Origin of the sequence: Proteus sp. G2673, assembly GCF_009915125.1 — a bacterium.
Lineage (GTDB): Bacteria > Pseudomonadota > Gammaproteobacteria > Enterobacterales > Enterobacteriaceae > Proteus > Proteus penneri.
Window position 1 is genome coordinate 230,686 of record NZ_JAABLT010000020.1, and the last position, 179,376, is coordinate 410,061.

Below are 179,376 nucleotides of genomic sequence, written 5' to 3' on the forward strand. Positions count from 1 at the left end.
TGGCTTCTAATGTTGCGCCAGTAGAAACTAAGTCACAGATAGAGTCAGCAAGGCCCGCACGAGGCGCGACTTCAACAGAGCCGTTTAATAAACACGATTTAAATTTGATACCTTTTTGGTCTAAATAACGTTTGAGCAGGTTTGGATAAGAGGTTGCGATACGAGTATTATTTAAGCATTCCGCACCTTGGTAATCAAAATCGACAGGAGTCGCAAGAGATAAACGACAGCCACCAAAATCAAGACGACGCAATGTTAGATAACTGGGGTTTTCACCTTGTGAACGACGCTTTAATAACTCTTCTTCTAAAACGTTTTCACCGATGATCCCTAAATCAACAACGCCATCCATGACTAATCCAGGAATATCGTCATCTCTAACACGTAAAATATCGATAGGCATATTTTCTGCATAAGCAATCAGACGTTGTTGGTTTAAATTAATTTTGATGCCACAACGTGCTAAAAGGGCGCGAGATTCATCACTTAAGCGACCCGATTTTTGCATTGCAATTCTTAATCTTGTTTTGTCTAACATAATATTACCCTGTCCTTGTCTTAATTTTTTGTTTGAAAATTAGCTATAAAAAAACCCCGGAAGTTGCCTTCCGGGGTTTTAGTTGTTATCTGCATTCAGACCACCGGAAGCGTTTCTTAAACGTCTTCCAGCACTCATCGCCTGAAAGACTAGTCAGGGTGATGGTGATGATGGTGGTTTAGTTGAATGCTATACATAATTATTTTCCTAGCTAATAACACTATTTGTTATTTAATCATGCCTGTTACTGTTAATCTCTATTTAGTAACCTGCATTTAGAATTTGTCTGCCTTTCAACCTACATGATTTACAAAGCAGAAAGCAACCTATTTTTTAATAATAATTTAATTATTTTATAACCTTTTGTTTTTAATGTAATTTTAATATTTCTCTTATTTACTTAATGGGATAAGTAGGCGAGTATATAGGGAGATGTAAAATGTTTACGAAATATAAGTATTGTTTATAGGTAATGGCGAAACTGAAATTTTATAGCATACTTTGACTAAGCCATTTAAGTAGGGGAGCAAAATGAAACGAATAACCATCGTAGGATTAGGTTGGTTAGGTTTACCACTTGCCGCTGCGTTGCGTGATGCAGGCTATCAAGTTAAAGGGACTAAAACCACCGAAGATGGCGTAGAAGCAGCAAGAATGAGTGGCGTTGACTGCTGTTTAGTGAATTTAACACCCGCAATTGAATGTGATAGAGATGATTTTGATTACTTAATGGAAACAGACGTTCTCATTATCACGTTACCACCTAGTGCTGCTGGTGGTGGTTATGATTATGTTGAAGCTATTCAGACGCTGGTGGATAGCGCAATGTCTCGTCATGTTACGAGAGTCATTTACATTAGCTCTACTTCTGTATATGGCAATCAAACGGGTAATATCACGGAAGAAATGGATATTCGGCCAGAAACACAATCAGCAAAAATGTTAGCAGAAGTTGAAAACTGGCTACATCGTTTACCGTTGACTACGGTTGATATTCTTCGGTTAGCTGGATTAGTCGGGCCGGGTCGTCATGCAGGACGTTTTTTATCAGGTAAAAAACAGGTAAAAGGCGCTCATCAATGCGTTAACTTAGTTCACTTAGACGATGTAATTTTTGCAGTCGAACAACTTCTTGCGCAGAATGAAGGTGGCCATTTATATAACCTATGTGCTCCTATTCACCCTAAAAAGAAAGATTTTTACTCAAGAGTGTCTAATCAACTTGATCTTATTCCACCAGAATTTGTTGAGGAAGAGAAGCCTTTAATACGAGAGATTGATGGTCAGCAGATCTGTCGAGATCTTGGATTCCATTACCATTACCCAGATCCCGACAAAATGCCAATGAATTAACTTAATTTACAGGCAGTAACACGATATCACGGAAAATAGGTCTTTCACTTAATCGTGCAAACCAACGCTCAATGTGAGGGAAATGTGGTCTATCTTTGCAAACTTCTAGCCATGGATAGACCAATGGTGCTATTGCTATGTCAGCAAGAGAAAGAGTATCTCCTGCAAAATAAGTTGTTTTTGCCAGTTGGTCGTCAGCAATTTTAAGGAGTTTATTAAGCTTCTCTTTCAACTCGTTAATAATCTCAGGATTTTGTTGCTCTTTAGGCGTACGAACAATCATGATCATCATTTGTTGGATGGGAGCAAATAGGCTGCCATTTGACCAGTCCATCCATTTTTCTATATTTGCTCGTTGTTTTAGAACAATGGGATAGAGTGTGTTATTTTCATATTTTGTACATAAATAACGAATAATGGTATTAGACTCCCATAAAGCAAAGTCATCATCTTGTAAGGTTGGAATAGATGCGTTGGGGTTGATCGCTAAATAATTTACTTCATTGAGTCCACCAAAAGGGCCACCAACATCGATTTGCTCATAAGGAACATTTAATTCCTTTAAACACCAAAGAACTTTTTTAACGTTAGATGAGTTTTTTCTACCCCAGACTTTTAACATAAAGGTCTCCTAAACCACGATAAGTAATAAAATTTCCCTCTATAGGGCGCCTAAATATGAATATAAGATAAATCTCTACATATCAATGTTGGCGTCTTATTCCAGAAAGCCATATAGTAGGAAAGCTTTAACAAATTGATATAAAAGGGTGATCGGTAATGACAAAAAATATTCCATCTGTTCTGAGTAAGGTTACCGCGGGAATGGGTTTACTGCTAATTATTTCTAGTCCTTCATTTGCAGTAAATAATCCAGTGGCTCCTCAAATTGAGGCAAAATCTTATGTATTAATGGATTATAACAGCGGAAAAATTCTGGCATCAGAAAAACCTGATGAGCGTTTAGATCCTGCTAGTCTTACAAAAATCATGAGTAGCTATGTTGTTGGGCAAGCTATTAAAGAAGGTCGTATGTCACCTGACGATATGGTTATTGTTGGGCGTAATGCATGGGCAACAGGAAATCCGGTATTGAAGGGATCATCATTGATGTTCTTGAAACCGGGTGATCAGGTCAAAGTGATTGATTTAAATCGCGGTATGGTTATTCAATCTGGTAATGATGCCAGTATCGCATTAGCAGAACATATTGCGGGTAGTCAGGAAACCTTTGTTGATTTAATGAATTCCTATGCTAAGAATCTGGGTTTAAAAAATACATACTTTAAAACTGTTCATGGGTTAGATTCTGAAGGGCAATATACAACAGCACAAGATATGGCATTACTCACAGCAGCCATGATCCGCGATGTTCCTTCAGAGTATGAAATACATAAAGAAAAAGAATTTACATTCAACAATATTCGTCAGCCAAACCGTAACCGTTTATTGTGGAATAAAAATATGAATGTCGATGGTGTGAAAACAGGTCACACTAATGGAGCAGGGTATAATCTTGTTTCTTCGGCAACCGAAGGTGATATGCGTTTGATTGCTGTTGTTTTAGGAGCACCATCAGATAAAGTACGTTTTGCTGAAAGTGAAAAGTTATTAGGCTGGGGTTTTCGCTTTTTTGAAACGGTAACGCCAGTAAAAGCAGCTACACCATTGACAAGTCAAAAAGTGTGGTACGGCGATAAAGGTGAAGTGGCATTAGGGGTTGCTAATGATGCCTCAATTACCATTCCTAAAGGTGAATTGAAAAATCTGAAAGCCTCTTTTACGTTAACTAATCCTGTATTAGAAGCGCCGTTAACTCAAAACCAGGTTGTAGGTACAGTTAACTTTTTATTAAATGATGAAGTGATTGAACAACGCCCACTCGTCGTAAAAGAAGCGGTTGAGGAAGGCGGTTTCTTCAGCCGTATTTGGGATTTTGTTGTTAAAACTGTATCCGGTTGGTTTAATGCTATTTTTGGTTAATTTATCAAGAATGGATCTATCAAAGCGTTACTGAGTTTTTCACCCAAAAAGAAAGACTAGTTGTTATTTTGATATGAAAAATCCGTAATTGTTTAATGATTACGGATTTTTTTATATTCAATAAAAATGGGGAAATATCTACTTTAGAGCTTAAATAAGACCATCGATCTTACCTTGATTATCAACATTAACAGTGATAGCAGCAGGTGTTTTCGGTAGTCCGGGCATGGTTGTGATAGAGCCTGTTAAGGCGACAACAAAGCCAGCGCCAGCAGAAACATACACTTCACGAACATTTATTGTAAAATCAGTCGGGCGACCTAATAACTTGGGGTCATCTGAGAGTGAATATTGAGTTTTAGCCATGCAAACAGGGAAATGAGAAAACCCCATTTTTTCTATTTTTTCCAACATGTTACGAGCAGATTGACTATAAGTCACACCATTTGCGCCATAGATCTCTTTTGCGACAGTATTAATTTTTTCACTAAGCGAGGCATTATCAGGATAAATTAATTGGAATTGGCTATGCTCATTTTCAAGTGTATCAATGACTTGATTCGCTAATTCAATACCACCTTCCCCTCCTTTTTCCCACACTTTTGTAATTGCAAATCGACAATTTCTATCTTGGCAGAATTGTTTGATAAACTGATGCTCTGCAACGCTATCGGTAACATAGGCATTAAGTGAAACAACCACAGGTAAGCCGTATTTTTTAAGGTTTTCAATATGTTTTTCTAGATTGACAATACCTTTTTTAAGTGCACTTAAATCTTCATTATTCCACTCGGCTTTACCTAAGCCACCGTTATATTTTAGCGCTTTAGTGGTGACAACAATAACGGCACAATCAGGGCGTAATCCACTCATTCTGCATTTTATATCAAAGAATTTTTCAGCACCTAAATCAGCACCAAAACCCGCTTCCGTAATAGTGATATCAGCAAGTTGAAGAGCCAATTTTGTCGCTCTTACGCTATTGCAACCATGAGCAATATTAGCGAATGGGCCACCATGAATAATGGCTGGCGTATTTTCGAGTGTTTGTACTAGATTAGGATTAATAGCATCTTTTAACAAACTGGCCATTGCGCCAACGGCTTGTAAATCATTAGCAGTGATAGGATCGCCATTGTAAGAATAAGCAACAATGATCTGAGAAAGTCTTTGTTTTAAATCTTGAATATCCTCAGCTAAACACAGGATTGACATAATTTCAGAAGCAACAGTAATAACAAAGTTATCTTCTCTTGTAATACCGTCTTTTTCGCCACCCAATCCCACAACAATATTTCGTAAAGCGCGATCGTTCATATCCATACAACGTTTAAACACGATTTTTTTAGGATCGATATTTAAAGGATTACCTTGATAAATGGAGTTATCAAGCATGGCGGCCAGTAAGTTGTTTGCTGATGTAATAGCATGAAAATCGCCAGTAAAATGAAGATTAAGATCTTCCATTGGTACAACTTGAGAATAACCCCCCCCAGCAGCTCCCCCTTTCATGCCAAAACAAGGGCCTAATGAGGGTTCGCGTAATGCGATAATGGCACTTTTTCCAATATGGTTAAGGGCTTGCCCTAATCCAACGGTGACGGTTGTTTTACCTTCACCAGCAGGTGTTGGATTAATTGCTGTAACTAAAACTAATTTTCCGGGCTTTTTGGCCGCAATTTTTGACCAAATACTGTGGCTAAATTTAGCTTTGTATTTGCCATAAAACTCGATATCATCTTGATCAATATTTAAATTTTTCGCAATTTCTTGAATAGGTAAGAGGTGTGCTTCTTGGGAGATTTGAATATCTGATTTCATTTTAGTTCTCTTTTTATCCCGCTGATGATGTCTCTAGTGATCTTTACTTATCAACTTTAGACAATAATCTAAATATCACCAATAGATTGATTAATTTGTAGTTATTTACTTTAGATAACGCGTTTATCGTCACGCCATTTAAATAATTTATGTAGTTATCTCCTATTTTTTCTTTAAACTATCTGTATTGAGTGATGCTTTGCTCGTTTGAAAAAACATATTTTAACTAAGGATAAAAATTTAATCTCATACAAAAAGATGATATTAAAAAAGAAGAGTAACGAGATAGATACTACACAAACAAAAAAGGCGCTGATATCAGCGCCTTATCTATTGTAGCTATCTGGATTTAAGATCCATGGGTTTAGTCACAGGATATTTTAATAGCTAATCCACCTTGAGAGGTTTCACGATATTTAGCATTAATGTCTTTACCGGTTTCGTACATTGTTTCAATGACTTTATCTAAACAAATACGAGGGTCGCTGACACGACGTAACGCCATACGCGATGAGTTTACTGCTTGTACAGCGGCGATAGCATTACGTTCAATACAAGGAACTTGTACTTGTCCTGCAACTGGGTCGCAAGTAAGCCCTAAGTTATGCTCCATCGCAATTTCAGCTGCAATGCAAACTTGTTCTGGGCTACCGCCTAAAAGTTCCGTTAATGCACCTGCTGCCATTGAACAAGCAACACCCACTTCGCCTTGGCAACCCACTTCAGCACCTGAGATAGATGCATTCATTTTGTAAAGTGAACCAATAACGCCAGCAACTAAGAAAAAGCGAGTGTAAGAGTTTTCATTTACAGGACGAATAAATTTATCATAGTAAGACAATACCGCTGGGATAATACCACAGGCACCGTTTGTTGGTGCAGTAACAACACGTCCACCAGCCGCATTTTCTTCATTCACAGCAAGGGCAAACATATTAATCCAGTCAACAACCGTCATTGGGTCTGTTGTCGTTTTATCTTCTGTGACTAACATACGGCGTAATGCAGAAGCACGGCGCGGTACGCGTAATGGCCCTGGTAATAAGCCTTCGGTATTTACACCGCGCTCAATACCTGATTTCATCACTTCCCAAACAGCAGCTAAATGAGCCGAAATTTCTTCTTTGCTACGTAATGCTAATTCGTTTTGCATCACTAATGCAGATAAAGAGAGCCCTGTTTCTTTACAATGGCGACGTAAATCAGCCGCATATTGATAAGGATAAGGGACTTGAACTGTATTTTCTTCAGGTTGGCCAAAATGCTCTTCATCAACAATAAAACCGCCACCAATAGAATAATAAGTTTTTTTCAATAGAACCTGTTCACCATTATAAGCGGTGATTGTCATGCCGTTCTCATGGAGGGGTAAATTGCTTTTATGGAAATTCATACCGCCTTCAACCGGAAAATCCACTTCTTTAATGCCATTTGCTAGCATTAAGCGGCCTGTTGTTTCTACTTGTTTAATAAATGGGGTAATAGAATCTATGTCGACGGTATCTGGTAAATTTCCTGCTAATCCCATAATAATAGCAATATCCGTTGCGTGACCTTTACCTGTTAAAGATAAAGAGCCATAAACATCAACGATAACACGGGAAACAGAAGAGAGAAGTTTTTTTTCAGCAAGCAAATCAACAAATTCTTTACCTGCTTTCATTGGGCCTACAGTGTGTGAGCTTGAAGGGCCAATACCAATTTTAAAAATATCAAAGACGCTAACCATAATATTCGCCTCCCTAATTCATTTAAAGGCGCAACTGTGTGATTATTAGAATGTTAAGTGTCAGTTTTGAAGTCTAAAGCAATGGCTACTCCCTTTTAAGAAAGTAGCCATTTGATGCTCTATTAGCTCATGAAAGAGTTAATTAAGCTATAGAAAACTGCTGAGATTGCGATAAGACCCATAACTACAACAAATACGTTGCTAATGTGGCCGGCATATTTCTTCATCGCTGGTACTTTACGGATTGCATACATAGGCATCAGGAACAGTAACATTGCGATAATTGGACCACCTAATGTTTCAATCATACCTAAAATGCTTGGGTTTAACGTTGCAACGATCCAAGTTGTAACCAGCATAAACAGTGCAGTGATTTTATTTAAACGATCTTTTTCGATTGTTTTACCTTTTTCACGCAGTGATTTGATGATTAAACCATTGAAACCTTCACGGGCACCTAAATAGTGGCCTAAGAAAGATTTAGTAATCGCAACGAATGCAATGAAAGGTGCAATATAAGCGATAACAGGTGCTTCAAAATGGTTAGCAAGGTAAGACAGGATACTGATGTTTTGTGCTTTTGCTTCTGCTAAGTTTTCTGGTGTTAAGCTAAATACACAACTAAACACGAAGAACATAACAGTGATAACCATCATGATGTGTGCATAAGCTAAAATGCGTGAACATTTTTTCTCTGCGTTTTCGCCGTATTCTTCACGTTTTGCAACAGCAAATGCAGAGATGATTGGAGAGTGATTGAAAGAGAACACCATTACAGGGATAGCTAACCATAGAGTTACTAATAGGCCTTGCCCCATGCCAGACGTGGTTGCGTGATCAAAAGAGAGAGTCTCAAGGATTGCACCATTCCATTCTGGGATCAGATACAGTGCAAGTACCATCAATATTGCAACAAATGGGAATACCAGCACGCTCATTGCTTTAACAATAGCTTGTTCACCAAAGCGAATAATACACATGATACCGACAATCAGGATCAGTGATAAAATTGCACGAGGCGGAGCTGCCATATGCATTTGGTTTACAATAAAGCTTTCTACAGTATTAGTGATAGCAACACTATAAACTAATAAAATAGGATAAATTGCAAAGAAATAAAGCAGTGTGATCAGTTTACCTGCAGTTTTACCGAAGTGTTCTTCAACAACTTCAGTAATATCTTCACCAGGATTTTTACCTGATAACACAAAGCGACACATACCACGGTGTGCAAAGAAGGTCATTGGGAATGCAAGTACTAACATGATCAACAGAGGAATTAAACCACCAATCCCTGCGTTGATAGGTAAAAATAGAACGCCAGCACCGATAGCCGTACCGTATAAACCTAACATCCATACAGTATCTGACTTACGCCATGTTTTGTAATCACCTTGGGTGTTACCCGACGCGATAGAACCAGCTTTGGTTGTATCCATAATACTCTCCGAAATAACGCGGTAAAAAAATAATGAATAAAAATAAGAGCGCAATTGTATTTTCTAGAAACAACTACGGTATAAATTTAATTATGAATAAATGAGTGTATTGAGTACCTGGTGTTATCTCAATATCTTCAATTACTACATATAAATATAAAAATCTTTAACCTTCAAAAGAATTAAGCTCTTTTAAAATTTGAAAAAATATTCAATAAGTTTATATCCAGACTTAAGAGGTGCAGAATATAGTGTTTTTCAGGATAAACTACCGTGATCACCATCTCAAATGCTAAATATAACTGAAAAACCTAAAAATGTAACATTTTTTATATTTTATGTTTTTTGAGGAGAGTTTTAAAACATTTTGAAATGATTTTCCAATTTTAAAGCAAGTATAAAATAAAGCTAAATACTTAAATGTTCACATATTAATGATTATTTTGACGTGTTTTTATTAACTAAAGATTAAATGATTAAAATCAATTGGGTTATTTTTATTTACAATTTAAACATTATATTAACCATTTATCTTGTTGAAAATTAAGAATAAATTATTTTATTTAAATAATGTTTAAAAGTAGACGAAAGAATATAGAAACGATGAAATATGATTATTTATTAATGAATTCCTTTTATTTTATGAAATGAAGATAGCGATATTTCATTTATAAGTAGAATATTGTTTATAAAAAAAACAATAAATTCGTTAATAAATGAGTTGGGTAGGTTGTTATATAACGAATATAAAAGTTTAAATTTGATTAAAATAACAACACATTTAATTTTGGACGATTAATATAATAGTAGAGAATATTTTTATTTATATATTAATATATTGAAGGGGGCTTAAGTTAAATATAAAAAAGACCACATAAATGTGGCCTTTTCGATATTAGAAAGGTTAGGCCTTTGTCCAACCTTTACGAATAGGATAAGCAAAACAGAGTTGATAGAGCTGTTGTACCCATTTTTGGAGTATTTTACCGCCTTTAGACCAGAAGATCTGACAAAGGCCACAAGAAAGTAGAGCAACAATAAAAGCACCAATCATATCGATTGGCCAATGCACACCAAGGTAGATACGTGCCCAAGCAATCGCTAGTCCTAAACCTAGCATGATATAACCAATACGTTTACTGTTATGCCAAAACAGGTAAGCTAAAGCAATAGTGAAAACAAACGTACCATGGTTACTTGGGAATGATGGTGTTGCATCGTGATCAAGAAAGTTGTAGCCAATGTTGGCGGCAAAAGGACGGTCATGAGGAGCAATAGCACCAATCATCCAAGAGATAGAAAGTGCGATACCCAAAGAGACAGCAGCTTTACATACTAATGCTCTTTGCTGGTTAAGATGTTTTTCATTACCCCATAACCAATAGAACACTAAGGATAATGGAAAAAAATAGACAAGGTACTTAGCAATAACTATCGCCGTACCGATTTCTAAAGGAGATGCCGCAGGCGTTGCATTCATTATTGAAAATACGGCTAAATTAAATTGTTCCAGCAAAGTAGGCTCCATACATGTCGTGCTGATAAGCGATGTTTATGATACATAATACGCAAGTTTTTAAGGGTAAATGAGGGAGTAATAAGGGTAAAGTGTTTTTTTCTTATTTAATTGTGCTTTTTTTAAAAGAATTGTCAGTTTTAGATTTAACTGAACTAAAGCACTCTTAAAAAGAGTATTTCACTTATGGTATCGCTCTCACATTGTTCTTTTTTCTTATTATCAACGAGGTATAAAATGTGGCTCCAAAAAAACATCATACTCAAGGCAAGGCCGAGAGGGTTCCACTTAATTACACAGGTATTGATTCAAGAATTACCCGAACTAAGACAATATAAAATTGGAATAGCTCATTTTTTTATTCAACATACATCGGCTTCATTAACGATTAATGAAAATGCCGACCCGACAGTACGAAGTGACTTTGAAAGCTTCTTTAATCAAAGTGTGAAAGAGAATGAAGATTACTATCTTCACACTTATGAAGGTAGTGATGATATGCCAGCTCATATAAAAAGTAGCTTACTTGGGCAAAGTGTCACGATCCCTATTAGTCAAGGTGAGTTGAATTTAGGAACTTGGCAGGGGGTTTATCTTGGTGAACATCGTAATCACGGAGGGGATCGTCGCATTATTGTGACATTGCAAGGCGAGCGTCACTAAATATCAAGCAATAAAAAACCCGACAGTTATTTCACCAAAAGGGTTGAAACTATCGGGCTCCTCAATATTTGGGGACATCAAAGAAAAGCAGTGGCACTAATTCAGACTACGAGTTAGAAAGAAAGTTCGCTGGCTAATGAAAAAAAATAGAATTTTTTTTTAGAAAGAGTGGGAAGATAATGAAAAAATGGGGTGATGCAAAAAAAGAAAGCGCTAAAACATATTGATAAATAATCTGTTTTAGCGCTTTTGAATTAATTATAGATGCCTAAATTTTCTTTAGCATAAGCTTCAAAATCTGTGCAACCACCAATGTGTTTCTCATCAATAAAAATTTGTGGCACAGTTTCAACTGGTTTACCGACAGTTTTAGATAAATCAGCTTTTGTAATTCCTTCTGCTTGAATATCAACATAACGGAAATCGAAATCGTCACGTTTTTCAGATAAAGTTTCAGCCAGTTGTTTTGCACGAACACAATATGGGCAACCAGGGCGACCAAAAATGACAACAAACATACGACACTCCTTATTGAGGAAATAAAATTCAGGCATAATAGTTTCTCTTGGTTGTTACTATGCCTTTTTATTAGGCTAAACAAAAACAGTTATTGCCTTTTAGTGTGATAAATTATACCAATTTGCTGAATAATGAGATAGGACTGCAACACTGCATTTAGCGGAGAAATGATGGAAAAGCCTTCAAATCGAGATATGAAATCACTGTCAGATATGCCAAAACCCATTATTATCATTGAAATAATAGGGATCATTTTATTGGTGGTTGCTTATCTTTATATCAATCAATATATGACCTCTCCGCAGTGGCTAGGAACATATACAGGACAATTAACGCTAGTTGTTTTAGGGGTTATCTGCATGATCCCGCCAGCTATTCATATAGTATGGCGTGCTATTTATCGATTAACTTTTTTAGGGATTGACCATCAATCCACAAAGAGTAAACAGAAAAAAGAGAATAACAATAAGTAGCTATCTGTTTTTCCTCAAAATGTATTTGAAACTAAGAAAATACAATGTGTAAATTGGCTTAATTTTCTTAGTTTTTTTATTTATTAGTGCCTTCAAGATAGAAAAAGTGGCAAAATAGCACCAATGCCAAAAGGCACTCTTTTTTTTGCGCGTAAAGGTTATTTGAATGAACGCTGTTGTGACTACTGATCTGGATCAGCTAAAGTCTTGGCTTGATGAATTACAGATCGCTTATTATGAATGTGACTCTTGTCAGGCGTTACATTTACCGCATCTTCAATATATCAGTGGTATTTTTGATGCCAAAATTGATATTCTTGAAGATGTGCTTGTATTTACCGCTATCGCTGAGCTAAAACCGTCAGCAATAGTGCCATTAATGGCAAATTTAAGCCAAATTAATGCAAGTTCTTTATTTATTAAAACATTTCTAGAAATTAGTGACGAGAACTTACCAAAATTAGTTTTTTGCCAATCATTTCCGGTTGCTGCAGGTATCTCACTTAATCAATTTGACCTGTTCTTACAAAAAGCAGAAGAGCAATCTGCTGAAGTTATCAGCGAAATTTTTAATAACGGTTTCTTGTATGGCGAAAAGCAAGAAAGTGAAAATGAAGATGAAGAAGATGTTGAGATAACTAGCGCATCAACTGACTCCTCCTATACTGTACATTAATATTAATCTCCATAACGGTCACAAAATCTTATGCAATGCGCACGATTTAGTGCGGGTGATTGTCATTCTTGTGAATGGCTTTCTCTTGCTTATTCTGAACAAATCAAGAAAAAACAGCACAGTTTATTATCATTGCTACCTGAAGATTATGCTTTTGATAAATTAACGCCTGTTGAAAGCCAGCAAGCACAGTTTCGTAATAAAGCAAAAATGGTAGTCAGTGGCAGTGTTGAAAAACCAGTATTAGGTCTAAAAACACGAGAGGGAGTGGCTGTCGATTTATGCGAATGTCCTCTTTATCCTGACTCTTTTGCACCGATCTTTTCGATTTTAAAAACATTTATAGCGAGAGCAGGATTAGTACCTTACGATATAGAGCGTCGTCGTGGCGAACTTAAGTTTATCTTATTAACCGAAAGCAGAAGCAATGGCACGATGATGTTACGCTTTGTTTTGCGCTCAGAAAAAAAACTAGAACAGCTTCGCAAAGCACTTCCTTGGTTACAAGCACAATTGCCTCAATTAGCTGTTATCTCTGTGAATATTCAACCTATTCATATGGCTATTCTTGAAGGTGAAAAAGAAACTATTCTGACTGAAAAAACGTTTTTGGATGAATCTTTTAATCAAATTCCATTACATATTCGCCCTAGAGGTTTTTTTCAAACTAATCCAGAGGTTGCTTCATCACTTTATGCTACGGCAGGTCGTTGGGTGAGAGAATTAAATATCACACATTTGTGGGATATGTTTTGTGGAACAGGGGGGTTTGGGTTGCATTGTGCAGATAAATCAACTCAATTAACAGGGATTGAAATTAGTCCAGAAGCGATTGAATGTGCACGTTTATCGGCTCAAGAATTAGGATTAGAGCATGTTGAGTTTCAAGCATTAGATTCAACAGGATATGCATTAACTAAAGAGTCAGTACCTGAATTAGTGCTTGTTAATCCGCCAAGACGAGGGATCGGAGAGGCACTGTGTGGCTATTTAAATACAATGAAACCTCGCTTTATTTTGTACTCTAGCTGCAATGCTCAAACCATGGCTAAAGATATTCAGCAACTTACACACTACCAGATAGATAGAGTGCAATTGTTTGATATGTTTCCTCATACTTCTCACTATGAAGTCCTTACATTATTGGTATTAAAAGATAGCTAAGATAGTTATTAAAAAATAACAGATCAGCGTTAATACATTATTTATTCAGACATAAAAAAACACCCCAAAGTTGGTGTCCAACTTTTGGGGTTAGTTCAAACTGCTGGGGTGTTTTTATATTGACAAGTCGGCTTACGCGCTTTTAATTACGATGCTCAAACTCTAAGGCTTTCTTCTCAATCAATCTCATTAAGAGTGTCAGTATTCCGTTGATACACAGATAAATAATGCCTGCTGCAACAAAAACCATCACATCATAACTTTGACCAAAAACTTGTCGGCTATAACCAGTTAATTCAAGTAGGGTGATAGTACTGGCAAGTGAGGTACTTTTGAATATTAAGACCACTTCGTTTGAATAGGATGAAAGCGCACGCTTAAATGCGTAAGGTAATATCACTCTTGCTGTTTGTACGGGTGACATTCCTAACGCTTGACAGGATTGCCACTGTCCTGATGGAATTGCTCTTACCGCACCATAGAAAAGTAAAGTTGAATAAGCCGCACTGTTTAATGCTAATGTGACCATGGCACAAAACCAAGGTGTTGATAATAACTCCCACATTGTTGGGAAGTTTTTCAACACAGGAAATTGCCCAGGGCCATAATAGATTAAGAAGAACTGTACTAATAAAGGCGTACCAGTAAATAAGGTAATATAGGCTTTTACTATTTGGTTAATAACCGGTGTTTTTAATGCCAAAACAAAAGTCATTAAAACCGAGAGAGTAAATGCAACCAATAGAGCCACAAATGTTAAAGAAAGGCTAGTTGGTAATCCCGGTAAAATATCAACAATATAATCCCACATTATGAGGCACTCCGTTCAAATCGGGTCGTTCTCATTTCTAACCATTTCAGGATATATTGACTGACCAACGTAATTGCCAAATAAATTAATGCAACAATGCTATACCAAGTAAAAGGCTCTTGAGTTCGGTTAGCGATACTTTGTGTTTGTAACATTAAATCATTAACGCTGATTAATGAGACTAAAGCCGTATCTTTTAATAGAACTAACCACTGATTACCTAAACCCGGTAAAGCGTGACGCCACATTTGAGGCATGATAAAGCGGAAGAAAATAGTAATACGGCCCATGCCTAAGGCTTGGCCAGCTTCCCATTGTCCTGTAGGTACTGCTTTTAATGCACCACGTAAAGTTTGGGAGGCATAAGACGCATAAAGAAGTGAAAGGGCGATAACACCGCAATAGAAAGGCAATGATTCAGTATCACCAAAATCAATTTGTAAGGTGAAAGCACCAAGATCAATTCCATCCATTAACATCATGACACCTTGCAAGGTGCCATAATAGACAAAAAGAACCACCAGCATTTCTGGTAGTCCTCTAATTAGTGTTACCCAACATGTTCCTAAGAAAGCAAAGGCTTTCCACCTCGCGGATTCCCAAGCTGTAAACAGCATGGCTAGAACTAACCCGATGATAAGAGCAGAAATAGCAAGTGTGACCGTTGTGACGGCCGCACCTGCTAGAGTTGTTATTTCATTCATTTATTAAGCTATTATTGTTATTCAAACCATTTTTTATAAATGACATCATAGGTGCCATCAGCTTTTACTTCAGCTAATGCTTTGTTTAATTTATCTTGTAAATCAGCATTACCTTTTCTTACTGCGATCGCAAGGCCTGTACCAAAGTAGTTAGGATCTGCAACTTTGTCGCCTACAATACCTAATTCAGGATTCTTTTTCAGCCATTCATTAACAACAGCTGTGTCACCAAAGATAGCCTCGATACGACCATTTTTAAGATCTAATACTGCATTTTGATAACTGTCATAAGGAACAGTTTTCATCTCTTTGTGTTGTTCATTGATGAATTTCTGATGGGTTGTCCCATTCTGGACACCAATTTGTTTGCCTTTTAAGTTCGCAACATCAGAAATTTTACCTTTTACTGTGATAAATACGGCAGAGTTATCATAGTAAGAATCAGTGAAATCAACTTGTTTTTGACGCTCTGGCGTAATATCAATACCCGCCATTAACGCTTCAAAACGACGGAATTTCAGGCTCGGAATTAAACTATCAAATGACTGATTGGTAAAGGTACAGTCAGCATTAATTTTTGCACACATCGCATTGGCTAAATCAACATCAAATCCCACAATTTGATTATTCGCATCAATCATTTCAAATGGAGGATACGTTGCTTCAGTTGCAAAACGAATTGTCTCTTTCTCAGCCGCAGTTGCAGAAAGTGTAATACTGGTCAGAAGTGCTGCAAATAATATTTTTTTCATTGTCTGATCCTGATTTAGTGTGACAAGTAATTAGCAAAAGCTTCCGTTTGTGGAGCAGTGAAACGATAGTTATCACCTTGCTCTATAATACGGCCGTTTTCCATATATACAACTTTGCTCGCGGCTTTGCGTGCAATTTCAACTTCGTGGGTCACAATAACTTGTGTAATACCCGTTTCAGAAAGCTCTTTAATGATATCAACAACTTGAGCTGTAATTTCAGGATCTAATGCTGCCGTTGGTTCATCAAATAAGAGAACTTGAGGCTCCATCATTAATGCTCTTGCAATAGCAACACGTTGTTGTTGTCCTCCAGATAAATGTAGAGGAAAACGCCCTGCATAATCACTTAAACGCAAACGCTCAAGTAATTTCATTGCTTTTTCTTTGGCTTGTGGTTTTGATAAACCTAATACACGACAAGGTGCTTCAATTAAATTATCAAGAACCGTTAAATGTGGCCATAAATTGTATTGTTGAAATACCATACCCACATTTTGGCGTAATAAGCGAATTGCCTTTGCATTAGGCTGTTGGCTAAAGTCAAAATGCAGACCAGCAATCTCTAATTCGCCTGAACGTGGCATTTCTAATAAATTGAGAACTCTCATTAGTGAGCTCTTACCCGCACCACTTGGTCCTAATAGAACCATTGTTTCACCGGCAGAGCATTCTAGATTAATGTCATAGAGCGCTTGGTGCGAACCGTAGAAACAATTTATGTTTTTTAATTGAATACTCATGCGTTTTTTTTGAATAGTCATCAACTGTTTCAAATAATAAAACGGTAAGAATAATTATGCAACTAAAACTGCATAATAAAGTGGTTTCTTTATATAAAAATGGGTAGTTTAGCTATTTTTTCTCACCGTTAGATGAATTTTTATCCAGTTTATAAGCGTTAATACTTATTGTTTTAGCCATACCTTTGAAAATAAATAAGTGCGCGGGCATCATCGCGAACCAATAAAGTAATCCACTAAATCCTGCTGGGTGCCACCAAGCACGAACATCTATTGAACGAAGATTACCACTGTCGTGGATTGTGAAAGAAAGTCTACCTAAACCGGGCGCTTTCATTCCAAATAATAGTGTGAGCTGTTTTTCAGGCTCAAGTTTGATCACTCGCCAACCATCAATCATATCGCCAAGCACTAATGTTTCTCTAGAAGGGCGTCCGTAAGTAACTTTATTTCCAGCGATATCATCCATAATGGCGCGTATTTTCCATAACGCATTACCATAAAAATAGCCTTGTTTTCCGCCGATTTGTTGCACTGTATGCCAAAGCGATGCTGCGCTTGCTGGTGTGGATACTGTATAACCTGCATTTTTAGGGTAATAGCCATAGCCAGGTTTCCAACGACTACGAACAGCAGGAGAGTAACCCCAATCTTTGTTATCTAAAGCTGCTGCTTCATCAGCGAGTGTTTCTTTTACTGCATCATCAAATTTAATTAGGGTTTGAGGAATAAGTTTACGTAATGGTTCATCATTGGCTGGGAGATCGTATTTAAGCCCTTGGATCAGCTCTTTGGCAATAGAGGTTGGCACAGAAGTGATCATACTGATAAAGCCGGCAGAAATAAGACTGCCGGGCATCGGTAGCGGGATTAATACGCGTTTTTTACCTGAGATTTTAATAAAACGCTCAAAAAGGGTTTGATAGCTAATATATTCAGGACCACCAGCATCAAAAATACGGTGTTGATGAGTGGGATGATGAATAATTTCAGTTAAATAGTGAATTAAATTTTTGAGCGCAATAGGGGAAGATTTAGAACGAACCCAACGTGGTGGTGTAAGAATAGGGAGGTTGTAAACCATATCACGCATAATCTCAAAGGCAGCAGAGCCTGGTCCGACAATCATTGAGGTGCGAATTTCGGTCACGGGAATAGTGCTGGTTCTTAACACTTCTCCTGTTAGTTTTCGGGCAATAAGATGAGGTGAATATTGTTGGTCTTTATGTTGTAACGCACTTAAGAAGATAATTTGTTTAACATTACTGCCTTCTAATGCTTCCACAACATTGATTGCCGCTTTACGCTCTTGCTCAATTAAATTATGTGCATCGCTCATGCTATGAACAAGGTAATAAACAATATCAGTATCATGCATGACTTTGGTTAAGGTTTCAGGATCATATAAATCGACAAAGATACAGCGTGTATTTTCCCAACCTTGAGACATCATCCAGTCTACTCGACGGGCACCTGCAGTGACCTGATGACCTTGCTCTATCAAAGCTGGAATAAGATTTTGACCAATATGCCCACTTGCACCAAGTACTAATACACGCTGTTGATTCATGGTTAATCCATTGTAAAAAGAGAACGTTATCGTTCTATTGTTACTGATTTTTCTATGAAGTAAAGAACGCCATTAAGATTGGTGTGATTAAACTTAAAACAAATCCATGCACAATAGCCGCAGGAACGATGGCAACACCGCCGCTTCTTTGTAAAACAGGTAAAGTAAAGTCCATGGAAGTTGAACCACAAATCCCTAATGCCGTGTTTCTATATCGATTAACAATGATAGGAATAAGCATAATTGCCGCTAATTCACGCATTAAATCATTGAAAAATGCAGTACTACCAATAACAGGACCAAATGCATCGGTAAGTACAATCCCAGATAAAGAGTACCAACCATATCCAGATGCAATGGCTAATCCCATTTTCATCGGCAACCCTAGTAAATAAGCAGCTAAAGCACCACCTGCAAGCGCACTCACCCCCATGACAACAGCAACGGTTGTTCCTCGGCGATTAATTAAAATTTGTTTTGGGCTCATTCCGCTATTACGTAATTGTAATCCGACTAACCACAGCAAGAAGATAAGCGCACCTTGGCTAGCATGAGATGCATAATGAAAGATTGACCAGCCCGTTAAGCCAACAAAAAAACCGACAACAACGACACCGCATAATTGTAGTGATTCAAGTACCATTTTTATGCGTGATGGGGGCTTAGATTGCTTATGTGCAGGGACATGCCAAGGATCTTTTTTATCCAATAGCCATAAAAATAGTAAATTTGCACCAAAGGTACATAAAAAGAAAACGCTGGCATAAGCAAGAATAGAGACTAAATTTTCACCAATATTATCTAACATGGCTAAACTGACGCCCATTAGAAATAGGATAACGTAAACCATCGCACTAAGTAGGCGATTTGCCAGATGAAGTAATGGGCGATTGTTTAACTTAATCAAATACCCTACAAAAAGTGGCAGTAGGATAATCAATAACCCTGATAACATTTCTATTCCTTACTGAGTGCACTCAAATTATAAAATAAATTAATAACGCTGTCTTTATTATAACATTTACTTATGTTGTTGTGGATACAGAAGCTGAGATAAATCTAAAATTTTTATTGAAGCCATGAGCCTAACATGTTTACCGATAAGTGGCTTTAATTGTTTGAAAAGCGAACGATTTGGGTATATATCGAATAGTTGAGTAAATTTTATTACGACACTCTTTAACTGTGATTTAATGAAAATATTCATTAAGTGAAATTATTGGCAGATTAAGCATAAAATTAAGATAGAAAGAATAAAAAAACATAGCTTAGTCGTAACTAACGAGGGCATTTATGTATTTAGAAAGAGTGGAAATTGTTGGATTCCGTGGACTTAATCGTCTTTCATTACCTCTTGATATGAATACAGTCTTAGTGGGTGAAAATGCGTGGGGTAAAAGCTCATTACTTGATGCGTTAACACTCAGCTTGGGTATTGAAACCTATCAATATGCATTTACACCCGAGGATTTCCATCGTTTGCCGAATGAGTTGGAAGAAAATAGTAAAAAAAGTCTACAAATTATTCTGACATTTACTGAATCACGCCCTGGACGACATCGTTCTTATCGTTTCCATAAAATAGCGCCTGTATGGGTTACAAATGGTGATGAACTAAAACATATCTATTACCGTATCAGCGCTGAATTAGATGAACAAAAGAATGTAAAAACATTCCGCTATTTTCTGGATAAAGAAGGAAAGCAAATTCGCTTACCTAATGGACAAACTCAAGAAATCATTGCAGAGATAGTTAGGCTTTATCCTGTTCTTCGCTTACAAGATGCGCGTTTTGTTCGTGATCTTGCCTCTGACGTTATCGATCCTCATAATAATCCTCACCGAGAAGCGTTTAATAATAAAATGAGTGAGTTAACCAAAGCGTTAGTCAAAAATCCTGATGAGTTGTCAGATGATGATTTACGTGAAGGCCTTGATGCAATGCAACAACTGTTAGGGCACTATTTTGCAGATCACGGTTCGTTGTTGTTTAAATCTCGCCCTCGCCATCGCAAGGTTAACGAACCTCATGTACGTGGTTGGCACGCTTTAGAAAATATTAATAAAGTACTGGCAAAACCCAATCAAAGAAGTATTCGATTAATTATCTTGGGGATGTTCTCTTCTATATTACAATCTCGTGGTAGTGCTGCGTTAGATCCTTATGCAAGGCCTATTGTAATTGTTGAAAATCCAGAAACGCGTTTACATCCTATTATGCTTTCGGTGGCTTGGGGATTACTCAATCTTTTCTCATTACAACGGATCACAACCACAAACTCAGGTGAATTGTTGTCACTTGCACCATTAGAGAGCGTGTGTCGTTTAGTGCGTGATACCGATAAAGTTGCTGCTTATCGTGTTGGGGAGCAGCAACTACATTCTGATGAAGAGCGACGTATCTCCTTTCATATTCGTTATAACCGACCCTCTGCGTTATTTGCGCGTTGTTGGTTATTGGTTGAAGGCGAAACAGAGATTTGGTTAATGAACGAATTAGCAAGGCAATGTAATTATTTCTTTGAAGCGGAAGGAATAAAAGTCATTGAATTTGCTCAATGTGGACTTAAGCCATTATTAAAGTACGCAACCTATATGGGTATAGAATGGCATACCTTAGTGGATGGTGATGAAGCGGGTAAGAAATATGCCGCTACCGTTAAGGATTTTGCGTTAAAAAGCAATGACGCAGAGCGTGATAGATTAACGAAGCTCCCGGCATTAGATATGGAACACTTTTTATACAAAGAAGGCTTTCGTAATGTATATCATGATGTAGCCGGTGTGCCAGATAATGAAAAATGGCCGACTCGTCGAGTGATTATTAAAGCTATTCAACGTTCATCAAAGCCAGATCTTGCACTAACGGTGGCTAACAATGCAGCTCAACGCGGAATAGATTCCATCCCTTCCATACTAAAAAGTATGTTTTCTCGTGTTGCATGGCTTGCAAGAGGTAAGGCGAATTAGTTCGGATTCATTACACTTGTGTCAGTAAGATAAATTCACGAGATCTACACTTATTTTATTTAGCTATGAGAATAAAAGCTCATAGCTAAAGCGTTGTGTTATTTATTAGATCTTTATGTTTAAAAAGGAAAAAACATGGCTTTTTTATCTTTAAAAAAGCGAGGGAGAATACTCACCCTTATTTTAATTTTTGCAGCAATTGCGACATACTTTTTTTGGCCTAAAGAGAAGGCACCGATATATCAAACGCAACAGATCACACGAGGTGATTTGTCAAAAGAAGTGACCGCAACAGGGAAGCTTGATGCTGTGCGTAAAGTTGATGTGGGTGCGCAAGTCAGTGGTCAATTACAAACTTTGTTTGTGAAAGAAGGCGATGCGGTTAAAAAGGGGGACTTGTTAGCGATTATTGATCCTAAGAAAGCGCAAAATGACGTCACTGAATCGCAGGAAACCAACAATGAGCTTAGAGCAAACCTTCAGCAGGCACAGGCCGAATTACGTTTAGCGCAACTTACATATCAACGTCAATTAAAGCTGATTGGTACTCATGCTATTGCGCAAGATGAACTTGATCGCACTAAAACCGATGTTGAAGTAAAAAAAGCACGTATCATCACTTATCAAGCACAAATTAAAAAGAACCAAGCTACGTTAGATACAGCAAAAACGAATCTGCAATATACACGTATCACTGCGCCTATGGATGGCATAGTGACGTTTATTAAAACGCTTGAAGGCCAAACCGTCATTGCCGCACAAGAGGCCCCAACGATTTTAACCTTAGCCGATTTAGATACGATGCTGGTAAAAGCGGAAGTTTCTGAAGCGGATGTTATCTATTTAAAACCCGATCTTAGTGCCTCTTTTACAGTGTTAGGTGCACCAGATAAAGCCTTCAGTGGTAAGTTGAAAGATATTTTGCCGACCCCTGAAAAAATTAATGATGCTATTTTCTACTATGCTCGTTTTGAAGTACCTAATGAACAGCATTTATTACGGCTGCAAATGACTGCTCAAGTTAAAATTCTTATCGAAAATAAGAAAAATGTGCTTCTCGTTCCGCTTTCTGTGTTAGGTGATAATGTAGGCATTAATGAATATTATGTTGATGTATTGGTTAATGGTCAGCCAGAAAAACGCACAGTAAAAATAGGTATGCGTACTGATGTTTATGCCGAAGTTCTCAGCGGATTAAAAGAAAACGATGAGGTTATTCTGGGTGAAACTTCAGGAGAAGCATAATGCCGGCATTATTAGAACTCAATGAGGTTAGTCGCATATATAACAATGGTGAAGAAGAAACCGTTGTTCTCAATAAAATCTCATTAACGATTAATGCTGGCGAAATGGTGGCGATTATTGGCGCTTCTGGTTCCGGTAAATCAACTTTAATGAATATTTTAGGCTGTTTAGATAAACCCAATAGCGGTGAATATAAAGTTGCTGGCCAAAGTGTTGCGAAAATGGATGGCGATCAACTTGCTGCATTACGTCGTGAACATTTTGGTTTTATCTTCCAGCGCTATCATTTAATGTCTCATTTAAGTGCAGAACAGAATGTTGAAATTCCAGCCATCTATGCAGATAAAAATGCCACTCAACGTAAAGAAAGAGCACGTGAATTATTAACTCGTTTAGGATTAGGTGAGCGTATTGATTATCGACCTAATCAACTTTCTGGTGGCCAGCAACAACGTGTAAGTATTGCGAGAGCGTTGATGAATGGTGGCGAGGTCATTCTTGCTGATGAGCCTACTGGTGCATTAGACAGTCATTCTGGTAAAGAAGTAATGGCTATTTTGAAGCAATTAAATGAACAAGGGCATACAGTTATTATCGTAACGCATGATCCTTTAATTGCGGCACAAGCTGAAAGAATTATAGAAATAAAAGATGGTGAAATCATTAATGATAACTGCCATCAAATAACAGTAAATAAAGTTAAAAAAGAGACAACAGCTGTTTTACCATCTCCTTATTTCGGGCAAATATTCGGGCGTTTTACACAAGCATTAGATATGGCCTGGCGTGCCATGGTTGTGAATAAAGTACGCACTTTGCTAACGATGCTCGGCATTATTATTGGCATAGCCTCTGTCGTCACGATTATTGTCATTGGTGATGCAGCTAAAAGCATGGTGCTGGCTGATATAAAAGCGATTGGTTCTAATACGATTGATATCTATCCCGGGAAAGATTTCGGGAGCGACTCACCAGAAGATAGGCAATCATTAACGCTACAAGATGTTTTTGCTTTAAAACAGCAATCTTATGTGCAAGCGGTTACACCACAAGTGCAATTTAGTACGCGATTACGTCGTGGAAACCAAGATTCGCCAGCATCTGTTGCGGGAGTTAGTGATGATTATTTCACTGTGTATGCGATGACGTTTTCACAAGGTCGCTCATTTACACCTGATATGATCCAGCGACAAGCCCAAGTTGTTGTTATTGATGAAAATACCCGTCAGCGATTCTTTCCTCATAAAAAAGAGGTTATTGGTGAGCAAATCATTATTCGTAATATTCCCTCTACGATTGTTGGTGTCATTGCTGAGAAAAAATCGGCTTTTGGCAATGGACAGTCATTACGTGTTTGGGTGCCTTACAGTACTCTAAATAGTCGCATTTTGAATCGAAGTTATCTTGATAGTATTACAGTAAGGGCAATTGAAGGTTATGATGCCAGCGTTGCAGAACAACAAATTCTCCGTTTATTAACGATTAGGCATGGTAAAAAAGATATTTTCACTTATAACCTTGATAGTTTTATTAAGGCTGCTGAAAGTACCACTCAAACAATGCAACTGTTTCTCACTTTAGTGGCTGTTATTTCATTGGTCGTGGGGGGGATTGGTGTAATGAATATTATGCTGGTTTCAGTGACTGAAAGAACGCGAGAAATTGGTATTAGAATGGCGGTTGGTGCCAGAGCTAGTGATGTGATGCAACAATTCCTTATAGAATCTGTATTGGTTTGTCTAGTAGGCGGATTACTGGGAATAGGCCTGTCATTTGGTATTGCCATGATTGCAAGTGCTATGTTGCCTGATTGGCATTTTGTCTTTCAGCCCATTGCATTAGTGAGTGCTTTTATTTGTTCGACTGCTATTGGAATTATTTTTGGATTTTTACCTGCAAGAAATGCAGCAAAAATGAATCCAATAGATGCCCTCGCGAGAGAATAATTCAAACCATAAGATAAAAGCCCTTAAAATATAAAGGGCTTTTATTTGAATGAATTAGGTATTCTGTTTAACTAAAAATACCCAACTATTATGAGTAAAAGGTATTTTTTATTGGGTTTATCTATACTGTAAATTATCTTCTATTCGACAATAGGAATGATAAGGTCAGCATGGTCACCTTTAGGCCCTTTTATCGTGCTATAATTAACTTTCTGCCCCGCTTTAAGTGTGCGGTAGCCTTCCATTCTAATTGTTGAATAGTGGGCAAAAATATCCTCGCCACCTTTTTCAGGGGTAATGAAACCAAAGCCCTTAGCGTTATTGAACCACTTTACTGTACCTGTCTCCATACTTAGCTTCTCTCATATACTTGTATTTATTTGTTTAACATCACTTTCAGTATATTTACTGAGCTGTTCATAAAACATACTCTATTTTATTGTTTCAGTCGTCAAGAGGTGGAAGGGATAGAAAGTGTTTCGATAAGGCGAAATTTTGATGTAGCTAACGCTTTGTAATTTTTTGAATGCAAAAAGAAGGAATAAAAAAGCGTTGATAGGCAGACTTTCCTGTGAGATGGTAAACTAAATGTCATAATTGAAAATGACGTTTAACAAAACTATGAGTAATGCAAAACAATGGGTCAGTTTGATTTTTTAACAGAAACCACGTTAGGGGAAGATGTTCATCAGAAAAATGAGCCACCATCCATGTATAAGGTGATCTTGAATAATGATGATTACACCCCCATGGATTTTGTTGTAGAAGTGCTTACGATGTATTTTTTCCTTAGCGAGGAAAAAGCAACGCAAATTATGTTGGACGTTCATCATAAAGGGAAAGGAGTTTGTGGGGTTTATAGTGCGGATATTGCCGAAACAAAAGTGGCTCAAGTTAATCTGTATGCGAGAGAAAATGAATACCCACTTTTGTGCACTCTTGAACAGGCATGATCCGGTTAGTTTTTTAAGGAGGAGGTGCTTATGCTTAATCACGAATTAGAGCTGAGTCTTAATGTTGCATTCGCGAAAGCCCGTGATAACAGACACGAATTTATGACTGTAGAGCACCTGTTGTTGGCGCTATTAAGTAATAAATCGGCACGCGAAGCATTGGAAGCTTGTAAAGTCGATCTGTCAGTCTTACGCGAAGAACTTGAAGTTTTTATTCGTAAAACAACCCCTATTTTGCCTGAAAATGTAGACAGAGAAACACAGCCAACGCTGAGTTTTCAGCGTGTATTACAGCGTGCTGTTTTTCATGTTCAATCATCAGGTAAAAATGAAGTCTCTGGTGCTAATGTGCTGGTGGCTATTTTTAGTGAACAAGAATCTCACGCAGCTTACTTATTACGTAAACATGACGTTAGTCGCCTTGATGTCGTGAATTTTATTTCTCATGGTATTGCAAAAGAAGATCAACAAAACGAAGATCTTTCTGACATGAATGATATGAACGCACAATCTCAGCAAGAGATGCCTCAAGGTGACGATCATATGGATAATTTTACCACTAACCTTAATCAGTTAGCGCGCCAAGGTAAAATAGATCCTCTGATTGGGCGTCAAGCTGAATTAGAACGAACTATTCAAGTATTATGTCGTCGTCGAAAAAATAACCCGCTATTAGTGGGCGAATCAGGCGTCGGTAAAACGGCAATTGCAGAAGGGCTTGCATGGCGTATTGAGCAAGATGATGTTCCTGACGTTATGAAGGGCTACACTATTTACTCACTAGATATTGGTTCGCTATTAGCGGGAACCAAATATCGTGGTGATTTCGAAAAACGCTTTAAAGCGTTACTGAAAACCCTCGAAAAAGATGAAAAAAGCATCTTATTTATTGATGAGATCCACACCATTATTGGTGCAGGAGCAGCATCGGGGGGACAAGTTGATGCGGCAAACTTAATTAAGCCATTGTTATCTGGTGGTCGGATTCGCGTTATAGGTTCTACGACTTATCAAGAATTTAGTAATATTTTTGAAAAAGACAGAGCGCTTGCGCGTCGTTTCCAAAAAATTGATGTCACTGAGCCATCTCCAGATGAGACGGTTTTGATCATTAAAGGATTGCGCCAGAAATACGAAGCGCACCATGAAGTCCGTTATACTAATAAAGCGATTCAGGCAGCAGTGGACTTATCGGTTAAATATATCACTGATAGGCATCTACCAGATAAAGCCATTGACGTTATTGATGAAGCGGGTGCGAAAACACGTTTAATTGCGCCAAGTAAACGCAAAAAAACGATCAATGTTTCTGATATTGAATCAGTCGTTGCTAAAATTGCACGTATTCCTGAAAAAACAGTTTCTAGTAGTGATAAATCAATACTGAAAAATCTTGATAACCAATTAAAAATGTTGGTATTCGGTCAAGATCCTGCAATTCATGCATTAACTGAAGCCATTAAAATGAGTCGAGCAGGCTTAGGTCAAGATAACAAACCAGTAGGTTCATTCTTATTTGCTGGCCCAACTGGGGTAGGTAAAACAGAAGTTACTGTACAATTAGCGAAAGCGTTGAATGTAAAACTACTACGCTTTGATATGTCAGAATATATGGAAAGACATACGGTAAGTCGTTTAATTGGTGCGCCTCCTGGTTATGTTGGTTTTGATCAAGGTGGATTATTAACAGACGCCGTTATTAAAAATCCATATTCCGTTGTGTTACTTGATGAAATTGAAAAAGCACATCCTGATGTATTCAATATCCTGTTACAAGTCATGGATAACGGTACATTAACGGATAACAATGGTCGTAAAGCCGATTTTCGTAATGTCATTTTAGTGATGACAACCAATGCCGGTGTGCGTGAAACGCAACGTAAATCGATTGGGTTTACAGAGCAAGATAACAGCACTGATGCGATGGTCGAAATCAAAAAAGCGTTCTCACCAGAGTTTCGTAACCGTTTAGATAGTATTATTTGGTTTAATGCATTATCACCAGAAATTATCTCTATGGTAGTGGATAAATTTATTGTCGAGCTACAAGTGCAGCTAGATGATAAGGGGGTATCGCTAGAAGTTAGTCAAGAAGCTCGTCAATGGTTGTGCGATAAAGGCTATGATAAAGCGATGGGCGCAAGGCCAATGGCGCGAGTTATTCAAGACAACTTGAAAAAACCATTAGCTAATGAGATTTTATTTGGTTCTCTTGTCAATGGTGGTTCAGTTTCTGTGACATTAGATAAGTTGGCAGGCAAATTGAATTATGAGTTTGTTAGCCAAGAGAAACTGGCCAAGAATGAAGACACCGTTATCTAACGATAGCGGTTAATCTTACTAAGCTATAAAAACATACACCACAGGTGAGCATCAATAAATGCCTTGCCTGTGGTGTTTTTTTCACCCGTTATATGACAATAGCGGGAGAGAACAGATTGGGATCAACGGCTACGGAAGATGATACGGCCTTTGCTCAGGTCATATGGGGTCAGCTCAACGGTAACCTTGTCGCCTGTCAGGATACGAATATAGTTTTTACGCATTTTTCCTGAGATATGAGCGGTAACGACGTGTCCGTTTTCTAATTCTACGCGGAACATCGTGTTTGGCAGAGTATCCAGTACAGTGCCTTGCATTTCAATGTTGTCTTCTTTGGCCATCTAATCCTCTAAGTTTTAATAACCATATTTTTTAAACGGCAAGATAATGCCGAAAATATTGTCCTATGTAAAGGAATGTTATTGGATAGCAATGGTGTTCACCTTGCTATTGCACTTAACATCCTTACCGCAACTTGCGTTTTACTTTGTGAAATAAAAAGTAATAACAGAAGTCGTAATTCTTTGTTTTGTGGTATTTGTAGCAATAAAATAGCAACACCCTAACCACATAATGGGTGTGCAAGATAAAATTTTTGTATAAACCTTTTTGCATAAATAACAGAATGATCTTCTCGATTCTGTCTTAAATTAAGAAGGGCTTTACAAAAACAAGCAGTGATTATAATTCCAACGATTGCTGATACCAACACTTTTTATCAATAATCACTTTTTTCCAGCGCGATAATGCATCTAAATAATGGTCACGCGAGATCTCACTGGCGCCTAACGAGGCAGTATGAGAGTTTAGCACCTGACAATCAAATAGTTGACCCCCATAACGAAGAAAATGGTTATAAAAAGCAATAAAGGCACATTTAGAAGCATTATCTCTGCGACTAAACATCGATTCACCACAAAAAACCGCACCGATATTGACTCCGTATAATCCACCTACGAGTTTATCACCTTCCCATACTTCAACAGAATGTGCTTCACCTTGATGATACAACGCTTCATAACCTTCTTTAATATCAGGACCTATCCATGTACCTTCATCACGAATAGAACAGGCCTCTATCACTGAAGCAAAGGCATGATTTAGCGTTATTCTATACGGATGATGACGAATAAATTTACGTAAACTGCGCCCAATATGCAAATCACCTGCTGGTAAAACAGCCCTGGGATCAGGTGACCACCATAATGGCTCTTCGTAGGGAAAATACCAAGGGAAGATCCCTGATTGATATGCAACACGTAATCGAGAAGGGGAGATTTCTCCCCCTATCGCTAATAATCCATTAGGCTCTTTTAATGCTAAATGAGGCTCTGGAAAATCCAAATCACTATCATCTAATTGAAACAACGGCATATTATGCCTCGTGAGTCGGAGTTAATAGTGCTTGTCTTTGATGAAATTTAGCATAATGCCCCTGTTGCTGTAACAACGAAGCATGGGTGCCTGTTTCAACGATTTTTCCGCCATCCATAACGCAGATTTTATCCATTTTATCTAAACCGTGAAGTCTGTGAGTGATCATTAATACGGCTTTACCTTGGCAATGCTGATGCAAGAGTGCGAGGATCTGCTGTTCTGTATCGGCATCAAGGCCTTCTGTTGGCTCATCAAGCAATACAAGAGGTGCATTGTGGAGTAGCGCTCTTGCAAGTCCTAAACGCCGCTGTTCGCCGCCAGAAAGCTGTCTACCGCCATCACCCATCCATGCGTTTAAGCCTTCATCATTTTCAAGTAGTTGCCCAAGACCAACTTGCTGAAGAACATCTTTAAGCTCTTCATCTGTTGCCTGTTCTTTTGCCATCAATAGATTTTCTCTTAATGTGTGACTAAAGACATGAACGCGTTGAGGGACAACTGACATCATTGAACGTAATGTCGCTTCATCATACTCAGCAATAGGTAAGTTATTTAAGCTGATAGTACCGTGAGTCGGATCAAAAGCGCGGTTGATTAATTGCAATAGTGTTGATTTACCACAACCTGTTTTTCCTAACAGTGCAATGTGTTGTCCTGCTTCAATCGTTAAATCAACGTGATTGATAACTTGCATTGGTTGGGTGGGATAAGTAAAGCAAATATTGTGCATTTTCAGTGTAGCGCGATCGTCTGTTTCTCCCCCTTTTTCAGGAAAAGTGACATCAGGTTTTTGCTCAATTAAATGAGAAATACGTGTTGCTGACGTCATTACTTGTCCTAAATGCTGGAAAGCGACAGTAACAGGGGCTAAAGATTCAAATGCTGCTAATGCGCAGAATGTAAATAAGGCAATTAACGCTTCTGGCATAAAATTATTGTCGATACCCCCTGCCGCCAACCATAGAATTAATGTTGCTGTTAGGCCTGATGCAAGGATCATTAGTGCTTGTGATAAGCCAGTTAAGTTTGCCTGTTGTGCTTGTCTACGTAGCCATTTGGCTTCAAGTTGTGCCAAATTTTGTCTAAAACGAGGTAATGCGCCAAAAACAGTTAATTCAGCTTGTCCTTGCAACATGCTAGTTAATACTGTGCGATATTGGCCTCGTAAATCGGTGAGATCACGTCCAATTGGTTTACCTGCATAATAGAATATGAAAGGCAAAACAATCAGCAAGGTAAGCATAATACCACCTAGCGTATTGGCTAGGCGTGCATCGATAAACCCAAGACCAAACATAATTGTCATAATGACGACAAAAGCGGCAATAATAGGGGAAATAACGCGAATATAAAGGTGATCTAGCGTTTCAACATCAGCAACTAAGCGGTTAAGTAACTCACCTTGACGAAAACGTGCAATTCCACCTGGTGAAAGAGGGAGGATCTTTTTAAAGGTGAATACACGCAGGTGTGACAATACGCGAAACGTTGCATCATGGCTAACAAGTCTTTCAAAATAACGGCCCGCTGTACGAAAAATTGCAGCACCTCGCACACCTGCGGCGGGTAGCATATAGTTAAAACTATAAATCCCTGCAAAGCCCGCAAGAGATGTTCCTGCTAAAAACCAACCTGACAGTGTTAAAAGACCAATGCTCGCCAGTAAAGTTAAGATAGCAAGAACAATACCTAGCAATAACATAAACCAGTGGCGACGATAGAGTGCGAGAAAAGGAAGCAATACTTTCATAAATTAAAGTTCCTCTTTACGATGAGCAAGAAGACGAGCAAAAGTGCCATTCTGTTGGCTTAATGATGCATAAGTGCCCGTTTCAATAATTTGACCTTTTTCCATCACCCAAATTTGGTCGTAATCCAAAGTCTCTTCGAGTAGATGAGTAATAAGCAAGGTTGTTTGATTTAATGAGGCGTTATTAAGCGCATACATCACGCGTTGTTCACTATGAGAATCAAGGCTTGCTGCTGGTTCATCTAATAACAAAAATTGACAAGGTGACAACAAAGCACGAGCAACAGCAATACGCTGAGCTTGGCCAACGGAAAGGCGAGCAGCACTATCACCAATAATCGTATTTAAGCCGTCGGGTAACTCATCAATAAAATCGCTGACATACGCTTTTTCAATAGCAATATTGATTTGTTCATCGCTGGCATTAGGATTGCTTAAGCGAATATTATCTAGCAAGGTTTGTTCTGGTAAATTTGGATTTTGTCCCACCCAACTTAAACATTGACGCCATGCTTCAGGCGAGAGTTGCGTCAATTCAACACCATTTACTTTTAATGAGCCACGATAAGGTAAAAAACCGAGTAGCGCATTTAATAACGAACTTTTGCCCGCACCACTTAGACCCACAATCGCAATTCGTTGATTAGGGTTAATGGTAAAGTTTAATGGTCCCGCAAGTTTGACTCCTTGATGAGATAGAATTTCTAGATCATGAGCTATTATCTCAATACTTTCTGTTGTATTGATTCGCTCATTGCCTGTGAATTGTGGTTTTTCACCGTCGGTCTCTAAAAACTCAACCAGAGACTCTGCTGCACCTACTGCTTGTGCTTTTGCATGATAATAAGTGCCTAAATCTCGTAAAGGTTGAAAAAATTCAGGAGCAAGGATCAGCGCTAAGAAACCTGAAAAGAGGGTAACACCCAAACCATAACTACCAAAATTAAGTTCACCCAAGTAAGAAAACCCGAAATAAACAGCAACCACAGCAATAGAAACAGCAGTAAAAAATTCCAATACGCCAGAAGAAAGGAACGCCATTCTTAGCACTTCCATCGTGCGTTTACGGAAGTCTTCTGTTGCTTCTGTAATTTGTTTTACTTCGGCATTACCACGGTTAAATAACCGCAAGGTATCTAACCCTCTTAATCTATCGAGGAAGTTACCACTTAAGCGGCCTAATGCGAGAAAGTTTCTACGGTTAGCATCTGCCGCACCTAATCCAACTAATGCCATAAATAGTGGGATCAGTGGTGCGGTAAAAAAGAGAATTAATCCGGCAACCCAGTTAACTGGGAAGAGGGTGATAAGGATAAGAATAGGTACAATCGTTGCGAGATACATCTGTGGAAGATAACGTGCATAGTAATCTTGCATATCTTCTATTTGCTCTAGAATAATTGTAGCCCAGCTCCCCGCGGGTTTACCTTTAACCCAAACGGGACCAAGTTCTTCAAGTCGATCAAGAACGATTTTACGAATTTGTTGCCTGACCGCCATACCACAGCGATAACCTACACGCTCTCGTATCGCCATAATGATGGCACGTAAGATAAAAATGCCAATAAGAGTGAGAAAGGTAGGTATATGCGTATCACGGCTCAGACTGTCCATGATAAACGCTTGAAGTAAAACAGCTAATAACCATGCTTGGGCAATAATTAATAAACCGCTTACAACACCTAGGATCATTGATAGCCGTAGCCATCGACGGGCTGGAGCACTTTGCTGTTTCAGCCATCGAACCAATTCATTTTGTTTAGTTTTATCCATAAGAAAAGATTCAAATCTGCAGGTGAGATACAAAGTATCAGAAAGGCCAAAGTAAGTAGTTATACGCTTTGGCAACCAGGCTAGTATGTTACATGGTAAAAGGCGCTACTGAAATAGCGCCTTGAAAGGAAGTGATGATTTTAGTTGGATTTTTGTGCGTCTAAGTAACGTTCTGCATCTAAAGCAGCCATACAGCCTGTGCCTGCAGAGGTAATTGCTTGACGATAAATGTGATCCATTACGTCACCTGCTGCGAACACCCCTTCAATAGAGGTTTGTGTTGCATTACCTTGAGTACCTGATTGTACTTTGATGTAACCATTGTCTAATTCTAATTGACCATCAAAAATAGCAGTATTAGGGCTATGTCCAATAGCGATAAAGACACCCATAACATCTAATTCTTCGGTTTTATCGCTCTTAGTATCTTTTAAGCGAACTTTCGTTACACCCATTTCATCGCCAAGAACTTCGTCTAAGGTACGATCAGTATGCAAAATAATATTGCCATTGTTTACTTTGTCCATTAGACGGTTAATTAAGATTTTTTCAGAACGGAAAGAGTCACGGCGATGGATCAGATGAACTTCAGATGCAATATTAGCTAAATACAGAGCTTCTTCTACTGCGGTGTTACCGCCACCAACAACAGCGACTTTCTGGTTACGATAGAAAAATCCGTCACAGGTTGCACAAGCAGAAACGCCTCGGCCTTTAAATGATTCTTCTGAAGGTAAACCGATATAACGTGCAGAAGCACCTGTTGCGATAATTAATGCATCACAAGTGTATTCTTGTTCATCACCAAATAGGCGAAATGGACGGTTTTTCAGATCGACTTTATTAATATGGTCAGAGATAATCTCTGTATTAAATTTTTCGGCGTGCTGAAACATGCGGTCCATTAATCCAGGACCTGTTAGCCCTTCTGGGTCACCGGGCCAGTTTTCGACTTCTGTTGTCGTTGTCAGTTGGCCACCTTTTTCAACACCCGTAATCAGTACTGGTTCTAAGTTTGCTCTTGCAGCATAAACGGCGGCGGTATAACCCGCAGGGCCAGAACCTAAAATAATAAGTTTGCTATGTTTGATGGTGCTCATGTATACCTCATCTCTGATTAGGCGTGATGCGAATTGAGGGATTGTAGGAGAAATAAGACGTTAAAAAAAGCTAATGACGAGAAATAGACATAATATTTTAGCTATTTTAGCAATAGTTAATACTAATATAGTTTAATAATTATAGAGTTATATTACGCTAACATCATCGAATTAACATGAAACATTTTGCTTTACAATTGATGTTTATCTTGCGTATATAGAGAATAAACATAGCGCCTTGTTCTGATTTTTACTCATTTACTTTGACAATCCGCTGTACATTTGCGAAAACATGATTGTTAAAGACAATTATCCTCGGATGTTATACGTATTATTTTTTAGACAGACAGGGTATGGGATAGTTACTTTGTGATATTTGCTAATGAGTATTTGGATAAAATAGAATTTTTATCTGGCATTAAAAGAAAATAGATTGGTAGTTTGCTCTGACCGTTTGATACCGAAGTTTCGACATTGATGCTGAAGGTGTACAGGTATGGGTATAGGAAAATAAAGTAAGAGAAAAAGAGAAAGAGAGTATAGAGATGATTGATAATAAAAAACGTCCGGGTAAAGATCTTGATAGAATAGACCGGAATATTCTAAATGAGCTTCAAAAAGATGGACGTATTTCAAACGTTGAGTTATCTAAACGTGTAGGTTTATCACCAACACCTTGTTTAGAGCGTGTACGCCGTTTAGAGCGCCAAGGATTTATTTCTGGTTATACAGCACTGTTAAACCCACATTACTTAGATGCATCATTACTGGTATTCGTGGAAATCACATTAAACCGTGGTGCACCAGATGTTTTCGAACAATTCAATATGGCCGTTCAAAAACTTGAAGAAATCCAAGAATGCCATTTAGTTTCTGGTGATTTTGACTATCTGTTGAAAACTCGTGTACCTGATATGTCCGCTTATCGTAAATTACTCGGTGAAACTCTGTTACGTCTTCCTGGTGTTAATGACACACGTACATACGTGGTTATGGAAGAAGTGAAACAAAGTAACCGCCTTGTAATTAAAACTCGTTAAGCCAACTTAATAGGTTGGTGCAAAGCAGGAAAAAGTTAGGTACACTCCTGTTTATGCATACAGTTTCAACGCTGGGGTATCTCAGCGTTGTTCCGTTTTAATTCACCCTAAGTTAAACCTGGAGAGTTCTCTTTGAGCCAGGAATATACAGAAGATAAAAATATTCGTTTAACAAAGATAAGCAACCGTCGCCGTATTTGGGAGGCAATTCTCATTCTTATCGGCATTGGCGCTGTCTTTTTAATGGTTTCATTACTTAGCTTCCATCCCTCTGATCCTAGTTGGTCACAAACCACTTGGAATGAGCCTATTCAAAATTTAGGCGGTAGTATTGGAGCATGGTTAGCTGATATTCTGTTTTCCGCATTTGGTTTACTGGCCTATGCAATTCCTGTCGTTGTGGTTTTTGGGTGCTGGAATTCTCTGCGCTACCAAAAAAACCGTGAATACACCGACTTCTTTTCTCTTGCACTTCGCACGATTGGTGCTTTGGCTCTGATCTCTACCTCTTGTGCATTGGCTGATCTTAATTTTGATGATATCTATAATTTCAGCTCTGGTGGTGTTATTGGAAGTTTGTTTAGCAAAGCCCTATTACCATGGTTTAATGTTTTAGGTGCGACTCTTGCACTGTTATCAGTTTGGGCTATTGGTTTCACACTATTTACTGGCTGGTCTTGGTTAACAATCACAGAAAAAATAGGTGCTGTTATTTTGGGATGTATTGGTTTTATTACCAATAGAGGCCAAAATGAAGCTGATTACGAGGATGAAGAAGAGGAAAATGATACTCAGGATGTTGTTACAGAAATAACTGAAAATTCAAATCAAAAAGAAAATCAGCAATCTGAATTAGCAACAGAAGAGAGTGATGATATTTTATTTTCTGCACCTTCAGCACTTGAACTAGCTCGTCAGCAAGAGATAGATACATTACAATCTGAAGCAACAAAACAAGACGATGATTTGCCATCTTTCTCTGCAACAAACGACGCAGATGAACATGTGCAAACATTGACGCAAACTGAGCCGGTTGTGTCTGTAACGGTTTCACAACCCACTTATACAGAGGAAGAACCAGAACATTACCGTTTTGATATTCCAGAAGCCTTCTTGAAAAAAGAAGCTCAATCAAAAGTCAATGCTCCTCAATATGCTGCTGAGCCAATCCCTGGAGAAAACACATCTTCTGTGGAGCCGTTTGAAAATGAATCTATGGCACAGCCATCGTCTGCATCAACAGAGAATTTTATGCCGGCGGGCAGCGTTGAACCAACATTTTCGCTAGCACCTGATACAGACGCTTTAACGCAAGCTGCTACGGTGGCGACAAGTGCTTTTGTGAGTCATGGTTCTCAAGTTAAACAAGGATTAGGTCCTGAATTACCACGCCCAAATCCAGTACGATTACCAACACGTCGAGAGCTTTATGGTATTCATATTCCTTCTCAACGTGAAGCAGAGCTACGCCGCCGTGAAGAAGCTGTTCAATCAGAGCCTGAAGATGAATTAGCTGATATCCAAGAGCAAGCGAATTTTGAACAGCAATTACGCCAACAATTTCTTGAACAGCAACGTGAACGCTATGGCGACGAAGCTGATGAGGTTATTGAGCAATCTGCCTCTCATTATGAGCCGAATATTGAGACGCCGCTTTCTTCCTTTAATCATCAACAAGATAATAATCGAGACGAACCTACTGTTACTGCAAATACATTCTCTTCAGCAGAAGATAATAGCAATGATCTCGACGAGAATGAGCTTTATGAACAGCAACAACTAGCAGCACAATTTAAGCAACAATTGCAGGATCGTTATGGTGATGATGTTTCGTTAGATGATGAAGAAGATGATGGTTTACCTCAAATATCAACACCAGCACCTTCATTGCAAGCAACAACGGGTTATCAACCTCATATTCAACATTCATTTGCTTCACAATCAGCGCAACCGACGCAAACTATTGAGAAAAAAGTTGAATACCCAACCAGCAATGCATTTCTACAAATTTCGCCTCGTGATGAAGAAGAGGAAGAGTACAGTCCTAAAATTGAGCTAGAAAAAGAGCTCACAGCATTAGAGGCATTCTCGCCAATTGATGACTTATTGGATGAAGAGCCGATAGAGCCAGTATTTACACCGATTGTTTCAGAACCGGTTACGCCACAAGCTGCACCTCAAACTGCATCGCAATCACGTATTGAGCCACAGTCTAATATGGCTCAGCAACAGCAACAGCAACAGCAACAAGAATCATTAATTCATCCATTCTTGATGCGTAATGACATACCGTTACAAAAACCAACCACGCCAATGCCTTCTTTGGATCTGTTAACAACACCGCCGGTAGAAGAAGAACCTGTTGATATGTTTGAGCTTGAGCGTATTGGTAAACTTATTGAAGCGCGACTTAATGATTATCGTGTTAAAGCCAAAGTGGTTGGTATTTCACCTGGGCCTGTTATCACACGATTTGAACTTGAACTGGCGCCGGGTGTAAAAGCTGCGCGTATATCAAATTTATCACGTGACTTAGCACGTTCATTGTCCGCCATTGCGGTACGTATTGTTGAAGTTATTCCAGGAAAACCGTATGTAGGATTGGAATTACCTAACAAAAAACGTCAAACCGTATATATGCGTGAATTATTAGATAGTAATGCATTCCGTGATAGCCGTTCTCCATTGACTGTTGTTTTAGGTAAAGATATTGGCGGTCAACCAGTTGTTGCCAATCTGGCTAAAATGCCTCACTTACTTGTTGCTGGTACAACAGGTTCAGGTAAATCTGTCGGTGTGAATGCGATGATCATCAGCATTCTCTATAAAGCGAAACCAGAAGATGTTCGCTTTATTATGATTGACCCTAAAATGCTTGAGCTTTCGGTTTATGAAGGGATCCCGCATCTTCTGACAGAAGTCGTTACCGATATGAAAGATGCCGCAAGCGCTCTGCGTTGGAGTGTGGCTGAAATGGAACGTCGTTATAAACTCATGTCAGCATTAGGTGTGCGTAATCTCGCAGGTTATAACGAAAAAATTAAAGAAGCCGAAGCAATGGCGCGTCCTATTCCTGATCCATTCTGGAAACCAACAGACAGTATGGCAACAGAAATGCCAACGTTGGAAAAAGAACCTTATATCGTGGTTGTGGTCGATGAATTCGCTGATTTAATGATGACTGCGGGTAAGAAAGTGGAAGAGCTGATTGCTCGCTTAGCACAGAAAGCGCGTGCTGCGGGTATTCACCTTGTACTTGCTACACAAAGACCTTCTGTTGATATTATTACAGGTTTAATTAAAGCCAATATTCCGAGCCGTATCGCCTTTACTGTATCGAGTAAAATCGACTCTCGAACTATCTTAGACCAAGGTGGCGCAGAATCATTACTAGGAATGGGTGATATGCTTTACGCACCCAATGGTTTTGTTCCTGAACGTGTTCACGGTGCTTTTGTTAGTGATGATGAAGTACATGCTGTGGCAACTGACTGGAAAGCACGGGGTCGACCTCAATATATTGAAGCCATCACCAAATGTAGTGAAGATGGTGAAGGTAATAGTGGCGGTGGATATGATGATGGTGAAGAGCTTGATCCGTTATTTGACCAAGCGGTAGAATTTGTTGTTGAAAAACAACGGGTTTCTATTTCTGGTGTACAACGTCAATTTAGAATTGGCTACAACCGTGCAGCAAGAATTGTGGAGCAAATGGAGATGCAAGGTATTGTCAGTACGCCAAATCACAATAATACACGTGATGTACTTTCACCACCGCCTTCTGATATGTAATATCTTGAAAACTCAGTTATCAGCTAATGAGATAGCATGATAATCTGCACAATATCATTAAAATTTATACGCCGACATTATGTCGGCGTAATCTCATGCCGAGGCTTGTAAAATGAAAAAAGTATTATTTGCAGTGTGTGCGATAACATTAATCAGTAGTCAAGCCGCTTGGGCTGATGCACGTCAAGACCTGCAACAACGATTAAATAAAGTAAATAGTTTTCAAGCTAACTTTAGCCAAACTGTCACTAGCAATGAAGGTACCCTTATTCAAAAAGGGGAAGGAAATTTAAAAGTACAACGCCCTGATTTGTTTAATTGGCAAATGACTGCGCCGGATGAAAGCACACTGATTTCTGATGGCAAAACATTATGGTTTTATAATCCCTTTGTGGAGCAAGTTACTGCAACTTGGCTTGAAAGTGCCACAACCAATACTCCGTTTATGTTGATCGCGCGTAACGACAGTAAAGAATGGCAAAATTATGAAGTTAAACAAACGGGTGACCGTTTTGAGCTAACGCCAAAAGTAGAAAATAACTTAAAACATTTTACGATCACCGTGTTACCTAATGGGCAAATCCAGCAATTTGCTGCCACAGAACAAGATGGTCAGGTGAGTAATTATCAATTAACAGCTCAAACGGCTGCGCCAATCGATGCATCAGCATTTCGCTTTACACCTCCTGCTGGTGTGACTGTGGATGACCAACGTCAGTGAGGACATTTTGAGTAATTTATCACTCGATTTTTCACGCAATGAGTTCCAACCTTTAGCCGCAAGAATGCGACCTGAAACGCTGGAGCAATATATCGGACAAACTCATTTACTTGCTGAAGGTAAACCATTACCTCGAGCGATTAAAGCGGGTCAATTGCATTCCATGATCTTATGGGGGCCTCCTGGTACGGGTAAAACCACACTTGCTGAGATCATTGGCCGCTATGCGCAAGCTGATATAGAACGATTATCTGCGGTAACATCGGGTATTAAAGAAATTAGAGAGTCTATTGAAATTGCGCGCCAAAACCGCAATGCAGGGCGTAGAACTATCCTGTTTGTTGATGAAGTCCATCGTTTTAATAAGAGTCAACAAGATGCTTTTTTACCTCATATTGAAGATGGCACAATCACTTTTATTGGCGCAACAACAGAAAATCCCTCTTTTGAACTCAACTCAGCCTTGCTCTCTAGGGCGAGAGTTTATCTATTACGCTCATTGACTGAAGCTGATATTGAGTTAGTACTTCAACAAGCATTAGATGATACTGAACGTGGTTTAGGTGGGCGCAATATCATTTTACCTAATGACACTCGTAAAATGATTGCACAATTGGTTAATGGTGATGCACGTCGTTCATTAAATTTGCTTGAAATGATGGCGGATATTGCTGAAGTTGATAATCAAGGAAAACGAGTATTAACACCCGCATTACTGACAGAAATCAGTGGTGAACGAAGTGCTCGTTTTGATAATAAAGGTGATCGTTTTTACGATCTTATTTCGGCATTACATAAATCAGTCAGGGGGTCCGCACCTGATGCGGCTCTTTACTGGTATGCAAGGATCATAACAGCAGGTGGCGATCCGCTTTATGTTGCTCGTCGCTTATTGGCGATTGCATCAGAAGATGTAGGAAACGCCGATCCTCGTGCTATGCAAGTGGCAATTGCTGCATGGGATTGTTTTACTCGTGTTGGTCCTGCAGAAGGTGAGCGTGCTATTGCTCAAGCAATTGTATATCTGGCTTGTGCACCAAAAAGTAATGCGGTTTATACCGCATTTAAAGCCGCTATTGCCGATGCCAAAAGTAAACCTGATTATGATGTGCCTGAGCATTTGCGTAATGCACCAACAAAATTAATGAAAGAAATGGGGCTTGGTGCTGAATATCGTTATGCGCATGATGAGCCTAATGCTTATGCAGCCGGAGAGGTTTATTTCCCTAAAGAAATGGCAAATACACAATACTATTACCCCGTAAAAAGAGGGTTAGAGATCAAGGTTGGAGAGAAATTAGACTGGCTTTCTCAGCAAGATCAAAATAGTGTTACAAAACGCTATCGCAAAATGTAAAGATGCGGTAAGGTTATTAAATTATCATTAATTTCTTAACTATGCCTTGTCTCAGATATCTTTTTTATAAGATAGGAGAGAAGGTTTTTATTAATCTATCAATAAGCACAGGATAAGCATGCTCGATCCAAATCTACTGCGTAATGAGCTAGACGCGGTCGCCGAAAAACTGGCTCGCAGGGGGTTCACCCTCGATGTGGAAAAAATTCGTCAACAAGAAGAACGCCGTAAGGTGTTACAGGTTGAAACTGAATCCCTGCAAGCAGAACGTAATTCTCGATCGAAGTCCATTGGTGCGGCAAAAGCGCGTGGTGAAGATATTGAGCCACTTCGTCAGGAAGTTAACCTGTTAGGTGAAAAACTTGAAGTTGCAAAAGCTGAACTTGAAGTGCTGCAAGCTGAAATTCGTGATTATGCTTTAACTATCCCGAATATGCCTGATGACTCTGTGCCAAATGGTAAAGATGACAGCGAAAACGTAGAAGTTTCTCGTTGGGGCACACCAAAGACTTATGATTTTGAATTAAAAGATCATGTGACTTTAGGTGAGTTGACTGATGGTTTAGATTTCGCGTCTGCGGTGAAAATTACGGGTTCACGTTTTGTTGTGATGAAAGGTCAAATTGCACGTTTACATCGTGCTATCACACAATTTATGCTGAATCTGCATACCGAAGAGCACGGCTACCAAGAAATGTATGTTCCTTACTTGGTTAACCACGCAACTCTGTACGGTACAGGTCAGTTACCTAAATTTAGTGAAGACTTATTCCACACTAAACCGTTAGAAGAAGAAGCAGAAAGCCAATACGCGCTTATTCCAACAGCAGAAGTACCTGTTACCAACATGGTAAGAGATGTTATTCTCGAAGAAGACGATTTACCATTGAAAATGACGGCTCATACACCATGCTTCCGTTCAGAAGCAGGCTCTTATGGTCGTGATACTCGTGGTCTTATTCGTATGCACCAATTTGATAAAGTTGAGCTGGTTCAAATTGCTCATCCTGAAAAATCAATGGAAGCATTAGAAGAGCTAACAGGCCATGCTGAAAAAGTGTTGCAATTACTGAATCTACCATATCGTAAAGTTGTGCTTTGCACTGGTGATATCGGTTTTGGTTCACGTAAAACTTACGACTTAGAAGTTTGGGTTCCTGCTCAAAATACATACCGTGAAATCTCTTCATGCTCAAATATGTGGGATTTCCAAGCACGTCGTATGCAAGCTCGTTTCCGCTCTAAAGGCGATAAGAAAACACAACTTGTTCATACCTTAAATGGCTCTGGCTTAGCAGTCGGTCGTACTTTAGTGGCAATTATGGAAAATTATCAAATGGCTGATGGCCGTATTGAAATTCCAGAAGTGTTGCGCCCATACATGAACGGTTTAGAGTATATCGGTTAATTATTATCTAATTAATCAAGTAGTAATAATTTAACCCTCTGTTTCGGCAGGGGGTTTTTTGTCTAAATAACTTAAAGGTGATAGAGATAAAATTGTTTAATTATTAATGAGATTTAGATAAAAACGGTAATAGGTCAAAAAATATTTCTATTTTTCTTTCATTTGTCATATTTACAAAGTCATCCATTGCTATTTCTATATAATCAATTGTTTTATTGTGAATAGTAAATTTATACATTAAATGTCCACTCCAACTGCGGTGAACGTAGATACAGTTTCCTATACTATAAGAAAGCCATTTATCTTCCATACATGTAGGTTGCCAACCGTTTAATATGTTTCTTTCCGCATCTTCAGTTAGAGAATAATTAATATGATGAATTAATGGTGTTTTCTCAAAATATTTTAAATTTTTTAATATTTCTTTATTTAACATGTTTACTCCCAATTTTATAATTATTGCCATAGATTACAGAAAGAAATATAAATGTTCAAAATAAATGTATAAAGCCTAAAGGCTTTAATATAAAAATGAAGCATAATATTTTGCAAAAATAAAAAAGATTATTACTCATAATTTACTATTAAAAAAACTTAATATAATTTAAATATAGTTATAGAGCATAGAATTAATAGATGATTATAAAAATTATTTTACTAAATAAAATGAGATTAAATAAAAATATAATGCAATCAGCTATTGGTTAAACCGATCACGGCAGATCCTATTTATGCTGTTAAATTAGACCTATCGCTTGAATTTACCTCTGTTATTTTATGATATTCCTATTTAATTAGAACCCTACAAAAGAGTATATTCTATGATAGTTTCTAAACAGCAGTTACATCAACTAATAAAAAATAAATTACACCAAGCAGGATTGAGCGAGCCTCATGCTAATACAGTGGCTGATGTTTTAGTCCATGCTGATGCCAAAGGTATTCATTCTCATGGTGCTGTACGTGTAGAGTATTATGCAGAGCGGATCAATAAAGGCGGCACAAATACAGCCCCAGATTTTACTTATACCGAGACAGGGCCATGTAGCGCTATATTTGATGGTGATAATGGTGCTGGGCATGTTGCAGCGAAAGAAGCCATGGAACGCGCAATTAAAATGGCACAGGAGAAGGGGGTTGCCGTTGTTGGTGTAAGACGAATTGGTCATAGTGGAGCGCTGTCTTACTTTGTTGAACAAGCATCACAAGCAGGTCTGATTGGTATTTCGCTATGTCAATCAGACCCAATGGTTGTTCCTTTTGGTGGTGCTGAAGTGTATTACGGCACTAACCCTATCGCTTTTTCAGCTCCCGGAGTAGGCGATAAACATATTACATTTGATATGGCAACAACCGTACAGGCGTGGGGAAAAGTGCTTGATGCACGTTCTCGTCATGCCGAGATCCCTGATACTTGGGCTGTCGATGAAAATGGTAAACCTACGACTGATCCTTTTGCTGTAAAAGGGTTATTGCCTATTGCGGGGCCTAAAGGCTATGGCTTAATGATGATGGTAGACGTGTTGTCTGGTATCTTGCTTGGGCTTCCTTTTGGTAAACATGTCAGTTCGATGTATCACGATTTAACACAAGGGCGAGAATTAGGGCAATTACATATTGTTATTAATCCGGCTTTCTTCACTGATATCACATTATTTAGAGAACATATTTCACAGGTTATGGGGGAGTTAAATGCTATTAAGCCCGCACCGAATGTAGATAAAGTCCTTTATCCTGGTGAAAATAGTCAAATAGAAGAACAGAGGAGTGAAAATGAAGGTATTGAAATTGTCGATGAAATTTATGACTATTTAATATCTGATGTACTTTATAACAAATCGTATAATAATAAAGATCCGTTTGCAGGATAATAAGATTTATTTTAAATAATAAAAAGCAGTAGATGAGATTGCTTCAGTCTACTGCTGTTTTATTTAGGCTGTTAACGCTAAGATTAGCTCACTAATTTTCCAATATTGGATTCAGCGGTTTTATTTAGAGAAATTGTACCATTTCCATTGATACCACCGTTATTTCCTTGATTTCCTACATTATGGTGATAAAAAATATCACGATAGGAGCCATACATTGCAGTGTAAGAGAGGGGAATAGTAATTAATAATCCTAAACCAAATGGAATAACACTAATAGCAATAATAAAGAACAGTAAAATAAAGAAGAAGAAACCACCAGATAAGTTTGTTTTTACTGCTGCAAGGCTCGCTTTAACCGCAGGGAATGCTTTATATCCATTGACTAATACAAGCGCAGGAACAAACCAATAGGCTGCAGTACTTAACGCGCCAAAAATAGCGATAATAACAAAAAACAATATAAATCCAGATGAGTTATCCACCATCATTTCAGCAATGATTTCTTCAGGATAATCGCTATTGATAGCATATAAAATATCCATCATTGCGGCACTGCTAACGATAAATGCAAGAATAAAGCCCACAAGTAAAATTAGGAAACTAATACCATATGCACCCATCAAGCTAAGGTAACGCTTGTTATAAAAACCAAAAAATAAAGTATCAACATCAATACGTTGAGTCTCATATTGTTGATGAGCAATTGCCACGACACCTGCGGCTAATACAGTAGTAACAAAAGGCGAAACGATTGGACCAATTAGCGGAATAAATCCAAGAATGGTTGATATAATAAGGCTAACAATAAAGTAGATAATAATAACGCCTATCCACATCCAAAAATGTTCTTTTATTAAATCCCATCCGAGTCCTAACCAGCGAACACCGCCTGAGGCACCCCTCGCTTGAGGAATAGATGTAAATATCTCTTGTGACTCTGTTAGCGATGAATTATTGTCTTGTTCCATTTCCTGTACCTTAATCCCAATGTTTTTGTTTATAAATATAAGCCATCTATAATATCTTTTTGTTTTGTTATTAATCAACTGTATTAAAGCTAATATAGGTTAAGGATAATCTTATAAGGATATATTTAGATATATCGATAAGTATATTTCATTCTTAATAATAAAAACCAAATAAAAACGAGGTCAGAATTCTTAATTCTATGAAAAGTATACTATTTCTTAATAATCACTTTTAAGATTAGGCGATGTAAAATGAAAGGCATGAAGAAAAATGAAAAACAGGCTTTTTAGTATCAATATGACTTTACGTTATAAACAAAAAAAGCAGCGCTTAAAAACGCTGCCTCTTAAATTAATATTAAATTGAATAGCTTAATAGATAACTTTATGACCGTAAGATTCAAGAATTGATTTTACATTTTCCATCATCTCTTTTGACGGTGGATGAATACCATCTAGTTTGTATTCTTCGCCTAAAGCTACCCATTTATGTTTGCCGAGCTCGTGGTAAGGAAGAAGTTCTACTTTTTCGATATTTTTCATATCTTTAATAAATTCGCCTAACCGATGAGCAGAATCATCATCGTCAGACCAACCCGGAACAACTACATAACGAACCCATGTTTTTTGGCCTCGTTTTGCTAAATAACGAGCAAATTCAAGTGTGCGTTGATTTGATACGCCCACTAATTTTTGGTGAATTTCATCATTGACTTGTTTTAGGTCGAGCATCACCAAGTCAGTGGCATCCATTAATTCATCAATAACGGGATCATAACGACGAACAAAGCCGTTAGTATCTAAGCAAGTATGGATATTTTCTTTTTGACATGCGCGGAACCAATCGCGCACAAACTCTGCTTGCAAAATCGCTTCGCCACCAGAAGCAGTAACACCGCCGCCAGAAGCATTCATAAAATGACGGTAGGTAACTGCCTCTTTCATTAGTTCATCAACTGTGACGATTTGCCCACCATGAGTATCCCATGTGTCACGGTTGTGACAATAGAGGCATCTCATTAAGCATCCTTGAAAGAAAACAATGAAACGTATTCCGGGACCGTCAACAGTACCGCAGGATTCAAATGAGTGGATACGACCAAGTACGGACATAACAGGGTTACTCCAAAACTGTCTAGATAAAAAGGCCCCAAAGTAGGGGCCTTTATTCTAAGCGATTTTATTTACTTTCTCAGTAAATAAATGCATATAGTTATCTTTATTACATTGTTTGTGTGAATGTACGGGTGATAACGTCTTGCTGTTGCTCTTTAGTCAGTGAGTTAAAGCGAACTGCATAACCAGAAACACGGATAGTTAACTGAGGATATTTCTCAGGATCTTCCATTGCTTCTAACAGCATTTCACGGTTCATGACGTTAACGTTCAGATGCTGACCACCTTCAATGCCGGCTTCGTGGTGGAAATAACCATCCATCAGACCTGCAAGGTTCGCTTTACGAACATCATCATCTTTACCTAATGCATTAGGTACGATTGAGAAGGTGTAAGAAATACCATCTTTCGCATAAGCAAATGGTAGTTTCGCAACAGAAGTCAGAGAAGCTACCGCACCTTTTTGGTCACGACCGTGCATTGGGTTAGCACCTGGTCCGAATGGTGCGCCTGCACGACGACCGTCTGGGGTATTACCTGTTTTCTTACCATAAACAACGTTTGAAGTAATTGTCAGAATAGACTGTGTAGGTACCGCATTACGGTATGTACGCAGTTTCTGAATTTTTTTCATGAAACGTTCAACTAAGTCACAAGCGATGTCATCTACACGAGAATCGTTGTTACCGAATTGTGGATATTCGCCATCAATTTTGAAGTCAACCGCTAAGCCGTTTTCATCACGGACTGGAGAAACTTTCGCATATTTGATTGCAGACAGTGAGTCAGCAGCAACAGATAGGCCTGCGATACCACATGCCATTGTACGATAAACATCACGATCATGAAGTGCCATCAGAGCTGCTTCATAGCTGTATTTATCGTGCATGTAGTGGATAACGTTCAGTGCAGTTACATACTGAGTTGCTAACCAATCCATAAAGTGATCCATTTGATTCATCACAGTATCGAAGTCTAAGACTTCATCCATGATTGGTGCATGTTTTGGACCTACTTGGATTTTCAGTTTTTCATCAACACCACCGTTGATGGTATACAGTAAGGTTTTCGCTAAGTTTGCACGAGCACCGAAGAACTGCATTTGTTTACCCACAACCATTGGGCTAACACAACAAGCGATAGCATAGTCATCACTGTTGAAGTCAGGACGCATTAAGTCATCATTTTCATACTGGATTGATGACGTATCGATAGAGACTTTCGCCGCGTATTTTTTGAAGTTGATAGGCAGTTGTTCAGACCACAGGATGGTCATGTTTGGTTCTGGAGATGGACCCATTGTGTACAGGGTATTTAAGAAACGGAAAGTATTCTTAGTTACCAGAGTACGGCCATCTAAGCCCATACCAGCTAAAGATTCTGTTGCCCAGATTGGGTCACCAGAGAACAGCTCATCATATTCAGGAGTACGTAAGAAACGAACCATACGTAATTTCATGACTAAGTGGTCAATTAATTCCTGAGCTTGTTCTTCTGTCAGTAAACCCGCTTCAATATCACGTTGGATGTAGATATCTAAGAATGTAGATACACGACCAAATGACATTGCAGCACCGTTTTGAGATTTAACAGCGGCTAAGTAACCGAAGTAAGTCCATTGTACTGCTTCTTTCGCGTTTTGAGCAGGGCGAGAAATATCGTAACCGTATTTCGCAGCCATTTCTTGGATTTGACCTAAAGCAGCGTGCTGCTCTGCGATTTCTTCACGCAGTTGGATAGTCATTTCCAGATCTTCGCCTTTTTCCATTCTTTCTTGTAAAGAGGTGAATTGGGCAAATTTATCTTTACGCAGGAACTCAATACCGTACAGTGCAACACGACGGTAGTCACCGATGATACGACCACGGCCATATGCATCTGGTAAACCTGTTAAGATACCAGATTTACGGCATTTCAGGATGTCTGGAGTATAAACATCGAAAACGCCTTGGTTGTGAGTTTTACGGTAATCAGTAAAGATTTTTTTCAGTTCTGGATCTAGCTCACGGTTATACGCGTGGCAAGAACTTTCAACCATACGGATACCACCGAATGGGATGATTGCACGTTTCAGAGGTGCATCAGTTTGTAAACCTACGATTTGTTCTAAATCTTTAGCGATGTAACCTGCATCGTGAGATGTGATAGTTGAAGCAACAGAAGTATCAAAATCAACTGGCGCATGTGTGCGGTTTTCGATTTTGATGCCTTCCATAACTTGTTCCCAAAGTGTATCAGTTGCTTTAGTGGAACCTGCTAGGAAAGATTCGTCGCCTTCATATGGAGTATAGTTTTTTTGAATAAAGTCACGAACGTTAACGGCGTTCTGCCATTCACCTTCAGAAAAACCTTTCCATGCTTCAGCAAATTTTTCATTTAAATCAGACATGATACTTCTACCTTTTTACAATGGAACTTAAGAAATCAGTCATACCTGCACGGATTAATGTTTGTCACCGCGCAGATGCATTAACCAGTATACCAGACCGACTAGGACTGCCCCGCCAATAATGTTACCGATAGTGACAGGCAATAAATTATCAGAGAGAAAATTTGATACAGTTAAATTTGAAAATTGTTCGGGTGATGCACCTACTTTAGTCCAGAATTCTGCAGGTGCAAAATCTTTAATAACAATACCTAAAGGAATAAGGAACATGTTAGCGATACTGTGCTCAAAACCACTAGCAACGAACATACCGATAGGTAAAATAAGTGCAAAAAGCTTGTCAATCAGCGAACGACCTGCATAGCTCATCCATACTGCAAGACAAACCATTAAGTTAGCTAGAATGCCTAAACAAACAGCTTCAATAAACGTGTGCTCAAGTTTATGCTGTGCAGTTTGTAAAACATTCAACCCCCAAAGCCCATTTGCTGCCATATGCTGACCAGCAAACCACATTAAGGCGACAAAAAAGAGTGCGCCAATAAAGTTACCAAGATAGACATTTATCCAGTTAGCAAACATTTTGCCCCAAGATATACGTCCAGTTGCTTTAGGAATAATAGTAAGAACAGTTGAGGTGAATAAGTCCGCGCCACAAACGACAACGAGCATTAACCCCAGAGAGAAGCAGATCCCACCGACTAATTTAGCCAGCCCAAAAGGAACAGATGCGGTACCTGTAGTAGCAGTAATATAAAAAACAAAAGCAATTGATATAAACATTCCCGCAGTAAATGCAGATAAGTAAGTCGTTGGAATATGTTTATTTGCTTTATAACAACATGCATCATCGGCAACTTTTGCCATATCAGCAGGTGATAATAAATTAAAAGGGCTGTCAGCTTTCATACTAACACTCTCTTATATGTTGGAATAATTATAGCACGCAATAATAGTAGCAAAGGGGCTTACTTCTAAAATTGATATGGATCATGGTCGCTCATTAGAACCCCGTTTTCAGTGCGTAAAAACCCGTTATTTTTGCTATAACTATTTGATTAATAAAATGAAAAAATTTTTTAAAAATTATCAAAAAATTTTAGACTAGCTGGATAAATAAAGTAAAAAGTAAATATAAAGTATTATTTAAACCCCGTATGTTAAGAGTTAAAAATCAAATTTAACGCCTTATTTACTTTTATAATAAATATAAACATTACTTTATTTGTGGTTAATCTTTAAAGATTACTCCAGACATATACCCATTATAAAAATAAGGTTTTTTAATTTTTGAGATCTGGTTAAACAAATAGCAATTTAAACTGGATTTATGTAATATTATTAGCGTAAAAGTTCAATATATGTTTTTGGTGTCATATTAAATGCCTAAAATCGTCACTTTTGCCATATTTTGACAATTTTGTCAGGTGGCAAATTTGTCATATTGACAAATCTGTCAATATTTTATTTTTAGCGAAATAAAACACTCTACTTTTCAATAGAGTGTTTCAATTTAAATACGCGCTTATTATTCAGTTAAAATTAGTTATTATTTGATAAATAACCTTAAGCAAAATAGGTTTATTTAATCGATTGACGTTTTGCTTTCTGTAATTTCTCATAGGCCACAAGTAATGACTGATGAATAGGTAAATTAGCTAAATCAGGATCAATCGTTTGTAATCCGTAAAATGCTTGTTTACCTTGTATTGCGTTTAAGGCTGCCTGTAATGTTTTTTCGCCATACATACGAGAAAACGCGTGCATATATTGTTCTGGTTCACGTTCAGTCTCTTGTTGTAATAATAAGAGATTGTGTAAGCAACGATAATAATTTTGGCGTTCTGGCGTAAATAAAGAAGCGTTGAAATCTTGAGTCCATTCAACCCAAACGAGCGCTTGATCAAGATCACCACCCGCAAGCGCTAACATTGATTTTAATTCGCCTACACGTAAATGGCTCCAACCATTATCTTTGCCTGGAGCAATACCAATCATCTCTCTGATGCGTGTAAAGTCGTCTAAACCATCTTCATCAAATTGACCAATAAGAGAAAGATACTCTTCTTGAGTGCCCTGGCTCGTTGGTAGAGAAAGAATAGTGTCTCGCCAATGTACGCCCATAATGTTATTGGCTAATTGTAAATCTTCAGCGGGATAAATATCTGATAAACCGGGTACTAAAATACGGCAAGCGTAAACACCTAGGTGTGAGTAGTCCATAATATAGACTTCTGCATCGCACTGCTGGCAAAGTGACATTAAGATGTGAAACTCTTCTTCTGTTGTCCCACTGAAGTTCCAATCAACAAATGCATAATCGGCATCTTTCTTAAATAGATCCCAACTAATTAAACCACTTGAATCAATAAAGTGTGTTTCAAGGTTAGTATGATCACCGACTTCTTCATCATCAAAGCTTGGTGGATTAAAGACATCGAGATCTTTAAGGCTACGCCCTTGCAATAATTCAGTGACTGTACGTTCTAAAGCCACACCAAAATCAGGGTGAGCACCAAAAGATGCAAAACAAGTGCCATTTTGTGGGTTGAATAACACGACACAAATAACAGGGAATTGACCTCCTAAAGATGCATCAAAGCTAAAGATTGGAAAACCTTCTTGCTCTAATGTTTCAATCGCCTCAATAACAGCAGGATAGCGAGTTAAAACTTCTTTCGGAATTTCAGGTAAGCTAATTCTTTCAGTGATAATGCGATTTTTTACATAACGTTCAAAAACTTCAGAAAGCCCTTGAACTCGGGCTTCATTTTTTGTATTTCCTGCGGACATACCATTAGAGGCATATAAGTTAGCAATAATGTTTACAGGAATATAAACAGGCTTTTCATCAGATTGGCGTATGAATGGAAGGGCGCAAATCCCGCGATCATGATTACTTGATTGTAAATCAACTAACTCACTACCACATAACTCACCTTCAGGATCATAAAATTTGCGTAAACGCTCATCTAATAAGCCAGCAGGAACAGAATCATCTTCTGCTAGTGGGAACCATTTTTCACTTGGGTAGTGAACAAATTCACCTTCTGCAATATCAGTACCTAGCCAGAAATCAGAGAAAAAATAATTTGTGGAGAGACGTTCGAAATATTCACCTAGTGCGGAGGCTAAGGCTGCTTTTTTGCTGGCACCTTTACCGTTAGTAAAACATAAAGGGCAATCTTTATCGCGAATATGAACGGACCAAACGTTAGGAACAGGGTTTAACCATGAAGCTTCTTCAATGTTAAATCCTAAGTCGGTTAATTTTTGTTGGAAGCGAGCGATAGAATCTTCCAGAGCGGCATCTTTGCCAGGAATAAATGTTTGTGACATGGCAGGTTTCATCAATATTTTGCTGGTGATAGTTAGGGGCACATAATACTGAAATCCCCTGTAATGCACTAATTATTTCTCTCATTTACCAATTGCTAACTATATTCTTCACTTACAAATTATTTGATATATGAATTTTTTTAATAAATTCGTTCAATTTATCACGGAATTAATAATTTTAAATCATCATAATTGGATTTATTTATAAATTCATAAGGGATCAGTTCGATGATGAAAAAAACATTGCTCGCTAGCCTGTTAGCTGTAATCAGTGGTTCTGCTTTTGCCTTACCTAATGTCACCATTTTAGCGACAGGTGGCACAATTGCTGGTGGTGGTGATTCAGCAACGACATCAAGCTATACAGCAGGCAAATTAGGTATTGATACATTGATTAATGCAGTACCTGAGGCTAAAAAAATTGCTAATTTAAAAGGCGAGCAAGTCGTGAATATTGGCTCTCAAGATATGAATGACCAAGTGTGGCTCAAGCTGGCTGATAAAATTAATGCAGATTGTGATAAAACGGACGGCTTTGTGATCACTCATGGTACAGACACCATGGAAGAAACAGCCTATTTCCTTGATTTAACCACAGCATGCAAAAAACCAGTTGTTATGGTAGGGGCAATGCGCCCTGCAACGGCATTAGGTGCTGAAGGCCCTTTAAATCTTTTTAATGCGGTTGTGATTGCAAGTGATAAAGCTTCTGAAAATCGCGGTGTGTTAGTGACCATGAATAATGCGGTTATCAGTGGTAAAGATGTTGTAAAAATGAACACAACTGAAGTACAAGCGTTCCAGCCTATCAACGCAGGTGCTCAAGGCTATGTGCATAATGGTAAGGTTCATTATTATACAGCAGCATTACCTCGTGCAGATAAGCCTGCATTTGATGTCAGTAAACTGACTGAATTACCAAAAGTGGGTATTGTTTATAACTACTCAAATGCCTCTAATTTACCAGCAAAAGCCTTTATTGATAACGGCTACAAAGGTATTGTCAGTGCCGGTGTGGGCAATGGTAATTTATATACTGATATTTTTGACACTTTAGCCGATGGCGCTAAAAAAGGTGTCGTTGTTGTTCGTGCAAGTCGTGTACCAGTTGGTTTTACTACACAAAATGGTGAAGTGGATGATGCAAAATATGGTTTTGTTGCATCAGAGCGCTTAAACCCACAAAAAGCGAGAGTGTTATTGCAGTTATCTTTGACAGAAACACAAGATCCAGCGAAGATCCAAGAAAACTTTGAAAGATATTAATGTTAGTTAGATTTTTTAGTTTTTAACGTTAAACCAGAAAATCATCCGTCAATTAATAACGGATGATTTTCTTTATTAAGTATTATTTTATTTTGAGTAATTTAGTATAAAGATTGATATCTTGTCTATTATTTTGAATATTATTCATTTTTTTATTTTGAGTATATAATCGGTAAGCCTTGATGGTACCATCATTTACTAGCTGACTATCCTCACTAATATTTAATGTTAAGTTATTCATTGGGAAAACAGTATTTTTAGGTACATTCCCTATATATATACTGCTATATTTGCTATCAGCATTGTTAAGACTAAGCCAATATTGCATTCCAATAGTCCCATTAGCCAAATTATTAAAGAAAGAATGATTTTTGATATTTAAATATCCGCCCTTGGCTAGAATATATCCATGATTATTAAATGTTGTTTTGTTTAAATTCAGTTGAATTGCTTTTCTACTACTATTAGTACTTTCTAAAGAACCATAATTATCAATAGTCGTATCAGAGGCATTGATAATGATATTTTTATAAGAAGTCAAGCCTTGTTTTTTAGGATCACTATTCTTATCACCTAATATGATCTTATTGGGCAAATAATATCTAAGCTCTCTTGTACGCATACCATTTTCTAAAATATTAACATCTTTTTTTATCATTACTTTTCTTTCCCCTGAATAAATATTTATATCTCCTTTAGAAGATATAAATCCTTTTTCTAAATTAATGTTATTAGAGATGATATTAATATTATTAAAGGAATTATCAGGATGACGGTTATTTTCATTTCTGAATACTATTTTACCTATATGATTAATTGATTTACCACCAAAAGCTCTATAGTCTAAGGCAGAGATGGATCTTTCTATGCGGTAACCGACTAATTCATCATCATGGATAATGGGCCTTCCGGTTGCCAGTGTTTCAGATAATGTATTAGAAAAACTACAATTATTACACTCAATCCCATTGGGATTAGCAATAACAACATGAGCAGCCTTCCCAGTTATACCAATGTTTCCATCTAATAATGATGTTGTCCCATTAATCACTTCGTTAATAATAAAGTCAGCGGCAACCCCGTTATTATTTAAGATAACTCCGTCTTTCGTTACATGGAATTCATCATATTTATTATAAGAAACACCTTTGGCGTTTTTCGGTGCAATTAATATTTCTGCTTGATTGAGATTAGCTTCATTTGGTTTAATTGTTGTTGAAGAATCTTTATTAATAAAAATCTGAGCAGCATAATGCTTATCATGCTCATAGTTTGGTTGTATTGCTGCCTGGCACATTGATGGTGCGCATATTATTCCTATTATTATTGCATTTCTTAATTTCATATTTTTACCCTTATCTATTGTTCAGGGCTAATTTATCGATGTTGATAAAATAAATAAAGATAGTAAGCCTTAAAAGGCGTTTATTTATAACTAATGAAAAGACTATTTTTAATAAACATCTTAGGTATTAACTTTTTCTTATATTTAAAATAATTATTTTTGCAGTAATAAATGCAATAAGTGGAGTAACAGAAAAGACAATAAATAACCAATGAGCGGCATTTTGTGCCCCAGCAATCCCCCCCGGTTCGGTTAATCCAGCCATATTCACAATAGTGCCTGAAATGGCAGCACCTACGGCGGTTGAAAAAAGTTGTATAGTGGTAATTGAAGTTGCCGCTTTTTGAGCTTCTTGTCCCTGAGAAACGTGTAAAACGCGGGTTAAATAGTGAGGCCATGCCATACCAATTCCGGCACCTGTAAAAAAGAGAGCGATACAAATAATAATAATTTGCCCATAAGGTATTGTTAGAATATTAGAAATAAATAAACCAAGGATCACAATAGCCACAAAATTAATTATTGGGCCAAAACGCATTAATCTCTGAGCAGTAGATTGTTTACTTGATGAAGATATAATGGCAGAGAAAGACCAACCAGCACCAACCAATGCTGCTAAATAACCTGAAAGTAGCGGGGTAATATTATGGATAATTTGTAAAAAATAGGGTACAAAGACTTCTGTTTGTACACTAATTCCTAATAAAGCCATGGTGAGATATATTGGTGCTAACGGTGCAGAAAAAGAAAAGGTTCCTTTAGGAAATAAGCCATCATTTGATTTTTTATCAATATTGACTAACAGTAGAATAAAGATAAAAGCAAATACAAAAGATAAGGTGTTATATAAAATAACGTTATAAAGACTACCAATAGAAATAGATAATACAGCAAGCATTAATAAAATAAGCTGTTGGTAAGGTAATGGGTTTTTTGCAACGATATTATCGGCATTATTTTCGGTAGGAAGAATAGTAAATAATAAAATAGCGTAAGGAATACCAACAAATAAAATAGACCAAAATGCGCCACGCCAAACATCATATTCAGCAAATATTCCACCTAGTGCAGGGCCTAATAGTGTCGATATCCCCCACATGCTAGACATTAATGCCATAGCTCTAGACCAAAGTGGTTGAGGAAACATGACTCGAACTAAAGAGTAAGCAAGTGCTAGCAACATTCCTCCACCAGCCCCTTGAATAAATCGCCCTAAAAGCAATATTTGCATTGAAGGTGCTGTCGCACAAATAACAGAACCTGTTAAAAAGCAAATTGTGGCAAAAAGATAACTATTGCGAGGTGCAAATACACTCAATAATCGTGAAGTTAATGCAGAAGAGAGAATTGAAGCCAGAATAAAAACGGTGGTGTTCCATGCGTATAAGTTAAGCCCACCAATATCACGCACAATTGAAGGTAGCGTTGTGATCGTAATATAGACATTAATTGCGTGTAATGCGACGCCTCCTGCTAAAGCAAGCGATTTTAGACTATTTTTTCCATGAAGAAGCATTCCCCAGCTCGCTTCTTCTTTTTTATTTACACTCCCCGACATAAAACACTCCTAACCATCATTTTTATGTTCTGCATATTATGCGTTAGTTCACAATAATCATTGCGCCAATTTAACGGGAATGATACAACCGATAAAGGTCATTTTGTAAAAACATATTCAGATAGGGTGAATTTGAATGAGTCAGGTATATAACTTTAGTGCAGGTCCGGCTATGTTACCGGCAGAAGTTCTTCGTCGTGCAGAATTAGAATTATGCAACTGGCATGAACTTGGGCGTTCGGTTATGGAGATTAGTCACCGCAGTAAAGAGTTTCTTGAAGTTGCTCATCAGGCAGAACAAGATCTTCGCGATCTTCTCAATGTGCCAGAAAACTACAAAATTCTTTTTTGTCACGGTGGCGCTCGAGGCCATTTTGCTGCTTTACCTCTCAATTTATTGGGTGATAAAGCAAGCGCTGATTATATTGATGGTGGTTACTGGGCTAAAAGTGCAGCCGAAGAAGCTGAAAAATATTGTTCGCCAAATATCATTAAAATTAAAACAGAAGTTGATGGCAAAATTGGTGTTAAACCAATGAAAGAGTGGCAATTAAGTACCGATGCTGCTTATGTACATTATTGCCCAAATGAAACTATTGATGGTATTGCCATTCATGAAGAGCCAGATTTTGATGACAGCAAAATTGTTATTGCTGACTATTCATCTTCTATTTTATCTCAACCAATAGATGTTAGCCGTTTTGGTGTTATCTATGCAGGTGCACAAAAAAATATTGGCCCTGCGGGTCTAACCATCGTTATTATTCGTGAAGATCTATTAGGTAAAGCGCGTAAAGAAACACCTTCTGTGTTTGATTACACAGTGCTTGCTGAAAATGATTCCATGTTTAATACACCACCTACCTTTGCTTGGTATTTATCAGGCATGGTCTTTAAATGGCTAAAAGAGCAAGGTGGTTTGCAAGAAATGGCAAAACGTAACTATGAAAAAGCGACGCTTCTTTATAGCGCAATTGATAATAGTGATTTCTATATCAATCGTATTGCTACAGAAAATCGTTCACTAATGAATGTACCTTTCCAAATGTCTTCCCCTGAATTAGATTCAGTCTTCTTAAAAGAGGCTGAAGCTCAAGGGTTAGTCGCATTAAAAGGCCACCGTGTATCGGGAGGTATGCGTGCATCAATTTATAACGCAATGCCATTAGCTGGTGTTCAAGCATTAGTTGATTTTATGGCTGATTTTGAACGTCGCCACGCATAATTCATACATTATATGTTTAGGAAACCTATGTGAAAGTGGGTTTCCTTTTATCCAAAGATGTTGATAATGACAATCAAATTATCCCTGTACTAAAAAATAAATAAAAATAATAAGTACCTAAGTCGTTTTCTTATTTTTTTGATTAAACAGCATCCCATCCCATCATATTTTATTTGTTTATCGGAGTTCTTACCTGTTTATGGAATCGTTAACATTACAGCCTATTGCTCATATTGAAGGCACTATTAATTTACCAGGTTCAAAAAGTGTCTCTAATCGTGCGTTATTATTAGCCGCTTTAGCTAAAGGTAATACACGTTTAACTAACCTATTGGATAGTGATGATATTCGTCATATGCTAAATGCATTAAAAACATTAGGTGTGCAGTATCAATTATCAAATAACAATACGGTATGTGATATTGAAGGGCTAGGAGGGGAATTTAACACACATTCACCATTAGAGCTTTTTTTAGGTAATGCAGGTACAGCAATGCGTCCATTGGCAGCCGCATTAAGTTTAGGCTCGCATGATATTATATTGACGGGTGAACCACGAATGAAAGAACGTCCAATTGGGCATTTAGTTGACGCTTTACGCCAAGGTGGCGCGAGTATCGATTATCTTGAACAAACGGACTATCCACCTATTCGTTTACGTGGCGGTTTTAAAGGTGGAAATGTAGAAGTCGATGGCAGTGTTTCAAGCCAATTTTTGACCGCCTTATTAATGACCGCTCCATTAGCTGAGCAAGATACAACGATTACAATTAAAGGTGAGTTAGTATCTAAACCGTATATCGATATTACCTTAGCGTTAATCAATACTTTTGGTGGGAAAATTGAAAACCAAGACTACCAACGCTTTGTTATAAAAGGTGGTCAGCAATATCAATCTCCAGAAAAATACCTTGTAGAAGGTGATGCTTCATCTGCTTCTTATTTTTTAGCTGCTGCTGCCATTAAAGGTGGTACTGTACGCGTTACAGGTATCGGTAAAAATAGCTTACAAGGGGACATTCATTTTGCTTCTGTACTTGAAAAAATGGGGGCGAAAGTGCGTTGGGGGGATGACTATATTGAGTGTGAACGTGGAATATTAAAAGGCATTGATATGGATATGAACACTATCCCTGATGCAGCAATGACCATTGCTACCACGGCACTTTTTGCTGAAGGTGAAACCGTTATCCGCAATATTTATAATTGGCGCGTAAAAGAAACTGATCGATTAGCAGCAATGGCAGCAGAGTTACAAAAAGTGGGTGCGATTGTCGAAGAAGGGCACGACTACTTAAAAGTAATACCACCAAAACAGTTAACAACTGCGGATATCGAAACTTATAATGATCACCGCATTGCGATGTGTTTTTCGCTGGTGGCACTTTCAGATACGCCAATCACCATTCTTGATCCGGGATGTACCGCAAAAACCTTTCCTGATTATTTTGAGAAGTTAGAAACACTTTCTCATTGTAATAATTAATGTGAAAATCATTAATTAAAATGAGTTAAAATTAAATCAGTTAAATCGGCCGTATTGGATTTTTTAAAGAATAATATGGCCGATTTTTATTGTAATTAAACTAATTTTTCTAAAAAACTCACTATCTCGAAAAAATAATATTAAATAAGACACTTTAGCGCTTATCTGCTTGTTTCTTCCTATACATTGTATGCGTATAATGTCGCGTATACATTAATACTGTTTTTCTCTGTTTGAATACAATGTCTATTATATCAATGCAATAAAAGCATTAAACACAGAAACACAGTGCCCATGAAAAGGAGAAACTCATGGCGGTTATCGTCCCTGTTATAACTGTTGATGGGCCTAGCGGAGCAGGTAAAGGAACATTATGCCAAGCATTAGCAAAAGCATTTGGCTGGCACTTACTTGACTCTGGTGCTATTTATCGAGTGTTGGCATTAGCTGCTTTACACCACCATGTTGATATTACTTCTGAAGATGCATTAGTACCTCTAGCAGCAAATTTAGATGTACGTTTTGTTCCTAGTGAGAAGGGTTTAAGTGTTATTCTCGAAGGTGAAGACGTGTCGAATGAAATTCGTACTGAAACAGTTGGGAACACGGCCTCACAAGCAGCAACGTTTCCTCGTGTAAGAGAAGCATTATTGCGTCGTCAGCGAGCATTTCGTACAGAACCTGGTCTTATTGCCGATGGGCGAGATATGGGAACGATAGTTTTCCCTGATGCTCAAGTGAAAATTTTTCTTGAAGCTAGCGCAGAGGAACGAGCACGTCGTCGCATGTTACAGTTGCAGGAAAAAGGCTTTAATGTTAACTTTGAACGCCTTTTATCCGAGATAAAAGAACGCGATCACCGTGATCGGAATCGCGCAGTTGCGCCACTTGTTGCAGCGAAAGATGCATTAATTCTCGATTCTACAAGTTTGTCTATCGACGAAGTTATTGAAAAATCGTTAACTTATGCTAAAAAAAATCTGTAATTATCAGCGTAATTAATTTTTATTTCGTTTATACTAGGTAATTATCAAAATCGGGTTGACGTGTTAATGAAAACACAACAATGCCCGATGACCTTGTCACAAAGGATGTAACGAGGTATGTGAAACAACCCCATTCGGCCGGATGCTAAATGGACGTTAATTAAATTTACTTGAAGATCATTAACATGACAGAATCTTTTGCTCAACTCTTTGAAGAATCCCTAAAAACAATCGAAACTCGTCCTGGCGCTATCGTTCGTGGCGTTGTAGTTGCTATCGATAAAGACGTTGTTCTGGTTGATGCAGGTCTGAAATCAGAATCTGCTATTCCTGTAGAACAATTTAAAAACGCTCAAGGCGAATTAGAAATCCAAGTGGGCGACGAAATTGATGTTGCTCTGGACGCGGTTGAAGATGGCTTCGGTGAAACCGTTCTGTCTCGTGAAAAAGCTAAACGTCACGAAGCGTGGCTGATGCTGGAAAAAGCTTACGAAGAAAACGAAACTGTTGTTGGTATCATCAACGGTAAAGTTAAAGGTGGTTTCACTGTTGAACTGAACGGCATTCGTGCGTTCTTACCAGGTTCACTGGTAGACGTTCGCCCAGTTCGCGATACAACTCATCTGGAAAACAAAGAGCTTGAGTTCAAAGTCATCAAATTAGACCAAAAACGTAACAACGTTGTTGTGTCTCGTCGTGCGGTTATCGAATCTGAAAACAGCGCAGAACGCGATCAGTTATTAGAAAACCTGCAAGAAGGCATGGAAGTTAAAGGTATCGTTAAGAACCTTACTGACTACGGTGCATTCGTTGATCTGGGCGGTGTTGACGGTTTACTGCACATCACTGATATGGCTTGGAAACGTGTTAAACACCCAAGCGAAATTGTCAATGTTGGCGACGAAATCACTGTTAAAGTCCTGAAATTCGACCGTGAACGTACTCGCGTATCATTAGGTCTGAAACAACTGGGCGAAGATCCATGGGTAGCTATCGCTAAACGTTATCCAGAAGGTACTAAACTGACTGGTCGTGTAACTAACCTGACTGATTACGGTTGCTTCGTAGAAATCGAAGAAGGCGTTGAAGGTCTGGTACACGTTTCTGAAATGGATTGGACTAACAAAAACATTCACCCATCTAAAGTTGTTAATGTTGGTGATGTTGTTGAAGTTATGGTTCTTGACATCGATGAAGAACGTCGTCGTATTTCACTGGGTCTAAAACAGTGTAAATCTAACCCATGGCAGCAGTTCGCAGAAACTCATAACAAGAATGACCGTGTTGAAGGTAAAATCAAGTCTATCACTGACTTCGGTATCTTCATCGGTTTAGACGGCGGTATTGACGGTCTGGTTCATTTATCTGACATTTCTTGGAATGTTGCAGGTGAAGAAGCTGTTCGTGAATACAAAAAAGGCGACGAAATCGCTGCTGTAGTTCTGCAAGTTGATGCTGAGCGTGAGCGTATCTCACTGGGCGTTAAACAATTATCAGAAGATCCATTCAATAATTACCTGTCTGCTCACAAAAAAGGTGCTATTGTTTCTGGTAAAGTAACTGCTGTTGACGCTAAAGGCGCAACTGTAGAATTAGCTGACGGTGTTGAAGGTTACCTGCGTGCTTCAGAAGCTTCACGTGACCGCGTTGAAGATGCAACTCTGGTTCTGAATATTGGCGAAGCTGTAGAAGCTAAATACACTGGCGTTGACCGTAAAAACCGCGTTATCAACTTATCTGTTCGTGCTAAAGACGAAGCAGACGAGAAAGATGCTATCGCTTCTGTAAACAATAAAGAAGAAGTTGGTTTTTCAAACAACGCTATGGCTGAAGCTTTCAAAGCAGCTAAAGGCGAATAATTTAAGTTATTAACGAGGCAACGTTAATCGTTGCCTATTTATCGGTAGTTTAGGGAGGTAATATGACCAAGTCTGAGTTAATCGAAAGACTTGCAGGCCTACAATCTCATCTTTCGGCTAAGACGGTTGAAGAAGCTGTAAAAGAAATGCTTGATCATATGGCTGATACTTTAGCTGATGGTGAGCGTATCGAAGTCCGCGGATTCGGCAGTTTTTCTCTACACTACCGTGCGCCGCGTACGGGTCGTAACCCGAAGACTGGTGATAAAGTAGATCTGGAAGGCAAATACGTTCCACACTTTAAGCCAGGTAAAGAGTTACGTGACCGTGTAAATATTTATACGGAATAATAACTCCTGTCGAAATGGCACGATGTTAGTTAACTTTCTCAAAACGGCGCTTAGGTGCCGTTTTTTATTAGTAATTATTATAGCTTTTAGTGTGTTTTTTTACTCCCTAATCTTCTTCTATTTCTAATCCTGAATTAATCGATTCGTTCTATTTACTTTATCTTACTCGCATCTTTCTTTTCTATTACTGTATTTTATTTCAGTTTTAATTTCTCTACTTAATTATCGATATCACTTAGTTGTTTTACTTTTTATGAGTTTCTTCTCAAAATTTATTGTATGTAACAAGGGAGCTTTTTCTTTTTATAAAGCATTACTAAAAAATAGCCTAAAATCCTTTCTTTAATCAAATGGTAATATCATGATATTTAAAGAATGATTGAAAGTAAGGATGCTGGAAATGATTTTATTGAATCGAATGATAAGTTTTTTGGGTTTAGAGGTGGCTTCAATAAAACGGAGGTGCTTTCATTCAATCTATTTGCAAAAACTCTATTTCACAACGTTAACTTTAGATAATATTGCTTTGGCGATGATATTAGGCTGCTTACCGTTATTAATTCAACATTCACTTTTTAGCCAGACTATTTATTACATTATTATTCTTGTTGCACTATTTCTATTACTTGTCCCTTTTGCTTTATTCCGATTTTTAGCAATATTTCTATTTTTTTGGGTTTATTCAAATATGGCTGCGTCATCCTTAATGGCGAGAACGGAACAATTTGCTGATAATGTGGCAACAATCGAAACCAAAGTGATAGAGTATCGCCAATTAACAGATGGTAATATTGTTATCAAAATACCTATGACGAAAAAAACACTCTTTTCATCATCTATTTATGCTAACGTGTATTGGCGAAATCCGCCTAAAAATATAGCGGTAGGGCAACATTGGAAGTTTAAAATTCAATTCAGAGCTGTGCATAGCTATTTAAATGAAGGTGGATTTGATAACCAAAAATATGCTGTTTCTATGAAAGAAACATTAACTGGTAAAGTGATGTCAGCGAAGTTTATTCGAGATGATATATCACTGCGTACTCAACTTATTGAGACAATCTCAGCTTATTGGCAAACAACAAAAAATAAAGGTGAAATTATTGCTTTAGTCTTAGGTGATAAACGATATATTGAACCAGAGAAAAAAGATCTCTATATGAAAACAGGGGTCGCTCATTTAATTGTGATATCGGGTTTGCATATAGGTTTAGCTGCCTTTGCTGGTTGGGGTATTGCAAGAGGTATTCAATTTCTTTTCCCTATCAGATGGATTAATCCACAGTTTCCATTAGTTATGGCTTGGCTATGTGGTGTTTTCTATGCTGCATTATCAGGTTGGGGAATACCGGCAACAAGAGCTGTTATAGGATTAACCGTTTGGGTGATGTTACATTGGGGGAGCCGATTATTTTTACCTTGGCAATGGGCACTTTGGAGTGCTGCACTCATTTTGATTTTTGAGCCTCTTTCTATTCTTTCCGCCAGTTTTTGGCTTTCATTTTCTGCTGTATTTGCCATTATTTTTTGGTATTGGATGTACCCATTAAAAGCCAAATATAATCATCAAAAACGGTGGTTTATTTTAAGGTTAATTCACTTACAATTTGGATTGTTAATTATTTTATTACCTTTTCAATTCTATTTATTTGGTGGAGCTAATTTTTTTAGTTTTATTGTTAATTTATGGGCAGTTCCTATTATTTCATTTATTACTGTACCGTTAATAATGTTTGGATTATTGACATCCTTTCTCTCATTTTTACAACCAATAATTTGGCACTGGGTTGATCTTTCTATTAATCTTGCTTTTTGGTGTGCTCCTTTATTTTTACCTTATTGGCAATATAGTGGCACTGTTCCTTTTTTATTGGGGTTTTCAGGTGTTGGTATTATTGTAATTATAAAAATGTCATGGTGGCGTCATCATTTTATTTTACTTATCGCTGTTGGTATTCTTTTATATTGCGAATTCACAACTTTCTCACGTTATCAATGGCGTATGTCTATGTTAGATGTTGGCCATGGTTTAGCTATTATTCTTGAAAAAGACAGAGAAGCGATTATTTATGACACAGGAATACGTTGGAAAAGTGGTGGTTCAATTGCAAAAAGTGTCATTATTCCTTATTTAAAATATCATCGGCTTAATCCAGTGGCATTGATAATTAGTCATGATCATCTCGATCATACAGGGGGAATAAAAGATTTAATAAAAGCTTATCCTCACTTAAGTATTCGTAGTAGTTTTGACGACCCTTCTCATTTAGCTTGCTTAAGCAATGAATCATGGCAGTGGAAAGGACTTCAATTTGATGCATTATGGCCACCCAATAAAGTTCTTTCACCTAAAAATAATCAATCATGTGTGATCAATGTAAGTGATGGTAAACACACTATTCTTTTGACAGGAGATATAGAGAAAGAAGCTGAAGCCCAATTGGTAAGAGTAAAAAAAGATCAACTGAAAGCCGATGTTTTACAGGTTCCTCATCATGGTAGCCAAACATCGTCCACATTGGCGTTTATTCAAACAGTGTCGCCCAAATTTGCACTCGTTTCTGCTGCTCGTTATAGCCTTTGGCGTTTACCTTCTGATAAAGTACATCTTCGTTATAAAAAAGAAGCGATTAATTGGCTAACAACCTCTATTAGTGGGCAGATTTCGATCGAGTTTAATCAAGATAATATTGATGTATTTACCTATAGACGAGATATTTTACCTCGCTGGTATCATCAGTGGTTTGGTGTTTTGACGTTTCCCGAGTAGAATGGCCGGCTAATTATTAAAAGTTTGGTAATATATATGAATGATATAGACCTATCAACGTGGCAAACATTCCGCCGCTTATGGCCGATGATTCGGCTTTTCAAAGCGGGTTTGATCGCTGCAGCAATTGCATTAATCGTCAATGCGGGTGTGGATGCATTTATGATTTCTTTATTAAAACCACTGCTTGATGAAGGTTTTGGTAAAGCAAGTAATGACGTATTAAAATGGATGCCGATTGCTGTTATTGGACTGATAGTTCTGCGTGGTATATCTAACTTTATTTCAAGTTACTGCCTTTCTTGGGTATCTGGGAAAGTGGTAATGAATATGCGTCGCCGACTGTTTTCTCATATTATGGGAATGCCGGTGAGTTTTTTTGATCAGCAATCAACAGGAACTTTGCTTTCTCGTATTACATATGATTCAGAGCAAGTTGCTTCTTCATCATCAGGTGCATTAATTACAGTTGTTCGTGAAGGTGCTTACATTATCGGGCTCTTTGGCTTGATGTTTTACTATAGCTGGCAATTATCTCTGATCCTTATTGTTATCGCGCCTATCGTAGCAGTTGTTATCCGTTTGGTATCGACTCGTTTTAGAACTATAAGTAAACGAATCCAAAATAGCATGGGGCAAGTGACAACTAGCGCAGAACAAATGCTAAAAGGACATAAAGAAGTACTGATTTTTAATGGTCAAGAAGTTGAAAATAAGCGCTTTAATCATGTGAGTAATCATATTCGTCGCCAAGGCATGCGTATGGTTGTTGCATCGTCAATTTCAGATCCTATTATTCAATTAATTGCTTCTTTTGCATTAGCTTTTGTCCTGTATGCAGCAAGTTTCCCTGACATTATGGAAACATTAACAGCGGGTACAATTACTGTTGTCTTTTCCTCAATGGTTGCATTAATGCGCCCGTTGAAATCACTGACTAATGTGAATGCTCAATTCCAGCGTGGTATGGCTGCTTGTCAAACACTATTTGCTATTCTCGATATGGAGCAAGAAAAAGACACTGGTAAGCTTGAACTGAAAAAACCAACTGGTGATATTGAGTTTCGTAATGTAACTTTCCAATATGTCACAAAAGATACGCCAGCACTGAAAAACATATCATTTACTATTCCAGCAGGGAAAACTGTTGCATTAGTTGGGCGTTCAGGGTCAGGTAAGTCTACGATTGCAAATCTGCTCACTCGTTTTTATGACATTAATGAAGGTGAGATATTGATTAATGGTCATGATATTCGTGAATACACATTGAAATCTTTACGTAACCAAGTTGCACTGGTTTCTCAAAATGTGCATCTTTTTAATGAAACTGTGGCAAACAATATCGTCTATGCTTGTGAAGATCAGTATACCCGTGAAGATATTGAAAAAGCGGCGAAAATGGCACATGCGATGGATTTTATCCAAAAAATGGATAAAGGCTTAGATACTGAAATTGGTGAAAACGGTGTGTTACTTTCAGGTGGACAACGTCAGCGTATTGCAATTGCAAGAGCGTTATTACGAGATTCACCAATTCTTATTCTTGATGAAGCGACATCGGCGCTAGATACAGAATCAGAACGAGCTATTCAGTCAGCACTTGATGAATTGCAGAGAAATAGAACCTCTTTAGTCATTGCTCACCGTTTATCAACAATTGAAAAAGCGGATGAAATATTAGTTATTGAAGATGGTGAAATTATTGAACGTGGCGCACACCTTGATCTGATTGAGAAAAAAGGTATCTATGCACAACTTCATAGGATGCAATTTGGCAAATGATTGAACGGATTTGGTCTGGTAAATCTTGGCTTTATATCCTATTGCTTCCATTCTCATGGTTGTATGGTGTGATCACGCTGTTAAGGCGTTTTGCATATCAGAAAGGGTGGTTAGCATCATGGAAAGCTCCTGTTCCTGTTGTTATTGTTGGTAATTTAACCGCGGGTGGAAATGGCAAAACACCCATTGTGATATGGCTTGTTGAGCAATTAATACAGCAGGGATTTAAGCCAGGTGTTGTATCTCGTGGTTATGGCGGGAAATCAGACCATTATCCATTACTTTTGACATCCAAGACATCACCTGCCATGGCAGGTGATGAACCTGTATTGATTCATCATCGAACAGGTGTTCCCGTTGCAGTTGCTCCTAATCGACGAGATGCAGTAAAAGCGTTATTAGCACAGCATGAACTTGATGTAATTATCACTGATGATGGTTTACAGCATTATGCACTACAGCGTGATTATGAAATCGTTGTTATTGATGGTCTGCGTCGGTTTGGCAATGGTTGGTGGTTACCAGCAGGCCCTATGCGAGAGCGTGCAAGACGCTTAAAGTCAGTAGATGCAATTATCGTTAATGGAGGGGTAAGTCAAGGTAACGAGATAAGCATGACCCTGGAAGGTGATATTGCTGTGAATCTTAAAACGGGAGAAAAGAAACCAGTTCAGCAAATTAAAAAGGCTGTTGCTATTGCTGGAATTGGTCACCCACCTCGATTTTTTAACTCTTTAAATGAAAAAGGAGTCGAGTTAATCACAACAAAAGCATTTAGTGATCATAGTGACTATAGTGCCCAAGAATTACAAGATTTAACACCTAATTTAGAACCCCTTATTATGACAGAAAAGGACGCTGTTAAATGTCAGCATTTTGCGCAAGATAATTGGTGGTATTTACCGGTTAGCGCTGAATTAAATAGTCAATCTGTGCTAAAACAAGTCAGCAATTTAATTTACGGCTCGAAAAAAACTTGTATCTGATCTGAAACAATGATATTTATAGTGGAAATCAGGATAGTGTTACATAAAAGATTACCTACCTATAGTTGCATATCGCTTTTGTCGTAGTTCAATTTAACTCGTCATTACTTTATCTACTCAAAAGCTTTGTGTGGAGAGTTTGTGGATCTTGGATGTAGGGTTAATATTTTGTGTAGCGAATAGCATCGAATTTTATACACAACGAATGATGAAAACCATTTTTGATGGTGACTAATTATCGCTATATTCGATTATCTTTTTTATCAGTGTACAATAAATATCAGCATGTCATTTTCTTGTCATATTGATACTGTAAATATTTATTGAGTTTTATGATATTTATTAAGCTTAGCTATCACGGTTTTGAACATTTATATTGAATAATAAAATGCACTACTTAAATTAATGTGTTCAGAATTTAATTGGGGTTTTATATAAGAAGACATAATAAAAAGTAGGATGCATTAGTATAGAAAAATAAAAACTATACGAAGAACAAAAGGAGTTTATCTATCATGACATTACAATTAAGAATGGGTCGCGTAAAATGGTTCGACAATAACAAAGGTTATGGTCTTATTGTTGCAAGAGATATTGAACAAGAAGTTTATGTCAATAAAAAAGCGATTGCCAATACAAAAAACAAAGCATTAACAGAAGGTCAAGACGTTGAATTTTCTGTTATCAGAACCGCAGCAGGTTTAGAAGCCGCTGATGTTATCGGGTTTTAAATAAGGCTTAGCCTTGTTAAAGATGTAGATAAAACGGTAGTTTAGCATTGAGATTAAATTATCGTTTATACCTATTTTAGGTAGGTAAGCGGAAATAGTTTACCAGCGAGCTGAATAAGTAATATAAAAGAGTTATTTCGTTAATTAGAATGCAATAAAGATAATAAAAAGGTTAAATTATTATCAATAAAAGCTGAATGTAATTCTTTATTAATGATGTTGCAGACTCAACGATAAAAAGCCACAGTAATGTGGCTTTTTTGTTGCTTATAGTAAAAGAGAAAATAATAAATTTATTAATAACCAAAATTATTTTCGAATTATCACTAAACGAGTGGTTTTGAGTATTAACGCTGATCATTCCTTATGATATCCTTTTGCCCTATAAAATGATTAACCCTTGAGAGGGACAAAATGGATCACCGCTTACTCGAAATTATTGCTTGTCCAGTTTGCCACGGCAAACTTATCTTTGATAAAGAAAATTCAGAGCTTATCTGCAAAATTGATCATTTAGCTTATCCTGTTCGTGACAATATCCCCGTTCTTCTGGAGAATGAAGCAAGAGAATTGTCACTAGAAGAGGAAAAGTAATTTCATGTTCACGGTCATTATCCCTGGTCGATATGCATCGACTCGTTTACCGGGTAAACCCCTTGCGGATATTCATGGCAAACCTATGATTGTTCGTGTAATGGAACAAGCTATACGCTCTGGTGCAAACCGTGTCATTGTTGCAACTGATAATTTAGATGTTGTTGCAGCAGTTGAAAAAGCGGGCGGGGAAGCGTGTATGACTCGCGAAGATCACCATTCAGGTACAGAACGTTTAGCTGAAGTCATTGAAAAATATCAATTTGCAGATGATGAGATAATCGTTAACGTACAAGGTGATGAGCCTCTTATTCCACCCGCTATTATTACTCAAGTTGCTGAAAATCTAGCAAGTTGTGGTGCAGGAATGGCAACATTAGCGGTGCCTATTGTTGACTCAAAAGAAGCTTTTAACCCTAATGCGGTGAAAGTCGTGATGGATGCAAAAGGTTTCGCACTTTATTTTTCTCGTGCAACCATTCCTTGGGAAAGAGACCGTTTTAATTTATCACATGATGAAATTGGTGAGCATTATCTACGCCATATTGGTATTTATGCTTATCGTGCAGGCTTTATACGTCGATATATTACTTGGGAACCAAGCCCATTAGAATCTATTGAAATGTTAGAGCAACTGCGTGTGTTGTGGTATGGCGAAAAAATCCATGTTGCAAAAGCATTAGAAGTTCCAGGTGTAGGTGTTGATACACAAGATGATCTGATTGCAGCAAGAGCTGCTTATCGTGCACTGAACCAAGAGTTCTAATTATTATATTAAAATCTCAAATATCTAGCGGCACTTATTTTATTAAGTGTCGTTTTTATATTTTTTTAAAATTAATTTAACTACTTAATATTATTGAATTAATTATCGTTTAATTAGATTTATAATTGTAATAATTGATGTTATTTCACCATTTGGTAACAGATATCTTCCTCTTTTACTCCTGAATTCGCAGTTTCAAAATATTGATGATTTGAGTCTCAGTAAAAAGAATTTTTCATCAGAGTAGCAAAATCTCAATTTATGTAACGGGTTAAAATGGTTGAATAAAAAACTAAGATATTTAAGAACGACGGAGAAATATAATAAATTATCGGAATATTCTTTGTAAATAATACTATGTTTTTTTTAATCAACCTATTGAATATTCGATCTAATAATCAATTATATAATTTAATTACTGCTATACTTTTTTAATAATAAAAATACTTAATTATGATGCTAATTTGGGGAAGTAGTAAGAATATTATCTATACTAAATAATTATCAAGTTTTAAGTATAAAATTATTAAAGGAGTTTGAAAATATGATCCGTTGTGTTCGTTTATGGACTGGAGAAGATGGCAATTCGTTATTTGAAGAAGGTGTCATTGAATTTAAAGATAGCTCACAAGGCGATAGAGAAAGTTTACCTATCAATGTTTCAGAATTATCGTTTAGGGAAACAACTTCCGGAGGTTCTTATGATTGGCATCAGGACCCCGTTCCTCGCTATGTTATTACACTATCTGGTACATTAGAATTTGAAGTAAAAGATGGTTCAACCTTCATTATTAAGCCAGGTGATGTGTTATTAGCACAAGATAATAGTGGCACTGGCCATAAATGGCGCCTTTTAGATAATGAGCCTTGGCGTCGTGCTTATGTTGTCTATAAAGAAGACGCAGGATTATGTTTTAAACCTAATAAAACAACCAACTAATTGGGAGTTGTTATGAATAAACCTATTAGTGAGCAGGTTGATATCGCATTAATTGGCGCTGGTATCATGAGTGCGACGCTCGGTACATTACTTAAAGAGCTTGAACCGAATTTAAAAATCGCTATGTTTGAAAGATTAAATGATTGTGGTCAAGAGAGCTCTAATTCTTGGAACAATGCGGGGACAGGGCATGCTGCTAACTGTGAATTAAATTACACGCCACCAAATTCAGATGGAACTGTTAATATTAGTAAAGCATTAGAAGTTAACACAGAATTCGATCTATCTCGTCAATTATGGTCTTATTTAGTCACAAAAGGCAAAATTACTGATCCTCGAGATTTTATTCATGCTTGCCCACATATGAGTTTTGTTTGGGGTGCTGATAACGTTAAATTTCTTCATCAACGTTATCGCCAAATGTCTGCTAATCACTGTTATGAAAATATGGAATACAGTGAAGATAAAAAACAAATTGAAGATTGGGCGCCATTAATAATGGAAGGGCGTGATCCGAATCAACAACTTGCCGTCACCCGCGTGACGACAGGTACAGATGTCGACTATGGCGCCTTAACACATCTCTTAGTTAAGCAACTTTCCCTACAAAACAATTTTGAGTTGCACTATAAGCATGATGTTATCGATATAAAAAGGAATAATTCGGGTGGTTGGAATATTGAAGTCAAAGATCTTACCACTCATAATAAATATATTATTTCAGCAAAATATGTATTTGTTGGTGCGGGGGGACGCGCTATCGATTTGTTGCAAAAATCAGGTATTCCAGAAGGTAAAGGCTATGGTGGATTCCCTGTTAGTGGTATTTGGTTGCGCTGTGATGAAGATAAAATCTGTAGTCGTCATCATGCTAAAGTTTATGGGAAAGCAGATGTAGGCTCACCACCAATGTCTGTGCCACATCTTGATACTCGTATTATTGCGGGTAAACGTTCTCTACTCTTTGGCCCTTATGCTGGATTTTCGAGTAAGTTTTTAAAACAGGGGTCTTATTTAGATTTATTTGAATCAATCCGACCAAGTAATATAGAACCGATGCTTGATGTAGCAAAAGATAATTGGTCATTGACTGAATATTTAATTGGTCAAGTATTACAAACTTCGGCACATCAATTTGAAATGCTCAAACAGTTCTATCCTCAGGCACAGCATGAAGATTGGCAAGAGGCTGTAGCTGGACAGCGTGTTCAGATTATTAAACCTGAAGCTAAGCATCATGGTGTATTAGAGTTTGGTACTGAGTTAATTAGCAGCGCAGATAAATCATTTTCAGTATTATTAGGCGCATCACCAGGTGCTTCTACAGCGGCATTTATTGCTATCAATATTATTAAGTCTTGTTTTAAAGAGCAGCTTGAAAATGATGGTTGGGAAGAACGTCTTAAAACGATTATTCCAACTTACGGTATTGATCTCAAAATAGATGCGGATGCTTGTCGTAATATACGTGAATCAACAGCTAAAATATTAAAATTAGATACACCTTAGTTATAGTATTTATAAAAATAAACAGCCCAGTAGTATAGGGCTGTTTTATTTTTTATCCGTATTGTTAGTATAAATAATATGTTTTCAAGTAAGTGTACCTAGGAAATTTACATCATTTCTACAATAGCAATACCGCCAATAATAGAAAATAATGAACATAATGTACTTAATAATACAGTTCCTGTTGCCATATCTGTATAAGTTTTATATGAAATGGCTAAAGCTGGCACTGCTGTTGCAGTAGGTAATACGCCAATTAAAAATACCGCTTTTAATAATTCAGTTTCTAACCCAAGAGCAAACCCAACACCTAAAATTAACGCACCCTGCACAATATTTTTTATTATCACATTAAAGATAATTTCAGTATTAACTTTAAGCTTAATACCTGAAATTAACAAACCTAAGAAAAATAAAGCAACTCCACCGGAAGTTTTCCCTATTTCATTGACTGAATTTTGCAAAATCTCTGGGAGTTTAATACCGAGAATAGCTAGAATAGCGCCAAAAATAGGCAGAAAAACTAATGGCTGGGAGATGGCATTAAGCAATGATTGAAAGATCCCTTTTCCTTGCTTGGTGCCACTGATAATCATCATGGTAAAAGGTAGGATAATGATAGTGTAAATCAAATTACCAATCACCATTGCAATTAAACCTGATGAACCGACCGTAGCCAGTAATACAGGTGGTCCACAATATGCCATATCTGGGAATGAGGCGGACAAAGCTTGCATGGCTGAATTCTTTTTATCGTGTTTAAAAAAGAATTTGCCGCCTAAAAAACCAATAAGATAAGAAATAAGTAGTCCTAATGCGAGGGCTAATAGATAATCTATGTTATAGAAAATAGATGGAGAGGCTTGTGTTGCCGCTAGAAATAGTGCGAATGGTAGTGCTATTTTAACGACAAAATCAGCAAAGGCTTGTGAATATTCTCTTTTTATAAATCCATATTTACCTGAGAGCCATCCAACTAAAAGTCCTAATATAATTGGCCCCAGTGCTGATAAAATAGTTTGTAGTAACATGTTACCTCTGATTGCTTAATATAGGTACTTTTACTTTATTCAAATATATATAACTAATAAGTAGTTATGTTTTATATGAATAAAGAAAATCTGTATAATTACCTAGTAATTAAAATCAAGTGATTTTAATTATCGAAGATATTTGAAATTATTCAAGAAATAAATAGCAATGTTATTTCACTGTACTAAAAAAACACTTTATTTAGCAAGTAGTACTTAGGAGAATATATTTAATGATATATAACATTGTTTCTAATGAGTTACCTATATACTTAACCGTAACATAACTATAACTTTGTGATAGAATATAACGTATATTAATAATAGAGATATATTGAGTATTCAATGAATTGGATATTGAGGGGAAACTGAACCTCTATTATTGAGGTTCAGTATAGAGACTAGATCAGTTATCTGAATTCATTTTATCTGATGAAGAATGAGCATTTTCTGGTATTTCTATAGGTTGCCCTGTGGATTTTACTGATTGCCAAATTGATCCCAAAAATTCATACCATGCACGCTCACTGTGTTGAAAATAAGTGGCAGAGGGAAAATATTTCTCCCAAGGATGTAATGGTGAAGTAATAGCCAATTGGTTAGCTGGTGCAACGATGGGATTCATTCTTCGTGCTAAAAAGAAACGTTCAGCACGCGCTAAATGGTTGGCAGAAGTGACAAGGAGAAAAGGTTGTTTACCAATTAGCTTATCAACTTCATAGGCTTCTTCTTCAGTATCTTTCGGTGTTGATAGTGCAATAGTTTTATTCGCAGGCACACCTAAAGATTGTGCCACTTGTGCGGCAACTTCTGCACTACTTATCTGATTAACACCTGCGCCACCTGTAAAAATCAGTGTTGCATTAGGATTGCGATAATAAAGCCGAACACCTTCTGCAACACGAAATAAGCTATTATTGAGAAGGTTAGCGCTAGGTGCCCATTCTGGGTTATAAGTAAATCCACCACCTAAAACAACAATGTAGTTCACATCTTGTTGCGAATTTTCTCGTAATTCATAGCGAGCTTGATACTCTTTTTCACTTGGCATCAATAGTGTATCGGCAACAGGTTGTATGCCTAAAAGAGTTAACAGAACAAGCACAACAGTGAGTAGGCTTTTTCCTGTTTTTTGCCAACGAGTAAACCAAAGTAGTGCTAATGCAAAAAAGGCGATTAATAAGAGCAAAGGCAAGGGCATCAGAAAGCCTGCAACATATTTTTTGAGCAAGAACAGCATAAATCATCCTAGATTGAGTGAAATATATGCAATTGATAGCGAAAGCTTAGTGAAAACTAGGGGAATTCCAAGACGTTGTGTCAAAATAGCTAACACAACAACGTTTTACTAAGTTTTCATCAATAGAAATAAAGAATCATTTAATTATTTATAAAACGATAAACGTTTGAACGTTAATTTTTTCATTAATAAGCGTTATATTTATACTTCGCTTTGCGAATAGTCTGATTCATGACTTATTTCTTTAGAGAAAACAGTCAGTATCATAGAACACTGGTAAAATTGTCGTCTTTATTTATGTACAGTGTCTCATATTTTTGAATTTATCAGAACGCAAAGAGCGCAAGTAGTAAGTTGTTATCATGAGGCGTTTTAATGTCAGATCGTAATTTTGACGATATTGCAGATAAATTCTCCCGCAATATCTATGGCACAACAAAGGGTAAAATACGTCAAGCGGTGATTTGGGAAGATTTACAACAATTATTGACTCTCTTACCTAATCGAAGTTTACGTATTTTAGATGCAGGTGGAGGTGAAGGATATTTCTCTCGCCAGCTTGCTAAGTTAGGACACCAAATTATCTTATGTGATTTATCGCAAGAGATGCTTAATCGTGCTCAAGAGGCAGCGATTGAAGAGGGTGTTGCCGAAAACATGATGTTTATTTGTTGTGCGGCTCAAGAGATTAAAGAGCATATAGATGAAAAGGTTGACTTAGTTCTATTTCATGCAGTATTGGAATGGATCACGGATCAGAAAGACGCCGTAAATGTTCTTACCGATATGTTGTTACCTAATGGTATCTTATCGCTGATGTTTTACAACGCGAATGGTATTGTTATGAGAAATGCGATATTGGGGAATTTTCATCTGGCAAATCCTGAAATTCCTCGAAGAAGAAAAAAATCATTATCGCCTCAAAATCCATTGCAACCTGAAGATGTTTATCAATGGCTGACTGAATTTTCAATGATAATATTAGGAAAAACCGGTGTCCGTGTTTTCCATGATTATTTGCAAAGTCGTCAGTTACAAAATAAAGATTTTCCATCGTTGCTTGCATTAGAGCAACGATATTGTCGGCAAGAGCCCTATATCAGTCTGGGGCGTTACATTCATGTCATGGCACAAAAGCGTGTAAATTAAGGATGTACTATGAGTGATTTTACCCAGACCGTTCCTGAGTTAGTGTCTTGGGCGAGAAAAAATGATTTTTCAATCTCACTGCCACCAGAAAGATTAGCTTTTTTGATGGCTGTCGCTGTATTAAACAGCGAGCGCCTTGATGGCGAAATTAGTGAAGGGGAGTTAATTGATGCCTTTAGAGAAGTGTGCAAAGGCTTTGAACAACCCGCAGAATCAATACAAGTTCGCGCGAATAATGCCATTAATGACATGGTAAAGCAGCGACTTTTTAACCGTTTTACCAGTGAGTTGGTAGAAGGTAATGCAATATACCGTTTAACTCCGTTGGGTATTGGAATTAGTGATTACTATATTCGCCAACGTGAATTTTCATCATTGCGCTTATCTATGCAACTTTCTATTGTGGCAGGTGAGCTTGATTCAGCTGCTAGCTCTGCTGAGGACGGCGGTGATGAATATCATTGGCATCGTAATGTTTTCGCACCTCTAAAATATTCAGTGGCGGAAATTTTCGATAGTATTGATTTGTCTCAGCGAATTATGGATGAGCAGCAAAATACAGTAAAAGAAGATATTGCTGCGTTATTAAACCAAGATTGGCAAGCGGCTATTTCAAGTTGTGAACAGTTGCTATCTGAAACATCGGGTACATTAAGAGAACTACAAGATACGCTTGAAGCAGCTGGCGACAAGCTTCAAGCTAATCTTCTACGCATTCAAGAAGCAAACATGAATACAGGCCATGTTGAGCAAATAGATACATTAGTGTTTGAACTTCAAAGTAAGTTAGACCGCATTATTAGTTGGGGTCAGCAATCTATTGATTTATGGATTGGATACGATAGACATGTCCATAAATTTATTCGTACAGCGATTGATATGGATAAAAACCGTATTTTCTCTCGCCGCTTACGTCAATCCGTACAAAACTATTTCGATAGCCCATGGGCATTAACTTACGCTAATGCTGATCGGCTGTTTGATATGCGTGATGAAGAACTGGTTCTACGTGATGAAGAAGTCACGGGTGAGTTACCCGAAGAGCTTGAATATCAAATGTTCAGCGAAGTGAATGAACAAATAGCGCAATGGGTAGAGCAAGAACTTGCTTCTTACAAATTAGAGCAAAGAGCATTAGATCTCAGTTCAGTATTAGTTGAATACCTTAATCGTTATCCGCAGCAGAAACATTTTGATGTTGCCCGTATTGTGATTGATCAGGCGGTACGATTAGGTGTAGCAAAAGCTGAGCTCGCAGGATTGCCTGCAAAATGGTCAGAAATTAACGAATATGGAGCTAAGGTACAAGCGCATGTCATCGATACATACTGAACAATTTATGCCAGCAAAACTGGCGCAGGCATTAGCGAATTCACTTTTTCCTGAACTGGATAGCCAGTTACGTGCAGGTCGACATATTGGTATAGATTCTTTGGATAATCATGCTTTTCTGATGGATTTTCAGGATGAGTTATCAGACTTTTATGCGCGTTATAACGTTGAATTAATTCGAGCGCCAGAAGGCTTCTTCTATTTACGACCTCGTTCAACCACGCTTATTCCTCGCTCAGTCCTCTCTGAAATGGATATGCTGGTGGGAAAAATACTTTGTTATCTCTATCTTAGTCCTGAACGCTTAGCGAATCAGGGGATATTCACCGTTCAAGAGTTGTTCGATGAATTAAGAACATTAGCAGATGAAAGCAAACTTTTACGTTTAGTGAATCAACGCTCAACGGGTTCTGATCTTGATTTGCAAAAATTACAAGAAAAAATGAGGACTTCTTTAAATCGTTTACGTCGTTTAGGCATGATTTCATTTCTATTAAATGATATGCAACGTTTTTCAATTACTGAATCTGTTTTCCGTTTTGGGGCAGATGTACGCAGTGGTGATGATCCTATCGAAGCGCAAATGAGAATGATCCGTGATGGTGAAGCTATGGCGCTTGAAAGCGGTTCAGAAGCACTAAACGATGAAGAAAATGAAGATGAGCAGTTACAATCCAGTGAAGATGATGCGGAGGAAGAAAATAAATGATTGAACGGGGAAAATTTCGCTCATTAACACTTATCAACTGGAATGGGTTCTTTGCTCGTACTTTTGATTTAGATGAATTAGTGACTACGTTATCAGGTGGTAATGGTGCGGGTAAATCAACCACTATGGCTGCATTTATCACAGCTATGATCCCTGATCTAACTTTACTTCATTTTCGTAATACCACAGAAGCTGGGTCAACAAGCGGATCTCGTGATAAAGGGTTATATGGGAAACTGCGTCCGGGTGTGTGTTATGCCGTATTAGATGTGATCAACTCGCGTCACTTACGTGCTGTGGTCGGTGTCCGTTTACAGCAGATTGCAGGGCGTGATAAAAAAGTTGATATCAAACCCTTTATGATCCAAGGGTTGCCAATGGCGGAAAACCCGACAGAAATTCTGACGCAAGCTGTTGCAGATCGCCAAGCGCGAGTACTCCCCCTTAATGAGTTAAAAGAGAAAGTTGAAGCGATTGAAGGCGTTGTTTTCAGACAATTTAATTCTATCACTGATTTCCATGCCGTAATGTTTGACTTGGGTGTTATTCCTAAACGTTTACGTTCAGCCAGTGATCGCGCAAAATTCTATCGTTTAATTGAAGCCTCGTTATATGGTGGTATTTCAAGTGCGATCACTCGTTCTTTACGTGATTACTTATTGCCTGAAAATAGCGGAGTTAGAAAAGCGTTCCAAGATATGGAAGGCGCATTACGTGAAAATCGCATGACACTTGAAGCGATTCGCGTTACACAATCCGATCGTGATTTATTTAAACACCTAATCACAGAAGCTACGTCTTACGTTGCAGCAGACTATATGCGTCATGCCAATGAGCGACGCGTTCATCTTGATGAAGCTTTAGAAGTTCGCCGTGAATTATGGAGTCAGCGTAAATCCATTAATAACGAAGCATATCGTTTTATTGAAATGGGTAAAGAGTTGGAAGAACAACAAGCGCTTTCTTCAGATCTTGAAGCAGACTATCAAGCAGCAAGTGATCGATTAAACCTAGTACAAAATGCGGTTCGTCAACAAGAAAAAATAGACCGATATGTTGCTGATGTAGAAGAGATCACTTTCCGTTTAGAAGAACAAAGCGAAGTCGTTGAAGAAGCAGCATCTAAGAAAGAAGAACTTGAAGCTCGCGTAGAGTCAGCCGAAGAAGAAGTTGATGAGCTGAAGAATCAGCTAGCAGATTATCAGCAAGCTTTAGATGTACAACAAACACGTGCAATTCAATATCGTCAAGCAGTGCAGGCTTTAGAGCGAGCAAAAGCACAATGTGGTATTGCTGATTTAGATGAAACTAATGCAGAACAATGGGCTGAACGTATTCAAGCAAAAATTCAAACCATTACTCACTCTTTGCTTTCTATGGAACAGAAACTCAATGTTTCTGAAGCCGCTAAAACGCAATTTGATCAAGCTTATAAACTGATCAGTTCGGTTGTCGGTCAGATTGAACGCCAAAATGCATGGGATGCGGCAAAAACAGCATTACGTGAATGGTCTTCGCATCGACACCAAGCGGATAGGGTTCATCCTATTCGTATGCAGTTAGCTGAGTTAGAGCAGCGTTTACATCAACGAAATACTGCAGAACGCCAACTTGAAGAGTTTAATAAGCATTATGGTAAGCCGATAGAGCCTGATGATTTATTAATTCTTCAAGATGAATTAGAAGCAAAAATTGAAGAGCTTAGCGATTACGTTAACGAATCTGGCGAACAGCGTATGCAGATGCGCCAAGAGTTAGATCAACTTAAACAACAAATTGAAAAGCTGAAAAAACAAGCGCCAGCATGGCTTGCAGCACAAGATGCGTTAACACAATTATGTGAGCAGACTCGTCAATCTTTTGATACGGGTCATCAAGTAACAGAATATATGCAACAGTTACTTGAAAAAGAGCGTGAAGCAACGGTTTTACGTGATGAAACTGCAACTCGCAAACAACAGATTGAAGCGCAAATTGAACGTTTAAGTCAGCCAAGTGGTGCTGAAGATGGGCGATTAATTACGTTAGCCGAACGTTTTAATGGTGTTTTATTATCAGAAATTTATGATGATATTACGTTAGACGATGCGCCTTATTTCTCTGCATTATATGGCCCAGCACGCCATGCGATTGTTGTACAAGACTTATCTCAAGTTCAGGAGCAATTAGAAACATTAGAAGATTGCCCTGAAGATCTCTATTTTATCGAAGGCGATCCACAATCTTTCGATGATAGTGTATTTAATGCACAAGAGATGGATAAAGCGGTTCTTATTAAGAGTTCAGATAGACAATGGCGTTATTCTCGCTACCCTGAAATCCCACTATTTGGTCGAGCAGCGCGTGAAAATCAATTAGAAATTTTGTCGCGTCAGCGTGATGAGCTTTCGGAACTTTATGCAACACAAGCTTTTGATGTACAGAAGATCCAACGTGCTCACCATGCCTTTAGTCAGTTTGTCGGACAACACATTTCTGTCGCATTTGAGGCTGATCCTGAAGAAGATATTCGCCAGCTTAACCAACGACGTAACGAGCTAGAAAGAGCATTAGCACAATATGAAGAGAATACTCAGCAACAGCGTCAACATTATACACGTGCTAAAGAATCGCTAAATCTTCTAAATAAACTGATTCCTCAAGTGAATATCTTGATGGATGAAACACTGATTGATCGCGTTGAAGAGTTACGCGAAGAGCTGTATGCCGCTGAAGAATCAATGCGTTACTTACAGCGTCACGAAAAAGCATTAGCAGCATTAGAGCCGATTGCTTCTATCTTGCAAAGTGATCCCCAAGCACATGAACAACTATCGCAAGATTACGAGCAGGCAAAAGCAGAGCAGCAACGTTATCAGCAACAGGCTTTCTTGCTGGTGGAAGTAGTACAGCGTCGCCCACACTTTAGCTATAGTGATGCCGTTGAAATTGTTAGTGAAAATAGTGATCTAAACGAGAAGTTACGTCACCGTTTAGAGATGGCAGAAACAGAACGCGCTACGGCAAGAGAACTTTATCGTCAGCAACAAGCACAATGTGCTCAATTTAATCAAGTGCTCACCTCATTAAAAAGCTCCTTCGACACTAAATCTGAATTGCTCAGAGAACTTGAGCAAGAGATGCGTGATACGGGGATACATATCGATATTGGTGCAGAAGCAAGAGCTAAAGAGCTTCGCGATCAACGTTATTCAGCGGTAAGTGAAAACCGCGCGCGTATTAGTCAACTTGAGCGCGATATCGCACTGAGTGAAGCTGAGCGAGATAACCTAACCAAGAAAATTCGTAAACTTGAACGTGACTACATTCAAATTCGTGATCATGTTGTGAGTGCAAAAGCGGGTTGGTGCGCAGTTATGCGATTGGTGAAAGAAAATGGTATGGAACGCCGTTTACATCGACGAGATTTTGCTTACCTTTCAGCTGATGAACTACGTTCAATGTCGGATAAAGCGTTAGGTGCTTTACGCCAAGCAGTTGCAGATAATGAATATTTACGTGATGCGTTACGTCGCTCAGAAGATGCGAAATATCCTGATCGTAAAGTTCAGTTCTTTATTGCAGTATATCAGCATTTAAGAGAGCGTATTCGCCAAGATATCATTAAAACTGACGATCCAGTTGATGCAATTGAACAGATGGAAATTGAGCTTGCTCGCTTAACGGAAGAACTGACAAGCCGTGAACAGAAATTAGCGATTAGCTCACGAAGTGTTGCGAATATTATTCGCAAAACTATCCAGCGAGAGCAAAACCGTATCCGTATGCTAAACCAAGGTTTACAAGCGGTTTCATTTGGCCAAGTGCGAGGTGTTCGACTTAACGTCAATATTCGTGAAAGCCATCAAGTGTTATTGGATGTATTATCAGAAGAAGATAATCAATACCAAGACTTATTTAAAAACCAAAACCTTACCTTCTCAGAAGCGATGGCGAAGCTCTATCAACGTTTAAATCCACAAGTAGATTTTGGGCAACGTATGCCACAAACTGTGGGTGAAGAGCTGTTAGATTATCGTAATTATCTAGAAATGGATGTTGAGGTTAATCGTGGGCCAGAAGGTTGGTTAAAAGCGGAAAGTGGTGCTTTATCAACCGGTGAAGCGATTGGTACGGGGATGTCAATTCTGGTGATGGTTGTACAAAGCTGGGAAGAAGAATCACGACGTTTAAGAGGAAAAGATATTTCTCCTTGTCGTTTACTCTTCCTCGATGAAGCTGCACGTTTGGATGCCAAATCGATAGCAACGCTATTCGAACTTTGTGATCGTTTAGATATGCAGTTAATCATTGCAGCACCAGAAAATATCAGTCCAGAAAAAGGAACAACTTATAAATTAGTGCGTAAAGTGTTTAATGGTACAGAACATGTTCACGTTGTGGGGTTAAAAGGTTTTGGTCAACAGGCTGAAAATGATAAAACTGCATCATCAAATGTTGCTGAAATAACAGAATAATTTTATTTGGGTTATCAGCTACAAATCAGCAAATAGAAGGCGCTACGGGCTTACGCTCATAGCGCCTTATTCTTTTAAAGTGTTACATAGATCAAAAAATGAAAGTAAATTCACAAAAAAATGAAATCTTAAATGGTATAACGTGCGCCATATCTCATTTAAATGTAATCATGATGTTTATTATCGCATTTGTATGTGATTACTATAAAAATTAAAGGAAAGAAAATGCGTAAAGTCACGTTAGCTTTTAGTGCAATTGCTTTAGCGTTAAGTTTAAATGGCGCGGCAATGGCAAAAGTTCATATGCCAGAAGTTGTTAGCCCAGGTGTTACTGTTGCACAACTTGCACAACAACAACCAATTCATTGGGTTTCTGTTGCAGATATTGAAAAAAGCCTTGCAGGTCAAGCACCCATGGCAGTTGGTTTTGATATCGATGACACCGTTCTGTTCTCAAGCCCAGGTTTCTATCGTGGTAAACTAGAATATTCTCCAAACGATTTCAGCTACCTGAAAAACCAAGAATTCTGGGAAAAAATGAATAACGAGTGGGATAAATTCAGTATGCCTAAACAAGTCGGTATCGATCTTGTTCAGATGCACTTAAAACGTGGAGATACTGTTTATTTCATTACGGGTCGTACTCAAACTAAAACTGAGACTGTGACCAAATATGTACAAGAAGGCTTAAACATTCCTGCTGATAAAATGCAGCCAGTTATTTTTGCGGGTGACCAACCTGGTGCAAATAACAAAGTAAGCTGGATGCGTGATCACAAACTGAAAATTTACTACGGTGATGCTGATGCAGATATCGCAGCAGCAGATGAACTGAATATCCGTGGTATTCGTATTCTGCGTGCAGCTAACTCTTCTTACCAACCACTGCCAAAAGCAGGTCAGTTTGGTGAAGAAGTTGTTATCAATTCAGAGTATTAATTTTTCCCCTTTGTTTACCTCTATTTGTAAGGCGTAGGAAACTGCGCCTTTTTCTATTTTAAAATATCTTTTATTAAAATTATTTTATTTATCTCTTCACAACTCTTTATTATTTCTTGAAAGCTTATTTCTGATTTGTCTGTTTTTTGTTCTTTTATTGCACCTTTATTTAAATAATATATTTGAATATAAAAACAGCTAAATAGTCTTTTTTTGATTAAATAAAACTAAATTTCTATCAGGGACTTACAAAACGTTAAAAATATTAGTTTATTCCTATAAAACTCTTTGCCTAGCTCATCTAATATTCTAGGATACCAAAATAATAATAAGGGATGAGGGTAGAGGATTTATGGCGCATCAACCAATTAAAAGAGCAATCGCATATTCAGCTGTTATAGGTACACTCCTTTCTGGGCATTATGCAATAGCTACAGAAACAGAGTCGGTGGCTTTATCTGCGCCCGAAACAGAAAACACGGTATTAGTTCCTGTGAATAACGAAGCTATGCCAGCACCTGCAATTGTGGTTATGGATGCCCCACAATTGACTGAGTTAGCAGTAAGAACAAAACTGCAATCATGGCTTCCTGTAGGTTATAAACCTTCATATTTAACTCAGCTTGTGAAAATGTACCAAGCGAATAATCTGGCATTAATTTGGCAAGATGAAAAAATAGTACAACAATTACAGCAACAAATAGCAGAAGTCGCTATTTCAGGCATTCAGCCCCAGTTTGGGCAATGGTTAACACAATTAGAAACACCTGAATTAACTCAAGAAGGGCGTGATATTATTTTATCAGATGCCTTTTTAGGTTATATCAGTTTTGTTGAGCAAGTAAATAAATCTGGCACATCTTTACTGTATCGCAGTGCAACACAAGTATTATCTGCTCCTTCCGATAGTTCAGTGATTGAGTTACAACAAAATATTCAAAATAACACTTTAGGTAGCTTTGTTATTTCTTATGCACCATCTCACCCTTATTACGCTTTAATGAAAGAGGAATTGCGAAAGCAATTACATAGTTCCGTTGTTTGGCCAGAAATGAAAGGAACGACATCATTAAAGCCAAATCAATCATCACAAGAAGTTGTACCGCTTAGACAGATTTTACGTAATTTAAAATTAATTCCTGAGTTGGCAGTGAATGAGCAGGAAATTGCGACAACCGTTTATGATGCGTCTTTAGTTGCGGCTGTTAAATTATTTCAAACTGCTCATGGGTTAGAGCCCGATGGTATTATTGGGCGACAAACACGAACGTGGTTAAATATAACACCCGCACAACGCGCTAGCATTATGGCATTGAATATTCAGCGCCTTCGCTTGACGCCAGCTATTGGTGATACTGGAATTTGGGTTAATATTCCTGATTTCTCGCTCTATTTTTATGCCAATAACGAACTTATCCTTGACTCAAAAGTCATTGTCGGTCGCCCCGATAGAAAAACACCGATTATGAGTAGTGCACTCAATAATGTCGTGGTTAATCCACCTTGGAATGTGCCAACAAGCATGACGCGTAAAGATATTGTGCCTAGAGGTAAAGCAGACCCTAGTTACTTTAGTCGTAAGGGATATACCATTTATTCAGGGTGGGGGAATGATGCTTATCCAATTAATCCTTATGATATTGATTGGCAAAATGTGAGTGCGAATAACTTCCCTTACCGAATTTGGCAGGCTCCGGGGCCAACAAACTCATTAGGTCGTTATAAATTTAATATGCCAAATTCAGATGCGATATATCTGCATGACACTCCAAATCATTCGCTATTCTCAAAAAACATGAGAGCAATCAGTTCAGGTTGTATTCGTGTTAATAAAGCCTCTGAACTTGCTTCAATTTTATTGGGTGATGCAGGATGGAAACAAGATAGAATTGATGCAGCATTAAAACGTGGTTCAACACAATATGCCCCAATTCCTGAACGTATCCCAGTTTATTTATATTATCAAACCGCATGGGTAGCACAGGAAAATGCACCTCAATATCGTGCAGATATTTATGGTTATGATAAAAGCATTTCAAATGCAGAGTCGTATTTAGAGAATATTAAGAAATATTTGTAATATAGATAAATAGAAGCCAAATAAAGGATGGATATATTACCATCCTTTATTTTTTATATTAATCAATAAGATAAATTTAAAAAACCATGTTCTATAATAAAAGTATGAAAAAATTATAATTTATAAAATACTTTTTAAATTTCCAATAAAATTAGAATGATAAAAAGGGTTTTTAGTATAAATAACTAAATTAATAAGATTTGAAATGTTGATAAATTGAAACGAAGTGTTATTTACAATACTATACAAACCATAAGAAACAATTCAGGAAAAATATTGTCATAATAAAGGTTCTTCCTCCCGAAATAATTTGTTGAGTGCATATAACTATGGATATTATTGATTCACACCGCCGTAAGTGGCTGGGGCTCGGTATGGCCGCTGTGGGGTTAGGTTTATTGCCTTCTCATGCATTTGCTTCATTAGCAACACCTCGCCCAAAAATTCTTCGCTTTAATAATTTAAATACTGGTGAAACTATTAAAGCCGAGTTTTTTGATGGAAAACGTTATAATAAACATGAACTTGCTAAGCTAAACCATCTGTTTAGAGATTACCGACAAAATAAAATTAAAACGATTGATCCCGCCCTGTTTGACCAAATCTATTTACTGCAAGTAATGCTGAATAACAATAAACCCGTTGAACTTATTTCAGGTTATCGCTCTTTAGTGACTAATAATAATTTGCGCCAAAGCAGCAGTGGTGTTGCTAAGAAAAGCTACCATACTCGCGGGCAAGCAATGGATTTTCGCTTAGTAGGCACAGAACTTTCAAAAGTTCGTCAAGTTGCATTAAGAATGAAAGCGGGTGGTGTTGGATATTATCCAAGAAGTAATTTTGTGCATATTGATACAGGACCGGTTCGCTCATGGTAACCTATTGAGAATTAGTTAATAGAGAGTGGAGTGATTCATGATGTATCACATTGTACCTGTGACAAATTATATGCAAAATTGCACCCTTATTTGGTGTGATGAAACGAAGGAAGCGGCAATTGTTGATCCTGGTGGAGATGTTGAAACGTTAATTGCAGAAATAGAAGAACGCCAATTAACATTGACCAAAGTATTATTAACACACGGACACTTTGACCATATTGCAGGCACTTCTCAAATTGTTGAGCATTTTAATGTTCCTGTTTATGGGCCACATAAAGATGATAATTTTCTACTTGAAGAATTAGAACAACAGTGTCGTATGTTTAATTTTCCTTGTGGAAAATCATTTACACCAGATAGTTGGTTAAATGAGGGTGATACCGTAACAATCGGTAAAACAATTTCGTTATCTGTTTTACATTGCCCAGGTCATACACCTGGACATATTATTTTTGTGAATCATCAGAATAAAATTATCTCTATGGGAGATGTGTTATTCAAAGAAAGTATTGGTCGTACCGATTTTCCACGGGGAAACCACGCTGATCTTATTGCATCAATCAAAAATAAAGTTTTGCCTTTAGGTGATGATTATCTGTTTATTCCGGGACATGGCCCTATGTCTAATTTAGGTCATGAGCGTCAATACAATCCGTTTTTACAAGATGAAATGCCAATCTGGTAATAATGTGCGGATATAAGCGAATAAATATGAAGCTCTTTATTATAAAGCGCTTTTTTATCAGTAAAAAATGAGATTTGTATTTCTTTGGTTGTAAATAAAAATGCCACATATTTAATAATGTGGCATTTATCTTAATTACGCTTTAGATGTCAATTAGAGCACAGCAACAATGGCTTCACATAGTGGAACCATATTCTCAAGAGTTAAACCCGCTACGTTAATACGGCCTGAACCTACGATATAAATACCGTATTCAGCACGTAAACGCTCAACTTGCTCTTTATTTAAACCACTAAATGAGAACATACCATTTTGGTCAATAATAAAGCTAAAGTCTTGCTTAGCACCTTTTTCTTGCAGAGTAGTCACTAACAGTTGACGCATACGCTGAATACGTTCGCGCATGGTTGTTAGCTCTTCAATCCATTCTTCTTTTAACTCTGGATTAGAAAGAATAGTTGTTACTACTGAAGCACCGTGTGCTGGTGGGTTTGAGTAGTTGGCACGAATAATTGCTTTTGCTTGGCTAAAGGCTTTTTCAGCAGTGTCGCTATCTTTGGTCACAATGGTACATGCACCTACACGTTCATTGTAAAGACCAAAGTTTTTAGAATATGAACTGGCAACAATAAGCTCAGGATTTTTTTCTGCAAAGAGGCGTAAGCCTTGTGCATCTTCTTCAAGACCACGAGCAAAACCTTGATATGCAAAGTCAAAAACAGGCAACCAGCCTTTTTCTGCTGACAGTTCAGCTAATTGGCGCCATTGTTCTTCCGTTGGATCAATACCACTTGGGTTATGGCAGCAACCATGGAATAAAACAACGTCACCTGCTTGCGCTTTAGCAAGGCTTGCTAACATACCATCAAAGTCTAACCCATGATTTTTAGCATCATAATAATCGTAATTACAGATCTCAAGACCTGCAGTTTGGAAAATATTATTATGGTTAGGCCAAGTTGGATTGCTTATCCAGACGCGTTTTGCAGTGGTTTGCTGAGCAATAAAATCAGCAGCAATACGCAAAGCGCCTGTACCACCAGGGGCTTGTGCTGTGCGTGCGCGTTTTTCAGTGATAATAGGGTGTTGTTCACCAAACAAAAGTGCTTGGGTCACATTGCCAAATTCAGGGATACCGCTAATTGGAAGGTAATTTTTAGTGGTTTCGTTTTCTAACAGGTATTTTTCTGCTTTCTTAACAGTGGTTAAAACAGGGGTTTTACCTGTTTCATCCTTGTAAACACCAATCCCTAAGTTAATTTTGTTTTCACGAGGATCAGAACGGAAACTATCAGCTAAACCTAGAATAGGATCGGCTGGTGCAGCAATGATTTTCTCAAACATAGTGTAATTGTTCCCTAAGCTCAAAACGAAGCCGAAATATGAGTATCAAGAGTAACGCTATGAGGCCTTTTTGCCAACTGTTTGTAGAGAAATTAACAAGAAGTTGTGAACTAAGTGAGAATAAATAGCAAAACAAGATGTAAATAAGTGAATATCCTGTGATTACATTAACATATAAAAATAATCACTAAAAAGACATAATTGTTTAGTATGATAAACTTTTTGACGTTACTAAAAATAAAGAAAATGCGATATTTTTCAGTGAATAAATAAACAAATCCACTGCAAATACAAAAATAAAGAAAAAGAAAGCATTGTGAATAAGAAGAAAAAAGCGAGATAAATAATAAGAGATTAAGATTGGTAGTAGCAGTATAAATAAAAAAGCAACACCGAAGTGTTGCTTTTCAAATCAATTAACTTGACTGTTTAATTACCTAAGCGGTAATTAGAACTGATAAGTCAGACCTAAACCAACTACGTTGTCGTCGTTGATGCCCAGTTTGTTATCAGATTTCAGCAGGTTGATTTTGTAGTCAACAACTGCAGTCATGTTTTTGTTAAATTTGTAGAAAGAACCTACAGAGATATATTTAACTAAATCTTCATCACCAACAGCAGTACCTTGATTATACAGGTCTTTACCTTTAGATTGAACATAACCTAAAGATGGTTTGATACCTAAATCAGCAAAGTCATACTGTGCTGTTAACTCGATGTTTTGAGTTTTGTTAGCGATGTTACCTTCACCTTTGAAATGAGTCATGTTACGGGTTTCACCGTACATAGCCGCTAAGTAAACGTTGTTAGCTGCAAATTTACCACCAAAGTTCCATGCTTCCGCACGTGAGCCTTTAGCAGAGCTGAAGTCTTGTTGGCCAGAAGTACGAGCAGAGTTAGAGTAACCACCACCCAGAGTTACGCCCCAGCCTAAGTTATAAGCTGTAGAGAAACCGAAACCGTCGCCATTAGCTTTTTTATCTACGCTATAGTGAGTACTACCATTTTGTACCCATTTGTCGCCACGAGCATTGCTGGTATTTTCGTTGTTTTTACCTTGGTATTGTAGAGCAAAACTTAGGCCATCAACGTAACCGAACATATCAGTGTTACGGTAAGTTAAAACACCAGTAGAACGACCAGTCATATAAACGTCAGTTTGTGACATTGAGTCGCCGCCCCATAAAGGCAGAACGTCTGTCCATGCGTTGGTGTCGTAAATCACACCGTAGTTACGACCGTAGTCTAGTGAACCGTAGTCAGCGAATTTAAAACCAGCGTAAGCAAAACGAGCACGTGAATCAGTATCGCCTTCAGTATTGCTTGTACGGATTTCATATTCGAAACGACCAAAACCAACTAAATCTTTATTGATTTGAGTTTCGCCTTTGAAGCCGATACGTGCACGAGATGCATCACCGTCTTCACCTGAATCTTTATCAGCGAAGTAATGACGAACGTCAACTTTACCGTAGATGTCTACTTTGTTGCCGTCTTTGTTGTACATTTCAGCTGCGTTTGCTGCACCAGCAAACATTAAAGCTGGGATTACCACTGCAAGAAGATTGCGCTTCATCATTATTATTACCCTCATTGGTGTTATTCAGACACCTTTGCCACTGCCAGAAATAGTTTCTTAATTTTTATGGAACTATTTATGAGAGTTAAGTGTCGTCTGTGTCGGGTGACAGTGTTCCATTGGTAAAAAATTTTATCTACCCCCAATTTGCTACAAAAACGAAAAAAGTGTAACAAATTGTAACTATGTATTTCAAAGTGTGTATTTGGGGGAACTTTTTAATCAAATAACAGCCATGCATAAAAAAAGCCAACCTTGTGGTTGGCTTCTTCACTTAAGTAAAATGAGTACAATAAAACAGCAATGCAAATTTCTAGTTGAATACTAATTAATCACTAAATTAAAAATCTGCATTTCTTGGTGTACGTGGGAACGGAATAACTTCACGAACGTTTGCGACACCGGTCACATAAGCAACTAAACGTTCAAAGCCTAAACCGAAACCTGAATGAGGGACGGTGCCATAGCGACGCAGATCACGATACCACCAGTAGTCTTCTTTGCTCATTCCCATTTCGTCTAAACGTTTATCAAACATATCCAAACGCTCTTCACGCTGAGAACCACCGATGATTTCACCAATACCTGGTGCCAATACATCCATTGCTGCAACTGTTTTACCGTCTTCATTCATACGCATATAGAATGCTTTGATATCTTTCGGGTAGTTTTTCACCACAACAGGTGCTTTAAAGTGTTTCTCTGCAAGATAACGCTCATGCTCAGAAGAGAGATCAACACCCCAATAAACTGGGTTTTCAAATTTCTCACCACAGTTTTCAAGCACAGTAACTGCATCGGTATAATCGATTTGAGCAAAGTCAGAGGTGATAAAGTTCTCTAAGCGTGTGATAGCGTCTTTATCAACACGTTGTGCAAAGAACTCCATATCATCTTTACGCTCTGCTAATACGGCTGCAAAGGTGTATTTCAGCATTTTTTCAGCAAGTGCTGCGATATCGTTAAGATCAGCAAATGCCACTTCAGGCTCAACCATCCAAAATTCAGCAAGGTGACGACTGGTATTTGAGTTTTCAGCACGGAATGTTGGGCCGAAAGTATACACTTTGCTTAATGCAGAGGCGTAAGTCTCACCATTTAGCTGGCCAGATACCGTTAAAAACGCTTCACGACCAAAAAAGTCTTCACTGAAATCAACGTCGCCTTTATCTGTACGAGGCAGATTGTTCATATCAAGTGTAGAGACACGGAACATCTCGCCAGCACCTTCTGTATCAGCCGCGGTAATTAGTGGCGTAGAAACCCAGAAGAAGCCTTGTTCATCGAAGAAACGATGTAGTGCTTGTGCTAATGTGTGACGAACACGAGCAACTGCACCAATTAAGTTAGTACGAGGACGAAGGTGAGCAACTTCACGCAGGTACTCAATACTATGACGTTTGGCGGCCATCGGATAAGTTTCCGGATCATCGACCATTCCTACCACAACAACCTGAGTGGCATGAATTTCAAAGTTCTGTCCCTGGCCCGGAGATTCAACAATTTTACCGGTGACTTCCACAGAACAGCCTGTGGTTAAGTGCAGCACTTCATCTTGATAATTCGGTAAATTATTATTAATGATGGCCTGTACTGGATTAAAGCAGGAACCGTCATAGACGGTAAGAAATGAGATACCAGCTTTTGAATCTCTTCTTGTACGTACCCAACCGCGAACGGTGACGTCTTCGCCAACCGCGATACGGCCTTGCAGTACGTCGACTACAGGCGCAACGATCATAAATAAATCTCTCTTCGTTTAATTAAAATAATTGTTTGGTTAATTCATTCTGCCCCTGTCGGACAGTTTTTCTATGTTACTTGCAATAGCGCAGGAAACAAGTAGGAAATTTTAGTTTAAAGAGTCAATAAAGAAGAAAAAAGCTTTTGTATAAAATAAATTGATAAAAACAGGTGAAATATTGATAAAAGCAGGGGGTATGGCAAAAGAAAGGGCAATTATTACCCTTTCTTTTATTAATGAAGATTTTTAGCTAATTAACAGGCTTGTTTGACAAGTGGAACATCAAAGGCTTTGCGTAGCTTGTCAACAAAATCATCGTCTTCGCAAATCGTTTTGCCTGGACTATCTGATAATTTAGCCACAGGCTTACCATTACACTCCACCAGCTTAATCACAATATTAAGAGGCGTTATTTCAGGAATGTTACAAGTTAGCCGAGTACCAATACCAAAGATTAAACGAATGCGTTTATGGAAATGTTTATAAAGTACTAATGCCTTTTGAAAATCGAGGCTATCAGAAAAGACTAATACTTTACTCATTGGGTCGATGCCCAGTTTCTCATAATGCGCAATCGCTTTTTCACCCCATTCAATAGGATCACCAGAATCGTGACGTAAACCTTGATAACTCTCTGCAAAGGCCTTATCAAAATCGCGCAAAAAAGCATCCATCGTAATACAGTCTGTTAATGCAATACCTAATTGGTCGGGGTATTCATCTAACCAAGATTGTAAAGCTGCACGCTGACTATTGGCCAGCTCTGGGCTAATCTGCTGATGCGCCTGAAACCACTCATGAGCTTGTGTACCCACAGGGGCTAATTGCATACGTTCTGCTAAATGATAGTTACTTGTACCAATAAGATAAGGGAAATGATTTTTCAGCTCATCCACAATGGCGCACTGCACATCATAAGAAAAACGGCGACGAGTACCAAAATCCATCAGTTTAAAATCAGCTAAGTCAATCTGTTGCTCAGCCGCATCACGGTAGAAGATATCAATTAATTTACGTAGTTGATTAACCGCATCATTAGGCGTGATTTGTGGAGAGCGAGCTCGATGTACAATTTCACTCACTAAAGCCAACAAAGGGACTTCCCATAAAATAACTTCACGCCAAGGGCCTGTGATTTTTATGGTAAGTTGGTTGTCAGGTGTGGTTGAAATCTGGACTTGTTCTGGCTTAAAGCGGAAATGCTTAAACCATTGCAGATAGTCATTTTTGAAAAAAGGGAGACTCTGAAGATAGTCAAATTCTTCATTCGTCAATGACAAGTCTGCCATCATGTTAACTTGATGGCGTAAGGTTGTTGCATATTCACCTAGACGTTCATCACTCCGACAACGGAACTCAGCAACGACAGGAATATCACTATAATGATGGTAAACCGCTTGTTGCATGTGGAGCTTGTATGCATCGGTATCCAACAGTGATGTAATAATCGGTGTAGCGTCTAAAATCATAGCGCGTCAAGCATCCTCACGGAGCGTTTTTATGTCAGCTAAATCGTTAAGGTTGGAGAGTATACCCGAATATGATGACAAAGCGTCACTATTCAACAATATTTCTCTGCGACATAAAAACAAGCTGTAAAACTTAGATGAGTTTACCACGTTAAACATAATTTGGGAGTATATTAGCATCATTTACCAAATAAATTGATTACATGTATTAATAAACAATTAACATTCTGTTGACTTTTAATGTTTTCAATTGAATATTCGACTGGCTAAACAGATTTTTGACGAGTAAGCTTTGGTAATATAACCGTTAAATAGTCGTGTTAACTAAAAGGTTTTTTCTATGACACAACAAAGAATCGCGAAATTTCGCAAAGATTATCGTGCCCCTGACTACACAATCACCGATTTACATCTTGATTTTATCTTAGATAAAGAAAATACCCAGATTACAGCGATAAGCCAATGTAAACGTCTAAACTCAGATGCAACAGCATTAGTGTTAGATGGTGAAGAATTAACATTAAAATCAATTACAGTAAATGATGTTGCTTGGACACACTATAAAGAAGAAAACGGCAAACTCATCATTGAACAACTACCAGCACAATTTACATTAAAAATTGTTAACAATATTAATCCATCGGCTAACACCGCATTAGAAGGGTTGTATGTTTCTGGCGATGCATTGTGTACACAATGTGAAGCTGAAGGCTTCCGTCATATTACTTATTATTTAGATAGACCTGATGTGTTAGCTCGTTACACCACTACAATCACTGCAGACAAAAAACAATATCCTTATTTATTGTCTAATGGTAACCGGATTGCTCAAGGTGAACTGGATGATGGTCATCATTGGGTAACATGGGAAGATCCACATCCAAAACCAAGCTATTTATTTGCGCTAGTAGCGGGGGATTTTGATGTATTACGAGATACTTTTATCACCAAAAGCGGTCGTGAAGTTGCTTTAGAGCTTTTTGTTGATAAAGGTAATTTAGATCGTGCAGATTGGGCAATGACATCATTGAAAAATGCGATGGCATGGGATCAATCTCGCTTTAATTTAGAATACGATCTCGATATCTATATGATAGTTGCTGTTGATTTCTTTAATATGGGAGCAATGGAGAATAAAGGGCTGAATGTCTTTAACTCTAAATATGTGTTAGCGAAAAGTGAAACGGCGACTGACAAAGATTACTTAGGCATTGAGTCAGTTATTGGTCATGAATATTTCCATAACTGGACAGGTAACCGCATTACTTGTCGTGATTGGTTCCAGTTAAGTTTAAAAGAAGGTTTAACCGTTTTCCGTGATCAAGAATTTAGCTCTGACCTAGGTTCTCGCTCTGTTAACCGTATCAATAATGTACGCGTGATGCGTACCGCTCAGTTTGCAGAAGATGCAAGCCCAATGGCACATCCAATTCGTCCTGATAGTGTGATCGAAATGAACAACTTCTATACTTTAACAGTATATGAAAAAGGTTCAGAAGTGATCCGGATGATCCACACCTTGTTAGGTGAAGAGCAATTTCAAGCTGGTATTCAAATGTATATTCATCGTCACGATGGTAGTGCTGCAACCTGTGACGATTTTATTCAAGCGATGGAAGATGCTTCTAATGTTGATCTCACTTTATTCCGTCGTTGGTATAGCCAATCAGGTACACCACAACTGACCGTTCGTGATAGTTATGATGTGAATAAAAAGCAATACACTTTAACTGTTAGTCAAATGACACCACCAACAGCTGATCAAGCTGAAAAACAAGCGCTACATATTCCATTAGATATTGAATTGTATGATCATAAAGGCAATGTGATCCCTTTGCGTTCACAAGGTCAGGCAATTTCTAATGTATTGAATGTCGTTCGTGAAGAACAACAATTTGTATTTGATGACGTTCCAGAACAGCCAATCCCATCTTTATTACGAGAGTTCTCTGCGCCTGTAAAACTTGACTACCCATTTACGGATGAGCAACTCTCATTCTTAATGAAATATGCTCGTAATGCATTTTCACGTTGGGATGCAGCTCAAGCATTATTAGGCCGCTATATAAAAGAAAATGTTGCTCGAGTTCAAAAGGGTGAAACATGCATTCTGCCTGAAATGGTCGTTGATGCTTTCCGCGCAGTATTACTGGATAAAGATATCGATCCAGCACTAGCTGCCCTTATTCTGACGTTACCAACAGATGTCGAAGCGGGTGAATTATTTAGTATTATCGATCCTGTTGCCATTCATCAGGCACTTGATTTTATTCGTAAAACCTTAGCAACTGAAATGGCAGATGAATTCTCTGCTGTTTATCATTCAATGCATATCGGTGCTTATCGTGTTAATCATGATGATATTGCAAAGCGCGATTTACGAAATGTTTGTTTAGCTTATTTAGCGGTTGAAAATGAGCAAACAGGTAATCAGCTTGTTGATATGCAATATCACAATAGTGATAACATGACCGACGCGCTTGCTGCACTTAATGCTGCTGTAATGGCGCAGTTGCCTTGTAAAGATACATTATTACAAGAGTTCGATGATAAATGGCATCAAGATGGTTTAGTGATGGACAAATGGTTTAGTTTACAAGCCATGAGCCCAGCAAAAGATGTGTTACAAAAAGTTCGTAGTTTGTTATCTCATCGCTCATTTACACTAGCAAACCCTAACCGTACTCGTGCATTAATCGGTGCATTTGTGAATAATAATCCAGTGGCTTTCCATGCTGAAGATGGTTCTGGTTACCTGTTATTGACAGAAATTCTGACTGATTTAAATAGCCGCAATCCACAAGTTGCTTCACGCCTTATTGAACCGTTTATTCGTTTAAAACGTTATGATGCAACACGCCAAGAAAAAATGCGTGTAGAGTTATTAAAACTGAAAGAGCTTGAGAATTTATCAGGTGATCTCTATGAGAAAATCACTAAAGCATTAGCTGATTAATATTACGTTTCATATCACTTTATGAGTGAGTAATAAATATGAAATTAGCAAGATAACTAGATCCCCAGCATAGTCTGGGGATTTTTTATGATGAATTATGAAATTGAAACGTTTACTTTTCGTGCTTTTATCTATATGATGCACGACGCTTAAATTGTCGTAGACATATCATTCCTAATACCCGATATTCTCAATGGAGATCGTATGTATTATTCCTTAGTAAGGAAGGCATTGTTTCGGCTAGATCCTGAACGTGCCCATGATTTTACCTTCCGCCAGTTAAAACGTTTATCTCATTCCCCATTTCAATTTCTTATTCAGCAGTCACTTCCTTCTAAACCCGTTTCTTGTATGGGACTCTCGTTTAAAAATCCACTTGGTCTTGCTGCCGGTCTTGATAAAAACGGTGATTGTATAGATGCATTGGGTGCAATGGGATTTGGTTTTATTGAAGTTGGTACAGTGACACCACGTCCTCAAGTGGGAAATGATAAACCTCGTTTATTCCGCTTAGTGGAAGCCGAAGGTTTAATTAATCGAATGGGATTTAATAACCTTGGCGTTGATAACTTAATTGAAAATGTAAAGCAATCTCGTTATGGTGGCGTACTGGGTATTAATATCGGTAAAAATAAAGATACCCCAGTAGAGCAAGGTAAAGATGATTATTTGATTTGCATGGAAAAAGTCTATGCTTATGCGGGTTATATCGCAATCAATATCTCATCACCAAATACCCCAGGTTTGCGTACACTGCAATATGGTGAAGCATTAGACGATTTATTATCTGCAATTAAAAATAAACAATTAGAGTTACAGGGTAAATATCAAAAATATGTTCCTGTTGCTGTTAAAATTGCACCTGATTTAACGCATGAAGAATTAATTCAAGTTGCAGATAGCTTAGTTCGTCATCATATTGATGGTGTTATTGCGACAAATACCACATTAGATAAATCATTAGTCAGTGGATTAGATCACTGTAATGAAGCAGGGGGATTAAGTGGTCGCCCAGTACAATCAAAAAGTACACAAATAATTCGCCAATTAAATGAAGAATTAAAAGGTGCATTACCTATTATTGGTGTTGGTGGAATTGATTCATTAACAGCAGCCAGAGAAAAAATGGATGCAGGTGCTTCTCTTATTCAAATCTATTCAGGATTCATTTATCAAGGTCCTGCACTTATCAAATCTATAATTAATCATATCTAAATACATTTAATAATGAGTTAGGGGCTTTTCTTCTGTCCCTAACTCGTTTATATTGCCCCTAGTTGGTTATTTTTTATTAAATTGCACTGATTGTGCTTAATTAATAGTAAAATGAATCCTGTTTTTGTTAGGTGATATTAAATATTTTATTTATGTCATTTAATTTTGATTGTTTATCAGAGTATAAAACAGGAAATGAATCGAAGGGGGATTAATTAGTGATAATAAAACCCGATGATCGCTGGCGTTGGTATTTTGATGTTGAGCAACAAAAATTAATGCTTGATTTAGCAAATGGTATGGTTTTTCGTTCTCGCTTTCCAAGCAAAATGTTGAGTGAAAGTGCTCGACAATCAGCATCTTTTACCGTCGATGATGCAGCTCTTTATTATGGATACGATGAGCAAATTCGACAAATTGACATGCCATCAGAGTCAAGAGCTGAATTAGCGTTAAATGCATTAATAGCCCATCGCTTTTTAAAACCATTGATGCCTAAGAGTTGGTATTTTGAAGTTAACAATAATCAAATCAACCCTTATTTGTCTCAAGTGGTGGAAGTTTCATTAAGAGAAGAAGACGAAACCGCTCTTTTTTTAGTGACTGAAGTGGGGGCTCAAGCTTGTTTATGTTTATTAGCTCAACCTCAGTTAACATTATTTGATAGAACACTTAATTTTTGTGACCCAATAAAAATTATGAATGATAGGTTAAGCAATTACCATAAAAAGCCAGAGTCAGGATCATTTTTGTACGAGAAAGTTATTTAACAAAAAGAGTTAAAAGGATTTACTCTTTTTATCGTCACTCATTATTTTTTAATATCCTAAAAACAAATCTCCCCTAAATAATACTCCTGCAAATCAAATCTTCATCACTCTCTTTCTGTAATCTTTTTCTAAAAATAAAATGAGCTGATTGATAATTTATCATTGAATTTCTAATAAGATAATTCTTATTAAATAAACCGTCTTATTTAAAATAAAAAAGAAGATAAGGGCAAATTACCTTCTTTTAATTTATGATAGAGATAAGTGTTATTTTTTATTAAGTGAAAGTTTCACATTACCGTTAGGCACACAGCTACAAGCTAAAATTTTACCTGAGCGTTTAATTGCTCCGGCTTTTAATGCATTAACATCCCCTTCATCTAATTGGATAACACAAGAGCCACAAAGACCTGCTCGGCAACTATAAGGAATGGTATAACCATTATTTTCAAGCTGTTCTAACAGAACTTCTTGGTTATTACCTTCGAAAACCTCACCGTTAAATTCAATACTGACAGTCTGTTCTTGTGTGTTTTCAACAATAGGTGTTGATTGTGTTTCAACAGGAGTCGTTACAAGATACTGTTTTGCTTTTTTATAAGCTAATACCTCAACAGTATCTCCCACACGAATAATGCCTGTTTGGCGAATGATGATATTTTGACCAAAGTCGACATCACCTGTTTCATCGCTACGGAATGTTTGCAGTGTTGCAAGTGGTTCTGTGTTAGGATGTTTAACGCCTTTATCAATACTAATTGTGGTCATGATGCAACGGCTACAAGGTTTCATCAGATCCATCACAACAGAGCCAACACGAATAGTCTGCCAAGTATCTTCTTCAAAAGGCTTTGCACCTGTTATGAGGATATTACCTCGAAATTGCTCAATATTAATTGAAGCGGGGCAACGTTGTTGTAAGTATTGAAATGAGGCTTCATTAATTAATAAGTAAGGGTAACCATCAGCGAAAGAAACAGCGGTTTCTGGGTTTTTTTTCACTCGACGTGTCGATTTTTCGCCAGTCCAACGAAGTTGTACATCTATTTTTAAATAACGACTGAACCACTGATTTATTTCATCTGGTGCGACATACGCGGTAAAATGGTTACCCCAAACTTCTGTCGGTTGCAATGTGGTCTCAAAATCTTGATAAGTGATAGCAATACCTTCACCATCAGGCGCTTGAATATAAATTCCATTTGCCATGACCGTGGGAATAAAACACAGCAAAACGGGAAATTTTCGTGCCGTGATAAAAGTCCCTTCAGGGGTCGTTATCATAAAATCACGATCAAACGTGAATCCGCTCTCACGAGCAAATGCATGAGAAAGTCGAATTCCCTTCATCGATTTAACTGGGTGTATATAAAGGCGTGAAACGTTGATCATCGGTGCTCCCAAAAAGACATTATTATTTTTTATAGCCAGTAACTTTATGACAACGTAATACAATTAGCTATAATGCCCAACAATTTTATTTTAGGTGGTAACAATATTATGCGCTCTCTGTTTGCCAGCACAGGCCGAGGTCTGGAAGAACTATTAAAATCTGAACTTGAACACCTTGGTGCTCAGGCTTGCCAGATAACTCAAGGCGGTGTTTATTTTCGTGCTGATGATAAAACCATGTATCAGTCTTTACTTTGGAGCCGTTTAGCGTCACGTATTATGTTGCCGTTAAATGAATTCAATGTTTACAGTGATCTAGACTTATATCTTGGCGTGCAGGCAATTGATTGGAGTGAGATTTTTACTGTTGATCAGACCTTTGCTATCCATTTTAACGGCACGAATGACATTATTCGTAATAGCCAATATGGTGCATTAAAAGCAAAAGATGCCATTGTTGACTCATTTCAACGTAAAATAGGGCAACGTCCAGATGTCGCTAAACAATCTCCTGATATCCGCTTAACTATCCATCTTCATAAAGAAAAAGCCTCTCTATCTTTAGATTTAAGTGGTGATGGTTTACATCAACGCGGCTACCGTGACTTAACGGGTCAAGCGCCTTTAAAAGAAAATTTAGCTGCTGCGATTATTATGCGTTCAGGCTGGAAAATTGACACACCATTAATCGATCCAATGTGTGGCTCGGGTACATTATTAATTGAAGCAGCCATGATGGCGACAGACTGTGCTCCAGCATTAAATCGTGTGCATTGGGGATTCCGTCATTGGTTAGGCCATGATGAAGCGTTATGGAAAGAAGTGACTCATGAAGCTTTCGCCCGTTTCCGTGAAGGTAAAAAGAATACCACTGCGCGTTTCTATGGTTTTGATGTTGATAAACGTGTGTTGGATATGGCAAGAGCTAATGCCCGTAGAGCAGATGTTGCCGAACTGATCACGTTTGCTCATGGTGATGCAGCTAAACTGACAAACCCAGTCTCAACAGAAATAAAAGGGACAATTATCAGTAACCCACCTTATGGTGAGCGTTTAGAAAGTGAGCCAGCATTAATTGCATTACATAGCCAATTAGGAAGAGCGATAAAAGCACATTTCCCAGGTTGGAGATTGTCACTATTTAGTGCATCACCTGAATTGTTGAGTTGTATTCAATTACGTGCAGAGCGTGAGTTCAAAGCAAAAAATGGTCCTCTTGATTGTGTACAGAAAAACTATTTACTTTCTGATACACCATCAACGATTAACACTGGGCTTGCAGAAGATTTTGCAAACCGTTTGCGTAAAAATGAGAAAAAACTCGCGAAATGGGCAAAACAACAGCAAATCGAATGTTATCGCTTATACGATGCTGATTTACCTGAATATAATGTTGCTGTAGACCGTTATGGCGATAAAGTGGTTATTCAAGAGTATGCGCCACCTAAAACTGTTAATGAACACAAAGCCCGTCAGCGTTTATTCGATGTAATTAGCGCAACAATGGAAGTATTGGCATTACGTTCTGATCAACTGATTTTAAAAACTCGCCAACGCCAAAAAGGTAAACAACAGTATGAAAAAATGGCCGAAAAAGGTGATTTTTTCTTAGTTGACGAGTTTGGTGCAAAATTCTGGGTAAATCTTACGGATTACCTCGATACAGGATTGTTCTTAGATCACCGTATTGCACGAAAAATGTTGGGTGAAATGAGCAAAGGAAAAGATTTCTTAAATCTTTTTGCTTATACGGGTACGGCTTCTGTTCATGCAGGAATTGGTGGTGCAAAAAGCACAACAACAGTTGATATGTCACGTACCTACCTTGAATGGGCTGAGAAAAACTTCCAAGCGAATGGCCTATCAGGTAGACAACATCGTTTAATGCAGGCTGATTGTTTACAATGGTTAATGCAAAGCAATGAACAATTTGATGTGATTTTTATCGATCCACCTACGTTTTCTAACTCAAAGCGTATGGAAAATACCTTTGATGTACAGCGTGATCACATTGAACTAATGAAACATCTAAAACGTTTGTTGAGAAAAGGTGGAACAATTATGTTCTCAAATAATAAACGTGGATTCAAAATGGAACATGAAGAGTTAGCAAAAATTGGCTTGCGTGCAAAAGAGATAACACAGAAAACATTATCACAAGACTTTGCGCGTAACCGCCAAATCCACAACTGCTGGCTGTTAACTCATGCTGGTGAGGAATAATTTACAATGCCGTTAATTAGTTTGACTGGGGCTTATTTATCTTTCAGTGATGCTCCTCTATTAGATAGCACCGATTTATTTATTGAAGAAAATGAACGAGTTTGTTTAGTTGGGCGCAATGGTGCAGGAAAATCAACGCTATTAAGAGTGTTATCTAAAGAGCAACCTTTAGATGATGGTCAAGTTGTTTATGAACAAGATCTTGTGACTGCTCGCTTACAGCAAGATCCGCCAAGAGATATTGAAGGTACTATCTTTGATTTTGTTGCTGAAGGTGTTAAAGAAGATGCTAAATATCTAACGGATTATCATCATATTTCTAAATTGATTGAAACAGATCCTTCTGATAAAAATCTCAATAAAATGGCAGAGCTACAAGAAGTACTCGATAGCCGTAACTTGTGGTTACTTGATAGCCGAATTGCAGAAGTGTTAGAAAAACTCGGTTTAGATGGTGAAGCTGAGCTTTCTTCTTTATCGGGGGGTTGGTTAAGAAAAGCAGCATTAGGGCGTGCATTAGTTAGCGCACCAAGAGTGCTGTTTTTAGATGAACCAACAAACCACCTTGATATTGAAACGATCCTTTGGCTTGAGAAATTCTTAAAAGATTTCCAAGGAAGTATCGTGTTTATTTCCCATGACCGTTCATTTATTCGAAATATGGCAACGCGTATTATCGATCTTGATCGAGGCAAACTTTCTTCATGGCCGGGAAATTACGATAAGTATCTTGAGAGCAAAGAAGAAGCATTACGCGTTGAAGAGCAACAAAATGCAGAGTTTGATCGTAAATTAGCGCAAGAAGAAGCGTGGATACGCCAAGGTATTAAAGCACGACGTACTCGTAACGAAGGTCGTGTACGCGCTCTAAAAGCATTGCGTGTTGAACGTAGTGAACGCCGTGAAGTGTTAGGCAGTGCACGTATGCAAGTCGAAGAAGCAACTCGTTCTGGTAAAATCGTATTCGAGTTAGAAGATGTTAATTATAGCATTGGAACTCGTAAGTTAGTTCGTGATTTTTCTGCCAAAGTACAACGTGGCGATAAAATTGCGCTGGTGGGACCAAATGGTTGTGGTAAAACGACATTATTAAAACTGATGTTAGGTGATTTAAAAGCTGACAGTGGCCGAGTGCACTGTGGTACTAAACTTGAAGTCGCTTACTTTGATCAGCACCGTGCAACACTTGATCCTGATAAAACAGTAATGGATAACCTTGCTGAAGGTAAGCAAGAGGTAATGGTAAATGGTCGTCCTCGCCATGTACTTGGTTATTTGCAAGACTTTTTATTTCCTCCTAAACGTGCGATGACGCCTGTTCGTGCCCTTTCAGGAGGGGAGAGAAACCGTCTACTACTGGCTCGCTTATTTTTAAAACCAAGTAACTTGCTTATTCTTGATGAACCAACCAATGACCTCGATGTTGAAACACTAGAATTACTAGAAGAGCTGGTTGATGCTTATCAAGGCACCGTTTTACTGGTTAGTCATGACCGTGAGTTTGTTGATAATAGTGTTACTGAGTGTTGGATTTTTGAAGGTGATGGTGTCATTAACAGCTACGTTGGTGGATATTACGATGCTCAGCAACAACGAGCACAGTCGGTTTCATTAAAGAGTGAAACAAGAAAATCACGCAACGTACCAGAAAAAGCCGAAAAAGAAGCAAAAGTGAAAGATAGCTCTAAAAAGAACGCGCGCACTAACAAGTTAAGTTATCATTTGGCGCGAGAGCTTGAGCAACTACCTACTAAATTAGAAAGTTTAGAAACGCAATTAAGTGCATTACAAGAAGAAGTGAGTGGGGCGGATTTCTTTTCTCGTCCTCATGAAGAGACAGAAAAAGTCTTAAAAGCACTTGCAGATAAAGAACAAGAGCTTGAAACTGCTTTTGACCGATGGCAAGAGCTAGAATTGATGCAAAATGGCGAATAGCCAACCGAAAACGGGGCATCGCGCCCCGTTTTACTTTCTGGATTAAATATTCTTTTATTGATTATTCTAAATAAGAGGTGTCGCTGTGTGCTCAGGTCAACAACATCGTCATGAACATAAACATGAGCAAATATTATGTCCTCAGTGCGATCTGGTGGTCAGTGTTCCTCAATTAGTACAAGGAACAAAAGCAACATGCCCTCGTTGTCATACTGTATTAATTGCACGTTGGCGTCAGCCTTTTTATCAACCTGTTGCTCTAGCAATCAGCGCATTATTTATGTTGCTAATGGCAAGTCAGTTCACTTTCGTGAGTATGGAAGTGGCTGGTATCACCAACAACATCACATTGATGCAAATTCCAACGGTTATGTTTAGTGAAAATTACGTCGAATTAGGCGCATTTTTCTTACTGTTTGTCCAAATTGTGCCAGCTTTTTGTATGGTGGCAATTTTACTGCTTTGTACGCCAATTCAATTGCCCAGAAAGCTACAAATTTGGCTATCACGTATTTTATTCCAATTAAAATCGTGGTGTATGGCAGAAATTTTTCTGGCGGGAATTTTAGTCAGTTTCGTAAAATTAATGGCTTATGGTGATATTGGACTAGGGCTTAGTTTCCTTCCTTATGTGCTTTATTGCTTATTTCAAATTCGAGCATTCCAGTGCCTTGATAGACACACTTTATGGGAAAAATTAGAACCCCGCCCAAATTACCCTGATATTGAATCAGGTCAATCGGGATTAAAGCAAGGGGTTAGATTATGTCGCTCATGTACGGCAATCTTACCCGTAGATCAATACGAATGTAGTCGTTGTGAAGTGAAAGGACATGCAAGGAGACCTAAAAGTTTACAATGGACGGTTTCTTTGTTGATTACGTCACTTATTCTTTATATCCCCGCTAATTTATTACCAATCATGGTGACTGAATCATTAGGTAATGATATCTATTCCACAATTATGGCTGGGGTAATTTTGCTTTGGGAAGATGGCTCTTATCCTGTTGCGATGGTGATATTTATTGCCAGTATTATGGTACCAAGTTTAAAAATGGTAGCAATTGCTTGGTTGTGTTGGGATGCACATAAATCTAATGGAAAAAGAGATCCCGCTAGAATGCATTTTCTCTACGAAGTTGTTGAATATGTAGGGCGTTGGTCGATGATTGACGTCTTCGTAATTGCTGTTTTAGCTTCATTAGTCAGAATGGGACGTCTGATGAGCATCTATCCTGATTTTGGTGTGGTGCTATTTGCATTGGTTGTAGTATTAACTATGTTCTCTGCAATGATGTTTGATCCTCGGTTGACGTGGGATAAGTGTACAACCGATGATGATAAACCCACGATTAAGGAGCCTAAGGGTGACTGAAAAGAATGAAACTGCTTTAACTGAAGCAAAAATTAACAAACTAAAAAGCTGGTCTCCGGTTTGGATCATACCACTTGTCACCTTACTGATTGGTGCGTGGATACTTTATTATCATTTCAGCCATCAGGGTCCAGAAGTTACATTAATTACCTATAATGCAGATGGCATTGAAGCGGGTAAAACCAAAATTAAAAGTCGCAGTGTGGATATCGGTTTAGTTGAAAGTGTCTCACTCGATAGTAATTTTAGTCGCGTTATTATTACGGCTCGCCTTGATAAAGAAATGAAAGAGTTGTTACGCGCAGATACTGCATTTTGGGTTGTAAGACCTCAAGTCGGTAAAGAGGGGGTAACGGGGCTAGGCACCTTGCTTTCTGGGGCTTACATAGAACTGCAACCGGGGTTAAAAGGTAAAGAAGAAAATGAGTTTAATCTTCTCGACTCGCCACCGTTAGCTTCACCAGATGCAAAAGGTATTCGTATCAATTTAGTAAGTGAAGGGGCAGGCCAATTAAATGCGGGTGATCCTGTTTTATTTAGAGGTTACCAAGTCGGCTCTGTTGAAACCAGCGAATTCAACATTGAGAGCCGAGACATGCATTACCAACTCTTTATCAAAGCGCCTTATGACAAAATGGTGACATCAAATGTTCGATTCTGGAAAGATTCAGGTATCGCTTTTGATATGTCTTCATCGGGTGTACGTGTTGAAATGGCATCACTTTCTACACTCTTTAGTGGTGGAGTTAGTTTTGATGTTCCTGCGGGATGGGTTCCAGGTGATCCTATTGAACCTAAAACAGAATTCAAGCTCTACGATAATGAAAAGAGTATTCAAAACTCGTTATATACCGACTATCGTAGCTACATTATGTTCTTCTCTGATTCTGTAAGAGGATTGCAAGCAGGTGCCCCTGTGGAATTCCGCGGAATTCGCATGGGAACGGTTGTACAAGTGCCTTATTACACTAAAGGTATGCAACAATCATTGGATAAAGATTTTCGCATTCCTGTTCTTATTCATGTTGAACCAGAACGTTTTGCTAATGATGTCGGTGAGAGTTTCGACTTCGTTAAAGAAATTACTTTTGCTTCTAATAATGGATTAAGAGCATCATTGAAATCAGGTAACCTTTTAACTGGGGCACTTTATATTGATCTTGATTTCTACCCTGATGAAGCTAAATGGAAAGGGCCTCAAGAAGTTGCTGGTATCCAACAAATTCCAACAGTTAGCTCAGGTTTAGCGCAAATTCAGCAAAAAGTGATGACATCACTGGATAAGATCAACAATCTTCCTGTTGAGCCAATGCTTAAAGAAATGACTGCAACATTATCTGAAAGCCAAAAAGCGGTCAGTGAAGCGAAAGAAACACTGAAGTCATTGAATGCGATGATTGGCAGTGATGAATTTAGAAATCTTCCTAGTGATATTCAGCAATCATTGAAAGAGATCAATCGTAGTATGCAAGGCTTCCAACCGGGCTCTCCTGCGTATGGAAAAATGATTGATAATATGCAACAGCTTGATCAAGTGCTAAGAGAGATGCAGCCTTTATTGAAAACATTGAACAATAAAAGTAATGCATTAATTTTTGAGGCGAAGGAAGGTAAAGATCCAGAACCAAAGAGGGCTGAAAAATAATGAGATACATTATTGGGATATTTGTTTTGATGCTAACGGCATGTTCAAGCCAACCTGAGAAAACCTATTATCAGTTACCTGATATTTACCAAACAGGGGTATCAGCACAAGTCACGACAACACAGTCAGCGAAAAAGCCTCAAATCTGGGTTCAGCCGATCCGTTTGTCTAGTATGTTAGTAAATGCAGGTATTGTTTATCAAACGACGGATATTAACTATACCGTGGCAAATCAGCATCTATGGATTAATCCACTTGATCAGCAATTACAGCAGAACCTTATTTCAGGTTTAACTAAAGCATTGCCAGGTACTGTTGTTGCAAATCAACCTGTTGAAGATAACTTAGCGAAATTAACGGTCACAGTTAATTATTTTCAAGGCCGTTATGATGGACAGGTAATTATTTCAGGTGATTGGATTTATACTGAAAATAATAAAGTGATTAATCAGCCATTCTCTTTAGTTCTACCACAAACTGAAGATGGTTACCCTGCTTTAGTGCGTACATTAGGGCAGGGATGGGAGCAAGTTATTTCTGATATAGCGAAAGCAATTCAAGCTCAATATTAACGAATTAGTACTACATTTTTTCACACCCAATATTCACTTAAATTGTATTTAAGCAGGATGTTGGGTTTTGTTTATTTAAAAATAACAAAGGAAACAATATGTTAGAAACTCTGAAAAAGAAATATCCTACTGCAATCAGTTGGTCATTTGGTGATAACCCAAAGTTGGCAGATGAACTTGCTATGCTGGTGGTAGAAGGAAAAAAAACGGCAACATGTAGTTCATTAAGTGGTTTTTTTAGTGACAGTGCTATTCCTGTTATTGGCGGTTTTAGTATTATTTTAAATAGCCAAAATGAGCCTGTTTGTGTTATTCGTACACGTTCTTTGCAGTTAATACGATTTAATGAAGTTACAGAAGAGCTAGCTAAGAGAGAAGGTGAAGGAGATTTAAGCTTGGCATATTGGCAAGAAGGACATAAAGCGTTCTTTAATCGAGAAGGTTTTTTTTCAGAAGATATGGAGTTGGTATTTGAAGAGTTTGAATTAATAGAAGTATGTAAGAGGTATTAATAGCTTATTTTGCTTTCAATGAGAGCTAATTCCTTAATAAAACAAGGTAATTAAAAAGAATTTTCTACGAAAAAAATAGCAACAGAGCAAAAATTAATACTTATCAACCAAGTCTTATATTGACATAAATTTAAACGTAAATATCAATTTATCTTATTTAATTTATTGGTTATATAAGGTAAAAATAACCAAAGTCACTTTTAATTATTATTTTTATTAAATATCAATATGTTAATTTTTGTCTTGGTGTGATTTTTAAAATAATTGATAAACTCTTCAATAAAGCATTAAATAAAATAAATAATAACATTGATTATTAAGTTTGTAGTCAGCTCAATATCACAAATATGACATTTGTATTAACTTCTTTACTTGCTTAAATGCTCAATAAAGCGTATCAACTTATAGTGGTTGTTGAAAAACAATCATTATCTTTCCGCTTAAACTTAGAACGTGAGGGTTGTCTAGATATGAAAAGACAGAAACGAGATCGTTTAGCAAGAGCATTATCGAAAGGTTATCAAGCTGGTATGCAAGGTCGTTCAAAAGAACTTTGCCCTTATTTCGCCATTGATGCGCGTTCACATTGGCTTGGAGGTTGGCGACAGGCCATGGAAGATCGCCCAAGTCTGGTAAAATAAATAACCCGTCGTAGTGAAATAGATAATAGCTTATTTTTAGCTGTATTAAATATTATCACTAAGATTTTGCCGACAATCAAAACGAGGGTTATTTATATATATTCCTATGTACATATTGAACATAGGACAATTTGAATATAAATAACAAACAATTAATTTGGATATAAAAAAGGCTTACATTTTTGTAAGCCTTTTTACGTTATATTGTCATTATTTCTATAATAGATTCGGATGGTTATCTATCTTAGAATGCAGTTGTATCTTTAAATAAGCCAACTTTTAAGTCTTTTGCTTCATAAATCAGCTTACCATCAACATACACTTCACCATCGGCAATACCCATAATCAGTTTACGATTGATAACACGTTTGAAATCAATTTTATAGGTAACTTTTTTTGCTGTTGGTAATATTTGTCCAGTGAATTTTACTTCACCAACACCAAGCGCACGGCCTTTACCTTCGCCACCAAGCCAGCCAAGATAGAAGCCGACAAGTTGCCACATGGCATCTAGGCCTAAGCAACCTGGCATAACAGGATCATTGACGAAGTGACAATCAAAGAACCATAAATCTGGCTTGATATCGAATTCTGCTTCGATAAAGCCTTTATTATGGGAGCCGCCATCTTCTGTCATTTTAATGATGCGATCCATCATTAGCATATTACCAGATGGCAGTGGTGGGCCATCTTGGCCAAACAATTCACCACGGCCGGAAGCAATGAGGTCTTCTTTAGAATAAGATTCGCGTTTATCAACCATTGTCTATATAGCCTTTATCAAGTGTAAGAGAACAGAATAGCTTACACTTGTACGCTGAACAACTCCGATCACTTGAAACAGAATTATCTGAATAGACGTAAGAACCAAGGTAATTTAGGTCTATCTTGATTATTTGCAAGTGTTATACGATCATGAATAACAGCTAACAAGTGTGAGTCTGATTGTTCTGCTTCACATTGCTCTTCATAATATGGCTGACGAGTCAGTAACGTTATTGCTTCTGCTACATGAGTAACAGGCCAAATATGAAATTTTTCTTCTTTTACCGCTTGTTGCACATTTTCGTTGAGTACAAGATGGCGAATATTGGCGAGAGGAATAATTACACCTTGTGCACCGGTTAACCCTCTTTGTTGGCAGATATCAAAGAAGCCTTCGATTTTTTGGTTTACGCCACCAATCGGTTGGACTTGACCAAATTGATCAACAGCACCTGTAACAGCAATTTGCTGATCAATAGGTTGTTGTGCCAGAGTACTAATAAAAGCACATAATTCAGCCAAAGAGGCGCTATCACCATCAACCTCTCCATATGATTGTTCAAAAACAATCGAAGTGCTAAATGGCTGTGGTTGGTCTAAACGTAGTTCTGAGTTTAAGTAAGCTTGCATAATCATCATGCCTTTTGCATGAATATTTCCGCCAAGCTCAGCTTTTCGCTCAACATCCGTAAACTCACCATCACCTATATGTGCAACGCAGGTGATGCGAGTCGGTTCTCCGATTAAATCAGGGTATCCAGGGTAATCTAAGACAGAAAGTCCATTTATTTGACCAATAGCTTCACCTTCTGTTTGTATCATAACTTGGTCTTGTAAAATCTCATCACGACTACGTTCTAACAAATAACTGTGTCGCCATAGGCGATTTTCTTCTGCTTTTTTCAATGCATCAGCATTTAGAGAAGCATCATGATTAAAACGTATTGCATAACGAAGCTGGCGTAAGATCCATTCTAAATCTAGGCTTAGAATTAGCTGATCTTCATGTTGTCTTGCTGCTTGTGTTAATAAGACTTCCCAAGCATCCGCAGATAAAGAAGGGAGGCGATATTTTTGGCACAATGAGTTTACAAAACCACACCATTGAGAAAGCGTGGTTTCGTTATCTAAATACATGTCGTATTCATATTCACCATATAAAGCAGTGCTGCTTAGTTCCGGCTCCATAAATTCAAGCTCTTCAAGACTAAGTCTATCACCTACTAAAATAACACGAAGATTGAGTGGCATACTCTCAATAGGTAAAGGCAGGGATTGATTGTCATTCCAGACAAGCCATTCAAAACGCTGTTCTTCAACCATTTTTTTAAGGCGGAACCACATGAGTGGTTGTGCAAGTAAAGATTTTATAGAGAGGACTAAGATGCCACCATTTATTTTATGCAATAAGCCGGGGCTGAGGGTGACTTCATCTTTGTGGCAATAGAATGAACCAAAAAGTTGTTCTGGCTCTATCCATTGGCAACAAGTAATAGATTCTGATGATGAAAATGCACCTTGTACATTTTCTTGCCAATAGATTTTATTGGTTTCTGCTTGATAACTGCCAACAACAGGATCAGTTTTGATCCCTGATTGCGTTAATGTGTCTGTCAGCATATCAAAGTAAGCAGTTGAATCATCCGCTTTTAACAGCATAAATTGCCCTGAATCCGCATTGTTTAACCATTGCAAGCTTTCATACAGGCGAGGTTGAACCTCACGAAGTAGAGATGCAGGTAATTGAGATGCTGTCTGAAAGAAAGTTTGGTAGGAGGCGTAATCAGGACGTAACGCCTGCCATTCTAATTCGTTGTTTTTCAAGGTTACCGTTTTTATTATTGATTAGTGAAAAGAGATAATTAGATATCGTATAATTTGATATCTATCCTGCAATAAGACGGTTCTTTAACTGTCATCAACTGCATAGGCAGGGAATATGTATCGCTACGACCTTATAATGACGAGTTTATAAAATTGGTCATTACGGTTTTATGATAGCGACGCTCGATTCTATCATAACGTGCTCAGAAAACTATCCCTTATCAAGGCCTGTTATTAATTGATAAGAAAGATTATCTAAAATAACTTTGCCTATAAAATAGGCAAAAAATTTCGGTTCAGTGGAAGTATTTTTGTAAAATTGTTGATATGCTACTATATAGTTACGCTGTCACGGGGGCTATATGAAATATCAACAATTAGAGAACCTAGAATGTGGTTGGAAATGGGCCTATCTAGTAAAAAAACACCGTGAAGGTGAATTAATTACCCGTTATATAGAAAAAAGTGCTGCGGATGAAGTTGTCGAGCAATTGTTGCTTCTTGAATCGCAACCATTAAAAGTTTTAGAGTGGATAGATTTGCATATGAATCCTGACTTATCTAATCGGATGAAGCAAACTATTCGAGCTCGTAGAAAACGTTATTTTAATGCTGAGCATCAACACACGCGCAAAAAATCAATCGATTTAACGTTTAAAGTTTGGCAACGCTTATCTGCATTGTCACAACGAAGAGGAATAACATTATCAGAAACAATAGTGCAATTAATTGAAGATGCTGAGAGAAAAGAGCAATATGCATTAAAAGTGCATAATTTAAAAGATGAGCTTATTGAGTTATTAGTACGTGATAAAGAAAAATAAGTTACATCAATTTTGTCTTACTTTACAGGTTTTGGCAGTTTATTGTTATTAGCTTTTCGAAAATGTTCTTACCTTTATATTTTTACCTAATTTTATCATCATAAAAGAAAAACCCTGCCAGTGGCAGGGTTTTGAATTCATCAATAGTAGATTATTCTACTATCTGAATTATTGACCAGGTTGAACAACAACTTCAGTTGTACCTTGGATTTCAATTTCAACACGACGGTCTGGCGCTAAGCAATCGATCAGAGCTGAACGAGCTTTAACGTTGTCACATGTGTTGCCAGTAACTGGATTTTCTTTACCACGACCTTCTGCAGAGATGCTGTTTGCAGGGATACCTTTAGATACCAGGTAATCAACTACAGATTGAGCACGTTTTTCTGACAGAGGCAGGTTGTAGTTTTGTGAACCGATACGGTCAGTGTAACCGATAACTACTACACGACCTTGAGTTGGGTCGATGTTAGCCAGTTCATTGTACAGACCATTCAGAGCTTCTTGACCTTCAGCTTTCAGAGTAGATTTGTTGAAGTTGAACAGAACGTCTGAACGCAGAGTAAAGGTTTTGTTCTCAACAACTGGAGCTGGAGCTACAACTGGTGCTGGAGCTACAACTGGTGCTGGAGTTTCTTGGTTGAAACGGTAAGCAACACCAACACTCAGCATGCCGTTGTCTGGACGTGCATTCAGAGTACCTTTATCACCGATGTTGTTGATCCACTGATATTCAACACGGGTAGCGATGTTTGGAGTGATCGCGTATTCAGTACCTAATGCGAATACTGGAGAAACGCCAGTGTCATTTTCAGAAAAACGTCTTTGAGTTGGAGCTGCTGAAGTTGCATTAACGGTTGCAGAAGAATCTGCACGCCATACCATACCACCTAAACGAGTATAAACGTCTAGGTCTTCCATTACTGGATAGCTTAATTTAGTAGTTAACTGGATACCTTGAGCTTTGAAAGCACCGTTGTTGTATGAACCTTTGTAAGTCATACGACCTAACCAGTCATAACCCAGCTCAAAACCTAAGTATTGGTTGTATTGATAACCAGCAAATGCACCAGCACCTAATTGGTCTTTATGAGTATTACCGTTACCGATAGATACATCACCCCATTGGTTGCTAGTACCTTGGTATTGAGACCAACCTAATTTACCACCAGTATACCAGGTATTGTCTTTTGGAGCTGCTTGCGCTGCAGTTGCGAAAGCTGCCACTGCCACTGCTAATGCGATAGCTGTCTTTTTCATTTTACGCCTCGTTATCATCCAAGTTAGGCATTTGGCTTTAAGCCTTATTATTTGCCCTTGGTTAAATTATTGTTAGGAATCCAATACTTTCATCAAATGATGATCCCAAAAAATGGGATTTAAAGCATAACCTTAACGACATAAAGTCTACAATGAACTTAAAAAGTTACAAGTAATCCTTTAAAATTCGACTTAAAATTTTAAAAAGATCTGCTTTATCTCACAATGAGAAAGATTCTGTATTTTTGTTAAATTTATTGTAACTATATGATTTAGGTTATAATTACATTTGACTTATCTTAAATGATACAAGGGCGTTTTGAGTATTAGGAAAACTCTTAAATTTCACTAATGGTAGTGAATTGAATGAATTTTTACTGAATTCAAATGTCGTTTAGAGGTATTGCTATTTTCTAAATGGATATTTGTATTAATTTGTTGTCGCATAATAAACCCGAGGGTTTTTCCTTTACTTGCAGCAGATTCTAATCGTTTCATCTCTTCTGACGATATTTCTGGTAACCAACCGAGTACGACACTGTAATTACCACTTGCCAACGCTTTTTCCATTAAATCAACCGTAGTTATCATATTTATATGATTTAATTGAATTATTTTGTTAAGTGGTAATCCGGCATTTTTTAACCAAGTACGATTTAGCTTTTGTTGTGGGTTTAGCCACAATAACCAACGTGATTCATAGCTATACTGTTTCAGTAATGGCAAAAGGATGTGATTAATGACGAGCGGATTTTGGTAGAGAAGTTCACTCACCATACCTTGTTTATTATTACTATCGTAAGTCGCCACTGTTGAAGGGATAGATAGAGGTAATACCTCATTTGAGATCTCTTGGAGAATGGCGTTCTGTCTTGTCGGAGATGATGTTGAGAGTTTCATATTTACCTCGTTCCATATGCACTGTATGAATATACAGTATATCTATATTTCGCTTAAATCAAGCTCATTTTTTGAAAGTTCCTCTCAAATTTCATGTAAATTTCTATTTTTAAGTTGTTAACTATTGGCAATAAAAGGGAATTTCTTTATTGTCTTTCTTGTGATGTATTATGCATGTTTTTGAATTCAAAGATAAAATTTAATCTTAAAGTTTGTTTTGGAGTTTCAATGTTATTTTTACCTGAGCAAAGGAAGGCTCATTTGTTATCGCGTATTGCACAATATGGAGAGTTAACAACAAAGTCTCAATTTGGTGGTGTTAGCTTAATGATTGATGATGTTATGTTTGCTATCACATCTAACAATGAGTTTTATTTAAAAGGAAGTGGGTTTTTAGAAACTCTCTTTAAGGCAACGAAAATGAGTTCCTATACCTATTTGAAAAAAGGAATTCCTATCATATTGCGTTATTACCATATAACGGATTCGCTATGGAATAATCAGCAAAAATTAGATCAATATATTGATATGACATATCACTACAGCATCCAAGAATATTTAGGACAACGAAAGAAGCCTTGTAGAATAAAAGACTTACCTAATCTAGGTGTGATATTAGAAAAAAGATTGAATCAAATTGGTATTAATCAAGTTGAAGAACTGCGTTTAATCGGAGCTAAAGCGTGTTATCTAAAATTAATGCATGGCCACAATTTGAAAAATAGTGAACTTTTACTTTCATTGGCAGGAGCTATCGTTGGATGCCATCGTTCTGTATTACCTAGTCAACTTAAAATGGAGTTATTAGATTGGTACAACGAATTATCTTTCCAATAAAATAAAAAGCAATGACCGTTATTTTCTCTAATATACTTATAGAAATTAGAGAAAATAACGTCAATAAGAGACTAAGATTGAGGCATGTTTTTTGATTCGCTTTGCTCAATAATTTGGATGCAGTTAATAATTTGTGGCAGTAAGTCCAATAGTAATCGGATTTGAGTAAGTACTAATTGAATGCGAGGATTATCGGCATTAGGTAATAGATTGATCCTTTCAATTAATTCTACATGAGATTGCTTAAATTCTTTGACTGGTGGCGTTTTGCGACGTAAAGCAGAATCGATATAACACACTGTATCATTAAGTAACGTGAGCACATTCTCGTCTTCTATTTTTGAACGATGAACGCCAAGAGCAGAAATATAACTGAGTAAAGTATGATTTAAACAAAGTAACTGAAAAGCCACTTCTTGGGATGCTTGATAACTTTTGGGCTCTGATGACATATTTGAGATCAGGGAGGCTAATTCACCATCACTACTATGAGCATTTCGACGAGCAATTCGATAACTTAAGCTATTATCTTTCCCTTGGTAATACTGAATAAGTATGGCATCAAGATAATAACAGTTATTTGTCATTGTTTTTTGAATGACAACTGGTAGCTGACGGAATTTCCAGTCAGGCCAAATAAAGCTGACAGCAAACCAAGCTATGGCGCAGCCAATTAAGGTATCGATAATACGAGGAAGAGCAACATCATAACCTTCACCAAGCAAATTGAAACTTAATAAAACCAATAAAGTAATAAATAGTGTGGCATGTGCGTATTGTATGGTTCTAAATGCAAAAAAGAGCGTACCAGTTATTACAATTAAAACGAGTTGTCCTTCAATCGAAGGCACAAAATATAAAATAGGGAAGCCAATTAAAATACCAATAATAGTACCACTCACACGTAAAGTAAGACGTCGGCGAGTGGCATTATAGTTGGGTTGGCAAACAAAGAGGCTAGTTAATAATATCCAATAACCTCTATCCAATTGGAAAAATTGAATAATGGCATAGCCAATACATAACACCAGTGACATCCTAACTGCATGTCTAAAAAGCGCCGATTTTGGCGTGAGGTGCTCTTTTATTCTTAGTGCAATATCGCGCCATCCTGTTAAACCATCATCAGAAAGTTGTGTTTCTTCTTTTTGGTCATGGGATATTTGGTATTGCTCTGTACTAATACTTCGTAAAAGCGCATCAATGCCTTGAAGGTTTTGCAGTAAATTATTTAAAGGTGTTATTAATTGTGGTTCTGAGGTCGTTTTTTTTAAATGATTTAATGCATTCTCTAGATAATTTATAGCACGTTCTAATGAAGGATTATGCTGATATTTTTTATGCCAAAGAATAGATTGTGCAACTTGTTCACAAGCTCGAGCCTGCATAGAAAGTAAACGTTGAAACCGAAATAACACATCGCTATGCCGTAATTCATTACTTAATAGCTGGTATTGAGCATGTGACGAACTTGCTCGCTCATGAATATCTTGAGCAACGAAATAGTAATGAAGTGTGAAACGACTACTACGTTGGCCTCTATCACCTTTTAATCGACTTAATAATGTAACTTTAGTTTGGTTCATCGTGTCAATTAATTGGCTATTTGCCATTGCTAAATTATAAAGCGAGTGTTGATAGTCATCTTCGATATCTGGATCAAATAATGTCGCTTTAGCTTCGAGGTAAGTTGCGAGTTGTTGGTAACAGCGAGTTAGATTGTCCTGAACTGGGCGAATTGGGAATAATAAGTGACCAATTAATGTTAAAGAGTTATACCAAATAGCGCCTAATAATAATAAAACGGGTTGTTCATACCATTCTGGGAAAATAGGCATACCGAGCATAGTATAAATCGCGATTAATAAAGCACCAAAAGCAATAGTTGCGTACCGTTGCCCTAAAGCACCCAATAAAATAAATCCCCAAGTAGAAATAGCTAAACCACAAAAGAATAAAATAGGATATGGATAAAGTAATCCTATAGATGCTGAAGCAAGAAGAAAACAGCATAAAGTGATAACTAGGTTTTTTAAACGACCAACAAGCCTATCATCTAAGTCAGTTAATGCAGCCGCAACCACGCCTAAAGTTAGAGGAATTGTATATTTAGGCTCTTGCCCTAAAATCCAAGGAAACAAAGTCGTTCCTGTAAGCGCGATTATTATGCGAATATAATATAAAAAGTGGCTATTATAGATAAATCGGCGGGCGCCATTTAGCAAAGTGAACACAAAAAGCCCTTAAATAAACAAGATGAAGATAATTACCTCTTAGAATATAGGGTTTATCACCGATTAAAAAGAGCTTAACGACAGACTATTTGTTATTTATTGCAGGAATTACGTATGGAACTGAAATCCACCCCGATGGGACAACGTTTAGCACAACATCCATATAATAGAGTCAAATTGTTAAATGCAGGCATTGAAGTCAGTGGTGAAAAACATCAGTATTTAATTCCTTTTAACGAACTGATTAATATTTTCTGTAAAAAAGGGATTGTGTGGGGGGAGTTAGAATTTTTATTGTCTGAAGATAAAGTTGTTCGATTACATGGAACGGATTGGGAAGAAACTCAACAGTTTTATCGTTATCTTTATCAATCATGGCAAAATTGGAGTAAAGAAATGAGCGAAATAAGCGCTCAAGTACTTGAGAAGCAACTCCATAATATTAATGAAATAACCCAATCAAATAGATGGATAAAACAGTCTAAACTTAGCGAAATTCAACAATCTATAAAAGATAGCTTTTCTGCTATTCCCCTCCCTCTTGAACGCCTTATTCAATTTGACAATTGTCATACTCTTTATCAGCAATGTTTAGAGTGGCTAAAGCAAGGTGAAGCACTTATTAATAAAGAAAATTCTGTTTGGGTAACCCAAATATTAAATGAGCATGCGGAATTTTTTAATACGATTGAATCATCGCCATTAAATGAATCACAGTGTCGTGCCGTAATTAATGGAGAAGAAAATATTCTTGTTCTCGCTGGTGCAGGAAGTGGTAAAACATCGGTATTAGTTGCCAGAGCGGGGTGGCTATTACGTCGCCAATTGGCACAACCTGATCAAATTTTATTACTTGCTTTTGGGCGTAAAGCCGCACAAGAAATGAATGAAAGGCTTTCTAGTCGTTTAAATAGCGATATTATGGCAAAAACGTTTCATGCACTGGCATTATCCATTATTCAACAAGCGACAAAAAAGCACCCCAAAATTAGTGAGCTTGAAATAAATAGTGAAAAAAGAAGAACTCTATTATTAGGTGAATGGAGAGCTCAGTGTCAGCAGAAAAAAGCACAAGCAAAAGGATGGCGAGAGTGGTTATCTCAAGAGTTTGAATGGGATATCCCTGATGGTGAGTTTTGGCATGATAAAAAATTAGAAAACCAAGTTGCTGTAAGATTAGAGCGTTGGGTTGGTCTATTAAGGATGCAAGGTGGTAGCCAAAAATCTCTGATTGAAAGTGTGGATCCCGAATATACCGAATCTTTTAAAAAGTATTTAAAATTATTATCGCCATTATTAAAAGCTTGGAAAACCGCATTAAAAGAAGAAGATGCGATCGATTTTTCAGGCTTATTGCATCAAGCTATTAACCTTATTGAAAAAGGGCGTTTCATTAGCCCATGGAAACATATTCTTGTTGATGAGTTCCAAGATATTTCACCATTAAGAGCTTCATTATTAACCGCATTAAAACAGCAAAATAAACAAACATCTCTATTTGCAGTAGGAGATGATTGGCAAGCCATTTATCGTTTTAGTGGTGCGGAATTATTATTAACGACTTCTTTCCATCACGCTTTTGGTGAAGGTGCTGAATGCGCATTAGATACGACTTATCGTTTTAATGACACGATAGGAAATGTTGCCAATACGTTTATTCAACAGAATCCAGTTCAATTATCTAAACCGTTAAATAGTCTAGTGAAAGGTAATAAAAAGTCTGTTGTACTGTTATCTGACGATCAACTTGAAAATTTACTAAATAAAATGAGTGGTTATGTAGAAGAAAATGAAACTATTCTTTTACTCGCTCGTTATCACTATTTAAAACCAGAATTATTAAAAAAAGCTAAGACACGTTGGCCTAAATTAAATTTAGAATTTATGACTTTTCATGCATCGAAGGGGCAACAAGCTGATTACGTTATTATTTTAGGTTTACAAGAGGGTAAAGATGGTTTCCCTGCACCTGCAAGGGAATCAATTATTGAATTAGCGTTATTACCAAAAGTTGAAGATTATCCTAATGCGGAAGAACGACGTTTAATGTATGTCGCATTAACAAGAGCAAAAACACAAGTATGGCTATTATTTAATAAACAACAGCCATCTTGTTTTGTTTTAGAGCTAAAATCTCAAGGTGTTCCTATACAGCGAAAACCTTAAAATTATTTTAGTCTTTCTTTTAAATAACCTTCGTAATCAGGAATTTTAATTGTTGATTCTTGTGAAAACAGAGGCGATGAAATTAAAAAGTTCGCGGTTGCACGATTGGTGGCAACCGGAATATTCCATACTGTTGCTAAGCGTAGAAGGGCTTTAACATCTGGGTCGTGGGGAACGGCGTTCAATGGGTCCCAAAAGAAAATCATAATGTCGATTTTTTTTTCAGCGATCATTGCACCTATTTGTTGGTCACCGCCCATTGGGCCACTTAGCATTTGAGTAACACTTAGGCCTGTGTGCTGGTTAATTAAATTTCCTGTGGTTCCTGTTGCAAATAACTTATGTAGAGACAGTTGTTCACGATTATTTTGAACCCATTCAAGTAATGAGCTTTTGCAGTGATCATGGGCAACAAGCGCGATATTTTTTTCTTTTAAGAGCGTGCGGTCAATTTGTTCCATTTGATACCTTTAAAAATAAATATAGTTATTGTTTCAGCTGTCAAAATACCTTTTTTTTATCTTACAAGCTATGAACGGATCAAGATACTATGATGTATCATAATATTTTCAATCTTCATGATGAACGGAGTATATAAATGGTGGACTCAGACATTTATGACATTTTAAGAAGTGTCAAAACAATTGCACTTGTTGGAGCGAGTAGCAAAGAAGATCGCCCAAGCTATAAAGTCATGAAATTCCTATTAGAACAAGGCTATGATGTTATTCCTGTCAATCCAAGCATGTCAGGGCAAACCTTATTAGGGCAGAAATGCTATGCCTCATTAAAAGATATTCCTATTGCTGTTGATATGGTGGATGTTTTTCGTCAATCTGACGTTGCATTAGAAATTGCACAAGAAGCAATTGCAATTAATGCCAAAGTATTATGGTTGCAGATTGGTGTTATCAATGAAGATGCCAAAGAGTTAGCAGAAAAAGCAGGATTACGAGTTGTTATGGATCGCTGTCCTAAAAAAGAAATTGAAGCACATGGACTTCCTTGGTAATGAACTAAAATAAAATCGCCGAAAACAAATTCGGCGATTATCATATTTATTCAGCTCACAGCTTATTTAGATTATTCGGTTAATTTCGTAATCGTGGAGCCTGTAATTGGCTACGAATTGACTGCGATAGCTCATCCAATGAGTCATTATCTAAGTGTTCATCTGAAACTTCATAAGTTATCTGTGCTTCAGCAAGATAAGTATGAACGGGCTGTCCTTCATCATCTTCCATCACAACATGGTACCAAGGTGCTGCTCGCAAGGTCACATTAGATGCAATATCATCCTCATTAGGCTGATCAAGGGAATATTCAGCATCCACATCGACAACAACGCCTAAGTAGCCGAGTAATTTATGTCTAACTTGCTGTCCTATCCCAAATTTGCTGGCGGTCATCATAGTATCACCTCCATATAGCCTTGCTTATTGGTTATATATATGAGGGTACAAAGTGAAATTTCAAGGATTTGAAAAAAATATAATCCTTTGCTTTCATTATGAATAAAGAACCTCACAAAATCAGATTATCTATTGTATAAAGAAAAGACAATAACCTGAGTAGAATTTTTATTTTAACAACACTATCAGGAGAGCATATGAAAATGGGTAGAGAATATATTATTCAAGGGCGTGTGCAGGGCGTTGGATTCCGTTTTTTTACTTATCAATGGATGAAAAAACAACCAATAACAGGGTATGTTTGGAATCGTGATGACGGTAGCGTGGGAGTAAAGGCTTTCGCGAAAGAGAATGCATTAAAAGAATTTGAAGATTGGTTAGAAGCTGGTGGACCAAGAAGTGCTAATATTACATTTTGGTCAGCGACACCTTGTGAATATGAACAGATGGCAGATTTTTCAATCCACCATTATGAGTAATATTGTTTTAATGATTTTTAATTATCTTTTATCTAAAGATAATATTAAATACATTTAACGGGTTTTGGTAAACCAGCGAGTTTTGTAGCTTGTTTTGCAGGGCCTTTAGGAAACAAACGATAAAGATAACGGCTATTTCCTTTTTCATCGCCATATTTTTGTGCAAGCGCTTTTACTAACATACGAATAGCGGGGGAGGTATTAAATTCCAAATAAAACTGTCGAACAAAACGGATAATTTCCCAGTGCTGTTCTGTTAGCTCAATTTCTTCTAATTCAGCTAATATTGGAACCATATCTTCATTCCATTCATTGCTATTTTTTAAATAACCATGACTATCTGTCTCGATTTCTTTTCCGTTAAATACAAACATGTGCGTAGCAACCAATCAAAAATAATATTGCTAATTTATCAAAAATAAGGGAAATACCCAAGTAGAACCCATAAATCGTTGATAAATTAAGCCATTGACTTGTAATGCGTTTAATTTTACGGCAAACAGTACAATAAGGGCTTTACAACATAAGCTTAGGTGTTTATATTGCTCCCCATTGCGGAGGGGTGGCCGAGCGGCTGAAGGCAGCGGTCTTGAAAACCGCCGATGGGAAACCATCCGAGAGTTCGAATCTCTCCTCCTCCGCCATTTCATCATCTCCTAGCATTTCCTTATCCCAAGTAAATCAAGCATTCCAACTAAATCCCATCATTCCAACGTCTACTAACGTCCATTGAAAGCTATCTACTTTAGCTGGTACAAATAGGGTACATTTATACCTTATGATTTGAGTCCTCCCAAATGAAGCTAACCGTTAAACAATTGATCCTAGTAAATCTAAAGAGAAAGATTGCAAGCTATTTGATAGTGGTGGGTTGTATCTAGGCTGAGAGTGGTAATCGTAGCCAGTCCCCATTAAAGCTAATGGTATTGATATTAATGCGCTGGAGTTAATGATCTGTCAGAAAGGAAACTAATTAATTTCACAGGTTGTTATGAGTAGTTTGTTAACAGAGTCGTAGATAGTTACTTGCTAGAATCTGTATGTAAATGTAATCTTTAATGCCTATTCATGTTTGTAACGAGATTTCTATCAAAATGAAAAATTTATTAGTTTCAATTGGTTGTGCTTTTACTTTATCTGGGTGTGCTGTGACTGAATATAATTACACTCCAGACTTGTATAAAATAAGTGAGCCGAAAGTAGGGAGTGTTAATCGTGCGACCATAGGTCAAAGTTTAGTAAGAGAAGGTAATATAAGTGAACTAAGAGCGATTAAGGTACTAAACCCAATACAAATAGATCTGGCCTATAAAATTATTCCTGGTGTATTCAAAAAAGTTGGTTCAAGCGACAAAGGCGATTTTTATATGCCAACTCAAACTATTGACTCTGGTTCTGTAGTTGTTGAGGTTCTTGGCCAGCCATGGAGTTCAATTTTAATAAAAAAAGGAGCTAAGGCTGATGAGATTTGTATTGTAACTGACTTAAATGTTGCTGTTTGTAGTGATAAGGCTAAGATTGAATATCTTAAGTTGAATAATTCCGATGGTAATTCATTTGAGCAGGCTTTAATTTTTAATGGAATAAATAATCAAATTGTAGATGTTAGTTATAGAAAAATAGGCTCAAACATAGAAAATCAAGGGTTTGGTAACAACATTCAATTTAATCTTAAAGAAAGTAATATTATCTCCTATGAAAATGTTAAATTGAAAGTTATAAATAGTTCTGATAATTCATTAACGTATGAAGTGATAAGTAATTTTTCTAGTAATTAAAATTATCAAAAATGAATGGTTGTCTCCTCAAAATATAGCGTTAAACAAAGAAGTTACTTTATCTGTTTAACGCTGCTATTGTAATTTGAAATAAACTAGTGACAAGAACACATGATAGTTTATGGTTAGGGTTATTTTTGTATTGTAATTAGAATGGACATAAAAGGCTTTTTAATTAGATAGTTAACTGCATTAGTGAAATAAGCTGACATATCAGACTCGAATATTTCTTTATTGCTAGATATCGCACTATTAAAACGAATTTATTTTTTAGTCATAAAAAGATAATTTTTATTGATGATGTTAATGATAATTGTTATCATTAACTCTCTGTTATGGAGAGTATACAATGAAAAATAAATATCACCTATTAGCAATATCTCTTTCTGCATTGCTTCCTTTTAGCGCATTGGCTACAACATATCCTGTTACAATTACGGATACTGATGGGCAAAAAATAACGTTAAAACATGAACCAAAACGTGTTGTATTACAAGATGGTAGAGATATTTTAACGCTGGCTTTGCTTGATAGAAATAATCCGTTTGAAAGAGTTGTAGCATGGAATAATAATCTAAAAAAATCGGATCCACAGACAGTTTCTTTACTAGAACAGAAATGGAAATCTAATATAAATTCAATCCCTGATATGGGATTTAATGACAAAGGTGAAGTGAATGCAGAGCAAGTTATTGCACAACAACCCGATGTTGTGATTGCGCAACTCAGAGCCAAACCCGCACTAGAAGGATCGGGTGTTGTCAGTATTTTAAAAGAAGCCAATATTCCTATTATTTATGTTGATACTTTCTTAGAACCAGTCAAAAACACGAAAGAAAGTGTAGAGCTTCTTGGTATCATTTTAAATAAAGAAAGTGAAGCTAAAGAATATACTGATTTTTATCAACAACACCTAGATAGTATCAAAAATAAAACTCAAGAAATTAAAAATAAGCCACGTGTATTTGTAGAGGCAAAGGCTGGAGCAAATGGTGATGGGTGTTGCTTTACACATAATAATGCGGGTTGGGGTGGTTTGATTCAAGCTGTTGGGGGTGACAATATTGGTAGTCATTTCTTACCAGGAGCTTCAGGTGTTATTTCTTTAGAGCAAGTTATTAGTACTAAACCTGATGTATATATTGTAACGGGATCTCGCTGGATTAATAAAAATAGTATTGCTGCACCATTTGGTTATGGAGTATCTAGCAAAGAGACTCAAGAAGGCTTCAAACGATTGAAGAGTCGAATTGGATTTAATCAAATCGCTGCGGTTGAAAATGGGCAATTATATGGTATATATCATAATTTCTATAATCATCCATATAACATTGTTGGTTTAGAATATTTAGCAACCTTCATTTACCCAGAACAATTTGCAGAATTAAAACCAGAGAATACTTATAAAGAGATAATAGAAAAATATACAACATTACCTAGCGCTAAATTTCTTTGGGCGGCGAAAGCAGATAAATAAAAATGTTAAATATAGCCCTTGAGTTTAAGGGCTTTTTATATTCATCTACATTTCGGCCAATCAAAGTATTTGGCTTAATAAAGTTAAAATAAGGCTAATAGCTATAATAATAAGTAAATCAATTTTCACAAAACTTAATTCAAAACCAATGATATGCATGACTCGTATTTTTGTTGGTCTTGGGCCTTTGGCTAAAGAAAAATAGCGATTCAAAATCCATGCACTGAGTGGTGCTGTTATTGCTTGAATGGCGGGGCAAGAAAAGGGATAGGCAATATTACCCACTTGCTTGTCGAACAATTTGGGCATCAGCTATTAGTTAGTCTAAATTACGATCCGTTTCCGAAAAAATAGATATTGTTTTAGTATGGTTCAGAAATAATCCACTAGGAAAAGTGGGATATTAGATGATAGATAACTGATTGAAAAACAATATTCTGCATTCAATTTAGGCATTCGATTGTTGTTATTATAGGGTTTTACTCATCAACATAATTTCTTTGTTCTATAATTAATCAAATCTAGAGTATTAATATTTAATTCATTATTTAACATAATTGAGATGTCACTATGGAATTAAAGGATTACTACGCCATAATGGGTGTCAAACCCACTGATGATACTAAAACGATTAAAACGGCTTATCGTCGTTTAGCGAAAAAATATCACCCTGATGTAAGTAAAGAGCCAAATGCAGAAGAGCGTTTTAAAGAAATTGCTCAAGCATGGGAAATATTAGGAGATGAACAACGTAGAGCTGAATATGATGAGCTTTGGGCTCATCGTAACGATCCTAAATTTAGGCAATTTACACAACAACATTCAAATAAGGATCAAGAAAGCTTTAGCCAAGAAGATTTTGATAATTTTTACACTTCATTTTTCGGTCAACATTCCCCATTTGAAGGGCGACGAGCTCAACATGCTCCTAAACAGCGCGGGCATGATTTAGAAATAGAATTAGCTGTTTTTCTGGAAGAATCACAGGAAGAACATAAGCGTACGATTAGCTATCACTTACCTGTTTATAATGTTTTCGGAATTTTGGAAGAAGAGATCCCTAAAACTTTAAATGTTAAAATTCCAGCTGGTGTCATTGATGGACAACGTATTCGTTTAAAAGGTCAGGGAACAATAGGTGAAAATGGAGGGGAGAATGGTGATTTATGGCTAACAATTCGTATTGCGCCTCATCCTCTATTTGATATTAAAGGTCATGATTTAGAAATAGTTGTCCCAGTCGCTCCTTGGGAAGCAGCATTAGGTGCAAAAATTCCTATACCTACAATAAAAGAAAAAATCTTGTTAACTATTCCGGCGGGAAGTCAGGCAGGACAAAAGCTACGTATTAAGGGAAAAGGGTTAGTCAGCAAAAAGGTCAGCGGTGATTTATATGCAATTCTAAAAATTGTGATGCCACCTAAACCCGATGAAAAGATGCGCGAATTATGGCAACAAATTGCAGATAGCCAGACCGATTATAATCCACGTAAAGACTGGGAGAATAAATAATGGGTCAATTAACAATATTTACTGTTACTGAGTTTTGTCATCATACGGGAATATCAAATGATGAGCTCAAAGAGTTTGTCGCTCTTGGGGTGATTGAACCACTAGAAATTGAAACTCAAGAGTGGTTTTTCGATGATAACGCTGTTGTGGTAACACATCGCGCATTAAAACTTCATAAAGAGCTTGCATTAGATTGGCATGGTATAGCCATAGCACTGACTTTATTAGATCAAAATGAACAGTTAAAACAAGAAAATAAGCAATTACGTCAGCAGTTAATGCGTTTTATAAATGAATAAAGATTAATAAATTAGCCACTAAAACAATAAATAGCTTTAGTGGCTATTTTTGTGCCTGAAATTTTATTAAAAAATTGTATTTTTATATTCCTTATTAATGGTCATATTATCAGTAATAACAATATCAGCTTGTTCTTTTGCTATTAAAGAAAGAAGTTGCTCACTTCTAGATATTTCTAAATGGACATTAACCTGATATTTTTTGATAAATTGAGTAGTAACCTGATTGATAAAACCATAGGCTAATGTTGGTGGAACTAGAATCCGTATACTCCTCTTTTTTTCTTGATGATGAAAATGGCTCAATCGATTGAAAGATTCAGCGATATTGGCGATTTCTTCATAAAGTAATAAGGCATCAGAGTTTGGTATTAATTTATTATTTTCACGAGTGAATAGCTTTTTACCACAACGTTTCTCGATCTGATTTAATGACTGACTTACTGCAGGTTGTGAAATGCCTAGCTGCTTTGCTGCATTAGTGACACTTCCATGATCGATCACGGATTGTATAATTTCAAAGTCACGTAAAGTTGCCCATCCTCCTGACCAAGAAGTTCTTTTTAAATTAATTGCCATCGTGTTTTTTGTTTTAGTCAGTTTATCTTATGTTCGATTATACAGTTAATAAGTTGATTATTAAATAATAGTGATGAAGGAAAATTTGAATGATTTTTATAAGAAATATTCTAAGAGTAAAAACGTAGATTATAAATGTTATTTGTAATTTATAAATTTTATTATAAAGGCTATAACGTAATGTTATTAAAGACATAATCATATAATAGTCTTAATAAGAGCTGCTAAATCAAAGGAGGGATTTGAGCAGCTATTTGAATTTATAAAAGAAAAAATCAATCAATATTTCTGATGAAAGAATTATAGAAAATAAAAGTGGAAATTTTTTAGGCTAACACAACAAAATTAACATAAAGTATTATTGGATTTAATCTGTTGTTATTGTCGTTAATATCAATAGCCGTTTACATAAATAACATCGTTGTTAATTACATAACAATAACGTTAATAACAAATCTTATCTAGATTTATTTATATTTAAAATGTGTTTTTTATAAAACTCACTGATATTAATATGATAGGTATAATTAACCTTTTTATTTCGAAATATAATAATCATTGAGATATAAATCACGGAAATCTACGCTTTTTCATTGTTAATATTTCGCATCAAATTATCTATCTGGTTTTTTATTTTGATTCTAAAAAGATACTTAATTGATCTACAAATTATAAATAACAAGCAAATGGGGAGTTTTATGTCTTTATTTAAAAAGGGTATTATTGCTTTATCTATTAATATAGCATTAGCGTCTTCAGCTTTAGCCTGTACAACGTTGTTAGCAGGAAGTGAAGCAACAAATGATGGTTCGTTGATTATTGCGCGTAGCGCAGATAGTGATGCATTAAAAGCACAACATTTTGTTATTCATCCGGCTAAAACGAATCAAACGGGTATTTACAGTACCAAAGAACATAATGGTGCTAATAATTTTACATATCCATTACCAAAGAATTCATTACGCTATACCACTGTGCCGAATTGGAAAACGCAACTCCATGGTGCAACAGGATTTAATGAACTAGGAGTGGGTGTTAGTGGTACTGAATCTATTTTTGCTTCACCTAAAGCACTCTCTTTTGATCCCTATGTTGAAGAGACAGGGATAACTGAAGATGATATTCCAGATGTCCTACTTTCAAGAGCAAAAACAGCTCGTGAAGCAGTGGAATTATTAGGGAACATTATTGAAGAACAAGGTGCTGGTGAAGGATTTGGTGTCGCTGTTGTTGATAAAAATGAGCTTTGGTATTTGGAAACTGGAACAGGACATCATTGGATCGCACAAAAATTACCTAAAGATAAATACTTTGCAACAGGAAACCAAGGTCGATTACAACACTATGATATTAACAGTAATGATGTGTTAGGCTCTAAAAATCTAGTAGAATTTGCTGTTGAGAAAGGGCTTTATAATCCTGAAAAAGAGGGGGCATTTAATTTCTCAAAAGCTTATACACGAGATGACGAACGAGACCGTACTTATAATGATCCGCGAGTATGGGTTATCCAGCAACAATTTAACCCATCACTAAAACAAGCTGTGGATGATGGTCGTAATTTCGCACCTTTATTAACGCCAGAAAAAAAAGTATCAGTGGAAGAAGCTAAAGCGATGTTACGTAATCACTTTGAAGGGACGAAACACGACCCATATACCAATGGGTTAAATGGTCAAGAATCTTGGCGTCCAATTAGTGTATTTAGAACTTATGAAGCGCATGTTATGCAAGTTCGTCCTGAGCTTCCTCAAGAAATTGGTGAAGTGACCTATGTTGGTTTAGGCATGGCAGATTTAACTGCATTTGTTCCGTATTACAGTGGATTAAAAGCTTATCCGCAACATTATGGAATAGGAAGTAATCAAGCAGATAGTGATTCTATTTACTGGAAATATCGTAAGTTACAAACATTAGTGATGACAGATTATCCAAAACTCGCACCAATAGTGAAAAAAGCTTATCAAGAGTGGGAAGCAAAAACCGCATTAGAGCAAAAAGAAATGGAAGCTAAATATCTCACTATGGTGAAAAAAGATAAAACTGGCGCAGATAAAATGCTTAATGAATTTAATCTACGAGTTATGGCAGATGCTGAAAAATTAACTGAAAACTTAATGAACGAATTGTTTACAGTAAGAACAAAAGATATTCAAGATGATATTTTCTTTGCTAATAAGTCTAAGAAGGATTGATAGGATAGAAGTATTTTAGATATCTATTTTAATAGAAAGATCCCAATTAAACTGGGATCTTTTTTATAGATAAAACTCATTAAAGAACAGGAATATAGTAGCTAATCTTTTGTACGTAATGATCACTTTGACCAAGTAATTTATCGTAACTTACTGACTCTTTTAATGTATATCGTTCAATGTCTGGACCGGGTCTGCGCAATAAATTCATTTTCGGAAGTACTTTGGTATAGACGGTATAAATAATGTCATCATAACCAGTTAATGAATCTAAGATTTCATTTATATGAAATGTAATGGCTAGATAGTTGCCACCAGGTAGTTCTAGTTGTGACATGGCCGAAGCATTTGATGTTTTTGCTAACTTTTCTTTATCAACGGCAGTGCTATAAATATACATAGTATCTTCTAATGTACTTGCAGATGCTCGATGCATTGCATATAGCTCTGTGGGTATTGTATGCACATCTTTTAAAAATTTACGCCAAAATTCTTTTCTGAATTTTTTCTTGTCTGAATCCCATGTTGAAATAGGCTTATTGTAATGATGTGACATACCGACTAATTTTTGAGATGAGAGTGTAACTACCTCATATTTAGCGCTCAGTTCAACGGTTTCTAATGCAGGGAAAATCAGTTCACTAATATCCCATCCTGGTCTTTTTCTATATTCCGAAGGCGTGATATTAAACTGTTTTTTAAAGGCCCTGCAAAATGTTTGTTGGGAATCAAAACGATACTTCAATGAAATATCTAACAGGCTACAACGTGTTATTCTTAACGCGTAGGCGCCACAAGATAAACGACGAGCGAGTATGTATTTTCCTAAAGATATTCCTGTATACGCTTTAAATAAACGCTGAAAATGCCATTTTGTATAGCCTGATTTTTCAGCAACAATATCTAACGATAAACGTGAATCGAGATTTTGCTCAATCCAAACAATGATATCTTTAACAACATTCTCTTGTAGCATGAATATTCCTATTAATTTTTCTATCGATGTTTCTCAACAGAATCGACTTAATTTATTGAACTACAATAAATTTATAGGTGTTAGGATAATTACATATCGTATAATGATAGTTACATTGAATAAAGTAAAATAGGCAGGTAATAATGTAAAGTTATGTATTGCAATTTATTTGAATTAAAATTGACTTTAATTAAAAAATTGTATTTTAACTCTTTCATCAATGATTGATAATTTTTATTAGATTTAATCTTAAATTGAAATATTTTTATATTTTAAGCTTTAATAAAATGCGGAGATATCCTATTTTATCTTTAAAAAAGAAATCCTAATCTAATTTTATTAGCAAAACATTATTTTGTTATTTTAGGAGATGTAAATGAATAAATTATTTTCTATTTCTACTATTGCTTTAGTTTTTTCACTAATAACAGCACCTGCTTTGGCTGCTAAAACGGATACTTATGACTGTGAAGGCCAAAAAATCAGATTTTCTTTTCCTAATGAACAGCTAGCTGTTATGTATTACAGTGATGAAATTATAGTTTTAAAAGAAGCTATTGCGGCTAGTGGTGCTCGTTATGTTGGTGAGAATTTCCAAATTTGGGGTAAAGGAAAAGGTGAATTTAATTTAGCAACGATTTCAGAAGATGATGCAGTTAATGGACGTGTTGCTGAAGATAAAGGACGCACTTGTAAATTAGTAAAATAACGTAGAAACCAGTTATAAATAACAAAGAGGGCAATTTTATTGTCTTCTTTGTTATAAGAAAAAGATTAAGCAAATATAATAAAATTTGAAAATAAAAACGATTATTATCGACAAAGTAATAACGCATTTTTTATCACACAAATAAGTTGATCATAAAAAAATAAATCAGTTATAAAAGTCGTTAAAATCTTTTTCTAAAGATATTTCATTTTTATTAGACCATCTTCGTATTAAAAGTATTAATGTAATGGGGTTTTCACAAGGGGCTGTTTTTGCTATGGCTCTTTGTGTTTATTGTCATGTTGATAAACTACTTATTGTCGCAGGACAAGATCAATTTGATTATCCTGATACACAAAATAAGCTAACAGATGATGTTGTTAATATGCAACGTCAAGCTGTTGGATCACCCAATTCGTTAACCAGCTGGGTTAAGCAAAATATTACAGCCAAGTGGTTAATGGATTTTATTCTAAATTACAGTGCCGATGTTGATTTGGCTGTTTATAAATCAAATGATTTTCTCCCAGTTTATCAAGAATGTATGGCCGAAGCCTTTAAACAAGGCAATGACGGATATACGCAAGATTTGCTGATTGCTATGCAACCTTGGGGATTCTCACCTGAAGAAATAAAGACGCCAACCAGCTTATGGTATGGAATGAAAGATACCAGTACAGTTCATTCACCAGACTTTGGGGATTTATTATTTCAACGTTTTCTTAATGCTGAGCGGCATTTATGGCCAGAAGAAGGTAGCTCACTTCTATGGACGAAAACAGAAAAAATTTTATTAGAACTAGCTAATTAATAAGGTGATATAGTACATTAATGACAGAGTAGATACTGGTTATCTTAAAAAATAACAGTATCTACTTTTTTATTCATGTTCTTAAATTAAAATAATGAGATAGGTAAAATAGATAATTATTTTCATCTTATAATTATTTTCTAATTTTGCGTGAGAAAAGTTTTTTTAAAATAAAGATAAAAATAATTTGCTATAAACTGAATTATATGACTTAATAGCGCCACTGGTTTGGAAGTACAGACCTATTTATGTTAGTGCAGTTTCAAGTAGTTCACCGTTTAGCGTTATCCCTGATACCTCTTCGTTGCGAATTCCTTCAAATAGTGACCATAAGTAAAAATCCGAAATCAAACCGCAAACAATGCCTTATGGCAAAATAATTAATTAAAGGAAATCTTATGTCTAATACAATGACAGGTACAGTAAAATGGTTTAACGATGATAAAGGTTTTGGCTTTATCACTCCTAAAGACGGTAGCAAAGATGTATTCGTACACTTTTCAGCGATCCAAAGCGATAGCTTCAAATCTCTGAAAGAAGGGCAAGAAGTTTCATTTTCTATCGAAAATGGCGCTAAAGGTCCAGCAGCAGCGAACGTAATCTCTCTATAATCTATTGAGCCGTTATTACTGTATATATTGTTTAATGCAATATTGATACAAGTAAGATCTAAAAAACCTCACTTCGGTGGGGTTTTTTTATATTAATTTCTAGTATTATTTAAATTTGACGTGTATTTAATAAAGCGTATAAAAAATAGCATTGTTAAAGTTATGTAAGTGTTTAATGTAAATCATTTGAATTTTTAGAAAGTTATTTACTTTAATGCCTAATGATTTTTACAAAGAAATAAATTAGTGGATAAATAAATTCTTATAATGGCAAAGTAAAGGCATTAAGATATTGTCTTCTCAATCAAAAGAAAGAAAAAAGTTTTATTAGAATAAAAAGATATCAGATAAATCATAAAAAAATAATTTAAGATAAAATTTAAATTAATATTTAATGACTTATCTTAAAAAATTACTGTCTAATCCAATATGGCTTAAATGCTTTTTAGTTCCTAAAGGACAAACTTGTGTACGCTAAAAATATTTTTTCATTACATCTATTACATCCAAAATATTTCTTAACTTGGTTTGGTGTTTTTATTCTTTTTTTATTAGTGCAACTTCCTTATTCTTGGTTACTTTTTTTAGGTAAACACCTTGGGGTGTTATCTCGTTTTTTTGTCAAAAGAAGAGTCTCAATAATAAAGAAAAATTTAGAACTATGTTTCCCTGACAAAGATAAAAATGAAATCGACAAGCTTGTTATGAATAATTTATCATCCCTAGGTATCGCATTATTTGAAACAGGTATGGCGTGGTTTTGGAGTGATCGTCGATTAAAAAATCTCTTTGAAGTACAAGGATTCTCCAATTTTACTGATGCTAAAGATAAAAAAACGGGAATTTTACTCATTGGTATACACTCTATGTCACTAGAGCTGGGAGGACGCATTATGGGACTTTGTTTCCCTGTGAATGCGATGTATAGACCACATAATAATAAAGCAATGGAGTTTATCCAGACTAAAGCAAGATGCCGTTCCGATAAGGGTATGATAGATAGACGTAACTTAAAGTTTATGGTTATGGAGTTAAAAAAAGGAAAAGCGATTTGGTTTGCTCCTGACCAAGACTTTGGTTTAAAAGGTACAACATTTTCTCCATTCTTCTCTGTTGAAAAAACATCAACCTCCAAAGGTGTTGCTATATTAGCAAAATTATCAGGAGCGCCTTCTTTAACTGTTACTTTGGTAAGAAATGAAGATCAGAAAGGCAAAAAATACAGTTTAATTATTGGTAAAGAACTGATTAATTATCCTTCTGAAGATATTCAAAATGATACAGATAGAATGAATAAGCTGATTGAAACAGAAATTATGCGAGCTCCAGAACAATATTTATGGGCTCATCGTCGGTTCAAAACTCGACCTGCAGGTGAAGCCAGTTTTTATAATTAACATAAAAAAGAGCAATACATCAATACATGATGTGTTGCTCACTATTTATAAGAAAAAAGATAATCATTATCAATTAAATTATCAGCCCTTACGTTTATATGGATTAATGAAAATGCAAACAAAAGAGATAGAATGGAAATAAAAAGATAAGAAAAAAGAATAGAGTTAGCAGGTATATAAGTTAACTATACCTGATTAATATATCTAGTTGAATATTGATATCTTAATTTATGGCTTTATTATCATTAAAAATAAACAACAAAAAGAGAATAGAATATTTATGCAGAGTTATCATTCGCTATCAGCCCAAGTTTACCAAATAGATAAACCTATAGGATGTAGTTTTGGTGACGTAGAATATTATCAAGAACGTCTTAAGGATGTTAATGGTAAAATCTTAGAACCCGCGGTAGGAACTGGGCGTATTTTAATCCCTTTATTAAAGGCTGGATTTAATATAGAAGGGTTTGATCTTTCAGATGAGATGCTTTATTTCTGTATGGAAAATCTAAGAAGTAATGGATATTCTCAAGATAAAGTGACTAAAGATAATTTGCTGACATTTCAAGTTGAGACACTTGTTGATGCAATAATTATTCCGACAGGGACTTTCTTATTGTTAGATAGCGAAACAAAAGCACTACAGTCACTTCAACAATGTTATAACGCATTAAATCTAGGCGGACGTTTGTTAATTGACATTAGTTTGGCGCATACTTTTACTAAAGGCCAATGTTCTAGTCGACAATTTGAAACGCCGGAAGGAGATTTAATTACCTTACAGATAGTAAATGCTGAAATAGATTATATTAATCAATTAACAGTATCTCATCATCGTTATGATAAATGGAGAAATGGGAAAATAATTGAAAGTGAATGGGAAGTGTTTAAATTGAAATGGTTTGGCGTGTATGAATTTAAACGGATCCTTGAATCTATTGGCTTTGACAAAATAACAATTTCTGGAGATTATCAATATCTACGCGAACCAAATAACGAAACAGAAATTATTACTTTTGAAGCTTATAAATAGAAATTAAATAGGATATTGACAATAAGACCATAAAATAATGGCCTTTTGAAGGTCATTAAGTAGTTTTTCTACCTTTTTGAAAAGGTCAAATGTTGTCTTTGCTATGAAAAAATAAAATAAGAGAATGTTTACTTTGAAAGAAATAATGATTTTATGTGTCAGTATTAAAGTGAGTTTTTAAGATAAAAAACCCCCGCACTAGGCGGGGGTAAATTAAATATCTATCGTGTCATCAAAAGCATAGAGAGCATAATAAGAGCCTGTACCATCATGACCAATTCGAGTGATAAAGTCGATATAGTCCTGTGGAAATTTACATCCAAATTTTTTGTGTTAGTGACCAACAATAGCAACAAAAATTAATTTTTCACGGATACGTTCAGTAGGATTATCTGCATATTTCTTATTTATTTGTTCTCATTGTTGCAACGATGTCAATTTGTTCTTTTTTCAAAGAAAGATGAGATAAAACCCATAAAGTAAAGTCCCTATTGATGATAGGGTTTAAGTCTAAAATATTTGTTTAACCATCTGTTATGGTCGATAGAAAACTAAATATAAAATGATTTTCTTACTGAAATTACACGATAAACTATTTTTATCTTAATAAGAAAATAGTATTTTTAGGTAATGGTTTTCTTTATTTATTGTACAAGGAGAATAAATATATGATAAATAAAAAAGAGACCAACGCTAGGAGAGTTGGTCAATAAATACTAGAAGCAATGTGAGCAATGTCGTTGTGAAAAACTGAGTAAAATACTCAACTATTCATGCAGTAAAAGATAATCATTATCATTTAATGTGTCAACCCCACTAAGATTATGGTCACTATTTATTCACATTAAAAACCAACAAAATAATTTAGTTGATAGAAACTAAAGTTGGTAATTTGTCAATTATAACAATGAGATCACTTTTTTCTGATTTAGTCTTTATCGCATTCTCAATGCTTTTCATTTTTTTTATTTTATTGATTAAATCCTTAGCATGTTGAGATCGTAAATGTATTGTTTTTTTAACCATGAGTATTCTCCTTACTTGTGATAACCACTAGCATAATAGTGATAACATTTAAATGCAAATGATAATCAATATCATTTGATATTAAAGAAGAGAATAAACTCTTGGGAAACATTGTGACACTGCTATATTCATACTTTATGTGCAGATTTTCTTACCTCAGAGCTATTTATGTTCCATTACTTAAGATCTCCATTGTTACTGCACGAAATGCACCATCTCATAAGCGAGTTATTAATACCATAAGGGGATGGGGAATTTCTGTTAATGAAGCTTTTTTATGGGAGGAGTAGATAAAGTAAATGTGTTAAAGATTTTAAAACCACATATATTCTTTGATGATCAAAAATTACATTTAAAATCCTCGTATTAACTTCCTTCTGTACATATCCCGTTTGGGATAGCGAACAAAGATATAGATAATAAATTATTATAGTAAAAAAGGTGTGTGATATTTATATCATACCCTCTTTTTTTATTTTGTCTAATGTGGCTTTTATTTGAAATATTCTATTTATATTTTTTTATTTAAATAAAACCAATAGCAAAGTTGGATCTATTTTTATAGAAGTAGTATGGTATTGGATAATTTATATATATTATAAATTAATAACGATTTATAGATATTTTATCTTAGAGGTATCTAATTAATTAAAATTAAATAAGGAAAATTGAAATGGATAATGATCATAGATTTTTTTCTGATGATATATGCCCCAAAACCGCATTATATGGTCAATTTTATGGTGATAATCACTATGCGGGCAGAGATTATGAGCGGAAAATATATAACGGAAATAAATTCCCAAAAACTAAAAAAGGATTTTATTTTAAAAAGTTAATGAATTTTAAATGATAAAAGTAACAAGCAGTAATATAAAGTCACTTTAACAAAAGTATCAGTTGATGATTGCGTAATAACGAGTTTTAACTTGTTAAAATAATATTACGTTAAATTTATTATTAAATTTCAAATGTCAGCAGATTAATAGCCTTATCATAAAGGTTAGAAATTCTTTCTAATATTATTTTATCTTGAGTAAATATCATATTAAATGACTGGCTCAGTAATATGTAATCATCAACATTTTTTATATTATTAATGGTTTATCTTTGGTTCTATTTATCGAATATACTGTAAGTTTCTAAAAATTTATAATGTGTGGAATAAGCATATAAGTATAAAGTGAAAAGATATTATTATAACAAGTGAGTTATTGATGTAAAAACTCACTTGTTAATATATGAAATCATACAGTATGAAGATACAACATTAAGTTTGCTACATTATTTGGGTATAATTTATTATAAGTGTTCCCAGCATCCTGAATAATTCCAATCTGTAATAGTCCCTTTTTTATTAGCAACAAAATTATTTGTACAAATTGTCGATTGCCCCCATCCATTATTCTGTGTCCATTTCCATGTGTATTGTGTGCCACCATCTGTTCTTTTATGTGTGTTACTAGGACTGCCCCAAGACATAACAAGATCATCTACGGATTTGCCAACCCAATACGATCTACGCGCTTTGAACTCTTCTATCTGCTTTAATCTCTCTAACCTTGCTTTACTTGGTACTTCTTGCTCTTGGTTTTGTAAAGCTTGTTTATGTTTAGCTCCAGGTACTCCAGTAAGAGCATAAGTTAAGTCTGAAATAGCATCACGATCTCTTTGGGTACAACCATTTAGAATGAATAAGGAGAAGAAAGAAATAGCGAAAATTAATTTGTTAATCATAATAATCCTTTGTTGCATTAGTAATTAATGCCATATATTTAATAATCATATCTTAAATTTTAAAATAAAACATTTAATAAATTTATTTATATTATATAGTTATCTATTGAGTGACTTAAAAATTTTCTGCTAATAATGAACATTACACATGTAAATACCATCAAAATAACAAGAAAATAAAATATTGAATTGTATTTATCCATAAATAATAAAATCATAAATAAAGTAACCAAATTCTAGCTATTAAGAAAATCAAGTGGTATACCTTGTTGATAAAATATCATTATTGATACGACAGCTATCATATTTATACCTGTTAGCTCAGGTTTGAGCTAACAAGTTTCGTAGGTAGAAATATAACTAAATATGATCGCCTGCTTTGAGCGAGAAGCAGACATTAAGATATAATAGTTTGGATGCGAGAATTTCAGGCTCAAAATGCCTATTATCCAGAAAAGTAACATTAGCAAACAGGAAAATAGATGGCCACCGATCATAACGATTTTATATCCCAGCCCAAATACGTGGAAATTCAACCTGCATTCTCACGTATAATTGAATGCGTTGTGACAAATCTAACTCATTGCTTTCCTGACCTTATACACAGTATATACGTATACGGAAGTGTAGCTGAAGGCAGAGCAGAGGAAGGTAGGTCTGATTTGGATATGACAGTCATTTTCAAACATGAACTCGATCGGGCTACTAAAGAACAATTTGCAACTGTTCAGTCTGTTCTTGAAAAAAATAATCCCGTTATCAGTAAAATTGATTTTGATTGTGGTCTGCTGGGACAGGTTCTCGATCCAAATAATGTACTCAGTTGGGGATACTGGATTAAACATCACTGTCACTGCGTTTATGGTGAGGACTTGAGTCATCACTTTCAAGCTTTCAAACCTTCAAAAGCTATTGCAGTAGCTGTGAATGGTGACTTTATGCAGGTTCTGGACAAACTAGTAATTCAAATAAAAACATCTTCTAACGAAAACAAAAAGTTACAGCTTCAGCGCTCTGCTGCACGAAAACTTATCAGAGCAACCAACATCCTTCGTAGTGAACAAGATAATGACTGGCCTGACTCTCTACATGAGTATCGTGCTAAATTTAACTCACGATATCCTGCACTAGCGGAAGATATGGATTACCTATTGGAAATTAGCATTAAACCCCGAAGTGGCATAACAGACTTCGAAAAACGGGTTATGGCATTTGCCCGCTGGCTTAGCTCTGAATTTAATAGCCAAAAAGCCTAACCAGATGCTCTTGTTAATCTCTTAAATAACCAACGCCCGCTTCTAGCACAGAACAGTCTGTCAATTTAGAATCGACTCTGTATCATACCTGTATTAGCTCAAATCTGAGCTAGTATTATATAATGAAATTATTTTTAATATGAGACTCTATTATTGTGTTCTTTTCTTTTGGGGTAAATACGACTCTATCAGGAGGTATGTCTTTATCAATAAAGCTCATTGCTCCAATCATAACATTGTCACCAATATGTAACTCATTACCAATGATATATGAGTTAGCACCAACTGTTACATTATTACCTATCTTGGATCAGAAAAGACAATGTCCATAAACAGATAGCCATAAGGGTTATCTGCAGATAAACGAGCTTCTTCTAACTGAGCAATATATTCAGCATTATTGATTTCGAGTTTAATCATAGCATCACCTATTTAACTGTGTTTTTATACAGTGATTTATATAAGGTAACGAATAGAATAGCAAGGAGAACAGGGCAATTTTATCAGCTAAAGAAAGGGGGATTTTGAGAGATGATTTGTCGTCGTTTTACCAGAGTTTTACCAGAGTTTTACCAGAGTTTTACCAGTGGCAAATTTCAGACATAAAAAAACCAACCGTAAGTGGTTGGTTTTCTTAAATATTGTTGGTCGGCATGATAGGATTTGAACCTACGACCCCCGACACCCCATGACGGTGCGCTACCAGGCTGCGCTACATGCCGTTTGTGCCCTGTATATTACTGCTTTTGACTGCTAAAGCAACCCTTTGCTAATTAAGTGACGTAATTTTATACATCACTAATTACGCTAGCGTTCAATAAAGCGTTTTTGTTCGGCAAGAACTTGGAGTAATAATTTTAAGTCAGGTTTTGCAGAGCTAATTTCTTTTCCTGATTTATCAAATAAAGCATACCGACCATGTTTATCTATCAACAAGGTATTATCTTGTAAAAAGACGACAAATGCCTCGTCATCACCTGTAAAAATCCATGGATGATTACGGGTAATTGCGAATAAATCTTCACCTTGTGAATAGTTATCTGCTGGACTAATGACATGCAAAACATGCTGCATCAAGGTTGTCATAACATCTTGATGGCTTGTCATTCTATCAATAACTTGTGGCGTCATATTAGGCCAATGTATTATCAATGGCACTTGTGATTGGCTTAAATTAAAAGTGGTCTTATCTAACAGCCACTGATTAACCTGCTTCTTATTGTTGTCTTGATGATAGCTAGAAGTGACAACAACTACAGTATTATCCAGCGTTTTGGTTTCTTGTAATGTTTTAAATATTGTTTCTAGTTGATCATTTAATGTAGCGCGCTGCGACGCATTATTGGTGTGACCATTAATTTGTAAGAAAGAGAACCAAGGGCTAGTTTGACTGTTTTTGATTAACCACTTATTCCAACTATTAATAGTGGCACTGTTATCACCACTGCGTGAAGTTGGGAGAGAGAAATCTGATAACACAGCTTGTTTAAACAATGGTGTTTGGAAACCATTAGTTGAAAACATTGCTAATTGATAGTTTCGATAACTTAATGCATCGAAAAGTGCAGAGTTTTTTCTGCTACTTAATACACTGTCTAAATAAGAAGGTGAAATACCATAAAATAGGCCAAATAATGCAGTGTCATTATTAATACCTGATGAATAATGTCTTGAAAAATAAAGACTATTTTGTGCGAATTGTTGCAAGCTTGGTAAATCGGACACTTCTTCGTTACCTAAACCATCAATGACAACTATCAGCACGTTATAAGAATAGGTGTCCTTGGCATAGATTAATGGAGCAAGAGGATAGGTGATACCTTGCGCTGCTGGATTACCTTCACTGATAACACGTTGCTCATATTCTGATTGATTAATAAAACCATGACGTTCAAGAAATTTACGCGCCGTCATTGGATACGATAATGGTAAATTGGCACGTTGCATGGTGATTGGGCGATAGAAATTAGCATCAGCCCAGATTGACATTGAGTGAGATAATATAAAGCAAGTAATAAAGACACCAGCTAATGGTTTACCCCAACGTTGGCGATTTAAGCTACGTAATTTTTGCCAACTCCATGTTGCAAAAAGCATTTCAATAAGAAAGATGATGGGAATGCCAATAAAAATAAGTTGCCATTCACGTGCCATTTCACCTTCATCTGGATTAATCACAAGATCCCAAACAAGTTGAGTCAAATGGAGTTGAAATTGCTGGTAAACGGCGATATCAAAAATAAGGATAGTTAAACCTGCACTGGCAAGAGCACAGGAAATAACTCTAAGTAGCCGTTGGGAGACCGCGACAAAGGTGAGAGGAAAAAGGATGAGTATATAGATAGCAAAGACAATAAAACTAAAATGTCCCATCCAGCTCACAATAGCGTAAAAACGACCAGCAAAAGTTGCAGGCCAATCAGAAATAAACAGGTAACGGCTCCCAAGCAGTAAGCTTAGAATAATATTAAATAGCGCAAACCAGTGACCCCAACTGATCATTTGGGAGACTTTTTCACGATAGGACTGAGGTTTCGTTACCATGTCTATAAATAATTTTTCTATGTTTATTAGTGAATATTGTCTTCATCAATTGAAGCACGCAATGCGTGAACAAAAGAGTCAGTAATCAGCATTCGTTGAGCAGGGGCAATACTTGTATTAATTAAGTTTGTCACCATGTTCCCCAACACCATCAAAGAAAGATCTGTAGGAGTATGATGTTTTTCAAGAACGCTGACAAGTTCTGCAAGTAATTGCTCAACTTGTTCATCACTATAACGGGATTTTTGTGGCATAAAATCTGAATTCCTACTATATGAATAAAACGCTATATATTACCGTATTGCTAGGCCTTTTTCCGCTATTAAATTAATTAATTTTCCCTTGATACTGAAAGTAGGGAGTGTTTGAATACGCGCACGAGAAAGAGAAGCAATAGAAGAGGACGGCCATGAGTCTAGATATTAGTCAGTTAGTCTTACATCAGCTTATCAAGCGAGATGAGCAGACATTAGAAGTTGTGCTACGTGATTCACTCTTAGAAATTGAACCCGTTGTTCAGGAGATGATTGAAGAGTTACATCGTGTATACAGTGCAAAAAGTAAAGCTTATGGTTTGTTTAATGAAGAAAGCGAATTAGCAGAAGCACTGCGCTTACAACGTAAAGGCGAAGAGAACTTTTTAGGTTTTTCACGAGCAGCAACCGTGAGACTAAAAGATGAATTAGCAAAATACCCTTTTGCTGAAGGTGGCACTGTTCTATTTTGTCACTATCGTTATTTAGCGGTGGACTACCTTTTAATTGCTGTACTTAGTAGCTGTAACAGTATGTGGGTAAATGACAGCCTTGATGTGTCATCAACACGTTATTTAGATATTCCTCATGCAGACATTATTGCTCGTATCGATTTAACTGAGTGGGAAACGGCACCCGACTCTTTACGTTATTTAACGTTTTTAAAAGGTCGTGTTGGACGTAAAGTCTCTGATTTCTTTATGGATTTTTTAGGTGCTCAAGAAGGTTTAAACGCTAAAGTTCAAAATAAAGGCTTATTACAAGCGGTTGACGATTTTTGTGAAGCCTCAGAAATGGGTAAGCAAGAACGTCAAACTTGTCGTGAGCAAGTATATAGCTACTGTAATGAGCAATTACAATCGGGCGAAGAAATTGCCTTAACAGAGCTTGCTGAAGAATTACCCTCTTTGGGCGATCAAAACTTTGCTCAATTTACTGAAGAGAAAGGCTATGAATTAGCTGAAACATTTCCAGCAGATCGCAGTACGCTACGTCAGCTGATGAAGTACTCGGGAAGTGGTGGTGGATTAACAGTGAATTTTGATGCGAAATTATTAGGAGAGAGAATATTCTGGGATCCAGCAACAGATACGCTCACAATTAAAGGTACACCGCCTAATTTACGTGATCAGCTACAACGTAGAGCATCAGAAAAATAATTAAACAGTAGAAACAAATAACGCCACATCAAGTGGCGTTACATGCTCGGCGTCCCGAAAAATAAAGCTCGAAGGGTGGCTTATTAAGCGCGCAGGAAGTCGATATGAGTAATTTTTGGCTTATACTCGTGACGTTGCACTGCTTTAACTTTAACTTTAGTTTCTTTGCCATCGATAACCAGGTTTACGAAATCTGAATAGAATTCTGATTTGTGTTCTTGGTTGATTACTTCGTTGTGATCTAAATCGATAGCGATTGGCTCTTCATTTCCGCCATAAACGATAGCAGGAAAACGGTTAGCCACACGCAGGCGGCGGCTCGCACCCTTACCCTGCTCTTTACGTACAGTTGCATTAATAGTTAACATCTTTTTTCTCTTATGAAAAAGAAAGAAAATACATACTTGTTACAGGCGACCCAGCAACAAGCTCGAGATTTGGTTTATCTAAAAATAGATAAAGCGGGGCGCATTTTAACGAAAAAGTCCACTAACAGCAAATATAAATCCAGATTAATACAAGGTATCTGCTTTTCGATAGCGGCCTGTATAGTCAAAAATCTTATTTCTTATCTTCCAAAAGCGCTCTCTTTTACCTTTATGTGCGACTATAAAGTCGGGGTGACGTAACAAATCAAATTGTTTAATAATGTCGTTGGCATTATGCCAAACAAAAGGGACACCTGGTGCGCGTTGATGTTCACGTAAGAATTTTAATTCGAATACTTTTCGTTGTGCTGGAGTGGTTAGTCGAAAACGTTCAGAGACAGAAGTGCCTTCTTCATCGTAATAATTGATGTCTAACCATTCTCCTTTAGCATCATTCCCAGATTGAAATTGCATGCCTCCACAGCGCAAAACAAGCGCTCCTTTTAGCTTTAATGCGGCTTTAAGCATATCATCAGGATCAACTAATATTTCATCACAGTGAACACAACGACGTGCTGCAATATCATTTTCTTCATTACAGTGGGGGCATAATTTAAAGCGGAAACGAAATTCACACTGCTGTTTTTGCCCATGTTCATTGAGTTCCCAGCCTTGGCAGCGTCGACCATAATGTTCAATAATATCGCCATCAGCATCCACTATTCCCCAAAATGTATTAGCAAATTGGCAAACAGGGCAGAATACTTGTACAGGTTTACTATTTGGATTGGGTTTTTTAGTACCGACTTCGGGTAGATAAAGATCATGAGGATTACCTGCATAATCTAAAATTAGGCATTCTGTTTTTCCTGCAAATAATCTTAATCCTCGCCCTACAATTTGCTGGTATAAACTTACAGACTCAGTAGGGCGTAGAATAGCGATTAAATCAACATGAGGTGCATCAAAGCCAGTTGTTAGTACGGCCACATTGACCATATAACGTAATTGCTGCTGCTTAAAACGAGAAATAAGATCATCACGTTCATAAGGTGGCGTATCCGCGCTCACTAATGCCGCTTCATCTTGAGGCAAAAGAGAAAGAATTTCTTTTGCATGTTCAACGGTGGCTGCAAATATCATGACGCCACGACAGCTTTCTGCATATTCAATAATCTGTGAAACAATATGAGGCGTAATACGTTTTTGTCTTTTTATTTCACGATTAAGATCTTCTTCATTAAATATTCCATTTTGACTTGTTCGGACTTGGCTAAAGTCATATTGCAAAATAGGCATATCTAATCGAGTTGGGGGTACTAGAAAATGATTGCTTATCATATAGCGCAAAGGTAATTCATAAATACAATCACGGAAAAAGCAGTCTTCATTGCCTTTGATCATACCGTGATAATGATATTGATAAATCCACCCTGTAGGTAAACGATAAGGTGTTGCAGTTAATCCTAAGATCCGTAATTGTGGATTAATAGATTGTAATTGTTTAATGACTTGCTGATATTGACTATCTTCAGACAAACTAATGCGATGGCATTCATCAATAATAAGAAGGGAAAAAGTATCATTAAACTGCGATAAATTACGGGCAACAGATTGCACACTACCAAAAACAACTTTTCCGCTACTCTCTTTTTGTTGTAAGCCCGCAGCAAAAATATCCGCAGATAGACCATAAGCCTCATATTTGCTATGGTTCTGTTCTACTAATTCTTTTACGTGTGCTAGCACCAATACGCGTCCGCGCGCTCTTTTAGCAAGTTCAGCAATGACTAAACTTTTTCCTGCGCCAGTAGGTAATACAATTACCGCAGGTGTATTGTATTGGCGAAAATAAGAGATGGTCGCGCTAACAGCATCAAGTTGATAAGGTCTGAGTGTAAAAGCCATAACTCTACATAAGAAATCAAACGGAGCGTCAGCGTAACATTTTTTTATGGGTAGCGCGAATAAGGAGGAGTATAGAGCGTGATAGTTTATTTATAAATTAATTAGTTGTTTTATTGTTAATATTCATTTTTAATAGATGCCTCATATCAGATGGTATTCTTCCATTTTTCAGAGAAATTCATGCGATTAGATAAATTTTTATCCCAGCAATTGGGTATTAGCCGTAGCTTGATCCTTCGTGAATTAAGAGCTGGGCTTGTAACAATTGATGGCGAAATGGTGAAAAGCGGTTCAACTAAAATTGCACCAGAGCAAGAAGTAGCTTACGACGGTAAGGTTTTAACTCAAATTTTAGGGCCTCGTTACTTTATGTTGAATAAGCCAATTGGTTATGTATGTTCAACAGACGATCCTGTCAATCCAACTATTCTCTATTTTATTGATGAACCGTTAGCTCATAAATTACATGCTGCTGGTCGTTTAGATATTGATACAACAGGGCTTGTTTTATTAACAGATAATGGTCAATGGTCACATCGTATTACGGCGCCAAAACATCATTGTGAAAAAACTTATCTGGTTACATTAGAAGAGCCGATTGGAGAGGGTGTTGCTGAACAATTCCAAAAAGGTGTACAACTCAATGGTGAAAAAGATCTGACTAAACCCGCCAAATTAGAAATTCTTACACCAACAGAAGTGAAACTCACTATTAGTGAAGGCAAATACCATCAAGTGAAACGTATGTTTGCAGCAGTGGGGAATCATGTCAGTGCATTACATCGTGAGCGTATTGGCGATATCACATTAGATGAGACTTTAGCTGAGGGAGAATATCGTCCATTAACAGAAGAAGAGATCAACAGCATTCACTTACCTCAATAATTATTATCTGTTCTGTCGTCTTTGGGAGTTTATCTGCGTGCAACAGCAACGTTCGTCGTACCTTGGTCTCATTTTAATATTGGGACTTATTTCCATGCTTATGCCATTGGCTATAGATATGTATTTGCCAAGTTTACCAACTATTGCGCAAGATTTTGGTGTGCCTAGTGGCAAAGTGCAAATGACATTAAGTATCTATATTTTTGGCTTTGCTATTGGACAATTAGTCTATGGTCCTATGGCTGATAGTTTGGGGCGTAAGCCTGTCATTTTGGGTGGCGTAATTGTTTTTGCTTTTGCCTCTAGTGCATGTGCATTATCTGAATCAATAGATATGCTAATTGGCATGCGTTTTTTACATGGTTTTGCTGCTGCTGCGGCAAGTGTTGTGATTAATGCATTGATGAGAGATATGTTTTCTAGAGATGACTTCTCTCGAAGTATGTCTTTTGTTGCGCTTGTCATGACCATCGCGCCATTATTAGCACCACTATTAGGCGCTTGGGTGATGAATTGGTTTTCATGGCATGCTATTTTCTGGAGTATCGCGATAGCTGCTGTGATTGCATCGGCATTAATTGCTTTTTATATTCCAGAAACATTACCCAAAGAGCGTCGCCAACGCTTTAGCTTAAGAGTGACATTTAGCCAATTTATTAGTCTGTTTAGAACACGTCGTGTCCTTTGCTATATTTTGGCTTCAGGTTTTTCTTTTGCTGGCATGTTTTCATTCCTTAGTGCTGGTCCTTTTGTCTATATCGAATTACATGGCATTCCATTTGATCAATTTGGATTATATTTTGGTTTTAATATCATCTTCTTAATTTTGATGACAAGCATTAATGGGCGATATGTTCGTCGATTTGGTGCGTTGAATATGTTACGCCTAGGATTAACGATTCAATGTTGTATGGGGCTTTTTTTATTGTTGGTGGTTGCTCTTGATTTACATTTCTATTTCCTTGTTGTGGGGGTAGCAATGTATGTGGGAGGGATTGCGATGATTACATCGAATGCGATGGCCGTTATCCTTGATGATTATCCCCATATGGCCGGGACAGTTTCTTCTCTTGCAGGAACAGTGCGTTTTGGTGTGGGTGCTTTAGTTGGAACGGCTATTGCTATGCTACCAGCTAAATCAGAATGGCCAATGGTTAGTTCTATGGCATTCTGTGTACTGTTTGCTATGGGTTTTATTTTGCTTGCTCGTCGTTATAAATAAGCACATCACGCTATAAATAACAGAAATTTATAGCGTGTTTATCTTTTCTTTCTTCTATTTTTTCTAAAAACATCACATCTTCCTCTATTATATTTCATGAATCGTTTCAAATTAGTGCGTTTTTTTGATTTGAATCAATATTTGATGTTGTTTTTTTGTTAAATTAAGTGAAATTTATTTTAATATTCATCTACTATTGTTTTGTCGATATGAAGCATCGTGATAAAAATTGATGGATTGTTTTACTTTAATACGTAATATTTTATACAATTATTTTATATGGTTGATAAAATGTTAAATAAATGAAAGAATAATTGAAGAGATTAAGTATTGCAGACATGAATATCTGCAAACACACTAAGCTAAATGAATGGTTTGATATGTCCCTTTGCTTATTTGTAAAATAACTGTAACGTTCATGTTGTATGATTAACAAGGTTCTAATATGCGTGTGAGCAAGTCAGTTCAAACTCGTATTGATGATGTATTAAATTAACGTGTTGATGAAACAGGATTGATTTGTGGATAATGTACAACTTTCGGTAGTTCATAAGCTGCCGCTGAGTTATCGGTGGCTAGCAGGTTTTGCAGGTACAAGAGTAGAAATACTGCCTGAAAATGATGCTGGAAAGCAAAATACGCTAATTGGCTTAAAATTATTAAGTCATGATGGTATGACACTGGATGAAGCAATACAGAATTTGCGTCAGTATCTGAGTAATCTCCATATTGATAGCGTTGTGATTGAGTGGGATGGCGCTCCTTGCCTTTTCCTTCATAGCGACGATGAATGTGCTGCATTATGTTGCTTAAAAAACGCGGGGGTCGCTATTGCTGAGCCATTCCCAACGGCATATTCTTATTTATAATACCTATTAATGTTATAAAACTAATGGAATTAATTTGCGGTTTACGCATAGTCAAGAATATAAAAAAAGCCTCATTAATGAGGCTTTTTTATTGTAATAAGATATAAGGGAATTAATTATCTTAATACATTTTGCGAAAGGGTGTTTTCAGCAAGTGCTGTATCATTTTTGTCAATAACACGTCTTGCAGCATAAAAGCGTTTATTCCAGTATGTATTAGACATTTCTGACACTGTTACGCCGTTACTGGTGGATGCATGTACAAATTTATCATTACCAATATAAATTCCAACATGGCGCATAGTACGGCCTGTTTTGAATAGAACGAGATCGCCAGCTTGTAATTTTGATTTATTAACCTGAGTACCGGAGAACTGTTGGTCTGAGGTTGAGCGAGGAAGTTCTACACCAAATTGGTCAAGAAAAGTTCTTTGTACAAAGGCAGAACAATCGATGCCTCTTTTAGTATTTCCACCTAAACGGTAAGCAACGCCTTTCCAGTCTGCATATTGGTCAAGTATCTTGGATTTTATATCGAGATTCTTCACCAATGATTCAAATTCATCTTGCGATGCTTGGGAAATAGATGTGCTTGATGATGTATTTAGTGGGGCGGTGCTTGAATTCGCTAAGCGTGAATTTGCGTTCTGTGAGCTACATGCCGATAGTGTAGCTACAACAATGAACGCCGGTATGAGCTTAAGCATTCTCATATACGGTTTTGTTCTCATTGTGACAGATTTCCCTTACATCCTTACGTGCAAAAGTGCACATGAATATTCACCAAATAACCAGAGAATATAGTGTAATTTAACTCTGGCAACCTTATTTCGCGAAAAACGTGCTCTAAAGCACGTAAATATCCACATTAAACAATAAATAATGAGGAAACTAGAAAAGTGTACAGAAAGAGGAACTAAATGGCGAGAGAAAAGAAGCTTAATTTACAAAACATTAGATAATAAAGTGCTAATACTTAAAATAGATCTCATTTTGTCATAATAATATCATTTAATTGTCAAAAAAATGACCAAGAGAATAAGTGCGATATTACACTTATTCTCTTTTAATAAATGAGATGTGTTTTCTCTTTTATTTTTTAAAAGGGAGATGTTTTTCTAATTGTCTGACAATAATGTCTGATAATGGTGTAATTAATAACCAACTTGTTGTGATTAAAGTTAAAGAAACAGAACCGACTAATATATCTGATGCCCAGTGTGCGCCGGCCATCACTCTTGGTAATGAAAATATGACAGTAATGAGCAGCGCACATACGAAAGAACGAAACGAGAGGTAACGTAAGATAAAACTACAAAAGATAAGTAGCATTAAACCATGATCGCCAGGAAAACTATCACCTGAGGCATCTTTTGTTGGAATGCCAGTTATAACACCCACTCTATGTGCATCTTGAAAATAAAGTGTTGGGCTGGGTCTTTCTATTGGAAGATTTTGTCCAATTTGATTAATCAGTACAGCGCAGACTACCATCACTAATCCCACCATTATAAGATGGCGTTTACCTTTATAATCTTTTTGACGAAAAGTATTGTAATAAAGTGCACCCATCACCAACAAAATAACCAAATCAAACTTTCTATTATTGGTATAAGCCACAAAAGAAGCAAAAAAAGTATCAGGCAAAATATGCTGATTAAAAAAATAAAAAATATGGGTATCAGTTGATAGCCAAAATCCATGTTGTGCCGGAAGATACCAAGAGAAAAAAATAATTAAGCCTGCAAGATTAAGTAGAAAGATAGCCAGTGCTTTTTGGTGAAAATTAGAAAGTTTCATAGTAATAAAATAACAAATTTCCGTATATTTTGTGATCTAGATCACGAATTGTCTAATTTTGATTATAGGACTATAACCAAAATAAAAAAATAGATCTTTGCAATTAGTTGTTCATACAATTGTTACACTTTGGTTTCATTTCTGTTGGATTTTTTTGTACCCACTTAACCGAAATTTAGAATATTTTTTTTTGATACTCTTAATTTGAGTATTACATAATGTTTTTCTATTATTAAATTAAAGATGAAAGTTAAATAAATAAAGTAACAAGCCGATATTAGTTATGACTTTAATAACATATTGGCTTGTGGAATCCACACATCCCAATAATCATAGGAGATTAATTTTGAATAAAATTTATATTGCAGCTACATGTCTGACTTTATTATTTAGTACACCTACTTTTGCTAAGGAAAATAAAGTCATTGGTTCAGTAACAATAACTTTTGTTGGTGCAATTGTTGAGGGCAATTGTCTAATTGATACAGATAAAAACATTTTTAAAACAAGCTGTTGGGATGGAAGTAAAATGCAAGAATCTCAATATCAGTTAGAAAGGAATAAGCATTTTAGCTCTGAATTGATTAACAATAAAGGTTCTATGGATATTAAATGGATTAATGATAACTTAGCCATAATGAACATTGTTTATAATTAATTTTCCATAGTTCTAATAATAACAATAATTTTATTAATTAAATAAAATTTAATACCTTTATAGGACTGTTATTAAAGTTAAAAATATTTGACTTAAGTTTAATCAACGTTGATTTCTTATTTATAAATATCGAACACTTATATTTGATAGACATCAAATATTCTTCTTATGTCTATATAAATGTCATGTTTTATTGCTATGATGAAAATATGTCGGGTAGGTGTGATCCTCATACCTGCTAGCGCAAACAAGAAGTGAGGTCGTTATGAGAAAATATCTGACCGTAGTATGCAGTCTTCTCGTTTCCAGTTCGATATCATTGGCTTGGGCATCTGATCCCATGCAAACAACAGGGCAGATTTATCTACGGGGTGCGATTGTGGATCCTGCATGTGAGATGAATTTCACATTTGATAAAGCTGAATACCAATGTTACAAACACAACAAAGTGTTTACATCTACTCAATCTATTGTTCCTGCGTCTTTTGAAAAATCCCAACAAACTATTATTTTGCCTCAAGATATGGGCAAGGCTGAGATCCGTTGGATGGATAATACCCAAAAGAATGGCGTGATAGACGTTCAATATTTTTAAGGCGTCTGCGGGTAGACAGAGGTAGAGTTCAAAAGATAAACAAGTCAAATAATCGTTTGTCACATTGGCTTTCTTACGATTATCTGACCTATTTAAAGTAATATTAGCTGTTATACGCTAATAAGTAGTTTTTTTGACTATTGATTAGTCTGCTCGGCCCATATAGCGACGTTCAGCAATATGAATGCGAACTTTATCGCCAGTGGAAAGATATTCAGGAACCTGAATAACTAGCCCTGTTGGCAAGGTTGCAGGTTTAGTACGAGCGCTTGCAGAAGCACCTTTAATACCAGGAACAGTTTCAACAATTTCCATATCAACAGTTTGTGGCAATTCTAATGCTAAAACTTGACCATCCATTGTTAATACTTGCATTCCCGCCAAGCCTTCCTCAGGAATAAACAGTAATTCATCTTCAATTTGATCTTTTTTGAAGGTATACGGTGTGTAATCTTCATTGTCCATAAAGATATATTCATCACCATCAATGTAAGAAAAGCTAACAGGGCGACGCGTTAAGCTGATGGTATCAATCATATCATCGCCTTTAAATCGCTCTTCTACTTTCTGGCCTGTACGGATATCAGTAAAACGCATTTTGTACAGTGTACTTGCACCACGAGCACTTGGTGCTTGGATATCGATATCTTTTACCAGTAATAACTTGTTGTTATAACTAACAGCCATACCACGTTTAATTTCATTGGCTTTTGCCATATAAAACCTTCCATTAAATAACATTGATGATAATGGCGACAAAATTACTCGCAGTGCAGAAACTTGGCAAGTTATTCACGCAATTTTTTATAAGATTTGATGAAAAAATAAAGCCAGCAATGCTGGCTTTAGTGAAGCGATTAGCGATAGATAGGAAGAAGATTAAAGTTTGCTAAAATATGTGCGGTAGCATTGATGATGCCAAACAAAATAACAAATCCAATCATAAACATACCACCAGGAGCTTTAAAGCTCTGCTCTTGATGACGCTGGCGACTGGCCTTTGCCATTAAGGCTGGAATAATTGCAGCCCAAATAGTTGCTGCCAGTCCTGCAAATCCAATGGCATATAAGAAACCATCAGGGAAAATAATGGCTAAAATTGTCGGTGGTATAAACGTCACTAGTGCAGATTTAAATCGGCCACTTCCTGTATTTGAAAACTTAAAGAAGTCTGCTAAGTAATCGAATAATCCTAATGAAACGCCTAAGAATGAACTTGCTAATGCCATATAAGAGAACAAGTCTAATAACATTGATACAGTGGCATTGGCGGTTGTTGAGCGCATTTGTGCCAATAAGTTACCAATATTCCCACCATCAGCAATCACTTGCTTGAATCCTTCACGAGGAATATTACCTTGTACAACAAACTGCCATAAAATATAAATTGCCAGTGAAATCAGTGTACCAGTCAACAAGCTTTTCATAACAGCTTTGCCATCTTTGCGGTAATACGTTACTAAGCCTGGAATATTGCCGTGATAACCAAATGAGGTTAACAAATAAGGTAATGCAGCTAAAGCATAAGGCAAGTAGCTTGCATTGCTTTCATTGGTGTTAAATAGCACGGGCATTTTTACTTCCGTAAATAGGCCACCAATGGCTAATACAAAGGCAATTACCATACCGCCAATTAAAATGGTGCTTAATCTATCCACTGCACGTGTTGATAACCAAACAAAAAAAGCAACAATTAATGCAAAGACTAAACCCGCGATAGCTTGGGGTAGGCTGATCACTTCTGCAAAGTTTTGCACGATAATGGAACTGCCTGCAGAAATATAAGCGTAAGTTAAAATATAAAGAACAAACGCAATAGATAGCCCATTAATCGTACTCCAGCCTTTTCCTAATAAGTCTTTAGTAATGGTATGAAAGCTTGAGCCTAAAGGATAATGAAGATTCACTTCTAAGATCATTAATCCAGACATAAATAGGCAAAACCAAGTATAAATTAATAGAAAAATAGACCCAGTAAACCAGACACCAGAAGTCACAATTGGAATGGAAAACATGCCAGCACCGACAGCGGTACCTGCAATGATCATTGCGCCACCAAGTATGGATGGACGCTTTGTTATTGATGTGACTTCTGACATAGGATGCCCTTATTAAATTGAATCAATGTACTAGCTTGATGGTGTAAAGAATACACGTTTGTATTCAGAGTGTAAATAGAGGCTATTGTGCTTTATAAAAGAAAAAAGTGAGTAAAAATAATACAGTAGAAGAGGGTGATCATATAAATCAATAGATTAGAGTAAGGATTATCAGAAATGATAAAGAAATTGAGAGTTAAATAAATGGTTTTTTAAGCAAGATTAAACGTTGAAATCATTATTCTGAACAAAAGATATTCAGAATAATGAAAGTGATAGAGGGGAATTAGCCTTGGTAAAACTGTTTGTTTTTCCACAATGTAATAGAATTACGGCTGGCTTCAAAATGAGGTTCAGGCAAATTATTCGGTGAACACCAGCGGATCTCAGAACATTTATCTGGCTCCATTAATTTTGGCTCATCGCCTTGGTATTGTGCAATCATACAAATAGAAACAGTATGTTTACCTTCTAATTGGTAAGTTTCTAAATTATTACTAATACCTATTACTTGAGGTGATGTAATAGTAATGCCAATTTCTTCTTTTATTTCGCGAATGGCGCATTGTTCAAAAGTTTCACCATCATCGACATGACCACCAAAAATTGACCAATACGGTGCATGTGTTCCACAGCGTTTTCCTAATAACACTTCACCTTTTTCATTTACAATAATCACGCCAACACCGACCACGACTGACATTCTAGGCTCCTTATTTTTTATATAGTTATTGATCACGGATAGCTAAGTCATTTTTTATGAGCGTTATTGTCCTTGGAGAAGAGTAAGAGTCAAGAAGAACTGATGCATTTTCACTGAATAAAAAGTTAATTGATGCTATATATATCACTCAAAATATTCATAATAAAAAATGATTGGGGAGAGAAGGCATGAGGCGCCGTGTCGCTACGATCACCTTAAACCCTGCTTATGATCTTGTTGGTGCTTGTCCAGCTATTGATGTAGGTGGTGTTAATTTAGTCCGAACTGCTGGACTTAATCCTGCTGGTAAAGGTAATAATGTCGCGAAAGTCTTACGTGATTTAGGAATAGATATTACCGTCAGCGGATTTATGGGACGCGAAAATCAAGAAGAGTTTCAGCATTTTTTTAGTGAAAATGGGATGGCCAACCGCTTTTATCTGGTATCTGGCCGTACTCGCATTAATGTGAAATTGACTGAAGGAAAAGGGCAGGTTACTGATTTTAATTTTTCAGGGTTTACAGTATCACCACAAGATTGGCAACGCTTTGTAGCAGACTCACTTAATTGGCTGGGGCATTTTGATATGGTGGTTGTTAGCGGCAGCCTACCGAATGGTGTTGATCCTGAAGCCTTTACACAGTGGATGATTAAATTAAGGCAGTTGTGCCCTTGTATTATCTTTGATAGTAGTCGTGATGCTTTAGTGGCGGGATTAAAAGCCGCACCTTGGTTAATAAAACCGAACCACAGGGAGTTAGAAGCCTGGGTTGGGCATTCACTGACTGAAATGACAGATATTATTAAAGCAGCGCATCAACTGCGAGATAAAGGTATTGCACATGTCGTTATTTCACTGGGTGAAAGGGGGGCATTATGGGTAAATGCATCTGGTGCATGGCTGGCAAAACCACCATATTGTGATGTGATAAGCACTGTTGGCGCGGGAGATTCAATGGTTGCAGGATTAGTCTATGGCTTATTAATGAGTCAAACGAGTGAGCATACATTGCGTCTTGCCACCGCTATTTCTGCGCTATCAGTCAGTCAGCCTGATGTTGGAATTAAAGATAGAAGTCAACTTGCTCAGATGATGACAAAAATTGAGTTAACCGCAATTAAGTAATGCTATTTGCGGTTTATTTTGAGGTAAACCGCAAAGAATACCAAATTTAGGCTTGTTGTGATTTTAACCAAGCAATTTCTTCAGGCCAAATGTCAGGATTAATGGTTTCTAAAATCAGCGGAATACCATCAAAACGTTTATCTTGCATAATATAACTAAAAGGTACTTTACCAATATTACCTTCGCCTAAGCTATGGTGACGGTCAACTCGACTTGCTAGTTCACTTTTAGCATCATTTAAGTGCATCGCTTTTAAGTATTGAAAGCCGACAATCTTTTCAAATTCAGCGAATGTTTTTTCGCAATCTTCAATCGTTCTTAGATCATAACCAGCGGCGAAAGTGTGGCAAGTATCAATACAAACGCCAACACGAGATTTATCTTCTACACCATCAATAATAGCGGCTAGATGTTCAAAACGATAACCTAAATTTGTTCCTTGCCCTGCGGTATTTTCAATCACGGCAGTGACATTTTTAGTTTTTTCTAAAGTGATATTAATTGATTGGGCAATTTTTTGTAGGCACTTATCAACATCTATCTTATTTAAATGACTTCCTGGATGGAAATTCAGTAATTCGATACCCAGTTGTTCACAACGTTGCATTTCATCTAGAAATGCGTCTCTCGATTTTTCGAGAGCATCTTCTTCAGGATGGCCTAAATTAATGAGATAACTGTCATGAGGTAAAATTTGAGAAGGGGTATAATTATAAAGTTCGCAGTTCTTTTTAAATTTATCAATGACTTCTGTGGATAATGGTGCGGCTTTCCACTGACGCTGATTCTTAGTAAAAAGGGCAAATGCAGTCGCTTTTATTTCATGTGCGCGTAATACCGCCTGATCGACGCCACCAGCAGCACTGACATGTGCGCCAACAAATTTCATTATTTCTCTCCTTAGATTTATTTTACACCATGATAACAAACATACCGCGTATAACATCATATTGAGATGATAAAAGCAAAAAAGCGCAACTAAAAATAGTTGCGCAATCTAAAAATACTTCTCAAGGCGAAAATTAAAGGGAGATTATTTTTAATCGATATTCCTACTAAGACATCAGCACAGTTTGAATAAAGATATTAATCATCGCACCACCAAGGGTTAACCAGAAAAATAAGAATAACGCTAACAATAACGGTTTAACACCAGCTTGTCGGATAGCACTAATATGTGTAGTTAAACCTAATGCCACCATGGCCATTGCTAATAGAATGGTATCGATAGTCACAATGTAATTAACAATAGATGCTGGAATTAAATTCAAAGAGTTAAAGCCAGCCATTAAAATAAAGAAGACAGCAAACCAAGGAATTGTAATAGGGCTTTTTTCAGCAGCTTGTGCGCCATTGTTTGCCTTACTTTTCTTTTTACTTAAATAAGTTGAAAGAATAATTAAGAACGGTGCTAGCATCATTACGCGGATCATTTTACTAATAACTGCTGCATTTTCAGCATCAGGGCTAATAGAGTGCCCTACTGCGACAACTTGAGCCACTTCGTGAATTGTTGAACCGGAGAAAATGCCAAAGGTTTCTTCTGTAAATGGTAGCCAGCCTGCAAACGCATTTAAGTGATAGAACCAAGGATAAAGAAAAATACCAATAGTGCCGAAAATCACAACAGTAGAAACCGCAACAGCGACTTGGCTTGCTTGTGCTTTAACAACAGGCTCTGTTGCCATAACAGCCGCAGCACCACAAATACTGCTACCTGCACCAATCAAAATCACAGTTTGTTCATCTAAGCCGAAATATTTTCGACCAATCCACATTGCAATAAGAAAAGTCGATGCCAGCATAATCGCATCTATAATTAAACCTGTTGCGCCTACATCTGCAATTTGCTGAAAAGTCAGTCTAAAACCGTACAAAATAATACCTGTACGTAATAAATAGTGTTTAGCAAATTTGACACCTTCTTCACTATAAGGTTTTGCAACAGGATAAAAGGTATTACCTACAATAATACCGAATAGGATTGCTAGCGTTAATGCGCCTAACCCCATGCTAGAAAACCAAGGAATATCACCAATATAAATAGCAAGCGCAGTTAATACGCCTGTTAGTAATAAACCAGGAAGCCAGCGATAGATTGGAGTAAAACATTTTTTCGCCAATGTAATAGATTGACTTTGCTCTGACATAGAAAAACCTTGCTTATATGAATTTTGCATAAGCATATAACAATCAATCTTATTTATTAAACTCATTATTTTTATAATAATAACCAGTAAAATTAATATAGGTGTATTTTCTTAAATGTACTTGGTATGTTACTGGTTTGTGGATAGTATGTTATTACAATGATGGCTCAAGGGTGGAATGGATATGCGAATTACGTTGCGGCAACTGGAAGTCTTTACTGAAGTTCTCAAGAGTGGTTCTACAACGCAAGCATCACAACAGCTTGCTTTATCTCAATCTGCTGTCAGTGCATCTTTAACTGATCTCGAAAGCCAACTAGGTGTACAGCTTTTTGATAGGGTGGGAAAACGGCTTGTCACAAATGAACATGGGCGATTACTTTATCCCAGAGCATTATCTTTACTTGAACGAGCAACTGAAGTGGAGCAGTTATTCCAAGCAGGAAATGGTGCTTTACGCATTGCTGCAAGTACAACGATAGGTAATTATATTTTGCCTCAAATGCTGGGGAATTTTCATCGTAATTATCCTGATATTCCACTAGAAATGAGCATTGGAAATACTGAGGAAGTCGTTAAATTAGTGAGCGAATTCCGTGTTGATTTAGGGTTAATTGAAGGTGCTTGCCAAAGTTCTGAATTGATTAGCCAGAAATGGCTTTTAGATGAAATGGTTGTTTTTTGCTCACCCGAACATCCGTTAGCTAAAATTCCAAAAGTGACTTTAACTGATTTACAGTCAGCACCTTGGATTTTACGAGAAAATGGTTCGGGAACGCGAGATGTACTTAACCACCTTCTATTTGCTTCTTTACCGGGTTACCGCATTGAAATGGAATTAGGTAACTCAGAAGCGATTAAACATGCTGTGATGTATGAAATGGGGATCAGCTGTTTATCTCGCCGAGTTATTGAAGAGCAGATTAATAATGGCTCATTAAAAGAGATAAAAGTAGAAGGGCTGACCTTACAACGAACTTTATATCTTGTATATCATCGTCAAAAACATGTCTCTGATGCACTGAAAAAACTGCTGATGTATTGTAACGCTGAACACTTAATCGGCAATTTTTCATAAATTGCTAATAATGGACGCTCGATCATGAAGGTATCTTATAATCCTAGATCCTTGCTATTCACGAACGACAGATTTGCTACAATCCTCGTCAGAAAAGTGAATATAAAAGTGGAATGTTATGTCAGAACAACAAAATAGTACTGCTGGTTCGGGCGCAGTACGCACTTTGCGCCGAGAGTTAAAAGCGCGACATTTAGCGATGATCGCTATTGGTGGTTCAATTGGTACAGGGCTTTTTGTCGCATCAGGTGCAACTGTTGCTCAAGCAGGGCCAGGTGGGGCATTACTCTCATATGCTTTAATTGGATTAATGGTCTATTTTCTAATGACAAGCCTTGGAGAATTAGCCGCATTTATGCCTGTTTCCGGCTCATTCTCAACATACGGTTCTAAGTATGTAGAAGAAGGTTTTGGTTTCGCATTAGGTTGGAATTATTGGTATAACTGGGCAGTTACCATTGCTGTTGACCTTGTTGCTGCACAATTAGTGATGCTCTATTGGTTCCCTGATGTTGATGGGTGGATCTGGAGTGCTCTATTTCTGGGCGTTATTTTCTTGCTCAACTATATCTCTGTAAAAGGATTTGGTGAGGCAGAGTATTGGTTCTCATTAATCAAAGTTTCCACAGTAATTATTTTTATTATTGTGGGTATTGCAATGATCACTGGCATTATGAAAGGTGCCGAAAACGCAGGTTGGCATAATTGGGAAATTGGTGATGCACCTTTTGCGGGGGGATTTGCCGCCATGATTGGTGTTGCCATGATTGTTGGTTTCTCATTTCAAGGTACAGAATTAATTGGTATTGCAGCGGGTGAATCTAAAGATCCAGCTAAAAATATTCCAAAAGCTGTGCGTAAAGTCTTCTGGCGTATCTTATTATTTTATATCTTCGCGATTTTAATTATTAGCTTAATTATCCCTTACACTGATCCTAGTTTACTGCGTAATGAGGTAGGTGATATTAGCGTTAGTCCATTCACGCTAGTCTTTAAAAATGCGGGATTATTGTCTGCGGCAGCCATCATGAATGCGGTTATCTTAACAGCGGTACTTTCTGCGGGTAACTCAGGTATGTATGCATCAACGCGTATGCTGTTTACATTAGCAAGAGAAGGCAAAGCACCAAAATGTTTTGGTAAATTGTCTAAAAATGGTGTGCCACGTAATGCACTTTATGCAACAACTGTTGTTGCGGGCCTGTGTTTCTTAAGCTCAATGTATGGAAACCAAACTGTCTACTTGTGGTTATTAAACACGTCAGGAATGACGGGCTTTATTGCCTGGTTAGGTATTGCGATTAGTCATTATCGTTTCCGTAAAGGTTATGTTGCACAAGGTCGTGATTTAAATGACTTACCTTATCGTTCCGGCTTCTTCCCAATTGGTCCTATTTTTGCCTTTATATTGTGTTTAATTATTACATTAGGCCAGAATTACCAAGCTTTCTTAGAAGATACGATTGATTGGTATGGTGTAATTGCAACCTATATTGGTATCCCATTATTTTTATTGATTTGGTTTACTTATAAGATTGTGAAGAAAACCCGCTTTATTCGTTATAACGAAATGGAATTTCCAACACATATTGCGAATAAAAAATAACCAATAAATCAAGTTATTAAAACGCCCGTTTTGTGATGACAATCACTATAAAACGGGCGTTTTTTTATTTTTTAACCCATCAATTATAGAAAAGATACAAAAAAGTCTAATTATATTACCAATCGCATTGATAATAGTTATTATTTGCTTTATTGTTAGCGTGTAATTTATTTGTTGAAAATAAAATAATGACGCTATTGGTTGTAATTTATATGATTAATGTAATGGTTCTAATGAGAATTAGTTTTTTTAGTGCTCAATGTCACCAACCAATAACTTATCGAAATATAATAAGTTATATAGTGAATATCTTCCACCGTATAATTATTGTGCGACCCATCTCCTTTATGAATAAGTCGTCTCAAATTAATAATTTGTTTTTTGTACATAAAACACCGTTGATGAGTTATACGGTATGTTTTTGCCTATTGAGCGTATTGGCAGGAACAGAAAAGAGTAGAAGAAAAACTAGGTACAATAATTGATATGAGCATTATATCAGAGAGACTTACTACACAAGAGCATGAAAAAAACACATCAGATAATGTGAAAACCCATTATCGAAAAATGATGAATAAACGCATGCTATGGTTGGGAATTATCGCTTTAATTATTTGTGGTTCTGTGGTGTTAGATTTCACCATGGGGCCTTCAGGCTTATCACTTGATAAATTATTAACAACCCTGTTTCAACCTGAGCTTGTTGATGCGGGTTCGCGAGTGATTGTATGGGATATCCGCTTACCTTATGCCTTAATGGCGGTGGTGGTAGGGATGTCGCTAGGACTGGCGGGGGCAGAAATGCAAACTATTCTAAATAATCCGTTAGCAAGCCCATTTACCCTCGGTTTATCAAATGCAGCTTCATTTGGTGCTGCATTAGCAATAGTTTCGGGTATTGGTATTCCGGGTATTCCTGACCAATGGTTTATTTCAGCGAATGCATTTCTCTTTGCACTCTTATCCGCTTTATTATTAGACGCAATAACGCGTTGGACTCGTGTTCCTACATCTGGAGTGGTGCTTTTTGGTATTGCAATGGTGTTTACCTTTAATGCATTAGTCTCAATGATGCAATTTATTGCAACAGAAGATACGCTCCAAGGTCTGGTTTTCTGGACTATGGGAAGTTTAACACGTGCAACATGGGTAAAACTCGGTGTTATGGCGGGTGCCTTTGCTGTCATTATGGTGATTTCATGGATGAGTTCATGGAAATTAACTGCATTGCGATTAGGCGAAGATAGAGCGATTAGCTTTGGTATTGATGTAAAACGCTTAAGATTAGGCTCATTGCTACGGATCAGTATTTTAACAGCACTGGCTGTTGCTTTTGTCGGGCCTATTGCTTTTATTGGGTTAGTTGCCCCTCATATTGCCCGTATGATGTTCGGTGAAGATCATCGATTCTATCTGCCAGCAAGCGCATTAATCGGTGCTTTAGTTTTATCATTGGCGTCTATTGCTTCTAAAAATTTGATACCGGGTGTCATTATTCCAGTGGGTATTGTGACATCGCTGGTGGGTGTGCCATTTTTCCTCAGCATGATTTTGCGTCATAGAGGGAATATCTAATGATTGAAGGCTTAAAAATTCAAGATTTTAGCGCTGGCTATGCTAAACATCTCATCATTAAGGCACTGGATGTTGAGCCTTTACCAAAAGGGAAGGTCACCGTATTGTTGGGGCCAAATGGTAGCGGAAAATCAACATTACTAAGAGCATTGGCTGGATTAAATAAATCATCAGGTGTTGTCAATTTAGATGGTAATGATCTCGCGGCGATGAATTTTGCTCAACGCGCTCAAAATGTAGTCTATTTGCCACAAACATTACCAGCGGGTGTTCATTTACATGTTTTAGAATCCATTATTGTGGCGCAGCGTGCTTCAGGTGGATTACATAATGAACATAGTGAAGCCCAAGTAATGCACTTATTACGTCAATTAGGTATTGAGCATTTAGCATTACGTTATTTAGATGAATTATCGGGTGGTCAAAAACAATTAGTTGGGCTTGCTCAATCATTAATTAGACAACCTTCCTTATTATTATTGGATGAGCCATTAAGCGCGCTGGATCTTAATTACCAATATCATGTAATGGATTTAGTCGCTAAAGAAACACAGCGTAGAAATATTATTACTGTCGTGGTTGTTCACGATATTAATATTGCCTTACGACATGGCGAACATGTATTAATGTTGAAACAGGGACAATTAATTGCACAAGGCACGCCAGATAAGGTTATTACGGCACAAAGCCTTGCTGATGTTTATGGTGTTCAAGGTAGATTGGAATATTGTTCACAAGGAATACCTCAAATTATTATTGATGGTTTAGTGGATAAAATATAGAGAAGTAAAAGAGAAAGAGAGAAGAAGTAAATATAGGAATGTAGTAAATAGGGATAAAAAAATAATATTAAAATAACCAAGGGTAATTAAATTTATTACCTTAGTTTTTGAGCAACTGTCGATATATCCATCTATATAAAACTTAAAGAATATATTCTTGGAGAATCGGGAATGGTCGTGTTAAATAAAAATAAAATTGCGCTTGGCGTTGTTGCTGCTATTGCATCAAGTTTTGTTATGACTGCAACAGCAGAAAATGTAGAAAAACTGCTTGTTACAACGGCTTCTGGTTTTAAACAAACCGTCGAAGATGCCCCTGCATCGGTTTCTGTTGTCACTCGTGAACAATTAGAAACTAAGTCTTATCGTGACGTAACTGATGCACTAAAAGATGTACCGGGTGTATTAGTCACAGGCGGTGGAAGTAGCTCTGATATTAGTATTCGTGGTATGGATGCAAAATATACCATGATCTTAGTTGATGGTAAGCGTGTTGCATCGCGTGAAACGCGCCCTAATAGTGATAATGCTGGTATTGAACAAGGTTGGTTACCGCCGTTGCCTGCGATTGAACGTATTGAAGTTGTACGTGGCCCAATGTCTTCTTTATATGGTTCAGATGCAATGGGTGGGGTTATCAATATTATTACCCGTAAAGCGCAAAAAGAGTGGAACTTTAGTTTACGTGCAGACAGCACTATCACAGAGCGTAAAGACTCAGGTAATACGAATCAAGGTAGTTTTTATGCCGCTGGTCCATTAATTGATAATGTGCTGGGTTTAAAAATTCAAGGTCAATATTCACATCGTAGTGAAGATAAAATTGTGAATGGCTATAACCGCCAGATCACTACAACAGGTGGCGGTACTTTAAGTTGGACGCCTGATGAGCAAAATACGATTGATTTTGAGTTTAAAAAAGATAATCAACATCGTGACTCTCGCGTTTGGCATTCTAAATCAGGATTACCTAGCCGAGGAAAAGCCCCTGAAAGTAGTTTTACTGACTATGAACTAACACATTATGCTCTGACTCATGATGGTATTTATGATTTTGGAACCATGAATACTTATGTTCAGCGTGATGAAAGCCGTAATCCATCACGTAAAATGGATTATGACGACACAACTGTGCGTAATCAGACCGTTTTAATGTTCGGTGATCATACTTTAAGTGTTGGTGCTCAATATCGTTACGAAGAGTTAAAAGATGAAGGTAATAAACTTAAAGCTAGCAATAAATTAGACCGTTATAGCTGGGCACTATTTGCTGAAGATGAATGGGCTATGACCAATGATTTCGCTTTAACGGGCGGTCTGCGTATGGACAAAGATGAAAACTTTGGTACGCATTGGACACCTCGAGTTTATGGTGTATGGCATCTTACTGATGAGTGGACATTAAAAGGTGGGGTATCTACCGGTTATCGTTCGCCTGACTTACGTCAAGCAACAGCATCATGGGGTCAAGGTACTGGCGGTGGTAATTATGATGCGGTTATTTATGGTAATCCAAGCTTAAAACCTGAAAAATCAGTCACTGAAGAGATCTCGATTATTTGGGATAATCGTGAAAACCTGACAGCAAGTTTAGGTCTTTTCAATACCGATTTTAAAGATAAGATTATGGAAGTTCGCCGTTGTGATAGTCGTACCAATAAAGATGGTTCTAAAATGGCGCCAGGGATCCGTGACTGTAATTTAAGTGATGGTGTGAGTAATGGTGGTGATGCATATGACTTTGTGAGTGATAGAACTAACGTTGATAAAGCCAATATGCGTGGCGTTGAAGCTACCTTTAATTGGACAATATCACCAGAGTGGAATTTAGCAGCTAACTATACCTTTACGGATACTGAACAAAAAAGTGGTGATTTCAAAGGTAAGCCATTAAATAAACAACCACGTCATATGGCGAATGCAACCTTAAATTGGGAAACTACTCCAGAGATGGAAACATGGGCGCGTATTAACTTCCGTGGCAAAACCTCTGATTACTTAGCACGTACATCAATGTCACATGGTACACCTTCGTATGCATTTGTTGATATTGGGACCAGCTACAGCTTAACCAAACAACTCAATGTGATTGGCGGTGTTTATAATGTGTTAGATCGTCGCATTGACCAAGAGCATTTTAATACCACATTAGAAGGTCGTCGTTACAATATCGGTTTGAACTATAACTTCTAATTTGTTCCCCTCAGTTTGTGTCATTAAGACTCCACTTACGGAGTCTTTTTTTATCTCTGCTTTTCTAACATTTGATCAGAATTAACACTGGAAAGTTTAAGTATTGAGGTTTATATTTAGCTCAATAATTCATCTTACTCATCGCTTTATTCAGACAATTAGATTGTTATTTCTACTTATTACCAGTCATTTTTTTCTTAATTTATTCTCTTATTTTTAATTTATATAAAGTAGGCTGTTAAAAAATAGATACTTTTTATTAAAAGTCTATTTTTAGAGTTCAAAAGAAGTATGAGTTAACAAAACATTAGCATTAATCTTATTAATGTATTTTAAATGTTTTATTTTGATGATTTGTTGACGAAATTAATTTTAATATGATATTTAATTCTTATTTATCAATGCATTATATTTTTGTTCTTCCAGTGAAGTATGACCTTTGAAATGTTTAAAACTTAAAAGTTATGATAAAAGCACAATTGTTGTTAATAAAATGTAGCGTTATATGTTGACTTAGTTTGAGAATTAAAAAGATCGTAAAAAAAGGGGGTTTTTTGATGAAAATGTATTGCTATTTAAGTCTGAGACGTGCAAAATGCGCCCACTAAAAATATGACTGATGCGTTTAAAGTGCATCGGTTTTTTTTTGCGTTTTTACTTATTACTACACCAAGAGGTCAGATTCATTTGAGTCTGAATAGATAACATAATTTGATTAGCAGCCAGCCCCTTAGAGAAAGGGTTGTCATGATAGAGGAATGCTAATATGGTACAATTATTCTCTTTCGCAGTCGGGCCTAACGGCACTGCGGGCAACGATGACTACGGAGCACGGCGTCTCCTAAACACATACACATCCTTAAAAACTTCATTCTATTCTGTTTATAGGCAGATGCGAAGTCTTCCCAGTAACTGTCGGTTGAGTTTATCTAATACTCACACCGAAGTTATGGGAGGGTTCGCTAATGTCAGATAACGTTATCTCCTCTATCGGCACTAACCAAACAGGTGCTAACAATCGAGTTCAACTGCGTAAAACCTTGACACTAATGCAGGTAGTCATGATGGGGCTTGCTTTTTTACAGCCTATGACTATTTTCGATACATTTGGTATCGTTTCAGGCATTACTAATGGTCACGTAGCAACTTCGTATGCGATTGCATTGATTGCAATTTTATTTACCGCAGTAAGTTATGGAAAATTAGTTAAGCGTTTTCCTTCAGCAGGTTCTGCGTATACTTATGCTCAAAAATCCATGAGTCCTTATGTTGGGTTTATGGTAGGTTGGTCATCTTTACTCGACTATTTATTTATGCCAATGATCAATATTTTATTGGCGAAAATCTATTTACAAGCAATATTCCCGGGCGTTGAACCGTGGATCTTTGTATTTGGTTTAGTCGCTTTAATGACGTTCTTTAACCTGCGTGGTATTAACGTTGTTGCTAACTTAAATACAGCAATTGTTATTGTGCAAGTTGCAGTAATGGTTGTGTTTGTTGGATTACTTATTCACGGTGTTTATAACGGAGAAGGTGTAGGGGAGTTATGGACCTTTAGACCGTTTGCATCTGTGGATGCTGAATTGATACCAATGATAACCGGGGCAACAATACTCTGTTTCTCATTCTTAGGTTTTGACGGTATCAGTACATTATCAGAAGAGACACCAAATGCAGGTAACGTTATCCCTAAAGCGATTTTCTTAACTGCGCTGATTGGTGGGATCATCTTTATTGCAGTTTCTTACTTTTTACAATTGTATTTCCCAGATATTTCACGATTTAAAAATCCAGAGGAGTCACAACCTGAAATAATGCTGTATGTTGCTGGCGCTTTATTCCAGTCTATTATATTAGTGTTCTCATGTGTGACTGTATTAGCCTCAGGTATGGCGGCTCACGCAGGTGTTGCTCGTTTACTTTATGTTATGGGGCGTGATGGAGTATTCCCAGAGAAGACATTTGGTTACGTACATCCTAAGTGGCGTACACCGGCATTTAACGTGCTATTAGTCGGTTTCTTAGCCTTAGGTGCAGTGTTCTTTGATTTAGTGACTGCAACAGCATTAATTAACTTTGGTGCGTTAGTTGCGTTTACTTTCGTGAATTTGTCTGTTATTTCACAGTTTTATATTCGTGAGCGCCGTAATAAAGGATTAATGGATCATATTAATTACCTGATATTACCTCTTATTGGTGCCGCGACAATGGGCGTCTTGTGGATAAACCTTGAACCAGGCTCTATGGAGTTAGGTCTTGTTTGGGGCGCAATTGGTATACTTTATATGGTGTGGATCACTCGTCGATTCCGTCGACCGATGCCACAAATGCCAGAAAAGTAATGCTATAAAAATTGTTATAAAAAAACAGTATAGAAATGGCTTCAGTAATGAAGCCATTTTTTTATTTAAGTTTTTATTTACATGAAATAAATATTTCAATAATAAAATATTTTACTTTAAATTTTTCAAATTAAAATATAATTTATTTTAATTTTTATAATTTATTAAGTTTAACATTAATAAATTTATTAAGTGTTTTTTTCTTATTATATACAGCTAATTTTTTAACATAGGTTAATTTTTTTAATCTTTATATTGTTAAAGTCACGGTATTTTATTTGTTATTTAATTTTTGATATTTACTTTACATATTTTAATATTAATAATGTTAAAGATTAGATGTATCTTGAATAAATACAATTAAAAGCACAGACTCTATTTATTGCATAATATGAAAAAAATTATATTCTTTTTAAAGTTATGGGTTTTTTTTGCACTATTTTATATTCCCATATCTTCAGCAGACGTTTCTGAAAAAACAACTGAAATCTTTAGCCAACAACAACAGCATAATCAAAGTCAACAAGAAGCTCTTTATCAGCAATTAATACCTGAAAGACCTAATATATCTTTTGATATTAGCCAATACGAAGAAAAAGAGAATAAAACAGAAGAAAAACTCTGTTTTCACATCGAGCACATTGAAATAACGAATGCAGAGGTTATTCCTCATTGGGTTAATTTGGCCCTTTTTAAGTCTGAATTTATAGGGCAATGCTTGGGGATAAGTGGAATAAATACCGTCGTCACTCGTATGCAAAATCGCCTATTAATGCATGGGTGGATCACCACGCGTATTGTTGTACCTGAACAAGATATTAGTTGTGGAACATTATATTTAACAATAGTTCCTGGCATTATTCGTAATGTTAAATTTACTGATGACTCTGATAAATACGCCTTGTTATATACCAGTATGCCTGCGCATAAAAAACAATTACTCGATTTACGAGATATTGAACAAGGGTTAGAAAACCTACAGCGATTACCGGTTGTGAGTGCTGAAATGGAAATTAAGCCTGGTGTAAATGCGGGTGAAAGCGATATTGTGATAAAGCGAAAACAATCTCGTTTCTGGCATACTTCATTATGGATCAATGATGCCGGATCACCCGCAACGGGGCGTTATCAAGGTGGTTTAATGTTAGCATTAGATAATCCTTTAGCACTGAGTGATTTGTTTTATTTATCAACAGAACGTGATTTAGACTTTGCTGGGAATAAAAATAATCAAAATATTATGGCGCATTATTCAATTCCTTTTGGCTATTGGTTATTTGATATTAACGCCTCTCAATACGATTATTCTCAAACAGTCGCAGGCCATATTAAAGACATTCTCTATTCAGGTGAAAGTGACAGTATTAATGCAGGTGTGTCATATACCCTTTTTCGTAATCAAAGCAGTAAAACGACATTACGCTATGGTGTTCAAGCTAAAGTATTACGAAATTATATTGATAATACTGAAATTGAAATCCAACGCCGACGCGTTAGTCATTGGTTAATGAATCTTTCTCATCGCCAATATTTTAGCTTTGGAACTTTGGAAGGTAGCATTAATTACCAAAAAGGAACACGCTGGTTTGGTTCAGTTGCAGCGTATGAAGAACAATATCGTGATAATTATTATGCAACAGATAAAGCCGATATTTTAACATGGCGTGCCGAATTAGATATTCCAATATCTATTGCTCAGCAGCAATTCAAATATCAATTAAATTACCGTAAACAAATGACACATGATGCATTAACACCCATTGATCAGTTTGCAATAGGTAATCGTTGGACTATTCGTGGATTTGATGGTGAAAGAACACTGAGTGCTAATGAAGGTTGGTTTATACAAAATACGTTAAGTTGGCGATATCCTGCATCAGAACAATTTATTTATCTTGGCGCAGATTATGGCGAGTTAAAAACAAATACAGATAATCCTCGATTATTAGGTAAACATCTTGCGGGTGGTGTTGTAGGTATAAAAGGTTCGTTATTTTCCTCCACAATAAAATATGATTCATTTATTGGCACACCATTATCTAAACCCGATGGGTTTAAAACGGATCATGTTAATTTAGGATTTAGTATTAACTTTAATTATTAAAATACAGAATTAACTCAAATATTAAATAAGAAATAATAATTAAATGAAATTTATATTGTCTTTTTGGCAAGGAACTTACTCATGAATAAATTATGTTATCGCGTTATTTATAATCGTACTCGACAATTAATGGTTGTCGTATCTGAATTAACGAAATCTTGTGGTGAAAATAATAAGCGCAATACTCTTTTTTCATCACCCATTAAAAGTTCGCTAAATAGCATGGCATTTATTTTATTACTGATGCAAGGCATGATAAGTTTTTCTGTGCAAGCTAGTCAAATTATTGCAGATCAGCATGCTCCAAATAACCAACAAGCAACGGTATTACAAACCAGCAATGGCATAGCTCAAATTAATATCCAGCAACCGAATCAACATGGCGTATCACGTAACCAATTTACGCAATTCGATGTTGATAATAAAGGTGCCATTCTCAATAACAGCCTACAAGATACACAAACACAATTAGCTGGAATGGTGACGGGAAATCCGTGGTTGGTTAAAGGCGAAGCGAATGTTATTTTAAATGAAATTAATAGCCAAAATCCTAGCCAACTTAATGGTTTTATTGAAGTTGCAGGCAAACGAGCGGAAATTATTATCGCAAATCCAGCGGGTATTAGTTGCCAAGGCTGTGGCTTTATTAATGCGGTAAACACCACTTTAGTTGCAGGTAAAGCTTTAACGCAAGATGGGGCAATTGCTGGTTATGAAATTAACAACGGAAAAATAGTTATTTCTGGTCGTGGTCTAAATAATAGCCAAAGTGATTACACACGTATTTTAGCGCGCGCCGTAGAAGTTAACTCACGCATTCAAGCCAATAAATTAGAAATTACTACAGGTAAAAATACACTAGATAATAATGGCAATGTGATTAGCCAAGATGATTCAGTCGCTAAAAAAAATGATTATGCCGTCGATGTTGCCCTAATCGGTGGTATGTATGCCAACAAAATTAAATTGGTTGGCACAGAACATGGTGTTGGTGTGCGTAATGCAGGCGAAATTGGTGCTGAAGCGGGTGGTTTAACACTAAATGAAAACGGTCAGTTAATAAATATCGGACTCATTCAGTCTAAAGCACAATTACAAATTAATACGGCAAGTCTAAATAACCAAGGTATCATCGCAGGCGATAAAAACCTAGCGCTAAATACCACAGGTGATCTTGTTAATAGTGGCATACTACAAGCTAAAAATAATATTCAGCTAAAAACAACAGAAAACGTTTCTCAAACTGCATTAGGTAAAATAGTCGCTCAAAATAATATTCAAATTGATGCTAAAGGCTATTTGGCAACAGACAAGAGCCAACTAGGTGCAGGCATTGATAATAGCGGTAATGCCGTTAATCCTGCCTCGCTAACTTTGAATATAGCGGATGACATTATTTCTGCAGGTCAGCATTTAAGTGGCGATAAAATTAATTTAACGGCTAAAAATGTTGATATTTCAAACAGCAAAACACAAAGTAAAGATCTACACATTACGGCATCAGTAGGGCAAATTAAAACAGAGTTTGTCCAAGTTAATGCCAATACAGTAATGCTTAATGCTAAAACAGAGATTATTAATCGTAAAGGTGAGATCAGCGCTGATAAGCTTCAACTTATTGCGCCTAACCTGATTGATAATAGTGAGGGTAAATTAAGCCAATCAGGTAGCCATGATTTAAAACTCAATTCCGTTACACTTAATAACCCAAAAGGAGAGATTAATTCTGCTGGAAATCTCGCTTTAAATCATCAAAATCTGAATAATCAACATGGCGATATTCAAAGTCTTAGCCGCCAATTAATCATTAAAACAACGGCGCTAAATAATCAGCAAGGCACAATATCATTGCCTCAGCAAGGTGCCATCACTCTAAAAACTGAAACGTTATTAGGTAAAGAAGGCTCCCTATTAACAACCGGGCAGTTTTCTCTGCAAGGGCAATATGTAGATTTAGAAAAAGCCACAACCCAAGCGAAAAAAATAGAGATTAGTGCAGTTAATCTTAACCATAATGACGCTAATTTAAAGCAAACAGGTACTGAACTAACATCAATTAACGTAGAAAAAAAACTCAGTAACCAACGCGGTAATATTCAGACGCAAGGTGCATTAACACTCAATGCCCAAGAGATAGATAATACCCAAGGTGAAGTGAGAACCTTAAACCAAAGTCACCTAGATATAACCGCCATAGAAGCCATTACTAATAATAAAGGTGCATTGATATCTTCGGATACTCTTAAACTTCATGCCAATATATTAACTAACCAGCAAGGCAATATTAATGCCGATAAAACTATTGATCTCACCCTGAACAATAAGCTTGATAACAATGCTGGGAAAATTGTTAGCAAAAATAATAGTGAAATTAAAGCGAATATATTAAATAACGCCAAAGGTGAAATGGGTGCTAATGGATTAAATATCACTTTAACGGGACATGCAGATAATCAACAAGGTGCAATAATTTCGCAAAACAGACTGCGATTAACGGCAAATAACGTTGATAACAGCCAAGGCATTATTCAATCAGAAAAATCCTTGTGGTTATCGACCCAAGATGGAGAGTTAAATAATCAAAATACCCATCAATCTGGCGGTATTATTAGTCGAGGAGAATTGCATCTAAACGCTGGTGACATTAACAATAGCCAAGGGATTATCAATGCTAAAAATAGTATTGATCTCCAGAGTAAAATAGTTAATAGCCAGCAAGGTAAAATCGTTACACAAGGTGATTTTACCGCTAATACGCAAGGGTGGGATAATACATCAGGGTTAATACAGGCATTTAATATCACTATTAATTCAAATAACCAGCCGTTAATTAATCGCGATACACAAAAAGGTCAAGGTATTCAAGCAACACAAAACTTACGACTGAATACGGGAGTATTAGATAATAGCCAAGGTGATATTAGTGCGAGCCAATTACAATTAAATACAGCTAAATTAGGCTTTATCAATCAATTTGGTCGATTAACATTATCTGATCACGCAACGTTAAAAACAGGTGCGATAAATAATCACACTGGGCTGATTATTACCGGTAAAGATCTCATTATTGATAGCCACCAGCAAAAAATAACGAACAGTGAAACACAAAAAAGCGGCGGAATAGTGAGTCAAGGTGGATTAAATATTCACAGTGGTGATCTTAATAATCAACAAGGGCAAATTCTAGCTAAGCAGCAAGTTGATTTACAAACTAACATCGTGACTAACCAATCAGGTCAAATCCTTAGCGAGTTAGCCAATTTAACATTAAAAGGAATATCGCTAAATAACAGCCAAGGACATCTGTTTTCTCCTCAACCATTACAATTAACTTTGCGTGATCACTTGATTAATCGTCAAACAATTGATGGTAATAAGGGGATCGAAACAAAAGGGACATTGACAATCAATAGTGGGGATATTGATAGCACACAAGGCCGTATTGTTTCTGCTGATCAGTTAACTGTTAAAAGTGGCAATTTAGTCAATCAACAAGGCATATTAGGTAGCCTAAATAGCGATTTATCAATTACCAGTAAACAACTGATTAATGATGATGGCTCAATAAGTGCCAATAACATCATTATTAATACACAAGGTGAGCGTTTAAGTAACCAAAGTACGAAAACCAATAGTCAGATTTTTAGTAAAAATGCACTCAATATGACAACGGGTGAATTAAATAACACCAAAGGAAAGTTGATCAGTAATGCTTCAGTTAATATTTTAACTTATGGCGAATTAAACAATACCCAAGGAGAAATAAGTGGTCATGAGACATTAGAAATTGAAACAAAAAAAGCGATAAATAATACGCAAGGATCGCTTGCCTCTAATAAATTAATGACGCTTACGACGGGGAGTGAATTAAATAATACTAAAGGTAAAATCACTAGCCATAATGCATTATCTATTGAAACCCAAGGAAAATTAGATAACACGCTAGGTAAAATAATTGCTCGTAATAGTGCGAATGTTTTATCTTATGGTGACTTAATTAACTATCAAGGCCGTTTAGGAAGTGAGAAATCATCACTGACTTTAAATACACATCAAATTGACAACCGTAGCGGCGTTATTTCTGCCCAAGGTGATCTTAAATTAGATCCAAATAAATATGCTATCGATAACACGCAAACTTTAAAAAGTGGCGGAATAGTTAGCCAAAAAAATATCACCATTGATAGTGGAGCGCTCAATAATCAAGATGGTCAGTTAGTTGCCAAATATGACGCAATAATCAATACGCATCAGCAACAAATCACCAATAATAACGGTATCATTTCCGCGGATAATGGCACTATTTCTATTGATTCAGCATCAATAAAAAATATATCTGGATTAATTTATTCTCTAAAAGAGATGGTAATTAATACCAACGGACAGCGACTAGATAATACGCAAGGTGTATTAGCTAGCCAAACAGGCAAGTTACTTATCGCCAGCCATGAACTGTTAAATCATGCTGGGTTGATCACGGCGAATACAGCATTAAATATTAACACTGGTAAACAGCGTATTGATAATAGTGATACGGCAACAAGTGGCGGTATTATAAGTAAAGGCGAATTAGAAATTAATGCCGGTAATATTGATAATCTTGAAGGTAAAATTACATCAACGGCTAAACAATCACTGTTTGTTGAAGATATTAATAATAAAAAAGGTAAGATTGGTAGCATTGAAGAACGGGTATTAATCGAAAGTGGTGCAATTAATAACCAAAATGGTCTTATTACAGCAAAAACGCAATTAGATATTACAACAGAAAATAATCAATTAGATAATAGCAATACATTATCTCAAGCAGGAATTATTAGTCATGGGGCATTAAACCTTGTGACAGGTAACTTAAATAATCAATCGGGCTATATCTTTTCTGCTAAATCTTTATTGCTTAATAGTTTAGGGATGAGCAACCGTAGTGGCGAAGTTATTAGTCAGGCAAACGGCTTTAAATTAACGACTCAAACGTTAGATAATCAACAAGGCACACTTTATTCAGCAGATAATTTCACTTTAGATACACAAGGTTATGCATTAAATAATAATCAGACGCTATCGGGTGGCATTATTAGCCAAGGAAAATTAGATCTAAAAAGTGGTGAGCTTAATAATATTCAAGGGCGCGTGATTTCTGATGATGACTTAAATATTTCTAGCGCAAAACTGATTAATCGCCAAGCACAATTAGGCAGCAAACAGGGTGGATTAAATTTAAAATCAGCTGAACTTGATAATAAAAAAGGTGTGATTAGTGCGAGTCAAAATGTCGTTATTGACACGCAGAAACAGAATATTAATAACCAAAATGGACTAATAAGCGCATTAACTAACCTGACTATTTATAGTGGGCAACTGGTTAATCAAACAGGAAAAATAACTACTAATAAGCAAGCAACGATTAACGCGACTGATCTTGATAATAGAAAAGGCAGTATAGCCAGTAATCGCCATCAATTAATTATTAATGCCAATAATATAAATAATGCGAAAGGGCTAATTTACGCCGTTAAAGCGCTCACCATTAATGCTGATGGTAAGTTAACAAATACGGATAACAAAGCGACAGCGGGCATTATTACTCAACATAATCTGAATGCAACGGTTAAACAGCTAGACAACCAAAATGGATTAATTTCTGTCGCGAGTATGCTAAAACTAATTAGTCCTGAAAAATTAAATAATCAGCAAGGATTAATAACGGTAGGTCAAAAAACAGACCTACAAACAGAACAGTTAAACAACTATCAAGGAAAAATCTCTGCTGGCGATTTATTAACGATTAGCCATTCCAATACACCACTTATTAATCGTGACGGGGCGCTTGTTTCTGCGGGTGCGATTTCATTAAACAGTGGTGATATTGATAATCAGCAAGGGAAAATAACTGCACTTAATGCAGTTACTATTAACAGCGGCGAGTTACAGAACAATCAAGGCACTATATACGCCAAAAAAGAGTTAAATATCCATTCTCAAGAGTTGGTTAATACCGATGGATTATTGCAATCAGACAGTCAGCTTAAGTTAAATACCAGACAAAATGATCTGATCAATTTAAATGGCAAAGTTATTGGTGCGACTGAAACCCAACTTAATATTGCAGGACTTAATAACCAAAAAGGACATATTCAGGCAACTGACAAACTGGATCTTCAGTTAAACCAAAGTGAGTTAGATAATCAGCAAGGAACACTATTATCCGCTAATAACTTACTGATTGACGGTAAAAGTATTGATAACCAACAAGGCGTTATTCTTGCGGGTAACAATACTGAAATCACGCTCAGTCAGGGATTAAATAACCAGATAGGACAGATCCAATCTCAAGAACAACTTACTGTAACGGCTCAACAGCTTGATAATCAGCAAACAGATGATGAAAACCTAGGATTAAAAGCCAATAATATTCATATTGCAGTAAACGATTTGCTTAATCATCAAGGCGTTATTCAAGCCAGTGAACAACTCAAATTAATTCCTACTGAAAACCTTAATAATCAGCGTGGCTTAATATCTGCTGCAATGTTAGCCATTGAAGGCAAAAACGAAAATAAATTAGCGATTGATAATAAAAAGGGACTATTAGCGGCGACACAACAGCTTCGTTTATGGGCTGAAAAGCTGAGTGGTAATGGCGAAATTATTTCGGCGGGTGGCAGTGAAATTCAATTAAAAACCGCCTTTAAGTTAGAACAAGATGCCACAATTAAAGCACAGCACTCTTTAACACTCTCTTCAGAGGATGAAATTCATAACGCTGGATTTATTTATGCGGGTGAGAGGCTTTCACTTCAAGCGACGAACTTAAATAACAGTGAGCCAGTAGCACCATTAGAAAGTGATGATTTGGTGACGACTCGTAGCAAAAGAAGTCTCGATGATGATGAAAAACGTAATGGCGAAATTAGTGCTAAACAGCTGACATTAACTATTTCAGAAAAACTGCAAAATACAGGATTGATTGATGCTTTTGGTGGCACACTCACATTAACGGCTGATGCTATTTATAACCAAGCGGGTGGACGCATTTATGGTGATAATATCCAGCTAAAAAGCCAGCAATTTGATAATCATGCACCGTTTGAAGATATTGCTCCGGTATTAGCTTCTCGTGAAAATCTACAGCTATTGAGTAATACAATAAATAACCGTAATCACGCCCTTATTTACAGTGGTGGCGATATGGCTATTGCGGGTTTTGAAACAGAAAATCTGTCAGAAAGTGTTGCCGCTGGTGTATTAAATAATGAAAGTGCATCAATTGAAGCGAGTGGAAATTTATTTGCTCATATTTCAGAAATTAATAACCGCGATCTCTACTTAAAAATCAGTGATCCGGAAAAAGTATCTGAAGTACCAATGTATCAATTTGGTGTCGATCATAGCGGCGATAAATTTGATTCTGATGATGAGCGAATCTGGTACAACATCAATACGCGTGAGCATTTATTAAATATCAATGGTCGTCAATATAAAGACTTCTATGAATTTAAATATAAGGTAATTACAGAAGAGTCAAAATTATTACATCGTGATCCGGCATTAATATTGGCGGGTAAAGATATTACTTTAAAAGGTGATAATTTAAACAATATTGATAGCCATATTATCGCTGGTGGCAAGCTGATTATTGATGGTATGCATATTAATAATCAGGAAACCGCAGGTCAGCGTATTGAATACCATGAAGGTACAGCAATAAAGCATAAAAGACCGGGTAAACGTCGAGGGGGTCGTAAGAAGAGTAGCTCAACTTCACATTCCCAATATGGGCCGTTTGAGGTGGTTACTGATTTATCATTAGGTTTATTGGAATATAAAGAAAATAGCGATCTGACCTCAGATAAACGTCCTGAATTAAGTGAACAGAGTGAAATAAAAGTATTTACGACACGAAGATTCGGTCGGTTAATTGCTCATCATAATCAAGTCGATGTTGATACGGCGGAGCTAACCTCTATTACGCCTGAAAAAACAGATTATGATTTGGGGGATGATCTCTCATTAACAAAATATAAAGAGGGATTATTAACAGACCAAAGTGATCTTGCTCTCTTTGATAAAATAACTACAAAAAAACTTGATGAGACGATTAATGGTAATCAATCGACAAAAATCGTATTAGAAAGTGGTGATACGGTTTCAACATTTAATGCTGAACAAACCGCAATAACGCAGCCTAATGGTGTATTACCGGAAATAAAACGGTCAGAGAAACACCCTGAACTTCCTATTGGTAAAATAATTACAGTTCCTCAATTAGAAAAGCCAACGGAAGAGAAAACCATCGAAGTTAAAATTCAGACCGTAGCGCCTATATTAAAATTCCCTGAAAACCGTTTATTTAATGTTAATAAAGGAACGGATAGCCAATATATTGTTGAAACTGACTCTCGCTTTACCAATAAAAGGGAGTGGTTAAGCTCAGATTATATGCAAAATGCATTATCTGTTGATCACAATAATACCCATAAGCGTATTGGCGATGGTTTTTATGAACAACGCATAATCCGTGATCAAATTATTCAGCTCACCGGCAATCAATATCTTGATGGGCATAATGATAACGAACAGCAATATCACGCTTTAATGGATGCGGGTATTCGCTTTAGTGAAGAGTTTGGCATTAAACCAGGTGTGACATTAACCGCTGAACAGATGGCAATGATCACAACGGATATGGTGTTATTAACCAGTAGAGAGATCACATTAGCTAATGGCTTCGTTGAAAAGGTATTAGTGCCTCAAGTTTATGCGCGTGTTCTACCCGGTGATTTACAAAACAGTGGAGCATTGCTTTCAGGTAGTGAAGTTATTTTAAATAATATTCCTGAGTTAAAAAACAAAGGCACTATTTTAAGTAAAATAGAATTACAAGCTTCAACCGATAATTTAATTAACCAAGGGCTAATTAAAGGGCAAACGGTAGATTTACTTGCGTTGCAAGATATTCAAAATGAAGGCGGACAAATTGCAGGGCAAAACCGCATTAATCTGCAAGCGGGTAATGACATTATTAGTACAGCAACTGTATCGGGTAATAATACCGATCAATGGCTAAACCGTGGTGCGGCTATTTATTTAACAGAGTCAGATGGTGAGATTACATTAAAAGCAACGCGTAATTTAGCGTTAACAGCAACAGATATTCTCGCAAGTGGTGATAACAGCCAATTGGCGTTAACCGCAGGTAAAAATATTGAATTAGGTACTATTAATACGCGTCGCCAAGAGAATATTGATTGGGATAGCAATAACTATCTGCATAAAACCACAGAAGAGGAGATTGGATCTCATCTTTATGCGGGGGATATCTCAATAGCATCGGGCGAAGATCTTCATCTTACGGCAACAGATATTCAAGCCACAGGCTCGCTAGGATTAACTGCAGGTAATGATATTTCGTTACAAAGTGGTTATTCCTCTATTGACCAAATCGCACACAGTGTGACGAAAGATAAATCATTTGGTTCTTCGGAAACTCGCACTACACATGCTGAAATTCATAATAAACAAGCAACTGGAACAGAGCTAAAAGGAAATGAAGTTTCTATTTCTGCTGGCAATGATTTAATTGCACAGGGCAGTGAGATTATTGCGACACAAGATATCAATCTTGATGCGGGTAATCAATTATCGCTGACTACTGCAGAAGAGTTTGCTTTCCAATCTTATGAAGAAAAAATTAAAAAATCAGGCATCGGTGGTACAGGAGGCATCGGCTTTACTGTAGGTAAATCTGCATTTGAGCAGCTCAATAATAGTGATGCTGTGACTCAAAAAGGCAGTGTGATTGGTAGTACGGATGGCAATATTCGCATCAGTTCAGGGGATAATCTCACCATTGATGGCAGTGAAATGATAGCCAAAAAAGAGATATCTCTTACGGGGGATTCTGTTGATATTCTGGCTACCGAAAATAGTTACACTGAGCTAAGCAAAACTAAGACTAAGCAGAGTGGTTTTACCGTCGCACTAAGTGGTACCGCAGGAAGTGCAATCAATGGCGCTATTTCAGGTTATAAGGCATCTAAAGAAGCTGATGATAGCCAAATTAGCACACTTCAAGGTATTAAAGCAGGACTTTCTGGGGCTCAGGCAGCAGGTGCGGTTGCATTAGATAATGCGCAATCTGGCACTGATAATGAGAGCACAACGTTGATTGGTGCCAATGTTGCTTATGGCAAAAGTTCTTCTGAGTCTGAACGTATACAGCAACAAAACATCGCCCAGGGCAGTAGCTTAAGTGCAGGTGAAAATCTCTCTATTACGGCAACAGGAAAAGAGCAAGGCGATATCACTATTACAGGCAGTGAGCTACAGGCTGATGGTGATCTTACTTTAAGTGCTACGCGAGATATCACATTACAATCAGCACAAAACCAAGAGACGATAGACAGTAAAAACAGCAGTAAAAGTGCTTCTGTTGGTGTTGGCGTCACGGTGGGCTCGGGTGGTGTTGGGGTAAATATTAATGCTAATGGTAGCCGAGCAAAAGGATTTGAAGAGGGCGACCACACCTATTACACCAATAGCACATTAAATGCAGGGCAAACGCTCACCTTACAAAGCGGCCAAGATACGACCTTAAAAGGCGCTCAAGCGCAAGGCGATAAAGTGATTGCTAAGGTGGGCGGAGATTTACATCTTGAAAGCCAGCAAGCGATTGATGATTACAAATCGAAGCAATCGAGTGAAAGTGCGGGTGGTAGTGTCAATGTGATGGGCACACCGGGAGGTTCGGCAAATCTTTCGTTTAGTCGCGATAAAATGGACAGCAAATACCGTTCAGTGGAAGAACAAACGGGTTTATTTGCAGGCAATCAAGGGTTTGATATTAGTGTGGGTAAACATACCCAGCTTGATGGTGCAGTAATTAGCAGTACCGCAGAGGCTAAAAATAATCAGCTTGATACGGGTACATTAGGCTTTAGTGATATCCATAACTACGCAGAATATAAAGTTGAGCATCAATCTGGTGGTGTAAGTACCTCAGGGGGTGTTGAAGGCAATATGCTGGCGAATATGGGGCATGCATTAGCCATGGCAGGCAACCATAGTGACAGCGCGGAAAACACCACTCAATCTGCGGTATCACAAGGCACATGGACAGTTCATGATAGCGATAATCAACAGCAAGATATCGCGCAATTAAGCCAAGATACCGATAACGCCCACAGCACGTTAAATAAAATCTTTGATAAAGAGAAAGAGCAAAATCGCCAACAGAAACAGCAACTAGTGGGTGAAATTGGCGCACAAATTATCGATTTGGCAACCACAGCTGATACTATTCGAGGCACTCATCAAGCGAAAGAAGAGTCAA

At 36.9% G+C, this 179,376-nt stretch carries 140 protein-coding genes, 2 tRNA genes, 1 pseudogene and 1 other annotated feature (1 of these 144 only partly in view); of the genes and pseudogenes, 83 read left to right on the forward strand and 60 right to left on the reverse strand.

What is annotated here, in order from left to right; translation table 11 throughout:
• Positions 1–538: the 5' portion of an ATP phosphoribosyltransferase gene (gene hisG, locus GWI59_RS11110; RefSeq protein ID WP_006537499.1), read on the reverse strand. 362 nt of this gene lie to the left of the window's left edge; the window shows 538 of its 900 coding nt (coding positions 1–538); the start codon lies at positions 536–538; its stop codon lies beyond the left edge, outside the window.
• 44 nt (positions 539–582) lie between these two features.
• Positions 583–712 (reverse strand) — a sequence feature (His leader region).
• A 357-nt stretch (positions 713–1,069) separates the two neighbouring features.
• On the opposite strand from hisG, the gene GWI59_RS11115 reads away from it, so the two are divergent.
• Complete coding sequence (locus GWI59_RS11115; protein ID WP_006537498.1) at positions 1,070–1,891, forward strand: SDR family oxidoreductase; 822 nt, start codon at positions 1,070–1,072, stop codon at positions 1,889–1,891.
• Position 1,892: 1 nt separating this feature from the next.
• Here the strand turns inward: GWI59_RS11115 and GWI59_RS11120 are convergent, their stop codons facing one another.
• Complete coding sequence (locus tag GWI59_RS11120) at positions 1,893–2,513, reverse strand: glutathione S-transferase family protein (protein WP_006537497.1); 621 nt, start codon at positions 2,511–2,513, stop codon at positions 1,893–1,895.
• A 158-nt stretch (positions 2,514–2,671) separates the two neighbouring features.
• On the opposite strand from GWI59_RS11120, the gene GWI59_RS11125 reads away from it, so the two are divergent.
• Positions 2,672–3,874 (forward strand): serine hydrolase, encoded by a 1,203-nt coding sequence (locus GWI59_RS11125; protein WP_072062835.1) that lies wholly within the window; start codon positions 2,672–2,674, stop codon positions 3,872–3,874.
• Positions 3,875–4,024: 150 nt separating this feature from the next.
• Here the strand turns inward: GWI59_RS11125 and GWI59_RS11130 are convergent, their stop codons facing one another.
• The 4 genes from GWI59_RS11130 to ybjG all read right to left on the reverse strand — a co-directional run bounded on the left by GWI59_RS11130 (position 4,025) and on the right by ybjG (position 10,379).
• Positions 4,025–5,695 carry a formate--tetrahydrofolate ligase gene (locus tag GWI59_RS11130; protein WP_161724654.1) on the reverse strand — a complete coding sequence of 557 codons (1,671 nt, stop codon included), beginning with the start codon at positions 5,693–5,695 and terminating at the stop codon, positions 4,025–4,027.
• 364 nt (positions 5,696–6,059) lie between these two features.
• On the reverse strand, positions 6,060–7,424 hold the full coding sequence (locus tag GWI59_RS11135) for an L-serine ammonia-lyase (protein ID WP_072062833.1): 1,365 nt from the start codon (positions 7,422–7,424) through the stop codon (positions 6,060–6,062).
• A gap of 122 nt (positions 7,425–7,546) precedes the next feature.
• Positions 7,547–8,863, reverse strand: coding sequence for an HAAAP family serine/threonine permease (locus tag GWI59_RS11140; RefSeq protein ID WP_006537486.1), 1,317 nt, complete (start codon positions 8,861–8,863; stop codon positions 7,547–7,549).
• 904 nt (positions 8,864–9,767) lie between these two features.
• Positions 9,768–10,379, reverse strand: coding sequence for an undecaprenyl-diphosphate phosphatase (gene ybjG / locus GWI59_RS11145; protein ID WP_161724657.1), 612 nt, complete (start codon positions 10,377–10,379; stop codon positions 9,768–9,770).
• Between the two features lie 237 nt (positions 10,380–10,616).
• Between ybjG and GWI59_RS11150 the strand changes: the two genes are divergently transcribed.
• Positions 10,617–11,042, forward strand: a complete 426-nt coding sequence (locus GWI59_RS11150) for a secondary thiamine-phosphate synthase enzyme YjbQ (RefSeq protein ID WP_109400813.1) — start codon at positions 10,617–10,619, stop codon at positions 11,040–11,042.
• Between the two features lie 254 nt (positions 11,043–11,296).
• Here the strand turns inward: GWI59_RS11150 and GWI59_RS11155 are convergent, their stop codons facing one another.
• A complete protein-coding gene (locus GWI59_RS11155; protein ID WP_036912158.1) occupies positions 11,297–11,560 on the reverse strand; it encodes a GrxA family glutaredoxin in 264 nt (87 codons plus the stop codon).
• A 171-nt stretch (positions 11,561–11,731) separates the two neighbouring features.
• Between GWI59_RS11155 and GWI59_RS11160 the strand changes: the two genes are divergently transcribed.
• The 3 genes from GWI59_RS11160 to rlmC all read left to right on the forward strand — a co-directional run bounded on the left by GWI59_RS11160 (position 11,732) and on the right by rlmC (position 13,874).
• On the forward strand, positions 11,732–12,034 hold the full coding sequence (locus GWI59_RS11160; protein ID WP_072062830.1) for a YbjC family protein: 303 nt from the start codon (positions 11,732–11,734) through the stop codon (positions 12,032–12,034).
• Positions 12,035–12,200: 166 nt separating this feature from the next.
• A complete protein-coding gene (locus GWI59_RS11165) occupies positions 12,201–12,710 on the forward strand; it encodes a YbjN domain-containing protein (RefSeq protein ID WP_109400814.1) in 510 nt (169 codons plus the stop codon).
• 30 nt (positions 12,711–12,740) lie between these two features.
• Positions 12,741–13,874 carry a 23S rRNA (uracil(747)-C(5))-methyltransferase RlmC gene (rlmC, locus tag GWI59_RS11170; RefSeq protein WP_109847514.1) on the forward strand — a complete coding sequence of 378 codons (1,134 nt, stop codon included), beginning with the start codon at positions 12,741–12,743 and terminating at the stop codon, positions 13,872–13,874.
• A 142-nt stretch (positions 13,875–14,016) separates the two neighbouring features.
• On the opposite strand, the gene artM is transcribed toward rlmC, so the two are convergent.
• The 6 genes from artM to GWI59_RS11200 form a co-directional block, all read right to left on the reverse strand.
• On the reverse strand, positions 14,017–14,685 hold the full coding sequence (artM, locus tag GWI59_RS11175; protein WP_115065205.1) for an arginine ABC transporter permease ArtM: 669 nt from the start codon (positions 14,683–14,685) through the stop codon (positions 14,017–14,019).
• The gene (gene artQ, locus GWI59_RS11180) at positions 14,685–15,389 is read right to left on the reverse strand and encodes an arginine ABC transporter permease ArtQ (protein WP_006537477.1); all 705 of its coding nucleotides are present in this window, start codon (positions 15,387–15,389) and stop codon (positions 14,685–14,687) included. Before artQ ends, artM begins: the two co-directional genes overlap by 1 nt.
• Positions 15,390–15,406: 17 nt before the next feature.
• Complete coding sequence (gene artJ / locus GWI59_RS11185) at positions 15,407–16,141, reverse strand: arginine ABC transporter substrate-binding protein (protein WP_006537476.1); 735 nt, start codon at positions 16,139–16,141, stop codon at positions 15,407–15,409.
• A gap of 14 nt (positions 16,142–16,155) precedes the next feature.
• Positions 16,156–16,884, reverse strand: a complete 729-nt coding sequence (gene artP, locus GWI59_RS11190; RefSeq protein ID WP_006537475.1) for an arginine ABC transporter ATP-binding protein ArtP — start codon at positions 16,882–16,884, stop codon at positions 16,156–16,158.
• 112 nt (positions 16,885–16,996) lie between these two features.
• A complete protein-coding gene (locus tag GWI59_RS11195; RefSeq protein ID WP_109847515.1) occupies positions 16,997–18,454 on the reverse strand; it encodes a DUF2867 domain-containing protein in 1,458 nt (485 codons plus the stop codon).
• Between the two features lie 52 nt (positions 18,455–18,506).
• Positions 18,507–19,409: a lysine exporter LysO family protein gene (locus GWI59_RS11200; RefSeq protein ID WP_072062825.1), complete on the reverse strand. Its 903-nt coding sequence runs from the start codon at positions 19,407–19,409 to the stop codon at positions 18,507–18,509.
• 338 nt (positions 19,410–19,747) lie between these two features.
• Between GWI59_RS11200 and GWI59_RS11205 the strand changes: the two genes are divergently transcribed.
• The 3 genes from GWI59_RS11205 (at position 19,748) to macB (ending at position 24,615) form a co-directional block, all read left to right on the forward strand.
• Complete coding sequence (locus GWI59_RS11205) at positions 19,748–21,424, forward strand: ATP-dependent nuclease (RefSeq protein ID WP_109847516.1); 1,677 nt, start codon at positions 19,748–19,750, stop codon at positions 21,422–21,424.
• A 135-nt stretch (positions 21,425–21,559) separates the two neighbouring features.
• On the forward strand, positions 21,560–22,669 hold the full coding sequence (macA, locus tag GWI59_RS11210) for a macrolide transporter subunit MacA (protein WP_072062823.1): 1,110 nt from the start codon (positions 21,560–21,562) through the stop codon (positions 22,667–22,669).
• On the forward strand, positions 22,669–24,615 hold the full coding sequence (gene macB / locus GWI59_RS11215; RefSeq protein WP_109847518.1) for a macrolide ABC transporter ATP-binding protein/permease MacB: 1,947 nt from the start codon (positions 22,669–22,671) through the stop codon (positions 24,613–24,615). Before macA ends, macB begins: the two co-directional genes overlap by 1 nt.
• A gap of 140 nt (positions 24,616–24,755) precedes the next feature.
• Here the strand turns inward: macB and cspD are convergent, their stop codons facing one another.
• Positions 24,756–24,965 (reverse strand): cold shock domain-containing protein CspD, encoded by a 210-nt coding sequence (cspD, locus tag GWI59_RS11220; RefSeq protein ID WP_006537462.1) that lies wholly within the window; start codon positions 24,963–24,965, stop codon positions 24,756–24,758.
• Positions 24,966–25,253: 288 nt separating this feature from the next.
• On the opposite strand from cspD, the gene clpS reads away from it, so the two are divergent.
• Positions 25,254–25,568 carry an ATP-dependent Clp protease adapter ClpS gene (gene clpS, locus GWI59_RS11225; protein ID WP_072062819.1) on the forward strand — a complete coding sequence of 105 codons (315 nt, stop codon included), beginning with the start codon at positions 25,254–25,256 and terminating at the stop codon, positions 25,566–25,568.
• 30 nt (positions 25,569–25,598) lie between these two features.
• A complete protein-coding gene (clpA, locus tag GWI59_RS11230; RefSeq protein WP_161671401.1) occupies positions 25,599–27,890 on the forward strand; it encodes an ATP-dependent Clp protease ATP-binding subunit ClpA in 2,292 nt (763 codons plus the stop codon).
• Between the two features lie 122 nt (positions 27,891–28,012).
• On the opposite strand, the gene infA is transcribed toward clpA, so the two are convergent.
• The 5 genes from infA to trxB all read right to left on the reverse strand — a co-directional run bounded on the left by infA (position 28,013) and on the right by trxB (position 33,890).
• Complete coding sequence (infA, locus tag GWI59_RS11235) at positions 28,013–28,231, reverse strand: translation initiation factor IF-1 (RefSeq protein WP_004244560.1); 219 nt, start codon at positions 28,229–28,231, stop codon at positions 28,013–28,015.
• A 340-nt stretch (positions 28,232–28,571) separates the two neighbouring features.
• On the reverse strand, positions 28,572–29,264 hold the full coding sequence (aat, locus tag GWI59_RS11240) for a leucyl/phenylalanyl-tRNA--protein transferase (RefSeq protein WP_072062817.1): 693 nt from the start codon (positions 29,262–29,264) through the stop codon (positions 28,572–28,574).
• 1 nt (position 29,265) lies between these two features.
• Positions 29,266–31,017 carry a heme ABC transporter ATP-binding protein/permease CydC gene (gene cydC / locus GWI59_RS11245; RefSeq protein WP_006537455.1) on the reverse strand — a complete coding sequence of 584 codons (1,752 nt, stop codon included), beginning with the start codon at positions 31,015–31,017 and terminating at the stop codon, positions 29,266–29,268.
• A gap of 3 nt (positions 31,018–31,020) precedes the next feature.
• Entirely contained in the window at positions 31,021–32,790 is a 1,770-nt protein-coding gene (cydD, locus tag GWI59_RS11250) for a heme ABC transporter permease/ATP-binding protein CydD (protein ID WP_109400823.1), read from the reverse strand.
• Positions 32,791–32,930: 140 nt separating this feature from the next.
• Positions 32,931–33,890, reverse strand: a complete 960-nt coding sequence (gene trxB, locus GWI59_RS11255; RefSeq protein WP_072062814.1) for a thioredoxin-disulfide reductase — start codon at positions 33,888–33,890, stop codon at positions 32,931–32,933.
• 545 nt (positions 33,891–34,435) lie between these two features.
• Here trxB and lrp point away from each other — a divergent pair.
• The 5 genes from lrp to serS all read left to right on the forward strand — a co-directional run bounded on the left by lrp (position 34,436) and on the right by serS (position 42,208).
• Positions 34,436–34,930 carry a leucine-responsive transcriptional regulator Lrp gene (gene lrp / locus GWI59_RS11260; RefSeq protein ID WP_004244566.1) on the forward strand — a complete coding sequence of 165 codons (495 nt, stop codon included), beginning with the start codon at positions 34,436–34,438 and terminating at the stop codon, positions 34,928–34,930.
• A 132-nt stretch (positions 34,931–35,062) separates the two neighbouring features.
• Positions 35,063–38,722: a DNA translocase FtsK 4TM domain-containing protein gene (locus GWI59_RS11265; RefSeq protein ID WP_161724660.1), complete on the forward strand. Its 3,660-nt coding sequence runs from the start codon at positions 35,063–35,065 to the stop codon at positions 38,720–38,722.
• A gap of 112 nt (positions 38,723–38,834) precedes the next feature.
• Entirely contained in the window at positions 38,835–39,443 is a 609-nt protein-coding gene (gene lolA, locus GWI59_RS11270) for an outer membrane lipoprotein chaperone LolA (RefSeq protein ID WP_006537448.1), read from the forward strand.
• A gap of 7 nt (positions 39,444–39,450) precedes the next feature.
• Complete coding sequence (locus GWI59_RS11275) at positions 39,451–40,800, forward strand: replication-associated recombination protein A (protein WP_109847573.1); 1,350 nt, start codon at positions 39,451–39,453, stop codon at positions 40,798–40,800.
• A 118-nt stretch (positions 40,801–40,918) separates the two neighbouring features.
• Complete coding sequence (gene serS / locus GWI59_RS11280; RefSeq protein WP_072062811.1) at positions 40,919–42,208, forward strand: serine--tRNA ligase; 1,290 nt, start codon at positions 40,919–40,921, stop codon at positions 42,206–42,208.
• A 103-nt stretch (positions 42,209–42,311) separates the two neighbouring features.
• Here serS and GWI59_RS11285 read toward each other — a convergent pair whose 3' ends face one another.
• The gene (locus tag GWI59_RS11285) at positions 42,312–42,644 is read right to left on the reverse strand and encodes a hypothetical protein (RefSeq protein ID WP_109847525.1); all 333 of its coding nucleotides are present in this window, start codon (positions 42,642–42,644) and stop codon (positions 42,312–42,314) included.
• A gap of 385 nt (positions 42,645–43,029) precedes the next feature.
• Between GWI59_RS11285 and allD the strand changes: the two genes are divergently transcribed.
• Entirely contained in the window at positions 43,030–44,079 is a 1,050-nt protein-coding gene (gene allD, locus GWI59_RS11290) for an ureidoglycolate dehydrogenase (RefSeq protein ID WP_006537442.1), read from the forward strand.
• Between the two features lie 83 nt (positions 44,080–44,162).
• On the opposite strand, the gene GWI59_RS11295 is transcribed toward allD, so the two are convergent.
• The 5 genes from GWI59_RS11295 to ycaO all read right to left on the reverse strand — a co-directional run bounded on the left by GWI59_RS11295 (position 44,163) and on the right by ycaO (position 51,894).
• A complete protein-coding gene (locus GWI59_RS11295; protein ID WP_161724664.1) occupies positions 44,163–45,050 on the reverse strand; it encodes a BPSS1780 family membrane protein in 888 nt (295 codons plus the stop codon).
• 372 nt (positions 45,051–45,422) lie between these two features.
• The gene (gene pflA / locus GWI59_RS11300) at positions 45,423–46,163 is read right to left on the reverse strand and encodes a pyruvate formate lyase 1-activating protein (RefSeq protein ID WP_161724667.1); all 741 of its coding nucleotides are present in this window, start codon (positions 46,161–46,163) and stop codon (positions 45,423–45,425) included.
• A 109-nt stretch (positions 46,164–46,272) separates the two neighbouring features.
• Positions 46,273–48,555, reverse strand: a complete 2,283-nt coding sequence (gene pflB / locus GWI59_RS11305; RefSeq protein WP_109400828.1) for a formate C-acetyltransferase — start codon at positions 48,553–48,555, stop codon at positions 46,273–46,275.
• A gap of 54 nt (positions 48,556–48,609) precedes the next feature.
• Complete coding sequence (focA, locus tag GWI59_RS11310) at positions 48,610–49,464, reverse strand: formate transporter FocA (RefSeq protein WP_072062807.1); 855 nt, start codon at positions 49,462–49,464, stop codon at positions 48,610–48,612.
• 672 nt (positions 49,465–50,136) lie between these two features.
• A complete protein-coding gene (ycaO, locus tag GWI59_RS11315; RefSeq protein WP_109847527.1) occupies positions 50,137–51,894 on the reverse strand; it encodes a 30S ribosomal protein S12 methylthiotransferase accessory factor YcaO in 1,758 nt (585 codons plus the stop codon).
• Positions 51,895–52,122: 228 nt separating this feature from the next.
• Between ycaO and ansB the strand changes: the two genes are divergently transcribed.
• Positions 52,123–53,160: an L-asparaginase 2 gene (gene ansB / locus GWI59_RS11320; protein ID WP_161671404.1), complete on the forward strand. Its 1,038-nt coding sequence runs from the start codon at positions 52,123–52,125 to the stop codon at positions 53,158–53,160.
• Positions 53,161–53,242: 82 nt separating this feature from the next.
• Here the strand turns inward: ansB and GWI59_RS11325 are convergent, their stop codons facing one another.
• Both GWI59_RS11325 and GWI59_RS11330 read right to left on the reverse strand, forming a co-directional pair.
• On the reverse strand, positions 53,243–54,505 hold the full coding sequence (locus GWI59_RS11325; RefSeq protein ID WP_161724671.1) for a two-partner secretion domain-containing protein: 1,263 nt from the start codon (positions 54,503–54,505) through the stop codon (positions 53,243–53,245).
• A gap of 127 nt (positions 54,506–54,632) precedes the next feature.
• Entirely contained in the window at positions 54,633–56,063 is a 1,431-nt protein-coding gene (locus GWI59_RS11330) for an MFS transporter (protein WP_161671406.1), read from the reverse strand.
• 136 nt (positions 56,064–56,199) lie between these two features.
• Here GWI59_RS11330 and serC point away from each other — a divergent pair, with 136 nt between their 5' ends.
• From serC to mqo, 13 genes are all read left to right on the forward strand, one after another.
• The gene (gene serC, locus GWI59_RS11335) at positions 56,200–57,288 is read left to right on the forward strand and encodes a 3-phosphoserine/phosphohydroxythreonine transaminase (protein WP_006537426.1); all 1,089 of its coding nucleotides are present in this window, start codon (positions 56,200–56,202) and stop codon (positions 57,286–57,288) included.
• 199 nt (positions 57,289–57,487) lie between these two features.
• Positions 57,488–58,774 carry a 3-phosphoshikimate 1-carboxyvinyltransferase gene (gene aroA / locus GWI59_RS11340; RefSeq protein WP_109847532.1) on the forward strand — a complete coding sequence of 429 codons (1,287 nt, stop codon included), beginning with the start codon at positions 57,488–57,490 and terminating at the stop codon, positions 58,772–58,774.
• Positions 58,775–59,085: 311 nt separating this feature from the next.
• A complete protein-coding gene (cmk, locus tag GWI59_RS11345; protein WP_006537422.1) occupies positions 59,086–59,760 on the forward strand; it encodes a (d)CMP kinase in 675 nt (224 codons plus the stop codon).
• A gap of 185 nt (positions 59,761–59,945) precedes the next feature.
• A complete protein-coding gene (rpsA, locus tag GWI59_RS11350) occupies positions 59,946–61,619 on the forward strand; it encodes a 30S ribosomal protein S1 (RefSeq protein WP_161671408.1) in 1,674 nt (557 codons plus the stop codon).
• A 62-nt stretch (positions 61,620–61,681) separates the two neighbouring features.
• Complete coding sequence (gene ihfB / locus GWI59_RS11355; protein ID WP_006537420.1) at positions 61,682–61,969, forward strand: integration host factor subunit beta; 288 nt, start codon at positions 61,682–61,684, stop codon at positions 61,967–61,969.
• 400 nt (positions 61,970–62,369) lie between these two features.
• Positions 62,370–64,739, forward strand: a complete 2,370-nt coding sequence (locus tag GWI59_RS11360; RefSeq protein ID WP_161724673.1) for a DNA internalization-related competence protein ComEC/Rec2 — start codon at positions 62,370–62,372, stop codon at positions 64,737–64,739.
• A gap of 36 nt (positions 64,740–64,775) precedes the next feature.
• A complete protein-coding gene (msbA, locus tag GWI59_RS11365; RefSeq protein WP_006537416.1) occupies positions 64,776–66,521 on the forward strand; it encodes a lipid A ABC transporter ATP-binding protein/permease MsbA in 1,746 nt (581 codons plus the stop codon).
• Positions 66,518–67,507 (forward strand): tetraacyldisaccharide 4'-kinase, encoded by a 990-nt coding sequence (gene lpxK, locus GWI59_RS11370; protein ID WP_161724676.1) that lies wholly within the window; start codon positions 66,518–66,520, stop codon positions 67,505–67,507. Before msbA ends, lpxK begins: the two co-directional genes overlap by 4 nt.
• Positions 67,508–68,022: 515 nt before the next feature.
• Complete coding sequence (locus GWI59_RS11375) at positions 68,023–68,238, forward strand: cold-shock protein (RefSeq protein WP_023581324.1); 216 nt, start codon at positions 68,023–68,025, stop codon at positions 68,236–68,238.
• Between the two features lie 414 nt (positions 68,239–68,652).
• The gene (locus GWI59_RS11380; protein ID WP_004244593.1) at positions 68,653–68,832 is read left to right on the forward strand and encodes a Trm112 family protein; all 180 of its coding nucleotides are present in this window, start codon (positions 68,653–68,655) and stop codon (positions 68,830–68,832) included.
• Between the two features lie 4 nt (positions 68,833–68,836).
• Positions 68,837–69,598: a 3-deoxy-manno-octulosonate cytidylyltransferase gene (gene kdsB, locus GWI59_RS11385; RefSeq protein ID WP_072062797.1), complete on the forward strand. Its 762-nt coding sequence runs from the start codon at positions 68,837–68,839 to the stop codon at positions 69,596–69,598.
• Positions 69,599–70,142: 544 nt separating this feature from the next.
• Complete coding sequence (locus tag GWI59_RS11390; RefSeq protein WP_161669803.1) at positions 70,143–70,538, forward strand: cupin domain-containing protein; 396 nt, start codon at positions 70,143–70,145, stop codon at positions 70,536–70,538.
• A gap of 12 nt (positions 70,539–70,550) precedes the next feature.
• The gene (gene mqo, locus GWI59_RS11395) at positions 70,551–72,047 is read left to right on the forward strand and encodes a malate dehydrogenase (quinone) (protein ID WP_161724679.1); all 1,497 of its coding nucleotides are present in this window, start codon (positions 70,551–70,553) and stop codon (positions 72,045–72,047) included.
• Positions 72,048–72,154: 107 nt separating this feature from the next.
• On the opposite strand, the gene GWI59_RS11400 is transcribed toward mqo, so the two are convergent.
• Both GWI59_RS11400 and elyC read right to left on the reverse strand, forming a co-directional pair.
• A complete protein-coding gene (locus GWI59_RS11400) occupies positions 72,155–73,078 on the reverse strand; it encodes an AEC family transporter (RefSeq protein WP_072062795.1) in 924 nt (307 codons plus the stop codon).
• Positions 73,079–73,484: 406 nt separating this feature from the next.
• Positions 73,485–74,318, reverse strand: a complete 834-nt coding sequence (gene elyC, locus GWI59_RS11405) for an envelope biogenesis factor ElyC (protein WP_109847538.1) — start codon at positions 74,316–74,318, stop codon at positions 73,485–73,487.
• Positions 74,319–74,693: 375 nt separating this feature from the next.
• Here elyC and cmoM point away from each other — a divergent pair, with 375 nt between their 5' ends.
• From cmoM to GWI59_RS11445, 8 genes are all read left to right on the forward strand, one after another.
• The gene (cmoM, locus tag GWI59_RS11410) at positions 74,694–75,467 is read left to right on the forward strand and encodes a tRNA uridine 5-oxyacetic acid(34) methyltransferase CmoM (RefSeq protein ID WP_006537404.1); all 774 of its coding nucleotides are present in this window, start codon (positions 74,694–74,696) and stop codon (positions 75,465–75,467) included.
• A gap of 9 nt (positions 75,468–75,476) precedes the next feature.
• Entirely contained in the window at positions 75,477–76,799 is a 1,323-nt protein-coding gene (mukF, locus tag GWI59_RS11415) for a chromosome partition protein MukF (RefSeq protein ID WP_006537403.1), read from the forward strand.
• Positions 76,780–77,508 (forward strand): chromosome partition protein MukE, encoded by a 729-nt coding sequence (gene mukE / locus GWI59_RS11420; protein WP_006537402.1) that lies wholly within the window; start codon positions 76,780–76,782, stop codon positions 77,506–77,508. Before mukF ends, mukE begins: the two co-directional genes overlap by 20 nt.
• Entirely contained in the window at positions 77,505–81,965 is a 4,461-nt protein-coding gene (gene mukB, locus GWI59_RS11425; RefSeq protein ID WP_161724681.1) for a chromosome partition protein MukB, read from the forward strand. The genes mukE and mukB overlap by 4 nt, the downstream gene beginning before the upstream one ends.
• 225 nt (positions 81,966–82,190) lie before the next feature.
• Entirely contained in the window at positions 82,191–82,904 is a 714-nt protein-coding gene (gene aphA / locus GWI59_RS11430; protein ID WP_072062791.1) for an acid phosphatase AphA, read from the forward strand.
• A gap of 352 nt (positions 82,905–83,256) precedes the next feature.
• Positions 83,257–84,984 carry a L,D-transpeptidase gene (gene ldtD / locus GWI59_RS11435; protein ID WP_109847540.1) on the forward strand — a complete coding sequence of 576 codons (1,728 nt, stop codon included), beginning with the start codon at positions 83,257–83,259 and terminating at the stop codon, positions 84,982–84,984.
• Positions 84,985–85,313: 329 nt separating this feature from the next.
• A complete protein-coding gene (locus GWI59_RS11440; RefSeq protein ID WP_072062789.1) occupies positions 85,314–85,862 on the forward strand; it encodes a YcbK family protein in 549 nt (182 codons plus the stop codon).
• Positions 85,863–85,899: 37 nt separating this feature from the next.
• A complete protein-coding gene (locus tag GWI59_RS11445) occupies positions 85,900–86,550 on the forward strand; it encodes an MBL fold metallo-hydrolase (protein ID WP_109847541.1) in 651 nt (216 codons plus the stop codon).
• 153 nt (positions 86,551–86,703) lie between these two features.
• On the opposite strand, the gene GWI59_RS11450 is transcribed toward GWI59_RS11445, so the two are convergent.
• The 4 genes from GWI59_RS11450 to pncB form a co-directional block, all read right to left on the reverse strand.
• Positions 86,704–87,894: an amino acid aminotransferase gene (locus tag GWI59_RS11450; protein WP_072062787.1), complete on the reverse strand. Its 1,191-nt coding sequence runs from the start codon at positions 87,892–87,894 to the stop codon at positions 86,704–86,706.
• Between the two features lie 448 nt (positions 87,895–88,342).
• Entirely contained in the window at positions 88,343–89,473 is a 1,131-nt protein-coding gene (locus tag GWI59_RS11455; protein ID WP_006537390.1) for a porin, read from the reverse strand.
• Between the two features lie 340 nt (positions 89,474–89,813).
• On the reverse strand, positions 89,814–91,214 hold the full coding sequence (asnS, locus tag GWI59_RS11460) for an asparagine--tRNA ligase (protein WP_006537389.1): 1,401 nt from the start codon (positions 91,212–91,214) through the stop codon (positions 89,814–89,816).
• Between the two features lie 257 nt (positions 91,215–91,471).
• Positions 91,472–92,686: a nicotinate phosphoribosyltransferase gene (gene pncB / locus GWI59_RS11465; RefSeq protein ID WP_072062785.1), complete on the reverse strand. Its 1,215-nt coding sequence runs from the start codon at positions 92,684–92,686 to the stop codon at positions 91,472–91,474.
• 340 nt (positions 92,687–93,026) lie between these two features.
• Between pncB and pepN the strand changes: the two genes are divergently transcribed.
• The 3 genes from pepN (at position 93,027) to GWI59_RS11480 (ending at position 97,627) form a co-directional block, all read left to right on the forward strand.
• Positions 93,027–95,642, forward strand: coding sequence for an aminopeptidase N (pepN, locus tag GWI59_RS11470; protein ID WP_161724684.1), 2,616 nt, complete (start codon positions 93,027–93,029; stop codon positions 95,640–95,642).
• Positions 95,643–95,846: 204 nt separating this feature from the next.
• Positions 95,847–96,857 (forward strand): quinone-dependent dihydroorotate dehydrogenase, encoded by a 1,011-nt coding sequence (pyrD, locus tag GWI59_RS11475; protein WP_109400845.1) that lies wholly within the window; start codon positions 95,847–95,849, stop codon positions 96,855–96,857.
• A gap of 218 nt (positions 96,858–97,075) precedes the next feature.
• Positions 97,076–97,627 carry a cell division protein ZapC gene (locus tag GWI59_RS11480; protein ID WP_006537379.1) on the forward strand — a complete coding sequence of 184 codons (552 nt, stop codon included), beginning with the start codon at positions 97,076–97,078 and terminating at the stop codon, positions 97,625–97,627.
• Positions 97,628–97,894: 267 nt separating this feature from the next.
• Here the strand turns inward: GWI59_RS11480 and GWI59_RS11485 are convergent, their stop codons facing one another.
• The gene (locus GWI59_RS11485; RefSeq protein WP_072062782.1) at positions 97,895–99,019 is read right to left on the reverse strand and encodes a YcbX family protein; all 1,125 of its coding nucleotides are present in this window, start codon (positions 99,017–99,019) and stop codon (positions 97,895–97,897) included.
• Between the two features lie 108 nt (positions 99,020–99,127).
• Between GWI59_RS11485 and rlmKL the strand changes: the two genes are divergently transcribed.
• The 7 genes from rlmKL to rmf all read left to right on the forward strand — a co-directional run bounded on the left by rlmKL (position 99,128) and on the right by rmf (position 107,922).
• The gene (gene rlmKL / locus GWI59_RS11490) at positions 99,128–101,242 is read left to right on the forward strand and encodes a bifunctional 23S rRNA (guanine(2069)-N(7))-methyltransferase RlmK/23S rRNA (guanine(2445)-N(2))-methyltransferase RlmL (RefSeq protein ID WP_161671415.1); all 2,115 of its coding nucleotides are present in this window, start codon (positions 99,128–99,130) and stop codon (positions 101,240–101,242) included.
• Between the two features lie 6 nt (positions 101,243–101,248).
• Positions 101,249–103,177 (forward strand): ABC transporter ATP-binding protein, encoded by a 1,929-nt coding sequence (locus GWI59_RS11495; RefSeq protein ID WP_161724686.1) that lies wholly within the window; start codon positions 101,249–101,251, stop codon positions 103,175–103,177.
• Between the two features lie 85 nt (positions 103,178–103,262).
• On the forward strand, positions 103,263–104,552 hold the full coding sequence (pqiA, locus tag GWI59_RS11500; RefSeq protein ID WP_072062779.1) for a membrane integrity-associated transporter subunit PqiA: 1,290 nt from the start codon (positions 103,263–103,265) through the stop codon (positions 104,550–104,552).
• Positions 104,545–106,197 carry an intermembrane transport protein PqiB gene (gene pqiB / locus GWI59_RS11505; protein ID WP_161671416.1) on the forward strand — a complete coding sequence of 551 codons (1,653 nt, stop codon included), beginning with the start codon at positions 104,545–104,547 and terminating at the stop codon, positions 106,195–106,197. The genes pqiA and pqiB overlap by 8 nt, the downstream gene beginning before the upstream one ends.
• The gene (gene pqiC, locus GWI59_RS11510) at positions 106,197–106,769 is read left to right on the forward strand and encodes a membrane integrity-associated transporter subunit PqiC (RefSeq protein ID WP_006537371.1); all 573 of its coding nucleotides are present in this window, start codon (positions 106,197–106,199) and stop codon (positions 106,767–106,769) included. The genes pqiB and pqiC overlap by 1 nt, the downstream gene beginning before the upstream one ends.
• A gap of 98 nt (positions 106,770–106,867) precedes the next feature.
• On the forward strand, positions 106,868–107,281 hold the full coding sequence (locus tag GWI59_RS11515; protein ID WP_161724689.1) for an ASCH domain-containing protein: 414 nt from the start codon (positions 106,868–106,870) through the stop codon (positions 107,279–107,281).
• Positions 107,282–107,751: 470 nt separating this feature from the next.
• On the forward strand, positions 107,752–107,922 hold the full coding sequence (gene rmf / locus GWI59_RS11520) for a ribosome modulation factor (RefSeq protein WP_023581348.1): 171 nt from the start codon (positions 107,752–107,754) through the stop codon (positions 107,920–107,922).
• A 244-nt stretch (positions 107,923–108,166) separates the two neighbouring features.
• On the opposite strand, the gene fabA is transcribed toward rmf, so the two are convergent.
• Together fabA and GWI59_RS11530 are read right to left on the reverse strand one after the other, a co-directional pair.
• Complete coding sequence (fabA, locus tag GWI59_RS11525) at positions 108,167–108,685, reverse strand: bifunctional 3-hydroxydecanoyl-ACP dehydratase/trans-2-decenoyl-ACP isomerase (protein ID WP_006537368.1); 519 nt, start codon at positions 108,683–108,685, stop codon at positions 108,167–108,169.
• Positions 108,686–108,768: 83 nt separating this feature from the next.
• Entirely contained in the window at positions 108,769–110,511 is a 1,743-nt protein-coding gene (locus GWI59_RS11530) for an AAA family ATPase (RefSeq protein WP_109847548.1), read from the reverse strand.
• A gap of 362 nt (positions 110,512–110,873) precedes the next feature.
• Between GWI59_RS11530 and matP the strand changes: the two genes are divergently transcribed.
• Positions 110,874–111,335 carry a macrodomain Ter protein MatP gene (matP, locus tag GWI59_RS11535; RefSeq protein WP_006537365.1) on the forward strand — a complete coding sequence of 154 codons (462 nt, stop codon included), beginning with the start codon at positions 110,874–110,876 and terminating at the stop codon, positions 111,333–111,335.
• Positions 111,336–111,503: 168 nt separating this feature from the next.
• On the opposite strand, the gene ompA is transcribed toward matP, so the two are convergent.
• Together ompA and sulA are read right to left on the reverse strand one after the other, a co-directional pair.
• Positions 111,504–112,595 (reverse strand): porin OmpA, encoded by a 1,092-nt coding sequence (gene ompA, locus GWI59_RS11540; RefSeq protein ID WP_109400852.1) that lies wholly within the window; start codon positions 112,593–112,595, stop codon positions 111,504–111,506.
• Between the two features lie 348 nt (positions 112,596–112,943).
• Positions 112,944–113,495: an SOS-induced cell division inhibitor SulA gene (gene sulA, locus GWI59_RS11545; protein WP_006537362.1), complete on the reverse strand. Its 552-nt coding sequence runs from the start codon at positions 113,493–113,495 to the stop codon at positions 112,944–112,946.
• A 228-nt stretch (positions 113,496–113,723) separates the two neighbouring features.
• Between sulA and GWI59_RS11550 the strand changes: the two genes are divergently transcribed.
• A complete protein-coding gene (locus GWI59_RS11550) occupies positions 113,724–114,332 on the forward strand; it encodes a TfoX/Sxy family DNA transformation protein (RefSeq protein WP_072062773.1) in 609 nt (202 codons plus the stop codon).
• A gap of 71 nt (positions 114,333–114,403) precedes the next feature.
• Here GWI59_RS11550 and yccS read toward each other — a convergent pair whose 3' ends face one another.
• The gene (yccS, locus tag GWI59_RS11555; protein WP_161724692.1) at positions 114,404–116,566 is read right to left on the reverse strand and encodes a YccS family putative transporter; all 2,163 of its coding nucleotides are present in this window, start codon (positions 116,564–116,566) and stop codon (positions 114,404–114,406) included.
• Positions 116,567–116,680: 114 nt separating this feature from the next.
• On the opposite strand from yccS, the gene helD reads away from it, so the two are divergent.
• Positions 116,681–118,732 carry a DNA helicase IV gene (helD, locus tag GWI59_RS11560; RefSeq protein ID WP_109847551.1) on the forward strand — a complete coding sequence of 684 codons (2,052 nt, stop codon included), beginning with the start codon at positions 116,681–116,683 and terminating at the stop codon, positions 118,730–118,732.
• 2 nt (positions 118,733–118,734) lie between these two features.
• Here the strand turns inward: helD and GWI59_RS11565 are convergent, their stop codons facing one another.
• The gene (locus tag GWI59_RS11565; protein ID WP_072062770.1) at positions 118,735–119,193 is read right to left on the reverse strand and encodes a methylglyoxal synthase; all 459 of its coding nucleotides are present in this window, start codon (positions 119,191–119,193) and stop codon (positions 118,735–118,737) included.
• Positions 119,194–119,330: 137 nt separating this feature from the next.
• Between GWI59_RS11565 and GWI59_RS11570 the strand changes: the two genes are divergently transcribed.
• On the forward strand, positions 119,331–119,744 hold the full coding sequence (locus GWI59_RS11570; RefSeq protein WP_006537352.1) for a CoA-binding protein: 414 nt from the start codon (positions 119,331–119,333) through the stop codon (positions 119,742–119,744).
• 79 nt (positions 119,745–119,823) lie between these two features.
• Here GWI59_RS11570 and hspQ read toward each other — a convergent pair whose 3' ends face one another.
• Complete coding sequence (gene hspQ / locus GWI59_RS11575) at positions 119,824–120,144, reverse strand: heat shock protein HspQ (protein WP_006537351.1); 321 nt, start codon at positions 120,142–120,144, stop codon at positions 119,824–119,826.
• A gap of 197 nt (positions 120,145–120,341) precedes the next feature.
• Here hspQ and GWI59_RS11580 point away from each other — a divergent pair, with 197 nt between their 5' ends.
• On the forward strand, positions 120,342–120,623 hold the full coding sequence (locus tag GWI59_RS11580; RefSeq protein WP_006537350.1) for an acylphosphatase: 282 nt from the start codon (positions 120,342–120,344) through the stop codon (positions 120,621–120,623).
• Between the two features lie 44 nt (positions 120,624–120,667).
• On the opposite strand, the gene tusE is transcribed toward GWI59_RS11580, so the two are convergent.
• Positions 120,668–120,997 carry a sulfurtransferase TusE gene (gene tusE, locus GWI59_RS11585; protein WP_006537349.1) on the reverse strand — a complete coding sequence of 110 codons (330 nt, stop codon included), beginning with the start codon at positions 120,995–120,997 and terminating at the stop codon, positions 120,668–120,670.
• Between the two features lie 182 nt (positions 120,998–121,179).
• Here tusE and GWI59_RS11590 point away from each other — a divergent pair.
• The 3 genes from GWI59_RS11590 to GWI59_RS11600 all read left to right on the forward strand — a co-directional run bounded on the left by GWI59_RS11590 (position 121,180) and on the right by GWI59_RS11600 (position 123,878).
• A tRNA-Ser gene (locus tag GWI59_RS11590) sits at positions 121,180–121,267 on the forward strand.
• 450 nt (positions 121,268–121,717) lie between these two features.
• A complete protein-coding gene (locus GWI59_RS11595) occupies positions 121,718–122,401 on the forward strand; it encodes a hypothetical protein (protein WP_109847575.1) in 684 nt (227 codons plus the stop codon).
• A gap of 349 nt (positions 122,402–122,750) precedes the next feature.
• On the forward strand, positions 122,751–123,878 hold the full coding sequence (locus tag GWI59_RS11600; protein ID WP_072062766.1) for an ABC transporter substrate-binding protein: 1,128 nt from the start codon (positions 122,751–122,753) through the stop codon (positions 123,876–123,878).
• A gap of 60 nt (positions 123,879–123,938) precedes the next feature.
• Here GWI59_RS11600 and GWI59_RS11605 read toward each other — a convergent pair whose 3' ends face one another.
• On the reverse strand, positions 123,939–124,187 hold the full coding sequence (locus tag GWI59_RS11605) for a hypothetical protein (RefSeq protein ID WP_006537345.1): 249 nt from the start codon (positions 124,185–124,187) through the stop codon (positions 123,939–123,941).
• Between the two features lie 261 nt (positions 124,188–124,448).
• Between GWI59_RS11605 and cbpA the strand changes: the two genes are divergently transcribed.
• Together cbpA and cbpM are read left to right on the forward strand one after the other, a co-directional pair.
• On the forward strand, positions 124,449–125,390 hold the full coding sequence (gene cbpA / locus GWI59_RS11610; RefSeq protein WP_072062764.1) for a curved DNA-binding protein: 942 nt from the start codon (positions 124,449–124,451) through the stop codon (positions 125,388–125,390).
• Positions 125,390–125,689 (forward strand): chaperone modulator CbpM, encoded by a 300-nt coding sequence (cbpM, locus tag GWI59_RS11615; RefSeq protein ID WP_006537342.1) that lies wholly within the window; start codon positions 125,390–125,392, stop codon positions 125,687–125,689. The genes cbpA and cbpM overlap by 1 nt, the downstream gene beginning before the upstream one ends.
• Positions 125,690–125,755: 66 nt before the next feature.
• Here cbpM and GWI59_RS11620 read toward each other — a convergent pair whose 3' ends face one another.
• Positions 125,756–126,268 carry a LysR family transcriptional regulator gene (locus tag GWI59_RS11620; RefSeq protein WP_161724695.1) on the reverse strand — a complete coding sequence of 171 codons (513 nt, stop codon included), beginning with the start codon at positions 126,266–126,268 and terminating at the stop codon, positions 125,756–125,758.
• 698 nt (positions 126,269–126,966) lie between these two features.
• Between GWI59_RS11620 and GWI59_RS11625 the strand changes: the two genes are divergently transcribed.
• Positions 126,967–128,463, forward strand: a complete 1,497-nt coding sequence (locus tag GWI59_RS11625; protein ID WP_109847554.1) for a C69 family dipeptidase — start codon at positions 126,967–126,969, stop codon at positions 128,461–128,463.
• A 79-nt stretch (positions 128,464–128,542) separates the two neighbouring features.
• On the opposite strand, the gene GWI59_RS11630 is transcribed toward GWI59_RS11625, so the two are convergent.
• Complete coding sequence (locus tag GWI59_RS11630; RefSeq protein ID WP_109400859.1) at positions 128,543–129,439, reverse strand: AraC family transcriptional regulator; 897 nt, start codon at positions 129,437–129,439, stop codon at positions 128,543–128,545.
• 376 nt (positions 129,440–129,815) lie between these two features.
• Here GWI59_RS11630 and GWI59_RS11635 point away from each other — a divergent pair, with 376 nt between their 5' ends.
• The 5 genes from GWI59_RS11635 to GWI59_RS11655 all read left to right on the forward strand — a co-directional run bounded on the left by GWI59_RS11635 (position 129,816) and on the right by GWI59_RS11655 (position 134,000).
• Complete coding sequence (locus tag GWI59_RS11635; RefSeq protein ID WP_161724697.1) at positions 129,816–130,148, forward strand: MliC family protein; 333 nt, start codon at positions 129,816–129,818, stop codon at positions 130,146–130,148.
• A 247-nt stretch (positions 130,149–130,395) separates the two neighbouring features.
• Positions 130,396–130,959, forward strand: a complete 564-nt coding sequence (locus GWI59_RS11640) for a hypothetical protein (protein WP_161670921.1) — start codon at positions 130,396–130,398, stop codon at positions 130,957–130,959.
• Between the two features lie 398 nt (positions 130,960–131,357).
• A complete protein-coding gene (gene cspE / locus GWI59_RS11645) occupies positions 131,358–131,570 on the forward strand; it encodes a transcription antiterminator/RNA stability regulator CspE (RefSeq protein WP_161670922.1) in 213 nt (70 codons plus the stop codon).
• Between the two features lie 467 nt (positions 131,571–132,037).
• Entirely contained in the window at positions 132,038–132,967 is a 930-nt protein-coding gene (lpxL, locus tag GWI59_RS11650) for an LpxL/LpxP family Kdo(2)-lipid IV(A) lauroyl/palmitoleoyl acyltransferase (protein WP_161670923.1), read from the forward strand.
• A gap of 280 nt (positions 132,968–133,247) precedes the next feature.
• Positions 133,248–134,000, forward strand: a complete 753-nt coding sequence (locus GWI59_RS11655) for a class I SAM-dependent methyltransferase (protein WP_072062757.1) — start codon at positions 133,248–133,250, stop codon at positions 133,998–134,000.
• Between the two features lie 864 nt (positions 134,001–134,864).
• Here the strand turns inward: GWI59_RS11655 and GWI59_RS17430 are convergent.
• Positions 134,865–135,026 carry a hypothetical protein gene (locus GWI59_RS17430; RefSeq protein ID WP_175304874.1) on the reverse strand — a complete coding sequence of 54 codons (162 nt, stop codon included), beginning with the start codon at positions 135,024–135,026 and terminating at the stop codon, positions 134,865–134,867.
• Between the two features lie 137 nt (positions 135,027–135,163).
• Here GWI59_RS17430 and GWI59_RS17720 point away from each other — a divergent pair.
• Positions 135,164–135,396: pseudogene (locus tag GWI59_RS17720) on the forward strand (5'-nucleotidase).
• Between the two features lie 303 nt (positions 135,397–135,699).
• Positions 135,700–135,879, forward strand: a complete 180-nt coding sequence (locus GWI59_RS11665; RefSeq protein ID WP_072062756.1) for a hypothetical protein — start codon at positions 135,700–135,702, stop codon at positions 135,877–135,879.
• 449 nt (positions 135,880–136,328) lie between these two features.
• Here the strand turns inward: GWI59_RS11665 and GWI59_RS11670 are convergent, their stop codons facing one another.
• On the reverse strand, positions 136,329–136,763 hold the full coding sequence (locus GWI59_RS11670; protein WP_161724700.1) for a hypothetical protein: 435 nt from the start codon (positions 136,761–136,763) through the stop codon (positions 136,329–136,331).
• Between the two features lie 482 nt (positions 136,764–137,245).
• Between GWI59_RS11670 and GWI59_RS11675 the strand changes: the two genes are divergently transcribed.
• The gene (locus GWI59_RS11675; RefSeq protein ID WP_161670924.1) at positions 137,246–138,019 is read left to right on the forward strand and encodes a nucleotidyltransferase domain-containing protein; all 774 of its coding nucleotides are present in this window, start codon (positions 137,246–137,248) and stop codon (positions 138,017–138,019) included.
• Between the two features lie 115 nt (positions 138,020–138,134).
• On the opposite strand, the gene GWI59_RS11680 is transcribed toward GWI59_RS11675, so the two are convergent.
• From GWI59_RS11680 to GWI59_RS11695, 4 genes are all read right to left on the reverse strand, one after another.
• A complete protein-coding gene (locus GWI59_RS11680) occupies positions 138,135–138,323 on the reverse strand; it encodes a DapH/DapD/GlmU-related protein (protein WP_161670968.1) in 189 nt (62 codons plus the stop codon).
• A gap of 341 nt (positions 138,324–138,664) precedes the next feature.
• Positions 138,665–138,741, reverse strand: a tRNA-Pro gene (locus GWI59_RS11685).
• A gap of 85 nt (positions 138,742–138,826) precedes the next feature.
• Positions 138,827–140,563 (reverse strand): LPS biosynthesis-modulating metalloenzyme YejM, encoded by a 1,737-nt coding sequence (gene yejM / locus GWI59_RS11690; RefSeq protein WP_115065263.1) that lies wholly within the window; start codon positions 140,561–140,563, stop codon positions 138,827–138,829.
• Positions 140,564–140,589: 26 nt separating this feature from the next.
• Positions 140,590–140,817: a YejL family protein gene (locus GWI59_RS11695; RefSeq protein ID WP_115065264.1), complete on the reverse strand. Its 228-nt coding sequence runs from the start codon at positions 140,815–140,817 to the stop codon at positions 140,590–140,592.
• 155 nt (positions 140,818–140,972) lie between these two features.
• On the opposite strand from GWI59_RS11695, the gene yejK reads away from it, so the two are divergent.
• Positions 140,973–141,977, forward strand: coding sequence for a nucleoid-associated protein YejK (gene yejK, locus GWI59_RS11700; protein WP_109400868.1), 1,005 nt, complete (start codon positions 140,973–140,975; stop codon positions 141,975–141,977).
• A gap of 83 nt (positions 141,978–142,060) precedes the next feature.
• Here the strand turns inward: yejK and rplY are convergent, their stop codons facing one another.
• Both rplY and GWI59_RS11710 read right to left on the reverse strand, forming a co-directional pair.
• Positions 142,061–142,345 (reverse strand): 50S ribosomal protein L25, encoded by a 285-nt coding sequence (gene rplY, locus GWI59_RS11705; RefSeq protein WP_006537318.1) that lies wholly within the window; start codon positions 142,343–142,345, stop codon positions 142,061–142,063.
• 144 nt (positions 142,346–142,489) lie between these two features.
• Complete coding sequence (locus GWI59_RS11710) at positions 142,490–144,253, reverse strand: DEAD/DEAH box helicase (protein WP_109847560.1); 1,764 nt, start codon at positions 144,251–144,253, stop codon at positions 142,490–142,492.
• Positions 144,254–144,433: 180 nt separating this feature from the next.
• On the opposite strand from GWI59_RS11710, the gene rsuA reads away from it, so the two are divergent.
• From rsuA to GWI59_RS11725, 3 genes are all read left to right on the forward strand, one after another.
• Entirely contained in the window at positions 144,434–145,138 is a 705-nt protein-coding gene (gene rsuA / locus GWI59_RS11715; protein ID WP_072062747.1) for a 16S rRNA pseudouridine(516) synthase RsuA, read from the forward strand.
• Positions 145,139–145,175: 37 nt separating this feature from the next.
• Positions 145,176–146,360, forward strand: a complete 1,185-nt coding sequence (locus GWI59_RS11720) for a Bcr/CflA family multidrug efflux MFS transporter (RefSeq protein ID WP_115065265.1) — start codon at positions 145,176–145,178, stop codon at positions 146,358–146,360.
• A gap of 521 nt (positions 146,361–146,881) precedes the next feature.
• Positions 146,882–147,229, forward strand: a complete 348-nt coding sequence (locus tag GWI59_RS11725) for a YejG family protein (RefSeq protein WP_072062745.1) — start codon at positions 146,882–146,884, stop codon at positions 147,227–147,229.
• 116 nt (positions 147,230–147,345) lie between these two features.
• On the opposite strand, the gene mepS is transcribed toward GWI59_RS11725, so the two are convergent.
• Positions 147,346–147,960: a bifunctional murein DD-endopeptidase/murein LD-carboxypeptidase gene (gene mepS, locus GWI59_RS11730; RefSeq protein WP_006537312.1), complete on the reverse strand. Its 615-nt coding sequence runs from the start codon at positions 147,958–147,960 to the stop codon at positions 147,346–147,348.
• Positions 147,961–148,321: 361 nt separating this feature from the next.
• Positions 148,322–149,029: a phosphatase PAP2 family protein gene (locus GWI59_RS11735; protein WP_161724703.1), complete on the reverse strand. Its 708-nt coding sequence runs from the start codon at positions 149,027–149,029 to the stop codon at positions 148,322–148,324.
• Positions 149,030–149,375: 346 nt separating this feature from the next.
• Here GWI59_RS11735 and GWI59_RS11740 point away from each other — a divergent pair, with 346 nt between their 5' ends.
• Positions 149,376–149,687 carry a hypothetical protein gene (locus GWI59_RS11740; protein WP_072062743.1) on the forward strand — a complete coding sequence of 104 codons (312 nt, stop codon included), beginning with the start codon at positions 149,376–149,378 and terminating at the stop codon, positions 149,685–149,687.
• 340 nt (positions 149,688–150,027) lie between these two features.
• On the forward strand, positions 150,028–150,282 hold the full coding sequence (locus GWI59_RS11745; protein WP_237612108.1) for a hypothetical protein: 255 nt from the start codon (positions 150,028–150,030) through the stop codon (positions 150,280–150,282).
• Between the two features lie 144 nt (positions 150,283–150,426).
• Here the strand turns inward: GWI59_RS11745 and yeiP are convergent, their stop codons facing one another.
• From yeiP to GWI59_RS11760, 3 genes are all read right to left on the reverse strand, one after another.
• Positions 150,427–150,999, reverse strand: coding sequence for an elongation factor P-like protein YeiP (gene yeiP / locus GWI59_RS11750; protein WP_072062741.1), 573 nt, complete (start codon positions 150,997–150,999; stop codon positions 150,427–150,429).
• Positions 151,000–151,139: 140 nt separating this feature from the next.
• Entirely contained in the window at positions 151,140–152,381 is a 1,242-nt protein-coding gene (mtr, locus tag GWI59_RS11755; RefSeq protein WP_006537307.1) for a tryptophan permease, read from the reverse strand.
• A gap of 286 nt (positions 152,382–152,667) precedes the next feature.
• Positions 152,668–153,084 carry a nucleotide triphosphate diphosphatase NUDT15 gene (locus GWI59_RS11760; protein ID WP_109847563.1) on the reverse strand — a complete coding sequence of 139 codons (417 nt, stop codon included), beginning with the start codon at positions 153,082–153,084 and terminating at the stop codon, positions 152,668–152,670.
• A gap of 188 nt (positions 153,085–153,272) precedes the next feature.
• Here GWI59_RS11760 and fruK point away from each other — a divergent pair, with 188 nt between their 5' ends.
• Positions 153,273–154,211 (forward strand): 1-phosphofructokinase, encoded by a 939-nt coding sequence (gene fruK, locus GWI59_RS11765; protein WP_072062738.1) that lies wholly within the window; start codon positions 153,273–153,275, stop codon positions 154,209–154,211.
• Between the two features lie 46 nt (positions 154,212–154,257).
• Here fruK and nfo read toward each other — a convergent pair whose 3' ends face one another.
• On the reverse strand, positions 154,258–155,100 hold the full coding sequence (gene nfo / locus GWI59_RS11770) for a deoxyribonuclease IV (protein ID WP_109847565.1): 843 nt from the start codon (positions 155,098–155,100) through the stop codon (positions 154,258–154,260).
• 166 nt (positions 155,101–155,266) lie between these two features.
• Positions 155,267–156,361 (reverse strand): YeiH family protein, encoded by a 1,095-nt coding sequence (locus GWI59_RS11775; protein ID WP_174704106.1) that lies wholly within the window; start codon positions 156,359–156,361, stop codon positions 155,267–155,269.
• Positions 156,362–156,545: 184 nt separating this feature from the next.
• On the opposite strand from GWI59_RS11775, the gene yieE reads away from it, so the two are divergent.
• The 8 genes from yieE to GWI59_RS11820 form a co-directional block, all read left to right on the forward strand.
• Positions 156,546–157,439: a DNA-binding transcriptional regulator YeiE gene (gene yieE, locus GWI59_RS11780; RefSeq protein ID WP_072063003.1), complete on the forward strand. Its 894-nt coding sequence runs from the start codon at positions 156,546–156,548 to the stop codon at positions 157,437–157,439.
• 118 nt (positions 157,440–157,557) lie between these two features.
• On the forward strand, positions 157,558–159,045 hold the full coding sequence (locus tag GWI59_RS11785; RefSeq protein WP_006537299.1) for an amino acid permease: 1,488 nt from the start codon (positions 157,558–157,560) through the stop codon (positions 159,043–159,045).
• Between the two features lie 567 nt (positions 159,046–159,612).
• Complete coding sequence (locus tag GWI59_RS11790) at positions 159,613–160,620, forward strand: FecCD family ABC transporter permease (RefSeq protein WP_373273823.1); 1,008 nt, start codon at positions 159,613–159,615, stop codon at positions 160,618–160,620.
• Positions 160,620–161,402, forward strand: coding sequence for an ABC transporter ATP-binding protein (locus GWI59_RS11795; protein ID WP_006537297.1), 783 nt, complete (start codon positions 160,620–160,622; stop codon positions 161,400–161,402). The genes GWI59_RS11790 and GWI59_RS11795 overlap by 1 nt, the downstream gene beginning before the upstream one ends.
• 171 nt (positions 161,403–161,573) lie before the next feature.
• Positions 161,574–163,595: a ligand-gated channel protein gene (locus tag GWI59_RS11800; protein ID WP_161670965.1), complete on the forward strand. Its 2,022-nt coding sequence runs from the start codon at positions 161,574–161,576 to the stop codon at positions 163,593–163,595.
• Positions 163,596–164,560: 965 nt separating this feature from the next.
• Positions 164,561–165,940 (forward strand): APC family permease, encoded by a 1,380-nt coding sequence (locus GWI59_RS11810; RefSeq protein ID WP_072062731.1) that lies wholly within the window; start codon positions 164,561–164,563, stop codon positions 165,938–165,940.
• 391 nt (positions 165,941–166,331) lie between these two features.
• Complete coding sequence (locus tag GWI59_RS11815; protein WP_161724706.1) at positions 166,332–168,044, forward strand: ShlB/FhaC/HecB family hemolysin secretion/activation protein; 1,713 nt, start codon at positions 166,332–166,334, stop codon at positions 168,042–168,044.
• Between the two features lie 81 nt (positions 168,045–168,125).
• A partial coding sequence (locus tag GWI59_RS11820) for a hemagglutinin repeat-containing protein (protein ID WP_161724709.1) occupies positions 168,126–179,376 on the forward strand: 11,251 nt, incomplete at its 3' end.

Bases quoted from the DNA above. Each gene is read 5' to 3' on its own strand.
- GWI59_RS11115 (WP_006537498.1), top strand. From the start codon at position 1,070: ATGAAACGAATAACCATCGTAGGATTAGGTTGGTTAGGTTTACCACTT.
- GWI59_RS11120 (WP_006537497.1), bottom strand. From the start codon at position 2,513: ATGTTAAAAGTCTGGGGTAGAAAAAACTCATCTAACGTTAAAAAAGTT.
- GWI59_RS11125 (WP_072062835.1), top strand. From the start codon at position 2,672: ATGACAAAAAATATTCCATCTGTTCTGAGTAAGGTTACCGCGGGAATG.
- GWI59_RS11130 (WP_161724654.1), bottom strand. From the start codon at position 5,695: ATGAAATCAGATATTCAAATCTCCCAAGAAGCACACCTCTTACCTATT.
- GWI59_RS11135 (WP_072062833.1), bottom strand. From the start codon at position 7,424: ATGGTTAGCGTCTTTGATATTTTTAAAATTGGTATTGGCCCTTCAAGC.
- GWI59_RS11140 (WP_006537486.1), bottom strand. From the start codon at position 8,863: ATGGATACAACCAAAGCTGGTTCTATCGCGTCGGGTAACACCCAAGGT.
- GWI59_RS11150 (WP_109400813.1), top strand. From the start codon at position 10,617: ATGTGGCTCCAAAAAAACATCATACTCAAGGCAAGGCCGAGAGGGTTC.
- GWI59_RS11155 (WP_036912158.1), bottom strand. From the start codon at position 11,560: ATGTTTGTTGTCATTTTTGGTCGCCCTGGTTGCCCATATTGTGTTCGT.
- GWI59_RS11160 (WP_072062830.1), top strand. From the start codon at position 11,732: ATGGAAAAGCCTTCAAATCGAGATATGAAATCACTGTCAGATATGCCA.
- GWI59_RS11165 (WP_109400814.1), top strand. From the start codon at position 12,201: ATGAACGCTGTTGTGACTACTGATCTGGATCAGCTAAAGTCTTGGCTT.
- rlmC (WP_109847514.1), top strand. From the start codon at position 12,741: ATGCAATGCGCACGATTTAGTGCGGGTGATTGTCATTCTTGTGAATGG.
- artM (WP_115065205.1), bottom strand. From the start codon at position 14,685: ATGTGGGATTATATTGTTGATATTTTACCGGGATTACCAACTAGCCTT.
- artQ (WP_006537477.1), bottom strand. From the start codon at position 15,389: ATGAATGAAATAACAACTCTAGCAGGTGCGGCCGTCACAACGGTCACA.
- artJ (WP_006537476.1), bottom strand. From the start codon at position 16,141: ATGAAAAAAATATTATTTGCAGCACTTCTGACCAGTATTACACTTTCT.
- artP (WP_006537475.1), bottom strand. From the start codon at position 16,884: ATGAGTATTCAATTAAAAAACATAAATTGTTTCTACGGTTCGCACCAA.
- GWI59_RS11195 (WP_109847515.1), bottom strand. From the start codon at position 18,454: ATGAATCAACAGCGTGTATTAGTACTTGGTGCAAGTGGGCATATTGGT.
- GWI59_RS11200 (WP_072062825.1), bottom strand. From the start codon at position 19,409: ATGTTATCAGGGTTATTGATTATCCTACTGCCACTTTTTGTAGGGTAT.
- GWI59_RS11205 (WP_109847516.1), top strand. From the start codon at position 19,748: ATGTATTTAGAAAGAGTGGAAATTGTTGGATTCCGTGGACTTAATCGT.
- macA (WP_072062823.1), top strand. From the start codon at position 21,560: ATGGCTTTTTTATCTTTAAAAAAGCGAGGGAGAATACTCACCCTTATT.
- macB (WP_109847518.1), top strand. From the start codon at position 22,669: ATGCCGGCATTATTAGAACTCAATGAGGTTAGTCGCATATATAACAAT.
- cspD (WP_006537462.1), bottom strand. From the start codon at position 24,965: ATGGAGACAGGTACAGTAAAGTGGTTCAATAACGCTAAGGGCTTTGGT.
- clpS (WP_072062819.1), top strand. From the start codon at position 25,254: ATGGGTCAGTTTGATTTTTTAACAGAAACCACGTTAGGGGAAGATGTT.
- clpA (WP_161671401.1), top strand. From the start codon at position 25,599: ATGCTTAATCACGAATTAGAGCTGAGTCTTAATGTTGCATTCGCGAAA.
- infA (WP_004244560.1), bottom strand. From the start codon at position 28,231: ATGGCCAAAGAAGACAACATTGAAATGCAAGGCACTGTACTGGATACT.
- aat (WP_072062817.1), bottom strand. From the start codon at position 29,264: ATGCCGTTGTTTCAATTAGATGATAGTGATTTGGATTTTCCAGAGCCT.
- cydC (WP_006537455.1), bottom strand. From the start codon at position 31,017: ATGAAAGTATTGCTTCCTTTTCTCGCACTCTATCGTCGCCACTGGTTT.
- cydD (WP_109400823.1), bottom strand. From the start codon at position 32,790: ATGGATAAAACTAAACAAAATGAATTGGTTCGATGGCTGAAACAGCAA.
- trxB (WP_072062814.1), bottom strand. From the start codon at position 33,890: ATGAGCACCATCAAACATAGCAAACTTATTATTTTAGGTTCTGGCCCT.
- lrp (WP_004244566.1), top strand. From the start codon at position 34,436: ATGATTGATAATAAAAAACGTCCGGGTAAAGATCTTGATAGAATAGAC.
- lolA (WP_006537448.1), top strand. From the start codon at position 38,835: ATGAAAAAAGTATTATTTGCAGTGTGTGCGATAACATTAATCAGTAGT.
- serS (WP_072062811.1), top strand. From the start codon at position 40,919: ATGCTCGATCCAAATCTACTGCGTAATGAGCTAGACGCGGTCGCCGAA.
- GWI59_RS11285 (WP_109847525.1), bottom strand. From the start codon at position 42,644: ATGTTAAATAAAGAAATATTAAAAAATTTAAAATATTTTGAGAAAACA.
- allD (WP_006537442.1), top strand. From the start codon at position 43,030: ATGATAGTTTCTAAACAGCAGTTACATCAACTAATAAAAAATAAATTA.
- GWI59_RS11295 (WP_161724664.1), bottom strand. From the start codon at position 45,050: ATGGAACAAGACAATAATTCATCGCTAACAGAGTCACAAGAGATATTT.
- pflA (WP_161724667.1), bottom strand. From the start codon at position 46,163: ATGTCCGTACTTGGTCGTATCCACTCATTTGAATCCTGCGGTACTGTT.
- pflB (WP_109400828.1), bottom strand. From the start codon at position 48,555: ATGTCTGATTTAAATGAAAAATTTGCTGAAGCATGGAAAGGTTTTTCT.
- focA (WP_072062807.1), bottom strand. From the start codon at position 49,464: ATGAAAGCTGACAGCCCTTTTAATTTATTATCACCTGCTGATATGGCA.
- ycaO (WP_109847527.1), bottom strand. From the start codon at position 51,894: ATGTCACAAACATTTATTCCTGGCAAAGATGCCGCTCTGGAAGATTCT.
- ansB (WP_161671404.1), top strand. From the start codon at position 52,123: ATGATGAAAAAAACATTGCTCGCTAGCCTGTTAGCTGTAATCAGTGGT.
- GWI59_RS11325 (WP_161724671.1), bottom strand. From the start codon at position 54,505: ATGAAATTAAGAAATGCAATAATAATAGGAATAATATGCGCACCATCA.
- GWI59_RS11330 (WP_161671406.1), bottom strand. From the start codon at position 56,063: ATGTCGGGGAGTGTAAATAAAAAAGAAGAAGCGAGCTGGGGAATGCTT.
- serC (WP_006537426.1), top strand. From the start codon at position 56,200: ATGAGTCAGGTATATAACTTTAGTGCAGGTCCGGCTATGTTACCGGCA.
- aroA (WP_109847532.1), top strand. From the start codon at position 57,488: ATGGAATCGTTAACATTACAGCCTATTGCTCATATTGAAGGCACTATT.
- cmk (WP_006537422.1), top strand. From the start codon at position 59,086: ATGGCGGTTATCGTCCCTGTTATAACTGTTGATGGGCCTAGCGGAGCA.
- rpsA (WP_161671408.1), top strand. From the start codon at position 59,946: ATGACAGAATCTTTTGCTCAACTCTTTGAAGAATCCCTAAAAACAATC.
- ihfB (WP_006537420.1), top strand. From the start codon at position 61,682: ATGACCAAGTCTGAGTTAATCGAAAGACTTGCAGGCCTACAATCTCAT.
- GWI59_RS11360 (WP_161724673.1), top strand. From the start codon at position 62,370: ATGATTTTATTGAATCGAATGATAAGTTTTTTGGGTTTAGAGGTGGCT.
- msbA (WP_006537416.1), top strand. From the start codon at position 64,776: ATGAATGATATAGACCTATCAACGTGGCAAACATTCCGCCGCTTATGG.
- lpxK (WP_161724676.1), top strand. From the start codon at position 66,518: ATGATTGAACGGATTTGGTCTGGTAAATCTTGGCTTTATATCCTATTG.
- GWI59_RS11375 (WP_023581324.1), top strand. From the start codon at position 68,023: ATGACATTACAATTAAGAATGGGTCGCGTAAAATGGTTCGACAATAAC.
- GWI59_RS11380 (WP_004244593.1), top strand. From the start codon at position 68,653: ATGGATCACCGCTTACTCGAAATTATTGCTTGTCCAGTTTGCCACGGC.
- kdsB (WP_072062797.1), top strand. From the start codon at position 68,837: ATGTTCACGGTCATTATCCCTGGTCGATATGCATCGACTCGTTTACCG.
- GWI59_RS11390 (WP_161669803.1), top strand. From the start codon at position 70,143: ATGATCCGTTGTGTTCGTTTATGGACTGGAGAAGATGGCAATTCGTTA.
- mqo (WP_161724679.1), top strand. From the start codon at position 70,551: ATGAATAAACCTATTAGTGAGCAGGTTGATATCGCATTAATTGGCGCT.
- GWI59_RS11400 (WP_072062795.1), bottom strand. From the start codon at position 73,078: ATGTTACTACAAACTATTTTATCAGCACTGGGGCCAATTATATTAGGA.
- elyC (WP_109847538.1), bottom strand. From the start codon at position 74,318: ATGCTGTTCTTGCTCAAAAAATATGTTGCAGGCTTTCTGATGCCCTTG.
- cmoM (WP_006537404.1), top strand. From the start codon at position 74,694: ATGTCAGATCGTAATTTTGACGATATTGCAGATAAATTCTCCCGCAAT.
- mukF (WP_006537403.1), top strand. From the start codon at position 75,477: ATGAGTGATTTTACCCAGACCGTTCCTGAGTTAGTGTCTTGGGCGAGA.
- mukE (WP_006537402.1), top strand. From the start codon at position 76,780: ATGTCATCGATACATACTGAACAATTTATGCCAGCAAAACTGGCGCAG.
- mukB (WP_161724681.1), top strand. From the start codon at position 77,505: ATGATTGAACGGGGAAAATTTCGCTCATTAACACTTATCAACTGGAAT.
- aphA (WP_072062791.1), top strand. From the start codon at position 82,191: ATGCGTAAAGTCACGTTAGCTTTTAGTGCAATTGCTTTAGCGTTAAGT.
- ldtD (WP_109847540.1), top strand. From the start codon at position 83,257: ATGGCGCATCAACCAATTAAAAGAGCAATCGCATATTCAGCTGTTATA.
- GWI59_RS11440 (WP_072062789.1), top strand. From the start codon at position 85,314: ATGGATATTATTGATTCACACCGCCGTAAGTGGCTGGGGCTCGGTATG.
- GWI59_RS11445 (WP_109847541.1), top strand. From the start codon at position 85,900: ATGATGTATCACATTGTACCTGTGACAAATTATATGCAAAATTGCACC.
- GWI59_RS11450 (WP_072062787.1), bottom strand. From the start codon at position 87,894: ATGTTTGAGAAAATCATTGCTGCACCAGCCGATCCTATTCTAGGTTTA.
- GWI59_RS11455 (WP_006537390.1), bottom strand. From the start codon at position 89,473: ATGATGAAGCGCAATCTTCTTGCAGTGGTAATCCCAGCTTTAATGTTT.
- asnS (WP_006537389.1), bottom strand. From the start codon at position 91,214: ATGATCGTTGCGCCTGTAGTCGACGTACTGCAAGGCCGTATCGCGGTT.
- pncB (WP_072062785.1), bottom strand. From the start codon at position 92,686: ATGATTTTAGACGCTACACCGATTATTACATCACTGTTGGATACCGAT.
- pepN (WP_161724684.1), top strand. From the start codon at position 93,027: ATGACACAACAAAGAATCGCGAAATTTCGCAAAGATTATCGTGCCCCT.
- pyrD (WP_109400845.1), top strand. From the start codon at position 95,847: ATGTATTATTCCTTAGTAAGGAAGGCATTGTTTCGGCTAGATCCTGAA.
- GWI59_RS11485 (WP_072062782.1), bottom strand. From the start codon at position 99,019: ATGATCAACGTTTCACGCCTTTATATACACCCAGTTAAATCGATGAAG.
- rlmKL (WP_161671415.1), top strand. From the start codon at position 99,128: ATGCGCTCTCTGTTTGCCAGCACAGGCCGAGGTCTGGAAGAACTATTA.
- GWI59_RS11495 (WP_161724686.1), top strand. From the start codon at position 101,249: ATGCCGTTAATTAGTTTGACTGGGGCTTATTTATCTTTCAGTGATGCT.
- pqiC (WP_006537371.1), top strand. From the start codon at position 106,197: ATGAGATACATTATTGGGATATTTGTTTTGATGCTAACGGCATGTTCA.
- GWI59_RS11515 (WP_161724689.1), top strand. From the start codon at position 106,868: ATGTTAGAAACTCTGAAAAAGAAATATCCTACTGCAATCAGTTGGTCA.
- rmf (WP_023581348.1), top strand. From the start codon at position 107,752: ATGAAAAGACAGAAACGAGATCGTTTAGCAAGAGCATTATCGAAAGGT.
- fabA (WP_006537368.1), bottom strand. From the start codon at position 108,685: ATGGTTGATAAACGCGAATCTTATTCTAAAGAAGACCTCATTGCTTCC.
- matP (WP_006537365.1), top strand. From the start codon at position 110,874: ATGAAATATCAACAATTAGAGAACCTAGAATGTGGTTGGAAATGGGCC.
- ompA (WP_109400852.1), bottom strand. From the start codon at position 112,595: ATGAAAAAGACAGCTATCGCATTAGCAGTGGCAGTGGCAGCTTTCGCA.
- sulA (WP_006537362.1), bottom strand. From the start codon at position 113,495: ATGAAACTCTCAACATCATCTCCGACAAGACAGAACGCCATTCTCCAA.
- GWI59_RS11550 (WP_072062773.1), top strand. From the start codon at position 113,724: ATGTTATTTTTACCTGAGCAAAGGAAGGCTCATTTGTTATCGCGTATT.
- helD (WP_109847551.1), top strand. From the start codon at position 116,681: ATGGAACTGAAATCCACCCCGATGGGACAACGTTTAGCACAACATCCA.
- GWI59_RS11565 (WP_072062770.1), bottom strand. From the start codon at position 119,193: ATGGAACAAATTGACCGCACGCTCTTAAAAGAAAAAAATATCGCGCTT.
- GWI59_RS11570 (WP_006537352.1), top strand. From the start codon at position 119,331: ATGGTGGACTCAGACATTTATGACATTTTAAGAAGTGTCAAAACAATT.
- hspQ (WP_006537351.1), bottom strand. From the start codon at position 120,144: ATGATGACCGCCAGCAAATTTGGGATAGGACAGCAAGTTAGACATAAA.
- GWI59_RS11580 (WP_006537350.1), top strand. From the start codon at position 120,342: ATGAAAATGGGTAGAGAATATATTATTCAAGGGCGTGTGCAGGGCGTT.
- tusE (WP_006537349.1), bottom strand. From the start codon at position 120,997: ATGTTTGTATTTAACGGAAAAGAAATCGAGACAGATAGTCATGGTTAT.
- GWI59_RS11595 (WP_109847575.1), top strand. From the start codon at position 121,718: ATGAAAAATTTATTAGTTTCAATTGGTTGTGCTTTTACTTTATCTGGG.
- GWI59_RS11600 (WP_072062766.1), top strand. From the start codon at position 122,751: ATGAAAAATAAATATCACCTATTAGCAATATCTCTTTCTGCATTGCTT.
- GWI59_RS11605 (WP_006537345.1), bottom strand. From the start codon at position 124,187: ATGCCCAAATTGTTCGACAAGCAAGTGGGTAATATTGCCTATCCCTTT.
- cbpA (WP_072062764.1), top strand. From the start codon at position 124,449: ATGGAATTAAAGGATTACTACGCCATAATGGGTGTCAAACCCACTGAT.
- cbpM (WP_006537342.1), top strand. From the start codon at position 125,390: ATGGGTCAATTAACAATATTTACTGTTACTGAGTTTTGTCATCATACG.
- GWI59_RS11620 (WP_161724695.1), bottom strand. From the start codon at position 126,268: ATGGCAATTAATTTAAAAAGAACTTCTTGGTCAGGAGGATGGGCAACT.
- GWI59_RS11625 (WP_109847554.1), top strand. From the start codon at position 126,967: ATGTCTTTATTTAAAAAGGGTATTATTGCTTTATCTATTAATATAGCA.
- GWI59_RS11630 (WP_109400859.1), bottom strand. From the start codon at position 129,439: ATGCTACAAGAGAATGTTGTTAAAGATATCATTGTTTGGATTGAGCAA.
- GWI59_RS11635 (WP_161724697.1), top strand. From the start codon at position 129,816: ATGAATAAATTATTTTCTATTTCTACTATTGCTTTAGTTTTTTCACTA.
- GWI59_RS11640 (WP_161670921.1), top strand. From the start codon at position 130,396: ATGGGGTTTTCACAAGGGGCTGTTTTTGCTATGGCTCTTTGTGTTTAT.
- cspE (WP_161670922.1), top strand. From the start codon at position 131,358: ATGTCTAATACAATGACAGGTACAGTAAAATGGTTTAACGATGATAAA.
- GWI59_RS11655 (WP_072062757.1), top strand. From the start codon at position 133,248: ATGCAGAGTTATCATTCGCTATCAGCCCAAGTTTACCAAATAGATAAA.
- GWI59_RS17430 (WP_175304874.1), bottom strand. From the start codon at position 135,026: ATGGTTAAAAAAACAATACATTTACGATCTCAACATGCTAAGGATTTA.
- GWI59_RS11665 (WP_072062756.1), top strand. From the start codon at position 135,700: ATGGATAATGATCATAGATTTTTTTCTGATGATATATGCCCCAAAACC.
- GWI59_RS11670 (WP_161724700.1), bottom strand. From the start codon at position 136,763: ATGATTAACAAATTAATTTTCGCTATTTCTTTCTTCTCCTTATTCATT.
- GWI59_RS11675 (WP_161670924.1), top strand. From the start codon at position 137,246: ATGGCCACCGATCATAACGATTTTATATCCCAGCCCAAATACGTGGAA.
- yejM (WP_115065263.1), bottom strand. From the start codon at position 140,563: ATGGTAACGAAACCTCAGTCCTATCGTGAAAAAGTCTCCCAAATGATC.
- GWI59_RS11695 (WP_115065264.1), bottom strand. From the start codon at position 140,817: ATGCCACAAAAATCCCGTTATAGTGATGAACAAGTTGAGCAATTACTT.
- yejK (WP_109400868.1), top strand. From the start codon at position 140,973: ATGAGTCTAGATATTAGTCAGTTAGTCTTACATCAGCTTATCAAGCGA.
- rplY (WP_006537318.1), bottom strand. From the start codon at position 142,345: ATGTTAACTATTAATGCAACTGTACGTAAAGAGCAGGGTAAGGGTGCG.
- GWI59_RS11710 (WP_109847560.1), bottom strand. From the start codon at position 144,253: ATGGCTTTTACACTCAGACCTTATCAACTTGATGCTGTTAGCGCGACC.
- rsuA (WP_072062747.1), top strand. From the start codon at position 144,434: ATGCGATTAGATAAATTTTTATCCCAGCAATTGGGTATTAGCCGTAGC.
- mepS (WP_006537312.1), bottom strand. From the start codon at position 147,960: ATGAGAACAAAACCGTATATGAGAATGCTTAAGCTCATACCGGCGTTC.
- GWI59_RS11735 (WP_161724703.1), bottom strand. From the start codon at position 149,029: ATGAAACTTTCTAATTTTCACCAAAAAGCACTGGCTATCTTTCTACTT.
- GWI59_RS11745 (WP_237612108.1), top strand. From the start codon at position 150,028: ATGCAAACAACAGGGCAGATTTATCTACGGGGTGCGATTGTGGATCCT.
- yeiP (WP_072062741.1), bottom strand. From the start codon at position 150,999: ATGGCAAAAGCCAATGAAATTAAACGTGGTATGGCTGTTAGTTATAAC.
- mtr (WP_006537307.1), bottom strand. From the start codon at position 152,381: ATGTCAGAAGTCACATCAATAACAAAGCGTCCATCCATACTTGGTGGC.
- GWI59_RS11760 (WP_109847563.1), bottom strand. From the start codon at position 153,084: ATGTCAGTCGTGGTCGGTGTTGGCGTGATTATTGTAAATGAAAAAGGT.
- fruK (WP_072062738.1), top strand. From the start codon at position 153,273: ATGAGGCGCCGTGTCGCTACGATCACCTTAAACCCTGCTTATGATCTT.
- nfo (WP_109847565.1), bottom strand. From the start codon at position 155,100: ATGAAATTTGTTGGCGCACATGTCAGTGCTGCTGGTGGCGTCGATCAG.
- GWI59_RS11775 (WP_174704106.1), bottom strand. From the start codon at position 156,361: ATGTCAGAGCAAAGTCAATCTATTACATTGGCGAAAAAATGTTTTACT.
- yieE (WP_072063003.1), top strand. From the start codon at position 156,546: ATGCGAATTACGTTGCGGCAACTGGAAGTCTTTACTGAAGTTCTCAAG.
- GWI59_RS11785 (WP_006537299.1), top strand. From the start codon at position 157,558: ATGTCAGAACAACAAAATAGTACTGCTGGTTCGGGCGCAGTACGCACT.
- GWI59_RS11790 (WP_373273823.1), top strand. From the start codon at position 159,613: ATGATGAATAAACGCATGCTATGGTTGGGAATTATCGCTTTAATTATT.
- GWI59_RS11795 (WP_006537297.1), top strand. From the start codon at position 160,620: ATGATTGAAGGCTTAAAAATTCAAGATTTTAGCGCTGGCTATGCTAAA.
- GWI59_RS11800 (WP_161670965.1), top strand. From the start codon at position 161,574: ATGGTCGTGTTAAATAAAAATAAAATTGCGCTTGGCGTTGTTGCTGCT.
- GWI59_RS11810 (WP_072062731.1), top strand. From the start codon at position 164,561: ATGTCAGATAACGTTATCTCCTCTATCGGCACTAACCAAACAGGTGCT.
- GWI59_RS11815 (WP_161724706.1), top strand. From the start codon at position 166,332: ATGAAAAAAATTATATTCTTTTTAAAGTTATGGGTTTTTTTTGCACTA.